This window comes from Streptomyces sp. YPW6, assembly GCF_018866325.1.
Taxonomy (GTDB): Bacteria; Actinomycetota; Actinomycetes; order Streptomycetales; family Streptomycetaceae; genus Streptomyces.
Genome location: NZ_CP076457.1, coordinates 2504568 through 2733078, shown reverse-complemented (window position 1 = coordinate 2733078; position 228511 = coordinate 2504568). Strand labels below are relative to the sequence as shown.

Genomic DNA, 228511 nt, shown 5'->3' with positions numbered 1-228511 from the left:
GACGTGCACCCGGGGGTCCGCGAGGTGGCCGCCTGGGTCGCCCCGAACCCCGGGGGCGTCGGCCCGATGACCCGCGCGCAGCTGCTGGTCAACGTGGTCGAGGCGGCCGAGCGGACCGCCGCCGAGGCCGCCGACGCCGCCGCCGCGGGCTGACGGCCGGATCCGGAGGGAACCCCATGGGTGCTGGCAGGAGTCCGGCCGACCCCGCCCCGGCGGACCGGACGACGGACGAGCCGGAGGGTCCGGACCGGGCTGACGGAACGGGCGGGCCGGGTGAGCCCGCCGCGCGGGCCGAGAGCCCTTCCGGCGCCGCCGCTTCCGGCGCGGGTGCCTCCGCCGAGGGCGGCGCGGACACCGGGGCCGCTTCAGGCGCTGCGGGCGGAACCGGCCCGGGAGGCAGGACCGAGGACGGCGCGGCCGCTCCGGGCGCGGGCGGCGCGGACAGCGAGGCCGAGTCCGGAGCCGGGGCCGGGGCGACCGACGCGGCTCCGGCGACCGACGCGGTCACGGCGTCCGACGGTCCCGGGACCACCGACGAGCCCGGGACCACCGATGGGCCGGGGTCGGCCGGTGGGCCCGCGACGGCCGATGGGCCGACGACGGCCGACGCGCCCGCGTCGACCGGTGGTCCTGCGACAGCCGACGGGCCGGGGGCGACCGGAGGCCCTGCGGCGACAGACGGCCCCGCGACGACCGACGGGCCTGGGGCGACCGGCGCGCCCGCGTCGACCGACGGGTCGGTGACGGCCGACGCGCCCGCGACGACCACGCGGCCCCGCAGGTCCCGGCGGTTCCCGCGCTTCACCCGGGACACCGCCCGGCCCGAGGGCGGCGGCCGGGCGGCGCCCGGTGACTCGCCCGCCCCGGCCCGGCAGTGGCCGCTGCTCACCGTGCTCTGCGCGGCGGGCCTCGGCCTGCTCGTCGTGGTCCTGGACCCGTTCGACCAGGCGTTCCGCGTCGGCACCATCCTGATCGGCGGCGCGCTGATCACCGGTGCCGTGCTGCGCTGGGTGGTGCCCTCGGTCGGAATGCTGGCGGTACGGTCCCGCTTCACCGACCTCGTCACGTACGGGGTGATGGGCACCCTGATCGTGCTGCTCGCCCTGGTCGCCCAGCCCAGGCCGTGGCTCGACATCCCGATCCTGGAGGACGCGGTCCGCTTCACGATCCGCTGAAGCCCGGCGTGTCCGGCGGGCTCCGGCCCGCGGCCCGTCCGGACCGGGCCCGCCGTGTCCGTGGCCACCGGGCCCGTGGTGTCCGTCCCCACCCCCGAGGGGGGACGGACACCACGGCGGAACGGGGCCTGCCGGGGAAGCCCCGGGAGGCGGCCGGACGGGCGGCCCTGCCCCGTCCTGACTCCAGCGTCATGGACATGAAAGACGGGAACAAGTGTTCACTGTGGCCTGTGGCACGGAAGTGACCATTCCGGCACGGTGTGATCGCCGCGCAACGATGGCAGACTGTCACGGCACACCGAGCGGCACGGAGCGGGCGGAACAGCGGCCGGGCAAGGAACGGCGCGGTGTCCGAGGCGCGTGAAGACGCGCACCCGGCCCCGAATGCTCCCGTGCGCCCCCTCGTCAGGAACTGACACCCTGGATTCGCGCATCCCCGTGGGTAGTCCGGTTGACGGTCCGGAACGGGCCGTCGGCGGACCGACCGGGGGGATGTGCGGGCCGGAGGACCGGTCGCAGCGGGGTACAGCAAGCACGTCCGGGGGACACGAGGGGGGAAGGGAAACGCCATGCCTCGTTGGAAGGCACTGCCCGAAGAGCTCGACCCGCAGATCAGGGAGTTCGCCAGCCAGCTGCGCCGGCTCGTCGACCGCAGCGGGCTGAACATCAACGCCGTGGCCGACCGCACGGGTTACAGCAAGACGTCCTGGGAGCGGTATCTCAACGGGCGGCTGCTCGCCCCGCGCGGGGCCGTCGTGGCGCTCGCCGAGGTGACGGGCACCCCGCAGCACCACCTCACGACCATGTGGGAGCTGGCGGAGCGGGCCTGGAGCCGGGCCGAGATGCGCCACGACATGACGATGGAGGCCATCCGCATCACGCAGGCCCGTGCCGCGCTCGGCGAGCTCGGCACGACAGCCCCCGGCGCTCCGGCGGGCGGCCGGCCCTCCGGGGGCGGCCGGTACGAGGCGTCCGGTTCCGGCGCGCGGGTCCCCGCCGCAGCGGGTCCGGCCGGTCAGGGCGCCCCGCCCCGTGACGCCCGCGGCGGGGGACCCTACGGCGGAGGGGCCCACGAACCCGCCGACGACGACACACGCCGGCTCATCGTCCCCACCCAGCGCGGCACCGCACCGCGCCCCTCCCCCCACCAGGACCGGCCGTACGACGGTGTTCCGCAGCAGGGCGGGCCGCGACCGGAGCCGGACCCGGCGGAGAACGCCGGCGCCGGCCGGAAGGCGGGCGGCACCGGGCCGGGCAACGCTCCCGGAGGCCGCCGCACGGGCCTCATGCTCGCCGTCGGCGCCGTCGGCGCGCTGATCGTCGTGGTCAGCGCCTTGCTGCTCGCACCGGGCGGCGACGACGCGGCCGAGGCCACCCCGCCCCCGTCGGCGACCCCCACCACGAAGGCTCCCGAGCTGCCCGTGGGTGTCGAGTGCAGCGGTGCGGACTGCTCCGGGCAGGACCCCGAGGCGATGGGCTGCGGCGGCGAGTTCGCCCGTACGGTGGCCAGCGCGGTCGTCGGCGGCAGCAAGGTCGAGGTCCGCTACAGCGAGGTCTGCTCCGCCGCCTGGGCCCGCCTCACCGAGGCGGCGATCGGGGACACCGTGCGCATCACCGCGGGCGCCGGCCCCCAGAACGGCGAGGTCATGGGGGACACCGACGCGTACACCCCGATGGTGGCGGTGAAGAAGGCCTCCGACGCGAAGGCCTGCGCCACACTCACCTCCGGCACCGAGGGCTGCACCGGGCCCGGCGCGTGACGGGCGAGACGGTCACACACCGCACGCGCGTGCGGTGTGTGACCGTCTGTGCGCGGTGCCACAGGGGGGCGGGCGGTCCGGCCCGGCCGGGTCCGATAGCCTGACCGCTGGATATCTCTTCACGTCAAGATTCGTCGGGGCGCGGGGGACGTCCAGCAAGAGGGTCCGGCACCAGGGGCCGGGACCCCCACCGCCAGCTGTCTAACGGAGACCGCCATGACCCGCACTCCCGTGAATGTCACCGTGACCGGCGCAGCCGGCCAGATCGGCTACGCGCTGCTCTTCCGCATCGCCTCCGGCCACCTGCTCGGCCCGGACGTGCCGGTCAACCTTCGCCTCCTGGAGATCCCCCAGGGCCTCAAGGCCGCTGAGGGCACCGCCATGGAGCTCGACGACTGCGCCTTCCCGCTGCTGCGCGGCATCGAGATCACCGACGACCCGAACGTCGGCTTCGCCGGCGCGAACGTCGCCCTGCTCGTCGGCGCCCGCCCGCGCACCAAGGGCATGGAGCGCGGCGACCTGCTCGCCGCCAACGGCGGCATCTTCAAGCCGCAGGGCAAGGCCATCAACGACCACGCCGCGGACGACATCAAGGTCCTCGTCGTCGGCAACCCGGCCAACACCAACGCGCTCATCGCGCAGGCCGCCGCCCCGGACGTACCGGCCGAGCGTTTCACCGCGATGACCCGCCTGGACCACAACCGCGCGATCTCGCAGCTGGCCGCCAAGACCGGCGCCGCCGTCTCCGACATCAAGAAGCTGACGATCTGGGGCAACCACTCGGCCACCCAGTACCCGGACATCTTCCACGCGGAGATCGCCGGCAAGAACGCCGCCGAGGTCGTCAACGACGAGGTGTGGCTGGCCGACACCTTCATCCCGACCGTCGCCAAGCGCGGCGCCGCGATCATCGAGGCCCGTGGCGCGTCCTCCGCCGCCTCGGCCGCGAACGCCGCCATCGACCACGTGCACACCTGGGTCAACGGCACCGCCGAGGGCGACTGGACCTCGATGGGCATCCCGTCGGACGGCTCCTACGGCGTCCCCGAGGGCATCATCTCCTCCTTCCCGGTCACCACGAAGGACGGGAAGTACGAGATCGTCCAGGGTCTGGACATCAACGAGTTCTCCCGCACGCGCATCGACGCGTCGGTCAAGGAGCTCACCGAGGAGCGCGACGCGGTCCGCGAGCTCGGCCTCATCTGAGCGAGCCCGCACCCGCGGTACACCGAGCGCCCCCGGCAGCACCCGCTGCCGGGGGCGCTCGCGCGTTCCTGCCCACCTCCGCGCCGGGCGGGACCTGGCCGAGAATCCCCTCGCCTGTGGGCTCTCTCCTCACATATGTTGGCCCCTTTCGATCTTCGGCCCACCCCTCTCCGTTCGGCTGGGTACCGTGATCAGCGCCGAGTACCGGGGGATGAGGAGCCGTGACCGACAACGCCGTGCCGCGGCCGTCGCAGGGCCAGGACGATCTGCTCGGGAAGCCGCCCGTGCACCCCGCCGCGAGCGAGGCGAGCCGACTGCTGTGCGCCGGGGTCCATCTGCACGACGGCTACCGGGACGCGGTGATCGAGCAGCTGTACGTCCAGGAGCAGCGCCTCATCGCCCCGTCGGCGGGCTTCGACGCCGCCCGGGTCCTCGCCCACGCCCTGCGCGCCCGCCGTACCCAGCTGGGGTGGGCCGCGGGCATCCTGGCGGCCTGGCTGCTCGGCGCCGTCCTCTCCGGGGGCATCGTCGCCGCGATGTTCTTCCCCGGGGTGCTGCTGGCCCTCGCACCCTGGGTCCGCGGCCCGGCGGGCGAACCCCCGGTGTACCGGCGGGTGCTCGCCTTCCTGATGCGCTGGTACGGGCGTATCTCGCTGGTCCTCATCGGGTTCCTGGTGCTCGGCAGCGCGGTTCTCGGCCTGTTCGAGGACGATTCCGAACCGTACGGCTCCTTCGGCGCCTCCACCTCGTACGACCCCTATGGCCCCGGGTTCTCCGGTTCCGGCGGGTTCGGCGACAGCCTGCCGGACGCCTCCGACGTGGGTGTCTCGCTGCTCACGGGCAGCGTCTCCGACGGGTCCGGCGCGGGGTCCGCCTGGGTGGCGCTCTTCTTCCTCGCCGTCATCGCGGGCCTGGTCGGGCTCCAGCGGGGGCAGTTCGCCAAGCTGATGGCCCGGGAGCTGTCCCGGAAGAGCTTCCCCGACCTCGCGGCCGACCCGGCCGAACGCGGTCCGGGCGAGCGCTTCCGGCGGCTCCAGCGGCGCATCCGGCTGGAGCAGCACGCCCCGCTCGTCCTGTATGCGGAGGAGAACCCGTTCTGCGGCGCGGGAACGCCCTACCGACCCTGGAACCTCGCCGTGGAGCTCCGGCCCCGTGAGGGCGCCCCGGCCGAGCCGCTCGACAACGCCCGGATCCTGCGCCGGATCGTGCCCCTGCTGGAGGCGCTGCGGGTGCCCTCCCCGCACGGCTCCCCCGAAGGCGCGGCCGCCGTCCGGGACCGGCTGCGCGAGCTGGTGGTCGACGAGTGCGTCTTCCTGCCGGCGGCGGGCCTGCCCCGGCGGGTGGACGCCCCTTATGGACCCGGCGCGTTCGAGCAGCACCGGGGCCGCGCCGTCGAGGAGGGCGGCGAGGGCCGACGGCACTTCCTGCGCATCCGGGTCGGCGGCTGGAGCGAGCAGGTCGTCGTCACCGTCTTCGTCCGGGTGCACACCCAGGGCGGGATGCTGATGCTGGAGGTCGCCCCGCACGTCCTGAAGCCGGTGCACACGTTGTTCCGTGAGGCCGACCGGGCCGCCCACCGGCACCGCAACAACAACGCGTTCGGCAAGGCGGTCTGGGCGCTGACCCGTACCCCCGCCTCGGCGGTGCACGCGCTCGTCGTCCTGGGCCGGGGTGCGGCGAGCGCCTGGAAGCTGCTCACGGCCGGGAACGCCGGTGCGCTGGCCGAAGGCCCCGCGTTCTCCGTCCGGGAGCTGGGCGCCGACGACGCGGCGTCGCTCTTCCAGGACATGGATGTCGACCGGTATCTCCAGAGCATCGAGGACCGGGTGAACGGCGGCGTCCGGCTCGCCCTGCGCGAAGCCGGCTACGAGACCGACGAGTTCGAGCAGAAGACCGTCCACATCGGTGCGGGCGGTGTGTTCATCGAGTCCGCGAAGGACAGTGCGATCGGCATCGGCGACCACAACGACATCCGGCGCTCCGGTCCGGCCGCCCCGGCCGGTCCCGGTACGAGGAAGAGCCCCGGCTCGGGGCGGAGTCCGGGCGCAGCCCCGGACCGGAAGCCGAGAAGAGGAGAGACATGACCCCCGGACCCAGCCCGGCACCCCTCCCGGGGCCGGCCCCCGACGAGCGCCCCGGGCCTGCCGTGCACATCGGCTCGGTGACCGGTAGTGCCTTCGCCGTCGGCGACCACAACACCGTCACCCAGCACCAGCACGCCGGGCCCGCCGACGCGACCCAGGCCGAACTGCTGCGGGCCGTGCGGGAACTGCGCGCCGACCTCGCCCGGTTCGTGACCACCGACACCACTCAGGCCCTCGACGCGGAGCTGGTCTCGGTGTCGGACGAGATCGAGACGGCGGGCGCCGCGGAGCCGGGCCGTCTGGCCCGCCTCCAGAGGGCGCTCGACGCCGCCGGCGCTCTCACCGGAACTCTGGCGTCCGGCGTGGCCGTGGCCGAGGCGCTGTCCGCGCTGCTGGGAGGCTGACCGATGGCCGGGGGAGGGGTGCGCTGGAACGACGAGTCCCAGAGTTGGGAGACGGACGAGCCGCGCGCCGACGGACCGCCGCCGCCCGTGGCCGCCCCGGTGGTGCCGCCCGTGCCCCCGGTGCCGCCGACGGCCCCGGTGCCCCCGGGGGCCCACCCGAACGCGCAGAACACGGCCCCCGGCCCGTACGCGCAGACCACCACCCCCGGCCCGTCCGCGCGGAGCGGCGCCGATGCCCCGGAGCCGTACGACAGCCCCACCGGTGTCCACGGGCCCCCGCCCGCCGCCAGGACGTCGCGGCAGCGGCTCGTGCCGGTGGCCGCCGGGCTCGCGGTGGCCGTCCTCGCCGCTGGTGCGGCGGCGCTGTGGTCCACCCTGGCGGACGGGGACGACGGTGGCCGGGACGGCGCACGGGGACAGTCGGCGAGTGCTCCGGCCGACGGGGCCGCGGACCCGGCAGCTCCGGAGCCGGGAGCCGAGGGCACCGACCCCACCGGCGGATCCCCGTCCGATGCGGCCGCCACCCCGGACGGCTCACCGCCGCCGGGGTACGTCGCCCTGGACGACGCGGAGGGCTTCCGGATCGCGGTCCCCGAGAAGTGGGAGGAACGCTCGGCGGAGACCGGCGGGGTGTTCTACCGGACCACCGGCGGTGCCGAGCTGATCCAGGTGTTCCGGGTGGCCGAGCCCGGGGCCACCGCCCTGGGCTCGGTCCGCCGGGCCTCCGACGAGCGCAGCGGAGCTCCCGGTTTCGAGGAGGTCGGCATCGGCCCCGTCGACAACCCGGAGGGTGGCGAGGCGGCCGAGCTGGTGTACGCGTACGACCACGAGGAGTCCGGCGACCGCCGCCGGGTCGTGGAGCGGGTCTTCACCGCGTCGGACGACCGCCTCTACGCGGTGCTGGTCGCCGCTCCCGAGAGCGACTGGCCGCGCCACGAGGAGATCCTCGACGTCGCCGTGTCGCACTTCGACCCGTACGGCCGCCCGTTCTGACGGCCGCCCGGCCGCCTCGCCGTCAGCTCTTGAAGTCGCCCGGCGTGTAGTGGCCGGGGGCCAGCCGGCCCGTCACGCCGAAGCGGTTCCAGGCGTTGATCACGGTGATCGCCGCGATCAGCTGGGCCAGCTCGGTCTCCTCGAAGTGCTCGGAGGCCGCCGCGTACACCTCGTCCGGGACGAAGCCGTCGGTGAGCACGGTCACCGCCTCGGTCAGCGCGAGCGCCGACAGCTCCTTCTCCGTGTAGAAGTGCCGCGACTCCCGCCAGGCGCTCAGCTGGATGATCCGCTCGGCGGACTCGCCCGCCGCGAGCGCGTCCTTGCTGTGCATGTCCAGGCAGAACGCGCACTGGTTGAGCTGTGAGGCGCGGATCTTCACCAGCTCGACCAGGACGGGGTCCAGGCCCTGGCGGGCGGCGATGTCGAGCCGGACCATCGCCTTGTAGACGTCGGGGAGCAACTGCGAGACGGAGATCCGCTGCGGCTCCTCGGGGGCGAGGTCGGCGGGGGCGTGGTGGTGTGCGTGCGTGGTGGTCATGACGATGACGCTACGGCCCTGATGGCCCGCCGGTATGGTCCATTGCCATGACGGATTCCTGGGCCACTTTCGGCGCGGACCTGCACCTGGAGCCGGTCGGCCAGGGGCTGCGCAGCGGGCTGATGGCGGCGCTGCGGGAGGCGGTGCGCACCGGCCGCCTCGCCCCCGGCACCCGGCTGCCGTCCTCCCGGGCGCTCGCCGCCGACCTGGGCGTCGCCCGCAACACGGTCGCCGACGCCTACGCCGAACTGGTCGCCGAGGGCTGGCTCACCGCTCGCCAGGGCTCCGGCACCCGGGTCGCCCAGCGGGCCGTGCCGCGCCGCACGGACCCGGCGGCGGCCCCCGCCCGGCCGGTCCGGCCCGGGGCCGGGTACGACCTGAAGCCCGGCACGCCCGACCTGTCCGCCTTCCCGCGCACCGCCTGGCTGAAGGCCGCCCGCAAGGCGCTCACCGCCGCGCCCGACGAGGTCTTCGGCTACGGCGACCCGCAGGGCCGCGCCGAACTGCGCACCGTGCTGGCGGAGTACCTGGCGCGGGCCCGCGGGGTGTACGCCGACCCGGAGTGCATCGTGATCTGCGCCGGCTTCGCCCACGGCCTGGCGCTGCTGGGCCGGGTGCTGCGCCGCCGGCGGGTCCGGGAGGTCGCCGTCGAGTCGTACGGCCTCGACTTCCACACCGGCCTCCTCACCGACGCCGGGCTGCGCATTCCGTGCCTGCCGCTGGACGAGCGCGGCTCCCGGACCGGCGACCTGGCCGCGCTGCGCGGAGCCGGGGCCGTTCTGCTGACCCCGGCGCACCAGTTCCCCACCGGCGTACCGCTGCACCCGGACCGGCGGGCCGCCGCCGTCGACTGGGCCCGGTCCACCGGCGGACTGATCCTGGAGGATGACTACGACGGGGAGTTCCGGTACGACCGGCAGCCGGTGGGCGCGCTCCAGGGCCTCGACCCGGAACGGGTGGTGTATCTCGGCACCGCCAGCAAGTCGCTGGCCCCGGGACTGCGCCTGGGCTGGATGGTGCTGCCCCGGCACCTGACCGCCGAGGTGGTGGCGGCCACGAGCGTGGCCGACCGGGTCTGCGGCTCGCCCGACCAGCTGACCCTCGCGGAGTTCATCGGCTCGGGGGCGTACGACCGGCACGTGCGCTCCATGCGGCTGCGCTACCGCCGCCGGCGTGACCAGCTCGTCGCGGCGCTCGCGGACCGCGCGCCGGGCATCGAGGTCAGCGGGATCGCGGCCGGACTGCACGCGGTCCTCGAACTCCCCGCGGGCGCCGAGCGTTCGGTGATCCAGGCGGCGGCCTTCCAGGGCCTGGCGCTGGAGGGCCTGTCCCGCTACCGCCACCCGGACGCCCCGGCCACCCGCGACGCCCTGGTCATCGGCTACGGCTCACCCTCCGAGAGCGCCTGGGCGGGCGCGCTGGACGCCCTGTGCCGGGTGCTGCCGTAGGAACCCGGCGGGGGCCTCCGCCGGGACCTCCGCGGAACCCCCGGCGGAACGCAGGTTTCGAAGCGGCCGCGCGTCGAACTAGTCTGACAAGAGGTCCGGTTGTGCGGTGCGCGCACGAGAAGCCGGATCCGATCGCGCATCACGGGGGAGAAACGAACATGGCCGGACGAAGGCTGAGGTCGAGCACGGTCGTGCTCGGCGGCATGGGGCTGCTCGCCCTGACGATCACGTCCTGCGGCTCGGAGCCGGACAAGCGCTGCGCCGACCGCACCACCCGCGAGCCCCTGCCCAGCTCCGAGTGCCGCGGCGGCAGCGGCGGCTCGGGCGGTTCCGGCGGCGGCCGGGGCGCGTACTACTACGGCGGCAGCACCAGCAGTTACGACGGCAAGGTGCAGGGCGGCAGCTTCGACAAGTCCGCGGTCGACCGCGGCGGCTTCGGCTGCTCTAGGTCCGGCGGGGGCTGAGCGGGATGGAGCGCCGCACGATCGAGCCGCGCCCCGGCTGGCAGGAGACCGTCGAGTCGCAGGGCGTCGTCTACCCGCTCACCCGCTACCCGGACGACTCGCTCCGGCCGTACTGGGACGAGAGCGCCTACTACGTCTTCTCGCTGCCCGAGGTCGAGGCGCTGGAGGAGGTCGTCGAGGAGCTGCACACGATGAGCCTGGCCGCCGCCGCGCACATCGTCGAGCACGACCGGTTCGCCGACCTCGGCATCACCGAACCGCGACTGGCCGGGCTCGTCGCCGAGTCCTGGCGCCGCCGCGCCGAACTGCCCTCCGTGTACGGGCGGTTCGACCTGCGGTACGACGGGAGTGGCCCGGCGAAGCTGCTGGAGTACAACGCCGACACCCCGACCTCGCTGGTGGAGGCGGCGAGCGCGCAGTGGTTCTGGATGGAGGACCGGTTCCCCGGGGCCGACCAGTGGAACTCCCTGCACGAGCGGCTCGTCGACGCCTGGAAGCGGCAGGCGCCCCTGCTCCCGCCGGGCCCGCTGCACTTCGCCCACTCCGACGGCGACGAGATCGGCGAGGACCTGATGACGGTCGCGTACCTGCGCGAGACCGCCGACCAGGCGGGCCTGGAGACGCACGCGCTGTCCGTCGAGGAGATCGGCTGGGACCGGCTGTCGGGCCGGTTCGTCGACGACCGGCTGCGGTTCATCCGCAGCTGCTTCAAGCTCTACCCCTGGGAGTGGCTGGCCACGGACCGCTTCGGCCCGCAGGTGCTGGACACCCTCGACAACGGCGGCGGCTCCGGCACCACCTGCTGGATCGAGCCCGCCTGGAAGATGCTGCTCTCCAACAAGGCGCTGCTGGCGATCCTCTGGGAGCTGTATCCCGGTCACCCGAACCTGCTGCCCGCCTATCTCGACGGCCCCCGCGAGCTGGCCGGACCCGGCGGTGCGGGGTACGCCTCCAAGCCGCTGCTGGGCCGCGAGGGAGCCGGGGTCGACCTGCACGGCCCCGGCTCCCCGCCCGTCCCGCGCGACGAGCCGTGCTGCTACCAGGAGCTGGCCCCGCTGCCCGGGATCGACGGCAACCGGGTGGTGCTCGGCGCGTGGACCGTCGAGGACGAGGCGGCGGGGCTCGGCATCCGGGAGTCGGCGGGGCCGGTCACGGACGAGTACGCCCGCTTCCTGCCCCACGTCATCCTCTGAGACCCGCCGCGTCCGCAGGGTCCGCCGCCGCACCGCCGCACCGCCGCACCGCCGCACCGCCGCACCGCCGCACCGCCGCACCGCTGCACCGCCGTCTGCCGGGCGGCGGTGCGGCGGCGCAGGGCCGACGGCGGGCCCTACCGGGCGCTCAGCACCGTGCGCAGCCGGTCCAGGCCCCAGTCCAGGTCCTCCTTGGAGATCACCAGCGGCGGTGCGATCCGGATCGTCGAGCCGTGGGTGTCCTTCACCAGCACCCCCTGCTCCATCAGCTTCTCCGAGATCTCCCGGCCGGTGCCCAGCGCCGGAGCGATGTCCACCCCCGCCCACAGCCCCCGGCCGCGTACCGCCTCCACCGCGCCGCCTCCCGTCAGCAGGCCCAGCTCCCGGTGCAGATGGTCGCCCAGCTCGGCCGCCCGCTGCTGGTACTCGCCGGTCCGCAGCATCGCCACCACCTCCAGGGCCACCGCGCAGGCCAGCGGGTTGCCGCCGAAGGTCGAGCCGTGCTCGCCGGGCCGGAACACCCCCAGCACGTCCGCCGACGAGACCACCGCGGAGACCGGCACGACCCCGCCGCCCAGCGCCTTGCCCAGCACGTACATGTCCGGCACCACGCCCTCGTGGTCCAGCGCGAACGTCTTCCCGGTCCGGCCCAGTCCCGACTGGATCTCGTCCGCGATGAACAGCACGTTCCGCTCGCTGGTCAGCTCCCGTACGCCGGGGAGATAGCCGGCCGGCGGCACCAGCACGCCCGCCTCGCCCTGGATCGGCTCGATCAGCACCGCCACGGTGTTCTCGGTCATCGCCTCCCGCATCGCGGTGAGGTCCCCGTACGGCACGATCTCGAAGCCCGGGGTGTACGGACCGAAGTCGGCCCGCGCCTCCGGGTCGGTGGAGAAGCTGACGATCGTCGTCGTACGGCCGTGGAAGTTGTCCGAGGCCACGATGATCTTCGCCATGCCGTCCGGTACGCCCTTGACCCGGTAGCCCCACTTGCGGGCGGTCTTCACCGCGGTCTCCACGGCCTCCGCCCCGGTGTTCATCGGCAGCACCGCCTCCATGCCGCAGAGCTCCGCCAGCTCTGCGCAGAAGTCGGCGAACCGGTCGTGGTAGAAGGCCCGGGACGTCAGCGTGACGCGGTCCAGCTGGGCCTTGGCCGCGTCGATGAGACGGCGGTTGCCATGGCCGAAATTGAGCGCCGAGTATCCGGCGAGCATGTCGAGGTAGCGGCGGCCCTCGACATCGGTCATCCAGGCACCGTCGGCCGAGGCCACGACGACCGGCAGCGGGTGGTAGTTGTGCGCGCTGTGCGCCTCGGCGGAGGCGATGGCGGTTTCCGTGGTCGACACGGGATCTCCGTTCGTCGTGCGGCTGGGCGGCGGGTGGTGCCCACTTTGTATCGTCGGCCGGGACCCGCGCCGGGAAACCTTCATCCGGCGGCGTGCCCGCCGTCGCACGCCGGGCGCGCCGGAATGCGGGGTTCGTCCCAGCCGTGCGCTCCCGTGCTCCGGGACCGTGCGATGACGCGCCCTGCCCGCCCCGCACCGGCTGCCGGAGATGACCCGGGCACCTGAGACAATGGGCCCATGGCCTCTGATCGCCCTTCGCTCCCCACCGACCAGCCGCAGACGGGCCGCACCGGTGCGGCCGCCCGCCCGCGCGTGCTCTCCGGGATCCAGCCCACCGCAGGCTCGTTCCACCTCGGCAACTACCTGGGCGCGGTGCGCCAGTGGGTGGCGCTGCAGGAGAGCCACGACGCCTTCTACATGGTCGTGGACCTGCACGCGATCACGGTCCCGCAGGACCCCGCCGAGCTGCGGGCCAACACCCGGCTCGCGGTGGCGCAGCTGCTGGCGGCCGGCCTGGACCCGGAGCGCTGCACGCTGTTCGTCCAGAGCCACGTGCCCGAGCACGCCCAGCTCGGCTGGGTGATGAACTGCCTCACCGGCTTCGGCGAGGCCTCCCGGATGACGCAGTTCAAGGACAAGTCCGCCAAGCAGGGCGCCGACCGGGCCACCGTCGGCCTCTTCACCTACCCGGTGCTCCAGGTCGCCGACATCCTGCTCTACCAGGCCAACCAGGTCCCGGTGGGCGAGGACCAGCGCCAGCACATCGAGCTGACCCGCGACCTCGCCGAGCGTTTCAACGGCCGGTACGGCCCGACGTTCACCGTCCCCGCGCCGTACATCCTCAAGGAGACGGCGAAGATCTTCGACCTCCAGGACCCGGCGGTGAAGATGAGCAAGTCGGCCTCCACGCCGAAGGGCCTCATCAACCTCCTCGACGACCCGAAGGTCACCGCCAAGAAGGTGAAGAGCGCGGTCACCGACACCGACACGGTGATCCGGTACGACGCCGAGAAGAAGCCCGGCGTCAGCAACCTGCTCTCGATCCTCTCCACCCTCTCGGGCAGCCCGGTGGAGGAGCTGGAGCGCGGTTACGAGGGCAAGGGCTACGGCGCGCTGAAGACGGACCTGGCCGAGGCCATGGTGGAATTCGTCACTCCGTTCCGGTCCCGCACCCAGGAATATCTGGACGACCCGGAGACGCTGGACTCCATCCTGGCCAAGGGAGCAGAGAAGGCCAGGGCCGTCGCCGCGGAGACGCTGGCGCAGACGTACGACCGGATGGGCTTCCTGCCCGCGAAGCACTGAGTCCAAGGACCCTGGCGAGATCGTGGCCGCAGGGGCCACACTGGCGGCGGAACGCGCGGGCCGGGCACCCGGCCCGCGCGGCATGACCGAAAACCGACCATCGACGACGGAGGAGTACGACGTGGGGACCGTAACGCTCGGCGTTTCGATCGCGGTCCCGGAGCCCTGCGGCAGCTTCCTCCAGGAGCGCCGCGCCAGCTTCGGGGACCCTGCCGCCTACGGCATTCCCACCCACGTCACCCTGCTCCCGCCGACGGAGGCGGACGCGGCGGACCTGCCCGCGATCGAGGCGCATCTCGAAACGATCGCCACAGCCGGCCGGCCGTTCCCGATGCGGCTCTCCGGCACCGGCACGTTCCGCCCGCTGTCGCCCGTCGTCTTCGTGCAGGTCGTCGCGGGCGCCTCGGCCTGCTCCTGGCTCCAGAAGCGGGTCCGGGACGCCTCCGGGCCCCTGGTCCGCGAGCTCCAGTTCCCGTACCACCCGCACGTCACCGTGGCCCACGGCATCTCCGAGGAGGCCATGGACCGGGCCTACGCGGAGCTCGCCGACTACGAGGCCGCCTGGACCTGCGGTTCCTTCGCGCTGTACGAGCAGGGCCCCGACGCCGTCTGGCGCAAGCTCCGCGACTTCCCGTTCGGCGGAGGCGGCGGCGCGCCCGCCGTCCCCGCCCAGAGCGGCTACACCATCGAGGCGTCCTCGCCGGCCCCGTCGCTCCGGCCCTGAGCGCCCCTCCGCGGCCCGGGGAGCTCAGACCGGCAGCCGCCGGAACAGCGGGCGCGGCACGTGCCGCAGCGCCGCCATCACCACCCGCAGCGAACCGGGCACCCACACGGTCTCCGAGCGCCGCCGCAGCCCCGTGACGATCGCCTCCGCGACCTCCTCGGGCCCGGTCGCGAGCGGCTGCTCCGGCAGTCCCGCCGTCGCCCGGGTCCGGACGAACCCGGGCCGGACCACCATCACCTGCACCCCGGTCCCCTGGAGGGCGTCGCCGAGCCCCTGGGCGAACGCGTCGAGCCCCGCCTTGCTGGAGCCGTAGATGAAGTCCGCGCGCCGGGCGCGCTCCCCGGCCACCGAGGACAGCACCACCAGCGAACCGTGCCCCTGCGCCTGGAGTGCGCCCGCGCACACCAGCCCGGCGGAGACCGCCCCCGTGTAGTTGGTCTGGGCGACCCGGACGGCGGCCATCGGTTCCTCCTCGTCCCGCGCCTGATCGCCGAGGACCCCGAACGCCATCAGCACCACGTCGACATCGCCCTCCGCGAAGACCTTGCCGAGGGTGACCTCGTGCGAGTCCGGGTCCAGCGCGTCGAAGTCGACGGTGCGGACGTCGGCCCCGCGCCCGCGCAGTTCGGCGGCGGCCGCGTCCAGGGCGGGGGAGGGCCGCCCGGCCAGCCAGACCCGGCGCGTACGCAGGGCGATCAGCCGGCGCGCGGTGGCCAGGGCGATCTCCGACGTGCCGCCGAGGACGAGCAGGGACTGCGGGGCGCCGAAGGCATCCTTCACGGAAAGCTCCTGGTCAGATGGGGTGGGATTCTTCTTGTGCCGGTCAGAGTCCGAGGCGGCGCGACAGGTCCGAGCGGAACGCACCCGCCGGGTCGAGCCGGGCCCGCAGCTCCCGGAACTCCGTCAGCCGCGGGTACATCGCCGCCGCCGTCCCGGGCCGCATCCGGGCGTCCTCCGCCAAGCACACCCGGCCCCCGGCGGCGGCCACCTCCTCGTCGACGCCGTCCAGGAAGCGGGCAAGACCGGGCAGAGCCGCGGGCAGATCCAGCTCCAGGCACCAGCCGGGCGAGGCGAACGACAACAGGCCGGGGTCCGCCGCCCCGAACCGCTGGAGGACGGCGCGCACGGCGGGGCTCCGCCGCGCGGCGATCCGGCGCACCACCCGATGCAGGGTCTCCTCCTGGCCGTCCCCGACGGTGAACCGGTAGCGCACCAGGCCGCCCCGGCCGTAGAGGGGGCGTACGTCCGGGAGCGCGTCGGAGGCGTGGAAGAAGGCGTGGACCGGGCGCAGCTCGCCGGTCCGCGCACGGGGCGAGCCGCGGTAGCGGGCCTCGTTGCACAGCGCCGCGGCCGCCGGGCCGAGCCGGCCGCCCGGCAGCGGGGGGAGCCCGGGGAAGGCCGGTCTGCCCGGCGCTGCCGCAGGGCGCGCGAACAGCCGAGTGCGCCCGGCGTACCCCAGGCGCATATCGGGAGTCGCGTGCTCCCCCCGGGTGAGGACCCCGCGCCCGGTCGCCCGGCCCCGGGCCGTCAGGTCGACCCAGGCGGAGGCGTACGGCAGCCGGTCGCCGCCCGCGGTGAAACGGGCCAGCAGGTCGTCCAGGTCCCCGGCACGCTCGGTGGAGACCGACATCAGCCCCGTGGTGACACGCCTCAGCCGCAGCGTGGCGCCCAGGACCACCCCGGTCAGCCCGAGGCCCCCGGCGGTCGCGTCGAAGAGGGCGGTGCCCGGCAGGACCGTCCGCACCTCGCCGTCGGCGGTGAGCAGCTCCAGGGCGCTCACGTGCCGGGTGAAGGACCCCGCCCGCCGATGGTCGAGGCCGGGCGCATCGGAGCCGATCGCCCCGCCGACCGTCACCCTGCCCGTCCCCGGCAGCAGCGGCGGCAGCCAGCCCAGCGGCAGCAGGACCCGCAGCAGCCGTTCCAGGCTCACCCCCGCGTCGCAGCGCACCACGCCGGCGGCGGCATCCACCCCGCCGATCCGGGCCAGGCCCGACAGGTCGAGCACCGACCCGCCCGCGTTCTGCGCCGCGTCCCCGGGCGACCTCCCCAGCCCGCGCGCGATGACGCCCCGGGGCCCGCGTCCCCGGACGACGGCGGCCGCCTCCTCGTAACCACGGGGCCGGAAACGCACGGCGGTCGTCGGGGCGGTGCGGCCCCAGCCGGTCAAGGACACGGTGTCGACGGACATGAGGGTGACCGTATCGTCCGGGAAATCACCTTTGCGGCATTGGTGAATTCGCTCACCGGAACGGGTGACGGAGTGAGTGTCAGCGCATGGTGACGCGGATCCGCCGGGCGTGTCCGGGAGAGTCCTGGGCGGGCCGCTGGTGTTCCGGGCTCAGGAGGGTACGCGTGACGTCATGGACTGGCTCAAAAAACTCCCGGTGATCGGGCCCCTGGTCGCCCGGCTGATGGAGACGCACGCCTGGCGTTCCTACGAGCGGCTGGACCGGGTCCACTGGGCCCGGCTCGCGGCGGCGATCACCTTCATCAGCTTTCTCGCCCTCTTCCCGCTGATCGCGGTGGGCGCGGCGATCGCCGCCGCCCTGCTGAGCGACAAGCAGCTCGACACCATCAAGGACGAACTCGCCGACCAGGTGCCCGGCATCTCCGACCAGCTCGGCATCGACGGTCTGGTCGCCAACGCGGGCACGGTCGGGCTGGTGGCCGGTGCGCTGCTGCTGTTCACCGGCGTCGGCTGGGTCGGCTCGCTGCGCGAGTGCCTGCGCGCGGTCTGGGAGCTGGACGACGTACAGGAGGCCAACCCCGTCGTCGCGAAGGTGAAGGACGCCATGCTGCTCGTCGGCCTCGGCGGCGCGGCGCTCGCCACCGTGGCGGTGTCCACCATCGGTTCGACGGCGGTCGGCTGGACCGCCGACCAGATCGGCATCTCCGAGGGCGGGGCCGGCGGCATCCTGCTCCGGGTGGCCGCACTGGCGGTCGCGGTCGTCGCCGACTTCCTGCTGCTCCTCTACCTGCTGACCCTGCTGCCCGGCGTGGAGCCGCCCCGGCGGCGTCTCGTGGTCGCTGCGCTGCTCGGGGCGGTCGGCTTCGAACTGCTCAAGCTGCTGCTCGGCAGCTACATGAGGGACGTGGCGGGCAAGAGCATGTACGGCGCGTTCGGCGTGCCGATCGCCCTGCTCCTGTGGATCAACTTCACCGCCAAGCTCCTGCTGTTCTGCTCCGCCTGGACGGCGACCGGGAGCAAGGAGGAAGAGGTCGAGCCGGGGAAGGAGGCGGCGGACCGGGCCGCGGACGCCGAGGGGGCCGACAGCAAAGAAGCCGCCGGGACCGAGGCGCCCGGCGGCTCCACCCGCGTCTGACCTGTCGGCGCCCCGCCGCGCGGCGGGGCGCCGACAGACCGTCCTAGGACTTGTCGGCGGGCTTTCCCGCGTCCTCGGCGGCCGGGGCGGCACGCTCGGCGGCCGGGACCACGTCGGCCGTCGCGCCGGAGTCCTTCGCCTCCGGCCCGTCTGCCTCCGGCCCGTCTGCCTCCGGTGCGTCCGCCTCCGGCGCGTCCGCCGCCGGTGCGGGGCGGCTGCCCAGCCCCGGCACCGGCCAGCGGCGGTTGACCAGGAACACCCCGGCGGCCACGACCACCAGCAGACCGCCGATGATCGCCAGCGCGACCCCGACCCCGCTGGACCCCTTCGAGGCCGCCGACGCGTGCGCGGCCTTCGCCTGGCCGCCGGTGCCCTGGTCGGCGGCGGGAGCCGCGCCCTTGCCGCCGGTCGAGATGCCGGTGTCCAGGGACTTCGGCGGCACCAGCTGGCCGACCGGGGTCACCTTGCCGCTGGCGGAGAAGCCCCAGTCGAGCAGGTGGGCGGCCTCCTTGTAGACGGCGTGGCTCTCCTCCGCGGACGGGTTCATCACCGTGACCAGGAGGACCTTGCCGTTGCGCTCCGCGACGCCGGTGAAGGTGTTGCCCGCGTGGGTGGTGTAGCCGTTCTTGACACCCGCGATGCCCTGGTACGGATCCACGCCGATGTCCCCGGTGATCAGCCGGTTGGTGTTCTGGATCTCGAAGGACTCGCGCTTCTTCCCCTTCTTCTTCTCGCCGGGGAAGTCGGCCGACGCGGTCGCCGCGTACTCGCGGAAGTCCTTCTTCTGCATCCCGCTGCGGGCGATCAGCGTCAGGTCGTAGGCGCTGGAGACCTGGCGCGGCGCGTCGTACCCGTCCGGCGAGACCACCACGGTGTCCAGGGCCTGGAGCTCCTCCGCGTGCTTCTGCATCGCGGCCACCGTCTGCGGGAGCCCGCCGTACATCTCGGAGAGGACGTGCACCGCGTCGTTGCCCGAGCGCAGGAACACCCCGAGCCACAGATCGTGGACCGTGTAGGTGTGGTCCTCCTTGATCCCGACCAGACTGCTGCCCTCGCCGACCCCCGCCAGCTCGCTCTCCGAGACCGTGTGGGTCTGGGTGGGCTGGAGCGCGGGCAGCACCGTGTCCGCGAAGAGCATCTTCAGGGTGGAGGCGGGCGGCAGCCGCCAGTGCGCGTTGTGCGCCGCCAGGACGTCCCCGCTCTCCGCGTCCGCGACGATCCACGACCGGCCCGACAGCTTCTTCGGCAGCACCGGTGCCCCCGCGCCCAGGTTGACCTGGGTGCCGGCCTTGCCGAGCTGCTCCCCGCCGAGACTGGACATCGTGCTCGGCGGCTTGGGCTGCTTGTCGTCGCTCTTGTCCTTGTCGGCCGCCACGGCCGGACTCAGGACGAAACCGGACAACAGGGCGGCGGACGTGATCGTGAGGGCGATCTTTTTCAGAACAGGCACGGTCGGAAACGTACAGGGCGAAGTGAGGGATGAGGACCCGGACCGGCTGACCCGCCGCAGGGTACGCCAGGACGGCCCCGTTCGGACGCCACCCCGCAGGAGAGGACCGGGAGACGGCGGCGATACTGGACCCATGAAGCTCAGCCGCCGTGTGTCCTGGTTCCTGCTCGCGTTCGGGGTGTGGAGCTGGTTCATCTGGATCACTTTCGTCAAGAACCTGTGGCAGGACGGCAGCGGGCTCGCCTTCGACGACGCGGGCGAACCGACCGGGTACTTCTGGGTGCACCTGCTGCTCGCCATCACGTCCTTTCTTCTGGGGACGGCGGTCGGCGTGATCGGGTTGCGCGGAGTCCGGGCTTCGCGCGACACACGCGCATGACGACGGGAACATGGGGAAGCTCGGATGGCTGCAGTGGTCTTCGCCCTGGTGGGCCTCGTGGTGCTGGCGCTGCTCGGCGCCGTGCACCGGTACGTGTGGCGGCGCTTCGTCGGTGACACGACGGCGCCCGGGAGCCGGCTGCGCCGGGCGGGCACCGTCGCGGCCTTCGTCCTGCCGCTGCTGAGCCTCGGCGCCATGACCTCGGGCCGGCTGGGCGCCCCCTTCCTGCTCCAGCAGGTGCTGGCCTGGCCGGGCTTCCTGTGGCTGGCCTGCCTGCTCTATCTGACGCTGGCGCTGCTCGTGGGCGAGGTCGTCCGCCCGATCCTCCTGCGGGTCCTCGCCCGGCGGGACGCGGTGCGGGGCGTGCCGAGAAGCGGAATGCCTTCCGGAACCCCCGCGGAGACTCCCGGACCCCTCAAGGACGCCTCCGGCCCCCTCGCAAGGGCCGTGGACGAGCCCCGCCCCCGTACCGAAGAACTGGTGGCGTCGGGCTCGGCCGGGGTTCCGGTCCCCTCGGAGGCGCCGGCGCGTACACCATCCGGGGTCCCCGGCCCCAAGGCGGAACAGGAAGCCGAAGCGGAACCGGTGGAGGAACCGGCCGGCCGGACCTCCGCGCCCGCCCTCCAGCCGTCCCGCCGGCTCTTCGTCTCCCGGGTGGTCGGCGGCGCGGCGGCCGCGGCCGGGCTCGCGACCGTCGGATACGGCACGTACGGCGTGCTGCGCGGGCCGAGCGTGCGGCGGGTCACCGTCCCACTGGCCAGACTGCCCCGCGCCGCCCACGGCTTCCGGATCGCCGTGGTCAGCGACATCCACATCGGCCCGATCCTCGGCCGCGCCCACACCCGCCGGATCGTCGACACGATCAACGCGACCTCGCCCGACCTGGTCGCCGTCGTCGGCGACCTCGTCGACGGCTCCGTGGCCGACCTCGGCCCCGCCGCCGAGCCGTTGGCCGCCCTGCGGGCCCGGCACGGCAGCTACTTCGTCACCGGCAACCACGAGTACTTCTCCGGCGCCGAGCAGTGGGTCGACCACGTCCGCGAACTCGGTCTGGTCCCGCTGGAGAACGCCCGGGTCGAGATCGAGGGCTTCGACCTCGCCGGCGTCAACGACATCGCGGGCGAGACCGAGGGGCAGGGTCCCGACTTCGGCCGCGCGCTGGGCGACCGGGACCGCGCCCGCGCCGCCGTCCTGATGGCGCACCAGCCGGTCGTCATCCACGACGCGGTCGAGCACGGTGTCGACCTCCAGCTCTCCGGCCACACCCACGGCGGTCAGCTCTGGCCCGGGAACCACCTCGCCGCGCTGGCCAACCCCACCGTCGCCGGTCTCGAACGCTACGGCGACACCCAGCTCTTCGTCTCGCGCGGCGCGGGCGCCTGGGGGCCGCCCGTCCGGGTGGGCGCTCCGTCCGACATCACCGTCGTGGAGCTGGCCTCCCGTCAGGCGTAGCCGCGTTGCGGGTGCGACGGTCCGGAACCCCTCGGTGCGGCATCATGAAATCCACACCGGAGCGTCACCGTCAGCTACGGAAACCCGCAGGTGGGAAGCGCGAAACAGCCTTTTCGGACAGGGCCTCCGGTGCGTGTCCAATAAAAGGCTGTGAGAGCCCCATTTACTCTTCCAGATGTGAAAATCGTGTGATTGGCTGAGCGCGAACATGCGGCGACGTGCGCGTCACAAACGCGACCGCCGTGGTGGGGCTGGTATAGGGAGAGCACGGCAATGCGGTCGGTCCGGGTACGGATTCTCGCGATTCTCGCGGTTTTGGTCATAGCGGGCGTCGGTGCCTGGCAACTGCTCCCGTCCGGGGAGGCGAAGAACGACGCGATCACGGTCGGGACGTCGGACGTCGTCACCTCGCTCGACCCGGCCGGCGCCTACGACGCGGGCTCCTGGGCGATCTACAGCAACATCTACCAGTCGCTGATGACGTTCAAGCCCAACGCCGTCACGCCGGAACCGGACGCCGCCGAGAGCTGCGGGTTCGTCGGGCAGAAGCTCCAGACGTACCAGTGCAAGCTCCGTGACGACCTGACCTTCTCCAACGGCCGCAAGATCACCGCCGAGGACGTCAAGTACTCCTTCGACCGGATCTTCCGGATCAAGTCGGACGTCGGTCCCGCGGGCCTCTTCCCCACGCTGGAATCGGTGACGACCGAGGGCCGCACGATCACGTTCAACCTGTCGGGCAGGGACGCGACCTTCCCGCAGAAGATCGCCACCGGCGCCGCGGCGATCGTCGACTCCACCCAGTACCCCGGCGACAAGCTCCGTGCGGGCAACCAGGTCGACGGCTCCGGCCCGTACGTCCTCAAGTCGTACGAGTCCGGGAACCGTGCCGAGCTCGTGCCGAACCTGAAGTACCGGGGCGCGCTCAAGAAGACCGGCGAAGCGGTCAACATCCGCTACTTCAAGACCTCCGAGGAACTCCAGACGTCCTGGGACAACGGCGAGGTGGACATCGCCCACCGCCAGCTGCCGTCCGAGACGCTCGCCGACCTCAACGTCAACGACCCGGACGTGCGGGTGACCGAGGCCGCCAGCGCCGAGATCCGCAACATCATCTTCAACTCCCGCGAGGACTCGCCGTTCGGGGAGAAGAAGGTCCGCCAGGCCATCGCCGCGCTCCTCGACCGGGGCCCGCTGGTCCGGAAGGTCTACCAGGGCACGGTCGACCCGCTGTACTCGCTCATCCCCACCGGGTACATCGGCCACAGCACCCCGTTCTTCGACGCCTACCCCTCCTCCGACCCGGAGCGCGCCGAGCAACTGCTGGAGCAGGCCGGGGTGGAGATCCCCGTCGCCATCGACTTCGCCTACCGCGAGGGCGACCAGTACACCAAGGAGACCGCCGAGCTGCGCCGTCAGCTGGAGAAGGACGGGCTGTTCAAGGTCTCGGTGCGGGCCGTGGAGTGGACGAAGTACCAGAAGGAGTACGCGGCCGGTAAGTACGACATGTACACCGTCGGCTGGTTCCCCGACTTCCCGGACCCGGACACCTTCAGCCAGCCGCTCGTCGGCACCGGCAACGTCCTGCACAGCGGCTACTCCAGCAAGAAGATGGACCAGCTGATCGCGGCCACGCAGCAGTTCAGCGACCGCAGCCGCACCTCCGGCGACTTCAAGGAGATGCAGGCGCTCGTCGGCGAGGACGTCCCGCTGCTGCCGCTGTGGCAGAAGAAGGACTACGTCGTCGCCAAGTCCGAGGTCGCGGGCTCCCAGTACCTCTCCGACGGCACCGGCACCTGGCGACTGTGGGAGCTTGCCTGGATCTGACCGTCCGGCGCCTCCCGGGAGGCGCCGCTTCAGTCCGACGGCCGGGGCCCAGCCCCGGCCGTCGCCGTACCCGGGCCGGCGCCCGGCAGGAACTCCACCAGCAGCCCGTGGATCTGCCGCACCAGCGGGCGCAGCACCCGGAACCGGGAGAGCGCGATGGCCCGGGCGGCGATCGGCGCGGTGCGCTCGACGAGCCGGCGGCTGCGCTCGGCGTCCTCGCTGCGGTCGTACACCCAGAAGAGCACCAGGCCCATCTGCATCAGCCACATCAACTGCGGGAGCAGCGGCGCCAGTTCCGGGTCGCTCTTGACGTCCGCCCCGGCGATACAGCGCTCGTGGATGGAGATCGCCGCGTCACGGGCGGCCGACGAGTCCTCGGAGAACGGGGAGAGCGGGCTGTCCGGATCGGCCGCGTTCTTGAAGAACTGGGCGGCGAAGCGGTGGTAGGGCTCGGCCACGTCCAGCCAGCCCAGCAGCACGCCCCTGATCCGTACGGTCAGATCCCGGTCGCCCTCCAGCACCGGCCGGATGGCCGTCGCGTGTTCCGCGGCGATCCGGTCGTAGAAGCCCTGGACCAGGTGCTCCTTCGAGGAGAAGTAGTAGTAGGCGTTCCCGACCGAGACGCCCGCCTCCTGGGCGATGGCCCGCATGGTCGTCCGGTCGTAGCCCCGCTCCGCGAAGAGCCGGAGCGCCGTTTCGAGAATCAGCGTGCGGGTCTGCTCGCTCTTCGCGGCCCTGGCCGGCCTCTTCTCCTGCACGTTCTTCTCTTCCTTCACCACGGGCCCCAGGATATCGGGGGCCCACCGGCCGCCGGAGGGGACGGCGCACTCACGCGCCCCGGGGCGCGCTGCCCCGGCCGCCGGGCGTGACCGCGGACCTCCTCGTGAACATGATCGAGAAGGGGGGCTCGGGGGAGGGGTCAGAGGGCCTCGCGCCCGTCCGGGTCCACCAGCGCGTCCGCGATCTCCGCCCGCAACGCGTCGCCGTGCAAGGGCGTCAGCTCCGCGAGCGCCCTGTTCCACTCCGCGGCCGCGCCCTGAGCCGCCTCCCGCAGCCCCCGCTCCAGCGGGCCCCGGGCGAAGAACAGCACCACCGCGCCCACCGGCCGCAGCAACCACCGCCCGCGCACCCCCAGCGCGACGGTGATCCGCCAGGAACCGTCGTCGGCCGGGTGCGGGGTGAGGGTGAGACGGGCCTTGGCCAGCCGGTGCACGGCCCGTACTGTCACCGGGGGCCGGGCGGCCGGGGGAGCGGCGGGAAGCCGGTCCGCGGCCGCCCACCAGGCCGCCAGATCGGCCTGGCCGCGCCCCGAGAAGCGGTACAGCGAGCCGCCCCCGGCCCTGTGCCCCGCCAGGGAGAGCTCCACCGCGCGGGGTCTGCGGGGCCGGCTCAGCCGCAGGCTCGTCCGCAGGGACATGCCGTCCTCCACGACGAGGCTCTCCGCCTCCACGGAGTGCGACGGGCGCCAGGAGCGCAGGACGAAGGCCTGGGCCGCCGGGGAGTCACCCGCCCCGGAGACCGGCGCCGCCGGGCCGTCGGCCGGACCGGACGCGAGCGCGGCGCCGCCGGCCGCCTCCACGGCCGGACCTGCTTCCCCGGCGGCCCCCTCGGGCACGACCGGACCGGTTTTCCGGGCGGCCCCCTCGGGCGCCGCCGGGACCTCCCCGTACCGCGCCCCCGGCCGCAGATGACGCCCCTTCAGCAGCCGCAGCCCCGCCACCGCCCGCCCGTCCGCCAGCACGACCGACCCGGCCGGGCCCTCCCGGGAGGTGTCGAGGAGGTCCACCAGCGCGCCGGCGGCCTCCTCGAACCAGCCCCGGTCCAGGGCGGCGACGGTGACCGTGTGCGTGAAACGTGCCATGCCCCCGGCCCGTGGCTCAGATGCTCATGGAGCGGGCCTGGTTGAGCTGCCCCATGATCGCCGGGAAGGTGTGCGGGCCCATCGCCGGGATCATCGTGGAGTGGTGCCGGCCGCCGCTGGTCACCGTCACCTGCACGAAGCCGGTGGTCCGCTTCTCCTTCATCAGCAGGAACAGCAGACCGACCAGGCAGAACAGCGCGAAGACGATCGCCAGCACGATCGCGTGCGGCGGGATCTTCTCCTCCGTACGCGACATGTCCGTGGCCGTCCAGACCGCGCCCTTGAGCGGCATCGACCCGGACGGCGTGACGATCGCGTCGTTCATCACGGTGATGTCGCCGATCGACAGCACCGGCACCCCGCCCTGGCCCGGCGCGCCCTGCGGCACAGGGAGGTACTGGCCGGGCATCGTCGGCTGCGCGTGCTGGGGGTAGCCGTAACCGGGCCCCGGCTGGGCCGCCGACTCCGGAAGCGGCTGCGGATAGCCGTACGCCGGAGCGCCCCCCGGGTTCGGGTAGCCGTACGCCTGGCCGTCCGCGACGGTGGGCTGGTGGCCCGGCTGCTGGGGCGGCCCCCACTTGTACGCGTCGTCCGCGTACGGATTCGGCTCGCTCACGACGATCCCCGTTCCTTCTCGGTCTTCAGCTCCGCTGAACCGTACCGCCCGCACGGGCCCGGTGCAGCAACAGGCCCCGCCCCCGGCAGCGGTGAGGCTGCGGGGGCGGGGCCCGTCGACGTAACCGGAGTTACGGGAAGGTCAGAAGCGACGCGTGATGAGCGCGCGCTTCACCTCCTGGATCGCCTTGGTGACCTCGATACCACGCGGGCAGGCGTCCGTGCAGTTGAACGTGGTGCGGCAACGCCACACGCCGTCACGGTCGTTGAGGATCTCCAGGCGCTGCTCGCCGGCCTCGTCACGCGAGTCGAAGATGAAGCGGTGCGCGTTGACGATCGCCGCCGGGCCGAAGTACTGGCCGTCGTTCCAGAACACCGGGCACGAGGACGTGCACGCGGCGCACAGGATGCACTTGGTGGTGTCGTCGAACCGCTCGCGGTCCTCGGCGGACTGCAGACGCTCGCGGGTCGGCTCGTTCCCCTTGGTGACGAGGAAGGGCATGACGTCGCGGTACGCCTGGAAGAACGGGTCCATGTCGACCACGAGGTCCTTGAGGACCGTGAGGCCCTTGATGGCCTCGACCGTGATCGGCTTCTCCGGGTTGATGTCCTTGATCAGCGTCTTGCAGGCGAGCCTGTTCTTGCCGTTGATCCGCATCGCGTCGGAGCCGCAGATGCCGTGGGCGCAGGAACGGCGGAACGTCAGGGTGCCGTCCAGATCCCACTTGATCTTGTGAAGGGCGTCGAGGACACGCTCCTTCGGGTCGATCTCGATCTGGAAGTCCTGCCACTGGACCTCGTCCGACACCTCGGGGTTGAAGCGGCGGATGCGGAACGTGGCGGTGATGAACGGCGAGTCGGCGAAGCCGGCCTCGGCGTTGTCGGTCTTGTCCAGGGTCGGGGTAGCCATCAGTACTTACGCTCCATCGGCTGGTAGCGGGTCGTCACGACCGGCTTGTAGTCGAGCCGGATCGACTCGGCGCCGTCGGCGGCCACCTCGCGGTACGCCATGGTGTGGCGCATGAAGTTGACGTCGTCGCGGTTCGGGTAGTCCTCACGGTAGTGACCGCCGCGGGACTCCTTGCGGGCGAGCGCGGAGACCGCCATGACCTCGGCCAGGTCGAGCAGGTTGCCCAGCTCGATGGCCTCCAGCAGGTCGGTGTTGAACCGCTTGCCCTTGTCCTGGATCGACACGTTGAGGTACCGCTCGCGCAGCTCGGCGATCTTGTCGACCGCCGTCTTGATCGTCTGCTCGGTGCGGAACACCATCACGTTGGCGTCCATGCACTCCTGGAGCTCCAGGCGCAGCGCGGCGACGCGCTCGGTGCCGGTGGAGGTGCGCAGCCGCTCCACCTGGTCGGCGACGAGCTGGGCCGGGTTCTCGGGCAGCTCGACGAAGTCGGCCTTCGCCGCGTACTCGGCGGCCGCGATGCCGGAGCGCTTGCCGAAGACGTTGATGTCGAGCAGCGAGTTGGTGCCCAGGCGGTTGGCGCCGTGCACGGAGACGCAGGCGACCTCGCCGGCGGCGTACAGGCCCGGGACGACGGTGGTGTTGTCGGCCAGCACCTCGCCCTCGACGTTGGTCGGGATGCCGCCCATGGCGTAGTGCGCGGTCGGCTGGATCGGGATCGGGTCCGTGTAGGGCTCGATGCCGAGGTACGTGCGCGCGAACTCGGTGATGTCCGGGAGCTTGGCGTCCAGCTGCTCCGGCGGCAGGTGGGTGAGGTCCAGGTACACGTGGTCACCGGCCGGACCGCAGCCGCGGCCCTCACGGATCTCCGTGTAGATGGAGCGCGAGACGACGTCACGGGACGCGAGGTCCTTCATGACCGGCGCGTACTTCTCCATGAAGCGCTCGCCGTCCTTGTTGCGGAGGATGCCGCCCTCACCGCGGGCGCCCTCCGTCAGCAGGATGCCCATGCGCCAGATGCCCGTCGGGTGGAACTGGAAGAACTCCATGTCCTCCAGCGGCAGACCGCGCCGGTAGCAGGCGGCCTGGCCGTCACCGGTCAGGGTGTGGGCGTTCGACGTCACCTTGAAGAACTTGCCGGTGCCGCCGGAGGCGTAGATGACCGACTTCGCCTGGAAGACGTGGATCTCGCCGGTCGCCAGCTCGTACGCGACGACGCCGGCGGACTTCTTGACCCCGTCGACCTCGGTGATCAGCTGGTCCAGGACGTAGAACTCGTTGAAGAACTCCACGCCCTCCTTGACGCAGTTCTGGTACAGCGTCTGGAGGATCATGTGACCGGTGCGGTCCGCGGCGTAGCAGGACCGGCGGACCGGGGCCTCACCGTGGCTGCGGGTGTGACCGCCGAAGCGGCGCTGGTCGATGCGGCCCTCGGGCGTCCGGTTGAACGGCAGGCCCATCTTCTCCAGGTCGAGGACGGCGTCGATGGCCTCCTTCGCCAGGATCTCGGCGGCGTCCTGGTCGACCAGGTAGTCACCGCCCTTGACCGTGTCGAAGGTGTGCCACTCCCAGTTGTCCTCCTCCACGTTGGCGAGCGCGGCGGCCATGCCGCCCTGCGCGGCGCCCGTGTGGGAGCGGGTGGGGTAGAGCTTCGTGAGCACGGCGGTACGGCTGCGCTTGGTCGACTCGATGGCCGCGCGCATGCCGGCGCCGCCGGCGCCGACGATGACGGTGTCGTACTTGTGGATCTGCATGGTTTTCCTCTGGTCCCTCTGTCCCGGCGCCTAGCGGATGTTCGGGTCGAAGGTGAAGATCACCAGCGTGCCCAGCAGGACGGTGAACACCGTGGCGGTGTACAGGAGCATCTTCAGCCAGAAGCGGGTGTTGTCCCGTTCGGCGTAGTCGTTGATGACCGTACGGAGGCCGTTGGCGCCGTGCAGCATGGCGAGCCACAGCATCAGCAGGTCCCAGACCTGCCAGAACGGCGAGGCCCAGCGGCCCGCCACGAAGGCGAAGCCGATCTTGGAGACGCCGCCGTCGAGCACCAGCTGGATCAGCAGGTGGCCGATGACGAGGACGGTCAGGACGATGCCCGACAGGCGCATGAAGAGCCAGGCGTACATCTCGAAGTTGCCGCGCGAGGCCTTGGGGGTCTTGCCCGTGCGCTTGCGCGGGGGCTCGATCACCGGGGCCGGGTTGTCGACGTCGTAGAGGCTCACGCCCTCGACGTCACCGATCGCGGCTGCGGAAGAAGTCTCGCTGGACATGGGCCTCAGCTCCCGAAGACGTCGCGTACGGCGTGACCGAGGACGGGGTACAGGGCCCCGACCATCAGCACGATCCAGATGCCCAGCACGGTCCAGAGCATCTGCTTCTGGAGGCGCGGGCCCTTGGCCCAGAAGTCCACGGCGATGATCCGGAGACCGTTCAGCGCGTGGAAGAGAATCGCGGCCACCAGGCCGTATTCGAGGAGCGCGACGATCGGCGTCTTGTACGTGGCCACGACGTCGTCGTAGGCCTCGGGGGAGACGCGGACGAGAGCGGTGTCCAGGACATGTACGAACAGGAAGAAGAAAATGAGGACACCGGTGACTCGATGAGCCACCCACGACCACATGCCTTCCCGGCCGCGGTACAGCGTTCCAGCCGGCACGGAAGAACCCTCCGGGAGCGGGGATTGGGGTCGGCCGGCTTGACTGTCGGTCTGACCCGGCCGGGTACGGTCCACCGGCCCCGGCCATCGTAGCGACGCTTTGTCGGTTCGTTCGCGCGGGGGCCTCTGGTGTGATCAAAGTGGCAATCAAACAGGCACGTACGGGCTAGAGGGGGGCGTGTCGGTCAGGCCCCCCGGGCCCGCTCCCGGCCGCTGCCCGAAGCGACTCGCGCCCCGCCCGCCGCCCCCTGCCCGGGACCCGCGGTCACCAGCTCGACGATCCGGCTCCGGGCGAGTCGGCGCAGCTCCTCGGCGGTCACCGCCCGCTCCTCGTCCACGTCGTGCTCCATCCGGACCCGGATCGCGGCGAGCACCTGGTCCACGCGCTGGGCGGGCGCGTAGGCGTCCAGGCAGATCACGAAGGTGTGGCCGAAGCGGCTCTCGTACGCCGCGTGCGCGGCCCGCAGCGCCAGATGGGCGGCGCGGGGCGCGTCGTGGTGCAGGCAGGGGGCGGGCTCCGCGGCCAGGGCCTCCGCGATGTCGCCGGGCGCGAGGTCGTAGCCCGCCTCGTCGGAAGCGGCCAGTAGAGCGCCGAGATCGGGGTAGGGGCGGTGGGCGGCCATCCGGTGGGCCCAGCGCAGACTGCCGCAGCACTCCAGGAAGGCCGCCTCGGCGGCGGCGAAGGGGAGGCTGTTGAAATGAGCCAGGGCGACGGCATGGTCGGCCTGCGCCCCGTCGGCGGGCGCCGCCTGGGCACCGCGGGGAACCGCGGCACCGTCGGGAACCGGGGCGTCGGCCGGGGCCGGGTGGCGCGGCTGCACGGGCACGCCCGACGGGCCGGCCGGGGGCGCGGGTCGCTTCGGCAGGCCGGCGGGGGGCTCGCTGGACCTGGACAGCGTGGACTCCTCGTATCAATGACAGCTGTGACCGGGCGGGGCCCTGGAATCCCGCGAAGGGTCCGCAGGGGTACGCGAAGGTCTTCCGTCCCTGAAAGACAGGCGGGAGCGCAAGGAGGTTGCGCGAGGTGAGGGTGAAGAGGGAGTGAAGAAGGAGACGAATGTTCCGTAACGCTAACGAGACCGGTCGGCGGGCGTCCGGCGGGCCGGAGAAGAATCACCCGAACGGGAGAGTTTCGGAACGCGTGATGGACGCCTGACCTGCGTCGGCCGGGATTCCGTCCGGTCGCCCGCCGTCCTCGATGGGCGAGGTCGTGGGAGAAATGTCAGCCTTGCACCCTCTTCACTCGTTTCGCTCGCCCTTGACCCCTCAACGGAGGAATCCGCCCGATGTCGCCCACGCGTGGTGCCCTTGTCACCGGCGCGGCTGTCACGGCCGCAGCCGCCGTCGTCCTCACCGTCGTCGTCTGGCCGGACGGGTCCGGCAGCGGGCCGTCCGGTGACGCGGCGTCGCCCTCCGGGACCTCCGCCGAGGCCGCCCCGTCGCCCTCCCGCAGCTACCCGATGTCCAGCACCCCGAGCACGATCCCCGCGGTGCGCGAGCACACCCCGGCCCGGGGGCCCGGCTGGCAGCCGGGCGAGGACAGCACCGTCGTCATCGCCGAGGGCAGCCAGGTCCTCGCCGACGAGGCGCGGCTGCTCGCCGAGGAGCTGAAGATCCGCTACCGGGGCGCCGAGCCGCCCCGGACGGGAGACGTCGAGCTGGCGCTCGGGGCCAAGGACGCGGGCCCCGCCGAGTCGTACACGCTCACCGTGCGCGATCGGAAGGTGAAGATCACCGGCCCCGGCGAGTCGGGTGTCTTCTACGGCACCCGGACGCTCAAGCAGTCCCTCACGGCGGACGGCACGGTCCCCGAGGGCGTCGTCAACGACCGGCCGGACCGGCCGCAGCGCGGACTCAACCTCGACATCGCGCGCAAGCACTACAGCGCGGAGTGGATAGAGGACCGCATACGCGAGATGGGTGACCTCAAGCTCAACCAGCTCGGCCTGCACTTCTCCGACGACCAGGCCTTCCGGATCGAGTCGAAGTCCCACCCCGAGGTGGTCTCCGACGAGGCCCTCACCCAGGACGAGGTCCGCCGGATCGTCGGCCTCGCCAACAGCCGGCACATCGAGGTCGTCCCCGAGATCGACTCGCCCGGACACCTCGGCGCGGTGCTGGCCGCCCACCCCGACCTCCAGCTGCGCAACACGGCGGGCGTCGCGTCGAGGGGGTCCATCGACATCTCCGAGCCGGCCGCGGCGGAGCTCATCGACGAACTCCTCAAGGAGTACACCGAGCTGTTCCCGGGGCGCTTCTGGCACCTCGGCGCGGACGAGTACCAGGCGCTGACCGTCCGGGACCCCGCCGCCTCCTACCCCCAGCTCCAGCGGGCCGCCGAGCAGCGGCACGGCGCCGACGCCACCATCGAGGACCTGGCCACCAGCTGGCTGAACGACCGCGCGGACGTCGTCGTCCCCGAGGGGCGGACCGCGAAGGCCTGGAACGACGGGCTCTTCCGGGGCACGAAGGTCAAGGCCGACGAGAACATCGAGATCGAGTACTGGACCGGCAAGGAGATCGGCGCGCGCCCGCCGCAGGAGTACCTCGCCGAGGGCTACAAGATGCTGAACCTCAACGACGAGTTCCTCTACTACGTGCTCGGCGAACCCAACGAGTTCGTCTACCCGACCGGTGAGCGGATCTACGAGCAGTGGACCCCGCTGGTCCTGCGCGGCACCGAACCCGTGGCCGAGCGCTACTCGCGGCAGATCCTCGGCGGCCGGTTCGCCGTCTGGGGCGACCTGCCGAACGCGCAGACCACCGAGCAGGTCGCCAACGGCATCAGGATGCCGCTCGTGGCCACCTCGCAGAAGCTGTGGGACCCGCGCGAGCCCGAGCTGAGCTGGGCGCAGTTCCGGGACCTGGCGGAGCGGACCGGCAGCGCGGGGTGAGCGGTCGGCCCCGAAGGGACCGCCCCCCCAAAGGGTCACCCCCAAAGGACCGCCCCCGCTCGGGCCTGGCCCCCCACGGATGTACGCGGGTGACGACAGACCTGGTCCACCTGCGAAGATGCGAGGCGGACAGCCCGGCAGCCGCCGGGCTGCGCGCCGTCGGCCGCGTGCTCCTGGGGAGGGACGTGCGGCCCTGTTTCCACCATCGTGTCCCGGGGGGATTTCGCCATGCTCTGCACCCGTTGCCGTATCAGAACGGCCGTCACCGACGACGGCCTGTGCACCTTCTGCTCGGGCACCCGGCCGCCGCTGCCCGCAGGCCTCATGGCTCCGGTCCCCGGCCCCGGGGGCTGGGGCGTGGGCACCTGGCCGCGCTCGCCCGTCGGTCTCGCCCGGGCGGTGACGGCGCTGCTCGGCGTGGTGATCGCCGCCGACCTGTTCGCCATCGGCACCGGACTGCACATGCGCGGCCTCTGGCAGGGGCTGGTGAAGGACGGCTCCATGGACATCTACGGCCGGGACGGCGACACGGCCGAGACGCTGTACGGCGTCGCCGCCCTCTCCCAGGGGGTGGCGCTGCTGGCCACCGCCGTCGTCTTCATCGTCTGGTTCCACCGGACCCGCCGGAACGCCGAGGTCTTCGACCCCTCCGTGCAGCGCATGGGCCCCGGCTGGGCCGTGGGCGGCTGGTTCGTCCCCATCGCCAACTTCTGGTTCCCCTACCGCGTGGCGAGCGGCGTCTGGGAGGCCAGCGCGCAGACCCGCGCGGACGGTGGCTGGCGCGAGGTTCCCCGGACCCCGCTCAACCTCTGGTGGGCCGCGTGGGTCGCGAGCCTCCTCTTCACCCGGGCCACCGGGCGCCTGTGGGAGCGGGCCGAGGACCCGGAGGCGATCGTGCAGGCGGCGGGCCTGGTGGCGGCCTCGGACGCGCTGGACATCGTCGCCGCCGTCCTCGCCGTCCTCTACGTCCGCGCCGTCACCCGGATGCAGGTCGAACGGGCTCTGCGCGGACAGGCGCCCGATGCCCCGGCGCCGTCCCCGGCACCCGGCGGCCACCGGTGACCTCTGCTCCCAAGTGACGATTTTCGGCCATTCGGCGCAGTATCCGGTAGACCGAGGGAGACGTCGATGAGTCTGCTGGAACTGATCGGACGGGCCGACGAGCGCGCGCTGGCCGCCGGGGCGCTGGCCTGTCTGGACCGCTGCCTGCCCCTGCTCGCGGGGACCGGGGCGGAGCCCCTGCGCCCCCTCTGGGCGAGCTGCGAGAACGGACGGGATTGGGCCATCCGGCTCGCGGCGGTGCGGACGGAGCTGGAGCAGGCGTCGGTCCCCGACGGCCCGGCCGCGCTCGTACGGGCCATGCTCGGCGCCGCTCCCTCCGACTTCGCTGCCCAGCCGCTGCGGGAGTGGGCCGACGCCTGCTCGCTGGTCGCGCTCCGGGTCCACGGCCGGTTCGACGCCCCGGACGGGGAGGCGCCGGCGGACGAGGAGGACCTGCTCAAGGCGGCCCGCAGCGGTGAACCCGCGGCCGTCGGTCCGCTGGTCGCGGGGGAGCTGGAACGGCAGGTCCGGATCCTGGAGATCCTCGCGGAGACCACCGGCACGGCGGGCAGCGGCGCCGGCCTCCGCAAGGCGCTGGACCTGTCCACGGAGGGCCGCCGGGTGCTGCGCGCGGTGATGTCACGCCGGGCCCGCGGCCGGGGCTGAGGGCCCGGCCCGAAGCCGGCGGGCCCCACGCCCCGGCCCGTGGGCGGTACCGGGGGCGTGGACGAGCCCGTCCACGCCCCCCACCCGTCACCGGCCGGGCGTTACTTCGCCGCGTCCAGCGCCGCCAGGGCCTGCGCCCACCCGACGTACTTCAGTGCGGCGAGATCGGCGACCGTCTTCACGCCGAACGCCTCCTTGAGCAGGTCGCCCTGACGGTCCGAGACGCCCTTGAGCGCGGAGACCGGCGCCGCCAGCACCTCGGGCACGCTCTTGTCCGCCCACGCCTTGTCCAGCACCTTGTCCAGGTCGATCGAAGCCACGCCCGTTCCTCTTTCCCAGTAGGTCTACAGGTGTGTAGAGCTTAGGAGGGGAGAAGGCGGCGCATCGGCCACCGTCGTGAAATCACCGCTGAAAGTCCGAAAAACATCCCATCGCCGCTCCGTCTGCGCGTGGCCGGACCGGATGCGCGGTGCCTTCCGCCCGGTCGAGGCCCTTCCTCGTGCCGCGTGCCACGGCGACCGGCGGGCGTATGGGGCGCGTCAAGCGGGCGTCAGCCGGCCGTCAAGGGTGGCGCCGCATACGTATGGACCCCGTCAAGGCGGCTTATTCCACGGGTGGATTCGAGGTTGGCTCGGATCGGCCGAACGGCTGATTCACTTCCTCGCATCCTCAGGAGTTCACGATGGCCGATCCGGCCTTCGTCGTCACCACGATCGCGATATTCGCGCTGGTGGCTCTCATCGCCCGGTCGGTGACCCGGCCATGACCGCAGAAAACATCGTCGGCCTCGTCGTAGCCGTATCCCTGCTCGGATATCTCGTCCTGGCTCTCCTGCGTCCGGAGAGGTTCTGAGAGCCGACATGAGCCCCCAGGTCGCTGGAATCCTCCAGCTCAGCGCCCTCATGGCCGCCCTTGCCCTGGCCTGCCGCCCGTTGGGCGACTACCTGGCCAAGGTCTACTCCTCCGACAGGCACTGCACACCGGAGAAGTGGGTCTACCGGATCATCGGCGTGAATCCGGCCGCCGAAATGCGCTGGCCCGCCTATGTGCGTGCCGTGCTCGCCTTTTCGGCGGTGAGTGTTCTCCTCCTGTATTTCCTGCAACGGATACAGGGGTCGCTGCCCGGCTCGCTCGGCTTTTCCTCGATCGACCCGGACCAGGCGTTCAACACCGCCGCTTCCTTCGTCGCCAACACCAACTGGCAGTCCTACTCCGGCGAACAGGCCATGGGCCACGTCGTGCAGACCGGCGGGCTCGCGGTGCAGAACTTCCTGTCCGCCGCGGTCGGCATGGCCGTGGCGGTGGCACTCGTCCGGGGCTTCGCCCGCTCCCGTACCGGTGAACTCGGCAACTTCTGGGCCGACCTCGTACGCGGCACCGTCCGCGTCCTGGTCCCGGTCTCGGTGGCCGGCGCGCTCGTCCTGGTCGCCTGCGGGGCGATCCAGAACTTCTCCGGCATCCACGAGGTCGGGCAGTTCACGGGCGGCACCCAGCAGTGGAACGGCGGCGCGGTCGCCTCCCAGGAGGCCATCAAGGAGCTGGGCACCAACGGTGGCGGCTACTTCAACGCCAACGCCGCCCACCCCTTCGAGAACCCGAACCCCCTCTCCAACCTCTTCGAGATCTTCCTCATCCTGCTGATCCCGTTCGCGCTGACGCGGACCTTCGGCCGGATGGTCGGCTCCCTGAAGCAGGGGTACGCGATCCTCGGCACGATGGCCGTCCTCTGGATCGGCTTCACGGCCCTGATGATGTGGACCGAGTTCGCCCACCGGGGCCCGGCGTTCGAGATCGCGGGCGGTGCCATGGAGGGCAAGGAGACCCGCTTCGGGATCGCCGGATCGTCGATCTTCGCGGTCGCCACGACGCTGACCTCGACCGGCGCGGTCAACTCCTTCCACTCCTCGTACACGGGCTTCGGCGGCGGCATCGCGATGCTCGGCATGCAGCTCGGCGAGATCGCTCCCGGCGGTGTCGGCTCCGGCCTGTACGGCATGCTGATCATGGCGGTCATCGCGGTGTTCATCGCCGGGCTGATGGTCGGCCGCACCCCGGAGTACCTCGGCAAGAAGATCGGCATCCGCCAGATCCAGCTCGCCGCCTGCTACATCCTCGTCACCCCGGTGCTCGTGCTCGGCTTCACCGCCGCCGCGATGGCCCTGCCGGGCCCGGCCGAGTCGATGACGAACTCCGGAGCGCACGGGTTCTCCGAGGTCCTCTACGCCTACACCTCCGGCGCCAACAACAACGGCTCCGCCTTCGCCGGACTGGACGCCGACACCCCGTGGTTCAACACGACCATCGGCATCGCCATGCTGCTCGGCCGGTTCCTGCCCATGGTGTTCGTCCTCGCCCTGGCCGGTTCGCTCGCCGAACAGAAGCCCGTACCCGAGACCGCCGGCACCCTGCGCACCGACAAGCCCCTCTACGCGGGGCTGCTCGCCGGCACCGTCCTGATCATCACCGGACTCACCTACTTCCCGGCCCTGGCCCTGGGCCCGCTCGCCGAAGGGCTCGCCTCATGAGCACCGTCACCCCCACCCCCACGCGCGCTCCGCACGGAGACCTGCCGCCGACCGGCGGCAGGGGCGCCGCCGACCGCGTCGGCAGCGGGCTCTTCGACCCGCACCAGCTCCTCACGTCGTTCCCGGACGCACTGCGCAAGCTCGATCCGCGCGTCATGGTGAAGTCGCCGGTGATGTTCGTCGTGCTGGTCGGCTCGGTGGTCACCACCGTCCTCGCGCTCAGGGACCCGGCCGACTGGTTCGGCTGGGCGATCACCGCCTGGCTCTGGCTGACCACGGTCTTCGCCAACCTCGCCGAGGCGGTCGCGGAGGGCCGGGGCAAGGCGCAGGCCGACACGTTGCGCCGGGCCAGGACCGACACCGTCGCCCGCCGGATCATCGGCCCGAACGAGGAACGGGTCGCGGGGACGGATCTGCACATCGGCGACCTGGTGGTCTGCGAGGCCGGTGACACCGTCCCCGGAGACGGGGACGTGGTCGAGGGCGTCGCCTCGGTCGACGAGTCCGCGATCACCGGCGAATCGGCGCCGGTCATCCGGGAGTCCGGCGGCGACCGCTCGGCCGTCACCGGCGGGACGAAGGTGCTGTCCGACCGCGTCGTCATCAGGATCACCACCCAGCCCGGCGAGACGTTCGTCGACCGGATGATCGGCCTGGTGGAGGGCGCCGCCCGGCAGCGGACACCCAACGAGATCGCCCTGAACATCCTGCTGGCGTCCCTCACGATCGTCTTCCTGCTGGCCGTCGTCACCCTCAAACCGTTCGCGATGTACGCGGGCGCCGACGACCAGACCTCGCTGGTCGTGCTCGCCGCCCTGCTGGTGTGCCTGATCCCCACCACGATCGGGGCACTGCTGTCCGCGATCGGGATCGCCGGGATGGACCGGCTCGTCCAGCGCAACGTCCTGGCCACGTCGGGCCGCGCGGTCGAAGCCGCGGGCGACGTCTCCACCCTGCTGCTCGACAAGACCGGCACCATCACCCTCGGCAACCGCCGGGCGGCCGCGTTCGTCCCGGTCACGGGCGTGACGGAAGCCGACCTCGCGGGCGCCGCCCGGCTCTCCTCGCTCGCCGACGAGACCCCGGAAGGCCGGTCGGTCGTGGCCCTCGCCGAGGAGACCCACGGGCTCCGGGGGCGCGACCAGGACGAGCTGTCGGGAGCGGCGTGGGTGGAGTTCACCGCGCAGACCCGGATGTCGGGCGTCGACCTGGACGGCCGCAAGGTCCGCAAGGGCGCGTCCGGTTCCGTCCTCGCCTGGGTGAAGGAGCGGGGAGGCCAGGTCCCCGAGGACGCGGCGGCGCGCACGGACGGGATCGCGCAGGCCGGGGGCACACCGCTGCTGGTGGCCGTGGAGGACGCAGACGGCGCCCGGGTCCTGGGGGTGATCCACCTCAAGGACGTGGTGAAGGAGGGCATGCGGGAGCGGTTCGGGGAACTGCGCCGGATGGGTATCCGTACGGTCATGATCACGGGCGACAACCCGCTGACCGCGCAGGCGATCGCCCGGGAGGCGGGGGTCGACGACTTCCTGGCCGAGGCGACCCCCGAGGACAAGATGGCCCTCATCAAGCGGGAGCAGGCCGGCGGCAAGCTCGTCGCGATGACCGGCGACGGCACCAACGACGCCCCCGCCCTGGCCCAGGCCGACGTCGGCGTCGCGATGAACACCGGGACCTCGGCCGCCAAGGAGGCCGGGAACATGGTGGACCTCGACTCCGACCCCACCAAGCTCATCGAGATCGTCGAGATCGGCAAACAGCTCCTCATCACCCGGGGAGCCCTGACCACCTTCTCCATCGCCAACGACGTCGCGAAGTACTTCGCGATCATCCCCGCCATGTTCGCCGTGGCGTACCCGTCGCTGGACCGGCTGAACATCATGGGCCTGGCCTCGCCCGAGTCCGCGATCCTGTCCGCCGTCGTCTTCAACGCGCTGATCATCGTCGCGCTCGTACCCCTGGCCCTCAGGGGAGTGCGCTACCGGCCCGCGAGCGCCGACCGGATGCTGCGCCGCAACCTCGGCCTGTACGGACTCGGCGGCATCGTCGCCCCGTTCATCGGCATCAAGCTCATCGACCTGCTCCTCACCCTCATCCCCGGAATCGGCTGATCCGCCATGACCCACCACACCGTCAGCAGCACCGCGCGCGTACTCGGAGCGGGACTGCGAGCCCTGCTCGTCCTCACCCTGGTGTGCGGGGTGATCTACCCGCTCGCCGTGACCGGCGTCGCCCAGCTCCTCTTCGAGGACCGGGCCGACGGCTCCGAGATCAAGGACGCGAGCGGGCAGGTCGTGGGCTCCTCGCTCATCGGCCAGCGCTACGACCTCCCGCCGCGGGCCGGCGAGGCGTCCCCCGCCCCGGACCTGAGGTGGTTCCAGCCCCGGCCCTCCCGCGGCCTCGGCGCCAACAGCGTCAACACCCAGTACGCCCTGCTCGTCTCCGGCGCCACCAACCGCTCCGGCGACAACGAGGAGCTGATCGCCTGGGTGAAGGAGGCCAGGGCGGCCGTGATCCAGGACAACTCCACCGCGACGTACGAGGTGAAGCCCGCCGACGTGCCGCCCGACGCCGTCACCTCCTCCGCCTCCGGCCTGGATCCGCACATCTCACCCGCGTACGCGAGGCTCCAGATCCACCGGGTCGCCGAGAGGAACGGCCTCGACGTGAAGGAGGTCGGCAGCCTCGTCGCCGCCCACACCACCGGCCGGCTCCTCGGCTTCCTGGGCGAGCCCCGGGTGAACGTCCTCGAACTGAACACGGCGCTCAGGGACCTGACCCGGGAGTGAGGGGCCCCGGCGGGGCGCCGGGGGACGATGCGCCCGGCATCGGGCGGCGACGGCCGGGCACCGGGGGCCGACGCCCGCGCGTCGGCCCCCGTCCGTCGGCGCGGCACCGCCCCGCCCGGCCCCTTCCCCCGGCTCCTACGATGCCCGTATGAAGCATCGAATCAAGGTGGACGCATGGGAGCAGCGCACGCGGACCCCGCTGCTGCTCCTCGCCGCGTGCTTCGCCCTGGCCTACGCGGTTCCCGTCCTCGTTCCGGACGCGCCTGCCTGGATCCACGCGGCCTGCCGGGCCGTCGAGTGGTCGGTGTGGGCGGCCTTCGCCGGCGACTACGTGACGCGGCTGGTGCTCACGCCGGGGAAGTGGGCCTTCGTCCGCCGCCACCCCCTGGACCTGCTGGCGGTCGCCCTGCCGCTCATCCAGCCGCTGCGGCTGCTGCGGCTGGTCTCCACGCTCCTGCTGCTGGGCCGACGGGCCCGCAACGCGCCGCAGATCACGCTGACCGTCTACGTCGCCGGCTCCGTCGTGGGCCTCCTGATGTTCGGGTCACTCGCGGTGCTCCAGGTGGAACGGGACGCACCGGACGGCAACATCCGCACGATCGGGGACGCGGTGTGGTGGTCCTTCACCACGATGACGACCGTGGGGTACGGGGACCTCGCACCGACCACCGGGCTCGGCCGGCTGCTCGCCGTGGGGCTGATGCTCTCCGGCATCGCCCTGCTCGGTGTCGTGACCGCGAACATCGCGGCCTGGTTCATCTCCCGCTTCGAGCGGGACAACGCCGAGGAGATGAGGCAGACCGCTCTCCTGGAGTCCCTGACCCGGGAAGTGGCCGCCCTGCGGGCGGAGATGGCGGAGATGGCGGATCAGGCACGGACCTCACGGCCGGCGGCACCGGAGGTCCCCGGGCCGTCCTCGCCCTCCCGGCCGTGAACGTTCTCGCACCGGCACCGGCACGGGCTGTGGACACGTACACGATCAGCGGTCCGGGCGCGTCCGGATCCCTCCGCCGTCCGGAGCGCTTCAGGAGCCTGGGGCTCCCACGGTCCCGGCGGTGATCTGCCGACCCCGTGTGCTGTCGACGACGATGGGGACACCGTCGGGAATCCGGCCCGCGAGATCGTCGAGCAGGCTCTCGATCGGAGGCAGTTCCCCCGGGCCGCGTACATGGATGTACAGCGTCCTGGACCGGGCGTCCACGCTGGTGACCGTCGACCCCGGGCTCTGCTCCAGCCAGCGCTCCGCCGATGTCTTGGCCCGTGCCGTCCAGGTGCTCAGCAGCACCGTCGCCACCGTGTTCGCCGCCAGCGGGAGCAGCACGGCCAGGAAGAGCAGCCCGAGCATGAGGTAGGCGCGGCGCGGCGCCCGCCCGGTGCGCTCTCCGGCCGCCCCGGTGTAGCCGAGCGAGGCGAACACGACCATGCCGGCGAAGACGAGGGCCACGAGGTTGGACAGGAAGAGGACCAGGGCACCGGCGGCGAGCCACCACTGGGTCTCACCCGCGCAGACACCCGTGACCACGAGGGGCGGGACGAGGGAGATGGCGATGGCCACGCCGGGCAGCACGGCGGCGACATCCTTGCGCGCGAGGGCCACGGCTCCGGCGAATCCGGTGGCCACCGCGGAGACCAGGTCGAGGAGGCCCGGTGAGGTGCGGCCGGAGATCTGGTCGTTGGTCAGCAGGTCGTACGACCGGGGCACGGCGACCGAGGCCACGGCGCCGACCAGGATCACCAGCAGGCACCCCAGGACGACGAAGAGCAGGGCGCTCGTGCGGCGGCGCTGCACGGCGCCGAGGGCGATCCCCATGATCGGGGTGGAGAGCGGAGCGATGATCATCGCACCGATGACGGTCGCGGTGGAGTCCGTCAGGATGCCGCCCGCCGCGATGACGGACGACAGCGCGAGCATGGTCCAGAAGGCGGAGCGCTTCGACGCGCTGTCCCCCGACGACAGGTCCAGGTCCTGCTGGAGTTCCTCGAAACCGCGGCGCTGACGGGCCGGCAGGACCCGGTCGCGGAGTTGGCCGACCATGGCCGCCAGTATTCCGCGTCGGACCGGAGAACCGGGTCAGGACACGGCCCGGGACCGGCCTGCCCTGCCCGCCGGGGAGGGACGGGCCGTTACTCCCCGGCAGCGGCCGGGGCCGATGCCGGGGCCCGGACCCGGTCACCGATGCCGCGTCCCGCTACCGAGCAACGGTGCGGAGGCCCGCTTCCGCGCCCCGGGGTGCGGAGGCCCGGTGCCGCGCCCCGGTGCCGAGCCGCCGAGTCCCGGTACCGGGCGCCGGTACCGGGCCCTGGTGCGGAGTCCCGGTGCCGACGGCCGGGGCCGCCCGCCCCCGCCGTCCGCCGCTTCCCGTCGGCGGGGGATGCGGCCACCGAGCGGGCCCGTCGCCGGGCCCGTACGGCTCCGGTCACTCCGCCCGGTGGGTCCCCGGCGGCATGTCCTCCTCCGGCTGGGGGTGCTGCCGCAGCCGGAGGATGGCGGCGACGAGCCCACCCCAGACGATGAGCATGGAGATGATCATCATGATGATGGCGCTGGTGGACATCAGCGGTCCTTCCGGTCTGCGGGCGACTCCATGTCCAGGTCGATGTCCTCGCCACCGGCCGGCCACGGCATGAGCGAGAGGATGACGCCGACCAGCAGGGCCCCGATGGCGACGCTCCAGCCCGCGGAGAGCAGGAACCCGGTGGAGTAACCCTCGTAGTTCTCATCGAACTCGGTCCGCAGGCTGTCGACCATCATCCAGCCCAGGACCACCGGCGTGATCACGCCGAGGCAGATGCGCCACCAGTGGCCGAGCCGTACCGCCGAGGTGGCGTCGGCGTTCTGCTGGAGGCCGGGAAGCTGCCGCAGCACCCAGACGATCACGATCAGGCCGACCAGGGCCGCCAGCGCGATGCCGTACTGGTTGATGAAGTGATCGGCCGTGTCCAGCAGATAGATGCCGGACTCGGTGGGGAAGAGCAGGACGGACACCAGCGCGACCAGACCGCCGACGCCCAGGACCGCGGTCTTGCGGCGCATCCCGGTCCGGTCCTGCACCGCGGAGACGACGACCTGCACGATGGAGATCAACGAGGAGAGTCCCGCGATTACCAGGGAGCTGAAGAACAGGATGCCGAAGAGGCCGCCGAACGGCATCTCCGAGATCACCGCGGGGAAGGCGACGAACGCGAGACCGATGCCCGCGCCGGCCACCTCGTCGACGCCGACGCCCGAGGCGGTCGCCAGATAGCCGAGGGTGGCGAAGACCCCGATGCCGGCGAGGATCTCGAACGAGCTGTTGGCGAAGCCGGCCACCATCGCGGAGCCCGTCAGGTCGGCCCGGCGGCCCAGGTAGGAGGCGTACGTGACCATGATGCCGAAGCCGATGGACAGCGAGAAGAAGATCTGTCCGTAGGCGGCGACCCAGACACTGCCGTTTCCGAGCTCCGACCAGTCCGGGGTGAAGAGGGCGTCGAGACCGGCGGCCGCTCCGTCCAGCGTGAGTGCCCGGATCACCAGCGCGGCGAACAGGACGAAGAGCAGCGGAATGAAGATCTTGTTGGCGCGCTCGATGCCTCGCCGGATCCCGAACGCCAGGACGACCAGCACGACGACCCACACGGCGATCAGGGGCCAGAACACCCCCGGCACGAAGCCGTCCAGGAACCCCGGGGTGTCCGGAGCGCGCAGGAAGTCCCCGAAGAGGAACGCCTCCGGATCGTCACCCCACTGCTGGCCGACGGAGAATCCCACGTAGCGCACGGCCCAGGCGATGATGACGGCGTAGTACGTGCCGATCACGAAGGAGATGACGACCTGCCACCATCCGATGGCCTCCGCGGGCCGGGCCATCCGGCGCAGCGCGGCCGGGGGCGAGAGCCGGTACTTCCGCCCGATGGCGTACTCCATGATCAGGAGCGGGATGCCCGCCGTCAGGAGCGCGATGAGATACGGCAGCAGGAAGGCGCCGCCACCGTTGTCGTAGGCGATCGCGGGGAACCGCCAGATGTTTCCGAGCCCGACGGCCGAACCGATCGCGGCGAGCAGGAAGCCGGCCCGGGTGGCCCACTGCTCGCGTGGCTGCTCTGTCATATGCGGTCCTCAAGTCTCCTCGTGGCGCTGTGCGTCAAACGTGACGGCACGTTAGCGCGGAGGCCGCCCCCGAGCGGCTCGACAGGGCCAGGCGAATGGGCCACATGGGCCGTCGGCGCCCGTCGTCCGGGCCGGACGGCCCATCGTCCGGGCCGTGGCGGGTGTGCGGACGGGGCGTGCGGCGCGCCGGGCGGGGTGTGGCGGGGGTGCGGGCGGGCCGTGCTGCCTACCGGACGAGGGCCGTGCACCGCGCCGGGCGGGCTGTGGCAGGGGGCGGACGTTCCGTGCTGCCCACCGGGCGGGCCGTGCTGCGCGCCGGACGGGCTGTGGCGGGGATGCGGACGGGCCGTGCTGCGCATCGGGCGGGGTGCGGACGGGCCGTGCTCCGTCCACCGGCGGGCCGTGGCGGGGTGCGGCTGGGACCACGCCGTGTCTCAGGAGCGCGCTGTGTGCCGCGGAGCCGCCGCCGTGCTGCCCGCCGGTGGACGGAGCACGTGGCGCACCGCGGGCCGCGCCGTTACCGGGAGGCCGCGGACAGGATCACGTCCACGAGCCTTTCCGCAGCGTCCGGGCGGCCGTGTGCCCTGGCCGCCGCGGCCATCGCGGACCGGCGCTCCGGATCGTCGAGGAGGGGGCCGACCGCCTCGCGCAGGTGCTCGCCGGTGACCTCGCCGAGGAGGGCGACCGCTGCTCCCGACTCCTCCAGGTGGCGGGCGTTGTGGGCCTGCTCGTTCCCGGCCGCCGAGGCGAGCGGGAGGAACACGGCGGGCTTGCCCAGGGCGGTCAGCTCGGCCAGGGTGCCCGCGCCGCTGCGGGAGACCACCAGATCGGCCAGGGCCAGGACGTCCGGCAGCTCGGGTCCGACGAAGGCCGTGAGGTGGTAGCGGGCGGCCAGGGAGGCCGGAAGCGCCGCCGCGCGCGCGGACAGCGCCTCCTGATGGGCCGGGCCGCACTGGTGCACCACGTTGGCGCGCTCCAGCAGCCACGGCAGTTCGCCGCCGACCACGTCGTTGATCTGCTGCGACCCCTGTGCCCCTCCGGTGACGTACACCGTCGGAAGACGCCGGTCGAACGCGTGCAGACCCAGTGCCGTCACGGCCTTGTCCGGGTGGCCGGCCAGGACCTCGGGACGCACGGGGTTGCCGGTGACCACCGCCGCGGGCCGGACGCTCTCCGGCAGGAGCGGCAGGGTCGACTCCGAGGACACGGCGATCCGCGCGGCGGAGCCGGCGAGCTTGCGGTTGGCGAGACCGAGCCGGACGGTCTGCTCGTGCAGGACCAGGGGGACCCGGCACATCCTGGCGGCGAGCCCGGCCGGCACGGCGACGTAACCGCCCGTGGCGAGCACGACGTCCGGCCGGAAGGCGGAGACCGCGCTCCGCGCCTGGGCGACCCCGAGCGGGACGCGCGCCATGTCCCGGACGTTGGCCGGCGACACCATCTTCAGCGGGTTCGCGTGCCGCCGGATCTTGCCGGTGGCGACGGTGGTGAACGGGATGCCCTCCGCGGCGGTGACCCGGGCCTCCAGGCCCTCCGCCGTGCCGATCCACAGGACGTCGAGCGTGCGGCCGGAAGCCGCCAGGCGTGCCTGCAGGGTGCGGATCGCGGTGAGGGCGGGGTACGTGTGACCGCCGGTGCCACCGCCCGTCACGATCAGGCGGAAGGCGGAGGCGGAGGCGGGGCGAGAGGCGTCAGTCACCCGGAGCAGTCTAGGGAGGGCCGGCCGACCGGGCGAAATCCGTACGCCGCCCGTCGCGCCGGTGGTTGCCCCGGGGGGTCCGCGCGGCCGCGTGCCCTGGTCGGGGCGCGGGGCGGAGAGGAGCGACGACCGGGGCCGCCACCCCCCACAGGAGAGGCCCCGGCCGTCTTCCACGGGGTCGCAGCACGACCCCGTACTCATCTCAGCGCCACGACTGCGTTTTCTGTCACACCGGAAGCGCGGCCGTCGAATTGTTGCGAGTTGTACAAGTCATGGACGTGGCCCCCACCGAGCACGTAGCGTGCTGGTTCGCGCAGGGTTGCGCAGCAGTTGACCAGCTGCGATTGAGGACGGCAGGGCGGGTTGAGGGAGTGCTGGGGGACGACGCGGAGCTGACTGCCGCGGTGCTCGCTGCACAGGACGGGGACGAGGACGCCTTCCGTGCTGTGTACCGCGCTGTGCACCCGCGGTTGCTGGGCTACATACGGACGCTGGTCGGGGAGGCGGACGCCGAGGACGTGGCGTCCGAGGCGTGGCTGCAGATCGCCCGCGACCTCGACCGGTTCAGCGGTGACGCCGACCGCTTCCGGGGCTGGGCCGCCCGGATCGCGCGCAACCGTTCGCTGGACCACCTGCGCATGCGCAGCCGCCGTCCCGCGATCGGCGGCGACGAGACCGAGCTGACCACGCGCGCCGCCGAGTCCGACACCGCGGGCGACGCCATCGAGGCCCTGGACACCGACCGCACCATGTCCCTCATCGCCCAGCTGCCGCAGGACCAGGCCGAGGCCGTCGTGCTGCGCGTGGTCGTCGGGCTCGACGCGAAGAGCGCCGCGCAGACCCTGGGCAAGCGGCCCGGCGCCGTCCGTACCGCCGCCCACCGCGGCCTGAAGCGGCTCGCCGAACTCCTCGCCGCCGACGGGCAGCTCCAGGCGCCCCGGTCCGGCGGCGACGGGGTGTTCGGCCCGGACGGCGCCGCGGACCCGGTCCCGGCACAGGACGGCGGGATCGACGCGGGCGGCGCCGCCGGGCTCGGGGCGGTGCCGTCCCAGCGGCCCGGCCGAGGCGGTCCGGCGGGACCCGCCGTGATCACTCCCGGTGTGACGCATTCGCGACCGTGGACGCAGAAGGACATGTGATGGCCGACGAGCACTACGAGTGGCTTGACAAGGACACCGCGGAGAGAATCCTCCGCGGCGAACCGGTCGTCCCCGTCGGCGACGAGGCCCCTGCCGACGCCTTCCGTCTCGCCGAAGCGCTCGGCGAGGCGCGCGCCGGACTGCGGGTCCCGGCAGGCGAACTCCCCGGCGAGGACGCTGTCCTCGCCGCGTTCCGGCAGGCCCGCCACGGCAGCGGCGTGGACCGGCTCGCCGGCCGCGCCGCCGGTGCCGCCGTACCCGGCCGCCCCGGTCGGCTGCACGCCGTCCACCTCGGTTCCGCCCCCGACGCCCCGGCCCGCCGCCCGCGCTGGAGCCGGCCCGTCCGCTTCGGCCTGGTCGCCTCGCTCGCGGGGTGCGCGCTCGGCGGGGTGGCGGTCGCGGCCGGTACGGGCGTGTTCACCGGCACCTTCGGCGGGCAGGGCTCGCCCGCGCCGGCCACCTCCGTGTCGGCCGCCGCGACCCCGGGACCGCTGATGTCCAGCGGCTCCGTCGACGACCCGTCGGCCCCGGCCGACCCGCCCTCGCCCGCCGCCCCGGAGTCCTCCTCCTCGCCCACGGCCCGCGAGACCGGGGGGCCCGAGAAGCCCGAGGGCGCGCGGACCGGCGACACCGGACGGGAGTCCGGCGCCGGCCGCCCGGACAGCCCGGACCGGCCGGAGGCGACCACCGGCGGCGGCGCCGGGCAGGACGACCGGCCCGGCGGCTCCGACGGCCGCACGGGGGCGGGTGCCTGGTACGAGAAGTCCGTCAAGGCCTGCAAGGCCTTCCGCGAGGGCACGCTGGACGACCGCAGCCGCCGTCAGCTGGTCGAGTTCGCCCACGGCGAGAAGAACCTGGAGCGCTTCTGCGACCGCCTCGGCGGGGACGGCGGAAGCGGCGGCGGCAGCGGTGGCAACGGCGGTTCCGGCGGCGGGGACGGCGACGACGATGACGACGGCGGCCCCCGCGGGCCGGGAGACGGCGGCTCGCTGCCCCCCGTCTCCTTCCAGCCGCTCCCGCGTGCCGCCACAGCCCCGGAGGACCGGGTCGGCACCAGGGCGGAGGCAGAGGCTCCGATCCTCCCGAAGAGGAGCGGTGCGGCCACCGTCACAACTCGTTGACCTGCACTTTCAGGTCCCGGCTGATGGCCCGCGCGTGCGGGTGTGACGTTTTCGGGAGGCCGGGCGCTGTACAGAGTGAGCCGACTGGTCATCGGCCGCGCGACGAGCCGGGGTTCCCCCCGTACCTTCGGCTCAGCGCATCGGCGCGGGCGGGACACGTTCCCCCGGTCCCGCCCGCGCCCTCTCCTCTTCGCCCCGTCACCAGTAGACGACGACCTTGTCTCCGGTCCTCACCTGGTCGAACAGCGCCGCCACCTTCTTCTTGTCGCGCACGTTGACGCAGCCGTGCGAGGCGCCGCCGTAGCCGTTGGCCGCGAAGTCCGCGGAGTAGTGCACCGCCTGGCCGCCGCTGAAGAACAGGGCGTACGGCATCGGGGTGTCGTACAGCGTCGACACATGGTCCCGGGACTTCCAGAACACCTCGAACACGCCCTCGCGGGTGGGCGTGTACTCCGAGCCGAAGCGCACGTCCATCGCCGAGACGACCGTGCCGTCGATCATCCACGCCAGGGTCCGGCTGTTCTTGCTGATGCACAGGACCCGGCCCTTCAGACACCGCTCGTCCGGCGCGGCCACCGGCCGCTCGGTCGGCGGGCGCAGTTCGGCGGCCGTCGGCACCCGGGTCATCCCGAGCAGCCGTCGCCAGGTCACCTCGTCGGTGGAGCCGGTGACCGGCAGACTCCGCTTGGTCTGGAAGGACCGTACGGACTCGGCGGTGACGGAGCCGTAGTAGCCGGTGGGGTTGCGCCCGAAGTGGCCGATCTGGCGCAGCCGGGCCTGGAGTTCGCGGACCCGGTCGCTCTCGGACCCGGTCCGCATCAGGATGCGCGGCGGCGGTGCGGTGCTCGGTTCCGGGGCCGGACGGACGGTCGTACGGGCCGGTGTCGGTGTCGGTGCCGGGGGAGTGGTGGGTGCCGACGGGCTGGGCGTTGGTGCGGTGGGCGGCTTCGCGTCCTCGGTCGCGGGGGAGGCGGTCGGCGCGGCGGCCCGGGTGGCCCGCACCGGGGGTGGTGCGTCCTGCGCGCCGGTGGCGGTACCCGGTTCGCACCCCGTCGCGAGGGCGGCCAGCGCGACGAGGGACGCGGCGGCGACGCGACGGCCCGGCAGGGCGGGGGTGCTGCGGCGGTCCGGTACGGCTGGGGTGCTGCGACGGCCCGGTAGGGCGGGGGTGCTGCGATGGTCCGGTAGGGCGGGGGTGCTGCGGCGGTCCGGTACGGCTGGGGCGCTGCGACCGTCCGGCAGTGCGGGGGTGCCGCTGCGCCCCTGAAACGGTCCGGCTCCGTGCGTGCCCCCGGCCCCCGCACCGGGCGTGCTGCTCCCGCCCCGGCCGTCCCACCCGCTGTCCGCGTCCACCATGCTCGGGACCCCCTCGCTCACCCGCCGCCGGACCGGCGCCTCCTGTACGGATTCCCGTCCGGCGCCGTCAGCGAATCCTCCGCCGGACGGCGGCCGCACGTCCAGCCCCCGAGGAGGCGCGCAGCCGATCATGGCCGAGTCCGGGGCGCCGGGACCGGCCGTCCTCCGCGCGGTGTCCGGCGGCCCGTTCCGCCGGGTGAAACCCCCTGGACGGCGACCCGCACGGGCGTGCGACACTCCGTCCATGCTGGGTGTCACCGATCTTCCGACCTATCTCGCCGGCCTGGCGCTGATCGTCCTTCTGCCGGGCCCGAACTCGCTCTACGTGCTCTCCGTCGCCGCCCGGCGCGGCGTACGCACCGGGTACAAAGCCGCCGCGGGCGTCTGGACCGGGGACACCGTCCTGATGACGCTCGCCGCGCTGGGCGCCGCGTCGCTGCTGACGACCACGCCCCTGCTCTTCGCGATCGTCAAGTACGCGGGCGCGGCCTATCTGACCTGGATGGCCATCGGGATGCTGCGGGCCGCCGCGGCCCTGTGGCGCGAGCGGCACCGGCGTACCGCCGAACTCGTGGCGACGGACGGGGCGGACGCGGCGGACGGGGCTTCCGGGGCGGCGGACGGCTCCGTGGAGCGGCCCTACCGCCGGGCGCTCGTGGTCAGCCTGATCAACCCGAAGGCGATCCTCTTCCTCATCTCCTTCTTCGTCCAGTTCGTCGACCCCGGCTACGCCTACCCGGCGCTGTCGTTCCTGGTGCTGGGCACCCTGCTCCAGCTCGCCAGCTTCGCCTACCTCTCGGTGCTGATCTTCGGAGGCACTCGGCTGGCCGCCGTCTTCCGCCGGCGCAAGCGGCTGTCGGCGGGGGCCACTTCGGCGGCCGGAGCCCTGTTCCTCGGGTTCGCCGCCAAGCTCTCGCTCAGCAGCGTGTAGCTCCGGGGAGAGGGCCGGCCGGGCTCGGCGGGCCCGGGCCCGCCCCCCCGACGTGGTGGATCTTCCGCTGCGACACCTTGAGCGCGGCGACGGACTCCGCGTCGTCGATGCCCTCGTGGATCTCCGCCCCCGCCCGGGGCGACCCGCGCAGGTGTCCTCCCGCGCAGGCGACCTCCCGAGCAGCGCCCGCCCCTCGGGCGTCGGCCGCGGTCTCCAGGGCGAGGGGCTACGCGTATACCCGCGCCCGTATCCCCGTCCTCGTAGCCCGGTAGCCCCCTCACCCCGTATCCCCGTATCCCCGTATCCGCGTATCCGCGTACCCGGCCATCCGGCGGACGCGCAGAGTTCACCCGTTGTCGTGGCGGCTGTCACCCGATCCTTCCGCGGTCTCACTACGTTGTCGGGACCATGATCGAAGGTGAGGGCGCGCGCGTGCCGAAACTGTCCGTTGTCGTACCGCTCCACAATGTCGCGGCCTACGCCCCGACCACGTTGGGGAGCCTGGCCCGCAACGCGGACCCGGACATCGAGTTCCTGCTGGTCGATGACGCGTCCACCGACGGTACGCAGGACATCGTCGACCACTGGGCCGAGCGGCTGCCGCGCGCCCGGGTGATCAGACACGGTACGAACGCCGGTATCGCGGCCGCCCGCAACAGCGGCATCGACGCCGCCGAGGGCGACTACCTCACCTTCCTCGACGGCGACGACTGGTACGCCCCCGGCCATCTGGTCCGGCTGCTGCGCGCCGCCCAGGACCTCGACTGCGACTTCGCCCGCACCGACCACGTCCAGTCCACCGGCACCACCCGCGTCGTGCGGCGCGCCCCCGCCCCGCTCCGGGACACCCTGCTCGACCCCCGCGACGGCATCGGCGTGCCCGAGCGCGAGACCATGGTCGACTACCCGTTCGTCTGGGCCGGGATCTACCACCGGCGGCTCTTCGCGGACGGCGCCCAGCGCTTCGCCACCGAACTGCGCACCGCCGAGGACCGGCTGTGGGTCTGGCAGCTCCATCTGCGCGCCCGCTCCTACGCGGCGCTCGGGCTGTACGGCATCTTCTACCGGCGCGGGGTCACCACCTCCCTGACCCAGATCAAGGACGCCCGCCAGCTCGACTTCTTCGCCTCCTACGACACGCTGCTCGACCAGCTGCGCGCCGACCGCGACGCGGACACCCTGCTGCCGAAGGCCGTCCGCACCTACTGCGCGATGATCGCCTTCCACAACGAGAAGGCCGACGACTACGAGCCCGCCACCGCCCGGAGACTGCGCGCCGAGTCCACCGCCGCGCTGGGCCGGATGCCGCAGGACGTGCTCGACCGCACCCTCACGATGATCGACGACAAGCGCGGCACGCTGCTCAGCCGTCTGCGCACCAAGCAGAAGGCCGCCTGACCGATGACCGTGCCCGACTCCGTACCCGCCGTGCCCGACTCCGTACCCGCCGTGCCCGACTCCGTACCCGCCATGCCCGATTCCGTACCGGTCGAGCCCGCAGCCGTACCCGACGCGCCTGACCCGGCGTCCGCGTCCGGCCCGGCGCCCGAGCCCGTACCCGCGTCCGCATCCCCCTCCGCATCCCCCTCCGCGCGTGCGCCCCGGCGGACCCAGATCTTCCAGGTCTCCACCCTGTACGGCGCGGCCACCCTCGCCGCCGCGCTCGACGCCGGGCAGTTCGGCCGGGCCCTCGACTGCCACCGCATCCTGCTGGTCTCCAACAACGCGGCCGTCCCCGAGACCGCCCTGCGCCTGGAGGAGATGCGCGGTTTCGGGTCCCTCGCCGCACGCTTCGACGCCGTCGTCGACTGGAACGAGGCCATCAGCCCGCACCACCCCAGCGGCTGGGGTCCCCGCTCCGAGGAGACCGTCCTGTGGCAGCGGGCCTTCCGCCTCGCCTGGGACATCGCCCCCGACGCCCCCGTCGACCTCGCCGTCGAGTCCATCCAGGTCAACCCGGCCCGCGCGCTCGCCGCGATCTTCTCCGAGAGCGCCGTCCACGTGTACGCCGACGGCCTGATGAGCTACGGCCCCACGCGCAACCGGATGCCCCAGTCCATCGCCTGCCGCATCCGGCGCGTCCTCCACCTCGACCTCGTCACCGGACTGCGCCCGCTTCTCCTCGCCGAGGCGGGCGTCGAACCCGAACTCGTCCCCGACGACGCCTTCCGCGCCGTCCTCTCCGAGATCGCCACCGCCGCCGAGGGCGACAAGGGGCTTGCCGCCGCCGAGGCCGCCGCCCCCACCGCGATGCTCCTGGGCCAGTACCTCGCCGCCCTCACCATCCTCACCCCGGAGGAGGAAGAGGAGCTGCACATCCGGATGCTGCGCGGGGCCGCCCGCGCCGGGCACACCTCCATCCTCTTCAAGCCGCACCCCACCGCCCCGGCCCGCTACTCCCGCGCCCTGGACGAGGCCGCCGCCGAACTCGGCGTACGGCTCACCACGCTGGACAGCCCGCTGCTCGCGGAGACGCTGTACGAGCGGTGCGCGCCGACCCTGGTCGTCGGCTGCTTCTCCACCGCGATGTTCACCGCCGCCGCGTACTACGGCATCCCCGTCGCCCGCGTCGGCACCCGGCTGGTCCTCGACCGGATCACCCCGTACGAGAACAGCAACCGCATCCCGCTGACGATCACCGACCACCTCGTGCCCGATCTGGACCGCCTGCACGCGCCGGGCGGTACGGACGCTCCGGGTGGTGCGGATGCGTCCCTCGCGCCGGGAGTTCCGGAGGGTGCGGGCGCCCCGGGCGCTCGGAGGGCCGGGGACGCCGGGGGCGGCGTCCCCCCCTTGCCGCGCACCGCGCCGGACACCCTCGCCCCGCTGGTGCGGACCGTCGGCTACTGCATGCAGGCCAAGCTCAACCCCGGGCTGCGCCCCGAGGCCGAGGCCTGGCTGCGGGAGCACCTCGACTCCACCACCCAGCACTACTTCAAACGCCGCCGCCTCCAGAACCTCACCCTCCCCGGCGGCGGCCCCCGGGGCGCGGCGGTCCGGCTGCGCCGCACCGTGCGGCGCACCCGCAGCACCCTGGGCCTCTGACCCGGGACCGGGACCGGGCCCCGAACCCCGGTGCCGGCGTCCGACTCACAGAACGGCGGAACGAGCATGGGCCAGACCCTCACCGGGCTGCTCACGTCAGTACGGGCCAGGGCGGGACGGCCGGGAACGCCGGCCCGGGCCCGCCCCGGCGGCGGACCGGACCCGGAACTCCTGGCCGCCCTGCGGCTCTGCGGCGACCACCTCGCCGCCCTCGCCGCCGCCGGCCCCCTCACCGACGCCCGCCGCACCCGGCTCATTGCGTCGATCGGAGCCCTGACCACCGCGTGCTCCACCCCGGGCGCCGACGCGTTCGACGCGCTGCTGCGGACCGGGCAGCAGGCCCTGGACAGCGGCGGCGACGCCGGAGCCCGCCTCGCCCTGGCCCTCGCCGACGAGGCGACCGCCCTGCGCGCGCGTTCCAAGGGCGCCTGGCGGCTGCGTGGCGCCGCACTGGACGCGCTCGGCCGGAGCGAGGAGGCGATCACCGCCTACGTACGCCACTTGGGGCTCCAGCAGAACACCGCCGCCTCCCGTGATGTCGAGCGCCGGGTCGCCACCCTCCGCGCCGCGGGGGACCTCATCGACGAGGCGCTGGCTCCGACGCCGGCCGGGGATGCGGACCGGGACGCGGCGGAGGCCGGGGCGGGTTCCGGAGCCGGTGCCGTCCGTCTCTCCCGTCGGCTGCCCGCCGCCGAGGCCCGCGCCGCCTTCACCGAACTCGTCCGGCTCCGCACCGCGGAACGCGGCGCCGCCGACCCCGACGTACGCCGGCTCGCCGCGCTGTACGCCGAGTACCGCCGACTATCGGACCGCGACCCGATGGCCGACCCGCTGCTCGGCGGGGCCGAACCCATCGGCGTCCCCGGGCTGCGCCGGCTCCTCGCGGGCCGCACGGTGTGCCTGGTCGCCGACACACCGCACACCGCCGAGCAGGAGCAGCGGCCCGGCAGTCCCCTTGCCGCGCTGATCGAGGGCTACGACCTCGTCGTGCGCTGCGACGCCGTACGCCACGCCGCCCCCACCGCCCGGACCGACCTGCACGCCGTCACCCTGCGCGGCGACTCGCCGTGGAAGGGGCCCCGGTGGGACCGCCGGGCCACCGCCCGCCTGGTCTTCGGCGACCCGCTCCCGCACTGGCGGCTGGCCCTGCGCGGCCGACTCGCCCCCGGTGCCCAGGACCGCATCGGGGACGCGACGCTGCGCCGCCCGCTGAACGATCCGGCACTGCTCGGCGCAGCGGCGGACCCGGACCGGCCCGCGAGCACCGCGTACACCGTGCTGCGGCTCCTCGACTTCCTGGGCACCCCCGCCCGGGTGGACCTCATCGGGTTCGAAGGACCGGCGGCCCTGCCCCCGCACGAGCGGGAGTGGATCGGGGCGCGGACCGGGGGAACGGACGACACCGCAGTGAGGATCACTCTCCGATGACGACGAACGACTCCACTCCTGCGGCCGGTTCCGCTTCCCCTTCTGCGGATGCTTCCGCCTCCGCCTCCGTCCCCGCGGCCGACTCCGCTTCCATCCCCGCGGCTGCCTCCGACTCTGCATCCGTCCCCGCGGCCGACTCCGCTTCCACTCCCGCGGCTGCCTCCGCCTCTGTATCCGCGGCCGGTTCCGCCTCCGCCGCCGCATCCGCGTCCCGGCCCTGCGCTGACCGCGCCCCCGCCCCCGCCGCCGCATCCGTAGCCTCCGCTCCTGCTTCCGCCGCCGCTTCCGTCTCCGCCGACGACCGCCGCGCCGTCACCGGGAAGCGCCGGATCGCCTTCGCCGTGTACGTCGCCGACGTGGGCCGGTTGCCCGGACTCCAGGCCCTCCTGCGCAGCCTCGCGCTGACCAACCCGGCTCTCTGCGAGGACGTCGTCGTCCTGCATCCCGGCCTCCCGGACACCGCCTTCGACGCCGCGCACCGGCTGCACCCCCGGCTGATCCCGCGCACGGCCTCCGGACGCCACGACGCTTTCCGCCTCGACGGCTACGACACCGTCATCGCCCTCACCCCCGCCCAGGTCGTCCTCGGCGGGATCGACACCCTGCTGCGACTCCGCACGGGCGTGGCCGCCGTGCCGGGCCCCGGCCCGGACGGCGTCCCGGACCCGCGCAACGGCATCCCCGACGACGGCATCCTGGTGATCCAGCGCCAGGACCTCGACCACCGTGAACCGCCCGCCGCCGCGCGGGACATCCCGGAGAGTCTCCTCGTACCCCTGGACTCCCGGTACGACTTCCGGGCGCTGCGGCTCCGGGACGACCTGGCGGTCCCCGAAGACGTCGTCGTCCTCAACTTCGCCGACACGCCCACGTCGTGCACCGGCCCCGCCCAAGCGGCCCGCGCGCGCCACGACCTGGACGACGAGGCGTTCCGGGCCGCCTATCTCGCCCTGCCCGGTGCCAAACACCCCGACCTGCTGCTGCACTTCGCGCTCCCCTTCCCGGAAGGGTCCCGGCCACCGATCGACCTGGTCCGGCAACTCGCGGAGATCCATCGGGGCCGCGGCCACCACGATCTGGCCGTCGCCCTGCTGGGCAAGGCCGTCGCGGGCCGCCCCGACCTGCCGCGCTGCCACGAGACGCTCGGGGTCTGCCTGATGGCCCTGTCGCGGTACGAGGAGGCCGAGACGCACCTCCTTCTGGCGACCGCCTCCCTGGACTTCGCCCCCCGCGCCTTCGGTCAACTCGCCCGGCTGGCTTGGCTGCTGGGTCGCACCGAGGACGCCCGGGGGTATGCGCTCGCCGGCCTGGAGTCCGATCCGACGGACGCCAACTGCCGCGCCTGGTACGCCCGTACCTCCGCGATGGTCGCGGCGGGCGGCACCGCGCCGGACGCGTCGCCCGGTGAACAGCTCGCCCATGTCGCCCTGTTCGCCGAAGGCGACGAGAACGCGGGCGACAAGGTGCTGCCCGAGGCGGTCCGCAGCTGCTTCACCGCCGACACCGGACCCGACCGCTGGCACCAGCAGCACGCGCACCTGCTCGTCGACGAGGCCGGTCTCGAACGCCTCAACGCCCGGCGGGCCGTGATCGTCGGCGGTGGAGGGCTCTTCCTCCCCGACACCGCGCCCAACGGCAACAGTGGCTGGCAGTGGAACATCCCCGACGACGTGCTCGCCCGGATCACCGCCCCGCTGGCGGTCTTCGCCGTCGGCTACAACGTCTTCGACGGCCAGCGCTACCGGCGCGAGCGGTTCGCGGCCTCCCTACGGGCCCTGGTCGAGCGGTCCGCGTTCTTCGGGCTGCGCAATCACGGCTCCGTCGCCCGGGTCAGGGAACTGCTGCCCGCCGCCCTCCGCGAGAAGGTGCGCTACCAGCCCTGCCCCACCACGGTCGCCCGCCACCTCGATCCCCGCCTCGCCGGACCGGCCGTACGCGAGGACACCGTCCTCGTCAACTGCGCCTACGACCGGGCCGGGCTCCGCTTCGGCCACGACTACGGTCATTTCCTCGCGGAGATGGCGGCGGCGATCCGGGCCGTGTCGGCCGCCGCGGAGGTCCGCTACGCCGCGCATATGCCCGCCGACGAACGCTTCGTCGACGATCTGCGGCGCGAACACGGGCTCACCCTCCCCGTGGAGCCGCTGTACCTGCTGTCCAACGACGCCATCCGGGACCTCTACCGGAGCACCCGGCTGGTGATCGGGATGCGCGGGCACGCCGGGATGATCCCCTTCGGCTGCGGCACCCCCGTCATCAGCCTGGTCTCGCACCCCAAGCTGGCCTACTTCCTGGCCGACATCGACCGCCCCGACTGGGGTGTCTCCGTGCACGAACGGGCCCTCGGCGCCCGGCTCGCGGAGCGGGCCCTCGCGGTGCTCGCCGACCATCCGGCGGCGGTGGCCGACGTCCACGACCGGCAGCGGGCGCTGTGGTCCGCGACCCGGGACAACCTCACGCTGCTGCGTGAACTCACCGGCCTGCCCGACCCGTTCGGAGGTCCTGGCCGGGTCCCCGACCCCGTCGTCCCCGCGCCCCGGCCCGCCTCCGACCGCGACCGCCCGTCCCGGCACCCGGGCCGGGCCCGATGACCGAGGCCCCGCGCGAACCCCTCCCGTCCCCTCCCACCCACGCCCCGAGGACCATGTCGACCACGCCCCCCGCCCCCGCCGCCCCGGCGCAGACGATCGCGGAGACGATCCGTCCGGCCCGTGAACACCGCTACGACATCGATCTGATCCGGCTGGTCTGCTCGGTCGGCGTGATCGTCTCGCACGCGGGCGCCGCCTTCATGGACGCCGTCGGCCGCAAGGCGTCGGGCGGCGCGCCCACCTACTGGGTCGGTCTGACCGCGGACTCCCTCGGCAGGTTCGCCGTACCGACGTTCTTCGCCATAGCCGGATGGGCCGTTCTGGTCGGGGCTCCGCCCAAGGACGCCGCCCGGCTGCGGCAGCGGATGGTCCGGCTGCTGGTGCCGCTCGCGGTGTGGACGGCGGTCTACCTGGTGTGGGGGCGGTGGCGGGGCACCAACGACGGGCCGATCGGAGACCTGGCCCTGGACTCCCTGTTCGCCTCCGTGCGGCCCGCCTACCACCTCTGGTACCTCTACGCCTACGTCCCCCTGATCATCCTGCTGGCCCTGGTGCCGATGGTGCGGGCGGGCAAGCGGCCCTGGGGCATCGCGGCCGTGCTGCTGGTCGTCGCGGCCGCCCCGACCCTGGCGGGCGACCTGTCCCGGGTGACCGCGTGGGACGTGCCGCGCTTCGGCTGGAGCTTCGGCGCCTACCAGGTGGTCTACGCGGTGCTGGGCGCCCTGCTGCTGGCGGCGCCGGCCGGGGCGTTCGGCCGGCGCCGGCCGCTCTGGCTGCTGATCGCCGTGATGAGCCTGGTCGCCGTGATCGCCTATCAGCACGAGGTCCACTACGTCATCCCGAACGCCAGCGTGGCGATCGCGGTGCTCACCGGCAGTTTCGTGCTCCTGCTGCACCGGGTGCGGATTCCGGACCGGTTCCGCCCCGCGGTGACCCGCTTCGTCGACGCCACGTACGGGGTCTACATGGTCCACATCCTGTTCGAGGACGTGGTGACCGATCACCTCCTCCCGGCCGACGTGGGGTGGCCGGGAGCCGTTGCGCTCTTCCTGGCCGTGTCGGCGGCGATCACGGTGCTGTCGTTCGCGACGGTTCTGCTGTGGCGGCGGATCGGGCTGGAGCGGCTTCTGGGCTGAGGCCGCTCCAGCCGCCCGCGTCAGCGGGACGCGGGCGGCCGCAGGGCCCGCGCCCGCCGGACCACCCGGCGCAGCGCCGGGCTGGAGCGCAGGAACGCCAGCCGGGCCGGGACCACGCCGGGCAGCGCGAGCGAGGCCAGCCGGCGGCGCTTGAAGTAGCGCCAGGTGCGGCTGTCCAGCTGCGCGGCGAGGTAGCGCTCGGCGGCCGGGCGCAGATCGGAGCGCACCCTGGGCCGCATCGCGAAGGCGACGGCGGCCAGCAGGCCGTCCAACTCCGCCGCGGACGGGGCCGGTCGGCGCGCGGCACCGGGCTCCGCTGCGGCCGGCCCCGGCAGCACCGCGTCGGCCAGCGTCGCCGCCGTCCGCTCGGGGTTCTCGTACGGGGCCAGGCGCTCCAGCAGCAGCCCCGTGCCGACCGCGGCCACCGGCAGCCCGTGGAAGCGGGCCGCCCCGAACAGCGCCGCCGAGGTGCAGCCGGTCACCAGAGCCGGCCGCAGCCGGTGCACGAGCACCTCGGCCGGTACCGGCGACGCCCCGTCCAGCACGGTCAGTTCCACGCCGAGCCGGTCCGCCTCCGCGAGGAGCGCCGCCGGGTTCTCCCACGGCACGTACGGGTCCGGCGCGAACACCAGCCGGGTGTGCCCGAGCGCCGCCGCGCCGCGCACCATCTCCAGCCGCAGCCCCGCCTCGTCGGCCGCCGTGATCAGCCCGGCGGCCGCCAGACCCTGGCCGAGCAGCAGCGCGGGCCCCTCGGCCGCGGGCCCGGCCGCAATCTCGTCCGCAATCTCGTCCGCGAGTTCGGCGACGACCTTGGTCACGGCCTCGGCCGGCACGGTGCGCGGCTCCACCCCGAACTCGCCGAGCAGCAGCGGGCGCACCCCGGCGACCAGGTCCGGATGGAGCAGCCGCCGCACCCGCGTCCCGGTCAGCGGCGGGAGCTTCTCCCCGGTCGGCCCGTAGGCGCCGGGTCCCTCGGCGTACACGTCGACCGGCGCGCCGGCGAACACCTGGGTGAGGGCGCGGGCGGGGCCGGCGTGCGGGGAGTCGACGACGAGCTCCAGCTCCTCCTCGCCGAGCCCCCAGGACCGCCGGAAGTGGCGCTCCCACAGCGGGGCGTCGTCCGCCCGCGGACTCCAGCCCTCCGGATGGAACGGGGCGATCGCGTCGTTCCACGAGACGACCTCGTCGAACCGGGCGCGCAGCCGCTCGAACCCGGCGGTCTCCGCGACATCGGCGACGGCCTCCGGGGCCGGTCCGGTCCGCGACAGCAGCAGGACCCGGCGGTCGGGCTCGGTGAAGCAGCCCGCGTCGATCGCCGCGGCGAGCAGCACCACCGCCCCGGGCGAGGCGGCGTGGAAGATCCGGATGGTCATGCGGCAGAGGCCCCCTTCGTCGCGGCCGGACGGCGGCGCAGCCTACGCACCCGGCTCGCCCGTGTCACGTCCATGGCGTCCAGCGCCTCGTCCAGCAGCCGTTGCGGCAGGCGGCCCAGGGCGGCCGCGCCGCGCACCTTCAGTTCACGGGCGACGGCCGGTTCGAATTTGTCCAGGTCGCCCAGATGGTGGGCGATGATCGCGCCATACGTGCGCACGGCCTTCGGCAGCAGGGCGTCCGCGTCGCGGTCGGCGGCGGTCTCGGCGATCACCTGGTCGAATGCGCGCAGGAAATCGAGCTGGCGCGCATCGCCGATCCGGGTCAAGGACGTCGCCACCCCGCGCCGGTAGAAATGGCTGAGCAGACCCAGGGTGGCGAAGGATTCCGCCTCCCGGTGCAGCCGCCAGATCCACGGCCGGTCCTCCGCCGTGCGCAGCCCGTCGGTGAAGTGCAGCAGTCCCCGGTCCAGCAGCCGCCGGTGGTAGAGGCCCGCCCAGGCGAACGCGTAGTCCACCGACGTCGTGCGGTGGGCGGGCAGGATCGCGGCCCGCGGGTCGCTCACCACACCGTGCGGCCCGTGCGGAACCCGGCGCACGGTGCGGGTCCTGCCGTTCGTCTGCACGTGGTCGGTGCGCACGAAGTCGCAGCCCAGCGCCTCCGTCCGGGCCACCAGCCGCTCGTAGTGCCCGGCGGCCAGCCAGTCGTCGCCGTCCAGGAAGGCGATGTACTCGCCACGGGCGGCGTTCAGACCGGTGTTGCGCGCGGTCGCCAGACCGCCGTTCACCTCGTGCCGCAGCAGGACGGCCCCCGGGATCTCCTCCGCGGCCCGGTGCAGCAGCGGGAGCGTCCCGTCGGTCGAACAGTCGTCGACCAGGAGGAACTCGAAGTCCTCGCGGGCGTTGGCCCGCAGACTTCTCAAGGTGTCGGGCGCGTAGGTCTGCACGTTGAAGAACGGCACGATGACGGAGAGCTTAACCACGCGCATCACGTTAGGTGCGGCTCCGGCCCATTCCTTTTCCGTCATGCGCCCGGCAGGTGAACAACGGCCGACATCAAGGTGAATCGCCTTTTCCAGCAAGCCAATTGAGGCCGTATCGGGGGGCGGACCCCCAAGCGTCGGCTCGCTGTTAACCATCTGTTGCCATCGCGTTGGGCCGCTCATCGAAATGCCTTCCTAACTTCTTCGACGTGCCCCCACGTACCAGCCATGAGGCCGAACCGGCCGAGACTCCCGCCGCCCGACCGGCGCTGCGGGTCGCCGTCCTCGCCGACTCCGACACCCGGTGGAAATGGGGCGCGCTCACCGCGCGCCGCCTGACCGCCGAGGCCACCGGAGACGGACAGGACACGCGCCCCGTCGAGGTCAGCGGGCTGCTGCTGCGCGGCCGGGCCACCCCGACACCCCGACAGCTCGCGGAGGTCGGCGAGGTCGGGATCGACGCCGAGCGGGTCCGCGAGGTCACCGCCGTCGAGTTCCTGCACGCCGTCCGGGACGAGGGCTTCGACCTCGTCGTCCTCTCCCTCGTCGGCGGCGGTGTCCAGGCCATGCTGCACGGCATCGCCGCGCTCGGCCTGCCGCGCCGGCCCGTCGTCGTCACCGGATACGTCGGCGTCGTCTACGAGAAGCTCGCCGACGGCCTCCTGCTGCGCCACGGGGCGGACGTCGTCCTCGCCAACTCGGCCCACGACGCGGAGCGTTTCCGCGCGGTGTACGAGGGCGTGGGCGCCGACGCCTCGGCCGTCACCGAGGCCGCCCTGCCCTTCCTCGGCGGAGCCCCGTACCAGCCCGAAGAGGGCCGCGACACCGTCGTGTTCGCCGCCCAGCCCTCCGTACCGGCCTCGCGCGCCGACCGCACCTACCTGCTCCGCCGGCTCGTCGAGCACGCCCGGCTGCACCCGCGCCGCGAGGTGCTGCTGAAGCTGCGCTCCAAGCCCGGCGAGCACACCACCCACATCGAGGAACTGCCCTACCAGAAGCTCGCGCAGCGGCTCCCCGGCGGCCTCCCGCCCAACTTCCGCCTGGTGTACGGGCACATGGGCGAGGTCCTGGACCGCACCGACCTCCTCGTCACCGTCTCCTCGACGGCCGCGCTGGAGTCCCTGCACCGCCGCATCCCCACCGCGGTCCTCACCGATCTCGGCGTCCGCGAGACGCTCGGCAACCACCACTTCGTCGGCTCCGGGCTCCTCACCTCCTGGGACCGGCTCGACGGCGGGACCCGGCCCCGGCCGGACGCGGAGTGGGTGGCTGGGCAGGGCGTCGCCGCCGACGGCTCGTACGGCACCGCCTACGACACCGCCCGCGCCAAGGTCACCGCCCTCCTCGACACCGGCCGGCTCCCGCCGCTCGCGCCCTACTACACGCCCGCCACCGCGCCCGGCTACCTCCCCGGCATCCTCGGCCGCCACCACCTGGCCCCCGACGGCACGCCCCTGCCCGGCGCGGCCGCCCCGCAGGAGCCCGGCCGGGTCCGGGGCGCGGTGCGGGAGACCGTACGCAACGCGGCCCGGGGCGCCTACCGCCACGGGGTCCAGCGCGTCGCCCCGGTGATCCGCCGGATGGGGGAGCTGTGAGCACGCCTTCAGGAACCGCCACCACACCAGGAGCAGCGATGCAGCCGCCCCCGACCCCGACCGTCCTCGCCGTGATCCCCGCCCGCGGCGGATCCAAGGGCGTCCCCGCCAAGAACCTCGCCGAGGTCGGCGGCATCCCCCTGGTCGCCCGCGCCGTCCGCGCCGCGCTCGGCGCCCCCGAGGTCACCGACGTCGTCGTCACCACCGACGACGGGGCGATCGCCGAGGCCGCCCGCACCGCCGCCGCCGACCTGCGCGCCGCGCACCGGCTGCACTGCGTGGAGCGGCCCGCCGCCATCGCGGGCGACACCGCCACCAGCGAGGCGGCCGTGCTGCACGCCCTGGACGTCTACGAGGCCGAGCGGGCCCGCACCGTCGACGTGGTCCTCCTCGTCCAGTGCACCAGCCCGTTCGTCTCCCGCGAGGACATCGACGGCGTGGCGCGGGCGGTCGCCCACGAGGGCGCGGACACGGCCGTCACGGTCGCCCCGTTCCACGGTTTCGTCTGGCGCGACGGGCACGCCGTCGAGGAGAGCACGTACGGCGTCAACCACGACAAGTCCGTGCGCCCCCGCCGCCAGGACCGCCCCCAGGACTACCTGGAGACCGGCGCCGCCTACGCCATGGACGCGGCGGGCTTCCGCACCCACCGCCACCGCTTCTTCGGCCACACCGCCCTGGTCCCCACCGACCCGGCGCGGGTGCTGGAGATCGACGACCCGCACGACCTGGCCCGCGCCCGTGCGCTGGCCCCGCTCCTGGACCCCTCCCCGCTGCCCTCCCGGGCCGACGTGGACGCGGTCGTCCTGGACTTCGACGGCACCCAGACCGACGACCGGGTCATGGTCGACTCCGAGGGCCGCGAGACCGTCGCCGTCCACCGGGGCGACGGGCTCGGCATCGCCGCGCTGCGCAAGGCGGGCGTCCCCCTCCTGATCCTCTCCACCGAACAGAACCCGGTCGTCGCCGCCCGCGCCCGCAAGCTCCAGGTCCCCGTCCTGCACGGCATCGACCGCAAGGACGAGGCGCTGAAGCGCTGGTGCGACGAGCACTCCATCGCCCCCGACCGGGTCCTCTACGTCGGCAACGACGTCAACGACCTCGGCTGCTTCGCCCTCGCGGGCTGGCCCGTCGCGGTCGGCAGCGCCCACGACTCGGTACGCGCCGCCGCGCGCGCCGTCACGACCACCCCCGGCGGCTACGGCGCCATCCGCGAGATCGCGGCCTGGCTGCTGGGCCCCACCCTCACCGCTGACACCTCAGCCCCCACTGTCCCCACCGAGTAAGGAAGCACCACCATGACCAGCACCTCCCGCCTGCGCACCTTCGGCACCCGTACCGCCGGCCCCGGCAACCCCGTCTACATCACGGGCGAGATCGGCATCAACCACAACGGCGACCTCGACAACGCCATCGCGCTGATCGACGCGGCCGCCGAAGCCGGCTGCGACGCCGTCAAGTTCCAGAAGCGCACCCCGGAGATCTGCACCCCGCGCGACCAGTGGGACATCGAGCGCGACACCCCCTGGGGCCGGATGACGTACATCGACTACCGCCACCGCGTCGAGTTCGGCGAGGACGAGTACACCGCCATCGCCGAGCACTGCGCCAAGCGCGGCATCGACTGGTTCGCCTCCCCGTGGGACACCGAGGCCGTCGCCTTCCTGGAGAAGTTCGACGTCCCCGCCCACAAGGTGGCCTCCGCCTCGCTCACCGACGACGAGCTGCTCCGCGCCCTGCGCGCCACCGGCCGCACGGTCATCCTCTCCACCGGCATGTCCACCCCGAAGCAGATCCGCCACGCGGTCGAGGTGCTCGGCTCGGACAACATCCTGCTCTGCCACGCCACGTCGACGTACCCGGCGAAGGCCGAGGAGCTGAACCTCCGGGTCATCAACACCCTCCAGCAGGAGTACCCGAACGTCCCGATCGGCTACTCCGGCCACGAGACCGGCCTCCAGACCACGCTGGCCGCCGTCGCGCTCGGCGCCACGTTCGTCGAGCGCCACATCACCCTGGACCGCGCCATATGGGGCTCCGACCAGGCCGCCTCCGTCGAGCCGCAGGGCCTGACCCGCCTGGTCCGCGACATCCGCACCATCGAGCAGTCGCTCGGCGACGGCGTCAAGAAGGTGTACGAGTCCGAGCTCGGCCCGATGAAGAAGCTCCGCCGCGTCGCGGGCGTCGTAGCCGAGACCGAGAACGCGCCGGCCTCCGAGCCGGTCGCGGTCTGAGCGCCGACCGGTGAACCTCGCCTTCGTCGAGAGCCCGGTCCAGCTCCTGAACGTCCTGGAGTGGGTTCACACCCAGGGGGGAGACGACCCGACCGCCACCACGGTCGTCGTCCTCCCCCCGGTCGACCCGATGTCGCGCGGTCAGCTGCGCCGGATGGCGGAGCTGGCCCGCGACGAGGGCATCACGGTCCGCTGGCAGGAGGCGCGCGGCGAGTCCGGCGCCCCCCTGAAGGCCCTGCGCGCCCTGGCCGGCCTGGTCCGGCGTGCGGACCACATCGTGATCGGGGACCCGTTCTCCCGCTACGTCCAGCTCCTGCTGACCCTGGTCCGCGCCGACCGCCTCACGGTGGTCGACGACGGCACGGCCACCATGGAGTTCGTGGCCCAGCTGGCCCGGGGCGAGCGCCTGGCCCGCTGGCACCGCCGGGGCCGTACGGGACCGCGCGAGCTGGTCCTGGCCCCGGTCACCGCCACCGCCCGCCGCCGCTTCACGCCGACGGCGCGCCACACGGTCGAGGTGTTCACCGCGATGCCGGTCGAGGCTCCGCCCGGCATCACGGTCATCCCGAACACCTTCGCCTGGACCCGGGCCCGCTTCGGCCCGCCCACCATCGGCAGGGGCGCCGACCTGGTCGGCACGTCCCTGGTCGAGACGGGCGTCGTCGACTCCGTTCCGTACCAGGAGGCGGTGGCCTCCCTGGCCCGCACCCACGGCGCCACCCGCTACTTCGCCCACCGCCGCGAGTCCGCCGACAAGCTCCACGCCCTGGAAGCCGCCACCGGCCTGGAGATCGTCCGCCCGGACCTCCCCCTGGAACTGATCGCCCGCCGCGGCCCCATCGGCCGCACGATCGTCAGCTTCCCCTCCACGGTCGTCCACACCCTCCCGCTGGCCCTCGCCGGCACGGGCGTGAACGTCGCGGTCTGCGACATCGCCCCGGAATGGCTCCGCGCCACGGCCTCGCCCCGCGCCCAGGGCTTCCTGAGCGGGGTCACGGAGACGGCGCGGGGGGCGCAGCGGCTGCCGTCGGTGGCGACCTGAGCCCCGGATCCGGCGAGCGCGCCCGGCGCCACGGCCCTCGCACCGGCGCGCCTGCGTCTCGGCCTCGGCCTCGCACAGGCGCGCGCTCCGGCGCGAAAGGGGATCCGGTATACCCGCAACCACCCTCCGTCACACGTCCTCACCCGAACTTTGTTCGCCTGCACGGCTGAAATTTCCTAGATCCCTGGCCAGTTGAGGGGTCAAGGGGCCTACGCTTCCTCAGGTGAACCAGTTGAAGTCCCGCGCCTCCCGCCCCCACGACCTGCCCGACGCCGAGCAGCCGGGGGGAGGCGGTCTGCCGGGGCGGCTCCCGGACGGGCTCCGTGCCGAGCTGATCGCCTTCCGCCGGGACCTGCACATGCACCCCGAGCTCGGCAACCAGGAGTTCCGGACCACCGCCGCGATCAAGGACCGGCTGGAGCGGGCCGGGCTGAAGCCCAAGGTGCTGGCCGTCGGGACCGGGCTCATGTGCGACGTGGGGGAGTGGGACGGCGTCACGCCCATGCTGGCGTTGCGGGCGGACATCGACGCGCTGCCGATCCCGGACACCAAGGCCGGCGTGCCCTACCGGTCCACCGTGCCCGACCGCGCGCACGCCTGCGGACACGACGTGCACACCACCACCGTCCTCGGCGCGGGCCTCGTGCTCGCCGATCTCGACCGGCAGGGGCGGCTGCCCAACGCCGTGCGGCTGGTCTTCCAGCCCGCCGAGGAGGTCCTCCCCGGTGGCGCGGTCGACGCGATCGAGTCCGGGGTGCTGGAGGGCGTCGGCCGGATCATCGGCGTCCACTGCGACCCGAAGGTGGACGTCGGGCGGATCGGGCTGCGGATCGGGGCCATCACCTCGGCCTGCGACCGGCTGGAGATCACGCTCGACGGGCCCGGCGGCCACACCGCCCGCCCCCACCTGACCACCGACCTGGTCACCGCCGCCGCCCGGATCGCCGTCGACGTGCCCGCGCTGCTCGCCCGCCGCGTCGACGCCCGCGCCGGGCTCGCCCTGACCTGGGGCCGCCTGGAGACCGGGCACGCCCCCAACGTCATCCCGCAGCACGCCGAGCTGTCCGGCACCGTCCGCTGCCTCAATCTGGACGCCTGGCGCGAGGCCCCGGACCTGGTGCACGCCGCGATCGACGAGGTGGCCGGAATGCACCGGGCCAAGAGCGTCATCAACTACGTGCGGGGCGTGCCGCCCGTGGTGAACGACGCCGAGTCCATCGGCCTGCTGGACGCCGCGATGACCGAGCGCCGCGGATCGTATGCGATCGAGGACACCGAGCAGAGCCTGGGCGGCGAGGACTTCTCCTGGTATCTGGAGCGGGTGCCCGGCGCGATGGCCCGCCTCGGCGTCCGTACCCCGGGCGACACGCGGGGGCTCGACCTGCACCGGGGCGACTTCGACGTGGACGAAGAGGCCATCACCGTGGGGGTCGAGCTGTTCACGGCCGCCGCCCTGCTCGACGGCGGCCGTTCGTGAAGCGTTGACCCGGTCTTCGTAGGCCGTTCGTGGACTCCGGTGCCGCCGTGCGGGTGGCCTCTGTTCGCGACGATCCGATAACGGCTTCCGTACGTGCTCTTATCTGACATCTACGCGCGTTACGATCGCGGCGAAACCAGCGCCGGAAGAGGCGCTTCGGTCAGGTTTGAAGGAGCCTCCCCTTGCGCCGGATCACCAGGATCACCACCGTGGGCGTCGCGTCCGCGGCACTCGCTCTCAGCGTCACCGCGTGTGGCGGAAACTCGTCGGACGCCGGTTCCGGCTCCGACGGCGACAAGGCCGCCATCGCGTACGACATCGGCGGCCGCGGCGACCAGTCGTTCAACGACGCCGCCTACGCCGGCCTCGCCAAGGCGGAGAAGGACCTCGACATCCAGGGCAGCGAGGCCGAGCCCTCCGACGGCGAGGGAGACGCGGACAAGGTCCAGCGCCTCACCGAGCTGGCCCGCTCCGGCAACAACCCGGTGATCGGCGTCGGCTTCGCCTACGCGCCCGCCATCAAGAAGGTCGCGCCGAAGTTCCCGAAGACCACCTTCGGCATCATCGACGACGCCTCCGTGACCGGCGAGAACATCGCCAACATCGTCTTCAACGAGGAGCAGGGCTCCTACCTCGCCGGCGTCGCCGCCGCCAAGGTCACCGAGTCGAAGACGGTCGGCTTCATCGGCGGTGTCGAGACCCCGCTGATCAAGAAGTTCGAGGCGGGCTTCGTCCAGGGTGTCAAGGACACCGACGCCTCGGTCAACGTGCTTCCCCAGTACCTGACGCAGCCGCCGGACTTCGGTGGCTTCTCCAAGCCCGACCTCGGCAAGGCCGCGGCCCAGGGCCAGCTCGACAAGAAGGCCGACGTGATCTACTCGGCCGCCGGTCTGGCCGGCTCCGGTGCCATCGAGGCCGTCTCCAAGGCGGGCAAGTGGAACATCGGCGTCGACTCCGACCAGTACCAGCAGAAGGGCCTCGCGCCCTACAAGGAGTCCATCCTGACGTCGGTCACCAAGGACGTCGAGGACGCCGTGTTCAACCTGATCAAGTCGGTCCAGGACGGCGATCCGCAGTCCGGTGAGATCCGCTACGGCCTGGACAAGGACGGCGTCGGCCTGTCGATGTCCAACCCGGCCTTCACCGACATGAAGGACGTCATCGCCGCCGTGGACCAGGCCAAGCAGGAGATCATCGACGGCAAGATCACCGTCAAGACCGCTCCGTAAGGCCCCGAGCTGGCGGTCCTCCGGGACCGTCGGGCCCCCAGCGGCCCCGGGCCGTCGGACCGGCGGGTTTCCGAGGCCCTGTCCGTACGCCGCGTGGTTTTCGCCGCCGGCGCAGGGCAGGGCCGCGGGCCGGCCCGTCGCCGGCGGCACGGGGCTTCGCCGAAGCCCGCGGCACCCGCGGCCCGCAGCCGCGACCGCATTCCGCAGACGTGCGGTCCGCAGTCCGCGGTCCGCAGCCTGTGGTCCCGGGCCCGCAGCCCGTCCATCGCCGTACCACCGAAGAAGTTCCGCCTCTCGCAGTGCTCTCCCACCCGGCCCGGACCCGCGTCCGGGGCGTGACGTGCATCCCGTGTTTCACGATTCGGCAGCGCTACGCGTGTAGACAGCCCTCCGGCGCGATAACTTCACCCCGCCCCTCAGGGCCCCCGAGCCCCCCGAGCCCCTCCGCCCCCGCTCCTGTCCGGCCAAGGAGAGTGCGTCATCAACGCGTCCAGCAGTCCCCCTGCCGTAGAACTGCACGGCATCACCAAGCGCTTCCCCGGCGTCGTCGCCAACCACGACATCGACATCACCATCGGCAAGGGCACGGTCCACGCGCTCGTCGGTGAGAACGGCGCCGGCAAGTCCACCCTGATGAAGATCCTCTACGGCATGCAGAAGCCGGACGAGGGCACCATCGCGATCGACGGCGAGCTGGTCTCGCTCTCCAACCCGGGCGACGCCATCGAGCGCGGCATCGGCATGGTGCACCAGCACTTCATGCTCGCCGACAACTTCACCGTCCTGGAGAACGTCGTCCTCGGCGGCGAGCACCTGCACGGCATCGGCTCCGCCGCCCGGGAGAAGATCATGGAGATCTCCGACGCGTACGGCCTGGGCATCCGGCCCGACGCGCTCGTGGAGGACCTCGGGGTCGCCGACCGGCAGCGCGTGGAGATCCTCAAGGTGCTCTACCGGGGCGCCCGCATCCTCATCCTGGACGAGCCGACCGCGGTCCTCGTACCGCAGGAGGTCGACGCGCTCTTCGCCAACCTGCGCGAGCTCAAGGCCGAGGGGCTGACCGTCATCTTCATCTCGCACAAGCTGGGCGAGGTGCTGTCGGTCGCCGACGAGATCACCGTGATCCGCCGCGGTACGACCGTGGGCACCGCGGACCCGGGCTCCACCACGACCAAGCAGCTCGCCGAGCTGATGGTCGGCAGCGAGCTGCCCTCGCCGGAGACCCGCGAGTCCACCGTCACCGACGTGCCCGCGCTGCGGGTCCAGGATCTGAAGCTCACCGTCACCGACCCCGACGGCACCGTCCGCGACGTGCTCGCTGGCATCGACTTCACCATCCACCAGGGCGAGGTCCTGGGGATCGCGGGCGTCGAGGGCAACGGCCAGACCGAGCTCATCGAGGCCCTCATGGGCATGCGCCACCCCGACGCCGGAGTGATCACGCTCGGCGCGGACGACATCTCGCACGTCCCGACCCGCAAGCGGCGCGAGGCCGGCATCGGCTACATCCCCGAGGACCGCCACCGCCACGGCGTCCTGCTGAACGCCCCGCTGTGGGAGAACCGCATCCTCGGCCACGTCTCCGAGAAGCCCAACAGCCGCGGCTGGCTGCTGGACAACAAGGCGGCCCGTGCCGACACCGAGCGCATCGTGCGCGAGTACGACGTCCGCACCCCCGGCATCGACGTCACCGCGGCGTCCCTGTCCGGCGGCAATCAGCAGAAGCTGATCGTCGGCCGCGAGATGAGCCACGCGCCGACGTTCCTGATCGCCGCCCACCCCACCCGCGGGGTGGACGTCGGCGCGCAGGCGCAGATCTGGGACCAGATCCGCGAGGCCCGCCGCGAGGGGCTCGCCGTGCTGCTGATCTCGGCCGACCTGGACGAGCTGATCGGGCTCTCCGACACCCTGCGCGTCATGTACCGCGGCCGGCTGGTCGCGGACGCCGACCCGGCCACCATCACCCCGGAGGAACTGGGCTCGGCCATGACCGGCGCCGCCACCGGTCACCTCGAACACCCGGAGGACGAGGCCCGATGAAGAAATTCGACAAGGACCGGCTGATCCTGGGCTTCGCCGGCCCGGTGCTCGCCCTGGTCGTCGCCCTCGCGCTGACGACCGTGGTGCTGCTCGCCTCCGGGCAGAACCCCTTCGAGCCGTACCGGATCATGTTCGACTCGGCCTCCTACGCCGACGTCCAGGTACTGATCATCAACCAGGCCGGCACGTACTACCTCGCCGCACTCGCGGTGGCCGTCGGCTTCCGGATGAACCTCTTCAACATCGGCGTCGACGGGCAGTACCGCCTCGCCGCGATGATGGCCGCGCTGGTCGGCGCGAGCGTCAACCTGCCGGGGCCGCTGCACATCGCGCTGATCGTGATCGTCGCCATGCTCGTGGGCGCGTTCTGGTCCGGCATCGCGGGCTTCCTCAAGACCACCCGCGGGGTGAGCGAGGTCGTCTCGACGATCATGCTCAACTCGATCGCCACCGCGCTCGTCGCCTGGATGATCCTGCCGAAGAACTTCGGCGAGCAGCCTCCCGGCTCCAACAACCTGACCACCGGCGAGATCCCGGAGTCCGGCTGGTTCCCGGGGCTGCCGATGGGCGACATGGCCGGGGAGATCTACGGCTTCACCTTCGTCGCCGCCGGCTGCGGAGTCCTGTACTGGTTCGTCCTGAACCACACCCGGTTCGGCTTCGACCTGCGCGCCACCGGCGCCAGCGAGACCGCGGCCCAGGCCTCCGGTGTGGACGCCAAGAAGATGATCCTCACCTCGATGCTCATCTCCGGCGCCGTCGCGGGCCTGGCCGGGATGCCGACCCTGCTCGGCGACACCCACACCTACAGCCTCGACTTCCCCACGGGCATCGGCTTCACCGGCATCACCATCGCGCTGCTGGGCCGGAACAACCCGCTCGGCATCGCCCTCAGCGCCCTGCTGATCGCGTTCCTGGACAAGTCCTCGGCCTCGCTCGACCAGTACGGGTACGAGAAGGAGATCGCCACGATCATGCAGGGCCTGATCGTGATCTCGGTCGTCGTCTCCTACGAGCTGGTCCGCCGTTACGGCATCCGCCGCCAGCAGCAGAAGGTCGGCGAGGAGCTCGCCGCCGGACACGCCCTCACGACCGAGAAGGAGGCGGCCCTGTGAGCACCAGCAAAACCATTGCCGCACGCCCCGCCCCCCAGAAGGGCAACGGCCGCCGCAAGCTCTCCCTGCCCGTCGTCCTGCTGATCATCGCGGGCGCCCTCGCCCTGGTCTCGCTGGTCCGTGTCATCAGCGGCGCCAACGACATCACCTCCGTCGGCCAGGTCCGCGGCGCCCTGGCGCTCGCCGTTCCCATCGGCCTCGCCGGACTCGGCGGCCTGTGGGCCGAGCGCGCGGGCGTCATCAACATCGGCCTCGAAGGCATGATGATCCTCGGCACCTGGTTCGGCGCGTGGGCCGGATTCCAGTGGGGTCCCTGGGTGGGCGTCCTCTTCGGCGTCCTCGGCGGCTGCCTCGGCGGCCTGCTGCACGCCGTCATCACCGTCACCTTCGGCGTGAACCACATCGTCTCCGGCGTGGCCATCAACATCCTCGCCGTCGGCGTCACCCGCTACCTCTCCAACTTCGCCTTCGACGGCGTCCAGGGCGGCTCCTCGAAGCAGTCGCCGCGCATCGACCCGATCGACAGGATCACCGTCCCGGGGCTCTCGGACTGGATGCAGGACCTGCAACAACAGCACTGGTTCCTGATCTCCGACCTGGCGGGCATCATCGGCGGGCTCGTCACCGGCCTGTCCCTGCTGACCGTCGTCGCCCTGCTGCTGGTCCCCGCCACCTGGTGGATCCTGTGGCGCACCCCGTTCGGGCTGCGGCTGCGCTCCTGCGGTGAGTCCCCGGTGGCAGCCGAGACCCTCGGCGTCAACGTGTACAAGTACAAGTACATCGCCGTCACGATCTCCGGCGGTCTGGCGGGCCTCGGCGGCGCGTTCCTCGCGATCGTCGCCACCGGCATCTACCAGGAGGGCCAGACCGGCGGCCGCGGCTACATCGGTCTCGCCGCGATGATCTTCGGCAACTGGATGCCGGGCGGCATGGCGCTGGGTGCGGGCCTCTTCGGCTTCACCGACAGCCTCAAGCTGCGCGGCGGCGCCGAGAACGTCCACGCGATGCTGCTCCTGCTGGCGATCCTGCTGGTCATCGCGGTGATCTGGCAGCTGTACAAGAAGAAGTACGTCTCCGCGGCGATCGCGGCGGTCTTCTCCGCGCTGCTGTTCACCTGGTACTTCCTGACCGACCAGGTGCCGAGCCAGTTCGTCGACGCCGCGCCGTACGTCACCACGCTGCTGGTCCTCTCGCTGTCCGCGCAACGCCTGCGGATGCCGAAGGCCAACGGCATGCCGTACCGCAAGGGCGAGGGCAAGTGACACCCCCGCCCGCCCCGGCCTTCGAGGAGGCCGACTGGGACGCCCTGCGGGAGGCCGCCCGGGACGCCATGTCCCGGGCGTACGCCCCCTACTCGGGCTTCCCGGTCGGTGTCGCCGCCCGGGTGGACGACGGCCGCACCATCACCGGCTGCAACGTGGAGAACGCCAGCTACGGCCTCTCACTCTGCGCCGAGTGCGGTCTGGTCTCCACGCTCCAGGCCACCGGCGGCGGCCGGCTGACCCACTTCACCTGTGTGGACGGCACCGGGGCGATCCTGGTGCCGTGCGGCCGGTGCCGACAGCTCCTGTACGAGTTCGGCGGCCCCGGACTCCTCCTGGAGACGCCCGACGGGCGGCGCACGCTGGACGAGATGCTGCCGCAGTCGTTCGGCCCGCAGCACCTCGGCTGAAGCCCGCAGCACCCTCGGCAGCACCTCGGCCGAGGCCCGTTTCTCCCGGCGGTGGCCCTTCCTTCCCGGAAGGGCCACCGCTCTTTCCCCTCTCTATGCGCGTAGAGTCATCGTGGACACGCGCGCACGCACCCGGCCGGAAGGATTCCCATGGACGCCATCTCCGTCATCCGCACCAAGCGGGACCGAGGCGAGCTGACCCCCGAGCAGATCGACTGGGTCATCGACGCCTACACCCGCGGCGAGGTCGCCGACGAGCAGATGTCCGCCCTCGCCATGGCGATCCTGCTCAACGGCATGAACCGCACCGAGATCGCCCGCTGGACCGCCGCGATGATCGCCTCGGGCGAGCGGATGAACTTCGACGCCCTCTCCCGTCCCACCACCGACAAGCACTCCACCGGCGGCGTCGGCGACAAGATCACCCTGCCGCTCGCCCCGCTGGTCGCCGCCTGCGGCGCGGCCGTGCCGCAGCTCAGCGGCCGGGGCCTCGGCCACACCGGCGGCACCCTGGACAAGCTGGAGTCCATCCCCGGCTGGCGGGCCCACCTCTCCAACCAGGAGATGCTGGACGTCCTCGACACCACCGGCGCGGTCATCTGCGCCGCCGGTGACGGGCTGGCCCCCGCCGACAAGAAGCTGTACGCGCTGCGCGACGTCACCGGCACCGTCGAGGCCATCCCGCTGATCGCCAGCTCGATCATGTCCAAGAAGATCGCCGAGGGCACCGGCGCGCTCGTCCTGGACGTCAAGGTCGGCTCCGGCGCCTTCATGAAGACCATCGAGGACGCCCGCGAACTGGCCTCCACGATGGTCGCGCTCGGCACCGACAGCGGCGTGCGCACGGTCGCCCTGCTCACCGACATGTCGACCCCCCTCGGCCTCACCGCGGGCAACGCCCTGGAGGTCCGCGAGTCCGTCGAGGTCCTGGCCGGCGGCGGCCCGAAGGACGTCGTCGACCTGACCCTCGCCCTCGCCCGCGAGATGCTGGACGCGGCGGGCCTGAAGGACGCCGACCCCGAGAAGGCGCTGGCCGACGGCTCCGCGATGGACGTCTGGCGCCGCATGATCTCCGCCCAGGGCGGCGACCCGGACGCCACGCTCCCCACCGCCCGCGAACAGCACGTGGTCACCGCCTCCGCCTCCGGCATCCTCACCCGCCTGGACGCCTACGACGTCGGCGTCGCCGCCTGGCGCCTCGGCGCGGGCCGCGCGCGCAAGGAGGACCCGGTGCAGGCGGGCGCGGGCGTCGAACTCCACGCCAAGCCCGGCGACACCGTCACCGAGGGCCAGCCTCTGATGACGCTGCACACGGACACCCCGGAGAAGTTCGACTACGCGCTGAAGGCACTGCCCGGGGCGTACGACATCGCCCCGGCCGGCACGTCGTTCTCGCCGCTGCCGGTGGTGCGGGAACGTATCGCCTGACCTGCGGTTTCCTCGTACGGGTGAACGGGATCGGTGGACTGCCGCCGGTCCCGTTCGGCATGCTGGACCCGGTGACGTACCGATAGAGGAGACCGCCCCCGGAGGGCGGTACGTACCGGGTCCTGGAGACGGTCGAGTACGGGCGTGAGCTCACCCTCCCCGAGCCGTTCGGGCTGGTCCTGGACACCGGCGTCCTCCCCGTCAGCTGACACACCGGCGGCCCGCCGCACGGATGCGCTCCGTGCGGCGGGCCGCCGTCGTGCGAAGGGTGAACTACCGGCGAGCGCCCGTCACTTGCCCAGGTACGCGCGGTAGATCCGCACCGACGAGGTGTTGCCCTTCTTGTCGGTGACCTTGGCGGCGAAGGAGATCGCCTTGTTCTTCGCCGGGTTCTTGACGGTGATCCTCCCCTTCTTCACCGTGACCTTCTTCCAGGTCGTGCCGTCGTTGTAACTGACGTACGTCTTCAGCGACTTCAGGTTCCTGCCCGCAGCAGCGCCGTGCACCTTCACCGGCACCGAGACGGTCCTGCCCGCCTTGGCCCGGCCGTCGGCGCCGAGGGCCGGGGTGAACCGGACCGTGGAGACCGGGAGCATCGTGAACGCGGTCTTCTTCGATCGGAACGTCCAGGACGCGTCCACCCGGGTGGAGAGCGGGCTGATCCTCGCGCTGTGCCGGATGGTGGCCGACAGCTTGTAGGCCGCGGATCCGGACGGGACCCTGAAGGGCTCACCGCCGCTCAGCGGGTCGCTGTTCCGGCCGATCTTCTTGCCGTTGCGGTACAGGACGGTCGTGGCCGAGGAGTGCGTCATGGAGCCCGCGTTGCCCGCCCCGTCCGCCAGCAGCGGGAGCATGCCGACGATCTGGTTGCCCTCACGGACCACGCCGAAGTCCTTGCTCACCAGCGGGCCGAACACCCCGGTGTTCACAGACCTCTTGTACGTCCGGCCTCCCTTGTACGCGGCCTCGTCACCGACCTGGTAACCCGCCTCGTACGTCGGGAAGCCCTCCGTGTCGGGCGGTCCCACCTGGCTGAACTCGAAGCTCCAGCGCACCTTGTCGGCGGTGGAGAGATACAGCGTGCGGGTGCCGGGCAGCTTCTGCTCGATCGAGGCGGCCACGCCGCCGCCCGACGAGGGCAGGAAGCCCCAGGCGGCGAGTGCGCCCTTCTTCTTCGACCCGGCCGCGCCCATGGTGACCTTCACCTTGGCCAGCCCGCCGGCGGTGAACTTCCGGTCGTAGCCGGTCGCGAGCTTCTTGACCGGGCCGCCGACCGTGATGTCGTACTCGGTCGAGGCGCCCTTGGTCCACATGCCCGACCAGCGCTGGGCGAGCGATCCGTCCGTGATCTGCGGACCCACGTGGAGCGTGCGGAAGTTGGCCGGCGAGTCCATCATCCAGCCGAAGGACACTCCGTCGTTCTTCGATTCCACCGAGTAGTCCGGCGAGAACAGCTGCGACGTCGCCTTCGCGTCCGGCAGCGTGATCCTCACCGGCTTCGCCTTGCGGGCGTCGAACGTCAGCGAGGTGTTCCTGGTGACCGCGAGCTTCGGCTGGGCGATCCAGTCGGCGCCCTTGGTGAAGTCCGTCGGGTGGTTGTAGACGGTGGAGTTGACCACGTACGTGCCCCTGGGCACCCGGATCCTCGCCGTGCCGTTCACCACCTGCGGGCTGAGGAACGAGCCGCCGGCCCGGTCGTCGAAGCCGTAGAGCGTGCTCTCCGCGGTCGCCGCCGGACGGCCCTTCCGGTCCAGGTGCCTGACCGTCAGGTCGTAGCTCTCGACCTCCCGCTCGACGGCGGCCGCCGTGCGCACGGTCTGCCCGCCGCCCGTCGCCACCACGTAGGCGGAGTAGGTCCCGTCCGCCGTGCCGCCGATCCGGGTGTCGGCGGTCAGCGTCGCCTCCGCGGTGCCGCCCGCGGGGACGGTCACCCGGTCCGCGCCGAGGGTGAAGAAGCCCGCCGGGGCCGGCCTGCCCGCCGGGCCGGTGCCGGTCACCTTCAGATCCAGGGTGACATCGGCCGTGCCGAGGTTGCGGTACGTCACCTTCTTGCCGACCGGGACGTCATCCGTGTGCGGCCACCGCTGTACGCCGAAGCTCACCGAGACCGGCTCCGCCACGACGCTCTGGGCGATCGCCCGGTCCACCTGGATCCGGCCGGAGCCCTGCTGGAACGGGGTGTACGCCCCGGGCTTCGTGGACGCGGTCAGCGCGCCCTTCAGCTCGGCGGACTTCCAGTCGGGGCGCTGCTGCTTGAGCAGCGCGGCCGCGCCCGCGACGTGCGGGGTGGCCATCGACGTACCCGAGATGGTCGCGTAACCGGCGGGATTCTCGCCCACCTCCCGGGCGATCAGCGAACCCGGCGGGACGGCCGCCGTGGTGTCGACGCCGGGGGCCGTCACATCCGGCTTGATCGCACCGTCGCCGATCCGCGGGCCGCGGCTGGAGAAGTCCGCCAGCTTGTCCTCGTCGTCGACCGCGCCCACGGTCAGCGCGGCGTCCGCGCTGCCCGGCGAGCCGACCGTGCCCGCGCCGTCGCCCTCGTTGCCCGCGGCGATGGCGAAGAGGACGCCCTTCTCGGCCGACAGCTTGTCGACCGCCGCCTCCAGGGGGTCCACCTCGGGGCTGTCGGGGCCGCCCAGGCTCAGGTTGACGATGTCGGCGCCCTGGGCGACCGCCCACTCCATACCGGCCAGGATGCCGGAGTCCTCGCCGTAGCCCTCGTCGTCCAGCACCTTGCCCGAGAGCAGCCTCGCGTCCGGGGCCACGCCCTTGAGTCTGCCGCCCGACTTCGCGCCGGTGCCCGCCGCGATCGAGGCGACGTGCGTCCCGTGGCCGACCCGGTCCTTCGTGTCCTTCGCGGTGCTGAAGTTCTTCTCCGCGAGGATCTTGCCCTTGAGGTCGGGGTGGGTGGAGTCCGTCCCGGTGTCCAGGACCGCGATCGTGACGCCCTTGCCGGTGAAGCCGGCCTTCCAGGCCGCCGGGGCGCCGATCTGCGGGACGCTCCGGTCGAGGCTCGCCTTCCGGACGCCGTCCAGCCAGACCCGGTCGATCCCGGCGGCGGTGGTCACCCGGTCGCCCCCGGCACGACGCTCGGTGAGCGCCTTCCAGATCTCCGGCGCGTCGCTCGTCGGCGTCGTTACCGACTCGGCGTTCAGCGACCTCAGGCTCCGGCCGACCTCGGTGCCGCCCGCGTCACGGACCTGCGCCTTCGCGGTGGCGGCCTGCTTGCCCCGGTAGCCGACGATCAGCTTCAGACCGTCCCGCTGGGCCCGGAGGTTCTCCGGACGGCTCAGTTCGGTGACGTCGAACAGCCGCCGGTCGAGCTTGCCGGAGACGATCAGCCGGTGGGCGTCGGCCGGAAGGACGAGCGTGTGCCCCCGGTCGCTCATCCGCTGGACCGGGATGTGCTCCCGGCCCTTCGCGGGCCGGAAGGCGACCGGCCTGCCCTCGGCGTCCACGGTGACCCGGTCGCCGGTGACGAGGGTCAGCCGGCGTGTCTCCCGGTCCTGGGCCTGCGCCCGGGTGCCGGCCGCCCCCCTCGGGTCCGGCTGGGCGACGGCGGGGCTGATCATGCCGGCCGCCAGCGCCACCGCGGCCGCCGTGGCGACCGCGGGTATGCACGCGTTTCTCACGTGTCTGCGCAACTCTCCCCCTGGAGAACTCGATGGTTCCTCAACCCGTCGGCCCGCAGATACGCAGAAAGGACGGCTGCGGCCGTCGGCTCACCCGACTAGAGGGGAGGCCGGGGGGATCGGTTCACAGGAGAGTCACAAGAAGTCACGAGTTGACGCGAAACGGCTCCTTCACGGCGCGAAGGCGTCCAACCCGCCTCCGCAGGGCCGATGAATTTCGCCCGCCGGTCCGGTCTGCCTGGTGTGGATGCCGAGAATCCGATCACCCTGACCGTGACCGGCCGGGTCAGCCGTGCCGTCGTCCCCGACCTCTGCGCCGAGTTGGAGCGCGCCCTCGCCGCTCCCCGCGGCGCCGCTCCGGTCCCGGGCGCGGCGGTGGACTGCGATGTGGGCGGGGTGGTCCGGCCGGATCTGACCGCCGTCGAGGCGGTGGCCCGGCTGGGGCTCGTCGCCCGCAGGGCCGGAGTCACCCTGCGGCTGCTCCGGGTGCCCCCCGAACTCCGGGCGCTGCTGGACCTGGTGGGGCTGGCCGATGTGGTGGCCCTGGAGGAGGGACCCGGCGAACGCGTGCCGTGACGTGCTCCGGCCTCCGTACGCGGGGCGGGTGGCTGCGCTCGCACCCACCCGCCCCGCCCGTCCACGACGGCGGTCCGGCGTCCTACACGTCCGCCGGGAGCCGGTCGGGCAGACCGAACAGCGGGAACCAGCGCGGGACGTCCAGGAAGCAGTGCATCCCGGTGATCGCCCCGTCCCGGACGTCGATGACCTGCACCGCCCACGGCACGAACCCGGACCCGTCCTCGGCGGGCTTGTAGTGCGCGAAGCCGGGGGACCCGTTGGCGGAGACGGGCACCAGCCTGGAGCCCGCGCACGCCGCCCCGATGGAGGTCATGAAGCCCGTGATGTCCCCGGTGCCCTGGAGCCACAGGTCGAACGGCGGCATCGTCATGACCGCGTCCTCGTGGAGCAGCGCGGTCAGGGCGGCCATGTCATAGCCCTCGAACGCCTTCACATAGCGCTCCAGGAGCTTCTGCTGCTCCTCGTCGAGCGGGTCCGCCGCATCGCCCGCCCGGCCCTCCGTCTCGGTCAGCGTGGCGCGGGCCCGCTGGAGGGCGCTGTTGACCGAGGCCACGGAGGTCTCCAGCAGCTCGGCGACCTCGGCGGCCTTCCAGGCCAGCACCTCGCGCAGGATCAGCACGGCCCGCTGCTTCGGCGGCAGGTGCTGGAGGGCGGCGACGAACGCCAGGCGCACCGACTCGCGCGCCACGGCCGCCTCCGCCGGGTCCTGCACCGACGGCAGGATCCTGCCGTCGGGCATCGGCTCCAGCCAGACGTTCTCCGGGCGGGGGCTCAGCGCGGCCTGGGCGAGCGGGGTCGGGCCGGTCAGATCGACCGGCCGGGCCCGCTTGTTGCCCGCGTTCAGCATGTCCAGGCAGACGTTGGTGGCGATCCGGTACAGCCAGGAGCGGAGCGAGGAACGGCCTTCGAACTTGTCGAAGTTGCGCCAGGCCCGGACCAGGGTGTCCTGCACCGCGTCCTCGGCCTCGAATGCGGATCCGAGCATCCGGTAGCAGTACCCCGTCAGCTCGACCCGGTGCCCTTCCAGGCGGCTGTCGATTCCGGCTCCGTCGGCCGCGCCACCGCCCTCGGCGCCCGCCGCCGCTCCCGTGGCCGTCGTCGTGGTCAGATCGCTCATCGCTCCACCCCTGTCGCGCGCTCTCGCGCTGTGGCATCCGTCACCCGGTACGTCGGAAGCTACCGCAGGCCACTGACAGTCGGGGGTGGAAAACGAACAGGGGGCGTCCGGCGGACGCCCCCACCGGTACCGGAAGCCGCGGCTTCGGCCGCCGGCCGTCCGGCACACCTCGGGATGCGCTCAGCGCCTCGTTCAGGTCCCGGGCTTGCGCCCGTACACGTACACGTCGTCGCCGTTCCTCAGCAGTTTCCAGTATGCCTTCGCGTCGGCGGCCCGCATGTTGACGCAGCCGCCGGAGCCCGGCGGGTTGTACATGGACTTGGTGACCGAGTGGAACGCCTGGCCGCCGTCGAAGAACTGGGAGTACGGCATCCAGACCTGGTAGATGGTCGACCAGTGCTTGACGGCGCGCCAGTAGACCTTCTTGGCCCCGGTCCGCGTCTCCGCGCCGTCCCGGCCGGTCCGCACCGGCACAGGACCGTACGTCAGCTTCCTGCCGTCCTGGATCCAGCTCAACTGCCGGGTCAGGTCGACGCAGGCAATGCGCCCCTTGTCCGTGGGGCACTTCCCCGCCTTGTTCGGGTTCTTCCCGGCCGCCCTCTGGGCGAGCATCGTGTTCATCGTGCGCCAGGTCAGCGGGCCGGCGTAGCCGATCGAGGGGGTGATCCCGTGGGCCTTCTGGAACGTCCGGGTCGCCTTGCAGTCGGCCGTCGACTGCCTGCCGTCCACGGGCCGCCCGAGGAACTTCTCGACCTGTTTCTGGTGGGGCCCCACCGACGTCGTGCAGGACGCCGCCCGGGCGGCGGTGCCGCTGCCCAGGACCAGGGCCGGAGCGGCCATCAGCCCGGCGACGGACAGCGCCACCCCGCGCCGCAGCCGTCCGCCGGATGTCCTCGTCATGTCTCCCATGCGGCAACTCCCCTTCGCCCACAGTGGTTTTGTGGTGACGCCTGGTAGACGTACGAAGAGGGGCGGTGGTTGCACGGGGGAGGTCTCGGATGCGTCCCCGTCCGGTACGTCCGGGACGGCGGCCTTCGGTTCCACGGACGGCCGGACCGGGGCGGACGCGCGCGTGCGGCGGGCGCCCGGACCCTACGTGCAGCCGGCAACCGCCCCCGGGGAGTCCGTTCGGTCAGCGGGTGACCGGCCCCCGGGGAGTCCGTTCGGTCAGCGGGTGACCGGCCCCCGGGGAGTCCGTTCGGTCAGCGGGTGACCGGCCCCCGGGGAGTCGGTTGGTTCGGCGGGTGACCGCACCCCCGGCACCGTCCGCTCAGCGGGCCGCCGGAACCAGCGCCCGCCGCTCCGCCCGCGCCACCCGGGTCCCGTAGAGGGTGATCGAGACGACGCCGAGGACCGCCAGCAGGCCCAGGGCCACCGTCGCCGCCCAGCCCCCGGCGTGGAAGGCGACCGCGCCCAGCGTGCCGCCCGCGCTGGAGCCCAGGTAGTACGCCGACTGGTAGAGCGCCGACGCCTGCGCCCGGCCCTCCGTCGCGGTCCGGCTCACCGAGGACGAGGCGACCGCGTGCCCGGCGAAGAAGCCGGCCGTGATCAGCACCAGGCCGAGCAGCACGGCGGCCAGCCGGTCCGTCAGGGAGAGCAGCAGCCCGGCGGCGGTGGTGGAGACCGCCAGGTAGAGCGCGCCCCGGCGGCCGAGGCGGGCCACCAGGCGGCCGGCGGCCGCGGAGGAGACCGTACCCACCAGGTAGACGAGGAAGATCGAGCCGATGACGCCCTGCGGCAGGCTGAACGGCTCCTCGACCAGCCGGTAGCCGATCACCGTGTAGACCGCGCCGAACACCGTCATGAACAGGGCGCCGATCGCGTACAGCCGGACCAGCAGCGGGTTGCCCAGGTGGGTGGCGACCGTCTTCGCCAGCGCCTTCGGGTTCAGCGAGCCGGGGCGGAAGCTCTTCGCCCTCGGGATGAGGAAGTGGAAGACGGCGGCGCACGCCAGGGCGAGCAGTCCGACCGCCGCGAGCGCGGCGCGCCAGCCCCAGGCCTGGGCCACCCAGCCGGTGAGGATACGGCCGCTCATCCCGCCGATGCTGTTGCCCGCCACGAACAGTCCGATCGCGGCGATCAGCGCCTTGGGCCGCACCTCTTCCGCGAGGTACGCCATCGCGGAGGCCGGAAGCCCGGCCAGCGCCGCACCCTGCACGGCGCGCAGCGCGATCAGCGCGCCCATCGACGGGGCGAACGGCACCAGCAGCCCGACCAGCACCGCGATCGCCAGCGACACCGTCATCATCTGCCGCCGCCCGAACCGCTCCGAGAGCGCGCTCAGCGGCAGGACGAACAGGGCCAGCGCCCCGGTCGCCGCCGAGACCGTCCAGCTCGCCTGCCCGGCGGTGGCGTCGAACGACGCGGAGACGGCGGGCAGCAGGGCCTGGGTGGAGTAGAGGAGGGCGAACGCCGCGACACCGGCGGCGAAGAGGGCGAAGCTCATCCGGCGGTAGCCGGGGCGGCCGGGCTCCAGGCGCTCCGGGGCGGAGGCCGGCGCGGCGGTGGTGGTGACGGGGGACGACGGGGCAGAGGCACCCACCACGATGGTGGATGCCCCGGTATCAGCGGGAGGCATACGTCGAAAGTAGACCCGCGGGTTTCATGCGTCCAATGCACGAAAACGCAATAATCAATCCCATGGTGCATGAACGCAGCTCAGGGCCTCGGCTGTCACCGAGCAGTTACGAAGAAGACATCCGGGCCGTGCTCGCGCCCCGCCTCGCGTACTTCGAGGCGGTCGCCCGGCACGAGCATGTGACCCGCGCCGCACACGAACTGGGCGTCCCGCAGTCCACGCTCTCGCGGGCCATGGTCCGGCTCGAAGCGGACCTGGGCGTCGCCCTGTTCGCCCGCAGGGGCCGTACGGTCTCGCTCACCCCGGCGGGACGCACCTTCCTCGGTTCGGCCGAACGCGCCCTGGCGGAGGTGGAGAAGGCCGCCGACTCGGTCCGGGCGGACGCCGACCCGACGGCGGGCCGGGTCTCCTTCGGCTTCCTGCACACCATGGGCTCCGAGACCGTGCCCGCCCTGATCCGCGCCTTCCGGGCCGACCACCCGAGGGTCCGCTTCCAGCTCGTGCAGAACTACGGCGAGGCGATGATCGAGCGGCTCCGCGCGGGCGGCCTCGACCTCTGCCTGACCTCGCCCGTGCCCGACGCCCCCGACCTGGTCACCCGCCGCCTCGACGAACAGCGGCTGCGCCTGGTGGTCCCGGACGACCACCGCCTCGCCGCCCGCCGCCGGATCCGCCTCGCGGAGGCCGCCGACGAGACGTTCGTGACGCTGGAGCCGGGGTACGGGCTGCGCCGGATCACCGACGACCTCTGCGCCGAGGCGGGCTTCACCCCGCGCGTCGCCTTCGAGGGCGAGGAGGCGGAGACCCTGCGCGGGCTGGTCGCGGCCGGGCTCGGGGTGGCGCTGCTGCCGCCGCCCGCCGTCGCCCGCCCCGGGGTCGTCGAGCTGACGGTGACGGCGCCGCGCGCGGCCCGTGAGATCGGCGTCGCCTGGCTGGACGGGCACCCCGACACCCCGCCGGTCGCCGCCTTCAAGCGCTTCCTGCTCTCGCGGCGGGGGAACCTGCTGCCGGACTGAGGGGGGCGGCCCCGGCAGGGCGCGGGGGCCTCGTAGGGGCCGGCGGGTGCACCGCTCCTGCGGGCCCCACTGCTCCTGCGGGCTCGACTGCTCCTGCGGGTCTCGCTGTTCCTGCGGGCCCCACCGCTCCTGCGGGCTCCACCGCTCCTGCGGGCTCCACCGCTCCCGCCGGCCCCACTGCTCCTGCGGGCTCCACGGCTCCAGCAGGCCCCCCGGGCCCTGCTGGTCTCGCGGGTCTTGACCCTCCCGGTCCTCCCGGTCCTCCCGGTCCTCCCCCTGGTCGCCCGGCCCGGCGTCCGCCTCAGTGCCGCAACGACCGCCCGAACCCCGCGGCCAGCGGCATCCGCAGCCCCAGCGGCGGCGGCGCGGCGAGCGCGTCCGCGACCGGGCGGGCGTAGGACCGGGCGAAGAGCGAGCCCCGGACGAAGTCGGCGGACAGGGCGACCACTTCGGAGCGGTGCTGGCGCAACGCGTGCCCGTCGGAGTGGACTTCGAAGCGGCAGGTGTCCCGGTTGGCCTTCTTCACCCGCTCCGCCAGCCGGTAGGACAGCTCCGGGTCGCTTCGCTCGTCGTTGGTGCCGTGCACGATCAGCACCCGCCGCCCCGCCAACTGCTTCACCGGCTCCGGTGCGGCCGCCGTCCGGTCCGGCAGCCAGGGGGCCAGCGCCAGGACGGAGGTGACCGCACCGTGGCCGGCGGCCCGCAGCGCCGCCCGCCCGCCCATCCCGTGGCCGGCCAGGCAGACCGGAACGTCGCCGTAGAGCCGCTGGACCTCGTCGGCCGCCCACGCCGCGTCCTCGGCGGGATGCGCGTCGTCCGCGTTCCAGCCCCGGCAGCGGTAGCGCAGCACGTGCACGGCGAGCCCGTCGGCCTCCCCGGCGCGGGCCAGGGCGCGGGCGAACGGCAGCTGTGCCGCGTACGACAGGGGGGAGGGACGGCGGCGCGAGTCGGCCTCGCCGTCCGGGAGCAGCAGCACCACGCCGCTGACCTCGTCGATTGCTCCGGCCGTCCGAACCACCCGTCCCAGCCTGGCTGCGGGCAGGGGGAGTGCGCGCTGTCCCATGACAGAACAGTCTCAGAAGAGCAGGTGTACTCCACCCGACTTTCCGGTCACTGTTACGCATCGACAACCGGCGCTCTACGCGCGTAGGCGCTAGAGTGCCAAGATGACGAGCCAGACCCCGAATGTCCCTGATTCCGACCAGATCCGGCGCGCCCCCAAGGTGCTGCTCCACGACCACCTCGACGGCGGCCTGCGGCCGGGCACCATCGTCGAGCTGGCCCGCGCGCAGGGTTACGACTCCCTCCCCGAGACCGAGCCCGACAAGCTCGGCATCTGGTTCCGCGAGGCGGCCGACTCCGGCTCGCTGCCCCGGTATCTGGAGACCTTCGCCCACACCTGCGCCGTCATGCAGACCCGTGACGCGCTGTTCCGGGTGGCCGCCGAGTGCGCCGAGGACCTCGCCGAGGACGGCGTCGTCTACGCCGAGATCCGCTACGCCCCCGAGCAGCACCTGGAAGGCGGCCTGACCCTCGAAGAGGTCGTCGAGGCCGTCAACGCGGGCTTCCGCGAGGGTGAGCGCATCGCCCGCGCCAACGGGCACCGCATCCGCGTCGGCGCCCTCCTCACCGCCATGCGGCACGCCGCCCGCGCCCTGGAGATCGCCGAGCTGGCCAACAGCTACCGCGACCAGGGAGTCGTCGGCTTCGACATCGCGGGCGCCGAGGCCGGTTTCCCGCCCACCCGCCACCTCGACGCGTTCGAGTACCTCAAGCGCGAGAACAACCACTTCACCATCCACGCGGGCGAGGCCTTCGGCCTCCCGTCGATCTGGCAGGCCCTCCAGTGGTGCGGCGCCGACCGGCTCGGCCACGGGGTGCGGATCATCGACGACATCGAGGTCGACGAGGACGGCTCGGTCACCCTCGGCCGCCTCGCCTCCTACGTACGGGACAAGCGCATCCCGCTGGAGATGTGCCCGACCTCCAACCTCCAGACCGGCGCCGCCGACTCGTACGCCGGGCACCCGATCGGACTGCTGCGCAAGCTGCACTTCCGCATCACGGTGAACACGGACAACCGGCTGATGAGCGGGACCAGCATGAGCCAGGAATTCGAGCGGCTGACCGACGCGTTCGGATACACGCTCGACGACATGCAGTGGTTCACAGTCAATGCGATGAAATCAGCTTTCATTCCTTTCGACGAACGTCTCGCGATGATCAATGACGTCATCAAGCCCGGATACGCCGAGCTGAAGTCGGAGTGGCTTTTCCGGCAGACCGCTGTGACCAGCAGTTCTTCGATGGCCGGTAGCTGAGGGGTGCATCAGGTGAAAGGGCCGGGAAGCAGTTTTCCGGCCCTTTCCCGCGTGTCGGGATGTTTGCGGACCGGGCGGCGGGATGGCTAGTTTGCAGAGCCGCTCACATCCCCTTCCCCAAGGATGAATTCTCCATGAAGAAGTCTGCCAAGACTCTCGGTGTCGCCGCTCTCGGTGCCGCTTTCGCCGCTGCCGCCGCCGGCAGCGCCTCCGCCGCCCCCGCGCTGCCGCTGGACGCCGCGGCCGGGGCGCTCCCCGTCTCGACGATGGCCGTCGACGCCGTCGCGCAGTCGGTCCAGAACGCGCCGGTCCAGGACACCGTCGGCAGGGTCCTCGGCGGCCAGGCCACCGACGCGGCCGCCCCGGTCACCGGCCTGCTCGGCGGACTGCCCACCCAGGGCCTCACCGCCAACGGGATCCCGCTCGGCGGCTGATCCGCACCCCGCGCGCCGGGGATCCGGCGCGCACCCGCACAGACCGGTGGGGCGCACACCCTCGTCCAGGGTGTGCGCCCCACCGTGCGTTCCCGCCCGTCTTCCCGCTCCCCGTGGTCCGGTGCGTCACCAGGCCGTCGCGGAGGAGGCGGACTTCTCCGAGGGCAACAGCGCCCACAGCGCCAGGTAGAGCAGGAACTGCGGGCCGGGCAGCAGGCAGGAGACGACGAAGATGACGCGCATGGTGCCGGCCGACATACCGAAGCGCCGGGCGAGGCCCGCGCACACTCCGCCGATCATGCGGCCTTCGCGGGGGCGGACAAGTGGGGCGGCCATGGTGGGCTCCTTCGCGAACCGTAGCGGCAGGAGCAGCGTTCTCTGCTCCCCGATGTCTCCATGGTGCCCCCGCGAAGAGGGACAAAGCATCGCTCTACGGGGCGAGACCGACCCCGGTAATCGTCGGGGTCGACCCCTGAGGGGCCTCCTCCCCGAGCCGGGTCTCCTGCCGGCGGTGGAGCAGGTCCCGCACGCCGGGCAGGCCCCGGCGGCGCAGCCGCGCCCGGCAGACCGGGACGACCAGCAGGTGGGCCAGGACCACCCCGGTGGTGTTCAGCAGCAGCGAGTCGACGTCGACGACCTGCCCCGGTACCCCGGTCTGGCCGAGCTCGATGGCCAGCGAGATCAGTGCCCCGGCGGCGACCGTACGGAGCAGCGAGACCCAGGGGGAGACGAAGATCCGGCCCCCGGCCATGGGCAGCAGCACCCCGAGCGGGGCGAGCAGCAGCAGCGCGCCGCCGATCCGGCGGGCCGCCTCGGCGGGTCCCAGCGCGAGGTCCGCCCTGATCCCGGCGAACGGCTCGAAGTTCGCGGCCGTGATCCAGGGCACGTCCAGCGGGCGCAGCGTCAGCCACGCGACGAACAGGAGGTGTGCGATCAGGAGAGTGACGCCCGCCGCGCGGAAGTGGATGACGGCCTCGCCGTCCGAACTGTGACGCACGCCCACCAAGACGCCACGACCGGCGGGATCGGTTCCGTACCGTCCGGGGCGGCTGAGTCACAACGGCAGCCCCGCGCGGCCCCGCCCCTCGCCGGGCTTCTCCGCCCCTTCTCCTGCGGCTTCCCCGCGGCCTCCGTCTCCTGCGGCTTCCCCGCGCCTCCCCGCGCCCTCCACGCGCCCGGCGGGTCCCGCGTCAATCCAGCCGGAGTGCGTCCGGCGTGGCCAGGTCCCCCGGCCGGGACTTCGTCTGCGAGGTGCACAGATAGCCGCGCGGCGGGTAGTCGCCGGGCCCGCCCAGCACCACCGAACCGTCCCGGACCAGCCCGTCGCTCTCCGCGTACGTGCACACCAGCTGGGCCAGCGCCTCCGCCGACAGGTCCTCCGGCTGACTGCTCAGGCGCAGGGTGCCCGCCGGGTCGCCGTCCCGGGGCGGATCCACCCGCAGCCCCGCCGGAACCGCGGTGGTGAACCCGGCCCGCCGCTCGCCCGTGGACGGTGCCCGCTGGATCTCCCTCAGCAGGGCGCGGGCCACCTCCACCGGGTCGGCGCCGACCGTGTCCGCCGGCACCGGACGGTCCACGGTGACCAGCTGCGAGGCGCACACCAGGTACACCTCGGCGCTCACCCGGTCCGGCGACCGGGTGGACGCGTCGGAGGCGGCGAGCCGGCACGGCACCCGGGAGGGCGCGGCCCCGGCGTCCACCGGCACCGACGTCGTCCGGATCCCGCACCCGGAGACCAGCGCCGCTACCGCCAGCAGCCCCGCCAGCCGGACGGCCGACCGTCCCCGCGGCCGCAGCGGGCTCCGCCTCCCGTACGTGACATCGCCGCGCTTCACGTCGCCCCGTCCTCGCCCGTCGCCTCCGCGCCCGGTTCGCCGTCCCGGACGATCCTCTCCGCGTCCCGCGGCAGCCGCAGGGTGAACACGGCACCGCCGTCAGGGGAGTTCGCCGCCGAGATGTCACCGCCGTGGATGTGCGCGTTCTCCATGGCGATGGAGAGACCGAGCCCGCTGCCCTCCGACCGCGGACGGGAGGCGCTCGCCTTGTAGAACCGGTCGAAGACATGCGGCAGCACATCCTCGGGGATGCCCGGACCGTGGTCCCGTACGTCGATGACGAGCTCGTCGCCCTCGGTCCGCACCCGTACGCCCACCGGCGAACCGCCGTGCTTGAGGGCGTTGCCGATGAGGTTGGCCAGGATGACGTCCAGCCGGCGCGGATCGAGGCGGGCCATCGTCCCGCGCTCCGCGTCCAGGTGCACCGCGTCCAGCCAGGCCCGCGCGTCGATGCACGCGGTCACTTGGTCGGCCACATCGACGTCGTCCAGCACGAGCCGGGCCGTACCCGCGTCGAAGCGGGTCACCTCCATCAGGTTCTCCACCAGGTCGTTCAGCCGCCGGGTCTCGCTGACCACCAGATGCACGGCGGGCGCGATCATCGGGTCCAGGTTGTCCGCCTCTTCCTCCAGCACCTCGGTGACCGCGGTGATCGCGGTCAGCGGGGTGCGCAGCTCGTGCGACATGTCGGCGACGAACCGGCGGCTGGCCTCCTCCCGCGCGCTCATGTCCGCGACCTTCTTCTCCAGCGAGCTCGCCGTCCTGTTGAACGTACGGGACAGATCGGCCAGTTCGTCCGTGCCGGAGACCACGAGCCGGGTGTCGAGCTTCCCCTCGCCGAGCTTGCGGGCCGCGTCGCCGAGCCGCTGCACCGGGCGCAGCACCGTCGTCGCGGCCGCCTGCGCGAGCAGCGCCGAGCCGACCAGCGCGAGGGCGGTCGCGATCCCCAGCGACCAGGCGAGCGAGTTGAGGTCCTGCCGCTCCTGGTCGAGCGACTTGAGCATGTAGCCGGTCGGCCCGCCGCCGATGATCCGCGTACCGGCGACGAGATACGGCGTGCCCGCGATGCTCGTGCGCTGCCAGAACAGGTGGTACTCGTGCTCGTTGCTCGACGTCAGCGGCTGCTTGCGGGCCACCTGCTTCTGCAGCGAGTCCGGTACGTGGGCCCGGGTGAAGGTGTCCAGGTCGGAGTAGCCCACGATCGGCTTGCCGCGCTCCCGTTCGTCCTCCAGGAGCACGCTGTAGCCCGGACTGCTCGACGCCATCTCCCCGGCGGCCCGCTGGAGATCGTCCTTGGTGGGGCGTGTCGGCAGCGCCGCCGCCGTCTCCTGCATCTGCCGCCGGAAGTCGTCGAGGGCCCGGTCCTGGGTACGGGTCAGCACGGCCTCGCGGTTGAGCCAGTACGCGATCCCCGACGCGGACACCGCGGCGACCAGCGCGACCAGCGCGAACACCACGACGAGCCGCATCCGCAGACTGGTCCAGCGCAGCCCCGCACGCAGGGACCGCTTGACGGTCTCGGTCACTGAGGCGTGTCCAGCCGGTAGCCCACGCCCCGCACCGTACGGATCAGGGTCGGCGAGGACGGCACGTCCTCCACCTTCGCGCGCAGCCGCTGCACACACGCGTCCACGAGCCGGGAGTCGCCCAGATAGTCGTGCTCCCACACCAGCCGCAGCAGCTGCTGCCGGGACAGGGCCTGTCCGGGCCGGCGGCTCAGCTCCAGCAGGAGCCGCAGCTCGGTCGGCGTGAGCTGCAGATCCTCCCCGTCCTTGGTGACGGTCATGGCGGAGCGGTCGATCACCACGTTGCCGAAGGTCGCCGAGTCGGTCGACTCGCGCTCGCCGCGGCGCAGCACCGCCCGGATCCGGGCGTCCAGCACCCGGCCCTGGACGGGCTTCACCACGTAGTCGTCCGCGCCGGACTCCAGTCCCACCACGACGTCGATGTCGTCGCTGCGCGCGGTCAGCAGAATGATCGGCAGCTGGTCGGTGCGGCGGATCCGCCGGCACACCTCGAAACCGTCGATCCCGGGCAGCATCACATCCAGCACGACCAGGTCGGGCCGCTGCTCGCGCAGCAGCTCCAGGCCGTCCTCTCCCGTCGCCGCGGTGGCCACACGGTGGCCCTGGCGTGACAGCGAGAGTTCGAGGGCCGTGCGGATGGCGTCGTCGTCCTCGATCAGCAACAGGAAAGGCACGAGCGTCATTCTGGCCCATGGTGGCGCTTCAGTTCGACCTGTGGTCCCGTCCGATGGTCCGGGCACGGCCGCGACCGCCCCTGTGACAGGCCTGTGACAGTCGGGGGACAGCGCCATGAAACTGCCCCGGCAAGCTCTAGGTCAGCAAGGAACGAACGGACTCCACCGATAGGGGGCGCGAGATGGACGCACTGCACAGCACCGGCTCAAGCGCAGTTGTCACGCGCCTCCACGACATCGGCCGGAGCAGCGAGAAGTCCGGCGCGACGAACCTGCGGGGGTGTGTCCGCAGTGCCGGGCGTCAGCACCTGCCGTCGCAGTCGACCGCGGAGCAGCCGCGTAAGACGTTCATGACGGTGGTCGACGCACCCACGGGGGATGTGGGGCGCAACGGGGGAAGCGCGTACGGGAAGGCCACGGGGGATCGCACCGACCGGACGGAGAACGCGGACGCCGAAACGGCGTTCACGGCCTACGTCCAGGAGCGACGGGCCTCCCTGTACGCGACCGCCTACCACCTGACCGGCGACCGCTTCGAGGCCGAGGACCTGCTCCAGAGCGCCCTGTTCTCGACGTACCGGGCCTGGGACCGGATCAGCGACAAGGCGGCGGTCGGCGGCTATCTGCGCCGCACCATGACCAACCTGCACATCAGCGCCTGGCGCAGGCGCAAGCTCAACGAATACCCGACCGAGGAGCTGCCGGAGACGGTGGGCGACACGGACGCGATGCGCGGCACGGAGCTGCGGGCGGTGCTGTGGCAGGCGCTCGCCCGACTGCCCGAACTCCAGCGCACGATGCTGGTCCTGCGGTACTACGAGGGCCGCACCGACCCGGAGATCGCGTCCATCCTCGACATCAGTGTCGGCACGGTGAAGTCGAGCATCTGGCGCTCCCTGCGCCGGCTGCGCGAGGACGAGGTCCTCAGCTTCGGACGTGACGAGCAGGAGTCCTTCGGCGAGCTGGTGGCCTGAGGCAGGGCCCTCCGCTTCGGGGGAGGCGGGGGCCACGGGGGAGTACGGGGGAGCAGGAAAACGGGGACCGAGGGGACCCGGGGGAAAACGGGGGAGTACGGGGAACGGCTCGGCGCTTCGGGGGAGGCGCGGGGTAACGGGGGAAAGCCAGTGGGGTCGTACGGGCCGGGGGGTCCTGTACGGCCCCACTGGCGTGTGGCGAGGCCGGGAAGCCCACTTGTTAGGGTGAACGGGCCACGTCAAACGTGGGTAATGCCGAGGATTCCCGGGGGACGGATGAGCAGCCAACCAGGTGACCCGACGGCGACGGCCGGAGCCGCACCGGCATCGATGCGGCTCAACGAGGCCCCGGCCGACACCTCCCCGCCTCCTGTCTACGGACCGTTCGCGCCGGGACAGGCACCCGGGCTGGTCTCCAGTCCGGCGCAGAAGCGCGCCGCGGCCAACGCCATCGAGCAGCACCTCGAACCGGACACCAAGAAGTCGGGCAACTGGGCGAGCGAGGAGAACGCGGCCGCGGTCACGGCGCTCGGCGCCAAGGACGGCGAGGGCTGGATCACCTCGCGTGCGATGAAGGACGCGCACACCGCGTGGGGCAAGCAGGTCCGGAACCTGATGAACCGCCTCGGCAGGGAGAAGAGTTCCCTGCGCGATGCCAACACCATCCTCCGGGGCGCCGAACTCCAGACCCAGCAGCTGCTGGGGCCCCCGCTCCCGCCCTCGCCCTTCAACGGCTACTGACCCGCTGCCGGCCGGGGAAGCCGGATCGTCACGTTTCACCGGGCACTGAGAACAACGGGGGAAAGGCCATGCCCAGCTACCACGAGATCATGACCACGGACCTGTCCTGCCTGACCAAGGCCGCGGACAAGTGGACGGACATGGCAGGAGAGTTCAACAAGCGCGAGAAGCAGTACGAGAAGGACGTCCACGGCATCACGCTGGGGCCGACCTGGGTCGGACTGAGCGCGAGCGCCGCCAACGCGTCGTTCGGTATCACGCTCAACGAGTACAAGGCGGCCCAGGCCGAAGCGAAGGCGGTCGCTTCTCTGCTCCGGGACGCGCACACGCAGTTCACCGAGCTCAAGGGCAAGCTGCAGACCGCGAGGAGCGGTGCCGTGAAGGCCGGCATGAAGGTGTCGGAGGCCGGCAGGGTCACCTTCGACACGGAGGCCTTGAGCGAGGGCGCCCGGTCCGCGTACCACCACGACCCGGACTACCAGAAGTCGGTGCGGGAAGCGGTGACGTCCTGGCAGCAGGAGATCGACCGGCTGGTCGCCGCGACGTCGGACGCGGACGCCGGTGTGGAGATCGCCCTGAAAGGGGTCGTGCAGGACTCGGACGTCACCGACGGTACGACGAACGGATTCAACGGAAAGCCCCTCGGCGACATCGAGGAGTACGAGGCGCGGAACACCGAGGAGACCGCGGAGCGTCTGATCGACGGCAAGGAGGTCTCCGCCGCGGACCTTGCCGAGTTCGAGCGTTCGGTGCGGGACAACGCCGGTGACAAGGTGTTCAGCCAGTCCCTGCTGACGAGGCTGGGACCCGAGGACACCATCAGGCTGAGCGATGTCCTCGCGGACCGGCAGCAGGAGGGCGGAGCCTCGGGGGCCCAGTCCACGAGGCTCCTGGGCGGCCTGGCGAACACGGTGGCGACCGCCACCCAGGTGCCGGGTTCGATGGCGGACGCCGGGCCCGGCTCGGCGAAGTACCAGGCATGGATCAACAGCGGCGACGGCGCGTTCTACAAGAAGTTCACGGACGGCCTCAAGGAGTCCGGAGCCAAGAACTTCGACTCGAAGACCAACCCGCTCTACGGCTACCGTCCGTTCGTCGAGATGATGACGCACGCCGACGTGCCGTTCGACGACCAGTTCCTCAACAAGCTGGGCGACGACATGATCGCCGCGGAGAAGGACAACAGCGCCATCTTCCAGCAGTGGGGCGGCAACCACCGCGAGGGCCGGGCCGACGCGCTCGACAGCCTGCTCGGTGTGATGAGCAAGAACCCCGACGCCTCGACCGCGTTCTTCAACCCGGAGGTGGACAACGGGCAGGCGCACCTCGACTACCTGATCGGCAACGGGGACGGGGCTCGGGAGTGGCCTCAGCAGCACGTCGTGGCAGGACCCAGAGTGATCACCACCGATGATCCGTTCAGCCGCCATGGCCTGGGCCTCGCGCTGGAGGCAGGGACGACGGGGAACGAGCCGGGGGCGGCGCTGGGCAAGCCCGGCCCGCACAGCGAGGGTCAGGCCCGGGTCATGCAGGCGGTCATCGCGACGCTGGACCAGGGGGCGAAGGGCGACAGCGTCCCCGAAGCCCTCAAGGTGCCGCTCGGCCGTGCGCTGAACGACTACACGGCGGACACGCACGCCATTCTGGGCGGGTACGGGCCGATCGACCAGAGCCGCATCGCCGAATCGGACGAGGGAGCCTCCATTTCGAACGGAAAGCACAGTGTGATCAGAGTGATGCGCGGTGTGTCCGACGGTGTGATCGATAACGACGCAGAGGGCAATCCCCTACGAGTATTCGACGCCATGTACGAGGCGCAACGACTGTATGCGGTGGAGCACCTGGACACTGGTCGGCAAGTGCCCCAGAGCAGCTTGGTGGAGAACGTCACCAGTTGGGACGTCAGGTCGCGGGAGGTGGGTGGGGCCTTCGGCGCTCTGAACGCTATCGGTACAGACATGGTGCTGGACGTTCGCGACGCCGAGATCGGAAAGATCAACGACCAGGCGCGCTACGGCTATCACGGCCTCGGGGCGGTGGCCAACATGATCCCCCAGGTCGGTGACCTGGCTCAACGTGCCGTGGACGTCGCTGCGTACGAGTGGTCCACCGCTGTCATCGACGAGGCGGACAGGGCGGCGAAGGGCGAAGTCAGCACAGAGACCGAGAAGGACATGCTGAGCACGAGGGGGCTCATCCAGGACTGGGCGGACACCCGAGGCGCCAAGGAAACTGATGCCGCGAAGAACGCCGTGCAGGAGGCGGGGCAGAGCTTCTTCACCAGCCGTGAGGAAGCGTATTCGGCTTTGCGAACCAGGAAGTGAGCAAGTGAGCACAGCAGAGGGTGGTACGGGGCGGGCGTGGAAGCCCTGGGGCGTCGTGATGGCGGTTCTCCTGGTGGTCGCAGGGCTGTTGCACGTCTGGCGCAACACCAATGTGCTGACGGAGGACCGGGTCTGTGGAGGGTTGGTCTCGGCAGAGCAGGCGAACGGGGTCCTTCCAGGGGCCGGCCGTATCGACGCAGAGGGCGACGGGCTCGGCAAGGAACTCACCGACACGGTCTGCCGGATCGAGAAATCGTCTGTTGTGCTCGGGTCGGGAGAGGGAGCATTGACTCTCAGGGTCCGGGCGCAGCAAGGCATGGAGATCCTGGGGGTGTACGGAGTGTCTGAACTTCCGGAGACGTCATTCTTCTCCGGTGCGGTGACCGGTGGAGTTGATGACGAACTGGGGTGGGCTCTGCTGCCGGAGGAGTGCTGGGCGCCTCAGCCGGTGTTCGTCGGGATCAGCTCCACCGAACGGATCTCCGACCGCGAGGCATTCGCCGCCCTGACCACCGACACGGCCCGAGCCATTGCGGCCGGGGAGGGGTGTGGCGATCTTCCGGAGAAGCCCGAGAGGCTCCTGCCACCGCGCTCGGATGCGCCCCGCCCGGCCTCCGAGGGGCGGGTGTGCGGTTTGGGCGGCCTGTCCGTCAGCGGCCAGGTGCCCGAGGGCGTGAAGGTGCTCGAAGCAGGGCAGAAGGCTCCTGCTGACCTCTGGTCCTGCAAGCTGACCCTGGATGACGACTCGCGTGACTCTGTCCGCGCGGCTGGCTTCATGGCGTACTCGGCGTCCCGGGATCCGCTGCTCATCGCCGCGGTGAAGAAGACGCCGGGAACGAGCGAGGGCAAGGCTCCGGACGGCAGAAGGGCAGATCTCGTCGGTGAGAGCCAGATGATTCTTCCCTGTGCGGAAGGCGACGCTCTCTATCTCGCGGTCGAGGCCAAAGGGCAGTACTGGGAGGCGCGTGAACTTTCGGACCTTCCGCCATCGGCCGAGTACGTCGAGCCTTTCGTGCAGGCTGCCGCCAAGACCTTCGGCTGCACAGCCCCCGCCGAGGCTCAGTGAACACAGCAGAAGCAGCAGACCGTACACGTCCGGCGTGGAAGGTCTGGGCGGCCGTGGCCGCCGTGGTCGTGGTGGTCGCGGGGCTGCTGCACGTCTGGCGCAACACCAACGTGCTGACGGCGGACCGGCTCTGCGGGGACCTGATCTCGACGGAGCAGGCGGACGCGGTGCTTCCGGGGGCCGGGCGTCTGGACGCCGAAGGGGACGGGCTGGACGACGACGACCTGACGGATACGCGCTGCAGGATCGAGAAGTCGTCCGTCGTCCTCGGTTCCGGCGAGAGCGGGCTCAGTGTCCGGCTCTGGGGGGTGCGGGGCCATGACCCGCTGGCGTTCGAAAGCGAGCCCTACCCCCCGGGCGCCTCGTACTTCACCGGCGAGGTGACCGGCGGGGTCAACGCGTACAAAGCGTGGGTCATGCTGCCCGAGAAGTGCTGGACCGACCGGCCGGTGGTCGCCGAGTTCAGCGTCGACGAACCGGCTGCCGACCGTACCGCCTTCGCCGCCCTGGCCACCGACACCGCACGGACCATCGCAGCCCGGACCAAGTGCGGTGACCTCCCGGAGAAGCCCGGAACGCTCGTGTCCCCTCGCTCCGATGCCGCGCGCCCGGTCTCCGAGGGACAGGTGTGCGGCCTGGACGGCCTGACCGTGGCCGGTCAGGTGCCGGCCGGGACGAAGGTACTCGAAGAGGGGCAGAAGGCCCCCGCAGACCTGTGGTTCTGCAAGCTGACCCTGGACGACGAGACGAATGGCTTCGTCCGTAATGACGGCTTCATGAAGTACGCCGCCACTCGGGACCCGCTGCTCATTGCCGCCATGAGGAAGTTCCCGGGCACGGCCGGAAGTACGGCGCCGGACGGCCGGTCAGTCGAAGAAGTCGACAAGGGTGCCGGATTCATCCTGCCCTGCGCGGACGGCGACCCTCTCTATCTGGCGGTGGAGTCGGGGCAGCAGTATCTGAAAGCGGGCAAGCGCCACCCGGACCTGCCGCGGCGGGATGCCTACGTCGGGCCCTTCATGAAGGCCGCCGCCAAGACCTTCGGCTGCACAGCCCCCGCCGAGGCTCAGTGAACACAGCAGAAGAGGCAGACCGTACGCGTCCGGCATGGAAGGTCTGGGCAGTCGTGGCCGCCGTGGTCGTGGTGGTCGCGGTGCTCCTGCACGCCTGGCGCAACACCAACGTATGGACGGCGGACCGGCTCTGTGGGGGGCTCGTATCGGCAGAGCAGGTGGACGCGGTGCTTCCGGGGGCCGGGCGTCTGGACGCCGAGGGGGACGGTCTCGACAAGGACCTGACGGATACGGTGTGCCGGGTCGGCAAGTCGTCCGTGTTGCTCGGCTCGGGGGAGAGTGAGCTGACGGTACGGGTGTGGGCGGAGCAGGGCGACGACCTCCTGGGAGTCGAGCACCTGCTGGACCTGCCGAAATCGTCGTTCTTCTCTGGAGCGGTCACTGGCGGAGTCGACCGGCGCCAGGCATGGGCCCTGCTGCCCGAGAAGTGCTGGACGGAGAAGCAGCCCGTCATCGTCAGGGTCAGCACCACCGGGCCGATCACCGACCGCGCCGCGTTCGCCGCGTTCACCACGGACACCGCCCGCTCCGTCGCGGCCGCCGCGCACTGCGGTGACCTGCCGGGGAAGCCCGGGCCGCTCGTGCCGCCCGTCTCCGACGAGGCCCGCCCGGTCTCCGAGGGCCGGGTCTGCGGCCTGGACGGCCTCTCCGCACGCGGTCGGATTCCGGAGGGTGCGAAGGTGCTCGCGGCGGGGCAGAAGGCGCCTGCCGGTCTGTGGTCCTGCAAATTGTTCCTGGACGACGACTCGTCAGGCATCGTCCGCGCGGAAGGCTTCATGACGTACGTGGCCTCCCGGGACCCGCTGTTCACCGACGCGGTACGGAAGGCACCGGGAACGAGCGAGGGCAAGGCTCCGGACGGCCGTGCGGCTGAGGTCGTGAATACGCAGAAGATGATCCTGCCCTGTGCCCAGGGTGATCCCCTCTACCTGGCGATGAAACCGGGCCTGCAGTACCTCGAAGCCCGCGAGCCTGCCGGCCTCCCGGCATCGGACGCGTACATGGCCCCCTTCGTGAAGGCGGCCGCCCAGACCTTCGGCTGCGCCGCCCCCGCCCCCGCCACCGGCTGAGCGCGAGCGTGGGGGCGTCCGTCCTACTCCGGGACCGGCGCCCCCACGCTCGCCCGGCGGCACCGCCCCGCCGCCGCGGCGGCGAACCGCCCCAGCGCCTCCTCCTTGCCGCACGGATACGCCCCCAGGGCCGTCTGGCGGGCCACGATGCGCCGCTCGGCCCGCATCAGGCGCCAGCCGCGCCGCAGCAGGAACGGGACCGACTTGCGGCCCTCGCGCAGGTCCCGCACCAGGCGGCGGCGGAACGTCGTCGACGGGCGGCCGCGCAGGCAGAGCGCGTCGGCCAGCAGCCCCAGTTCCTGGCAGCGCTCCACGATGTCCGCCGCGAAGATGCCCTCCGCCACGAACAGCGGGGAGCGCCCGATGTGGAAGGTCTCGTGGCCCGTACGGGAGCTGGTGGCGATGTCGTACACCGGAACGTCCGTACGGCCCCGCCGGCACAGTTCGGCGATGGCGGCCACCGCCACGTCCGCGTCCCAGGACGCGGCGGAGTCCCAGTCGATGTCCGCGGAGCCGGGGACCCGGGGCAGCGTCGGGTCGTCGTGCTCCTTGTAGAAGTCGTCCAGGCGCAGCACCGGAAGGCCGGTGCGGGCGGCCAGGACGGACTTGCCGGAGCCGGAGGGGCCCGCGAGCAGGACGACGCGGGTCGGGATCGGTTGGGAACTCACAGAACAGAAGTGTGAGGCATTGACCCGCGCAGGGGACCCCTCGGGTCTCCTGTTGGTATCCGGCATCACACCTCAACTACTCTGCGCGTACGGACGATTACCCGACCAGGCTCGATCAGGTGGAAAACATGGCACTTCATGCACGTAAGCCCGAACGTCGCGTCCTGCTGCGCGCCGGTCTGACCTTCACCGCGCTGGGAGCCGCGCTGGGGGCCGGTGCGGGCTCCGCACAGGCTGTCCAGCTGCCGGCCGCGGCCGAGGCCCCGGAGCAGGGCGTCTCCGCCCTCCAGGCGCTCGGCGAGACGGCCGCGCCCGCCGTGACGAGCGCGCTCGGGACCTCGCTGGCCAGCAGCGTCGCCCCGATCACCGACCTTCAGCTGGACCCGCTGGCGGGGACCGGGGTGGACCCGCTGGACAACGCCGTGGGCACCCAGATCGCCGACTTCAAGCCGGTCACCACCGCCATCGTCACCGACCCGATCACCAGTGGCGGCGCGCTGAGCGACCTGCCCGTGGTGGGGTCGGTGACCAAGCTCGTCACCGGCTGACGCACGCGGACGCGGACACGGCGGACGGGGCCGCCCCGGGGTGGTGGGGCGGCCCCGTCCGGGTGCCTGGGGAGCGGTCCGTCCTCAGTACGAGGAGCCCGCGGCTCCCAGGGCGCCCGTCGGGTGCCAGACCGTCTTGGTCTCCAGGAACGCCGTCAGGCGGTCCGTGCCGGGGGAGGCCGACCAGTCCTCGGCGTCCGCCGCGCCGTCCGTGTCCACAGGCTGTGGACGGCGTACGCGCTTCAGGTTGTCCGCCGCCGCGATCTCCAGCTCCTTGGCCAGCCCGGCGTCCGCGCCGGTCAGGTCGATCGCGTTGACGTCCTGGTGGGCGGCGAGCGGTGCGGCGATCTCCGCGGTGACGCCCGTCAGGATGTTGACCACACCGCCGGGCACGTCCGAGGTGGCCAGGACCTCGCCCAGCGACAGCGCGGGCAGCGGGGCGTCGGCGGAGGCGACGACCACGGCCGTGTTGCCGGTCGCGATCACCGGGGCGATCACCGAGACCAGCCCGAGGAGCGACGACGTGCGCGGTGCGAGGACCGCGACGACGCCGGTCGGCTCCGGGGTGGAGAGGTTGAAGAAGGGACCCGCGACCGGGTTGGCCCCGCCCGCGATCTGGCCGATCTTGTCGGTCCAGCCCGCGTACCAGACCCAGCGGTCGATCGCCGCGTCCACCGCGGCCGCCGCCTTGGACTTCGACAGCCCCTCGGAGGCGGCGACTTCGCGGACGAACTGGTCCTTGCGGCCCTCCAGCATCTCCGCGACGCGGTAGAGGACCTGGCCCCGGTTGTACGCGGTCGCGCCCGACCAGCCGCCGAACGCCTTGCGCGCCGCCACGACGGCGTCGCGCGCGTCCTTGCGCGATGACTGCGGCGCGTTGGCGAGCCACTGGCCCTTGGAGTCGGTCACCTCGTACACCCGGCCGCTCTCGGAGCGGGGGAACTTGCCCCCGACGTACAGCTTGTAGGTCTTGAAGACGCCAAGTCGGTTCTGATCAGACATCGAGGTACGCCTCCAGGCCGTGGCGGCCGCCCTCGCGGCCGAAGCCCGACTCCTTGTAGCCGCCGAACGGCGACGTCGGGTCGAACTTGTTGAACGTGTTGGCCCAGACGACGCCGGCGCGGAGCTTGTTCGCGACCGCGAGGATGCGGGAGCCCTTCTCCGTCCAGATGCCCGCCGAGAGGCCGTACTGACTGTTGTTGGCCTTGGCGACCGCCTCGTCCGGGGTGCGGAACGAGAGCACGGAGAGCACCGGGCCGAAGATCTCGTTCCGGGCCACCGTGTGCGCCTGGGTGACGTTCGTGAAGAGCGTCGGGGCGAACCAGTAACCGGAGGAGGGCAGTTCGCAGGGGGCGCTCCAGCGCTCCGCGCCCTCCGCCTCGCCCGTCTCCACCAGGGAGGTGATCCGGGCGAGCTGCTCGGCGGAGTTGATCGCGCCGATGTCGGTGTTCTTGTCCAGGGGGTCGCCCAGCCGCAGGGTGGAGAGCCGGCGCTTCAGGGCGTCCAGCACCTCGTCCTGGACCGACTCCTGGACCAGCAGCCGGGAGCCCGCGCAGCAGACCTGGCCCTGGTTGAAGAAGATCCCGGTGACGATGCCCTCGACGGCCTGGTCGACCGGGGCGTCGTCGAACACGATGTTCGCGCCCTTGCCGCCCAGCTCCAGGGTGACCTTCTTGTCCGTACCCGCGACCGACCGGGCGATGGCCTTGCCGACGGCGGTCGAACCGGTGAAGGCGACCTTGTTCACGCCCTCGTGCGTGACGAGCGCCTCGCCCGCGTCCCCGTAGCCGGTGAGGATGTTGACGACGCCCTTGGGCAGCCCGGCCTGACGGCAGATGTCCGCGAAGAACAGGGCGCTCAGCGGGGTCGTCTCGGCGGGCTTCAGCACCACCGTGTTGCCCGTGGCCAGTGCCGGGGCGATCTTCCACGCCAGCATCAGCAGCGGGAAGTTCCACGGGATGACCTGACCCGCCACACCCAGCGGGCGCGGGTTCGGCCCGTACCCCGCGTGGTCCAGCTTGTCGGCCCAGCCCGCGTAGTAGAAGAAGTGCGCGGCGACCAGCGGGAGGTCCGCGTCGCGGGTCTCCTTGATCGGCTTGCCGTTGTCGAGGGTCTCCAGGACGGCCAGCTCGCGGCTGCGCTCCTGGATGATCCGGGCGATCCGGAACAGGTACTTCGCGCGCTCGGAGCCGGGCAGCGCCGACCACTTCTCGAACGCCTTCCGCGCCGCCTTCACGGCCCGGTCCACGTCCGCCGCGCCCGCCTGTGCGACCTCGGAGAGGACCTCCTCGGTGCTCGGCGAGACGGTCTTGAAGACCTTGCCGTCGGCGGCCTCGGTGAACTCGCCGTCGATGAACAGCCCGTAGGACGGGGCGATGTCGACGACGGAACGCGACTCCGGCGCCGGTGCGTACTCGAATGCGGATGCCATGGCTATCAGTCCACCGTCACGTAATCGGGGCCGGAGTAACGGCCGGTGCTGAGCTTCTGGCGCTGCATCAGCAGGTCGTTGAGCAGGCTGGACGCGCCGAACCGGAACCAGTGCGGGTCCAGCCAGTCCTCGCCCGCGGTCTCGTTCACCAGGACCAGGAACTTCACCGCGTCCTTGGTGGTGCGGATGCCGCCGGCCGGCTTCACCCCGATCTGCACGCCGGTGGCCGCCCGGAAGTCCCGGACCGCCTCCAGCATGAGGAGGGTGTTCGCGGGGGTGGCGTTGGTGGCCACCTTGCCGGTCGAGGTCTTGATGAAGTCCGCGCCCGCCAGCATCCCGATCCAGGAGGCCCGGCGGATGTTGTCGTACGTGGACAGCTCGCCGGTCTCGAAGATCACCTTGAGGCGGGCGGTCCCGCACTCGGCCTTCACGGCCACGATCTCCTCGTAGACCTTCAGGAACCGGCCGGAGAGGAAGGCCCCCCGGTCGATCACCATGTCGATCTCGTCGGCCCCGGCCGCCACGGCGTCGCGGACGTCCGCGAGCTTGACGTCCAGCGCGGCGCGGCCCGCCGGGAAGGCGGTCGCCACGGACGCCACCTTCACGCCGGTGCCCGCGAGGGCGGCGGCGGCGGTGGGCACCATGTCGGGGTAGACGCAGACGGCCGCGGTGCGCGGGGTCGTGCGGTCGGTGGGGTCGGGGTTGACGGCCTTGGCGGCGAGAGCCCGGACCTTGCCCGGGGTGTCCGCGCCTTCCAGCGTCGTCAGGTCGATCATCGAGATGGCGAGATCGATGGCGTACGCCTTGGCCGTCGTCTTGATCGAACGGGTTCCGAGGGAGGCGGCGCGCGCTTCGAGGCCGACGGCGTCGACGCCGGGCAGCCCGAACAGGAAGCGGCGCAGCGCACTGTCGGACGCCGTCGCGTCGGAAAATGCGGGAGCAGTGGTGGGCATGGTCACCAGAGGAGCATATCTACGCGCGTAGCGACCTGTACAGGGGGACGGGCGATCCGTGCGTTCCGTCCGCCGCGCCCGGCCGGGTCGATCCGGCCGGTCCGCCTCCCGTGCGCCTTCGGGGCACGGGCACGGGCGGGCGCTCCGCCGGGCCGGACGCCCATCGGGCAGAATCGGCCCCATGACGAGCCCCACACCTCCCGCAGAGCCACCCCACGCCGACCGGACCTACCGTTCCGTGGCCGCGCTGGTCTGCGGGGCGCTGCTGCTCCTGCTGATCGCCTGGATGGCCGGGGACGCCATGATCCGGGGCGAGGGGCGGGCGCCGTGGCTCGCGGCGGCCGCACTGCTCCTGGTGGTGCCGCTGGTCGTGGCGTTCACCCTGCGGCCCGCCGTCTTCGCGAACGACGAGCGCATCCGGGTCCGCAACCCGTTCCGTACGATCCAGCTCCCCTGGACCGAGGTCGCCGACGTCCGCGCCTCGTACTCCTCCGAGCTGCTCGCCCAGGACGGTACGAAGTACCAGCTGTGGGCCATCCCCGTCTCCCTGCGCGCCCGCAAGCGCGCGGCGCGCAGCGCGGCCCGCGCGGCGCACGACGACCCCTACGGCCGGACGTCGGTCAGCGCCGACGTCCGCGACTCCGCCGGGCGCACCGCCTCGGCCGACCAGACCGTCCGCGATCTGCGGGACATCGCCGAGCGGGCCGGTGACACGACGCCCGAGGGCGCGGACCGGGGCTCGGTGCGCTGGGCGTACGAGGTGATCGCCCCGGCCGTCGCGGGGGCGGTCCTGCTGGTGGTCCTGGTGGCCGTGGGCTGAGGCCGGCGCCACCCACGCCGAAAGGGCCGGCACCCCGGGTGGGGTACCGGCCCTTTCGGCGTTCGGTGTGCGCGGCGGGCCCGCGATGCGGCGGGCCCGTCAGATCCCCGCGGCCGCCGCCAGGTCCCGCTTGATCCCGGCGAGCAGCTCGGCCCCCCGGGCCCGCGCGGCGGGCAGCCCGGCCGCGTCCGCCACCGGGACGACGACCTCCAGGTAGCACTTCAGCTTCGGCTCGGTGCCGCTCGGGCGGACGATCACCCGGGCCCCCTCCAGGTGGTAGCGCAGCCCGTCGGTCGGCGGCAGCCGGTCCGTGCCCCGCGACAGGTCCTCGGCCGAGGTGACCGCGAGACCGGCCAGGGCGGTCGGGGGCTGCTCACGGAGCCGGGCCATGGCGTCCGCGATGACCGACAGGTCCTCCACCCGCACCGAGAGCTGGTCGGTGGCGTGCAGGCCGTGGGCGAGCGCCAGGTCGTCCAACAGGTCCAGCAGCGTACGGCCCCGCTCCTTCAGGACGGAGGCGAGCTCGGCGACGAGCAGGGCGGCGGTGATGCCGTCCTTGTCGCGGACGCCCTCGGGGTCGACGCAGTACCCGAGCGCCTCCTCGTAGCCGTACCGCAGGCCGTCCACCCGGGCGATCCACTTGAAGCCCGTCAGCGTCTCCTCGTACCCGAGGCCCGCCTTCTCGGCGATCCGCCCGAGCAGCGACGACGACACGATCGACTCGGCGAACACCCCGCTCGCGCCCCGCTCCACCAGGTGCGCGGCGAGCAGCGCGCCCACCTCGTCGCCGCGGAGCATCCGCCAGCCGCCCTCGACGGAGGGGTCGGGCACGGCGACGGCGCAGCGGTCCGCGTCCGGGTCGTTGGCGATGACCAGGTCCGGGGCCGCCCGGCGCGCGGTGGCGAACGCGAGATCCATCGCGCCGGGCTCTTCCGGGTTGGGGAAGGCGACGGTGGGGAACGCGGGGTCGGGCTCCGCCTGCTCGGCCACCAGCACCGGCTCCGGGAACCCGGCCCGCGCGAACGCGGCGGTCAGGACGGACGTGCCGACGCCGTGCATCGCCGTGTGGACCGTGCGCGCGGTGCGGGGGCTGCCGGCGGCCAGGACCGCGTCCGTCCGCGCGAGGTAGGCCTCCAGGACCTCCTCGCCGAGGGTCTCCCAGCCGTCCTCGGGGCGTACGACGCCCGCCAGCGGGCCGACCGCGGCGATGGCGGCCGCGATCTCGCCGTCGGCGGGCGGCACGATCTGCGAGCCGTCGCCGAGGTAGACCTTGTAGCCGTTGTCGCGCGGTGGGTTGTGGCTGGCGGTGACCTCGACGCCCGCGACGGCGCCCAGGTGCCTTATGGCGTACGCCAGGACGGGGGTGGGGAGCGGGCGGGGCAGCACGGCGGCGCGGAGCCCGGCGCCGGTCATCACGGCGGCGGTGTCGCGTGCGAAGTCCGCCGACTTGTAGCGGGCGTCGTAGCCGATGACGACGAGCCCGCCCTCCCGCCCCTGTGCCTTCAGGTAGGCAGCGAGGCCCGCCGCCGCCCGGATGACCACGGACCGGTTCATCCGCAGGGGGCCGGCGCCGAGCTCGCCGCGCAGTCCGGCGGTGCCGAACTGGAGCGTGCCCGCGAAACGGGCCGCCAGCTCCTGGGTGTCGCCCGCCTCGATCAGCGCGGCCAGCTCCTCGCGCGTCTCGGGGTCGGGGTCCTCGGCCAGCCAGGTCCTGGCCTGCGCGATGAGGTCGTGCTGCACGGGGGTCGCCTTTCGGGGGTGTGCGGGTGGTGGGGCGGTGCGGGCGGGTGGACGCCGGGGCTGCGCCCCGGACTCCGCTCCGCCCGGAGGGGCCGGACGTCCGGCCCGGTTCCCGGGCGCGGGATGGGCTGGACGGGTCGCCGGAGGGCGGGAAGGCGGCCCGGGAAGCCGGGCTAGATGCGCTCCAGCACCCTCGCCAGCAGCGCGCCCATCCGGGTCGCCGAGTCGCGGCCCGCCTGGAGGACCTCCTCGTGGTTGAGGGGCTCTCCGGACAGGCCCGCCGCCAGGTTGGTGACCAGGGAGAGGCCGAGCACCTCGGCGCCCGCCTCGCGGGCCGCGATGGCCTCCAGGACCGTGGACATGCCCACCAGGTCACCGCCCATGACGCGGACCATGTTGATCTCGGCCGGGGTCTCGTAGTGCGGGCCGGGGAACTGGACGTACACGCCCTCTTCGAGGCTGTCGTCGATCTCCTTGCACAGGGCGCGCAGCCGCGGGGAGTACAGGTCGGTCAGGTCGACGAAGTTGGCGCCGATGATCGGGGAGGCGGCCGTCAGGTTGATGTGGTCGCTGATCAGGACCGGCTGCCCCGGGCGCATGCCCTCGCGCAGACCGCCGCAGCCGTTCGTCAGGACGACGGTCTTGCAGCCCGCGGCCACCGCCGTACGGACCCCGTGGGCGACGGCGGCGACGCCCCGGCCCTCGTAGAAGTGCGTGCGGCCGAGGAAGACCAGCGCACGCTTCTCGCCGACCTTGTACGAGCGGACCGTGCCGCCGTGGCCCTCGACGGCGGGCGCCGGGAAGCCGGGCAGCTCGGTCACGGGAAACTCGGCCTCCGGGACGCCGAGTGCCTCGCCCGCGGGCGCCCAGCCGGAGCCCATGACCAGGGCGACGTCATGGGTCTCGGCGCCGGTCAGCTCGCGCAGGCGGGCGGCGGCCCCGGCGGCGGCTGCCTGCGGGTCGCCCTGGATGTTGTCCGGAATAACAGATGCGTTCACGCCGACGAGCGTAACCGCTGAATCCCTACGCGCGTAGATGCACGGGCGCAAAGACGCGCACGAGGTGGTTGTGCTTTTGTACGAAGAGGAGCCGGGCGGGACCGCGTCGGCCCAGGTCAGCAGGGGCGCTTGCGCAGTTCCATCACGTAGTCGTGCGGTGCGCCCGCGGACTCGGCCGCGTCCGCGATCTCGCCGAGATAGCGCGCCGACGGCAGCCCGCCCTCGTACCCGTTGAGCACGTAGATCCAGGCCGGCTCCTCGCCGTCCAGGGTGTGCACGCGGATACGCATGCGGCGGTAGATGTCGAGGCCGACACCCTCCCAGCGGTCCATGGAGTCCTCGTCCATCGGAGCCAGGTCGTACAGCGCGACGAACACCTGGGAGCGCGGCGCCTCCACGACGGTGGCCAGCGCCCCCTCCCAGCCCATCTGCTCCCCGCCGAAGGTCAGCCGCCAGCCGTTGAGCCAGCCGGTGCTGCGCATCGGGGAATGCGGGGCGCGGCGGGTCATCAGCCGCGCGTCGAGGTTGCCGGCGTACGCGGCGTAGAGCGACATGGGTCCGAGGGTACGGGAGGCGGGGGCGGGAGCGGTGGTTCCTGTGACGAAGGCCCCGGTCGGGGGAGTGGCCGGGGCCCGTTCCGGGGGTCCGTTCCCGTATGGAGGGCCCCGGGGCGAAGCACCTTGGCGCGTGCGGGACAATGGAGTACGTACTGCATTCCCCCGGGGCGATCCCCCGGACCCCCGGCCGGGACGGCAGGCGGCCGCGGGTTACCCAACGCGAGGCGGACTTTTCGTGACCCGGATCGTGATCATCGGCGGCGGCCCCGGCGGCTACGAGGCGGCCCTGGTGGGCGCCCAGCTCGGCGCGGAGGTGACCGTCGTCGACTGCGACGGTCTCGGCGGAGCTTCGGTCCTCACCGACTGCGTGCCCTCGAAGACCCTGATCGCGACGGCGGAGGTGATGACCACCTTCGACTCCTCGTACGAGGAACTGGGCATCATCGTCGCCGACGACACCCCGCACATCGAGCAGGCCGCCCGGGTCGTCGGCGTGGACCTCGGCAAGGTCAACCGCCGGGTCAAGCGCCTCGCCCTCGCCCAGTCCCACGACATCACCGCCTCCGTCACCCGGGCCGGCGCCCGCGTGATGCGCGGCCGGGGCCGGCTCGACGGGCTCCAGGCCGCGGACGGCTCCCGGCAGGTCGTCGTCACCGCCGCGGACGGCACCGAGGAGCGGCTGACCGCCGACGCCGTCCTGATAGCGACCGGCGGTCACCCCCGGGAGATCCCGGACGCGCAGCCCGACGGCGAGCGCATCCTGAACTGGACCCAGGTCTACGACCTCGACGAGCTGCCCGAGGAGCTCATCGTCGTCGGTTCCGGTGTCACCGGCGCCGAGTTCGCCGGGGCCTACCAGGCGCTCGGCTCGCGCGTCACCCTCGTCTCCTCCCGTGACCGGGTGCTGCCGGGTGAGGACCCGGACGCCGCCGCGGTCCTGGAGGACGTCTTCCGCCGCCGCGGGATGAACGTCATGGCCCGCTCCCGCGCCCAGTCCGCCAAGCGGGTCGGCGACCGGGTGGAGGTGACCCTCGCCGACGGCCGGGTCATCACCGGTTCGCACTGCCTGATGGCGGTCGGCGCGATTCCGAACACCGCGGGCATGGGGCTGGAGGAGGCCGGCGTACGGCTCAAGGAGTCCGGCCACGTCCTCACCGACCGGGTCTCGCGCACCAGCGCCCCCGGCGTCTACGCGGCCGGCGACGTCACCGGGATCTTCGCGCTGGCCTCGGTCGCCGCGATGCAGGGCCGGATCGCGATGTACCACTTCCTCGGCGACGCGGTCGCCCCGCTGAACCTCAAGGCCGTCTCCGCCAACGTCTTCACCGACCCGGAGATCGCCACCGTCGGCTACAGCCAGGCCGACGTCGACGCGGGCAGGATCGAGGCCCGGGTCGTCAAGCTGCCGCTGCTGCGCAACCCGCGCGCCAAGATGCAGGGCATCCGCGACGGCTTCGTCAAGATCTTCTGCCGCCCCGGTACGGGCATCGTGGTCGGCGGCTGCGTGGTCGCGCCGCGTGCCAGCGAGCTGATCCACCCGATCTCGATCGCGGTCGACAACAACCTGACGGTGGAACAGATCGCCAACGCCTTCACCGTGTACCCGTCCCTGTCCGGATCGATCGCCGAAGTGGCCCGGCAGCTGCACACCCGCAAGCTCACCGGCGAGGGCTGAGGGCCCGGAAAGCCGGGCAACTCACGTCAGAAACCGCCGGATCGGGCGGCGCTGCGACCGCTTCGCGATCACCCCCGAACAACGAAGGGGCCTCCTATACCACTTGGAGGCCCCTTTGAGGTGCAACTTCTGTTATTCGGCGCAAACTGCTGAAAACGCACCGGCGGCCAGGTTACTGTCAGTTTCGTGTTCGCTGCAGAACGTCGTCAATTGATCCTCGAAATGGTGCGCGCCAACGGGGCGGTATCGCTCCGTGAGCTCGCCCGCGTCGTCCAGACCTCCGAAGTGACCGTACGGCGGGACGTGCGGGCACTGGAGGCAGAAGGACTCCTCGACCGCCGGCACGGCGGTGCGGTCTTGCCGGGCGGTTTTACGCGGGAGTCCGGCTTTCCGCAGAAATCCCATCTCGCCACCGCGGAGAAGACCGCCATCGCCGACCTGGCGGCAGGGCTCGTCGGAGAGGGCGAGGCCATCGTGGTCGGCGCCGGGACGACCACGCAGGAGCTGGCCCGCCGGCTCGCGCGGGTCCCCGGCCTGACCGTCGTCACCAACTCCCTCTTGGTGGCCCAGGCGTTGGCCCATGCAAACCGGGTGGAGGTCGTCATGACCGGCGGCACCCTGCGCGGGAGCAACTACGCGCTGGTGGGCAGCGGGGCCGAGCAGTCCCTCCAGGGGCTGCGGGTCTCCCGGGCCTTCCTCTCCGGGAGCGGCCTCACGGCGGAGCGCGGCCTGTCCACCTCCAACATGCTCTCGGCCAGCGTCGACCGGGCTCTCGTGCACGCCGCCGCGGAGGTGGTCGTCCTGGCGGATCACAGCAAGCTCGGCTCGGACACCATGTTCCAGACGGTGCCCACCGAACTGATCACCCGCCTGGTGACCGACGAGCCCCCGCTCCACGACGAGCGGGCCGCCGCCGAGCTCCAGTCCCTGGCCGACCAGGGGGTGGAGGTCACGGTGGCCGGTCCGGATGCCGACGCGCCGGGCGGGGACGGTCCTCCTCCGGGGAGCCGGCCCCGGAGGGACATGCCTCTGCCCGGCCAGCGCCGCACGCAGAGCGGCGGCCTCGCCCCGCAGTTGCGCAGCGCCTCCGCCCTGACGGATGTCGCGGGCGAGCAGCGGGCCCGGGTGGCGGACCTGCGGCGGCGGTAGGGCGCTCGCTCGTCGGGTTGCTCGGGCGTCGGGCGTTCGTCCTCAGGCCTCCCGGGCGTCGGGCGTTCGTCCTTCGGTCTCCCGGGCGCCAGGGGTGCTCGCTGTTCGGCTCCCCGGGCATCGGGCGTTCGCCCTCCGGTCTCCCGGGCGTGGCGAGGAGTGGGGGCCGGGTGCGGCCCCCACGCGCCGCTACTTCAGCCCGCGCAGCGTCAGCCGCAGCAGCCGGTCCGCCAACTCCGGATCGTCCGGCGACTGTTCGGCGGCCAGGGCGATCGCGTTCGTGAGCTGGAGCAGGTCGTCGATGGAGACGTCGTCCCGTACGGACCCGCTCTCCTGGGCCCGTCGCAGCAGCCCGGCGCCCGCTTCCCGGAGCGGCAGATGGCACTGCGCCAGGGCCGAGCTCTCGTCGCGCGAGGCGGACATCAGGGAGTGCGCCAGGCCGCGGTACTCACCCGCATGAGTGACGATCGCGCCCAGCCAGTCCACCAGCGCCCGGCACGGGGCCTGGGCCGCCGCCAGTTCCCGGGAGCGGTCCAGGAGTGAGCACAGGGCGTCCTGGAAGACCGCGTTCATCAGGGCGTCCCGGTTCGGGAAGTGCCGGTAGAGGGTGCCGATGCCCACGCCCGCCCGCCGGGCGATGTCCTCCAGCGAGGCGTCCGTCCCGTGCTCGGCGAAGGACCTGCGCGCCTCGCCCACCAGCCGGTCGTGGTTCCGGCGCGCGTCCGCACGCATCGGCCGGGTCGGCGGCTGCGCCGTGCTCGCGTCCATCGGGATCGCCCCTGCCATGGCTTTCGCCCCTCCCTCTGCCCTCGGGCCCCTCTGACCTCACGGCCCCCTGGGACCCTTCGTCGGTTCCAGGATGCCACTGCGACGAAGGGGCCCGGACCGCGTCGCGACGACGCGGTCCGGGCCCCTCGGGAGCGTTCCGGGCGGTCAGTCCTTGATCTCGCAGATCAGGGCGCCGGACGAGACGGAGGCGCCGATCTCGGCGGCGAGGCCCTTGATGGTGCCGGAGCGGTGCGCGTTGAGCGGCTGCTCCATCTTCATGGCCTCCAGGACGACGACGAGGTCGCCCTCCTTGACCTCCTGGCCCTCCTCCACCGCGATCTTGACGATGGTGCCCTGCATGGGCGAGGCGAGCGAGTCGCCGGAGGCGGCGGAGCCGGCCTTCTTGGCCGCGCGGCGCTTCGGCTTGGCACCGGCCGCCAGGCCCGTACGCGCCAGGCTCATGCCCAGCGAGGACGGCAGCGAGACCTCCAGGCGCTTGCCCCCGACCTCGACGACGACGGTCTCCCGCCCGGCCTCGTCCTCGGCGTCCGCGTCCGCGGGGGCGGCGAAGGGCTTGATGTCGTTGACGAACTCGGTCTCGATCCACCGGGTGTGCACGGTGAACGGGTCCGCGGTGAAGGCGGGGTCGGCGACGACGGCCCGGTGGAACGGGATCGCGGTGGCCATGCCCTCGACCTGGAACTCCGCCAGCGCGCGGGCGGCCCGCTGGAGCGCCTGCTCGCGGGTGGCGCCGGTGATGACCAGCTTGGCGAGCAGGGAGTCCCAGGCCGGGCCGATGACCGAGCCGGACTCCACGCCCGCGTCCAGCCGGACGCCGGGGCCGGTCGGCGGGGCGAACAGCGTCACCGTGCCGGGGGCGGGGAGGAAGCCGCGGCCCGGGTCCTCGCCGTTGATCCGGAACTCGAAGGAGTGACCGCGCACCGCCGGGTCGCCGTAGCCGAGTTCCTCGCCGTCGGCGATGCGGAACATCTCGCGTACGAGGTCGATGCCGGTGACCTCTTCGGTGACCGGGTGCTCGACCTGCAGGCGGGTGTTGACCTCCAGGAAGGAGATCGTGCCGTCGAGGCCGACCAGGAACTCGACCGTGCCGGCGCCGACGTAGCCGGCCTCCTTCAGGATCGCCTTGGAGGCCGCGTACAGCTCGTCGTTCTGCGCCTGGGTCAGGAAGGGGGCCGGGGCCTCCTCCACCAGCTTCTGGTGGCGGCGCTGGAGGGAGCAGTCACGGGTGGAGACGACGACCACGTTGCCGTGCTGGTCGGCCAGGCACTGGGTCTCCACGTGGCGCGGCTTGTCGAGGTAGCGCTCGACGAAGCACTCGCCCCGGCCGAACGCCGCGACCGCCTCGCGGACCGCGGAGTCGTACAGCTCCGGGATCTCCTCCAGGGTGCGGGCCACCTTCAGGCCGCGCCCGCCACCGCCGAAGGCGGCCTTGATCGCGATCGGGAGGCCGTTCTGCTCGGCGAACGCGACGACCTCGTCGGAACCGGAGACCGGGTCCGGGGTGCCCGCGACGAGCGGGGCGCCCGCGCGCTGGGCGATGTGCCGGGCGGCGACCTTGTCGCCGAGGTCGCGGATGGCGGCCGGGGGCGGGCCGATCCAGGTCAGCCCGGCGTCCAGGACGGCCTGGGCGAACTCCGCGTTCTCCGACAGGAATCCGTACCCCGGGTGGATCGCGTCCGCCCCGGAGTCCGCGGCGGCCTGCAGCACCTTGGCCATGTCCAGATAGCTGGCGGCCGGGGTGTCACCGCCCAGGGCGAACGCCTCGTCAGCGGCCCGGACGTGCAGCGCGTCCCGGTCCGGCTCGGCGTAGACCGCGACACTCGCGATCCCCGCGTCCCGGCATGCCCGAGCAACGCGGACAGCGATTTCGCCACGGTTGGCGATGAGCACCTTGCGCACGATGACTCCCTCCTCGAAACAAGCTGAGTTTAGGGACTACCGACACGGCCGTACGACCTGTCCCCAATGGTGAGCTTGCCCACACGGAGTGTGATCCGAGGCTTGCCCCAGTAGTGAAATCCCTTGTGGCACCACGGTACGCCGGGATCGTCAACCGCACAGTAACCAGCCGGTGTGGTCCAGGTCTCTGTCTTGGCAGTCAAGTCCGTACGGCGTTTCTTTGTGGACTCCCTACGAACGGTCGGTGGATTCTTTGCCCGTCGCCCGGGTCCGTCCACCCTCTTGTCCGGAGGAATACCCGCGAGTAGCGTCCGCGCTACGCACGTACCAGAGGTAACAGGGGTGGGACGCTGATGCGCAGACCGGTGGCGATCGTGACCGCGCTCGTGCTGTTCGGGGAGGCGGTGGGCATCGTGCTCATCAACGCCGTCCTGGCCACGGTCGCCGAGAACCAGAACATGTCGCTCGCCGGCATGGACCCGGACGCCATGTCCACCGGGACCTGGGTGATGGGCGGTGTCTCCGGTCTGCTGCTGGTGCTGTGCGGGCTGACAGCTCTGATCGCGGGGATACGCGACCGCGCCCCCGGACGCGTCGGGCGGATCGCCCTGATCGGCTGCGCGGTCGTGCACGGCGTCCTGGGCGCGGTGACCGTCGGCCTGGTCGGCTGGGCCGCCTTCGCGTTCATGATGGTGGTGCTGGCCCTGCTGGTGCTCACCCTGCTGGCGTACGGGCCCGAGACCCGCACCGACGACGCGGCGGACGGCGACACGGCGGCCCCGGCGGCGGTCTGACCCGCTGTGAGGACCGGCCCGAGCCGCCGGGAGGGCAGGCCCGGGTCCGCCGGGCGAGGAGGCCGCCCGGGGCCGGAGGCTCCCCCTCAGGTCCACAGCTCCGTGACCGATACGCCCAGCTCGCCCAGCAGCCGGCGCAGCAGCGGCAGCGAGAGGCCGATGACGTTGCCGTGGTCGCCCTCGATCGAGTCGACGAACGGGGCCGACCTGCCGTCCAGGGTGAACGCCCCCGCCACGTGCAGCGGTTCGCCCGAGGCGACGTAGGCGGCGACCTCGGCGTCACTCGGCTCGCCGAACCGTACGACCGTGGACGCCGTCGCCGACGCCGTGCGGCCCGAGGCGGTGTCGATCACGCTGTGCCCGGTCTGCAGGACGCCCGCCCGGCCGCGCATCGACTTCCAGCGGGCGGTGGCCTCCTCGGCGTCGGCGGGCTTGCCGAGCGCCTCGCCGTCCAGCTCCAGCACCGAGTCGCAGCCGATGACCAGGGCGCCCGCCGCCTCGGGGCGCTCCGCGACCGCCGCCGCCTTCGCCCGTGCGAGGACGAGCGCCAGCTCGGCGGGGGTCGGGGCGCTCAGCGCGTCCTCGTCCACCCCGCTGACGATCACCTCGGGGGCGAAACCGGCCTGGCGCAGCAGACCGAGACGGGCGGGGGAGGCGGAGGCGAGCACGAGACGGCGCTGATCAGTCATGCCCGCCATCGTAGAAGGGCCCCGGCCTCCGGGGCAGCGGGCGCCCGGGAGGTGGAGGGCGCCGGGGCGGGGGCGCGCGGCGGCGGACGCACCGGTGCCGACCGGTGCCGGGGCCGGGATGCCCGGCAGCGGAGGTCCGGGAGGCGGAGGATGCCGGGGCCGGGATGCCGGGCGGCGGATTTCAGCGGATGCCGAGCACGAACATCGCCAGCAGCATCGCCAGCGCCAGCAGCACGCCCGCTCTGCGCATCATCGCCTGGGCGTCGCGCAGTTCCTTCGGCGGCTTGTTCTCGGGATCGGACCACAGCATGGTTCCGATCCTGCTGCGCCGGGCGCCGCCGCGCCTGAGTACGGGTACTCAAGAGGCGATGGCGCCCGGTTCCGGATCAGGCGGGCCAGTACGTCCGGGCCCAGGCCCGGGGGCCCGGCCGCAGCAGGCCGGTGCGGGCGATACGGCCCGGGTCGGACCACTGCTCGGGGGGCAGCGGGGCCCCGGACTGCACGGCGGACGCGGCGGCCGCGCGCGCCTGGACCACCGCCACGGCGGCGGCCAGCTCCTCCGGGGTGGGGTTGCCCCGTACGACCTTGATCATGGGCAGACCTCTCTGTGCGACAGGACGGGCGGACGGGCCGACGGCTACAGCGGGATGTTGCCGTGCTTCTTCGGAGGCAGGGATTCCCGCTTCGTACGGAGCTGACGCAGGCCCTTGACGATGTGGGCCCGGGTGTCGGACGGCATGATCACCGCGTCGACGTAACCGCGCTCGGCCGCCACGTAGGGGTTGAGCAGCGTGTCCTCGTAGTCCGCCATCAGCTCGGCGCGGGTCGCGTCCGGGTCCTCGGCGGCGGCGATGGTCCGGCGGTGCAGGATGTTCACCGCGCCCTGCGCGCCCATGACGGCGACCTGCGCAGTGGGCCAGGCGAGGTTGAGGTCGGCCCCCAGGTGCTTGGAGCCCATCACGTCGTACGCGCCGCCGAAGGCCTTGCGGGTGATGACGGTGATCAGCGGGACCGTCGCCTCCGCGTAGGCGTAGATCAGCTTCGCGCCGCGCCGGATGATGCCGCCGTACTCCTGGTCCACGCCCGGCAGGAAGCCCGGCACGTCCACGAAGGTGATCACGGGGACGTTGAACGCGTCGCAGGTCCGGACGAAGCGGGCCGCCTTCTCGCTCGCGTCGATGTCCAGGCAGCCGGCGAACTGCATCGGCTGGTTGGCGACGATCCCGACCGGGTGGCCCTCGACCCGGCCGAAGCCGGTGATGATGTTCGGCGCGAACAGGGCCTGGGTCTCCAGGAACTCGGCGTCGTCCAGGACGTGCTCGATCGCGGTGTGCATGTCGTACGGCTGGTTCGCCGAGTCCGGGATCAGCGTGTCCAGCTCGCGGTCCTCGTCCGTGACCGTCAGGTCCGCCTCCTCCGGGAAGGCCGGGGCCTCGGAGAGGTTGTTCGAAGGCAGGTAGGACAGCAGGGACTTGACGTACTCGATGGCGTCCTTCTCGTCGCCCGCCATGTGGTGCGCCACCCCGGAGGTGGTGTTGTGCGTACGGGCTCCGCCCAGCTCCTCGAAGCCGACGTCCTCACCGGTGACCGTCTTGATGACGTCGGGTCCGGTGATGAACATGTGCGAGGTCTGGTCGACCATCACCGTGAAGTCGGTGATCGCGGGGGAGTAGACCGCGCCGCCCGCGCACGGGCCGACGATCAGCGAGATCTGCGGGACCACGCCGGAGGCGTGCACGTTGCGGCGGAAGATCTCGGCGAAGAGACCGAGCGCCACGACGCCTTCCTGGATGCGCGCGCCGCCGCCGTCGTTGATGCCGATGACCGGGCAGCCGGTCTTCAGCGCGAAGTCCATGACCTTCACGATCTTCTCGCCGTAGACCTCGCCGAGCGAGCCGCCGAAGATCGTGAAGTCCTGCGAGTACACGCACACCGGGCGGCCGTCGACCGTGCCGTAGCCCGTGACGACCCCGTCCCCGTACGGGCGGTTCTTCTCGATGCCGAAGTTGGTGGAGCGGTGCCGGGCGAACTCGTCGAGTTCCACGAAGGAGCCCTCGTCCAGGAGCAGCTCGACCCGCTCACGGGCCGTCAGCTTGCCCTTGGCGTGCTGCTTCTCGACCGCGCGGGCCGACCCGGCGTGCGTCGCCTCGTCGATGCGGCGCGTCAGGTCCGCGAGCTTGCCGGCGGTGGTGTGGATGTCGCTTTGCGGCTCGGACATCGGGGGAGGCTCCCTGCCTGGTCACGGGGACGACGACCGGATGGTGGTCACGGGGGACGGGCGGTCGTCCGTCCGGCTCTGCGGCTACGGACTCGTAACGCGGATGTATGGATGGTGCTCTGGTGCTCTGGCTGTTGCGCGGTGCTCGGTACGGGATCTGCTCGTGCTGCCGGGTCTCGTCGCTCTGCGGTTACTGCCTCGTAGGGTATCGGCGCGTCTCCGGAAAGGCAGTGCGTCCTTTGCCACACCTAGGCTGGGTTGCATGACACCACCGGATGCGCCACACAACCGCTGGTCGGACCTCGACCGGCCGCCTCTCAACGTGACCGCGCTGCGCCGCGGGCTGCTGCGGCCGGACACGTTGTGGACGTCGCTGGAGGTCGTGGAGTCCACCGGGTCCACCAACACCGACCTCGCCGAGCGGGCCCGTGCCGGGGCGGCGGCCGAGGGCGCGGTGCTGATCGCCGAGGAGCAGACCGCGGGGCGCGGCCGGCTGGAGCGGACCTGGACCGCACCGCCCCGCTCCGGGCTCTTCTTCTCGGTCTACCTGGAGCCCGGCGACATCCCGCCCGAGCGGTGGGGGTGGGTGCCGCTGCTGGCCGGGGTGGCCGCCGCGACCGGTCTCGCCAAGGCCGCCGGTGTCGACATGTCACTGAAGTGGCCCAACGACCTGCTCGTCCAGGTCCCCCGGACCCCCGACCCGGTCGGCCCGGGGGACGGCTCCTCGGGCGAGGAACGCAAGACCGGCGGCATCCTCGGCGAGTTCGCCGGGGGCGGCATCGTGGTGGGCCTCGGCATCAACGTCTCCCTGCGCGCCGACGAGCTGCCCGCCCCCACCGCGGGCTCGCTCGCCCTCGCCGGGGCGGTCTCCACCGACCGCGAGACGCTGCTGCGGGCCGTCCTGCGCTCGTTGGAGCACTGGTACGGCGCATGGAAGGCGGCCGGTGGCGACGCGGCCGCGAGCGGCCTCCAGGCCGCCTACGCGGCGGGCTGCGCGACGCTCGAGCGGACGGTGCGGGCCGAGCTGCCGGGCGGGAGCTCCCTGGTCGGGGACGCGGTCGCGATCGACGGGGACGGCCGGCTGGTCCTCGCCACCGAGGACGGGCTCCGGCAACCGGTGTCGGCCGGGGACATCGTCCACCTGCGCGGCGCGGCGGGCGGCCTGACCTGAGGGGTTTCCGGCCGGCCGGGCCGCCCCGGCGGCCGTACGGGCCGAGAGTGCTCGCGCCGGAGATGTCACGCGCGACGCACCGGGGACGGGCGACCAAGGACGTGAGCCAGAGCACACCTGCCGTATTGTTGAGGCGATCCAGCGACAGATCGCTGTCGGGGCGATCAGCGACAGATCGGCAGGCAGTGCGCAGGGAACGGGCAGGAGGCGGCTGGTGACCGTCGGCGACACGTCGTCCGGCGCGGGTGAGGAGCCCGGGGCGGACTCCTCGGTCCACGCCACACCCCACCACGAGGTCGACCACACGGTGGAACCGACCGACGACCCCCTCGCCATCCGCCTCGAAGCGCTCATCCTGGGGGCCGACCGGCGCTACACGCCGTTCCAGGCGGCCCGCACCGCCGGGGTCTCGATGGACCTGGCCTCCCGGTTCTGGCGGGCCATGGGCTTCGCCGACATCGGCCAGGCCAAGGCCCTCACCGAGGCCGACGTCCTCGCCCTGCGGCGGCTCGCCGGTCTCGTCGAGGCGGGGCTGCTCAGCGAGCCGATGGCGATCCAGGTCGCCCGCTCCACCGGACAGACCACCGCCCGGCTGGCCGAATGGCAGATCGACTCCTTCCTGGAGGGGCTGACCGAGCCGCCCGAGCCCGGCATGACCCGCACCGAGGTCACCTATCCGCTGGTCGAGCTGCTCCTCCCGGAGCTCCAGGAGTTCCTCGTCTACGTCTGGCGCCGCCAGCTGGCGGCCGCCACCGGGCGGGTCGTGCAGGCGGCCGACGACGAGGAGATGGTCGACCGGCGGCTCGCGGTCGGCTTCGCGGACCTGGTCGGCTTCACCCGGCTGACCCGGCGCCTGGAGGAGGAGGAGCTCGGCGAGCTGGTCGAGTCCTTCGAGACGACCGCCGCGGACCTGGTCGCCGCGCACGGCGGCCGGCTCATCAAGACCCTCGGCGACGAGGTCCTCTTCGCCGCCGACGACGCGGGCACGGCCGCCGAGATAGCACTCCGGCTGATCGAGGCGATGTCCCAGGACGAGACGATGCCCGCCCTGCGCGTCGGCATCGCGTTCGGCACCGTCACCACCCGGATGGGCGACGTCTTCGGCACCACCGTGAACCTCGCCAGCCGGCTCACCTCGATAGCTCCGAAGGACGCCGTCCTGGTCGACGGGGCCTTCGCCAAGGAGCTGGTCCGCCACGGCGACGCCCCCGAGTCCGAGGCACAGGCCGCCGAGGCGGTCGCGGCCGCCGCCGAACGGGCCCGGCTCGCGGAGAAGGAGGGCCGCGAGCCCGACGACGAGCCGCCGCTGCCGACGTACCGCTTCGGCCTCCAGCCGATGTGGCAGCGCCCGGTGCGCGGGCTCGGCGTGGTGGAGCCCTGGCTGCTGGCCCGGCGGGGCAGGCCGGGGTCCTGAGTCCGATGGGGCGCAGGAGGCTCCTGAGCCCGGTGGGGCGCAGGAGGTTCCTGGGGCCGGTGGGGCGTGAGGGGATCCTGAGGCCGGTGGCGCAGACCCGACTTCCGGGCCGGCTGGGGCAGGGCCGGTTTCCGGCTCGTTCGCGCCCGCGCCTCCGCTCGTGCCGCCGGTCCGGCGATCTCCCCTGTCCAGGATTCCCGCCGGTGTCTAGGATTCCTGCCGGATAACGCTCGTTAACGGCAGCGGGCGTCGTCGCAGGGCTGTCGTCGACCGACAGCGCCGTCAACCGACAGGGGTGCAGCCATGACCGTCACGTCCGAGCAGCGGTACGGGGAGTTCGTCGTCGTACGGCGGCACGAGGGGCAGGAGCACGTCGCCGAGCTGGTCCTCGACCGCCCCAAGGCCATGAACGCCGTCTCCACCGACATGGCCCGTTCGATCGCCGCCGCCTGCGACGCGCTCGGCGCCGACCGGGACGTCCGGGCCACCGTCCTGACCTCCAGTCACGAGCGGGCCTTCTGCGTGGGCGCGGACCTCAAGGAGCGCAACTCCTTCTCCGACGCCGACCTCGTCCGTCAGCGGCCCACCGCCCGCGCCGCCTACACCGGGGTCCTGGAGCTGCCGATGCCGGTGATCGCCGCCGTGCACGGCTTCGCCCTCGGCGGCGGCTTCGAACTCGCCCTCGCCTGCGATGTGATCGTCGCCGACACCACCGCGCTCGTCGGGCTGCCCGAGGTGTCCGTGGGCGTCATCCCGGGCGGTGGCGGTACGCAGTTGCTGCCGCGCCGGGTGGGTGCGGCCCGCGCCGCCGAGCTGGTGTTCAGCGCCCGCCGCGTCGAGGCCGCCGAGGCTCGCGAACTGGGCCTGGTGGACGAGCTGGTCGAGGCGGGCCGGGACCGTGAGGAGGCCCTCGCGCTGGGCGGCCGGATCGCCGCCAACTCGCCGGTCGGGCTGCGTGCGGCCAAGAAGGCGCTCCGGCTGGGGCAGGGTCTCGATCTGCGGGCGGGCCTGGAGGTCGAGGACGCGGCCTGGCGCTCGGTGGCCTTCTCCGGCGACCGGGCGGAGGGCGTGGCCGCGTTCAACGAGAAGCGGCGCCCGGACTGGCCCGGCGAGTGACGACGCGCGTGCGTGACGCAGGGTGATCCCCTTGCGGGACATGACGGGAATTCGTTAAGCACCAAATAGATCAAAAGCGGACAAATCTACATAGGCTGTAGAAATGGGTGGTGACGACGAACGGCTGCGGGCCGTGGTTTCGCTGGCGCAGGCCATGGCCGCGGCCTACACGCCGCGCGAATCGTGGCGGGCGGCGGCGCTGGGCGCCTGCGAGGCGTTGGGCGGCAGCTTCGCCGCGCTCTCCGTCTGGGAGCGGGACCGGGGCAGGCTGCGGGTGCTGGTGAACGCGGGGCAACGGGCCGACGGGGAGGAGGAGTTCCCCGAGGAGGAGGCCTACCCGGTCCACGAGTTCCCGGAGATCACCGAGTTCCTGCACGAGCGCTGGGCCGGCGGCGGCGAGCCCGACGCCTGGGTGGAGACCGCCGACGGGCTGCCCGGCGCCGGCGGCCCGGCACGCGGCGCGCGCCCGTACTGCCATCAGCGGGTCGCCGCGCTGCGGCGGCGCGGCCGGGGCTGCTGCGTGGTCGCGCCGATCGTGCTGCACGGCCGGGCGTGGGGCGAGCTGTATGTGGCGCGGCCGGCCGGGGAGCCCGTCTTCGGCCGGGCCGACGCCGACTTCGCGACCGTGCTCGCCGCCGTCGTGGCCTCCGGGCTCGCCCAGACCGAACGCCTGGAGGAGGTCCGCAAACTGGCCTTCACCGATCCGCTGACCGGCCTCGCCAACCGCCGCGCGGTCGACATCCAGCTCGACGAGGCCGTCGAGCGGCACCGCGTCGACGACACGGTCGTCAGCCTCGTCGTCTGCGACCTGAACGGCCTCAAGGCGGTGAACGACACCCACGGCCACGCCGTCGGCGATCGTCTGCTGGAACGTTTCGGCTCCGTGCTGTCGCTGTGCGGGGCGATGCTGCCGGAGGCGCTCGCGGCCCGGCTCGGCGGTGATGAGTTCTGCCTGCTCGCGGCGGGCCCCCCGGCCGACGCGGTGGTCGCGGTCGCCACCGAGCTCTGCGACCGGGCGGCGGCGATCGAGCTGGGCGACGGGGTCGCCTGCGGGGTCGCGTCGACGGGCGACCCGATCGGGCCGGTGCACTCGGCGCGGCGGCTGTTCCGGCTCGCGGACGCCGCCCAGTACCGGGCCAAGGCCGCCCGTTCCCGAGGGCCGGTGGTGGCCGGGCGGGACGGTGACGTCATCCGGCTCGCGGACTCCCCGCCGAAGTCCCCGCACGACCGGCGCAGGCTCCGCGGCAACCGGCCGTGAGCCCGGCCGGCGCCGCATGACGCCTCGGCCGGCGTCCGTAAGGGGCCCGGTGCGGCAGCGCTAGTGACATGAAGGGTTTCAGTCCGTACGCTGCTGAATATGGATATGCACACAGTCGTGGTGGGGACGTCCGGAACCACCGCCGAGGACGTCGTCGCCGTGGCCCGCCACGGCGCCCGGGTCGAGCTCTCCGCCACCGCCGTGGACGCGCTCGCCGCCGCCCGCCTCATCGTGGACGCGCTCGCGGCCAAGCCCGAGCCGGTCTACGGCGTCTCCACCGGCTTCGGCGCCCTCGCCAGTCGCCACATCGGCCACGAGCTGCGGGCGCAGCTCCAGCGCAACATCGTCCGCTCGCACGCGGCGGGCATGGGTCCGCGCGTCGAACGCGAGGTCGTCCGCGCGCTGATGTTCCTCCGGCTCAAGACGGTCGCCTCCGGCCACACCGGCGTACGCCCCGAGGTCGCGCAGACGATGGCGGACCTGCTGAACGCCGGCATCACGCCCGTCGTCCACGAATACGGCTCGCTCGGCTGCTCCGGCGACCTCGCGCCCCTCTCGCACTGCGCGCTCACCCTGATGGGCGAGGGCGAGGCGGAGGGCCCCGACGGCACGGTCCGCCCGGCCGGCGAGCTGCTCGCCGCACACGGCATCGCCCCGGTGGAGCTGGCCGAGAAGGAGGGGCTGGCCCTCCTCAACGGCACCGACGGCATGCTCGGCATGCTGGTCATGGCCCTCGCGGACCTGAAGAATCTCTACACCTCCGCCGACATCACCGCCGCCCTCTCCCTGGAGGCACTGCTCGGCACGGACAAGGTCCTCGCCCCCGAGCTGCACGCCATCCGCCCGCACCCCGGTCAGGGCGTCAGCGCGGACAACATGCTGCGGGTGCTGGCGGGTTCAGGGCTGACGGGGCGGCACGCCGACGTCACGGGCGACGCCCCCCGGGTCCAGGACGCGTACTCGGTGCGCTGCGCCCCTCAGGTCAACGGAGCGGGCCGCGACACCCTCGACCACGCCGACGTCGTCGCGGGCCGCGAACTGGCCTCCTCCGTCGACAACCCGGTGGTCCTCCCCGACGGACGGGTCGAGTCCAACGGCAACTTCCACGGCGCACCCGTCGCGTACGTCCTGGACTTCCTCGCGATCGTCGCCGCCGACCTCGGCTCCATCTGCGAACGCCGTACCGACCGGCTGCTCGACAAGAACCGCTCCCACGGCCTGCCGCCGTTCCTCGCGGACGACGCCGGGGTCGACTCGGGGCTGATGATCGCCCAGTACACTCAGGCCGCCCTGGTCAGCGAGATGAAGCGGCTCGCGGTCCCCGCGTCCGCCGACTCCATCCCGTCCTCCGCGATGCAGGAGGACCACGTCTCCATGGGCTGGTCCGCCGCGCGCAAGCTCCGTACCGCCGTGGACAACCTGGCCCGGATCGTCGCCGTCGAGCTGTACGCGGCGACCCGCGCCGTCGAACTGCGCGCCGCCCAGGGACTCGTTCCCGCCCCCGCCTCGCAGGCCGCCGTGGCCGCGCTGCGCGCCGCCGGAGCGGAGGGCCCGGGGCCGGACCGCTTCCTCGCGCCGGACCTGGCCGCCGCCGACGCGTTCGTACGGGAAGGGCGCCTGGTCGCGGCGGTGGAGCAGGTGACCGGGCCGCTGGCCTGAGCCGGTTCCGTACGCGTACGGCGAAGGGGCCCCGCGCCGGGGGGAGCGGGGCCCCTTCGCCAGGTCCGTACCGGGTGAGCGGCGCGGGGCGGGTGCCGGTGGTGCGGCACCGGGGGGCGGGCGCCGGATCAGAACGCCGGGCGCGTCCCGGCGCCGGCGCCGCTGGGGCCCGCACCCGCCGCGGAGCGGCGCACCGAGTACGTCACGAAGCCCGCGCCGATGCCCAGCAGGGCGGTGCCGCCGATGAGGTACGGAGTGGTGTCCAGGCCTGGACCGGTGTCGGCGAGGCGGGCTCCGGAGGCGTCGTCGGCCTGGCCGGCGGTGCGGTCGGACGCGGCCGCCGGAACGCCCCGCTGCTCGGCGTTCTCCACGGTCGCGTTGGCCGACGGGACGAACCAGAGAGCGGCCAGCAGCGTGCCTGCGGCGGTGGCGGTCAGCAGTGTGCGACGAGCGACGGACACAGATTCGATCCCCTTGCGACAACCGTGAGTTAGCCCCGTGGGCCGATGCTAAGCAAAGCAGCGGGTCGGTGGAAAGTCGTGGCCCCGCCGGGCTTTACGCTCCGGCCATGAGCACAGATGAGACATCCAGGTTTGTTCGCCTTCGCGTGGAGATGGTGCTGGAGGTCACCGACCTCGACGCCCTGACCGGAACCGCCCTCGAATCGATCGCCGCCGAGTACGGGGAGCCCGTCGCCGGCGTCGGCGGGAGCGAGACCGCCGAGGAGCGGATGCATGCCGAGGCCACGGTCCGGGCAGACGGAGCAGAGGCGCTCGCCTCGCTGGTCGACCCCTTCGACCTGGTCAGCGAGGTGCCCGGGGTCGAGCTCGCCCAGGCTTCCTGGAGCAGCGAGTCCATCGAGTACGACCCCGAAGCGGAGGACTGGGACGACGTGGACGGCGGCGAGGAGGGCCTCTTCCTGCCGCAGGACGGGGACGACGAGGAGGGGTACGGCGACACGGTCGCGCACAATGGGAGGAACGACGGCGAGGACGGTGACCCCGCGCAGCGGGTGTGACGTGTGAGAACACCGGCCCCGGCCCCGCTCATCCGCGGACCGGGGCCGCGCCGTGCGGCGGAGGAAACCGGGGCCCGGCCACGGGAACCACGGCCGCCGGCACGGCGTCGATGAGTGGTGTTCCCCACATCCGTCGTGGATGTGGAACGGAGCGACCATTCCGGGTGTTCTTGGAACATTGACGGGTAATGCCGCCTGGCGGTCCCGTCCGGGGATGTTGGGGAAATCGGCGACGATGGAGAAGCGTGTGATGACGGACAGCAAGCGGCGCAGGGGCCTGGTGGCCGTGTCCGCACTGCTCGGCGGCGTTCTGGTGCTTTCGGCCTGTACCGACGACGGCGACAAGGGCGGAAAGACGAACGCCGGTAGTTCGGAGTCGTCGCAGCAGCAGGTGGACGAGGCCGCGGCGGCGGAGACGTCCGAGGCCCAGATAGCGATCAAGCCCGAGAACGGCGCGACCAACGCCAGCATCAACAACGCGGCGCAGATCACCGTGGCCAAGGGCAAGCTGACCAAGGTCGTCATGACGGCGGCGGACGGCACCCCGGTCGAGGGCACGCTGGCCGCCGACGGCTCCAGCTGGAAGCCCGCGGGCCAGCTGGAGCGTTCCACCAGGTACAAGATCGACGCCACGGCGGCCGACTCGAAGGGCCGCGAGGCCCACGAGAACAGCTCCTTCACCACCGTCTCGCCCGACAACAGCTTCATCGGGAACTTCACCCCCGAGGACGGCTCCACGGTCGGCGTCGGGATGCCCGTCTCGATCAACTTCAACAAGGAGATCACGGACAAGAAGGCCGTCCAGGACGGCATCACCGTGAGCTCCAGCAGCGGCCAGGAGGTCGTCGGCCACTGGTTCAACGGCCAGCGCCTGGACTTCCGCCCGCAGGACTACTGGCAGGGCGGCTCCACCGTCACCCTGAAGCTGGCGCTCGACGGCGTCGAGGGCGCGGACGGCGTCTTCGGTGTCCAGCAGAAGACCGTCACCTTCAAGATCGGCCGCAACCAGGTCTCCACCGTCGACGCGAAGACCAAGCAGATGACGGTCACCCGCGACGGCAAGACGATCAAGACGATCCCGATCTCCGCGGGCTCTCCCGACAACCCCACGTACAACGGTCAGATGGTGATCTCCGAGAAGCACAAGGAGACCCGGATGAACGGCGCCACCGTCGGCTTCACCGATGACGACGGCAAGGGCGAGTACGACATCAAGGACGTGCCGCACGCCATGCGCCTGTCCACGTCGGGCACCTTCATCCACGGCAACTACTGGGGCAAGGGCATCTTCGGCAACGCCAACACCAGCCACGGCTGCGTGGGCCTCGCCGACGTGAAGGGCGCGAACGACCCCAACGCCCCCGGCGCCTGGTTCTACGACAACTCGCTCGTCGGCGACGTGGTCATCGTGAAGAACTCCCCGGACAAGACGATCACCCCGGACAACGGTCTCAACGGCTGGAACATGAGCTGGGCGGAGTGGACGGCCGGTTCCCAGGCCTGATCCGCCCCGGTACGCCGGTCCCCTTCTCCGCACCACCCCCGTCCCCGCCCGAAGGCGGCGGCCCCGCAGTCCCGGGGCCGCCGCCTTCGGCGCGTCCGGGCCCGTCCACGCCGGGGCATGACCTCCGGGGTAATCGACCCGCACCGCCCCGCCCGGCAGCATCGTGGGTGTCACGAGGAGCACCCCGAACCCTGACGGAGGACCGGATCATGACCGCGTACGCCATCGCCCACCTGCGCCCCGCCGACGGCCCCGTCGAGGACGAGGTGCTGAGCTACATCGAGCGGATCCAGGCCACCATGGAGCCCTACGGAGGGCACTTCCTCGTGCACGGCGGCGAGGTGGACGTGGTGGAGGGCGCCTGGCCGGGCGCGGTGGTCGTCGTCGCCTTTCCCGGGGCGGCGGAGGCCCGCGCCTGGTACGCGTCCCCCGCCTACCAGGAGATCCTGCCGCTGCGCACCCGGCACCTCGACGGCGACGTGGTGATCGTTCCCGGCGTCGGCGCGGAGTACGACGCGTCGGCCACGGCGGCCGCGATGCGGGCGGCGCGGGACCGGACGGCCGGATAGGGCTGCCACTGCCGCCGCGAAGGCGCGGTCGCCCCGCACACGTCAGTCACCGCGTAGGACCGGCCCGTGCGCCCCTCCCCGTACCGCCGCCCGGTAGGACCGCAGGTCGCGGCGCCGCACCTGGCGCACCCCCGCGAGATCCGCGTACGGCTCGACGGGGCGGCCCACGGGGCGCTCGGGGCCCCAGACCGCCGCCGGGTCGCGCAGGAACCGGCGCCAGGGCTGGAGCGGCAGCCAGAGGAGCCCGTACAGCCAGCGCAGCACCAGCCTGCGGAAGCCCGGCCGGCCCGCGTCGGGCAGCCGGATCACCCGGACCCCCATGATCAGCTTTCCGGCGCTCGCCCGGACGGCCATGGTCAGCAGCACCTGGTTGACGAACGACAGCCCGATCAGCTGGACGACCGGCAGGGCGATCGCGCGCCCCGTCCCGCCGGATTCCAGGCAGGAGCGCACCAGCAGCCCGACGGTGAGCAGGCACAGATAGGCGTCGAGCCCGACCGCCAGATACCGGCGCATGTCCCCCGTGCCCCGGGGCAGGCGCGGCTGCCCGGCGGGCCCCGGGCCGGGGTGGGCGGACGGGCGGGCGTACGCCGGAGCGGCCGCCCGCACGGGTGGCGGGGGGCGGGGCCGGACGCGACCGGGGCGAGCCCTTACCGGCCCGGTGCGCCCCGCGCGACGCCCGTGACGCGTCGGGAGGCAGCCCAGTCCGACGCCCCCGTGGCTTGGTCATGGGGGCATCATGACTGATCGTCAGGGGAGGTGTCCTCGTTCCTGACGGGTAACAAAGCGCGGCGGTCCGTTCTTTCACCGGACCCGCACGTCCGGCGCGTGGACGCCTCGCCACGCGTGCGGAGCGGGGCGGCGACGGGGCCGGGACAGGGCCGGGGCCGGGGCCGTGACGGGGGCTCGGCCGGGACAGTGCTGCGGCGGGGCCGAGTTGGGACGGGACAGGGCTGGGACGGGACAGGGCTGGGGCTGGGCTGGGCTGGGCTCCGGCCGGGGGGATGGTCCGCCCGGGGGCCAGGTGCTGACCGAAACGCCTGATCATGGCCAGTATGTGGATGCTCCTCGAAGATCATCGAGTGGCGTTGGACAATCGGACGGTGGCGTCCCCAGGGACGGGGACGCCGACGCGCACGAGCCGATCACGGAAGGTCTTGATCAGATGCCGGTCATCCCCGACTCGCCCGACTCCGCCCGTACGCAGGACGCCGCGGCCCGCGTCATCGAGCCGCTCTACGCCGAGATCCTGCGCCGCAACCAGGGCGAGCAGGAGTTCCACCAGGCGGTCCGCGAGGTCCTGGAGACGCTCGGGCCGGTGCTGACGCAGCGCCCCGAGTTCGTCGACGCCCGCATCATCGAGCGCATATGCGAGCCGGAGCGCCAGTTGATCTTCCGGGTGCCGTGGTCGGACGACTCCGGCGACATCCACGTCAACCGCGGTTTCCGGGTGGAGTTCTCCAGTTCGCTCGGCCCCTACAAGGGCGGGCTGCGCTTCCACCCCTCGGTCAATCTCGGCATCGTGAAGTTCCTCGGCTTCGAGCAGATCTTCAAGAACGCCCTCACCGGCATGCCCATCGGCGGCGGCAAGGGCGGCGCGGACTTCGACCCCAAGGGCAGGTCCGACGCCGAGATCATGCGCTTCTGCCAGTCGTTCATGACCGAACTCCACCGTCACCTGGGGGAGTACACGGACGTGCCCGCCGGTGACATCGGCGTCGGCGGCCGGGAGATCGGCTATCTCTTCGGCCAGTACAAGCGGATCACCAACCGTTACGAGTCCGGCGTCCTCACCGGCAAGGGCCTCGGCTGGGGCGGCGCGCAGGCCCGTACGGAGGCCACCGGCTACGGCACGGTCCTGTTCACCGCCGAGATGCTGCGCAGCCGGGGCGAGTCGCTGGAGGGCCAGACCGTCGCGGTCTCCGGCTCGGGCAACGTGGCCATCTACGCCATCGAGAAGGCCCAGCAGCTCGGCGCGACCGTCATCACCTGCTCGGACTCCGGCGGTTTCGTCGTCGACGAGAAGGGCATCGACCTCGCCCTCCTCAAGGAGATCAAGGAGACCGGCCGGGGCCGGGTCGCGGAGTACGCCGAACGGCGCGGTGCCCACGCCCGGTTCGGGTCCGGTACGGGCGTGTGGTCGGTTCCCGTGGACGTGGCCCTGCCCTGTGCCACGCAGAACGAACTCCACGAGGCGGACGCGCTGGACCTCGTACGCAACGGCGTCAAGGCGGTCGCGGAGGGCGCCAACATGCCCACCACGCCGGAGGCGGTCCGGGTGCTCCAGGAGGCGGGCGTCGCCTTCGCCCCGGGCAAGGCGGCCAACGCGGGCGGGGTCGCGACGAGCGCGCTGGAGATGCAGCAGAACGCGTCGAGGGACTCGTGGAGCTTCGCCCACACCGAGGAGCGCCTCGCCGAGATCATGCGGCACATCCACGACTCCTGCCATACGACGGCGGAGCGGTACGGGAGCCCCGGCAACTACGTGGCCGGCGCGAACATCGCGGGCTTCGAGCTGGTCGCGGACGCGATGCTGGCGCAGGGGCTGATCTGACGGACACCGCTGTGATGCGGGCCGGGGGACGCGCCGGGGAGGTGCGGGCGCGGGGATGCGGGCCGAGGGCGCAGACCGGGGAGGTGCGGGCTTCGGGGATGCGGGCCGGGGAGCAGACCGGGAAGGTGCGGGCCCCGGGGATGCGGGCCGGGGCACAGACCGGGTACGTACGGGCCGCGGTGATGCAGGCCCGGGAGGCGCCGACGCCTCCCGGGCGCCCGCGTCACCGAACCGCCCCGTCCCAATCGGCCCGTCGCAGAATCGGCCCGTCACCGAACCGCCCCGTCACCGACCGCCATTTCCTCGAACACGGCCGTCCGGCACGGAACTTCGCCGACAGCAGATCCGCCCGGAGCGCAACGCCGACCCCGTGCCGCGAGTGCGCCGCGCTCCTAGGCTGGGGCGGTGACCATCCGAGCGACGAACCAGGCCGACGTGATCCCCCTGCGCCCGCTCCCGGCGGCGGCCGACCCGGCACCCCCGGCCCTGCCCCCGGAGCCGCTCTGGCGCGACCTCGTCGGTGAGGTGCTGCGCCGTGAGCGCCGGGCGCAGGGAAGGACGCTGAAGGACGTGTCCGAAGCGTCCCGGATCTCCATGGCGTACCTCTCCGAGGTGGAGCGCGGCCGCAAGGAGGCCTCCTCGGAGGTGCTGGCCGCCGCGGCACGGGCACTCGGCCTGAGCCTCGCCGACGTCCTGGCGCTGGCGGGGGAGCGGCTGGTCAGCCTCACGGCGGCCCGGACCCGGAGCCGGCCCCGGTCGCTGGGGACGGTGGGCGGGGGCCGGCCGGCCGGGACGGCCGGTCCGGCGGGCCCGATGGGCGGAGTGCTGCTGGCGGCGTGAGTGCCAGGTCTCCGTGAAGGTGGCGAGCGTCCCGCTGATCATGGCGAATCGGCTGGGCCGGTGGGCGTTACGGCTGGGCGTGCGGGTCGTTGAGCTTGTCATTTATCCAGTTCGCCGGGGTTTCGTCCCCACCTTGTGGTGGGCGGGTCGGCTGTGCGCCTCGCCGGTGGCGAGGACTCTGCCCACGTCGTGCCGGGTGGCGGGCCGGCGGTTCTTCGAGCCGGGCGGCCTTCCCGGGCCGGGCCGGGACGGTTTCGGTGCACCGGCCGGAGAGCCGGTCTTCGCGTGCAGGTTCCTGAACCCTCTGCGGACGCGGGCGGGTGTCAGTTTGTTCGGCTCGACCGGCTTCTCCCAGGGCCTGCGGAGGTCGGTGGCCAGCGGGCGCGCGAGCCGGAGCTGGGTGTAGGCGGCGATCATCAGCCAGGTCCACCGGTCGGCCGCTTCCGAGCTGCGGAGCCGGGGCTTGGTCCAGCCGAGTGTCTGCTTGAACAGGCGGAATGTGTGCTCGATGTCGAAGCGGCGGAGGAAGGACTGCCAGCAGCGGTCGACGTCCGCCTCGGTGGCACCGGTGCGCGACCACCACAGCCAGACCGGCTTGTTGACCCCGCCGCTGGGCAGCTTCTCCACGACCAGCCGGACGACGGTGCCCTCGATGAGGGGCAGCGGGCCGTCGTGGTCGAGCCACGCGGCCCGGCGGGTCAGCCGCGGGTGCAGTCGGTGCCACGCCTGCGCGGTCGCCTTCCCGTAGAGCCGGGTGTCCGTGACCGTCAGGGCCTGCTCGGCGCCCCAGGTTGCGGGGTCGCCGAAGACGAACTCTCCGCCGTGCTTGGGCGGCCGGCCGCCTTTGGGGTTGGCCAGGTGGAACTCTTCGCGGGAGGGCGTCGGACGCCGCATCACGCGATCGGACCGGAGCCGGCCGAGGATCTCGACGGGCAGGTCGTCCAGCAGGTGGGCGATGCGCGGAGCGTCGTATCCCGCGTCCAGCACGACCAGGACCTCCGGATCACCCGGCTTCCACTGACCGGCGGCGACCAGCCGCTCGACGACTTCGCGGATCTGCACGGTGGTCACCGCGGCGACGTCGGCGCCGGGCTGAAGGCGGACCGCGTCCAGCACCGCAGTCCAGGACGTGCGGCCACTCTCCAGCGCGGCCACGACCGAGTACGGCCAGCCGGGCACCATCTGATGCTTGCCCTCACCCCGCCCGAAGGTGTGGCAAAAGGCCCGGTCAGCACACGTGTTGGCGTCCGGCCGCAGCCACGGCGAGACATCTACCGCCAGCACGAGCCGACCGTCCGCCGCCCTCGGCAACAGCACCCCGGCCAGGGCACGACGCAGCCGGGCGACATCGATCCGCCCCTGGTTGAGCCCCCCGTACAGAGCTCCATGACCACGGCGGTGTTCCGGCGCAAGCGCGAGATCGACCAACGTCCGTACCGGCCCGTCCGTGCACAGCAGCGCGTCGCACAACTCGAACAACGCGTCGCCCCGCGCGGTCAGACACGAGTACAGCTCCGACCGGAAGTGTGACACTTCCGCGAACGCATCCCGCAGGACGCCCTGATGCACCAAACTCACGACCACGGCCTTCGTGCTGATCCACTCTGTGACGGAGCACAGGATCAGACGAAGGCCGCCTACGTGTCCGCTGAACTGCGAAAACGCCGATCAAGTTCGAGCCGCGTTCGACGCCGGACCATAAATGACAAGTTGAGAGCCTGTTTCTGAACCCTCGGACGTGAGGGCTCGGTACCAAACGGGGTCCGACCGCATTCCGGTCGGACCCCATTTAGTGCTTCGTCACCAGCCGTCTTTTCGTTACCGGCCGTGCGATGGCGCAGGACGTCCCTGATCGCTCAAATAGCTCGGTGGGTTGCGGGGTATGGGGTGATTACCCCCCCGATCCATCAAGAGTGATGGTGTGCTGGCGGTCCGTCATGGGAAGATCCAGGCGCGTCGGCAACGAGCCGGCCAGTAAGGAGCACCCATGTCCGAGACCACGCCCAATTCAGATGGCCCCACCGAGGATCGGTCGGAAGTCGCGTCGTTCGATCACTCGAAGCTGAAGCATGTGGAGACTGAGGAGAAAAACCCTCTCCCCACGGCCGCGATGCTTGGTGAAGAGCTGATGCCGGATCGGTCAGAAGTCGCGTCGTTCGATCCCTCGAAGCTGAAGCATGTGGAGACTGAGGAGAAGAGCCCTCTCCCCACGCCCGCGACGCTTGGTGAAGAGCTGATGCCGGATCGGTCAGAAGTCGCGTCGTTCGATCCCTCGAAGCTGAAGCATGTGGGGACCGAGGAGAAAAACCCTCTCCCCACGGCCGCGATGCTTGGTGAAGAGCTGAGGCCGGATCGGTCAGGAGTCGCGTCGTTCGATGACTCGAAGCTGAAGCATGTGGGGACCGAGGAGTACAGCCCTCTCCCCACGGCCGCGACGCTTGGTGAAGAGCTGAGCCCGGCTCCGCTGCCCACTGACGCTACTGCCGTGCACGGCACCGACGGCTAACGAGCTCGTGCACGGTAGGCGGTGAGACGTCGAGGCTGTCGGCCGGCCCCGGTGTTCACCTCTGCCGTGTCGACGTCAGGTCCGCGGTCTGCTGATGGGACAGCAGGCCGGCGACGGCTTGGACGGTGTCGCTCATGGGCTCGCGGCGGCCGAGGTGGCGGGCCAGGGCACGCCAGTTCTTCAGATGGGCGATGCCGTGCTCGACCCGGATCCGTCTTGAGGAGTGTGCCTTGCGCTGGCGTTCGTACATCTCCTCGTACCAGTCCGGGGGGTTCTTCTTGAACTTGCGGTGCGGTGGTGTCACCACCCGGCCGCCGACCTGCGCGCCGAGCCCCTGGTAGCCGGCATCGGCGAGAATCTCTCGACCGCGGGCCCGTCGGCCAAGAGCTTGACCAGCCCTAGTCGGCGGGCGTGAGTGATGTCCGCGCAGCTTGCGGGTCGTGCTGGGCTGCACCACAGCACGCGGCCTTCGGCCTCCGTGACCACCATGGACTTGACGGCGTTCTGCTTGTTCTTGCCGGAGATGAACTTGTCGCGGTCCTTCCGTCCGGCGGCCGGCCGACGGACGCGGATCTCGGTGCCGTCGATGATGCCGGTCGTTCCGCTCGCGCCGAGGTGGTCGACGACGTCAGCCAGAGTTCTCAGCCGCACGTCGGGGCTGGCCGTGCAGCCTCGCTCGGCGAGCAGGGGCCGCACCTCGCCGACGGCACGGGTGATGGTGGAGCGGTCCACGCCGAACCAGCGGGCCAGCACGTCGTGGGTGACCCCGTGACGAAGATGGACGAGCGTGCCAGTAGCCGATCGACAAACACCAGCCGGTGCTTTGCGCCAGCGCCCACGGCCTGCTTCCGTGGCCGCGAGGCGAGCCGGGCCTGGTGACGCTCTTGCCACAACGGGCCGATCTCCTCGACGAGTTCAGCAATCACTCCCACGGCCAGGCCCGTGATCCGCCGATTACTGATGATCGCCGCACGCGTTGAGTTCCCCACCACAAGACCATGATCGAGGATCAGGAGCTCGACGTCTCACCGCCTACCGTGCACGAGTACGTCAGGGCGCCCACGCCAAGCAAGCCTCCGGGCACCATCGCGCCAGGCGCAGTAATGAGGGCGTACAGGGAGAGGGTGAATACAACGGTCTGCACCCACACGATCCCCGCCGCTGCGATTACAGAAGAGGAACCAGATCGGGCAACGTTTTCTGGCTGGAGTGCGAGGGTGCTAGAAGATGTTCGAAAAGTTCGGCGGAGAGTCCAGAATGTTTAGCGGAAGGTTCAGAAGTGATCGAATCAGGTCCGGCGTCACCAGCTCAAGCATCGTTTGAACCACGGTGTCCATCATTTCGGCCTCCTGGTTACAGCCAGCCCCTGCGGTCGATGAGATGTGATCGAAGAGTGTGAACCGGCTACATGGCGGAGAAGTAGCCAGAAGTCTGCCCGGAGAAACGGTATTCACCCAGATCGGGTATCCCGCCCGCAGGCACAGCACGGCTGTCCCGCAAAGGGGTGGCTCTGTTCACGACTTCGGGTTCTGGCTCTGAGACTGTTACGGCTAGGACTTGTCCGGACGATCAAGATGCCGCCTCCTCAAGGTGCGAGGCAGGAGGCGACCGGGTGCTTCCAGTGACGAAGCGTGGCCGGATATGTAACCCAGTGAAGCCGGTCAAGCACTCAGTGTCGTGATACTTGGTGTCATGACCAGTTACCCCGAAGGCAACTTCACCATCGTCAACAACGAGACTGGCCGGGCCCTGCGCGTGCGGCTGGGAAAGACCAAGGACGTCAGTCAGCACCATGCGGGCACGGTCTACCTCCAGTACGTGACCGAGAAGCCCTTCTTGCAGCTGGGCGAGGCCGACAACAGCCCCGCCACCGTCTGGTGGCACAACACGAGCCACGAGGACTCCCGGCAGATCACCAGTTACGCGGTCGGCGAGTACCAGAACATCGGCGACTACTGCGTGTGGATGGACGCCTCCACGAACGGCCAAGACGTCTTCGACGCCAGGGCGGCGTTCGAGAACCGGCTCAACGATTTGCCTGCCGATGTGCACGGCCGCCTCGCCCCACTGATTCCCGCCGAGTGGGCGGCCCTGCGGGCGCGCCAGCGTGCCGATCGCGCCGAGAGCGCGTGGTTCCAGAAGCAGGAGGCGTTCCGCGCCTTGGGGGACGCCGAGCAGGAGGCGTGGGCAGAGCAGGACAGCCCGCCCAGCCCTGAGGACCTCGCCGCGCTGCGCAGCTACCGGTACGCGGTCGCGGAGGGGGCCGCGCCCTATCTGGGGGTGATGAATGACGTCGTGAAGGCATTCGGGACCTCGGACCCGGCGGAGCTTGCTGTCCTGTTCGCGACCGAGCCGGAACGCCTCGATACCAGTCGGCGGGACGCGCTGTCGCTGCTGTCCCCGGAGGAACGGGAGGGTGCGCTCGGCATCGACTGGGCGACCCTGAATCGTCTGGACGCCGACTCCCGTGCCTCGAAGGTGGAGGCTCGCACCAGGGAACTGCTGCCCGCGGTCAAGGAGCGCCGCGCCGCTGCGGCCCTGGCCGCCCATCCGATGGAGGACTTGCGTAAGTGGCACTACTACTGCGCCTTCCGCAAGGCGTACGGGGACGAGGTCGTCATCCGCTTCGCCGACAACAAGGACGCCACTAGGGACAAGCGCATTGTCGCCGGGCTGGACGCCTACGTGGCGGCGGCGGCCAAGGAGGGCATCGTCCCGCCGGTCATCGCCTCCAACGCGACCACACGGATGCACGGCTGTGGAGTCGGCCGGGGCGAGGGCAGCACCTGCGGGTGGGCCTACGACGGCACCTACATCTACGGCGCCGACAGCAAGACCGTGCCCTCCGAGCGCACGTACTGGACCGACGAGGACGGCTACCTCGTGGGCAAGCCCAAGGGCGGCCCGGGCCAGACATGGTCGATCAAGCCGTGGACGCCCACCAAGCCCCCCGAGGGGATCAGCCGCACCGACATCGCCCTCACCGGCCTCTTCGGACCGATCGGCCGCGCCCTCGGCCTCTGACCGGCGCGGCGGCGACGTCCGGCCGGCACAGCACGCACGGTGCTGACCGGAGCTTGCGGTCAGTGCTCGGCAGCGCCCGGGCCTGTGCCGAGCCGACGCCGGCTCGGCACCCGCAGGCCGGCAGCCTCGGCCCTGTATGACAACTGCTCGCGCCCATGGAGTGATCAACACCGGGGAAAGCCTGTCCCGGAGCCCGGGCTCGCCGCCAACTTCCGGCGGACGTGGGCGTCCCATCATGGAAAGGACTCACCTTGACCAACCCAGCCGCCCGACGCCGAGCCCCTTGGTACGACGGCTCCGGCAAGCAACCCGGCACCTATGTCCATCCGCATGACCCCAGCCGGTTCATCACCCTTGATGCAGGCCTGGAGGCCTGGGAGTAGGACTGCCCGCCGGACGAGAACAGCCCCACCGGTCGGATGATCTACGGCCCAGCCCTTGACCGCACCGTGCCCTGCAACGAGGCCGAGCACGCCGGGCTTTTCACAGACGAGAGCCGGGACCACTAGGACCTGCCCGACTGACCATGAGACCGTCGCCTTGCTCGTTGGTCGGACATGGGGCGGGGAGATCTCACGGATGCCGAGTGGGAGAGGCTGCGGCCGTTCCTGCCGGTCACTAACAGGCGTTGTGGCCGGTGGCGGGACCATCGGCAGGTGATCGACGGGATTCTGCGCCGGGTGCGGACCGGTGCGCAGTGGCGGGATCTGCCCGAGCGGTTCGGCCCCTGGAAGACGGTCAACGAGCGCCACCGGCTGTGGTCGGCCGACGGGGCCCGGGAGCGTCTGCTCCAGCACGTCCAAGCGGAAGCGGACGCGGTCGGCGACATCGACTGGGACATCTCCGTCGACTCCACCATTGTCCGGGCCCACCAGCACGCGGCCGGCGCCCGCACCGACCCGCCATCGGCCCTCACCTCAAAGGGGGCTGGGCAAACACCAGGACGAGACCCCGTGGCAGAGCCACATCGCCCGCCTGGTGGAAGTAGTGGCGGAGGCGAGGGACTGGGCCGCTCATAGCCATAGCAGTCTCAACGACCCGCACGCCCAGCCGTAACGCCCACCGGCCCAGTCGATTCGCCATGATCGGCGGGACGCTCGCCACCTTCACCGAGACCTGACAGTGAGCCACGGGTGGCCGCGTGCTGCCCGTCCGGGAGCCGGGCCGGGCCGCGTGCTGCCTGATCCGGGAGCCGGGCCGGGCCGCGTCGTGCCCGCGGCCCGGCCCGGCGCCGAACTCCTGCTCAGCCCTCGGCCGGGGCCACGCCGACCGGGCAGGAGACGCCCGTGCCGCCGATGCCGCAGTAGCCGCCCGGGTTCTTGTCCAGGTACTGCTGGTGGTACGCCTCCGCCGGCCAGAACGGTCGGTCCTCGGCCGGGAGGATCTCCGTGGTGATCTCCTGGTGGCCCGAGGCCGTCAGGACCTTCTGGTACGCCGCACGGGAGGCCTCGGCCGCCGCCGCCTGGGCGGGGGAGTGGGTGTAGATCGCGGAGCGGTACTGGGTGCCCACGTCGTTGCCCTGGCGGAAGCCCTGGGTCGGGTTGTGCGACTCCCAGAACAGCTTCAGCAGCTTCTCGTACGACACGACGGCCGGGTCGAAGACGACGCGCACCGCCTCCGTGTGGCCGGTCAGGCCCGAGCAGGCCTCCTCGTACGTGGGGTTCTCCGTGTAGCCGCCCTGGTAGCCGACCAGCGTCGTCCACACGCCTTCCGTCTGCCAGAACTTTCGCTCCGCGCCCCAGAAGCAGCCCAGAGCGAAGTCCGCCACCTCCAGGCCCTCCGGGTACGGGCCCACCAGCGGGTTGCCGAGGACCGTGTGGCGGGAGGGGACGCTGAACTCGGGGACGGGGCGGCCGCGCAGGGCCTGCTCCGGGGTGGGGAGCACGGGGGTGCGGTGGTTCAGGAACATGCGGAGCTCCTCCGGGGGGTCGGGGTTCGGTACGTACAACAAGCGAACGGCCGGCGGGATTCCGGGAAGCCTGCCACCCGCCTCGTGGGCCGCCGTCGTCCGGGCGCTCACCCGGCGGTCCCGGTGACGGCCGCCAGGGACCGGGCGAAGCCCCGCGTCCGGGCCGTCTCGTGGTTGCGGTGCCACACCAGCGCGAGGGCGGACTCCGGGAGGCCGGCCACCGGCACGAAGGCCACCGCGTGGCTGCCGTAGTAGTCGGCCGTCGGGTCGCAGAGCAGCATCCCGCCCCGGCCCGCCCGCACCAGGGCGAGCCCCTCCTGCAGGCTGCCCACCGCCGGTCCCGCCGGAACCGCCCGGCCCCCGGGCGTCACGACCGGGGCCTGGGCCAGCCGCCAGTACTCCGGGGCCGGCGGTGAGACACCGATGAGCGGGCAGCCCGCCAGGTCCTCGACGCCGATGCCGGGGCGACGCGCGTACGGGTGCCGGTCGGAGACGGCCAGGACCAGCGGCCGGGCCGAGAACACCGGGCCGACCACCAGCGCGTCGTCCCGGACCGGCATCAGCACCACCGCCACGTCCACCTCGCCCCGGTGCACCGCGCCGAACGGATCGGAGAGCGGCAGCTCCACGATCTCGGCGGCGCAGTCGGGGTGCCCGTCGCGGAAAGCCGTGACCGCCCGCATGAACGGGTCGTTCGCCGTCCCCTGGAAGCCGATGCGGAGCACCCCGCCGACGCCCCGGGCCGCCTCCCGGACCTCGCCGATCGTCTCCACGATCGCGTCGAAGGCCGGCCGCAGCCCCGTGTGCAGCCGCTCGCCGAGCGGGGTGAGCCGGACCCGGCGGCTCGTGCGGTCGACCAGCCGTCCGCCGATCCTGCTCTCCAGCGCCCGCAGCAGCTGACTGATCCGGCTCTGCGAGAGATGGAGGCGCTCCCCGGCCCGGCCGAAGTGGAGCTCGTCGGCCAGCGCGAGGAAGGCCTCCAGCTCCCGGATCTCCGGGTTGCTCATGTGTCCCCGCCTCCCCTGGTCCGGATCGATGAGCCCAGCTCATAGAAGGATGAGAAGTCGGCCGTTGTTCCCGCTTCCCGGCCCCGATTGGCTGGAGGCATGACGCACGTTCAGGAACCCTCCGACTGCCGGGCCGCCCGCCCGGCACCCCCGCACAACGGCTGGCCCGGTGTGGCGGCCCTCGCACTCGGCACGTTCACGGTGGTCACCTCCGAGATGCTGCCCGTCGGGCTGCTCACGCCGATGGGCCGCTCGCTCGGCGTCCCCGAGGGCGTGGCCGGACTGACGCTCACCATCACGGGTCTGGTCGCCGCGCTCTCGGCCCCCGTCCTGGTCCCGCTGCTCGGCCGCGCCGACCGGCGTACCGCCCTGTGCGTACTGGTCGCCGTGCTGGTCGTCGGCAACCTCGGCGCGGCTTGGGCGCCCGACTTCACGACCATGGTCCTCGCCCGGGTCCTGGTCGGCGTCGGCATGGGCGGTGTCTGGGCCGTCGCGGCCGGGCTCGCGGTCCGGCTGGTCCCGGCGCAGTCCGCGGGCACGGCCACGTCCCTCGTCTTCAGCGGCATCGCGGTGGCGTCCGTCCTCGGCGTCCCGGCCGGGACCTACCTCGGGGACCTCGCGGGCTGGCGGGCCGCGTTCCTGGCCGCCGCCGGGCTCGGGGCCGTGGTGCTGGCCGCCGCGGCGGTCCTGCTGCCCCGGCTGCCCGCGGAGCCCGCCGTCCCGTTGGCCGGGGCGCTGCGGCTGACCCGCGAGCCCCGGCTGCGCACCGGGCTCCTCGTCGTCGGCTTCCTGGTCACCGGGCACTTCGCCGCGTACACCTACGTCAGGCCGGTCCTGGAGGACGTCTCCGGCGTCGGCGCGGGCACGATCGGCGTCCTGCTCCTGGTGTACGGGATCGCCGGCGTGGCCGGGAACTTCCTCGCCGGGGCCGGGGCGGCCCGCTCCCCGCGCGCCACGCTGCTGGTGATCGGCACGGTCCTGGCGCTCACCGTGGCCGCTCTGCCGTGGCTGGGCGGTTCCCCCGCTCTCGCGGCCGCCCTGATGGTGCTCTGGGGCCTGGGCTACGGCGGTGTCTCCGTGAGCACGCAGACCTGGGTGCTGCTCGCCGCCCCCGCCGCCCGCGAGGCCGCCTCCTCGCTGTTCGTCGCGGTGTTCAACGCGGCCATCGCGCTCGGAGCGCTGGCCGGCGGGCTGGTGGCGGACGGCGTCGGCGTCACGGCGGTGACGGTGACGGGTGCGGCGCTGGTGGCGGGGGCGCTGGTGACCACGGCGGCGGGCCGGGCCCCCGTCCCCGCCGCACCCGGGAAGAGCTGACCTCGCCGTCACGGCCCGGGGGCCGCGCACCCGCCGGGCCGTCACCCCGTACGGCGCTCCGTACGGCTTCCTTGCGGCTTCCTTGCGGCTTCCTTGCGGCTTCTGTACGGGGTCAGAGGCGTGTTCCCCGTTCGGAGGAGCCGGGAACACCTCCTGCGGCGTTCCCGGCCAAGGGGACAGCCGGGATCAGTGCGGCAGCGTCGCCGGGCTGCCGCCGTTCGCCTCGTACCCCGCGACCGCCAGCGCCCGGTAGACCGTGTACTGCGCGGCCGGGTCCTCCTCCGCCGTCCACGGCAGCGCGCCGACGTGGCCGTCGATGCGGATCAGCTGGTGCATCGCCTCCGACCAGCGCTCCATGTGCACCAGGAACAGCACGAGGAGATGGCGGACGTGGGCGAGCATCGGGTCGTCCTGGCGTGCCGCGTGCACGGCGAACATCGCGCCCTCGACCGCCTTCACCACCACCTGGCTGCGGTAGAAGCCCTGCACCAGGTTGACCTCGGGCAGGTGTTCGTACACCGCGAACAGCGGCAGCGCGGCCAGCAGCGAACCCTGCGGGGCGCGGGCGGCGGCGGCCGTGGCGAAGGCCTCGGCGTCCTGGCGCGAACCGTGCCACCGCTCGGAGTGGAAGTGCAGCGCCGCGATGTGCGCGCCCATGTGCGCCGGGGCCCGGTCGATGATCTTCGCCCACAGCTGGTCGAACTGTTCGGGGGTGTAGCCCAGGCCCCGGGCCACCGCCAGCTCCACGATGTACGGGACGGGGTCGCCCGGCGCGAGCAGGGCCGCCTCGCCGCAGACCGTACGGGCCTCCTCCAGGATGATCCGGAAGTCGTCGCTCCCCGAGGCCGACGACCGCCACGCCTGCTGCACCAGGAACTCCGCGTGCACCGCCGCGCCGCCCGCGTCCTTCGGGGACTCCGCACGCCAGGCCCGCAGCCACGAGCCGCCCCTGCCCGGCTGCTGCGCCAGCTCCAGCGAGGCCGCGCCCGCGAAGGCCTGCACCCGCTGCCAGCGCACCTCGCCCTCCTTCGGCGTCCCGGCCAGCAGCTGCGAGGCCGCCCGCCAGTCCTGGGTGCCCTGGACCACGTCGAGCACGTCCAGGAGGTCCTGGTCGGGGCCCGGCATCCGGACGTCCAGCTCCTCCTGGCGGGCGAAGCCGTACGTGTCCGGGTCGGCGGCGTCCGGGGAGCCGGGGGCGACCTGGCGGATACCGCCCCGGCGGCGCATCACCCAGGGGCCGACGACCGCCGCGAGCATGCACATCGCGAGCAGGAACAACAGAATCTCCATGGACCCATTGTCCCCGGAGCGACAAGTGGCCGGTATGCGCCCTTGCGACGAACTACGCTCGGGCCTCATGAGCGACCAGCACAGCTTCGAAACCCTCGCCATCCACGCGGGGAACACCGCCGACCCCCTCACCGGCGCGGTGGTTCCGCCGATCTACCAGGTCTCGACGTACAAGCAGGACGGTGTGGGCGGACTGCGCGGCGGATACGAGTACAGCCGCAGCGCCAACCCGACCCGCACCGCGCTGGAGGAGAACCTCGCGGCCCTCGAAGGCGGCCGCCGCGGCCTCGCCTTCGCCTCCGGCCTCGCCGCCGAGGACTGCCTCCTCCGTACGCTGCTGACCCCCGGCGACCACGTGGTCATCCCGAACGACGCCTACGGCGGCACCTTCCGGCTGTTCGCGAAGGTCGCCTCGCGGTGGGGCGTGGAGTTCTCGGTGGCCGACACCTCGGACGTGGCCGCCGTACGGGCCGCGATCACCCCGCGCACCAAGGCGGTCTGGGTGGAGACCCCGTCCAACCCGCTGCTCGGCATCACCGACATCGCCGCCGTCGCCCAGGTCGCTCACGAGGCCGGGGCCCGCCTCGTCGTCGACAACACCTTCGCCTCGCCCTACCTCCAGCAGCCCCTCGCGCTCGGCGCGGACGCCGTCGTGCACTCCACCACCAAGTACATGGGCGGCCACTCCGACGTCGTCGGCGGCGCGCTCGTCGTGAGCGACCCGGAGCTGGCCGAGGAACTGGCGTACCACCAGAACGCCATGGGCGCGGTCGCCGGTCCCTTCGACGCCTGGCTCGTGCTGCGCGGCATCAAGACGCTCGCGGTCCGCATGGACCGGCACACCGAGAACGCCACCAAGGTCGCCGACCTGCTGACCCGGCACCCCAAGGTCTCCCAGGTGCTCTACCCGGGCCTGCCCGAGCACCCCGGCCACGAGGTCGCCGCCAAGCAGATGAAGGCCTTCGGCGGCATGGTCTCCTTCCGCGTCGCGGGCGGCGAGGAGGCGGCGGTCGAGGTCTGCAACCGGGCGAAGCTGTTCACGCTCGGTGAGTCCCTCGGCGGTGTGGAGTCCCTCCTGGAGCACCCGGGCCGAATGACGCACGCCTCCGCCGCCGGCTCCCCGCTGGAGGTCCCGGCCGACCTGGTCCGGCTCTCCGTCGGCATCGAGAACGGCGACGACCTGATCGCCGACCTCACGCAGGCGCTGGGCTGATCTGGCGGTGACGACAGCGCTGGTCCGGGTGCGGGACCAGCGCTGATCCGGTGGTGACGACTGCGCGGGTGCGGGTGCGGGGCCGGTGCGGGGCCGGTGCTGGTCGTGCGGCGGACGCCCCGCTGATCCGGCGCGGGACCGGCGCTGGTCCGGCGGTGACAACCGCGTTGACCCGGCGGTGACGACCGCCGCTCCGGCCGGTGACGACAGCAGACACGAGGGGCGCCCGCCACGACAGCAGACACGGGGGCGCCCGCCACGACGGCGGGCGCCCCTCGTGTTCCGGTGCTCAGGCGCTCACCTTCTCGTCCGCGTCCTCCAGCATGCCCCTGATCTGCTCGCGCAGTTCGGGAGTGTCCTCGTGTCCGTGGACCGACGCCGCGTGTTCGCTCGCGGCCCGGACGACCTCGTCCTCCTCACCCGTGAGGGTGAGGGTGCAGTTCATCTCGCTCGGATACCTGCGGCAGTCCGCGGTCTTCCTCGTCATCACGGCCTCCTCGGCTCGTACGACAACCGCTGCCTCCAGCGTAGGCCTCCCGCACCGGAGGGCCAAGGGCTCACCAGCCCTCCAACGGCGGAGTGACCTGGGCGGGCTCGGTCGCCCACGGCTGCTCGACGCCGACCCAGACCAGGAACGCGACCAGCACCAGGACCAGCAGCCAGCCCGCCGCCCGGTGCGCCGCCCGCCGCAGCCGCAGGCGGCGTCCGCCGTGCCGTACCGCCTGGGCGGCCAGGCCGGGCGGCAGGACCGGATGCGGGCCGTCCAGCATCCGCCGGACCTGCTCCTCGCGCGGGTCCGGACCCCGGCCGCCCGCGCTCACGGCGTCACCCGGCCACGGGGGCGGGGGCCTGTCCGGTCCCGCCGCCGCGACCCGCCCCGGCCGACCCGCGACCCGCCCCGCCCGTCCGCAGCGCCGCCACCGCCCGCGCGCACACCGCGCGGACCCGGTCGGCCGGCAGCCCGAGCAGCGCCGCCGTCTGCTCCTCGCCGACCTCCTCGTACATCCGCAGGACCAGCACCAGCCGCTCGATCGGGGTGAGCCGGTCCAGCGGACCGCCGCGCGGACGCTGGTGGCGCCGGGCCTCCCGGGCGAAGCGGAGGGCCAGCTCCCGGCGGGCCCGGTCGTAGGGGTCGCCGCCGTGCAGCCGGTCCCAGTCGGCGTACGTCCGGGCGAGTGCCGCGCGCAGCAGCGCCTCGGCCCGGACATACGAGCCCGGCGGCTGCGACGGTTCGCCGGTGAGCAGCGTCGCCGTGTGCAGCAGGCGTCCGCCCGCGCCCGCCACGAAGGCCTCGAACTCCAGGGCGCGGAGCCGGTCCCGGTGGGTCGCCCGCTCTGCCATGCCCCACATACGAGCCCCGCCGCCCGGCTGCGGTCAAGAGTGCCGGCACGGTGGGATCTCCGGGCCGTTCCTATGCCCGGGGCGGGTCCTCGTGCAGATGCAGCGCGAGGAGTGCGATGTCGTCCTCCTTGTCCTCGCCGAACGTGTTCAGGAGGTGGTCGCAAAGCTGTTCGAGTTCCTGCGGGCCGGTGGCCGCCGCGTCGAGGAACGCGGCCAGACTGTGGTCGAGGTCCTGGTTGCGGACCTCGACCAGCCCGTCGGTGATCAGCAGCAGCCGGGAGCCCGGTGCGGTGGTACGGACGTGGGCGGGAGGATGGGCAAGCTGCAGGCCCAGCAGTGGACCGTGCTCGGGCAGGTAGACCGCGCTGCCGTCGGGACCGAGGAGCAGCGGCGGTATGTGACCGGCGTTGGCAATGTGGATCCGGCTGCCGTCCGGCTCCACCAGAACCAGGCAGAGCGTCACGGTGAGACCCGGCCGGGTATGGGAGAGGAGCGCGTCGAGTCGCTCCAGGACGTGGTGGGGCGGGTGGCCCTCCAGGGCGTAGGCGCGCAGTGCGTGCCGGATCTCGCCCATGACCGTCGCCGCGACGAGCGAGTGTCCGGCCACGTCGCCGATGGCCAGCAGCAGCCCGGCCGGGGTCTGGAGAGCCTCGTAGAAGTCGCCGCCGATCTCGGCGTGGTCGGAGGCCGGGCGGTAGCGCACGGCGAGGCTCGTGCCGGGAGTGTCCGGCAGCCGGTCCGGCAGGAACGTTCGCTGGAGGGCCAGCGCCAACGCGTGCTCCTCGTTGAAGGTGCGCAGGGCCTCCAGGGCCAGGGCGCTGGCGTTCACCAGCTGCTGCAGCAGCTCGCGCTCGTCGGTGGTGCGGGCCGAGTCCGCCGGGACGGCGACGCACACGGCAGGCCGGTTGCGCTTGGTGCGGGCCACCACCAGAAGCACGTCCCCCTCGATCGGATCGAGAGGCAGCAGGGCTTTCCACCGGCCCCCGGGAAGCGTCGCGACCTCGATGCCGGTGCCGCCGCCCAGGGCCGGGGAGGCCAGCCGGTCGAGCAGCTCCGCCCGCGCGGGCAGCACGACCGGTGCGGCGCCCGGGGCGGTCGCATGGCTGTGCACGGTCACGCCCTGTGGGCTGAGGAAGACCGAGGTCGCCGGGCCGGACATGAGGGAGGCCGCACCACGCGTCGCGGCCGTGCTGAAGGCGGGGAAGCCGACGGCCCGGTACACGTCCAGCGTGGCCCGGTTCAGCGCCGCCAGCCGTAGGGTCAGCTGCTCCGCGCGTCGCCGGGCCCGGGCGTAGCGGAGCGCGGCCGTCACGGTGGCCAGGAACTCGTTCGGATCGATCGGCTGGTCGAGATAGGCGTCCGCGCCCCGGCTGAGGCCCTCGGTGTGGTCCTCCGTGTTGACGGCGACGGCCGACACGTGGACGACCGGCAGATAGGCGGTGCGCGGATCGGCCTTGATCCGCTCGCACACCTCGAAGCCGCTCATGTCCGGGAGCTGTACGTCGATGACGGCCACCTCGGGCAGCGTGTCGCCCGCCGTTGCCAGCAGGTGCAGGCCCGCCGTCCCGTCGGCCGCGCCGAGCACCGTGTGCCCGGCGCGGGTGAGCCAGCTGGTGAGGATGTAGCGGTTGGTCTCGTCGTCGTCTATCACCAGGACGGTGCCCGGTGCGGCGTCGTGCCGCGCGGTCTCGGTCACGGGATGCTCTCCGGGGAGGGGGCGGGCGTCGGAGGCGCGGGCGTGAAGGGCAGTTCGACCTCCACCCGGGTGCCCGCTCCGGGGGTGCTCGACAGGCGGAGTGTTCCCCCGAGGAGCTCGGTGAGGGTCCGGGCGTACGGGAGGCCGAGTCCGGTACCCCGGTGGAGCCGCTGGTGGGGGCCGCGTACCTGGTAGAACTCCTCGAACACGCGGGACAGCTCGGCCTCCGGGATGCCGACCCCGGTGTCCGTGACCGTGAAGAACATCCGCGGCGGTTCCACCCGGACGTCCAGCCTCACCTCGCCCTTCTCGGTGAACTTCAGGGCGTTGGACAGCAGGTTGCGCAGGATGCGCGTGAGCAGGGCCTCATCGGTCACCACCACGGGCAGCGCCGAGGACCGCGGCATCAGCAGCGTCACGTCGGACGGGCCCGTGTTCCGTATCACCGCGCCCAACTGCGCCAGCAGCGCCCGCAGGTCGGCCGGAGCCGCGTTGACCTCCAACTGGCCCGCCTCCGCCTTGGCCACGTCCAGCAGGTCGCCCACGAGCGCGAGCAGGGACTGCCCCGAGGAGTCGATCAGGGAGAGCTGCCGGCGCTGCTCGTCGGTGAGCGGGGAGGAGCCCGGGGCCAGCAGCAGCCGGGTCAGCGCCACCACCGCGTTCACCGGGGTGCGGAGCTCATGGCTGATGTTGCGCCAGAACCTCGTCTTGGCCTCGCTGGTCTCGCGCAGCCGGGCGGACTTCTCCTCGAGTTCGGCGTGGAGGGCCACGACACCGCTGTTCGTCTCCTCCAGTTCCTGCGACAGCTCGGTGTAGAGGGCGAGTACCCCCCGGTTGGTCTCCTCCAGCTCCTGGTTGAGCCGCCGCATCTCCTCACGTTGGGCCCGGGTCTCCTCCAGAGCGGCGATCAGGTCGCGGGTCTGCGCCCGCAGGTCGTCGGTGAGGGTCGGGGACGCGTGGCGCCCCAGAGCCGCGACGACGGTGCTCCGGGCTTCCGGACCGTCCGTCCAGCTCGCCGGAAGGGGGTGCTCCGCGACGATCCGCTGCCGGGGGGCTCCGGCCTCGTGGCGGACCCGGTGCAGCAGCCGGGAGGCCGGTTCGAGGTCGGGGCCCGCCTTCGTGCCGCCCGTCCAGGCGAAGACGACGGCGAGCACCCGCTCCGCACCCACCGGGATCGCGAAGGTCACGGTCAGTTCCTCGCAGCCGAGGCGGTCGCGGCCGAGTTCGCTCAGCGCGGTGGCGAAGCGCACCTGGTCCTGACGGTCCATGCCGAGCGCCTCCGCCGCGCTCTGCCCGGTGCGCCGCAGGGCGAAGACGTCCTGCGGCGTGCCGAGGCCGTACGACGCGAGGACGCCCGGGTCCGGTGTGCCGCCCGTCACCAGGCCCCCTTGACGACCACGATCCCCGCGTCGTCGTGGCGGACACCGGCTTCGCGCAGCAGTTGCCCCGCCAGCACGGCCGGGGTGTGCCCGAGCAGTCCGGGCAGCTCGTCGGCCTTCCAGCGGTCGGTCAGCCCGTCGGAGTGCATGACCAGGGCCCCGCCCGGCGGCAGTGGCAGCTCGAAGGTCCGCAGGCTGCGCATCTGCTGCCCGACGATGCCCGGGGCCGAGAGCAGGCCCTTGCGTGATCCGGGGCCCAGCAGCACCCCGTTCACGTTGCCGATGCCGCAGTAGAGCACCCGTCCCCGGGCCGGTTCGATCCTGGCCACGGCGACCGCGCCGCCTCGCGTGCCCCGCAGCGCCGCGTGGATGCGGCGCAGCAGGCCCTCGGGGTGCCGGTCCGTGCTCCGCCGGAACTCCGCCACCGCCGCGTCGGCGGCGCGTGCCGCGAGCGGCCCGTGGCCCAGCCCGTCACAGAGCATGACCAGCACCGCGGGCTCCGGCGCGGGCCCGGAGCGGCCGGAAGCGGAACGCGGACCGGTGGCGTCGCCCGTCCCCCCGCCTTCGTCGATTCTCACGGCCCAGGCGTCACCGCAACTGGTCTCCCCGCTGATGGGCCGCGTCAGTCCCGAGGACACGGACGCCACCCCGCCGGTGGGCCCGCTCCCGGCCGCGCGGTCCCAGAACTGCGCGGCCATGACGGTGCCCCGCCCCGGCAGGGAGTGGATGTCGAACGCGTCGGCGAGCCGGACCACCGCTCCCAGTCCGATCCCGAGGGTGCCGCCGGAGGACGTTCCGTCCGCCAGGGCCGCCTCGACGTCGGCCATGCCGGGCCCGCTGTCCACGGTGAGGAACCCGATGCCCGCCCGGTCCGCGGTGCGCAGGACCCGCAGCAGCAGTGCGCCGTCACGCGCGTGCCGCTGGAGGTTGGTCGCGGCCTCGGTGACCGCCAGGGCGACCTCGGAAGCCCGGTAGGCGTCGAGCCCGATACGCCGCGCGAGGGTGGCGGCTGCGCCCCGGGCCGCCGAGGGCATCTCGGCGGCGTCGCGGAACCACTCGACGTCCTCGCAGTCGAGCACGGCCGGGCCGCTCATCGCGCCCACTTGACGATGGTGACGGTGGTGCCGCGGTCCACCTCGGTGTCCAGGAAGAACTCGTCGACCAGCCGTCGGGCCCCGCTCAGGCCGAGGCCCAGACCGCCACCGGAGGTCCAGCCGTCCGTCAGGGCCAGTTCGGTGTCGGGGATGCCGGGGCCGGAGTCCTCGAAGACCGCCGCGACGCCGCGTCGGCCGTGCCGCTCCACCAGCCCGGCCCGCATCGCCCCGCCGCCCCCGTAGACCAGGGTGTTGCGGGCGAGCTCGCTGGCGGCCGTGATGAACTTCGTCTGGTCGACCAGGGACAGCTTGCACTGCTGCGCGAACGCGCGGACGTGCTGGCGGGAGCGTACGACGTCGTCGTTCCCGGTGATCGGCTGTGTCTGCGGCGGGGCTTCGGCAGCCCACGGGACGGTCATGGCCGTTCCGCGCCGGTCGCAGACCGGCGCAGCAGCGCGAGTCCCTTCTCCAGGTCGAGTGCCGTACGCACGCCGCCCAGGGAGAGGCCCAGCTCGACCAGGGTGATGGCCACGGCCGGACGCATGCCCACGACCACGGTCTCGGCGTCCAGCAGCCGGGATATGGAGGCGATCGTGGCCAGCATGCGGCCGACGAAGGAGTCGACGATCTCGACCGCCGTGATGTCGATGACGACCCCGCGGGCCGCGCGGGCGACGATCTGCTCGGCCAGGTCCTCCTGGAGGTCCAGAACCGTCTGGTCCTCCAGGTCCACCTGGATGGAGACCAGCAGGATGTCACCGATCCGCAGGACCGGAACGCGTTCGCTCATCGCCGTGCGCCCGGGTGCGTGACGAGGTCGACGCCGGACTCGCTCAGCGCGTGCTGGAGCGCGTCGGCGAGAGTCGCCTTGGTGACGATGTCGCCGAACTCGATGCCGAGGGCCACGATGGTCTGCGCGATCTGCGGGCGGATCCCCGAGACCGTGCACTCCGCGCCCATCAGCCGGGCCGCCACCACCGTCTTGAGCAGGTGCTGGGCGACCTGCGTGTCGACCGCGGGGACTCCGGTGATGTCGATGATGGCCTGCTCGGAGCCGGTGTCGACCAGGGCCTGGAGGAGCTTCTCCATCACCACCTGGGTGCGCGCGGAGTCCAGCGTGCCCACGAGAGGCACGGCGATCACCCCGTCCCACAGCTTGACCACGGGGGTCGACAGCTCCATGAGCTGGGCCGCCTGCGAGCTGATGATCTCCTCGCGGGTGCGGGTGTAGGCCTCGACGGTGTAGAGGGCCAGATCGTCCAGGGCGCGCCCCAGCCGCAGGTACGCGGAGGTCTCCTCGGCGGAGTCGTTGCGCAGCGCGGGCTCCAGGGCCTGCTTGAGCGCCAGTACGCTGATCGCCGTCTCGCTGGGAGTGAAGCCCTGCCGGGCCCGGTTGCGCGACAGTTCGGTCAGCAGCGCCCGCACCTCGGAGAAGCCCTCCCCGCGGGTCTCCTCGCCACCCGCCCGCAGGCTCTCCACGAGGGCCTCGTAGAGCTCCCGGAGCTCGCGGTCGACCTCGGCCTTGCTGATGCGGCCCTGGAGCGAGCCGGCCACCCCGTCGATCCACTCGGAAGTGATCTTCTCGCGGTCGGTGGAGAGCAGCTCCACCGGACCTCTCGAACTGCTCTGCTGCGCCACGCCCCGCCCCTTTACCTCTAAAAAGTATCCTTCGGGAAACTCTCCAGGAAGAGTACGGCAAGCCCCCCGCCGCGCGGCGGGGGGCTGGGGCCTTCACGGGTACGACGGGATCGCCGACGGGCGGGGCGGAGAGGGCGGGCGGGACCGGGAGGAGGATCAGTCCGGCTGCGGCGGCTGGTGGGCGGCCTGCCGGGCCGCCAGCGACCCGTTGAAACGGGTCAGCAGGGCGCAGAACGTGTCCCGCTCCTCCTGGGTCCAGCCGTCCGTCACCTGCGACATCAGCTCACGCCGCGACGCCCGGACCTCCTCCAGGCGGGCCTGACCGCGCGGGGAGAGCTGGAGCACCACCGCACGGCCGTCCTCCGGGTGCGAGGTGCGCTTGACCAGACCGGTGTCGACGAGCGGGGCGACCTGCCGGGTCACCGTCGACGAGTCGATCCCCATCCCGGCCGCCAGCGCCTTGACGCCCATCGGCCCTTCCCGGTCAAGACGGTTCAGCAGCAGGTAGGCCGCCCGGTCCATCGAGTTGCGGACCTGGCCGACACCGCCGAGGCGGGTCTGCTCGGCACGGCGGGCGAAGACGGCCACCTGATGCTGGAGCGCGTCCAGCAGGGGGTCGGGGCCCGGGTGTTGGGGGGCGGCGCCCCCGGAAGGAGACGCAGCAGTCGTCATGTCCTGAGGGGGCATGGCCGGGGGCTCTCTTCGTGCGGTGTCGGATGGGTGGGGGACAGAGTACGCGGCCCCGGGGCAACGTGTACCAGTGCCGCACAAACCTGCGGACACCACCGCAGGCCGCCATGGACAAGTCTGCCGCGCCCGGTCCGAGCTGCAAGACTTGCGGCCATGAACTTCCGCGCGACCCACCGCCACCCGGCCCTGATCCTCGACGACGTCCGGGGCGCGCAGAAGATGCTGGACGGGGTGGCCCGGGTGACCGCCCTGGAGGGAAGCCGCCATCTGACCGAGCTGGTCGGCGCCCCGGTCCACCTCAAGTGCGAGAACCTCCAGCGCACCGGCTCCTTCAAACTGCGCGGCGCCTACGTCCGGATCTCCGGCCTCACCCCGGTGGAGCGGGCGGCCGGGGTGGTCGCCGCCAGCGCCGGGAACCACGCCCAGGGCGTCGCGCTCGCCTCGTCCCTCCTCGGCGTACGCTCCACGGTCTTCATGCCCGTCGGGGCGCCCCTGCCCAAGGTCGCCGCGACCCGGGAGTACGGGGCCGAGGTGCGGCTGCACGGCCAGGTCGTCGACGAGACCCTCGCCGCTGCCCAGCGGTACGCGGAGGACACCGGCGCGGTCTTCATCCATCCCTTCGACCACCCCGACATCATCGCGGGCCAGGGCACCCTAGGCCTGGAGATCCTGGAGCAGTGCCCGGAGGTCCGCACGATCGTCCTCGGCATCGGGGGCGGCGGGCTCGCGGCGGGCGTCGCCGTCGCGGTGAAGGCGCTGCGCCCCGACGTCCGGATCGTCGGCGTCCAGGCCGAGGGCGCCGCCTGCTACCCGCCTTCCCTCGCCGCCGGGTACCCCGTCTCCCTGGACGCTCCGGCCACGATGGCCGACGGCATCAAGGTGGGCCGCCCCGGCGACGTACCGTTCGCCCTGGTCGAGGAGCTGGTCGACGAGGTCCGCACGGTCACCGAGGACGAGCTGTCCAGCGCCCTGCTGCTCTGCCTGGAGCGGGCCAAGCTGGTCGTCGAGCCCGCCGGGGCGAGCCCGGTGGCCGCGCTCCTCAGCGACCCGAAGGCGTTCCGCGGGCCGGTGGTGGCCGTGCTGTCCGGCGGTAACGTCGACCCGCTCCTGATGCAGCGCATCCTGCGGCACGGGATGTCGGCGGCGGGCCGCTACCTCAGCCTGCGGCTGCGGCTCACCGACCGCCCGGGGGCGCTCGCCGCCCTGCTGGCCACGCTGACCGTGGCCGACGCCAACGTCCTCGACATCAGCCATGTGCGCACCGATCCGCGCCTCGGGCTGACCGAGGCGGAGGTCGACCTGTACCTGGAGACGAAGGGCCCGCAGCACTGCGCGGACGTCGAGCAGACGCTGCGCGCGGAGGGCTACCGGGTCATGGGCTGACCGTCCGCTTCGCGCCGCTTGGCCGGATTTTGCTGTTCAGCGCGCGGCGAGGCCCCGGGAATCCTAGGATCGCCGGACAAGCGCGAACAGGCGCCGAGCCAGCCGCGTACGAGTGCGGTCGTCCACGAGTGACGGGGGAGTCTCTCCATGCCAGGTGCGATCCACGCCGAGGGTCTGGTGAAGACCTTCGGTGACGTCCAAGCCCTCGGCGGTGTCGATCTCGACGTCCCCGAGGGCACCGTCCTCGGACTGCTCGGGCCCAACGGCGCGGGCAAGACCACCGCCGTACGGGTGCTGACCACACTGCTGCGCCCGGACAGCGGCACGGCGACCGTGGCCGGGATCGACGTACTGAAGAAGCCCAACGAGGTACGCCGGTCGATCGGGCTCTCGGGGCAGTTCGCCGCCGTCGACGAGTACCTGACCGGCCGGGAGAACCTCCGGATGGTCGGGCAGCTCTACCAGCTCAGCGCCCGGGACGCGAAGGCCCGCGCGGCCGTGCTGCTCGACCGGTTCAACCTCGGCGACGCCGCCGACCGCACCGCCAAGACGTACTCCGGCGGTATGCGCCGGCGCCTCGACCTCGCGGCGGCACTCGTCGTCTCGCCGCCCGTGATGTTCATGGACGAGCCGACGACCGGCCTCGACCCGCGCAACCGGCAGCAGCTCTGGGACGTGATCGAGGACCTGGTGGCGGGCGGCACGACGCTGCTGCTGACCACCCAGTACCTGGAGGAGGCCGACCGCCTCGCGAACGACATCTGCGTCATCGACCACGGCAAGGTCATCGCCCGCGGCACCTCCGACGAGCTCAAGGCCCGCACCGGCGGCGAGCGCGTCGAGGTCGTCGTGCACCGCCCCGACGAGATCGAGCGCGCCCGGTCCGTCCTGAGCTCCCTCGGGAAGGGCGAGGTCAGCGTCGTACGGCTCTCGCGCAAGCTGACCGTGCCGGTCAGCGGCGGCGCCAAACTGCTGGCCGAGATCATCCGGGACCTGGACGCCCGGGGGGTGGAGATCGACGACATCGCCCTGCGCCGGCCCACCCTCGACGACGTCTTCCTCTCCCTCACCGGCCACGCCGCCGAGGCGCCCGAGAACGGGGAAGAGGGGTCCCCCGGCGACTCCCGGAGCGGCGGCTCCCCGAGCGCTTCCCGGGAGGGCCCCCCGAGCGACGCCCCGGAGGACTCCCCGAGCGACGACGCCCGGAACGGCTCCCCGAGTGACGCCCGGAACGGCTCACGGAGCAAGGAGGACAGCCAGTGAGCGCGATCGCCAAGGACGCCCCCACGCTGGTGCCCCGTCCCTCCGGGGGCGTCACCCAGTCCGTGAAGGACTCCCTCGTCGTCGCCCGACGGAACCTGATCCGGATGACCCGGATCCCCGAGATGGTGATCTTCGGGCTGATCCAGCCGATCATGTTCGTGGTGCTGTTCACCTACGTCTTCGGCGGCTCGATCAGCATCGGCGGATCCACGGACCCGCAGCTGTACAAGGAGTTCCTGATGGCGGGCATCTTCGCCCAGACCGTCACCTTCGCCACCGCGGGCGCCGGCGCGGGCATCGCCGACGACATGCACAAGGGGCTCATCGACCGCTTCCGGTCGCTGCCGATGGCCCGGGGCGCGGTCCTCACCGGACGGACGCTCGCCGACCTCGTCCAGACCACCCTCACCCTCGTCGTCCTCGCGGGGGTCGCCCTGCTGGTGGGCTGGCGCACCCACGAGAACATCGGCAAGGTGATCTGCGGCTTCCTGCTGCTGCTCCTGCTCGGCTACGCCTTCTCCTGGATCGGCGCGCTGATCGGCCTGTCCGTGCGCACCCCGGAGGCGGCCACCTCCGGCGGGCTGATCTGGCTGTTCCCGCTGACGTTCATCTCGAACGCCTTCGTGCCGGTCACCGGCATGCCGACGTTCCTCCAGCACGTCGCCGAATGGAATCCCTTCAGCGCCACGGTCGCGGGGGCCCGCGAGCTGTTCGGGAACACGATGCCGGGCGTGCCGAAGTCCGTGACCGGGGCCTGGCCGATGGAGCACCCGATCATCGCCTCGATCATCTGGTCGGTGCTGATCGTCGTGGTCTTCCGCACCCTCGCGGTCCGCAAGTACCGCTCGGCCGCTGCCTGAGGCCGCGGGTCGTGAGGCCGCGGGTCGTGAGGTCGCAGTCCCTGAGGCCCGCGGCTCCTGAGGTCCGTGGCTCCTGAGGCCGCAGCCGTGAGCGGGCCCGGAACGTCGCGGAGAGCCCCGGCCCGGAACGACGGCGGGAGCCCCGGCCCGGAGCGACGACGCGGGGCCCCGGCCTTCTCCGGCCGGGGCCCCGCGTCGTCGTCTGCTGTGGCTGGCCGGATCAGCCGGTGTAGGGCTTCGCCGCCATGATCTTCACCGTCGCGGTCTTGCCGTTCGGCAGCTCGTAGTCCGCGTTGTCGCCCGTCCGCTTGCCGTTGACACCGAGGCCGAGCGGAGACTGCGGGGAGTACGTCTCGATCTCCGTGCTGGCGTACTCACGGGAGGCGAGCAGGAAGGTCAGCGTGTCGTCCTCGTCGCCGTCGAAGGCGATCGTGACGACCATGCCGGGCTCGACCACGCCGTCGTCGGCCGGCGCCTCGCCGACCTTCGCGTGCTCCAGGAGCTGCGTCAGCTGGCGCACCCGCAGCTCCATCTTGCCCTGCTCCTCCTTGGCCGCGTGGTACCCGCCGTTCTCCCGGAGGTCACCCTCCTCACGGGCCGCCGCGATCTTGACGGCGATCTCCGTGCGCGCGGGACCAGACAGGTACTCCAGCTCGGCCTTGAGCTGGTTGTACGCCTCCTGCGTGAGCCAGGTGACGTTTTCGCTGGTCTGGGTCACAGGTGCTCCTCGTCGGTACTGGGAAGTGCTGGAAATACAAAGCATCGCCCTACCCAGAAGCATGTGCCTCTGCGGGTGGGCGAAACCACGAGCCTAACAATTCCCCAGGAAAAGGGGGAGAAGGTAAACCGTCACACGCCAGGAACGGCCGCCGCGTCCTCGGTTGCCGCAGGTCAGGGCCGGTGTGCCCGGATCAGCCGCGCGGGCCGTCGTCGGCGGTGCAGCCCATCGGCTCGATCGCGGTCGCCCGGGACCGGGTCACGACCGTCACGACCTCGTCGATCCGGTCCTCGGCCTGGTCGAACCGGACCTCCTTGCGGCCCACCTCGGAGCCGTCCTCGCTGAGCGCCCGCACGACGCAGTAGCCGTGCCCCTCGCGGTCCTTGCGGACCTCCAGGTGGACGTCGGCCCGGCTGTCGGAGACGATCTTGAACTTGATCATCTCGCCGCTGATGCCCTGGTTGCCCACGTAGTCGTAGCCGATCCACCCGATCACGCCGAGCAGCGCGACGCCCAGGACCGATCCGACGATCTTCAGCTTGCGGTCCGCACGCTGGTCCTCGGTCCGGCCGTACCGCCCCTCGGGCGCAGCCTCGCGAACCGTCGTCATGATCGTTCCCTCCGGGCCCGGCATCGAGGAATTTTCCGGCCCCTCGTTCAGTCACTATAGAAGCCGCACCCCCGTCACCCGATCGCGCCCCACACCGACCGGACGGACCAGAGCGACCGATGATCGACCAGAGCGACCAATGACTGAGGATCGAGCTTTGACTGAGCAGCTGCGACTGATGGCCGTTCACGCCCACCCCGACGACGAGTCGAGCAAGGGCGCGGCCACCATGGCCAAGTACGTGTCCGAGGGGGTGGACGTGCTGGTCGTGACCTGCACGGGGGGCGAGCGCGGCTCCATCCTCAATCCGAAGCTCCAGGGCGACGCGTACATCGAGAAGAACATCCACGAGGTCCGCAAGAAGGAGATGGACGAGGCCCGGGAGATCCTGGGCGTCCGGCAGGAGTGGCTCGGCTTCGTCGACTCGGGGCTGCCCGAGGGCGACCCGCTGCCGCCGCTGCCCGAGGGCTGCTTCGCCCTGGAGGACCCCGAGCTCGCCGCGGGGCGCCTGGTGGCGAAGATCCGCGCGTTCCGGCCGCAGGTCATCACGACGTACGACGAGAACGGCGGCTACCCGCACCCCGACCACATCATGACGCACACGATCTCGATGATCGCGTTCGACGGTGCGGCCGACGCGGAGCGCTTCCCCGAGGACGAGTTCGGCCCGGTCTGGACACCCCGCAAGCTCTACTACAACCAGGGCTTCAACCGGCCGCGCACCGTCGCCCTGCACGAGGCGCTCCTCGCCCGGGGCCTGGAGTCGCCGTACGGTGACTGGCTGAAGCGCTGGGAGGAGTTCGAGCGCGTCGAGCGCACCCTGACCACGCACGTCCCCTGCGACGAGTTCTTCGAGATCCGCGACAAGGCGCTGATCGCGCACGCCACGCAGATCGACCCCGAGGGCGGCTGGTTCCGGGTCCCGATGGACATCCAGCGGGAGGTCTGGCCGACCGAGGAGTACGAGCTGGCGAAGTCTCTGGTCGATACCTCCCTCCCCGAGAGCGACCTCTTCGCGGGCATCCGCGACAATGCCTGATATGTACGCGACCCAGGCACTGACGCACCTCGTCCCGCTCGCCGCCGAAGAGCTCGACAAGAACAAGGTCACCCCCGGCGTCCTCGGCTTCCTCGTCTTCGCCGCGCTCGCCGTCGGCGTGTGGGCCCTGATGAAGTCGATGAACCGGCACATGGGCCGGGTGAACTTCGAGGAGGCCCCCGACCCGGACGCGGCGGCGGCCGAGTCCGCCGAGCCCGCCGCGGACAAGGGCAAGGCGGCCTCGCCCGGCAAGTAGCGCGCCGGCTCCGGGGGTACGGGAGCTGACTCCGGCGGTACGGGAGCCGATCTCGCGCGTACGGGGGCAGGGGAGCCTGCACGGTGAGGGGGAGGCCCGGACGGTGACGGGGGCCCGCGCACGGTGACGGGGAGCCCGTACGGCGTCGGGGAGGCCCGCGCACGGTGACGGGGGAGGCCCGTACGGCGTCGGGAAGGGCGTCCGGCCGGGTGGCCGGACGCCTCGTTCCCGTTGCCGCGTCCCGTCCCGTACGGTCACGGCGTCCTGGCCGGGCCCGGCCAGGACGTGGGCGGTCGCCGGTGCGGGCCGCTCCCGTCGGGTGCGGCCGGTCGCCGGTCCGCGCCGCCTCCCCTCACGACCTGCTGGGCTCCACCGCCACGCCCATGATCTGGCCGGCCCCGCGGGTCGGGGTCAGACCCAGCCGCCACGCCTGCCAGCCGTCCTCCAGGTCGACGCCCCGCTCCAGCGCCACCGCGAACGCCGCCGCCGACTGCTCCAGCTTCGTGTCCCGGGCCGGATGCCGGGCCGCGACCAGTTCGGCCAGCTCCTGCTGCGCGACCACCGTGCCCACCTCGCTGCCCCCGGGCGAGGCGTACGGCAGCAGCGTGCAGCGCAGGAACCGGGCCCAGTCGCCGCCCCGCGCGTCCCCGTACGACGCGAACAGCTCCGCCGCCTCACCGCACAGCTCCAGCGCCTGCGCGGCCCGCCCGTTGCCCGCGTCGATCAGCGCCAGCTCCACGCACGCCCACGCCTCGCCGTACGGCACCTTGATCCGCCGGAAATCCGCCCGCGCGTCCATCAGCAGCTGCCGGGCGAACCCCGAGTTGCGGAGGTTGCCCGTCTGCGCGGCCCGCTGGTCCCGGGTCACCCGGCCCGAATGGTGCCGGGCGCACGCCAGCCCGTACACGTCCCGCATCCGGGAGAACATCGTGCGGGCCCGCTCCAGCTCCCGTACCGCCTGATCGGTGTCCCCGTTCTCCTCCAGCGCCTGACCCAGGTAGTACAGGGTCCACGCCTCACCCCGCGCGTCCTCGTTGTCCCGGTGCAGGGCCAGGGCGTCCCGCAGCTGCTCCAGCGCGGCGGCCGCGTCCCCGGCCAGCAGCCGGACCCGGGCGAGCTGAGTGATCGCCCATGCCTCACCGCGCCCGTCGCGGGTGCGCCCGTACAGCTCCAGGGCGGTGCTCAGGGCCTCCTCGGCGGCCGCCCCCTCGCCCGTGCGCAGCCGGACCTGGCCCAGCTGGAACTGCGTCCACGCCTCGCCGTGCAGCGACTCGCCCTCCCGGTGCAGCCGCAGCGCGTCGGCCAGCAGTGCCAGCGCCCTCGGCAGATCGCCCCGGTCGCGTTCGACGGCCGCCAGCGCGTGCAGCGTCCAGGCCCGGTCCTCGGCCTGCGCCGCGGACGACTGGAGCGACAGGGCCTCCTCCAGCCGGGCCGCCGCATCGGTCAGATGGCCCTGGTGATGCAGGGTGATGCCGAGCGAGCAGAGAGCCAGCGCCTCGCCCGCGTCGTTCTGCGCCTCGTGGTAGAGGCCGACGACGGACGACAGGGTGGTGCGGGCCTTGTCCAGCTCGCCGAGCTGACGGGCCGCGATGCCCGTACGCCATTGCACCGAGCGCTCCAGCAGCCCCTGGTCCACGGCCCGGGTCAGCTCGCTGATCTCGCCCAGCCGGTACAGGTCCCCGCGCAGCAGGCAGTAGTCGCACAGGGCGCCCAGCAGATGCACCACGGTGGCCTGGTCGACGCCCTCCGCGTGCCGCAGCGCGGACGTGATGAAGCTCGACTCGTCGTCCAGCCAGCGCAGCGCCGCGTCCAGCGAACCGAAACCGTGCGAGCCGAACTGCCCGGCGCGGGTCGACATCTTCCCGTCGACCATCCGGATCACCGCGTCGGCCAGCTCCGCGTAGTTCGTCAGCAGCCGTTCCTGGGCGGCCGCCCGCTCGGCCGGCTCCTCCTCGTCCAGCAGCCGGGCCAGCGCGAAGGCGCGCACCAAGTCGTGCAGCCGGTAGCGCGATCCCCGTACGCGGGTCAGCAGCCCGGCCCGCGCCAGCTCGGCCAGCAGCCGGTCCGCCTCCTGTTCGTCCGCGGCGAGCAGCGAGGCGGCCGCCGCCGCACCGAGGCTCGCCCGGCCCGCCAGCGCGAGCCGTCGCAGCAGTCGGCGGGCATGGTCGCCCTGGTCGGTGTAGCGCAGCCACAGGGCCCGCCCGACCGGGTCCACCGGCCCGGGGGCACCGGGGGTGCCGGGGGCACCGGGGGGCGACCCCGCCGATCCCCCCGGTCCTCCTGGTCCTGCTCGTCCCGCCGGGCTCACGGGGCCGGCCGGCCCGGCCGCTCCCAGGTCCGCCGCCAGTGTGTGCCGACTGCGCGCCCCCAGCGAGGAACCGGCCACCCGCAGCGCCAGCGGCAGCCCACCGCACAGCTCCACGATCGCGTCCGTGGACGGGTAGTCGTACGGGCCGGCCTCCTCTTCCCCGGCCACCTCCCGCAGCAGCTCCTCCGCGCCCGCCGCGTCCAGCGGGCCGACCGGCAGCTGGTGCACCCAGGCCGCCAGGTCCCCGGGCAGCTCCAGCGGCTCCCGGGCGGTGACGATCACCAGGCTGTCCGAGCGTTCCGGCACCAGGGTGCGCACCTGACCGGCGTCCGTCGCGTCGTCGAGCACGATGGTGACCGGCGTCCCCGTGAGGTGCTGGTGGTACAGCTCGGAGAGCCGCCGCACCTGCTGCTCCGCCGACGAGCCCTCCCGGAAGAGCAGTTGCTCGCGCGGCGCGCCCAGCCGGTTCAGCAGATGCAGGAGCGCGTCGCGGGTCGGCAGCGGGTTCTCCCCGGCGACCTCGCCGCGCAGGTCGACCACGCACGCGCCCCGGAACTGGTCCTTGAGGGTGTGGGCCGCCCGCACCGCGAGCGCGGTCCGTCCCGACCCCGGGGCGCCGTGCAGTACGACCACGGTCGGCCGGGTCTGCGTGGAGGCCCGGGCCGCGTGCACCCACCGGGTGATCTGCGCCAGCTCGGCCCGCCGCCCGCCGAACGGCCCGTCGGCCTGCGGGAGAAGGCCGAACGACTGCTCCAGCACCACCCGGGTGCGGGCCGCCGCGCTGCGGTCGCCGCCGCGCAACTGCCGTACCACCGGGGCGTTCTGCTTCTTCGGGGTGCGCTTGGCGGGCGTCAGCATCCGCTGCTGGTCCAGATACGGGCGGATGCCCCGCACCTCCAGGGCGGTCAGCCACTGGAGCCGCAACTGCTCCGCCCCGCCCGGCTGTCCGGCCGCCGCGGCCCGGCGGTGGGCGGCGGGCCAGTGCGAGGCGGTCGCCTTCGCCACGGTCGTCGCCGTGCCGGCCACCGCGACGACCGCGCCCGCACCGAACGCCAGACCGGTGTTCGCGCCCAGCGCAAGGTCCGCGCCGAACGCGGCGGCCGCCGCAACTCCCGTCACCAGCAGAGGCGTTCCGAGTGCCGATCTGTTCAAGCGTTCCGCCAGCGGCCGGTCACCGGACGCCGCCGAGTCCAGCGCCTGCGTGTAGGCGGCGTACTCCTCGTCCGCGCTGGCGGCCATGGTGTCGAGCGCGGCCCGCGCCCGCGACATCAGCGCACCCGCGTCGGTCCGCCCTCCGCTGCGCCGCGCCTCTTCCTCCACGGCCCGCACCAACAGCCTCTCGGCTTCCGCCCGATGGCTGTCCCGCATAGGTGTCCCCCTCCGAGTGCCGCGCTCCGGACCTCGGGTGCCGGAGCGTCAGATACCAAGCGTCGGGATCAAGTGTCCTGCGTGGCGCGCTCCGGCGCGAGGGGCGCAGGGCGGGGGCCGGTCCACGAGGCGTCGCTTTCCCCGGCCCACCGCCATGGGTCACCACGCGGGCGGCCGTCGCCCCGCCGGTCGCCGGTGGTCGAAGGTCACCGCCTTCGCGCCTTCTTCGCCGTCTGCCGGGGATGCGGTCGGCCGGTGTGCGGGGACCGCCTCTCCTCCAGCACGTGGGCGGCCTCGTCGGCCGGTGGACCGCGATGCCGCGAGGCGTTCGAGCGGCCGGGAAGCGGGATGTGTGCCCGTCCTGCTGTCCGTCGAGGCCCCGGCCTGCTGCCAGTGGCAGTGACGGAACACCACCACGCGGCCCGGACCCGAGGGTTCTAGGGGTCGTCTTCAAAGGTCAGATCCAGAGCATGATGGAGGCGATGGTGACGGCCGCCTGGTAGGACTCGCGGGTTTTGTCATAGCGGGTGGCCAGTCCGCGCCACTGCTTGAGGCGGTTGAAGCAGCGCTCGACGACGTTGCGGCGGCGGTATATGCACCGGTCGAAACCGGGCGGCCGTCCGCCGCGTGTGCTGCGGTTCAGCCGGCCCAGGATCTGGTCGGCGCGTTCGGGGATCGTGTGGGGGATGCCGCGTCGTCGCAGGTAGGCGCGGATCTTTCGAGAGCTGTAGCCCTTGTCGGCGACCACGTGGTCGGGCCGGGAGCGTGGACGCCCGGACCCGACTCTGGGCACGCTGATCGAGTCCATCACCTTCTCGAGGCGGGTGCAGTCGTTGGCGTTGCCGCCCGACAGGACGAAGCCGAGAGGACGGCCGCGCCCGTCGCAGGCCAGGTGGACCTTCGTGCTCAGTCCACCACGGGATCGGCCGAGGGCGTGATCACCCGCTTCGTCCCTGTCGACCGCCCCCTTTTGCCGCCGGCGGCATGCTGGTGGGCCCGAACTATGGTGGAGTCGACCGACACCAGCCAGTCGATGTCCCCGGCCGCGTCCTTCTCCGCCTGGACGGCCCGCAGCATGCGCGAGAACGTCCCGTCCAGCGCCCACCTGCGAAAACGTGTGTACAAGGTCTGCCAGGAACCATAACGTTCCGGCACATCACGCCAGGCTGATCCGGTCCGCAGCTTCCACACGATGCCGTTCAGTACCAGCCGGTCGTCCGAACGAGGCCGCCCCGCAGTCCCCGAACTCGGCAGCAACCGCGACAGCACAGCCCACTCGGCATCCGAAAGCTCATGACGACGCACCATGACAAGCATGATCCCTCATCACCTGATCACCTTTGAAGACGATCTCTAGCGGCCGCTCGCCGTCTCACGGGCCAGGACGGCCGGTTTTCCGGAGAGCGAGCGGGCCACGAGCCGCCCCACTCCGGGCAGTCCGGACAGTCGCATGGCCGCCCGCCTGACGCGCAGCCGTGACGGCGACGCCGGGAGGAACCACTCGGCCGCCGCCCTGCCCGCCTCCTGCTTGTCCACAGTCACCGGGCGCCAGCGCTGCTCGTACGCGGCCAGTCCGGCCGCCACGGACGACGCCCGGTCGAGTTCTTCGGCCAGCACGTACGCTCCCGCGACGCCGAGCGAGGCTCCCTGGCCCGCGAGCAGCGACACGGCGTAGGCGGCGTCCCCGACCAGCACCGTGCGCCCCCTGCTCCAGCGGTCCATCACGATCTGCGCCACCTGGTCGTAGTACACCTCGCTGGACGGAGGACACGCGCGCAGGGCGCGCGGGACGACCCAGCCGAGCCCCTGGTAGGCATGGCGGACGGCTTCCCGGGTGTCGCGTGGAATGTCTCCGGTCTCGGACCGGTGCACACCGAAGGCGGCGACCCGCCCGTCGCGCAGGCCGTAGAGACCCATCTGGCGATCGACCGTGTCGGTCAGGCAGAGCCGGCCCCGCACCTGCTCGAAGACGTCCGGGTCGTCGAAGACGTAGGCGGCCGTGTGGAACCCCCGGTACTTCAGGAAGGACGCCTCGCCGCCGAAGGCCAGTCGGCGCACGGTGGAGTGAACGCCGTCGGCGCCGACCAGCAGGTCGGCCCGTTCGATGCTGCCGTCGACCAGGGTCACGCGCACCTCCTCGGACGTCTCCTCGATGCTCGCGGGGCCGGTGCCGAAGCGCAGGTCCACCCCCGGCGGGAGCGTCTCGCGCAGCGCCAGTTCGAGGTCGGGCCGCATGATGCTCATCAGACGCCCGCCGAGCGCGCGCGAGAACTGGGTGTAGTCCAGGCCTGCGCGGCGACGCCCGTGCTCGTCGACGAAGCTCGCCTCATCGATGCGGTAGGCCAGTTCCGTCAGCCGCGGAAGGAGCCCCATGGCCTCCATCGCGTCGTACCCCGGGCCGAAGAAGTCGACCATGTACCCCTGGGTCCGGGGGCCGGGGGCCTTCTCCAGCACCACGACGTTCCAGCCCTGCGCGTCCAGTCGGCGTGCCAGGGCGAGCCCTGCGATCCCCGCCCCGCAGATCACTGCTCTCATGCCGTATCTCCTGTTCCCTCGGCGGCCAGTCCTCCGCCGTAGACGGCCATGACTTCCGGTGCCCAGCGTTCGAGGCCCGCGGCGGACAGCGGGTCGGTTCCCAGGACCTCGGTCAGCCGTGGTCGCAGGAGGAGCAGCGCGAGGTCGTTGACGAGCAGGAACGCGGCCCGCACCTGCGGATCGCTTCCGCGCGCCGCCTGACCGGCCCGCTCCATCTCCTCCAGGGTTCGCAGGCTGAGCTCGAAGAGCTGGTGGAAGAGGGTGCGGCCGGCTTCGGTGTCCGACATCAGCAGTCGCCCCAGGTAGGCGGGGACCGGCGAGTCCTCGGGCAGATGGCGCAGTACGGCGGCTCCGAGGGAACGCGCCTGTCCACCGGTCTGCTCGGGGCCCTCCGGGCCGTTCGCCGAGACCTCGCCGAGCACCGCCTCGAAGACGGCCAGCACATGCCGGTCGACGTCCTGCCGCAGGCCGTCCTTCGAGCCGAAATGGTGCAGCACGAGCCCCGGTGACACGCCGGCGGCTTGCGCGATCTGCCGTACGGACACCGCGTCGGGCCCGGACTCCGCGAAGAGCCGGAGGGCCTCGTCGCGCATGACGGCCCGTTTCGTCCGGTCGTCGCCGTCCCTCATGATTGAACGCATGTTCAGGATGCTAAACGATCGTTTAGCCCGCAGGCAAGGGCCGACGGGACGGGGTGGTCTCCCGGGTACGAAGCGTGGGCGCCGCGGGTGGCGCAGAGCGCCGTCATCGCGGCGCCGTCGGCAGTCACGAGGGGGAGGGGCTCAGGCGTCAGGTCGTACGCTTCCGGGGAATCCGCGCCTGGCGACGATGGGCCCGGCATGTGGTGTCCGCCTGCGTCGACCCGGATCAGCGCCATCGCACCCGCCACAGGATCACCAGGGCCCGCCGCCGGGGCGCGCCCGGCGGCCCGGCCGGTGGAGTGCGGCTGTCACGCCGTCGGGGGCCTCACGTATCCGTCCGTGTCAGCGCAGTTCGGCCAAGTGGGGTGGGCCCGTCAGTGCTTCACCGCTCGCGCCGGGCGCTGCGAGCTGGGGCGTATGAACCGGTTTACCGGTGTGACCTCGCGAACCCGGTGGCTGGGGCGTGCTCACACTTCTTTGATGATCACGCGCTTCCCGCAGAGCTTCGACCAGTCGTCATGGTCGGAGGTCAGAACGATCGCGGGGGTCGGGACACGGAGCGCGAGCGCGGCGACGAGGGCGTCGATTGCGTACTTGTGCCCATGCAGCCCGCCCGCGTCCCGGAGCAGCGCCACCGCGATGAGGGAATCCTCCTGACTGACCGGTTCGACCCGCAGCCGGGAGAGCAGCCATTTCAAGCGGGGAAGGTCGGTCTTCCCCTGCGTCAGTGCTGTGGGCGAAGGTCGATAGGTCCTCGCTCACAGCACTGTCCGTAGCGACGACGGTGGTCGGCGAGCCGGCCTGCTGCGGGTCAGGGGCGTCTGCGAAGCCCTCGAAGCGCGAACTGCTGCCGACGAGCCACGCCGTCAGGGTGACGGGCATTAAGCGGGGGCGGCTCACCGCGCGGCTCGTCCCCGGCGAGACAGTGTGGGTCGGCATCTGGTTGAAGCTCTGTACCTCCCCCCGGACCGTCTACGACGCCTCTGGGCTGAGGAGAGCCGCCCAAAGGCCCCCGGTCGCGGACTTGTCCTGGTCAACAGGGCTTCGGAGACGCCGAGGGTACGGGCGATTCGTCGTTGCTTACAGGGCCCCGAGGTCGGCCGTGACGGAGAACGGGGCGGTGGCTTTCACGGTGCCGGTGAACATCTCGCCGTTCCGGTAGGCATTGGTGGCGGGGTCGAGGACGTAGGTGTACACGATCGGGACACCGGTGGCGGCCTGCTCGATGCGCCAGTAGAAGGGGATGCCGGCCTTGGCGTACTGGTCCACCTTCACGATCCGGTCGGTTGTTTCCGACCCGGGCGATACGACCTCGACGACCAGGAGCACGTGCTCGGGGCGGGTGGGTGTGAGGTCGATGGTCTCCGCCCGGTAGACGGTGACGTCCGGGCGGCGGTTGGTGAGGGGAACGTCCTGCAGGCGGACGTCGAAGTCCGTGTCGGCGTTCCAGTCCGGGCCTGCGGCGGCGTCCAGGGCGTTGGCCAGGATGCGGGCCAGCCGGTGGTGGCGCTTGGAGGCGCTCGGGCTCACGACGGCCATCCCGTCCACGATCTCGATGCCGGCGCACTGCTCCTCGGACCAGGAGTCGTACTCCTCTGCGCTGATCTGTGCGTGCATCCACGCGGGCGTCATCATCTCGGCGGTCATGGTGTGCTTCCTTCGCGGCGTATCCACAGTTTCGTCGCTGCTGGGCTCAGCCCTACTGCCCGGTGCTGTCCGACGGCCCGGCAATCGGAAGCGTCCCCGGCGCAGAGGGCGCCGACCCGTCCCACCTGCCCCTTCCCACCCCGCCCCGTGGCGCAGCCGCGTCGTGGGAACCGGTGCGCGAGGATGGGGTGCATGGCCAACCGACTTGCGCAGACCACCTCCCCGTACCTCCTCCAGCACGCCGACAACCCCGTCGACTGGTGGCCCTGGTCGTCCGAGGCGTTCGAGGAGGCCAGAAAACGGGATGTGCCCGTACTGCTCAGCGTCGGGTACGCCAGCTGCCACTGGTGCCACGTCATGGCCCACGAGTCGTTCGAGGACGAGACCGTGGCCGCCTACCTCAACGCGCACTTCGTGCCCGTGAAGGTCGACCGGGAGGAGCGGCCCGACGTCGACGCCGTGTACATGGAGGCCGTGCAGGCGGCCACCGGGCACGGTGGGTGGCCGATGACCGTCTTCCTCACGCCGGACGCCGAACCCTTCTACTTCGGGACCTACTTCCCGCCCGAGCCCCGGCACGGCTCGCCCTCCTTCCAGCAGGTCCTGGAAGGGGTCACGACCGCCTGGGCCGACCGGCGGGACGAGGTCGCCGAGGTCGCCGGACGGATCGTCGCCGATCTGGCGGGGCGGTCGCTGGTCCACGGCGGTGACGGGGTTCCGGGGGAGTCCGAGGTGGCGCAGGCCCTGCTCGGGCTGACCCGGGAGTACGACGAGCAGCACGGCGGGTTCGGGGGCGCGCCCAAGTTCCCGCCGGCCATGGTGGTGGAGTTCCTGCTGCGGCACCACGCCCGTACCGGGGCCGAGGGGGCCCTCCAGATGGCCGCCGACACCTGTGCGGCGATGGCCCGTGGCGGGATCTACGACCAGCTCGGCGGCGGGTTCGCGCGGTACTCCGTGGACCGGGAGTGGATCGTCCCGCACTTCGAGAAGATGCTCTACGACAACGCCCTGCTCTGCCGGGTGTACGCCCACCTCTGGCGGGCCACCGGGTCGGACGAGGCCCGTCGCATCGCCCTGGAGACCGCCGACTTCATGGTGCGGGAGCTGCGGACGGCGGAGGGCGGGTTCGCCTCCGCCCTGGACGCCGACAGCGAGGACGCGGAGGGCAAGCACGTCGAGGGGGCGTTCTACGTGTGGACGCCCGAGCAGTTGCGCGAGGTGCTGGGGGAGGATGACGCCGCCTTCGCCGCAGACTATTTCGGGGTGACCGAGGAAGGGACCTTCGAGGAGGGCGCCTCCGTGCTGCGGCTGTCGGGGGACGCCGGACCCGTGGACGCCGACCGCGTCGCCGGCGTACGGGCCCGGCTGCTGGCCGCCCGTGACGAGCGGCCGCACCCGGGGCGGGACGACAAGGTCGTCGCCGCCTGGAACGGTCTTGCCATCGCCGCCCTCGCCGAGACGGGCGCCTGCTTCGACCGGCCCGACCTCGTGGAGCGGGCCACCGAGGCCGCCGATCTGCTGGTCCGGGTGCACCTGGGCGAGGTGGCCCGGCTGACCCGCACCTCCAAGGACGGGCGGGCCGGGGACAACGCCGGTGTGCTGGAGGACTACGGCGATGTCGCCGAGGGGTTCCTCACGCTGGCGGCGGTGACGGGGGAGGGCGCCTGGCTGGAGTTCGCCGGGTTCCTGCTGGACATCGTGCTGGAGCAGTTCACGGGGGAGGGCGGTCAGTTGTACGACACCGCCCACGACGCCGAGCAGCTCATCCGGCGGCCCCAGGACCCGACCGACAGTGCCACCCCGTCCGGGTGGACGGCCGCCGCCGGGGCGCTGCTCTCGTACGCCGCGTACACCGGGTCCGAGGCCCACCGCACCGCCGCGGAGGGCGCGCTCGGCGTGGTGAAGGCCCTGGGGCCCCGCGTCCCCCGGTTCGTCGGCTGGGGGCTCGCGGTGGCCGAGGCGCTGCTCGACGGGCCCCGGGAGGTCGCCGTCGCGGGACCGGTCGGCGGTGAGCTGCACCGTACGGCACTGCTGGGGCGGGCCCCGGGTGCGGTGGTCGCGGCCGGTGAGGGGCCGGGGGCCGGGGCCGAGTTCCCGCTGCTGGTGGACCGGCCGCTGGTGGGCGGCGAGCCGACCGCGTACGTCTGCCGCCACTTCGTCTGCGACGCGCCGACGACGGACGCGGGGGAGCTGGCGGCCAAGCTGGGCGGCTGACGCCTGCGGACAGGGGTGAGGGGCCGGTCGTCGCGTGCGACCGGCCCCTCACCCGTGACCCGCGCGTGTTCAGCCGTGCTGGTACGCCACCAGCGAGATGCCCACGTAGTGCGCGATGAACGCCGCCAGCGTCAGCGAGTGGAAGACCTCGTGGAAACCGAACCAGCGCGGCGACGGGTTCGGCTTTTTGATGCCGTAGATGACGCCGCCCGCGCTGTAGAGCACCCCGCCGACGATGACGAGGACCAGGACCGCGATGCCGCCCGTCCGCATGAAGTCGGGCAGGAAGAAGACCGCCGCCCAGCCCATCGCGATGTAGCACGGGGTGTAGAGCCAGCGCGGGGCGCCGACCCAGAACACCCGGAAGGCGATGCCCGCCGCCGCGGCCGCCCAGACCGCCCACAGCAGGGGCCGGGCCGTCGACTCGGGGAGCAGGAGCAGCGTCAGGGGGGTGTAGGTGCCCGCGATGATCAGGAAGATGTTCGCGTGGTCCAGGCGGCGCAGCACTGCCTCACCGCGCGGCCCCCAGCTGCCGCGATGGTAGACCGCGCTGATGCCGAACAGCAGGCAGGCGCTGAGGACGTAGACCGAGCAGGCGATCCGGCCCGTCGTGCTGTCGGTCAGCGCGATCAGGGTTATCCCGGCGATCAGGACCGCCGGGAACATTCCGGCGTGCAGCCAGCCGCGCATCCGCGGTTTGACGGGGGTGGTGGCGAGGGCGACGGGGCCTGGAGTCGCGGCGGCAGCGGCGGCGTCAGTCATGACCCGCATGCTACCTACGCCCCCGTAAGTAGCGGATACGGGGCGCATACGAGTGGCGATGCTCACGTGTGAGGCCCCCTGGACATATGGGCGGATCGGTCGGATGATCAAATGAGTGCAGTCGGCACCGGATGAGCGCCAGGGGATTTCGAAGGGTACGAAGCATCCGGGTCGCAGCCCCCACGGGGCCTACAGACAACTGACACCCTCACCGTAGGAGCGATCGTGGCGCGCGACATCGCGGCTCCCCTCACCGTCCCCACCCACCACCAGGAGCTGATCTCCTGGGTCGACGAGATCGCAGCCATCACCCAGCCGGACCGGGTGGTCTGGTGCGACGGCTCCGAGGCCGAGTACGAGCGCCTGTGCGGGGAGCTCGTCGCCAAGGGCACGTTCACCAAGCTGGACGAGACCAAGCGGCCCAACTCGTACTACGCCGCCTCCGACCCCACCGACGTCGCCCGCGTCGAGGACCGTACGTTCATCTGTTCCCGGGAGGAGAAGGACGCGGGGCCGACGAACCACTGGAAGGACCCCGCCGAGATGCGGGAGATCTTCACGGGGGAGAGCGGCCTCTTCCGCGGCTCCATGCGCGGGCGCACGATGTACGTCGTCCCCTTCTGCATGGGCCCCGTCGGCTCGCCGCTCTCCGCGATCGGCGTCGAGATCACCGACTCCGCGTACGTCGCCGTCGCCATGCGCACCATGACCCGCATGGGCCGGGCCGTCCTGGACGAGCTCGGCGCCGACGGCTTCTTCGTGAAGGCCGTCCACACCCTCGGCGCGCCGCTGGAGGAGGGCCAGGAGGACGTCCCGTGGCCCTGCAACTCCACCAAGTACATCTCGCACTTCCCCGAGGACCGCGAGATCTGGTCGTACGGCTCCGGCTACGGCGGCAACGCCCTGCTCGGCAAGAAGTGCTACGCCCTGCGCATCGCCTCCGTCATGGCCCGGGACGAGGGCTGGCTCGCCGAGCACATGCTCATCCTGAAGCTCACCCCGCCGCGCGGTGAGTCGACGTACGTGGCTGCCGCCTTCCCCTCCGCCTGCGGCAAGACCAACCTCGCCATGCTGGAGCCGACCATCCCCGGCTGGACCGTGGAGACCATCGGGGACGACATCGCCTGGATGCGGTTCGGGGAGGACGGCCGCCTCTACGCGATCAACCCCGAGGCCGGCTTCTTCGGCGTCGCGCCCGGCACCGGCGAGCACACCAACGCCAACGCCATGAAGACCATGTGGGGCAACTCCGTCTTCACGAACGTCGCGCTCACCGACGACGGCGACGTGTGGTGGGAGGGCATGACCGAGGAGGCGCCCGCGCACCTCACGGACTGGAAGGGCAACGACTGGACCCCCGAGTCCGCCACGCCCGCCGCCCACCCCAACGCCCGCTTCACCGTCCCCGCCGGACAGTGCCCGATCATCGCGCCCGAGTGGGAGGACCCCAAGGGCGTGCCGATCTCCGCGATCCTCTTCGGCGGCCGCCGCGCCTCCGCCGTCCCGCTGGTCACCGAGTCCTTCGACTGGCAGCACGGCGTCTTCCTCGGCGCCAACGTCGCCTCCGAGAAGACCGCCGCTGCCGAGGGCAAGGTCGGCGAGCTGCGCCGCGACCCGTTCGCCATGCTGCCGTTCTGCGGCTACAACATGGGCGACTACATGAACCACTGGGTCAAGGTCGGCGCCGACAAGGACCAGGCCAAGCTGCCGAAGATCTACTACGTGAACTGGTTCCGCAAGGACGACGCGGGCAGGTTCGTCTGGCCCGGCTTCGGCGAGAACAGCCGCGTCCTGAAGTGGATCGTGGAGCGTCTGGAGGGCACGGCCGAGGGCGTCGAGAGCCCGATCGGCATCCTGCCGGCCAAGGGCGCGCTGGACACCGAGGGCCTGGACCTCTCCGAGGCCGACCTCGACTTCCTGCTCACCGTCGACAAGAAGGTCTGGCGCGAGGAGGCCGCTCTGGTCCCCGAACACCTCAACACCTTCGGTGACCACACGCCCAAGGAGCTGTGGGACGAGTACCACGCGCTCGTCGAGCGCCTGGGCTGATCCCGGCGCTCATCACGGACCCCGCGGCCGGGTCCATCGGACATCCGCCCTGACCTGTGGGGCCGAACGATCCGCCGCGGTACGGGGCCTGTCGTCGCGCCCGTCGTCGCCGACGGCCCCGGAGGGCCTGTCCCCGACCAAGGACACCCCTCCCGGCCCCCGGAACCCCCTCACGGTTCCGGGGGCCGCCCTGTTTCCGGGCGCCGCGGCCCGGTTCTTCGAGACGCCGTGAGGTCCGTGGCACCCGGTCCGCACGCCTCCGAGGCGCGCGGACCGGGGCCGTCAGTGGGCGCCGACCAGCTGTCCGGACGCGGCCGGGCCGGCGAGGGCCGCGGTGTGGGCGTCCATCCGCTCGGCGGCGAGGATGGCGGCGGTCGTGTCCGCGCGGGATGCGGCCACCAGCAGGGCGCGGCCCGCGAGGGCGTGCGCGCGGCGGTGGAGAACGGTGGGGGCGGCATCGGTCAGGCCCGCGTGCCGGGCGGGCGGGGCGCCACGCAGCCGGGCCACCTGCTCGGCGATACGGTCGCCCGCCGCGCCCAGGCCCAGCTCGTCGGTGACCGCGAGGAGGGCGGCCAGGTGCCCGGCGAGCTGGATGTCCAGCTCCTCCTCACGGCTGCGGTGCGGAAAGTCCGCGTCGTCGGCCGGGGTGTGGACCGAGGGGCTGCGGATCGGCTCGTACATGGATGGCCTCCCGAGGGTGCGTGGAACCATCCTACATTGGAACGAGTCTAAAGTTGTCTGCGATCCGGAAGTGTGATCGGTGCACGGCTGTCCGTGACCATCCGCTGCCGAGCTGCCGAGCTGCCGAGCTGCCGAGCTGCCGAGCTGCCGGCCTGCCCGCCTGTCGGCCCGGCTGTGGCTGTCTGCGACCGTCCGCCGGCCGGCCGGCCCGGCTACGGCTGTCCGTAACCGTCCAGGAAGCTGCCGATCCGCGTCACGGCGTCGGTCAGGTCCTCGACCGTCGGCAGGGTGACGATCCGGAAGTGGTCGGGCTCGGGCCAGTTGAACCCGGTGCCCTGGACGACCATGATCCGCTCGGCCCGCAGCAGGTCCAGCACCATCTGCCGGTCGTCCTTGACCTTGTAGACCTTGGGGTCGAGCCGGGGGAAGAGGTACAGCGCCCCCTTCGGCTTCACGCAGGTCACCCCGGGGATCGAGGTCAGCAGGTCGTACGCCGTGTTCCGCTGCTCCAGGATCCGGCCGCCCGGCAGCACCAGGTCCTCGATCGACTGCCGTCCGCCGAGCGCGGTGGCGACCGCGTGCTGTGAGGGCATGTTGGCGCAGAGCCGCATGTTGGCGAGGATCGTCAGCCCCTCGATGTACGAGGTGGCGTGCGCCTTCGGGCCGCAGACGGCCATCCAGCCGGAACGGTATCCGGCCACCCGGTAGTTCTTGGAGAGCCCGTTGAAGGTCAGCACCATGAGGTCCGGGGCCAGGGCCGCCGTCGGGGTGTGGGTCGCGCCGTCGTACAGGATCCGGTCGTAGATCTCGTCGGAGCAGACGACCAGGTTGTGGCGCCGGGCGATCTCGGTGAGCCCGCGCAGCATCTCGTCGTCGTACACCGCGCCGGTCGGGTTGTTCGGGTTGATGATCACCAGGGCCTTGGTCCGGTCGGTGATCTTCCGCTCGATGTCCGCGAGGTCAGGCATCCAGTCGGCCTGCTCGTCGCACCGGTAGTGCACGGCCGTCCCGCCCGCCAGCGAGACCGAGGCGGTCCACAGCGGATAGTCGGGAGCCGGTACGAGCACCTCGTCGCCGTCGTCCAGCAGCGCCTGCATCGACATCTGGATCAGCTCGGAGACGCCGTTGCCCAGGTAGATGTCCTCGACGTCGAGCTCGATGCCCTTGGTCTGGTAGTGCTGCATCACCGCACGCCGCGCGGACAGCAGGCCCTTCGCGTCGCCGTAGCCGTGCGCGCCCGCGACGTTGCGCAGGATGTCCTCGAGGATCTCCGGCGGGCACTCGAACCCGAACGCGGCCGGGTTGCCCGTGTTCAGCTTGAGGATGCGCTGACCGGCCGCTTCCAGCCGCATCGCCTCCTCCAGCACGGGGCCCCGGATCTCGTAACAGACGTTGGCGAGCTTCGTCGACTGGATGACCTGCATGTCCGCGAGCTTACGGCGGCGTTTCACGGGCTGCGCGGGGATTGCTCCCGGCGTACTCCCTCCGGGGCACACCCCGGGTCCGCCCCGTCTTCCATCGCCATGCCCGCCGCCGCCCCGGACCGTGGGATCTCCCGGTCGGGGCGGCGTGGCGGCTTGGAAAGGAGGCGTGGGCGGGCGGGGCGGGTGAGATGCGCCACGCGGGGTCCGCCCGGCCGCCGGGGACGGTCGGACGGGGTCCGCCCCGAAGCCGTCACTCCGGCAGCCGGGTGCCCTCCGGGAGCCGGATGCCGAAGTCGTCCGACAGGACCCGCAGCGCCTCGTCGCCGTCCTTCAGTACCCGCTCCTCGACCGTGCCGTCGTCGGCCGTCTCCATCAGGTCCAGCCCGGCCAGCAGCAGGTGCGCGTGGGGGAGGGTGCGCTGCGCGTACACCGCCTGCCGGAACGGCGAGCGCGGGTGCGTCGCGATGTGCCAGTTGATCACCTCGTAGTCCGGCGCCTCGAACGGCTCCAGGGTGAACGCGTACTGCGACTCCCACGCGCCGCCCTTCTCCGCCTGGAGCTCCCACATCGGCAGCGGTCCGTCGTGCGCGACGTGGACGAGGCGGTGGTGGCGCGGGCCGTCGAACAGCTCGGCGCCCTCCACCAGGGCGATCGGCTCCACCAGGGCGCCGGTCGCCCCGAAGCCGACGTCCGCCAGATACGGATGCGGCTCGCCCTCCACGTCCACCTTCATGAGCATGTGCGTACGCGGCCGGACGTCGCCCGGCGCCGCGCCCAGCAGCACGCGGGCCGCCAGCAGCGTGACGGGGAAGCCGAGTTGCCGCAGGGCGGTGGAGAACAGGGTGTTGTGCTCGTAGCAGTAGCCGCCGCGCCCGCCGCGCACGAGTTTCGCCTCCAGGTCGTCGAGCGCCAGAGACGGGGCGGAGCCGAGGACGGCGTCCAGGTTCTCGAACGGGATGCCGATCAGGTGCGCCCGGTGCAGGGACCGCAGCACCTCCAGGGTGGGGCGGGGCTCGCCGGTCCAGCCGATGCGGGCGAAGTACGCGTCCAGGTCGAGTGTCATACGCCGACCGTACGCAGCCGGGGTGCGGGCGCGCCTCCGCCTGCGGACCGACGTGCGCGCCCGGAGGGCTCGGTCGTTGGACCGAGGGCGCCGGCCCCGGGGGCGAGGGCGGAGGCTGTCGGGTGGGGCCGCCTGCCGGGGCTGCTGGCGGAGGCCGGCCGGGAGCGTCGGGCGGGGCCCGCCTGCCGGAGCCGCCGACAGCCCTCGGGCTGAGCTGCCGACGGCCCCCGGACCGAGCTGCCGAAGGCCCCGGCCTGAGCTGCCGAAGGCCCCCGGTCCGAGCCCCGGACCGGGCTCGGTCCCGAGGTGGGCGGAGCCGTGGACCCCGCCGCTCAGATCTTGCTCAACTCCGGTGAGAGCCGGGTCGGCCCGGGTAGCGGTGGATCATGAGCCTGTTCCGGAAGCCCCAGCCTCTCGCCGTTCTCGTCGTCCGCGACGCCCCCGATGTCGTCACCGGCCTTCGGCGCGCGCTGGAGGCCGCCCCCGACGCCGAGCGCCCGGGACTGGAGCGTGCCCTCGCGCTGGCCGAGGAGTCCGCCCGGCGGCCGGACGGCGAGCTGCGCGGGCGGTGGGTGCGCCAGCGGCTCGACGCCGCCGGGCACGAGGGCCCGGCGGACTCCGTGGAGGCCATCAAGATCCTGCGTCGGGCCGAGCCCGGACTGACGCTTCTCCAGGCGGTGACGTACGCCAAGGAGGCCGCCGCGGCAGAAGCCTGAGCCGGACGGGCGCGCGGCGGAAGGGCCTGCCGGGGCGGTCGCGTACGGGAGTGGGGCCGCGCCCGCATCCGCCGGGGCGCGGAGGAGGCCGCTGCGGAGGGGACCGGCGCGGAGGAGTCCGGCGCGGAGGACTCAAGCGCGGAGGGAGTCGCCCTGGAGCGGGCCGACGTGGAGGGGGCTGGTGAAGAGGTGTCCGGGGTGCGGGAGTTCGGCATGGAGTGAGCCCGGCGCGGAGCCCGCTGCCGATCTCCCCGCCGAGCCTGCAGATCCCGTCGAGCCTGCCGAGCCTGCCGAGCCTGCCGATCCCGCAGATCCCGCAGATCCCGCAGATCCCGCAGATCCCGCAGATCTCGTCGAGCCCGCAGCGCCCGCCGAGCCCACAGCACCCGTCGAGCCCGCCGGTTCTGCCCGTGCGGGGCTGGGCCGACGGCGGCCGTAAGCCGGAGGGGCCGGAATCAGCCCCTTGTGACGGCCTGACATCTGCGCAAGCATGCGCATGTCAAAAGCCGGAAGATCTCCGGCCCTTGGCATCACTGGAGGTACCCCCCACATGAACAAGCCTCTCGTCGGTGCGTTTCTTGCTGCCCTGCTCCTGGGAGCCGGTGCCGCGCCCGTCGTCGCAGCCGAGCCCGCCCAGCGGGCCCAGGCCCGGGAAGCCGCTCCCGTGGCCGGCCCCGCAGTGAAGGCCGTGACCTTCGCCGGGACCGTCGCGCTCAGCAACTGCTCGGGCTCCGTGGTCCGTTCACCCGACTCCGCGCCCACCGACCCCGCCCTCGTGCTCTCCAACGGGCACTGCCTGGAGTCCGGCTTCCCCGGTCCCGGCGAGGTCGTCGTCGACCAGCCGTCCTCCCGTTCGTTCACCCTGCTCGACGCCTCGGGCGACGGCGTCGGCACGCTGAGGGCGAGCAAGGTCGCGTACGGCACCATGACCGACACCGATCTCTCGCTCTACGAAACCACCAGCACCTACCAGCAGATCGAGGACCGCTACGGCATCCGGGCGCTGGAGCTGGAGACGGCCCACCCGAAGGAGGGCGCCGCCATCACGGTCGCCTCGGGCTACTGGAAGCGCACCTACAGCTGCGACATCGACGGCTTCGTCCACCGGCTCAAGGAAGGCCGGTGGACCTGGAAGGACTCCCTCCGCTACACCCCGGAGTGCCGGACCATCGGCGGTACGTCCGGCTCGCCGGTGATCGACGACGCCACCGGCAAGGTGGTCGCCGTCAACAACACCGGCAACGAGAGCGGCCGACGGTGCACGGACAACAACCCGTGCGAGGTCGACGAGAACGGCGAGGTCACCGTCCGCGAGGGCATCAACTACGCCCAGCAGACGTACACCATGGTCCCCTGTATCGGGGCCGGCAGCACGATCGACCTCGACCGTGAGGGCTGCGCGCTGCCCAAGCCGTAGCCGCCTCGCCCGCCGGGAGCGCGGGCCGGGTCTGGCCGGGTCGGCTCGGGCCGGGCCAGGCCCGAGCCTCGGTCGGGGCCTGCCCGTGTGGCCCGGTCGAGGTGTCGCCGGGCCGCGCGACCCGGCCACGGTGCGGTCCGGCCCGTGTGGTCCGGCCGGGGTGTCGTCGGGCCCGCGCGACCCGGCCACGGTGCGGTCCTGCCCGTGTGGCCCGCGCCGTGTGGCCCGCGCCGTCCGGCCCGCGTGGTCCGGTCCGCGCGGCCCGGCCGGTCAGGGCGTGCCGGCGCGCGCCGCCTCGATCCCGTCCAGCAGCACCCCGAGCCCCACCCGGAACGTCTCGCGGGCCTCCCGCTCCGGATACGGCACCGCCTCGGCGCTCCCCGGGACGTCCTGCGGGTACGGCTCCGCCGGGCCCTCCGCCTCCAGGGCGCTCACCGCCGGAAAGCGCTCCGCGAAGTCCGGGACCAGCTCCAGCAGGGCGGCCGAACGTGCCGCCCACCACTCCTCGTCGGGGCTCCCGGTCGCCGCCGCGGCCAGCCTCGCGTCGGCCACCGCCTGCGCCGAGCCGCGTACGAGCGGGAACAGGGTCCCGACGAGCCGCCGCACCACCCCCGCCGCCAGCCCGGTCGCCCGCAGCAGGGTCACCAGCGTGTCCAGGCCCGCGTACTCGTGCGGACCCAGCACCGGCCGTGCCTGCGAGACCTGGAGCACCCAGGGGTGGCGGACGTAGAACTCCAGCATCTCCCCGGCCCACGCGGTGAGCGCCGCCCGCCAGCCGCCCGGTTCCGACTCCGGGTACGCGGTGGGAAGTTCGGCGTGGACGGCGTCGTACATCAGGTCCAGCAGCTCGCTCTTGCCGGGTACGTAGGTGTAGAGCGCCATCGCCGTGCGCCCCAGCCGGTCGCCGACCGCGCGCATCGACAGGGCCCCCATCCCCTCCTCGTCCGCGAGCTCCACGGCCGCCGCCACGATCGCGTCCACGCTCAGCCGCGGCTTGGGCCCCGGGCCGACGCGTGTCGGCGGCGGGGTCTCCGCGCGCCACAGGAGGGAGAGGGAACGGCGCGGATCACCCTGCCCGGCGAAGACCACCACGTGCGACTCCTTATGGCGTAAAGTAACGTGCGGCGGGTAATGCATTACGCCGTAAGGTATCAGTCGGGGGCCGCCGGCGACGCCGGTCGTCGTCGGCGGTGTTCACCAGCGGAAAGGGGTCGGGTCGCGATGGGTCGGGCGCTGTCGGTCACGTACGTGCGGGTCGTGGATGTCGAGCGGGTCACCCCCGGGACGGCGAGGATCGGCTTCACCGCCGACGAGCTGCCGGGGCTCCTGGAGGACCGTCCGGACCAGCAGATGAAGCTCTGCCTGCCGCGCGACGGGCAGCCGGAGCCCCGGCTGCCGGAGTGCGGCTCGGACGATCCGTACGGCATGCGCTGGTACGAGGCGTACCTCGCGATCCCGGAGGCGGAGCGGCCCTGGATGCGCAGCTTCACCGTCCGCTCGTACGACCGCCGGCGCAACGTGATGACCGTGGACTTCGTGCTCCACGGCGCAGGCGGGCCCGCCTCCCGCTGGGGTGCGGCGGCCCGGGTCGGTGACGTCCTCGGCATGGTCGGCCCGTCCTCCCTCTACGCCCGCCCGCTGCCCGAAGCCCGGCGGATGCTCCTCGCCGGGGACGAGACCGCGCTCCCGGCCGTCGCCACGGTGCTGGAGGCGCTGCCGGCCGGGACCGGTGCCGTGGTGTACGCCGAGGTCGCGGACGCGGCGGAGGAGCGGGAGCTGCCGCCCGCGGCCGGGGGAGCCGAGGTTCGGTGGGTGCACCGCGACCGGGGCGGCTCGCTCGTGGACGCCGTACGGGGTGCCGGAGCGGACCTCGACGGGGTGGACGCGGCCTGGGTGGCGGGCGAGGCGTCCGCCGTCCGCGCGCTCCGCCGCCACCTGGTCGAGGACCGTGAACTGCCGAAGTCCGCCGTGGAGTTCAGCGGATACTGGCGGCGCGCGCTCACCCAGGACGACGCCCCCACCGAGGAGGACCTGGCCTGGGCGGCCGAGCGTGCGGCGGACGACTCGTAGCGTCAGACCGCCGGCGCCCCCGCTCCTGAGCCCCGGACGGCCCGCCCCGCCAGGACCGGCGTCCGCCTGCCGTCCTCGATGACGAACCGGCCGTCGATCAGGACGTGCGGGATGCCCACCGGCAGGGTGCGCGGCTCCGCGAACGTGGAGCCCGCCGCCACCGTCTCCGGGTCGAACAGCACCAGGTCCGCGCGGTAGCCCTCGCGCACCAGGCCCCGGTCCGCCAGCCGCAGCCGGGCTGCCGGGCGCGAGGTCAGACGGGCCACGCACTCCTCCAGCGAGAGGATGCCCAACTCCCGCACGTACCGGCCCAGGTACTGCGGGAACGTGCCGTACGCCCGGGGGTGCGGCTTGTCGCCCTGGAGGATGCCGTCGCTGCCGCCGGTGTGCACCGGATGGCGCATGATCTGCCGGACGTTCTCCTCGTGGCCCACGTGCTGGAGGATCGTCGTCCCGAGCCGGTCCTCGGTGAGCAGCCGTCGCGCGGTCGCCCAGGGCTCCTCGCCCCGCAGCCGCGCCGACTCCTCGACCGTCCGGCCCACGTACTCGGCCAGGTGCGGCGCGCTCACGCCGGAGATCTCGATGGTGTCCCACTCGATCGGCACCCCGTGGCAGCCGTCCGAGCCCAGCACCTCCAGATGGTGCCTGATCCGCTCCGCGCTCGCCCGGTCCGCGAGCCGGGTCAGGACCGACTCCGGACCGCCCTCGCTCGCCCAGCTCGGCAGCATCGCCACGAGCGTGGTGCAGCCGGGCGTGTACGGGTAGGTGTCGAGCGAGATGTCGGACCCGGTGGCGAGCGCGTCGTCGAGGAGGGCGAGGAGGTCGGGCGCCCTGCCCTTGTTCACGCCGAAGTTCATGGTGGCGTGGGCGAGATGGAGGGCGCAGCCGGCGTTCCGCGTCAGCCGGACCATCTCCTCGTACGCCTCCAGCGCGCCCGCCCCGTAACTGCGGTGGTGCGGACAGTAGTAGCCGCCGTGCCGGGCCACCACCCGGCAGAGCTCGGTGAGTTCGGCGTCGTCCGCGTACATCCCGGGGGTGTAGGTCAGACCGGACGACATGCCCACCGCGCCCTCGCGCATGCCCTGGTCCACCAGCTCCCGCATACGGGCCAGTTCGGCGTCGGTGGCGGGCCGGTCGTCCCAGCCGGCCGCGTACATCCGGACCGTGCCCTGCGGGATCAGATAGGCGGCGTTGACCGCGATGCCCTGGCCGCCGAAGTTGCGGTCCAGCCGGTCCAGATAGCCGCCGACCGTGCGCCAGTCGAAGTCGATGTCGCTCCCGTCGCCGTTCCAGCCGGTGATGGAGCGGCGGACCTCGGCGAGCGTGCGGTCGTCGGCGGGGGCGTACGACATCCCGTCCTGGCCCAGCACTTCGAGGGTGACGCCCTGTGCCGCCTTCGCGCTGTGGTCCGGGTCGCGCAGCAGCGCCAGATCGCTGTGGGCGTGCATGTCGATGAAGCCGGGGGCGAGCGCGAGGCCGTCCGCGTCCACGGTCCGGGCGGCGGTGGGGCGGGGGCCGGGGGAGCCCTCGGGGCGGATCTCGGCTATGCGGCCGCCGTCGACGGCCACGTCGGCGCGGAAGGAGGGCTCGCCGGTGCCGTCGACGACGAGCGCGTCACGCAGGACCAGGTCCATGGGTGGCCTTTCGGGGCGGGGGAGGGAGGACTGCTCAGAAGAACGTGCGGATGTAGTCCGTGACCGTGCCGTCCGCCTCGACCAGCGGGATCAACTGCCACTTGTCGAAGCTGGTGCAGGGGTGGGAGAGGCCCAGCCCGACCCAGTCGCCCACCTCCAGCTCCGCCCCGTCCTCCGTCCGCACCCAGGCGTGCTGGTCGGACAGGCCGGTGACCGTGACCCCGGTGGCGGGCCGCAGGGAGCCGTCCCGGCCGGAGCGGACCACCTGTGCGTCGGGCAGATCGAGGTCGTACGCCGCGTCCCGCTTCCCCGCGTTGAGGAACGCCTGCTCACCGGTCGGGCGGGAGACGACCTGCGCCCACAGCCGGAAGGCGGGCTCCAGTGCCCCCTCCTCGGGGACGCGGTTGAAGGGGGTCAGGTGCCTGTAGTGCCCGTCGTCGTGCGAGACGTACGCCCCGGAGCGCAGCAACTTCAGCACGGGAAGACTCAGTTCGGGGATCCCGGCGAAGACGTCCGCGACCGCGTCGAACCAGGCGCTGCCGCCCGCGCTGATCACGATCTCCCCGGCCCCGGCGAACCGCTTCTCGCCGTCGAAGGCGGCCGCGAGCGCGACGAGCCGCCGCAGCCACGCCCGTACGCGCTCCGGATCGGCGTCCGGCACCTCGCCCTCGTACCCGGCCACGCCCACCAGGCGCAGCGACCCGGCCGCCGCCACCGCGTCGGCCACGGCCGCGCAGTCGGCCTCCGTGCGGGCCCCGGTGCGCGCGCCCTCGCCCGCGCCCAGCTCCACGACCACGTCGACCGGGCGGGTGGCGCCCGCGGCGCCGAGGGCCGCGTCCATCAGCTCGACGCCGCGCACGGAGTCGACGTAGCAGACGAAGCGGAACGACGGGTCGGCCGTCATCTCCCCGGCCAGCCAGCCGAGGGCGACCGGGTCGACCAGCTCGTTGGCGAGGAAGATCCGGCCGATCCCGTACGCCCGGTAGACCCGCGCCTGGTGCGGCACGGCGGCCGTGATGCCCCACGCGCCGCGCTCCAGCTGGTCCACGAAGAGCTGCGGGGACATGGACGTCTTGCCGTGCGGGGCGAACGCGAGGCCGTGGCGCTCCGCGTACGTCTCCAGGAGGTCGAGGTTGTGGGCCACCGACTCGGCGGAGAGCGCGAGCACGGGGGTGGTGAACCCGCCGGTGAAGAGGTTGCGGCGCTCGGCTGCCAGCGCCCCGACGGTCAGGCCCTCCGCGTCCGGGGGCAGTGCCTTGAAGCGGTGGTCGACGCGCTCGTCGGCGAGGCCCGCCGCGAGGGAGGCGGCGCGGCCGGCCGCCGGGGACGCGGCCCGGTCGGTCTGCGTGGACGCGGTGCGGTCGGTGGGGCTTTCGGCTGCCAAGGGAAGCTCCTCGAAGTTCGTTGCAACATATGCAACACCCATTGCGTATATCGCTCAACGCTGTCTAACATCCGAGCCGATGCCCGGTCAATGGTGACCACCGGCCCGCACACCGATCAGCGAGGAGCCCTCAGTGTCCGGACCCGCAGCAGGGGCGGCCGTCGCCGGCACGGCCACCGATGTCGTCTGTCTCGGTGAGTCCATGGTGACGTTCCTGCCGTCGCAGCCCGGCCGCCTCGCCGACGTGCCCTCCTTCGGGCGCGGGATCGGCGGGGCCGAGTCCAACGTGGCCTGCGCGCTCGCCGCCGCCGGGCACCGGGCGGCGTGGGTCGGCCGGGTCGGCGCGGACGGGTTCGGCGACCACCTCGTGGAGGCGATCGCGTCGTACGGGGTCGACACGTCGGCGGTCCGCCGCGATCCGGCCCGCCCGACCGGCATCTACTTCCGGACGGCCACCGACCGGGGGGCCGGTACGCACGAGGTCGCGTACTACCGGGCGGGGTCGGCGGCGTCCGCGATGTCGCCGGCCAACATGCCGTACGGCGAACTGTTCGCGGGGCGCGTCCTGCACCTGTCCGGGATCACGGCGGCGCTGTCGGAGGACTGCCTGGCGCTGCTGCGGGAGCTGACGGCTCCGCGGGCCGGGCGCCCGCTGGTCTCCTTCGACGTGAACCACCGGCCGCATCTGTGGCGGGGCGGGAACGCGGACGCCACCGTGCTGTTGGACCTGGCCCGCCGCTGCGACCTGGTGTTCGTCGGGGAGGACGAGGCGGAGGAGGCGTGGGGGATCGTCGGCGCCGAGGCGATCCGGGCGGCGGTTCCGGAGCCCGCCGCGCTCGTGGTGAAGCGGGGGAGCGCGGGCGCGACGGTGTTCGCCTCGGAGCTCCGCCCCGGACCCGGCGTCCCCGCCGCCGCCCGCGGGTCCGGGGACGCCGTCGCAGCCCGCGCGTCGCGTGTGGAAGGGGACGGGGACGCCGTCGCAGCCCGCGCGTCGCGTGTGGAAGGGTCCGGGGACGCCGCCGTGGCCCGCGCGTCGCGTGCGGAAGAGGCCAAGGACGCGTCCGGCCCCGCCTTCCCCGCGGCAGGAGGGGCGGAAGGCGGCGACACCGTCACCCACGTCCCCGCCCTCCGGGTCGAGGTCGTCGCCGCCGTCGGAGCGGGCGACGCCTTCGCCGCCGGGTTCCTCTCCGCGACCCTGCGGGGACTGCCCGTCCGCGACCGCGCCCGGCACGGACACCTCATGGCCGCCGCCGTTCTCACCGTCCCCGGCGACCTCACGGAACCGCCCGCCCGCGACCACGCCGACCGCCTCGCCGCCCTCGACGACGGCGCCTGGGGGAGACTTCGTCTCGGCCCCGGCTGGACCGCAGCCGGCCGGCCCTCCGAGGAGGTACGCACACCATGAGCCAGACCGTCGACCGGGCACTGAGCATCCTGCCGCTGCTCGCCCAGGGACCCGCCGACCTCGGCCAGGTCGCCGAGCGGCTCGGCGTCCACAAGTCCACGGCGCTGCGCCTGCTGCGTACGCTCCACGAGCACGGCCTCGTCTACCGCCAGGAGGACCAGCGCTACCGCCTCGGCGCCCGGCTCTTCGCGCTGGCGCAGGAGGCCGTCGAGAACCTCGACGTACGCGAGATCGCCCACCCCCACCTGGTCGCCCTGAACGACCGGTGCGGGCACACCGTCCACCTCGCCGTGTACGAGGAGCAGGAAGTCCTCTACATCGACAAGGTCGAGAGCCGCTACCCGGTCCGGATGTACTCCCGGATCGGGAAGCCCGTCGCGATCACCGTCGCGGCCGTCGCCAAGCTGCTGCTCGCCGACCTCACCGAGCCCGAGCGGCGCGCGATCGCCGACAAGCTCGACTACCCCATGTACACGTCCCGTTCGACGCCCGACGCGGCCGCCTTCCTCAAGGAACTGGCCGTCGTGCGCGAACAGGGCTGGGCCACCGACCTCGGTGGCCACGAGGAGTCCATCAACTGCATCGGCGCCCCCATCCGCGGCGCGGACGGACGGGTCGTCGCGGCCATGTCGGTGTCCGCACCCAATGTGGTCGTCACGGCCGAGGAACTCCTCACCCTGCTCCCGCTGGTCCGGCGCACCGCCGAGACCATCAGCCGGGAGTACTCCGGCTCCGGCACCAACCGACCCAGGAAAGTCTGAATCCCATGACCGAGAAGACCGCCCTCACCCCCTCCACCCACACCACGCCGCCCGCGAAGTTCTCGCACGGCGTGAAGAAGGGGAACATCCTCCAGGTCGCCGGCCAGGTCGGTTTCCTCCCGGCCGTCGAGGGCCGGGCCCCGACGCCCGCCGGCCCCACCCTGCGCGAGCAGACCCTCCAGACCTTCGCCAACGTCAAGGCGATCCTGGAGGAGGGCGGGGCGAGCTGGGACGACGTGATGATGATGCGCGTCTACCTCACCGACGTGGACCACTTCGCTCAGATGAACGAGATCTACAACGCCTACTTCGCCGAGCAGAACCTGAAGGAGGCGCCCTCGGCGCGGACGACCGTCTACGTGGGCCTGCCCAAGGGCCTGCTCATCGAGATCGACGCGCTCGCGGTGCTGGGCTGACCCTCCCCGCACCCGCCAGGACCGTCCGGCCCTCTCCCCGCTGATCCTTTGCCTCACACGCAGAACCTCTCCCGCAGTACGCCGTACGGCACGGCGCCCCGCTTCCCGGGGGCGCCGTGCCGCGCTCCCCCCTGCCCTCCAGCACCATCGGAGTCCCCATGCTGCTCGCCGCCACGCCCCCGCCGGCCGAGACCCCACCGCACACCGGTGGACTGCTCCTCCTGATCGACGGCACCGCCGGTCTGCTGACCGTCGCCGCCCTCGGGATCGCCCTCCTGCTCTTCCTGATCATCAAGGTCAGGCTCCAGCCGTTCGTCGCCCTGCTCGCGGTCTCCATAGCCGTCGGCCTCGGCGCCGGTCTCTCGGTCACCGAACTCTTCGGCACCGTGCAGAAATCCGCCGCCGTCTCGGTCGTCGAATCCGGCATGGGCGGCATCCTCGGCCATGTCGCGATCATCATCGGACTCGGCACCATGCTCGGCGCGATCCTCGAAGTGTCCGGTGGGGCCGAGGTGTTGAGCGCCCGCCTGCTGAACGCCTTCGGGGAGAAGCGCGCCCCTCTCGCCATGGGCATGACTGGCCTCGTCTTCGGCGTCCCGGTCTTCTTCGACGTCGGCATCTTCGTCCTCGCGCCGATCGTCTACGCCGCCGCCAAGCGCTCCGGGAAATCGATCCTGCTCTACGCCATGCCGCTGCTGGCGGGCCTGTCGATGACCCACGCGTTCCTGCCGCCGCACCCCGGTCCGGTGGCCGCCGCCGGACTCTTCAACGTGTCCCTGGGCTGGGTCATCCTGATGGGCATCGTCGTCGGCATCCCGTCCGTCATCGCCGCCTGGGGCTACTCCGCCTGGATCGGCAAGCGGGTCTTCGTCGACGTCCCGCAGGACATGGTGGAGGCCGCCGAGGAGGCCAAGGCCGCCGTCGCCGCCGAGCAGCGCGCCGCCGGCGTCACCCCGCACGAGAAGCCGGTCCCGCTGCTCACGGTGCTCGCGATCATCGGCACCCCGCTGGTCCTGATCCTCGCCGCGACGTTCTCCTCGATCGCCCTGGACCCCTCCACACCGCGCTCGGTGATCGAGTTCTTCGGCAACCCGTTCGTCGCCCTGACGATCGCCCTGTTCCTCGCGTACTACCTGCTGGGCATCCGGCGCGGCTGGTCCCGGAAGTCCCTGGAGTCCGTCTCCACGTCCTCGCTCAAGCCCGTCGGCAACATCCTCCTGGTGGTCGGCGCGGGCGGCGTCTTCGGCGCGGTCCTCAAGGGCAGCGGCATCGCGGACGCGCTCGCCGACACCTTCAACGACGTCGGCCTGCCCGTCATCCTGCTCGCCTGGCTGATCTCGGTCGTCCTGCGCGTCGCCCAGGGCTCGGCGACCGTCGCGATCGTCACCACGGCCGGAATCGTGGTGCCGCTGGTCGAGGGCCAGGACCTCTCCCAGGCCCACCTCGCGCTGATCATCATGGCGATCTCGGCGGGCTCGATCTTCGCCTCGCACGTCAACGACGGCGGCTTCTGGATGGTGTCGAAGTACTTCGGCATCAGCGAGCGCGACACCCTGAAGTCCTGGACGGTCCTGGAGACGGTTCTCTCGGTCGCGGGCTTCGTGGTCGCCGCCCTGCTCAGCCTGGTCGTCTGACGACTGCCGGCACGGGGGCGGGGCGCCGTGCGCCCCGCCCTCAACCGCCCTTCCGCGCCACGTAGTAGACGTTCAGGATGTCGCCCTCCACCTCGCGCACCTCGACGTCCCCGAAGCCCGCCTCCGCCAGCATGCGCAGTGCGGTCTGCCTGCCCCACACGGTCCCGAGGCCCGCCCCGCCCTCGCCGAGCGAGACCGTCATGCAGTAGAAGACCGAGAAGGTGTAGAGCGTGGGACCCAGCGGGTGGTCGAGGTTCTCCTCCAGCCTGCTGGAGGCCGCGATGTCCCCCATCAGGAAGACCCCGTCGTCCCGCAGCGCACCGGCGACGGCCGCCAGGGTCTCCGCCGGGCGGGCCAGGTCGTGGATCACGTCGAAGGCGGTCACCAGGTCGTACGAGCCGGTCACCGCGGCCGCGTCCGCCAGCTCGAAGCGCGCGTTGGGCAGGCCCAGCCGCGCCGCCTCCTCCCGTGCCGCCGCGATCCCGCCCTCCGACATGTCCACCCCGGTGAAGCGGCTGGCCGGGAACGCCCGCGCCAGCAGGTTCACCACATGCCCCTGTCCCGTACCGACGTCGAGCGCGTCCAGGCCGGATCCCGAACCCAGCCGCTCCGGCAGACCGGGCACCAGCGGAATGATCGCGTCGACCAGCGCCGCGTCGTACACCCGGGCCGTCTCCTCGGCCTGGAGCTCCTGGAACTTCGGGTACGAGGAATAGGGCACCCCGCCCCCGTCCCGGAACGCCGTGACCACCTCGTCCTCGACCTGCCCGATCAGGGCGAGGTCCTGGAGGAAGGAGGCCATATTGTCCGGCCCGGAGGCGCGGCACAGGGAGGCTGCGTGCTCGGGCGGCAGCCGGTACGTACCGTCCTCCGGCTCGTAGCCGACGATCCCGCCGACCGTCACCCCGCCCAGCCACTCGCGCACATAGCGCTCGTTCAGTCCGGCGGCCTCGGCGATCTGCTCACTCGTCGACGGTGGCAGCTGCGCCATCACGTCGAACAGCCCCGTCCGGTGCCCGAGACTGCACAGATACCCCAGACAGGCATCGTTGAGGATCTGCGCCATCCGCCCGGCGAACTCCTCCTGCCGGACGGGATCCACGGTCGTCTGCGTCATGTCGCCTCCCGGGAAAGGCCGCAGCGCATCGCCGGAGCTGCCCGCTCGCCCCCTCCGTCCGCCGCTCACTGCCGGCCGGTGGGCCCCCTTGAATTTTACTGCGGCGCACGCCCTCTTGTGCTGTCCCGCCGATTGCGCTTCCTTGATCGGCATGGCGGACACGAGGGCAACCACGCAGACAGGGGAGCCGGCCTCCCGACCGCGCACGTCCAGTTGGAAGTACATCGGCCCCGGCATCGTCGTCGCGGCGACCGGGGTCGGGGCCGGGGACCTGGTCGCGACGCTGATCGCGGGCAGCACGTTCGGCTACACCCTGATGTGGGCGGCGGTGATCGGCTGCGTCGTCAAGATCTCGCTCGCCGAGGCCGCCGGCCGCTGGCACCTGGCGACCGGCCGCACGCTCTTCGACGGCTGGCGCAGCCTGGGCCCGTGGACCACGGTCTACTTCGCGATCTACGTCGTGGTCTGGGGCTTCCTCTACGGGGCGACGGCCATGTCCTCCAGCGCCCTGCCCGTCGTGGCGCTCTTCCCCGACGGCCCGGGGCTGAAGTTCTGGGCGATCGTGACCGGGCTGACCGGGCTGGTGTTCGTCTGGTTCAACCGGTACGCCGTCTTCGAGAGGGTCATGACGGTCCTGATCGGCGTCATGTTCGTGGTGGTCGTGTACGTGGCGATCCGGGTCGCCCCGGACGCCGGGGCCGCGTTCGCCGGGCTGCTGCCCGTACTGCCGGACGGCTCGCTCCTCTACACCCTCGGGCTGATCGGAGGCGTCGGCGGCACGATCACCATGGCCGCCTACGGGTACTGGGTCAACGCCAAGGGCTGGAGCAACACCTCCTGGATGAAGGTCATGCGGCTCGACAACCGGGTCGCCTACATCACCACCGGGATCTTCGTCGTGGCGATGCTCGTCGTCGGCGCGGAACTGCTGCACGCGTCCCGGACCGCCCTCGCCTCCGGCGACCGCGGGCTGATCGACCTGGGCACGGTGCTGGAGGACCGCTTCGGCGCGGGCACCGCCAAGCTCTTCCTGGTCGGCTTCTTCGCCGCGTCGTTCTCGTCGCTGATCGGGGTCTGGCACGGGGTGAGCCTGATGTTCGCGGACTTCGTGGAGCGGTTCCGCGCCCCGGCGGCCCCCGGGGAGGAGCACGCCGGTCCGGCCGTCGCCGACCGGCAGCAGCGCTCGCTGCCCTTCCGCGCCTACCTCCTCTGGCTGACCTTCCCGCCGATGGCCCTGCTCTGGCTGGACCGGCCCTTCGGCCTGGTCATCGCCTACGGCGTCCTCGGCGCCTTCTTCATGCCGTTCCTGGCCCTGACCCTGATCTGGCTGCTCAACTCCTCCCGTACGCCCAGGGAATGGCGCAACGGATGGGTCAGCAACGGCATGCTCGCCCTCTCCGGGCTGCTGTTCGTCGTCCTGTGCGTCCAGCAGGTGCGCGACCTGCCCTGGTGACGGGCTGGCGCCGACGGAACGCCGCAGCGCCGCCGGGGGAGCGGCGGCGCTGCGGGTTCGGGGTGATACGCCGGTGGTGCGTGGTGCGTGGTGCGTGGTGCGGGCTACGGCAGGCTGCGGACGTGCGGCCCGACCGCCTTCGACCAGGCGAACCCGGCCGTCGCGTCCCAGTTCGTCGACCAGGTCATCGCGCCGCGCAGCGACGGGTAGGTCTTCGACGGCTTGAACGAGCCGCAGTTGGTGCCCTTGGCCAGGCAGTCCAGTGCCGCGTTCACGACCGACGGGCTGACGTAGCCGCTGCCCGCGCCCCGGGTGGACGCCGGGACGCCGATGCCGACCTGCGACGGGTCGAGGCCGCCCTCCAGCTGGATGCAGGCGAGCGCGGTGAGGAAGTCCACCGAACCCTGCGAGTAGACCTTGCCGTCACATCCGAGCATCGAACCGCTGTTGTAGTACTGCATGTTGACGACGGTCAGGATGTCCTTGATGTTGAGCGCCGTCTTGAAGTACTCGCCCGACGTCGACTGCATGTCGATCGTCTGCGGGGCCATCGTGATGACCAGTCCGCTGCCCGCCTTCGCCGACAGCTGGCGCAGCGCCTTCGTCATGTAGGTGGCGTTGAGGCCGTTCTCCAGGTCGATGTCGACCCCGTTGAACCCGTAGTCCTGCATCAGCGCGTACACCGAGTCGGCGAACGCGGTGGCCGAGGCGTCGTTGTTGACCCGGACCGTGCCCAGCTCGCCGCCGATCGAGATGATGACGTTCTTGCCCTGGGCCTGCTTGGTCCTGATGTCGGCCCGGAACTGGGCGTCCGTGTACCCGTTCAGCCCGGCCGTGTCCAGGTTGAAGGTGACCTGGCCCGGCGTCGGCGTGGCGTCCGCGAAGGAGACCGCGATGATGTCGTAGTCGGCCGGGACGTCGGTGAGCTTCTGCACGGCGGCGCCGTTGTTGAAGTTCTGCCAGTAGCCGGTGACCGCGTGCTTGGGCACAGCGGGGCCGGGGCCGGGGCCCGTGCCCTCCTTGGCCGTACGGGCGGTGATGGCCGCCGACTTGACCGACTCGCCGGCCGCGTTGGTGGCGCTCACCGAGAACTGGTAGGCGGTGTCCGCGGTCAGGCCGGTGACGGTCGCCGAGGTCCCGGTGGAGGTGGTCGCCTGCACACCGTTCCGGTACACCTTGTAGCCCGTGGCGCCGGACACCGCGTTCCAGGACAGCGCCACGGAGGACGTGGTTGTGGCGCCCGCGGTCAGGCCCGCCGGGGCCCCGGGGATGACCGGCCCGGGGTCCTCGCCGCCTCCGCCGTCGGGGCCCCTCACCTCGATGTCGTCGGCGAAGTAGGCGGCCTGTCCGTACCAGCCGTGGGTGTAGACCGTCACCGACGTGGTGTTGGCACCGGTCGTGAAGCTGGTGGACAGCTTGGTCCAGGAGGAGGAGCCCGGCGTCCAGGTGGAGACGTCGGTGGTCCCCGTACCGTTCACACCGAGGTAGGCGTAACCGCCCTGCACCCAGGAGCTGAGCGCGTACGTCGAGTTGGGCTTCACCTTGACCGACTGCGTGCACTTGGCGTTGTCCTGGCCGGCCGGGGTGGCCTTCAGCGCGGACGCACCGCTGCGCACGGGGGAGGAGACGGCGGCGCCGCTGTTCCCGGAACAGGTCCAGTTGGCGAGACCCGACTCGAAGCCCGGGTTCTTGGCGTTGTTGACGTCGGCGGCCTGGGCGGTGCTCACGAGCCCGGTGACGGTCAGGGCGGCGGCCGTGGCGACCGCCAGGGTGCCACCGAGCAGGGGACGGGAGCTGCGGCGTCGTCGGCGATTGCGTCCTGCGGAGCGTTCCACTGGTGCCTCCGGGGGGAGTTGGGGGGGCCGGGGATGGGCGGTGCAGTGCAGCGGGGTGCAGTGCGCATAAACTGGTCCAGACCAATCGAGTTGTCAAGACCTCTGGCAGTGAAAGGCGGTCCGCCGACGCGCGTGCGCGGTGGTGCGGCCACCCCCGTACGGGGGTGGCGGGCGGTGGATTCCCGGCCCGGGAACGTTGTCGCGGCCGTGCGCAGCCCCCCGCACGAGTGATCCTGCGGAAGATCTTCGGACGGTCACGGAAACACCCTTACGGAAAAGAGGGTGCCCCCCGTGCAATCCGAGGTGACGTGCGCGAATGGATACGTGATCGAAAAGCGGACGCCAGATCCGGTAACGCTCCGCAGTGGACGTCACGTTGGGAGAAATCGATTTCATCCCGTTTAGCACCCGGCCGCCGTTGGAACGGTGTTCGCAGGGTGCCGTACTGGTCACCGGTAACTGTTCTCTGCCTGGTGAGACGTGGCTAAAGTGCTGGGGCAGGAGCACGGAGCAGGAGCGATTGCGGTCGGCGTCCCCACGCCGGCCGGAGCCGAAACGGGGAGAGCGTGCCGACCGCGATAGCAGTGACGAGCGCAGACCTGGTGCTGCCGCCCACCGACCAGCAGACACCGACCGCCGCTCTGCTCCAGGCCCCCGAGGCCCAGGTGCTGGAGCTGGCGATCGGCGACATGCACCTGCTGCTGGAACAGCACGGGTATGTGATCGCCCTCTACCCCTCGGGTATCAGGCCCGAGCACGAACGCCGCCTGCACTCCATCCGCTCGGTGCTGGAGAGTGACCGGATCGCCCTGGTCAAGGTGGATCTCCCGCCCCTCGGCGTCGCGGTCCTGGTGCGCCAGCTGCGGCAGTTGTCCATCTGCGACTTCAGCCCCGGGGTGGTCGCCTCCGCCGCCCGGCTGCTGTCGCACTACATCTACGCGGGCGCCCTCCTCAACTCCGTCGCCCGGCTCGACCGGGTCCCTGTCAGCCTCAAGAGCCACGCCAAGTCCTGGGTTCCCGGCTCGCAGTTCGCCGTTCTCGCCGGCCCCGAGCCGCAGCTGGTGAAAGTGGGACCGGCCGCCGAGCCCCTGACGGGCCCGGATTTCGGTACGCATCTTCTGGTGGCCCACGGGAATCTGCAGTCGGACTGGGTACAGGAGACCCTCGCGCCCGCCTGGAAGGTCCAGGCCATTCACGACACCTCGGTCCCGGCCGACTCGCCCCGCTGGTGGGGCACGGGAAAGCTGGTGGAGTTCGCCGCCCACCTTCCGGACCTCTCCGTGCTGTATCAGCTGGTTTCCTCCGTCCGCCGGGAAAAGTGCCACTGGTGCTCCATGGAACTCATCGGCGACCGCTGCGCATTCTGTTCGGCACCGCTTCCGGCGCCGGAGAACCGCGCGCTGCCCGCCGGTGTCCCCCATCATGGGGCCGACGCATCACCGGGCCCCTGACGCGACCGCACCCCGACCACCGCCCCCGCCGACCGCGCCGTCCCCGCGCCCGGCCTGCGAACCACCGCCTCCCCGGCGGCCACCGCGGACGCAGCCGCGGATGTAAGCGCGTAACCGCTCCACAGCAGACCCCGCTCCACAGCACGACCCCGCTCCACGGTGTGACTCCGTCCCACAGCACGACTCCGCTCCACAGCACCGCTCACTCCGTCCGCTGTCCGCTCCACGCATACGATTCGAACGAGGTTGCCCGGACCATGAACTCCCGCCAGCGCCGCGGCGTGATACTCCTGCTCCTGTCGGTCCTGTGCGCCTTCGCCGCCTTCGCCGGCGTGCTCTCGGTGATCAGCGATGTCAACTCGAAGGTCGGGCCCGAGGTGACGGCGTATCGGCTGAAGACCGACGTGGCTCCGTACACCGCCCTGAAGAGCGGCCAGTTCGAGAAGATCAAGATGCCTGAACGCTGGCTCTCGGAGAACGCCGTGACCGACCTGAGGGAGGTCGAGTCGAAGATCGCGGTGACCGAACTGCGCCGAGGGTCCCTGCTCCAGTCGGACATGATGGTCCGCAAGCCCGAACTCCGCGCGGGTGAGCAGGAGATCGCCATCATGATCGACGCATCCACGGGCGTCGCGGGCAAGATCACACCGGGCGCCACGGTCAACATCTACGCCACCTTCGCCGGTGAGCAGCAGGGCGACCCGGCCCAGTCCAAGGTCATCGTCTCCAACGCCAAGGTGCTGGACGTCGGTGAGCTCACCGCCCTCGACCCGAGCGCCAACGACCGGGGCACCCGGGCCACCGAGGCCGTGCCGATCACCTTCGCCCTGAACACGCTGGACACCCAGCGCGTCGCCTACGCCGAGTCGTTCGCGGAGCACGTCCGCCTCGCGCTCGTCGCGCCCGGCAGCGACGGCACCATCCGTCCGGGGGACCGCACCTACACGCTCGACAAGGACAAGTGAGGACGGGATGACCACGAGAATCCTCCCGGCCGTCGGTGACATCGACGCGGCCCGGTCCGTCACCACCCTGCTCAGCCAGCTGCCCGACGCCGAACCGGCGACCCCCGTGGGCGACTCCACCCAGCTCATCGACACCCTGGCCCGCCTCGCCGGCGAGGCGCTGGACGAACTCCCCGAGGTGGTGCTGGTCCACGAGCGGATCGGCCCGGTCCCGGCCCTGGAGCTGATCCGGGAGGTGTCGCTGCGGTTCCCGTCCGTCGGCGTCGTCCTGATCACGGCCGACGCCAGCCCGAGCCTCTTCGCCAACGCGATGGACTCCGGCGCCCGCGGCCTGGTCACCCTCCCGCTGAGCTACGAGGAACTCGCCAACCGCGTCCAGGCGGCGGCTCAGTGGTCCTCCGGGGTGCGCCGCCATCTCACCCCCGGGAACGACGTCCTCACCGGTCCCGGCGGCACCGTCGTCACGGTCACCGGAGCCAAGGGCGGCGTCGGCGCGACCGTCACCGCCATCCAACTCGCCCTGGCGTCCCAGGCGTCCGGCCACACGGTGGCCCTGGTGGACATGGACCTCCAGACCGGGGACATCGCCTCGTTCCTCGACGTCCAGTTCCGTCGCTCGCTGGTCGACCTCGCCCTGATCACCGACATATCACCCCGGGTCCTGTCCGACGCGGTGTTCTCCCACTCCACCGGCCTCGCCCTGCTCCTCGCGCCCGGCGAGGGCGAACGCGGCGAGGAGGTCAGCGACCGCTCGGCCCGCCAGATCGTCAGCGCGCTGCGCACCCGCTACGAGATCGTCGTCATCGACTGCGGCGGCCAGATGAACGGGGCCAACGCGGCCGCCGTCGAGATGGCGGACGTGGCCCTGCTGGTCACCACCCCCGACGTGGTCGCCGTGCGCGGCGCGAAACGCGTCGTACGGATGTGGGAACGGCTCCAGATCCGCAAGGCGGAGGAGACGGTCACCCTCGTCAATCGCTTCACCCGCAACACCGAGATCCAGCCGCCGCTGATCCAGAAGATCACCGGCACCCGGGTCGCCTCGGCGGCGGTCCCCGCGAACTTCAAGGAGCTCCAGGCGTCCATCGACTCCGGACGCCTGCACGAACTGGACGCCAAGAGCACGGTCAAGCAGGCGCTCTGGGGCCTGGCGGGCGAGCTGGGCCTCGTCAAGGAGAGCGCGCCGGGCAAGAAGGGCGCGACGGGCAGGAAGAGCGGCACCGCCCTGGTGAGACGGAACGGCGGCGCCTTCACGAACGACCGGGGCTCGATCGGACGCCCGCGCCGCCGGCGCGACGGCTTCGGCGGCGGCCCCGCAGACTCCGAGGGGACACGTTGAGCGATGACGACCACGCGAACAGCCCGCAGCGGCATACGGGGGCGGATCACCGCCCTACATGACCGGGGGGACCGGGACCGCGGCCAGACGGCCGTGGAGTTCCTAGGCATGACCCCCTTCATCATCCTGATCATGCTGGTGCTCTGGGAGTGCGCCCTGATCGGCTACACGTTCAGCCTCGCGGGCAACGCCGCGGACGTGGGGGCGCGCAAGGGCAGCGGGGCGGAGTTCGGGGCGTCGGCCGCGTGCCGGGAGGGCGCGCTGAGGGACCTGCCCGGCGCCTGGTCGGGGAGCGCCGACGTCACCTGCCGCGAGGGCGGCAGCCTGTACGAGGCCACGGTGGAGCTGAAGGTCCCGGTGCTGGTGCCGGGCCTGTTCGACCTCGACACCGAGATCAAGGGCACGGCCGGATCGCCGATGGAGACGCAGTCATGGTGAGGACCCGTGTCATGGTGAGGAGCCGTGCCGGCGTGAGGACCCGTGTCGGCGTGAGGACCCGTGCGGACAGCGAGCGCACCCCCTCCGCACGCTCGAGGGCCGACCGGGGACAGGTCGCCATGGAGTACCTCGGCTTCCTCCCCCTGCTGCTCCTCGTCGCGATGGCGGCCATCCAGCTCGGCATCGCCGCGTACGCCGCCAACCAGGCGGGCACGGCGGCCCGTGCCGGAGCCCGTACGGAAGCCAGCGTGGACGCCCGGGGCACCGGCGAGGGCAACGCGCGTGAGGCGGTGAGCGACTGGGTGGAGGACGGCGGATTCACCTACCGCAGGACCGGCGGCCGGGACATCACGGTCACGGTCGAGGTGACGGTGCCCTCCATCGTGCCGGGACTGGACGACTGGACGGCCACGCGGAGCGCGACGATGCCCAACGAGCACGTCGGATCCGGCTTCTGACCCGCCCAGCCCGGTACTCCGCCCCCGACGCCCTGACGACGCACCGCCCGACGATCTGACAAGGCAGCACCCCGACGCCCCGACAACCTGACGCCCTGACGACCTGACGACCCCGACAACGCGACGACCCGACGAGGAGAGTTACGCACATGAGCCTGCGGGCACGCATGACCGCTCCGGAGGAGCAGGGCGGGGCGCGGGAGGACGGCCATCTGGTGGCCACCTACCGGGCCAAGCTGCTGGAGGAGATCGACCTCGCGGAGATGTCCTCGCTTGCCGCCGCCGACCGGCGGGCCCGGCTGGAGCGCGTCCTCGGCCACATCATCAGCCGCGAGGGCCCGGTCCTCTCCACGGTCGAACGCTCGCAGCTCATCCGCCGCGTCGTGGACGAGGCGCTCGGCCTCGGCATCCTGGAACCGCTCCTGGAGGACGCGTCCATCACGGAGATCATGGTCAACGGCCCCGACCAGATCTTCGTCGAACGCAACGGCAGGGTCGAACAGCTGCCGATGCGCTTCGGCTCCCACGAGCAGCTGATGCAGACCATCGAGCGGATCGTGTCGACCGTCAACCGCCGCGTCGACGAGTCCAACCCGATGGTCGACGCCCGCCTCCCCAGCGGCGAGCGTGTCAACGTGATCATTCCACCGCTGTCGCTGACCGGCGCGACGCTCACCATCCGCCGCTTCCCGCGCTCCTTCACGCTCCAGGAGATGATCGGCTTCGGGTCACTGGACGAGCAGATGCTGGTGCTGCTCGCCGGGCTCGTCCAGGCCAAGCTCAACATCATCGTCTCGGGGGCCACCGGCACCGGCAAGACGACCCTCCTCAACGCGCTCTCCGGCCTGATCCCCGACGCCGAGCGCATCGTCACCATCGAGGACTCCGCCGAACTCCAGCTCCAGCAGAGCCATGTGATCCGACTGGAGTCCCGCCCGGCGAACGTCGAGGGCAAGGGACAGATCACCATCCGCGACCTGGTCCGCAACTCGCTGCGTATGCGGCCCGACCGGATCGTCGTCGGTGAGGTCCGGGGCGGCGAGTCGCTCGACATGCTCCAGGCGATGTCCACCGGTCACGACGGGTCGCTGGCCACCGTCCACGCCAACAGCGCCGAGGACGCGCTGATGAGGCTCCAGACTCTCGCCTCGATGTCGGAGGTCGAGATCCCCTTCGAGGCGCTGCACGACCAGATCAACAGCGCCGTCGACGTGATCGTCCAGCTCACCCGGCACGCGGACGGCGCCAGGAAGATCACCGAGATCGCGGTCCTGGACAGCCACGGCCGCGACCCGTACCGCATCGTCACGGTCGCCCGCTTCAACGCCCAGCCGATGGCTCCCGACGGCCGGATCTACGGCGACTTCCAGTACCTCCCGCTGCCCCGGAGGCTCGCCGAGCGCCTCTACCTGGCCAGCCAGCCCATCCCGCAGGCGTTCGGCGTCGCCCAGTCCGCCGAACAGCTCGCCACCCGAGAGGCCAACTAGGTACCGCGCCATGGACAACGTCAACCTCCCCCTGGTCACCATCGGCGTCACGCTGCTGTGCTGTGTGCTCGGCGTGATGGGCCTGTACGCCTACTCCGGCGGCAAGGCCGACCGCGACGCCCTCGTCGAGCGGCTCTCGCACGTCGGCCAGATCCCCGAGCCGGGGCGCGTCCGCCGCTTCAGGGGGCTCGACCGCAGGCTGCGCGGGACCGCGCTCGGCCGGAAGCTGGAGCTGAAGCTCGCCGCGACCGGCCTGGACGTCACACCCGGCGAGTTCCTGGTCTACGCGCTGGTCGCCATGGCGGGGCTCTGGCTGATCGCCTCCTCCCTGCTCGCCGCGTTCTTCGGCCCGGTCGCCGCACTGATCGGCCTCTGGGGCACCAACGCGTTCCTCAACTGGCAGCGGGCCAAGCGCACCGAGCGCTTCATCAACCAGCTCCCCGAGCTCTCCCGCATCCTCGCCAACGCCACCCAGGCGGGCCTGGCGCTGCGCACCTCGCTGTCCATGGCCGCCGAGGAGCTGGAGAACCCGGCGGGCGAGGAACTGGCCCGGGTGGCACGGCGCCTGGCCGTGGGCGAGCCCCTGGAGGACGCCCTGAGCGAGCTGACGGACCGCCTTCCCTCCCGCGAACTCGTAGTCCTGGTCACCACGCTGGTCCTCTCCAACCGGGCGGGCGGCACGGTCGTCAGCTCCCTGCGCAACCTCACCGAGACCCTGGAGGAACGCAAGGAGACCCGCCGCGAGGTCAAGACCCAGCTCTCCCAGGTCACCGTCACCGCCTACGCCGTCCCCATCTTCGGCGTCGGCGCGATGCTGCTGATGAACGCGGTGATGCCCGGTGCTTTGGACCGGATGACGGGGGCCTTCATCGGCCAGGCCGCGGTGGTCGTGGCGATGGTCCTGTACGCGATCGGGTTCGTCGTGATCCGCCGCCTGTCCCGTATCGACGTCTGACGAGCCGAGGGGAAGAACCACCATGGACCTGCTGCTAGCGCTCGTCGTCGGCCTCGCCGTGTACGGGGCCCTCCACGGCATCCGGATGTACCGGGCCGACGCCAGACTCCCCGGCGACCTGGCCGTCGCCCTCGAATCCGGAGCCACCCGCACCGGCGCGGTCGGCTCCGTCATCGACCGCCTCGGCATCCGGTGGGCCCCCGCGGTCCTGCGGATGATGGGCCCCAAGGCCGTCAACAAGAAGCGCCGCCAGATCGACCTGGCGGGCAACCCCGGCGGCCTCACCATCGACCGCTACGCCGCCCGCCGCGCGGTCTACGGCGCGCTCGGGGTCCTGGGCGCGTTCTCCATGCTCCTGCGCGGCCAGCTCTTCCTCGCCCTCCTGATGGTCGCCTTCGGCCTGTTCTGGGTGGAGGCCGGCATCTGGTCGGCGATCCGGGTACGCCGCGATCACATCGAACGCACCCTGCCCGACTTCCTCGACGTCCTCGCCGTCGTGGTCTCCGCCGGACTCGGCTTCCGCCAGGCGCTGGACCGGGTCGCGGAGAAGTACGAGGGCCCGTGGTCCGACGAACTGCGCATCACACTCCGCCAGATGGACATGGGGGTCAGCCGCCGCCAGGCCTTCGAGGAACTGCGCAGACGCAACGACTCCGAACAGGTCGCCATGTTCGTCACGACGCTCCAGCAGGGCGAGGAACTGGGCGCGCCGATCGTCGAGACGCTGATCCAGATCGCCAACGACATGCGCCGCACCGACGCCCAGAACGCCCGCCGCAAGGCGGCCAGGGCGGTCCCGAAGGCGACGTTCGCGGTGACCACGTTCCTCCTGCCCGGCACGCTCCTGCTGCTCACGGTCGGATTCGTGTACGGAGCCGACGTCGACTTCGGGGCACTGACGGGCGGCTGACATGAACGACGGGCGGGATGGGGACGGAGAGTCCCAGGAGGAGAGGGACGGGGGAGGAGAGCCCGAGAAGGAGAGACACGAGGGAGGAGAACCGCCGGAGCAGGAGCAGGAGCAGGAGCAGGAGCACGGGAGCGGCGAGTCCCGGAAGGACGTGCACGGGAACGGGAGCGGGAGCGGTATCCGCTCGTGAGCCCGATCCGCACGGGACACGAGACGGAGGTGACAGGAACATGGCATACCAGCTCGGCAGCGCGCAGCCCGGACTGGCCGCGGAACTGACCCGCGCCCACTCCGGCACCCCGGCCCGCCCGGCGTTCGCCATCCAGGTCAACGCGCTCCAGGCGATGTGCCGCCAGGTCTTCGGCTTCCGCCTGGCGATGATCGCGATAGCGACTCCGTACGCCATCAGCCGCACCGCCCCCGGCCTGCCCACCTGGTTCATCGGCTCGGCGATCCTGGTCACCTTCATGGGCTCGTACCTGCTGTTCCGGGACTGGGAGCGCTTCGGCCCGGTCCTCCTGCGCCATCCCTGGCTGCTGGCCGTCGACGTGTTCTTCGGCGCCCTGCTGCTGATCACGGCGACCCCCGAGTCGACCCTCGCGTACGTCACCGTCTGCACCCCGCTGCTGGCGGGCCTGGTCCACGGCTGGCGCGGAGCCGCCGTCTTCGCGGTGCTCCAGATACTCATCGTCTTCGGTGCGTACGCCGGCGTTCCGCAGCTGGAAGGGGCAGGGGCGACGAGACTCCTCCTCCCCGGCTTCTGCGTGATCGCGGGCGCGGTCGGGGTCACCCTGCGCAACCTGCTCCTGCGTTTCGGGGCGGCCACCCAGGCGCTGACCGAGACCCGGGCGCGACTGGCGGTCAGCGAGGCGGTGGAGGGCGAACGCACGCGGCTGGCACGCGAGATGCACGACTCGGTCGCCAAGACCCTGCACGGCCTGGCGCTGGCCGCCGACGGTCTGGCGGGCTCGGCCGACCGGATGGACCCGCCCACCGTGAAACTCCAGGCGGAGCTGGTCGCCCGGGCCGCCCGCCGGGCCGCCGCCGAGTCCCGGGAACTGCTCACGGACCTGCGCCGCGAACAGGGCCTGGAGGACGGCGTCGACCTGATCGCGGAACTGGCGGCCCAGGCGGAGGAGTTCACCGCCCGCCATCCGGTCACGGCCACGTTCCGCCGCCTCTCCGAGGAGACCCCGGTCCCCCCGGTCCCGCAGGCGGTGGCCCGGCAACTCCTCACCGTCGCCTCGGAGGCCATGGAGAACGCGCACCGCCACGCTTCCCCGACGTACCTGATCGTCCTCGCGGGCGTGAAGGGCGACGTGCTCCGCGTGACCGTCTACGACGACGGCCGCGGCCTGCCCGCCGGAACGACGCTGGAAGCGCTGCGCCGGGCGGGCCACTTCGGCCTGGTCGGCATGGTGGAGCGGGCCGCGTCGATCGGGGCCCGGATCAGGATCGGGAGGGGGAAGGCGGAGAGGGGGACGGAGGTACGGGTGGAACTCCCGCTCGCGGCGCTGGCGGGCGAGCCCGCGGCAAACCCGCCGATGGCTCACCGTCCCGCACCCGGGGGTGCTTCCGCTCCCGGCCCTGCTTCCGCGCCGGGGCAGTCAGGGGCACCGGCGGCAGCGCCGGGACCGGCTCCAGCACCGGCAAGGTCGTCAGTACCAGCACCTGCACGGGCGGCAGCACCAACGTCAGCACCAGAACGAGAAACAGCACCAGCACCAGCACCAGTAACGGACTCATCAGCAGCGGCGTCGGCACCGGCGCCGGTATTCGAGGCGGACACGCCACTGATCCGTAACCCGCGATCCTGAGAGGAGGCCGCAGCATGCCGGACGATGTCTCCCCGGCGCCGAACCGCCACGGGGCGGCTCACCACCACGCCCCGCGGCACCCGTCGCCGCCGATCCCGCTCACCCCGTCCTCCGACGCTCGCCCCCCTGCGCTCCCGTCCCCGTCCCCCTTCTCCCCGGGGCCCGTCGCCCCGGCCGCCGAACCCCTCCGGGTGGTGGTCGCGGACGACAACCCGGTGGTCCGGGCCGGCCTGGGCGTGCTGCTGTCCGGCCGGGCGGACATCCAGGTGGTCGCGGAGGCGACGGACGGCCGGGAAGCGTACGAGAAGACGCTCGAACACCGCCCCGACGTGGTCCTGCTGGACGTCCGCATGCCCGGCGTGGACGGCATCTCGGCCCTGCCGCACCTGGTCGGCATCGCACCCGTGCTGATGCTGACGTACAGCCGGGAGAGCGCGATCGTCCACGAGGCGCTGCGGCTGGGCGCGGGCGGCTATCTGGTGCACGGCGAGTTCACGGCGAACCAGCTGGTCCAGGCGGTACGCGACACGAAGGACGGCCGCGCCAACTTCACCGTCACCGCCGCGGACGCCCTGCTGGCCCATATGCGCCACGGCACCCCGCCCCGGCGGGGCCCGCTCCCCGAGGGCCTGGGCTCGGCACTGGCGACGGCGCCGGCCCCACCGCCCCCGCACACCGCCGAACCTTCGGAAAGCCTTTCGCAACTGCAACCAGTTGTGGGACAGTCTTCTGTATCCGGGGGGCCGTCAACCACCCCCAACAGGCAGCAGTACGGGCTGAGTTCGAGGGAGGTGGAGATCATGGACCTGATTGCGTCCGGAATGAGTAATCAGCAGATCGCCGCCACCTGCTTCATCAGCGAGAAGACGGTCAAGAACCACATCAACCGCATCTTCACCAAGCTCCACAGCGCCACCCGCAGCGAGGCCATCGCCCACTGGCTCGGCACCGCGCCCCGGAACCCCGGGCGGCAGCCGTGACCGAGAGAATCCGCAACGCGGAAACAGAGACCGCCCTTTGGGCCCGGGAATGGGCCCACGGACCCTCTGCGGGCGTGCGGGTTCCCCTCTATGTTTCTCGTGTCGCCAGCGGCACCGGCCAGGAGGAAGCCGGTAACGGGGGCGCCACCGCAGAAACGTGCGAGTCGGCCGGCAACCGGTCGGCCGAACCCGGAGGGGAACACCATGTCGGACATCACCCTGAAGACCGCCGTCCGCGTCAACGGCTGGGCCAACACCGCCGTCAGCGCTCTCCAGAAGCGCTACGCGGCGAAGGACCGGGGACAGACGGCGTTCGAGTACCTGGGGATCATTCTGGTGGTCGTGGCGATCATCGGGGCGATCGTGGCCACGGGTATCGGTGGCGCGATTTCGGAGCGCATCAGCGGCCTCGTGGATTCCATCACGGCTCAGTGATGACGGGTCGCTCCCGCAACGACGGAGGGCAGGCTTTCCCCATCTACATCATGATGGTGGCGGGCCTGCTCTTCCTTGCGTTGGCCTTCTTCGCTGTCGGTAAGGCCTCTGCTCTGCGCAACGGTTCTCAAGGCGCGGCGGACGCAGCCGCGCTCGCCGCCGCCCAGAAGGCGCGCGACAACTTCGGGACGGGCTTCTACGCCTCGCTGCCTCTCAACGTCCTGGATGCCTTCCTCGAAAAGCCGTTCTTTGCGCCCTGTTACGAGGCGAGTCGTCTGGCGGCGGCCAACGACGCCATGGAGAAATCCTGTTATCCGACCTCTGGACATCTGCGCGACCGGATCACGGTCGAGGTCGAGGGCCTGAAGCCGGTTGACTCTTCGGTGCTGCCTGGATCGGAGAACAAGAAGGCCAAGGCCGAGGCCACCGCGCTCATCGAGTTCCGCTGCCCCAACCCTGAAGCTGTGGACGTCAACAGCGACGGAATCATGGACCTCTTCATCTTCACGTGCCGGAACGGCAAGGTCCTCGAGATCGCACCGGGCAGTCCCCCGCCGTGGGAGACGGTGAGCAGGACCCTCTTCGACGTGCGGTTGGTCGACCAGTGACAGCGAACGATGAGTAGAGGAAACGGATCATGAGCATTCGGCACACCACGACGGGCAGAAGGGCGCTGGCGGCTGCAGCCTTGGCGGCTGTCATCAGCCTGGCGGTCACCGGCTGCGGTGACGACGGCGGCAGCGATGAGGCCAAGCAGGGCGGTGACAACCCGGCGAAGACGTCCGAGCCCGCTGCTCCGCCCACGGAGGAGAAGGGCGAACAGCAGCCGGGCACCGCCGCCGGCGAGAACGTGGACCCGAATGCCAAGCTTGCGGAAGTCCGTGGCGACGGACTCGTGATGACCATTCACCAGGCCAAGCGTGACTCCGGCGGATTCATCACGCTCCAGGCGTCGATCAAGAACGAGGGCACGCAGTCCAAGAACACGACCGCCTGGGCAGGCACCGAGACGGCTCTGCTGGCGAAGAACCCCAACTCGGTCGCCGGCGCGACTCTTGTCGACAAGGTTGGCAAGAAGCGTTACTACATCCTGCGAGACACCGAGAACCGCTGTCTGTGTACGACCGGTATTCCACCTCTGCTGGCTGGGAAGACCACATCCGTGTTCATGCAGTTCCCGGCACCACCGGAGACGACGACGGAGGTCGACTTCACGTTGCCGACGTTCGCGACAACCTCGGTGAAGATCTCCGGGTGACGGCAGAGATGACACACACACGCACACGAATGAAGCCAGTAGGGCTGTCGGCCGTCTCGCTCCTGGTCGTCGCGAGCTTCACACTGTTCGGGGCGACGCCAGCCCTGGCCGACGACGGTCCCAGCGTCCCCCCGGGAACCGAAGCGCAGTCGGTCCCACCGGTCCAGGTGGACCCCGATGACCCGGACTTGAAGATGCCCGACGGTGGCACCCTCGGCCCGTCCAAGGTCCTCGACATCGTCCAGGTCGTCGAGGACCTCGGTGGCGAGGAGCGCCGCGAGGACAGCAACGCCGACATCAAGCTCGCGCTCCAGGCGGAAGTCCTCTTCGGCAAGGACAGCGCGAAGCTCGGCTCGGAGGCCAATGCCCGTATCGCCGCGATCGCCGAGGAGATCAAGAAGCAGAACGCGTCCAAGGTCCGTGTCTTCGGCTTCACCGACAACCTCGGTTCCTCGGCCCACGGAGACGTCCTGTCCAAGCAGCGGGCCGACGCCGTGCACGGAGTCCTGTCGAAGCAGCTCGGCCCCACGATCACGTACGAGATCCGGGGCTACGGCGAGCAGTACCCGATCGCCAGCAACAGCAACGAAGAAGGCCGGAAGAAGAACCGCCGCGTGGAGGTCTCCTTCCCGCGCGGCGAAGGGTCCTGACCCGCTCCCTCCCGGGCAGCGCCCCTCCCGCACATCGAAGCCCGCGCCCGCCGTCGGTCTCCACCAGGACGGCGGGCGCGGGCGCGCCGTCCGTGGCCGCACCGCCAGGGCAGGAATCCGGCCACATCCTCGCCGGGCCGTCACCCGAACGGCGGACCGTCGTTGGTGTTGTGGGCCGGAATACGGACTGCCCGGCGTAGCAGACTGTGACACGCCGCGCGCCGCTGACACAGGCACAGACGAACGCGTGCCGCGGCGGGCAGATGAACAGTCGTCGAGGAAGGTGTGATGGGTGTGGAGGCCCACGCGACGAACGAACGCGTGACGGGACGCAGGTGGACGGTGCGGCTGGACCCGGTCGGGCGTGGCCGTGCGGACGTGCGTGTCTCGTGCAGCCGTCCGGCCTGTGCCGCGCAGGTGCTGCCCTCCGCCGCCGCCGGTCGTGCGGCGGCGGTCGCTCACCTCAAGGCCCACCTGCGTGCCGGCCCGGCCCCTCGCCCCTCGGCGCACTGCGCCTGTCGGGCCGAGGAGTGCCATACGCACATCCGCCCCGCCGGGCCGCGGGAGCGCCCCGTGCCCTGGCGGTGCGGGGGAGCGGTCGTCCTGGCCGTCATCACGGACCGGGAAGGACGCTGGTGGCAGGTCATGGAGTGCTGCTCGCGCTGCGCCGCCGCCCACCCCACCGCGAAGGTCGTCGCCACAGCGCCCGCCGCCGAGGCACCGGCGAGGAGCGACAAGTTCCGGACCGACGCCGCAGCTCCCACAGGTTCCGTAGTTCCCACAGGCCCCGTAGCTCCCACAGGTCCCGCAGCCCTCGCGCCGACCTTCTCCGCGGTCGGCCCGCACTTCTCGCACAGCGCCACTCCCACCGCCACCGGCGCCGCCCTCCCGCAGCAGGCGTCGGCGGCCCGGTCCGCTCCCCGCTCCGCGAGGCCGGCGCGCAGACGGCCCCCGCGAGGGAGGATCGCTCAGCGCCTCGTCCCCCACGACCTGCGGCCCGTCGCGCTGCGGGACGAGCTCACCGAGCTCGGCGAGCTCTTCCGCGCCTACCAGGCCCGCAGCGAACCCGATCTCGCGATGCTCGCCGACCTCCACGCCCGTAAGGCGGAGGCCTTCCACGCCTGGGCCGAAGTCACCGCCGACACCGGGCTGCGGCTCGATGCCCAGCGGGCCGAACAGGCCGCCGCCACCGCCCGCCTCCAGCACCTGCACCGCATCGGCCAGGCCCCGGACGGCGAAGGGCCCGCCGTGGCGCGGCTGCTGACCGCCCCCGCACAGTGGAACCACGCCCGAGCCGTCCTGGCACACGTGGCCGAGAACGCACCCCTCCCGGGCGCGGAGGCACGCCTGCTGGTGGTGATGGTGACGCTGCGCACCGCGCAGTCCGGGGTCGGCAACCTGGTCGGTCAGGACATCAAGGGGCTGCCCCTGTCCGATCCCGAGCACCTGGTGGGGCAACTGGTGGAGTCCGGCTGGCTGGGCATCTCCGGGACCGTCGAGGAGTTGATCGCCTCCCGCCCGGAGAGCCCCACTCAGATCAGCGTGCCGTCCCTCACGCCCGACGAGGACGACCCGGGGCCGTTCACCTTCGGCAGGAAGCTGCGCCCCAAGCTGAGCGGATGGGCCCAGCGGGTCGTCGGGGAGAAGAAGCTCCGCAAGGGCAAGACCGAGGCCGGCGTACGGCTCCTGGCCCTGGCCCTGGCCACTGGCTCCGACGGCGAGGGACGGCTGGGACCGGGAGGACAGGGCATCGGCCTGGACGCCCTGTCCTCCTGGTGCAGCGTCGCCCCCGGTGACCTGCCGCAGCTCGTGGACCGGCTGACCGCTGCGGACTGGCTGGCCGAGGCCGACGTCACCGACACCCTTCTCACCGGCCGGCTGTCCGAGCGCGTCCTCCCGCTGGGGTGCCCGCTGACCTGAGAAGCGGAACCAGCCCCGGGGCCTTGCCCCGCCCCGGCTTCAGCACACCCCCGAGCCGGTCGCCAAGTCCGCCAGGTCCGCGACGGTCACCCGGTCCGCCCGGTCCGCCAGGCCCGTCGGGTCCGTCGGGTCCGCACCGTCCGCCAGGCCCTCGGCGTAGAGGCCGAAGCGGCCCGAAGACGCGGACGTGGGCGGGGCGCCGACCGGGCGGGCCACAAGCCGCCCGGGCGCACCACAAGCCCACCGGGTGGTCCACAAGCCGCCCGGGCGAGCCAATAGCTGCCCAGGCGAGTCACAAGCCGCCCGGGCGAGCCACGAGCCCACCGGCGGGCCCCCAAGGCGGCCCGCAGAGGAACCACCCCCCCCCAACCGCTGCCCTCCCTGCCCTACTTGACCGTGATCGACCCCACGAACGCGTCCAGGTCCCCGGCGTCCACCGCGCCCTTCACCGCGTTCAGGCGCACCACGAACGGGACGCCCTTCGAGTCCACCCCCGCCACCAGGACTCCGGTCATCGGCGTCCCCCGGTTCGGGGTGTCCTCCTGGCCGTCCGCCGTGAAGTCGTAGTCGATCCGGCGTGCTTCGCGGGCCTCTCCGGCGTCGTCCGGGCCCGCGAGACGCACGTCGTCCGTCGCCCTGCGGGTGGAGTTGAGGCCGATGCCCGCGCCCGCGGCCGCCGCAGCCCCCGCCGCGTCGTGCACGCCCGTGGCGAAGTCCAGCTGGACCGAGACCATGCCGGTCCGGATGCCGTCCTCCTCCTTGAGCGCGACGGCCGCGTTGGCCCGTGCCCGCTCGCCCGCAGGCTGCTCCGCGTACCCCTCGCTCCTCGGGTAGCCGACACTCAGGCTGCCGGTCTCCAACGTGCCCCAGCCCTCGGGCACGGACGCCTGGTCGGCGTCGCCGCCGCACCCGGTCAGCAGCACGGCCGCCGCCGCGACGGTCGTGGCCACAGCCGTCGTCCGGCACAGGACCTTCCGCACGTTCCGCGTCCTGGCATTCCTCGTCGTACTCATCGACTCCGTCACCGCCCGTTCAGTTCGCGCAGTAGCTGTACGGAAGATACGTGCGCGCGTCACCTCGCGGGGCCCCGAGGAACCGTGCGTTCGTCAGCGTCTCCCTCTTCTCCTCCATGGAGAGGGAGAACCCGAGGCTCATGCCGAGCGAGATCTCGAAGCCGAAATCCTGCGCGTCGCTCTCACCCGTGTACCGCAGGGTGCTGGACAGCCCGTCCTCGAACATCAGCCGCTGGAACGGGTCGTTGCCGTCCGGGCGCGTCTCCATGCCGTGGTCGCCGAAGAGGTAGGCGAAGGGGGCCGTGTTGTTGCCGGAGCCGTCCAGCCACTGCTCCGCGATGCCCCGTCCGGCCTCGGTCGCCGCGTCCGTGTCCTTGCCGAAGACGATCGAGTTCGTCACCACGTCGATGCCCGTCTCGCCCGAGGAGTCCGCAGCGCTCCCCCTGCCGCCCCGCTTGTCCTGGCCGTTCTCGCCGTTGTCGCCGCCGACCTCGACCTTCCCGGACGTCGAGCCGCTCTCCACTGTCTGCGTCATGTCGATCCGGACGATCTTCCCGGTCTTCTGGTCGCGGGTTACGGTGATGGCGCCGGTACGGATCTGCTTGCCGCCCACGGTCCCTTTGAGCGGGCCCGTGTTCCCGCCGGCCTTGCCCTCCAGTTCGAGCTTGGCGGTGTACGTGTACGACTCGTTGCCGTTCACGTCGTCCTTGGTGATGGTCACCTCGGGCGAGAACGTCGCCCTGCCGCCGAGCTTCGCGCCCAGTTCGCCCGCGTCGCCGCCCTTGACGGAGAGGCCGCCGTCCGCGTAGGCGTGGAGACCGACGGTCGAGTAGGAGATCTTCTTGTCGCCGATCCTCCTCTCGATGTCCTCCTTCTTCTCCGCCCACTTCATCGCGGAGTACCAGCCTCCGCCGTAGCCGCCGCTGTGCTTGGTGGAGGTCTCCCACATCTTCATCTCCTCGATGTCGTCCCGCATCTGCTGAGCCTCCTCCTCGCTCCCGAAGATCCAGGTGTCACCGTTGGTGATCTTGATGCCTCCGCCGATGTCGACGTCCGCCTTGCCCAGACTCCCGAGCTTGACGCCCGGGGTGCTCGCCGTCGCCCCGGCGGACGCGGCGTCGGTGAACGTCATCGAGACGACCTGGTCCTTCCCGTCCACCGTGCCGTCGCCGTTCACATCGGTGTTCGCCCGGGAGACCCGCTGCCGGAAGCCGTACTCCTCTCCCCACTCGAACCAGCCGATCCTGACCTTGCCGCCCGCCTTGTCCGCGATGCTGGAGATCTGGCACATCCCGGGTTCGTAGTCCGCGTCCGCCCTCGGCCCCGCCTCGGGGTCCCCACCGCCGGACGAGCAGGAGCCGCCGCCACCGGCGAGCGAGCTGATCGCACACCGCAGCCGCTCCCCGATCTGCCCGCCGACCCCGGCCATCGCCATCGCGCCGATCAGCATCGTGACGAGGACGACGACTCCCAGGTACTCCATCGCCGTCGCCCCGCCGTCCCGCCAGTTGTACGCGTAGCGGGGCGGCTCCGGGGGCCGGGTGGCGCGCTCCTCCAGCAGCCGGTCGACGGCCACCCCCGACGCCGCGCCCGCCGCCAGCGACACGGCGGGCATGAGCACCCCCTCGATGCCGACGACGTCGCCCGCGACGGCGAATCCGTACAGCAGCCCGGCCAGCGGTACGACGAGGGCCGCGAGCAGATACACCGTGCGGGAGGACTCGCGGTGCTCCTCGGGGAGGGCGCGGGTCGCCGCCAGCACCGTCAGCAGCGTCACGACGAGGGCGGGCAGGTGGAGCAGGGCCAGCCGCCAGCCGAACGTCTCCAGCCGCTCCTCGGTGGCCAGCAGACCGACCAGGACGCGGCTCATGACGAATCCGAGGGCGAGGTAGACCAGGCCGCTGATCACCCAGCTCCGGGTCAACGCGAAGAAGGCGCTGCCCTGTTGGGGCGGGTAGGGGGCACCGGAGCCGGCGGTGCCGTGGCGTCCCCCTGGTATGTGCCCCGCGCTCCGGTCTCCCCGGGCCGGGCCTCGGCCTCCGCCCCCGTCACCGCTCACGGTGCACCCTCTCCTCGAACCGCGCGTGTTGCCGACGGCCGAGAGCGTACGGCCGAAAGGCCGCCGCCGCCCGGGCCCCCGGCCCCAAAGCCGGGCCCAAGTCCGTAGTGCGAACGGTGCGTTGTGCGGGTGCGGCGGCCGTTCCGCTTGGGGCCGGCCGTGGGCCCGTGGGCCCACGCAGCCCCGGCCGTCGCTCAGTACGCTCAAGGACGGCGGGGTCGCCGACCACGACGCCGCGCGCGGAGCGAGAGCGATCGCGACGACGAGAGCGATGGGGGTGGGCGTCGATGGGTGCCGGATTCTTCTACTCGTACCACCTCGGCTGGACCCGGCAGGACGCCCGTACCCTGCTGGGCGACCTGGAGGCCGAGGGGCTGCGTCCGACCCACCCGGTGACCGGACGCATCACGCTGGTCAGTCTTGACTCGCCCTCCCCGGGGGCCCGTTCACCCGTCACCCGCGAGCAGCTGCTGTCCCTCGCCGGTCTCCAGCGGCTGCACGAGGTCGGGTTCCGGTTGTGGACGGACCGGGGCCACGATCTCCTGGTGCGCATCCGTCGGGCCCGGGCTGGTGCCGTCGCCGTCGAGTTCTCCGTGGGGGAGCTGCCCGAGCCCGGACGGGAGCACGCGGTGGGCGCCATCCGGCGGACGGTGGGCCGGGCGTCGGTGCTGTGCATCGGCTTCGTCGTCGACCGGGTGGGCGCGACGGCCGCCACCGACTGGGACGGCGTCGTCATCGAGGGTGCCGCGCCCCTCGACAGCTGGCCGGACACCGTTGCCGTACGGGACGAGACGGCGGCCCGGCATCCGCAGTTGGCGGTGATGGAGGCGGTGGAGATGTCGCCGTGGAAGGTGTTCGGGAACGAAGTGCTGGGCGGCGTCTGAGATCCGGCCGGCCCCGACCGCGCGGGAGCCGACACCGCGTGCGCCCTTGCCGACCGCTTGGCCGTACTTCTGCCGACTGCCTGCCCGGGTGTCTGCCGCCTGCTTGTCCGGGCTGTTGCCGTACGCCCGCCGGGATATCCGCCGGATGCCTGCACGGGTGTCTCCCGGCGGCTGTGCGTGTGCTCCTGCCGGACACCTCCTCGGGTAGCCGCCGGACGGCTCCTCGCGCCTCTGCCGGACGATGGTCCGTGCCTCTGCCGGATGCCTGCCGGCCGCCCGTCCGTGCCTCTGCCGGCACGCCTGCCGGGGGCTCTGCCGACCGCTCGTCCGGCCCCCGCCCGCCCGTTGCTCGTGGCACGGGGCACTCGTCACCGACGTCATAATCGGCCGTATGTCCGATCACCAGCTCCGCACCCGGACGCCCGCCGCCCCGGCCCCCCGCACGACCGGCGGGTCCCGGACGGCGGCCGCGTTCCGGGCCGCCGCGCCCGCGCTCGCGGTCTATGCCGCCGTGCGGGCCCTGGGGCTCCTGGCCTTCTGGGCGGCCGCATCCGCCGCCGGGAAGGACCCCCTGGGGCCGCTCAGCGGACGCTGGGACTCCGTCTGGTACCAGCGCATCGCCGAGAACGGCTACCGCTACACCGTCACCCTCCCGGACGGCTCCGTCCACTCCGATCTGGCGTTCTTCCCCCTGCTCCCGGCCCTGGAACGCGCCGTCTCCGCCGTGACCCCGCTCACCCTCGGCGGCGCCGGGCTCCTGGTGGCCTGGACCGCCGGGCTGGTCGCCGCCTGGGGCATCTTCGCCGTCGGCGCCGAGCTGCGCGGACGGCGTACGGGGGTGGTGCTGGCCGCGCTGTGGGGGGTGTACCCGACGGCGTTCGTCCAGTCGATGGCGTACACCGAGACGCTGTTCACCGCGCTCGCCGCCTGGTCGCTCCACGCCGTACTCAAGGGCCGCTGGATCGCCGCCGGCGCGCTGTGCGTCCTCGCGGGGCTCACCCGGCCCTCGGCCGCCGCCCTCATCGCGGCCCTGGCGATCACCGCCGCCGTCACCCTCGTACGGGAGTACCGCGACGAGCGCCGCGCCGGCCCGGTGCTCCGCCGCAACGCCCGGATGATCGCGGGTGTGGCGCTCGCGCCGCTCGGCTGGCTGGCGTACGTGGTCTTCGTGGCCGTACGCCAGGGCAGCCCGGTCGCCTACTTCGACGTCCAGGCGCAGTGGGGCAACAACATCGACGGCGGGCGCGCGCTCGCCGCCTTCATCGCCGGGCTCCCGTGGCCCGCCGCGCTCGGCCTGTGCGCGGCGCTCGGGCTGCTGGGGTGGCTCGTCGTCCTCTGCGTACGGCAGCGGCAACCGCTCCCGGTGCTCCTCTACACGGTCGCGATCGTCGTCATCTCGCTGATCGGTGCCGGGTACTTCGGCTCCCGGCCGCGGCTGATGATGCCCGCCTTCCCGCTGCTGCTCCCGCCCGCCATCGCCCTGCTGCGGCTGCGCCCCCCGGGCCGCGCGGCCGCCGTGCTCGCCGCCCTCGCCTGTGCGTCCGCGGCCTACGGAGCCTGGACCCTGCTGGGCGCGGGCCCGCCGTAACTCCGTGCGTGTCCGGTGGCGGGTCTGCCGTGATCCCGTACTCGTCCAGGCGTGGGCTGCCGTGAGCCTGTGCTGTCCCGGTGCGTGTCCGCCTTGAACCCGTGCTGTCCGGGCGTGGGCCCGTAGTGATCGTGTACCTGTCCGGGCGTGGGCCCGTAGTGATCGTGTACCTGTCCGGGCGTGGGCCCGTAGTGATCGCGTACCTGTCCGGGCGTCGGCCCGTAGTGACCGTGCACCTGGCCGGGCGTGGGCCCGTCGTGATCGCGTACCTGTCCCGGCATCGGCCCGCCGTGACTTTGCGCCTCACCTGCCGCGGTCCCTCGTGGCCCCACGCCCCGCTGACCCCGGTCCGCCGGAACCCCGCCCCCTCTAGCGGGATTCCGGTGCACCGGCCGGGGACGCCTTCAGCTCCAGCCGTACGCCCGGCCGCACTCCCCACCGCTCCATCGCCCCGGCCTCCGCCTCCACCACGTGCCGGGCTCGCAGCCGGGGCAGCCCGAGGCGGCCGGGCTTCATCGTCGTGACCGCCAGGACCGTGAACTTCCGGTCCAGGTACGCCACATCGATGGGGAACCGCATCCGGAAGGTGTGCACGCTCCCGCACGGGGTGATCATCAGCGCCCCCTCGATCCCGTCCCGCCCGAGCAGTCCCCTGGTCCGGGCCCGGTACGAAGCGGCTATCCGCAGCGGTACCCCTCGGGCTTCCGCCCCTGACCCGGGTCCCGCTCCGGTCCCGGATTCCGTTGCGACCGTGAGCGTCCCGTCGCCATCCCGCCATGTCCTCATGGGCACCGACCGTAGACCCCGGCGGACGAGTCCGGCCGCCGAACGGCCACACCCGGGGTCCCGGACTGCCGCTCTGGGCCCTCGGGCCCAAGACCCCCGGTTCCGCTGCCCGTTAGGGTCGCCCTGTGGACGCCGTGCTGCTCACGCTCGCCGCGGTCTGGGGTGCCGCCTCCGGACTGCTCATCCCGCGTGCCGCCTACCGGTTCGCCGTCGAGCCGGAGGAGCCCTGGCGTACGGCGTGCCCCGCCGGCCACCCGCTCACCGGGCCGGCCCGCGGCTGGCTCGGCCCGGCGCGGTGCACACCCTGCGCCACCCCGGCCGCCCCGGGCTCGGCACCACCCCGCCCAGGGCCTTCGGGTCCGCAAGCCTCCGCCCCGGAGCCACCCGGTCCAGAGCCTTCAGGCCAGCCCGCTTCCGTCCCGGAGTCACCTGGCCCAGGGCCTTCGGGTCAGCCGACTTCCGTCCCCAAGTCACCCGGTCCAGGGCCTTCGGCTCCGCCCGCTTCCGTCCCGGAGTCACGCGGCTCGGAGCCCTCGGCCCCGCCCGCCTCCGCCCCGGACCCACTGGCCCCCGCAGGCTCCGCCCCCGTACGCCCCACCCCCGTACGCCCCACCCCCGCAGGCCCGGCCGCCTACGCCCCCGGAGTCCTCGCCCCCCTCGTCACCGCCCTCGCCTGTGTCGCGCTCGCCGCCGCCACCGGCGCCCGCCCCGAGCTCGTCGTATGGCTGGCGCTGACCCCCGTCGCCGTGCTCCTCGCCGTGGTCGACCGGCGGGTCCACCGGCTGCCCGACCCGCTGACCCTGCCGCTCGCCGCCGCGGCGGTCCTGCTGCTCGGCGGGGCCGCGCTGCTCCCCGGGCACGCCGGGTCCTGGACCTCCGGGCTGCTGGGCGGCCTGACCCTCGGCGGTTTCTACTTCCTGCTCTTCCTGATCAACCCGAACGGCATGGGCTTCGGCGATGTGAAGCTCGCCCTCGCCCTCGGCGTCGTCCTCGGCTGGTACGGCTGGTCCGTGCTGTTCCTGGGCGGCTTCGCCGGATTCCTGTTCGGGGCGGCGTACGGACTGGCCCTTCTGCTCCTGCGCCGGGCGGGGCGCAGGACCGGCATCCCGTTCGGCCCGTTCATGATCGCCGGGGCGCTGACCGGGGTGCTGCTGGGGGCCCTGGCCGCGTGAGGGAAGGGGCACGCCGGTCCCGCGGAGGGCCGGGGCGGGCGGAATCCGTTCGCGTGCTCCGGCACCGCCTGACACGATTCCCTCATGTCCGATCTTTCCGCCTCCGCCCCGACTCCTGACCCCGCTGACCGCCCCTCCGGCGCCACCCCCGACCGCCCCGCCGGACCCGACTTCGACTCCGCGGCCTCCCGCGACCGGTTCGAGGCCCTCGTGGCCGAGGCCGACGCGGCGTCCGTGGACGGGTGGGACTTCTCCTGGCTCGACGGCCGCGCCACCGAGGAACGCCCCTCCTGGGGATACGCGCGGGCCATGGCCGACCGGCTCGGCCGGGCCCACGCCGCGCTCGACCTCCAGACCGGGGGCGGCGAGGTGCTGGCCTCCGCGCCGAAGCTGCCGCCGGTCACCGTGGCCACGGAGGCCTGGCCGCCCAACGTCGCCCGCGCCACCGCCCTGCTGCATCCGCTCGGGGCGGTCGTCGTCGCCGACGAGGACGAGCCGCCGCTGCCCTTCGCGGACGCCGCCTTCGACCTCGTGGTCAGCCGCCACCCGGTCACCACGTGGTGGGAGGAGATCGCGCGCGTGCTCGCCCCCGGCGGTACGTACTTCTCCCAGCAGGTCGGACCGGCCAGCGTCTTCGAACTCGTGGAGTTCTTCCTCGGCCCGCAGCCGCCCGAGGTCCGCCGCGCCCGCCACCCGGAGGACGCGCGGGCCGCCGCGACGGCGGCCGGTCTGGAGGTGGTGGACCTGCGCTCCGAGACCCTGCGCACCGAGTTCCGCGACATCGGCGCGGTGGTCTACTTCCTGCGCAAGGTGATCTGGATGGTGCCCGGCTTCACCGTCGAGCAGTACCGTCCCCGACTCGCCGCGCTGCACCGGAAGATCGAGACGGAGGGGCCGTTCCTCGCCCGCACCGCCCGCTTCCTGATCGAAGCCCGCAAGCCCCGGTGACATCGGGCCGAATCCCGCCCCACAGGTCAACACGCTTACTCCGTACGTCAGTTCAGCCGTGCCCCGGAGGCAACGGGATCGTGCGGGCCGCCGTCCTACCTGACGAGGGCACGCACAGTGAAGGAGTGGGAGCGGGCATGACCGTGGAGAGGGAAGACTGCGCGGCGCCCGCCGGGCGCGCGCGGCCCGGCAACGCCGACTGGCTCACGGGGGCGCGGATCACCGCCGTCCTCGGCGTCTACTACCGGCCCGAGGGCCGGGCGGGCGAACCCGAAGCCGTCGAGTTCGTCCTCGCGGAGCACCCGTCCGTCCTGCTGACCTGCGCCTCCGACCGGACGCTGCGCGTCACCCCGGGCACCTGGCCGCGGTTACCGGACTGGTGCGTACCGGCGAGCCAGTGGCGCCACGCGCCCCCCGCGCTCCTGCCGCCGGTGCCGTACGCGGGAGCGTGGACGGTCGTCGGCACCCAGGAGGTCAGGGACGACGACGGCGAGGTGCTCCAGGCCGTCATCCGGTGCGAGGAAGGGGACTTCGTGGTGGTCGCCGGAGACACGGTGGCGATCCGCTTCGCCCCCCGCCCCTGAGCCGGACGCCCGGCGCCTCCGCCCGCCGCGCGTCCCGTACGCCCCGTCCCGCGCCTGCTCGTCGTACGTGCACGCCCCGTACGTCCCCGCCCCGGGCCTCGCCTCACCTCCGGACGCGTACGCCCCGCGCGCCGCGCGTGCGGTCGCGCGTCCCCGTCGCAGGGGATCGTGTCGTCGTGCTCCGACGCGGGACACCCCCAGGGCACCCCTGAGGTCAGATCCAGTTCGCCCCGAGCCCCGAGCCCCGAGCCCCGAGCCCCGAGCCCCGAGCCCCGAGCCCCCGAGACCCCGCGCCCCCGAGACCCCGCGCCCCCGAGACCCGGCCGCGTCAAGGCGGCGGCGCCGGACGACCCCTCGATACGGAGGCCGATAACGGGCTCGGGGGAGGGCGCCGAAGTGGGGCGAAGCCTGCTCGGGCCGGAGTCCGGCGGATTCGGAGGGTGATGGGGGAGTGGCGTGGCGCGCGTCGGCACTTACGAAGGGTTATGGTGGAAACCCCCCCCTCGGGCCGGTCCGTATCCCCCCCACGGACCGGCCCGTTTTTTGTGGGCCGGTCCGTGGCGAGGGCCGTGCGGCCCTGAAGCGGTCACCGGGCCGCTTCCGGGCTTCCTTCTGTACGGGCCCGTCGGACCGGCGTCAGCTGCGACCGGCCCAGATGTTGGTGCCCGCCGTGTCCACGGCGAAGGTGTCGATCTCCTTCAGCTCCCCGGCGGTGAGCGCCGGACCCGTGAGGGCCGCCACGTTCTCCTCCAGCTGCCGTACGCTCGACGCGCCGATCAGTGCCGAGGTCATCCGGCGGTCGCGCAGCACCCAGGCGATGGCGAGCTGTGCGAGCGACTGGCCGCGGCCCCGGGCGATGTCGTCCAGGCCGCGCAGTCGGCGCAGGACCTCCTCCGACAGCAGCCCCGGGTCGAGCGACTTGCCCTGGGTGGCGCGCGAGCCCTCCGGGATGCCCTTCAGGTACTTGTTCGTGAGCAGCCCCTGCGCGAGCGGCACGAAGGAGATGCAGCCCATGCCGGCCGCCTCCAGGGTGTCCAGCAGCCCGTCGTCCTCGATCCAGCGGTTGATCATGGAATAGGACGGCTGGTGGATCAGGGCCGGAACGCCCATCTCCTGGAGCAGCCGGGCCGCCTCGGCGGTCTGCTCCGCGTTGTACGAGGAGACGCCCACGTAGAGCGCCTTGCCCTGCTGGACGGCGGACGCCAGGGCGCCCATCGTCTCCTCCAGCGGGGTGTCCGGGTCGAAGCGGTGCGAGTAGAAGATGTCGACGTGGTCCACGCCCATCCGCTTCAGGGAGGCGTCGAGCGAGGACAGCAGGTACTTCCGGGAGCCCCACTCGCCGTACGGGCCGGGATGCATCAGATAACCGGCTTTGGTCGAAATGACCAGTTCGTCACGGTACGGCGCGAAATCTTGGGCGAAGAGCTTGCCGAAGTTCAGCTCGGCCGAGCCGGGCGGCGGGCCGTAGTTGTTGGCCAGGTCGAAGTGGGTCACCCCGAGGTCGAAGGCGCGCCGCAGGATCGCCCGCTGGGAGTCCAGCGCCCGGTCGTCGCCGAAGTTGTGCCACAGGCCCAGCGAGAGGGCGGGCAGCTTGAGGCCGCTGCGCCCGGTCCGGCGGTACTCCATGGAGTCGTAGCGTGCGGGGGCGGCACGGTAGTGCAGGTCGGGGGAGAGGTCATCAGTCACGTTTCTCTGCTTATCACGGAGTTGTGACAGACCGGGTTGGGCCCTGGTGACCCGCTCGCAGTAATGTGGCGGCTTCGGGGAATGCCGATGTGCGGCGCGGCGCAGGCCCGCGTGGCCCGTGCCGGTGGTAGAGGCGCGGACCGACCGGGGATCGTGCGAGCGGCGCAGGCCGTGCGGCGCGCCCCCGCGGTGGACGTCCCCTGTACCCCCGGCGACGGGGAGGACGGGCCCCGGCCCGTACGGAACCGAGAGGGTGAACGCAGTGAACTTCCGCGACCTGGTGTACAGGCTCTACGCGCGCCGTGTGGAAGGCCGCCTGGACCACGACCAGGTGCCGAAGCACATCGGGGTCATCCTCGACGGCAACCGGCGGTGGGCCAAGGCGTCCGGCGGATCGGCCGTGCAGGGCCACCAGGCCGGTGCGGACAAGATCTCCGAGCTGCTCGGCTGGTGCGACGAGACCGACGTCGAGGTCGTCACCCTCTGGATGCTCTCCACGGACAACTTCGACCGGCCCGAGCACGAGCTGAAGCCGCTGCTCGGCATCATCGAGAACACCGTGCGCAACCTCGCCGCCGACGGCCGCTGGCGCGTCCACCACGTCGGCACGCTCGACCTGCTCCCGCCGGAGACGCAGACGGTGCTGAAGGAGGCCGAGGAGGCGACGTCCGGCACCGAGGGGATAATCGTCAACGTCGCGGTCGGCTACGGCGGCCGCCAGGAGATCGCGGACGCGGTGCGCTCCCTGCTCCTGGAGCACGCGGAGAAGGGCACCAGCTTCGAGGAGCTGGCCGAGGTCGTCACCACCGACCTGATCTCCGAGCACCTCTACACCCGGGGCCAGCCCGATCCCGACCTGGTGATCCGGACGAGCGGCGAGCAGCGGCTCTCGGGCTTCATGCTCTGGCAGAGCGCCCATTCGGAGTACTACTTCTGCGAGGTCTTCTGGCCGGCCTTCCGCAAGGTCGACTTCCTCCGGGCGCTGCGCGACTACGCCGCCCGCCACCGGCGTTACGGGGCCTGAGCCGCCGGGGCGCACGAGGACCGCCCCGCCCCCGGGGGCGTGCTCCCCGGGGCGTCATCACGCGTCCACCCGGACTTCTCCACACCGTGTCATATGCAGCGGCATGGCTTCGGTGCGATGAGGGAATACCCCTGACAGGTCGACATCCGGTCATCAACCAGGCGGATGTCGTCACCAAGTGAGCGGCACCCAGCCCGCTCGCCCGGGAGGCCCTTTGCACACGAAGGACCGTACGCAGCGTGCGGCCGACGCGGTGGCCGTGGTCCGGCCCGCGCACGAGGGCCCGATCCCGGTCCGTCCTCTCCCTTCGGGAAGCTCCGCGACCGTCCGTCGCACTCCCCGACCTCGTCCGAGGGGGTACGTCCTTCCGTGGTGAACAGCAGCAAGCGCCGCATGCGCGACCGGCGCACATACGTTCTCGACACCAGCGTCCTGCTGGCCGACCCCGGTGCCATGGCCCGCTTCGACGAGCACGAAGTCGTGCTGCCGATCGTGGTGGTCACGGAACTGGAGGCCAAACGGCACCATCCCGAGCTCGGCTACTTCGCCCGCCAGGCCCTGCGCCTGCTGGACGACTTCCGGGTCCGGTACGGCCGGCTGGACGCCCCGATCCCGCTCGGGGACCTGGGCGGGTCGCTCCGTGTCGAGCTCAACCACTCCGATCCCGGCATACTGCCCGCCGGCTACCGGTTGGGGGACAACGACTCGCGGATCCTCGCGGTCGCACGCAACCTCCAGGCCGAGGGGTACGACGTCACGGTCGTCTCCAAGGACCTGCCGCTGCGCATCAAGGCGTCCTCCGTCGGTCTCCTCGCCGAGGAGTACCGTGCCGAGCTGGCCATCACGGACTCCGGCTGGACCGGGATGAGCGAACTGTCCCTCGCCGGGGAACAGATCGACCTGCTGTTCAGTGAGGAGACGCTGTACGTCCCCGAGGCCGCCGAGCTGCCCGTCCACACGGGCCTGGTCCTCCAGTCCGAGCGCGGCAAGGCGCTGGGACGGGTCACGGCCGAGGGCAACGTCCGCCTCGTGCGGGGCGACCGGGAGGCCTTCGGCATCCACGGGCGCAGCGCCGAGCAGCGGATCGCGCTCGACCTCCTCCTCGACAGCGACGTCGGCATCGTGTCCCTCGGCGGACGCGCGGGCACCGGCAAGTCCGCGCTGGCCCTCTGCGCGGGCCTGGAGGCGGTGCTGGAGCGGCAGCAGCACAAGAAGGTGATGGTCTTCCGTCCGCTGTACGCGGTGGGCGGGCAGGAGCTCGGCTATCTCCCCGGCAGCGAGGCCGAGAAGATGAGCCCCTGGGCGCAGGCGGTCTTCGACACGCTCTCGGCCGTCGCCGGGCGCGAGGTCATCGAGGAGGTGCTCGGGCGCGGGATGCTGGAGGTCCTGCCGCTCACCCACATCCGCGGCCGCTCGCTGCACGACGCGTTCGTGATCGTCGACGAGGCGCAGTCGCTCGAACGGAACGTCCTGCTGACCGTGCTGTCCCGCATCGGGGCGAACTCGCGTGTCGTGCTCACCCACGACGTCGCCCAGCGGGACAACCTCCGGGTCGGCCGGTACGACGGAGTCGTCGCCGTCGTCGAGAAGCTGAAGGGGCATCCGCTGTTCGCGCACGTCACGCTCACGCGGTCGGAGCGTTCGCAGATCGCCGCGCTGGTGACCGAAATGCTGGAGGAAGGCCACATCTGACCTGCATGTCCCTTTGATGCCGCCCGGCAAGCCAAGCAGCTTAGCCGGGCGGCATTGTGCTGCGCCGTCATTTCCGCAAAACCGGTGGGCCAAACGGGGTGTGACCTTTCCCACGCAACACAGAATTGCCTCCATGCGTCCCCGTCCGGCAGAGTCTTGCTTCCGTCAGGCCCCGCATACGGCACTTGGGCACCTCCAGAGGCGCCACGCACCACACAACTCAACACAAGACGCCCGTATGCCGCCCGCGAGCACCACGCGGCAGCCTCCTCGCCGAGGTTGTCCACCGGGCCCGTGCCTCCCGTGACCCACGCAGTAGGGAGGCCAGTGCCAGGGGCACGAACGCGCCCGCGAGGTCACCTAAGCGGGCGACGCTGGAAGGACACCGTGTGAGCCGGATCTCGGTCCGGGGGTTCGCCGTGGCATCCGCCACCGCGGTCACCACCGTAGGCGCCGTCGTAGGCGTTGCCGCGGGCGGCACACCCGCCGCCGACGACAACAACTTCGAGGCGGCCGCAGCCGACACCACGCTGCTCGCAGACATCCCCGCAGGCCAGCAGGCCCAGGTCCAGACCGCTTCGCTGACGCAGCAGGCCGACGCCCAGGCGTCCGCCGCCGACGCCGCCGCGAAGAAGTCGGCCGAGGAATCCGCCCGTATCCAGGCCGCCAAGGACGCCAAGTCCAAGAAGCAGGCGGCCGAGGACCGGATCGAGGCCGAGCGCAAGGCGGAGGCGGAGAAGAAGGAAAAGGAAGAGGCTGCCGAGCGCGCCAGCCGTTCTTCCGTCCGCGACGCCTCCTCGTTCGCGGCCCAGGGCTCGTACTCCGTGGCCCAGGTCCAGGCGATGGCCCGGCAGATGGTCCCCGCCGACCAGTTCCAGTGCTTCAGCAACATCGTGAACCACGAGTCGACCTGGAACTACCGTGCGACCAACCCCTCCTCCGGGGCGTACGGTCTGGTGCAGGCGCTCCCGGGCTCCAAGATGGCGTCCGCCGGTGCCGACTGGCAGACCAACCCGGCCACCCAGATCAAGTGGGGCCTCAGCTACATGGACAGCCGTTACGGCAGCCCGTGCGGCGCCTGGTCCTTCTGGCAGGCCAACAACTGGTATTAGGGAGAGCGGGCGGAAGTTCCCCGGCCGCCCTCTCAACCCCGCGAGGCCCCCCACCGTCCAGACGGTGGGGGGCCTCGCGCGTGTACCGTCGCATCCCGGCGAGCACCGAGGGCGCTGGGCGGCGAAGATGGGGGAAGGAAAGCAGGCATGTCGAAACTACCGGGCTGGCTGGGTCGCTTCGGGTCCGAACTGACGGAGCTGGGCGCGCGACTGGACGAGCGGCGGGCACGCGCCGCCGCCGACGAACCCTTCGGGCTGCACGGGGCCCCCGCCGTCCCGGACGGCGACGAACCCGAGCAGGTGCCGGCTCCTCCCAGCTACGCCCCCTCGGTCGCCGCCAAGCCGGATCCGGTGGCGGCGATCCCGTGGGGCATGCGGGTCGCCGCGGAGGCCGGCTGGCGCCTCCTCGTCCTCGCGGGGACGCTCTGGGTCCTCATGCGGGTGATCAGCGCGGTCCAGCTCGTGGTGCTGGCCTTCGCCGCCGCCCTGCTGGTCACCGCGATGCTCCAGCCGACCGTGGTCCGGCTCAAGCGGTTCGGGCTGCCGCACGGGCTCGCCACCGCCGTGACCGCCGTCCTCGGGTTCGTCGTCATCGGCCTGGTCGGCTGGTTCGTGGTGTGGCAGGTGATGGAGAACCTCGACACGCTCTCGGACCGGGTCCGGGACGGCATCGACGAGCTGAAGCGCTGGGCGCTCGACAGCCCTTTCCATGTCACCGAGTCGCAGATCAACGACATCGCCAAGAACCTCAACGACACCATCGGCACCAACACCGAGGAGATCACCTCCGCCGGGCTCCAGGGCGTGACCGTGATGGTGGAGTTCCTCACCGGGCTGCTGCTGGCGATGTTCTCCACGCTGTTCCTGCTCTACGACGGCCGGCGCATCTGGGAGTGGTCGCTCAAGCTGGTGCCCGCCGCGGCCCGCCCCGGGGTCGCCGGCGCCGGACCGCGTGCCTGGCGCACCCTCACCGCGTATGTGCGCGGCACGGTGCTCGTCGCCCTGATCGACGCGATCTTCATCGGCTTCGGCCTCTACGTCCTCAACGTGCCGCTCGCGGTGCCGCTGGCCGTCTTCATCTTCCTGTTCGCCTTCATTCCGCTCGTCGGCGCCGTGGTCTCCGGGGCGCTCGCGGTGGTCGTCGCGCTGGTCACCGAGGGCGTGTGGACCGCGCTGTGGGCGCTGGTGGTGGTGCTGGCGGTGCAGCAGATCGAGGGCCACATCCTGCAGCCCTTCATCCTCGGCCGCGCCGTCCGGGTGCACCCGCTCGCGGTCGTCCTCGCGGTGGCCACCGGCGGGCTCGTCGCGGGCATCGGCGGCGCGGTGGTCGCCGTACCGCTGGTCGCCGTGATCAACACCGTGGTCGGCTATCTGCGCTCGTACGGGGAGCCCGGCGAACGGGGCGGACAGCACGGGGCCACCGCCCTGTCGATGAGCCCGGCCCACGCCCTTCCCGCCCCCGCGCCGCCCGAACCGGGCCCGCAGGACGCGCCCGGTGAACGCCCGCGGGAGAACCCGCCCCCGCAGGAGTAGCCGGGCGGACGGGAGAACACGGAAGAGCCCCGGGGACGGTCGGTCGTCCCCGGGGCTCTTCGCGTACCCGGGTGGGTCAGGGGTGGTGCGGTGTCACTGCTCGGCGATGACGGCCTCGGCGTCGAGGGTCACGCCGACCGCCTGGATCACCGAAGCGATCTTGACGGCTTCCTGGACGGTCTCGCGGTCCACGCCGGCCTTGCGGAGCACCTGCTCGTGGGAGTCCAGGCACTGGCCGCAGCCGTTGACGGCGGAGACGGCGAGCGACCACAGCTCGAAGTCGACCTTCTCCACGCCCGGGTTGCCGATGACGTTCATCCGCAGGCCCGCGCGGAGCGTGCCGTACTCCGGGTCCGACAGCAGGTGCCGGGTCCGGTAGAAGACGTTGTTCATCGCCATGACGGCGGCGGCCGACTTCGCCGCGGTGTACGCCTCCGGCGAGAGGTTGGCCTTCGCCTCGGGCTCCAGCTCGCGCAGCACCTTCGGCGAGCGCGAGGCGATGGCGCAGGCCAGCACGGTGCCCCACAGCTGCTGCTGCGGGAGGTCGCTGTTGCCGATGACCGAACCGAGGTTCAGCTTCAGGTCCTTGGCGAAGTCCGGTATGGCGGACTTCAGTGCGTCGAGAGCCATGTCGGTATCAGCTCACTCGCCCGAGAGGAGCGCGACCGGGTCGAGGGTGTTCTCGCCCTTGGTCCAGTTGCACGGGCACAGCTCGTCGGTCTGCAGGGCGTCGAGGACCCGCAGGACCTCCTTGGGGTTACGGCCCACGGAACCGGCGGTCACCATCGTGAACTGGATCTCGTTGTTCTGGTCGACGATGAAGACGGCGCGCTGGGCGAAGCCGTCCTCGCCCTCGATGCCGAGGTCGCGCATGAGCTCGTGCTTCGAGTCGGCCAGCATCGGGAAGGGCAGGTCGGTCAGGTCCGGGTGGTCCTTGCGCCAGGCGTGGTGCACGAACTCGGAGTCACCGGAGAAGCCGAGGATCTGGGCGTCGCGGTCGGCGAACTCCTCGTTCAGCTTGCCGAAGGCGGCGATCTCCGTCGGGCACACGAAGGTGAAGTCCTTCGGCCACGCGAAGACGATCTTCCACTTGCCCTCGTAGGTCTTGTGGTTGATCTGCTCGAACTCCTTGCCGCTCTCCAGCGAGACGCAAGCGGTCAGGTCGAACTCGGGGAACTTGTCACCGACAGTGAGCACGCGCTCTCCTTGCAACGTCTGGAATTCCCTTTTTGAGGGTCTTCCTGAGGGTTGGACGGCTCCCACCTTGGCACAGAGTGCATTGATCACAGAAATAGCTACACTCGGTCCGGATGATCGGAGGTGCCTATCAGTGACCCAGGCGAATCAGGGCGTACGTCCCAAGCAGTCCGGTAAGTCGCCCGCCAAGCAGCCCAGCCTGTCCCAGCTGCGGGCCTTCACGGCCGTGGCGGAACATCTGCACTTCCGGGACGCGGCGGCAGCAATCGGGATGAGTCAGCCGGCCCTCTCCGGGGCGGTGTCCACCCTGGAGGAGGCACTGGGTGTCCGGCTCATCGAGCGTACGACGCGCAAGGTGCTGCTCTCGCCCGCGGGGGAGCGGCTCGCGGCGCGGGCCGGAGTGGTGCTGGAGGCCGTCGCCGCGCTGATGGAGGAGGCGGAGGCGGTCCGGGCCCCGTTCACCGGCGTCCTCCGGCTCGGTGTGATCCCGACCGTCGCCCCGTACCTCCTGCCCACCGTGCTCCGCCTCGTCCACGAGCGCTACCCGGACCTCGACCTCCAGGTCCACGAGGAGCAGACCTCCTCGCTGCTCGACGGGCTCGGCGCCGGGCGTCTGGACCTGCTGCTGCTCGCGGTGCCGCTCGGGGTGCCGGGCGTCGCCGAGATCCCGCTCTTCGACGAGGACTTCGTGCTGGTCATGGAGCAGGACCACGGTCTCGGCGGCCGGGCGGACATCCCCCGGGACGCCCTGCGCGAACTGCCGCTGCTGCTCCTGGACGAGGGGCACTGCCTGCGGGACCAGGCCCTGGACATCTGCCGCGAGGCCGGCCGCACCCGGGGCGCGCCGGTCACCACGACCGCCGCCGGGCTCTCCACCCTCGTGCAGCTGGTCGCCGGAGGGCTCGGGGTGACGCTGCTGCCGCGCACCGCGGTGACCGTGGAGACCGGCCGCAACGACGCGCTGTCCACCGGGTACTTCGCCCACCCGGCGCCCACCCGGCGGGTCGCGCTGGCGATGCGGACCGGGTCGGCGCGCGGCGGCGAGTTCGAGGAGTTCGCGGCCGCCCTGCGCGAGGCGATGCGGCCGCTGCCGGTGCGTGTGGTGGACCACCCCGACCAGGAGTGAGCCGTACGCGGCCGGGACACGGAACGGCCGGGACGTGAAACGGCCGGGGCTTCCGTTCCCGGAGGCCCCGGCCGTACGCCCATCACGCGCGGATCACTCGGTCCGCAGCCCCTCCGGGCGCATCAGGCGCCACAGCGGCGGCAGCGAGGCCAGCGTCACCAGCGCGATCAACGCGCCCCCGGCGCCCACCATCGGCCAGAACAGCCACCAGTCGGCCACCGACTTGCCGATCATCCAGGCGAGGGTCCCGCCGAGCCCCAGCCCGCCCGCGACGGCGACCGCCAGCCCGAGGGCCACCGGCACGGCGGTCTGCCACAGCACCGACCAGCCGAGCGTCGGGCGCCGGGTGCCGAAGGCGACCAGCACCGACAGCAGCCGCCTGCGCTCGCGCAACTGCTCCAGCTGGGAGACCAGCATCGAGGCCGCGATCAGCAGCAGCACCGCGGTCGCCCCGACCTGGAGTCCGGTCTGCACACTGTCGTACTGACGGTCGCGCGCCACCGAGTTCAGCTCGACGAAGCGCACCCCGGGATCGATCCTGACCGCCGTGTTGCGCACGTGCTCGGCGACGTCCGGCACGCTCTCGTCGACCCGGACCTGCGCGACGATCGTGGCGCCGGGCAGCTTGCCCGCGTCCAGCGCGCCGGTGGTCGCCATGATCCCGAAATGGGTCTCGCCCATCGGGTCCTTGCGGCCCGGCACGGTCTCGGTGCCGGCGGGCAGCGTCCACCGGAACGGCTCCGCGCCCATGCCCTCCCCGATCAGCACGGTCTTGCCCTTGCGCGCGGTCCGGTCCACCCAGCCCGCCTGGTCCCGGTTGTCCGGAGGGTGGACGACGAAGGCGTCGCCGTCCTCGCAGCGGTCGATGCGGGCCAGTTCGCGCAGGGTCGCGCAGGTGCCGACGGTCAGCGAGGTGGTCGGCTGCATCGCGTCGTCCGCGTACGTCCCGGGCTTGGTCGCGTACGCCTCCACCGAGCCGATCACCGCCTCCACGCCCGGGGTGGCGCGGAACTGTTCGATCGCCGAGGTGGCGGCCTCGCCGGTGACGTCCTCGGAGTACGCGGCGAACTGGGCCCGCGAGGGGTCCTGGCCGGTCACCCGGTGGAAGTCGGCGTTCATCGCGGCGAACAGCATCTGGAGCGCGATCGCGCCGGCCACCGCGACCGTCACCCCGCTGACCGCGCGGGACGCGGCTCCGCTGCTCAGCTGGAGCCTGCGGGTGGCGAGCTGCCAGGGCACCGGGCCGCCGCGCAGCCGGTTCACACAGGCCTCGACCACCCAGGGCAGCAGCAGCGCGAGCCCCACCAGCACCAGGACCGCGCCCGAGGCGATGGCGAAGGGGTTGACCGGCTCGTACCCGTTGGTGCGGCCCGTCGCGGCGAGCACCGCGAGACCGGCCGCGGGCATCAGCAGCCGCCACCCGAGCCGGCGCCCGCGCTCACGCCCCCGGCGTACGACGCCGAGCGGCTCGATCACCACGGACCGCATCGCGATCAGGGTGACGAGGACGGCGGTCAGCGGCACGGCCACCACGATGAGCAGGGCGAGCCGGGGATCGGGGACCAGGTCGGCGGGGAACGCGCTGACGTCCCAGATCTCCACCGAGCCGACGAACAACCGGCCCACCAGGAAGAACGCCAGACCGATCAGCAGCCCGAGCAGCGCGCCGAACATCGCCTCCCCGGCGGCGATCCGCCGGGTCGTCCGGATGTCCGCACCGACCAGGCGCAGCGCGGCCAGCCGGCGGTCGCGGCGGTCGCCGCCGAAGCGCACGGCGGTGGCGATGAAGATCGCCACGGGCACCAGCAGCACGACGCAGACCATCACGACGAGCACGATCAGCAGGGGCGGCAGGGGATCGCCCTGGCGGGGGTCCCCGTACCCCTCGATGCGGTGGCCGCCCTTCGCGGGCGTCAGGGTGTCGCTGCCCGCGTAGTAGAGGAGTTCGTTGGGGGAGCGCAGCCCGGCGTCGTCGATCGTGCCGGTGATCGCGTACGGCAGCCGCTCACGCAGCAGTTCGTTGCCGGGGCCGGCCAGCAGTTCCTTCAGCGCGGGGGAGACCACCATGGTGTCCGCGGCCGGGAAGCGGTCGACCCCCGGCGGCAGGACCGGCGCCGGACCGTCCGCGCGCATCAGGTACCCGGCGACGGTCCGGTCCCGGTACTCGGAGGTGGCGTTGATCCGCACCACCGAGCTGTCCGACTTCGCGGCGCGCGCGTCGGGCGCATCGGATATCCGCGTCTCGCCGCGGGCCTGTTCGCGCGCGTTCCGCTCGTCGAGCAGGTGCGGTACGGAGGAGGCGAGCAGCAGCAGGGCGACACCGAGGCCGACGCCGACCGCGGTCAGCAGCGTACGGATCCAGCCCTCACGGCCGCCGGCGGCGGCGAACCGGACGCCGAGGCCCAGGTCGCGGAGGGCCGCCGCGGGCCAGGAGGGCGGTGCGGGGCGCGGGGGCGCCGCCGCCCGCTTCTCGTCGAGCAGGGTCATGCGGAGTGCTCCAGGTCCCTGACCCGGCCGTCGCGCACGGTGACGTCACGGTCGGAGTAGGCGGCGACCCGGGCCTCGTGGGTCACCAGCACCACGGCCACGTTGGCGGAGCGGGCGGCCTCGGTCAGCAGTTCCATCACCCGCTCACCGTTGAGCGAGTCCAGCGCGCCGGTCGGCTCGTCCGCGAAGATCACCTTGGGCGACGCGGCCAGCGCGCGGGCCACGGCGACCCGCTGGCCCTGTCCGCCGGAGACCTCGCCGGGACGCTGGGCCCCGACGTCCTCGACCTCCAGGCGCTCCATCCACTCCAGCGCGGTGCGCTCCGCGGCCCTGCGCTTCATGCCGTTGAGCCGCAGCGGCAGGGCGACGTTCTCCACGCAGGTCAGCTCGGGGACGAGCTGCCCGAACTGGAAGACGAAGCCGAAGTCGCCGCGTCGCAGGGCGCTGCGCTCGGCGTCGGACAGCGCGGACAGCTCGCGGCCCGCGTAGGTGATGGTGCCGGAGTCGGGCGTGATGATCCCGGCCAGACAGTGCAGCAGGGTCGACTTGCCGGAGCCGGAGGGGCCCATCACGGCGACGACCTCGCCGGCGTGCACGGAGAACGACGCGCCGTCCAGGGCGGGCGTCGAACCGTAGGTCTTGCGCAGATCGCGCGCGGCGAGCAGGGAGCCTTCGGGGATCACGGAGCCACCACCTTGGCGAGCTGGTCGAGACGGGCTGCGGTCAGTTCCAGCCAGCGCAGATCGGCTTCGAGGTGGAACAGGGCGTGGTCGCAGATCAGCTGGTCGGCGAGGTCGCCCTTGCGCTTGCGGTCGGTGAGGACGCGCATCATCCGCAGATGCGCCGAGCGCTGGGTGTCCAGCAGGCCGGCCGCGCTGCGGTCGGTCAGCAGCGCGAGGACGACCTTGGTGTAGAGCGTCGACTGGAGGTAGGGCTCCGGCTTCTCGGGCTGGGCCAGCCACTGCGAGACATCGGTGATCCCGGCGTCGGTGATGGCGTACCGCTTGCGCTCGGGGCCTCCCTCGCTCTCGACGCCGTCGACCTCGACGAGCCCGTTCTTCAGGAGCCGGGACATCGTCGAGTAGACCTGGCCGTAGTGCAGCGGGCGGTCCTGGCCGAACTTCTCGTCGAAGGTCCGCTTCAGGTCGTAGCCGTGGCGGGGGCCGGACTCCAGGAGCCCGAGGAGGGTGTGACCGATAGACATGCGGAGCACTGTACACGGTGTGTATACCCGCGATGTATACGCGTCCGAGAAGCGCCCCGGCCCAGGAGTCGGGCCGGGGCGCGGTGCCGGTACGTGGCGGGGGCTGCCGTGCTAGGCGGTGTCCTGGCCGCCTGTCCCGGGCGGGGGCTCCGCCCCCTCCGGGGGCCGTCCGGGCGGCCGTCCCCGCCGGGGGATCGGCCGCGCCTCCCCGGGCAGCCGGCCCGCCTCCGCGAGGGCCCGCCGCAGCAGGAACTCGATCTGCGCGTTGGCGCTGCGCAGTTCGTCGGAGGCCCAGCGGGCGAGCGCGTCGTGCACCGCGGGGTCCAGCCGCAGCAGCATCTGCTTGCGCTGCTGCGGCCGGGACGCCGGCGTCCGCCGGGGAGGCGTCTGGCCGGTCACTGGTAGAGGGTGCCCGTGTTGAGGACCGGCTGGGCGCTGCGGTCGCCGCACAGCACCACCATCAGATTGCTGACCATGGCGGCCTTCCGCTCGGAGTCCAGCTCCACGATGTCCTGCTCGGCGATCCGGAGCAGGGCCGTCTCGACCATGCCCACCGCGCCCTCGACGATCTGCTGGCGGGCGGCGACGACCGCGCCGGCCTGCTGGCGCTGGAGCATGGCGGAGGCGATCTCCGGGGCGTACGCGAGGTGGCTGAAGCGCGACTCGATGATCCGGACGCCCGCGGCCTGGACCCGGGCGGTCAGCTCGACGCCCAGCTTCTCGGTGATCTCCTCGGCGTTGCCGCGCAGCGAGAGGCCGTCCTCGTCGTGGGCGTCGTAGGGGTACTCGATGGCGATGTGCCGGACGGCCGCCTCGGTCTGGGTGGCGACGAACTCCAGGAAGTCGTCGACCTCGAAGAGCGCCTGGGCGGTGTCCTCGACCTTCCAGACGACGATCGCGGCCAGTTCGATCGGGTTGCCGTAGGCGTCGTTGACCTTGAGGACGGCGGTCTCGTGGTTGCGGACGCGGGTGGAGATCTTCTGGCTGGAGGTCAGCGGGTTGATCCAGCGGAGCCCGTCGGCGCGGATGGTGCCGACGTACCGGCCGAAGAGCTGGATCACCCGGGCCTCGCCCGGAGCGACCATCTTCACACCGCTCATGCAGAAGAACGAGGTGATCGCGAGGAGCACCCCGAGGATGAGGAGCGTGACGCCCACGGTGCCCGCGCCGTCCCCGTTCAGCACCGCGCCGCCGATGACGAGGCCGACCCCCGCGAACACCCCGAGCACCGTCAGGAGCAGCCCCAGGCCGCCCGGGATCGCGTGCGCCGCGACCTCCCTGACCTGCGGTGCGGGCATGTCGGGAGCGTCGACGGAGAGGTCCGGCGCCGAGGCGTCCGGGTGGTGGTTCTCGTGCTGACCGGTCATGGGTTCCCCCGTTCTGTGCGGTATCGCACCACGCTAGCAATGTGATTACACATTAACTGTTCTCGCAACCATGTCCAGCCCTGGGGAGTCGGTTCCTGTAGAGGCGGGTGCTGATTCTCACGTCCGCAAAAGGCCGGATCGCTTGTCTTTTGTCCCTGTCGTCGGTGTTAGCTGGCAGGTCTGAGTGGACCGAGGAAACCGAGCGGACCGGCCGAGCAGAGAAGCGGGAGCGACACACCAATGGGTCGAGCGGATGCGCGACGAGCCCAGGCGCAGGAATCGCGCCGGGAGGCGAAGAGCGGCGGCATACGCAGACTCTTCACGTGGAAGAAGCTGCTGGGCGCGTTCTTCGGGATCGTCCTGCTGGGCATGGGCGCCTTCGGCGCGCTCTACCTGTACGTCGACGTCCCCGCCGCCAACGCCATGGCGGAGCGGCAGAGCAACGTCTACCAGTACAGCGACGGCACGGTCCTCGCCCGGACCGGCAAGGGCGTCAACCGCCAGATCGTCGACCTGGACGAGGTGCCGGAGAAGGTTCAGCACGCCTTCGTCGCCGCCGAGAACAAGACCTTCTACAAGGACCAGGGCGTCGACCTGAAGGGCACGACGCGCGGTGTGCTCAACACGCTCAGGGGCAAGGGCAAGCAGGGTGGCTCGACGATCACCCAGCAGTACGTGAAGAACTACTACCTGACGCAGGACGTCACCGTGAGCCGCAAGCTCAAGGAGCTGGTGATCTCGCTCAAGGTCGACCAGCAGAAGTCCAAGGACGAGATCCTCGCCGGGTACATCAACACCGCCTACTACGGGCGCGGCGCCAGCGGTATCCAGGCGGCGGCCCAGGCCTACTACGGCGTCGACGCCAAGGACCTGGACGTCTCCCAGGGCGCCTACCTCGCCTCCCTGCTCCAGGCCCCCAGCCAGTACGACTGGGCGACCGCCACCGACACCGGCAAGAAGCTGGTCAAGGAGCGCTGGGCCTACACCCTGCGCAACATGGTCGAGATGGACTGGCTCACCGGATCCGAGAAGGCGAAGCTGGAGTTCCCCGTCCCGCAGAAGCCGAAGCCGGCCGCGGGCATGGAGGGCCAGACCGGCTATCTCGTCGAGGCGGCCAACAAGGAGCTGGACAAGCAGGGCGTCACCGCCGAGGACCGCGAGGCCGGCGGCTGGACCTTCACCCTCACCGTCGACAAGAAGCGCCAGCAGGAGCTGGAGAAGGCGGTCGACGACCAGCTGGAGTCCAAGCTCGACCGCGAGGGCAGCACGGTCGACGCGGGCGTCCAGGCGGGCGCCACCTCCGTCGACCCGAAGACCGGCAAGGTCGTCGCGCTGTACGGCGGCGAGGACTACATCAAGCACTACATCAGCAACGCCACCCGCCAGGACTACCAGCCCGCCTCCACCTTCAAGCCGCTCGTGCTCGCCTCCGCCCTGGAGAACGAGTCGACGACCCAGGACGGCCGGCTGATCGGGCTCAACACCGTCTACGACGGCACCAGCAAGCGGCCCGTCGTCGGCAGCGACACCCCGTTCAACCCGCAGAACGAGGACGGCCGGGACTACGGTCCGATCTCCGTCCAGCGGGCGATGAACAGCTCGGTCAACTCCGTCTTCGCGCAGATGATCGTCGACGTGAGTCCCGCCGCCGCGAAGCAGACGGCGCTCGGCCTCGGCGTACCGGACAAGAACTTCCCCGAGCGCCCCGCGGTCTCGCTCGGCACCATGAACGCCTCGACCTGGGACATGGCCGGCGCGTACGCCACACTCGACAACCACGGCCAGAAGGTCACCCCGCACATCCTCCAGTCCGCCGAGCACCGCGACCGCACGGTCGACCCGGAGAAGCCCAAGCGGGAGCAGGTCATCAGCCGCGCCTCGGCCGACACCGTGACCAAGGCGCTCACCGGGGTCGTCGACGCCGGATCCGGCGCCGCGGCCAACACCCCCGCCTACGACGCGGCGGGCAAGACCGGCACCTCCGAGGACAACAAGTCCGCCTGGTTCGCCGGCTACACCCCGGAACTGACCACGGTCGTGGCGCTCTTCGGCGAGGGCGACGGCGGCCGCAAGCAGGTCTCCCTCACCGGTACGGCCAACGCCGGCCGTGCGAACGGCGGCGGCTTCCCGGCCCGGATCTGGGCCGACTACACCCTCGGCGCCCTCGGCGGCGGTTCCGGCAAGACGTTCGACCTCCAGGACGTGGAGCGCGGCGAGGCGCCCGCCCCGCCGACCCCCTCGGACACGCCCTCCGAGGCGCCCACCGAGACCGAGGAGCCGACCCCGTCGGACACCCCGTCCCAGACGCCGAGCGAGACGCCCAGCGAGACCCCGACCACGCCCGCACCGCCGACGGAGAGCCCGACCGTCACCCCGCCCACCAAGAGCCCGGAGCTGCCGCCCCAGCCCGGGGAGGACGACACCCAGCCGGGCGAACGTCCCGGCGTCGGTCTGCTCGGCCAGTGAGGCCCTGACCGTCCGGAGGGCATGGCGAAGGGGGCGGGCCCGGCGGCCCGCCCCCTCCGCACAGCCCGCTACTGGCCCCGGGCCGCCATCTCGAACCACACGACCTTGCCGGTCGACAGCCGGGTCGCTCCCCACCGCCGGGCCAGCCGGTTGACCAGGAACAGCCCGCGCCCGCCCTCGTCCGTCTCCCGCGCCCGGCGCTGCCGGGGCAGCTGCGGGGAGTCGTCCCCGACCTCGCAGCGCAGCACGTCGGTCCGCAGCAGCCGCAGCGTCACCGGCCGCTCCGCATAGCGCACCGCGTTGGTGACGACCTCGCTGACCAGCAGCTCCACCTCGTCGGCCAGATCGTCCAGACCCCAGCGGCCCAGCGCCCGCCGGGCCAGCCTCCGGGCCCGCCCCGGAGCCGCGTCCTCCGGCTCCAGATACCAGTACGCCACATCGCTCGGCGCGATCCCGTCGAAGCGGGCCGCCAGCAGCGCGATGTCGTCGTCCCGGTCACCCGGGCCGAGCATGTCCAGTACGTCGTCGCAGAGCGCCTCCAGCGGCGGCGCATGATCGGGGCCGGTGAGCTGCGCCGTCGCCGCGAGGCGCTCCCGCAGCTGCTCGATGCCCGTCCACACGTCCCGCAGCCGCGACTCCACCAGACCGTCCGTGTACAGCAGGAGCGTCGCGCCGGCGGGCGCGTCCAGCTCGACGGCCTCGAAGTCGACACCGCCCACCCCGATCGGGGCGCCCGGCGGCACCCGCAGCACCTCGGCCCGCCCGCCCAGGTGGAGCAGCACGGGCGGCGGATGCCCGGCGTTGGCGATGGTGATCCGGTGCGCGACCGGGTCGTACACCGCGTACAGGCAGGTCGCCATCCGGTCGCTGCCGAGCCGCTGCGCCTGTTCGTCCAGGTGGTGCAGCACCTCCTGCGGCGGCAGATCGAGCTGGGCCAGGGTCTGCGCCGTCGTGCGGAGCTGGCCCATGATCGCCGCCGAGGTCATGGAATGGCCCATCACATCGCCCACGACCAGCGC

General features: G+C 72.3%; 204 protein-coding genes and 3 pseudogenes (2 of these 207 only partly in view). 115 read left to right on the top strand and 92 right to left on the bottom strand.

The features are described 5' to 3' along the window. From KME66_RS11810 to KME66_RS11780, 7 genes and pseudogenes are all read left to right on the top strand, one after another. Positions 1-153 carry the final stretch of a bifunctional methylenetetrahydrofolate dehydrogenase/methenyltetrahydrofolate cyclohydrolase gene (locus KME66_RS11810; RefSeq protein WP_073227610.1) on the top strand. 729 nt of this gene lie to the left of the window's left edge, so 153 of the gene's 882 nt are visible here — the last part of the coding sequence; the start codon falls outside the window, past its left edge; the stop codon is at positions 151-153. Between the two features lie 617 nt (positions 154-770). Continuing rightward, positions 771-1175: pseudogene (locus KME66_RS33905) on the top strand (DUF3017 domain-containing protein); the annotation flags it as partial. A gap of 569 nt (positions 1176-1744) precedes the next feature. After that, positions 1745-2935, top strand: a complete 1191-nt coding sequence (locus KME66_RS11800) for an XRE family transcriptional regulator (RefSeq protein WP_216321730.1) — start codon at positions 1745-1747, stop codon at positions 2933-2935. 216 nt (positions 2936-3151) lie between these two features. After that, a complete protein-coding gene (locus tag KME66_RS11795; protein ID WP_216321727.1) occupies positions 3152-4141 on the top strand; it encodes a malate dehydrogenase in 990 nt (329 codons plus the stop codon). A 221-nt stretch (positions 4142-4362) separates the two neighbouring features. After that, positions 4363-6225, top strand: coding sequence for a hypothetical protein (locus KME66_RS11790; RefSeq protein WP_216321724.1), 1863 nt, complete (start codon positions 4363-4365; stop codon positions 6223-6225). Further along, positions 6222-6629 (top strand): hypothetical protein, encoded by a 408-nt coding sequence (locus KME66_RS11785; protein WP_216321721.1) that lies wholly within the window; start codon positions 6222-6224, stop codon positions 6627-6629. Before KME66_RS11790 ends, KME66_RS11785 begins: the two co-directional genes overlap by 4 nt. A gap of 3 nt (positions 6630-6632) precedes the next feature. After that, positions 6633-7622, top strand: a complete 990-nt coding sequence (locus KME66_RS11780) for a photosystem II reaction center PsbP family protein (protein ID WP_216321717.1) — start codon at positions 6633-6635, stop codon at positions 7620-7622. 22 nt (positions 7623-7644) lie between these two features. Here KME66_RS11780 and KME66_RS11775 read toward each other — a convergent pair whose 3' ends face one another. After that, positions 7645-8160 (bottom strand): carboxymuconolactone decarboxylase family protein, encoded by a 516-nt coding sequence (locus KME66_RS11775; protein WP_216321702.1) that lies wholly within the window; start codon positions 8158-8160, stop codon positions 7645-7647. A gap of 47 nt (positions 8161-8207) precedes the next feature. Between KME66_RS11775 and KME66_RS11770 the strand changes: the two genes are divergently transcribed. From KME66_RS11770 to KME66_RS11760, 3 genes are all read left to right on the top strand, one after another. Continuing rightward, the gene (locus tag KME66_RS11770; RefSeq protein WP_216321699.1) at positions 8208-9608 is read left to right on the top strand and encodes a PLP-dependent aminotransferase family protein; all 1401 of its coding nucleotides are present in this window, start codon (positions 8208-8210) and stop codon (positions 9606-9608) included. 158 nt (positions 9609-9766) lie between these two features. Further along, complete coding sequence (locus KME66_RS11765; RefSeq protein ID WP_216321696.1) at positions 9767-10072, top strand: hypothetical protein; 306 nt, start codon at positions 9767-9769, stop codon at positions 10070-10072. 5 nt (positions 10073-10077) lie between these two features. Then, on the top strand, positions 10078-11265 hold the full coding sequence (locus tag KME66_RS11760; protein WP_216321693.1) for a glutathionylspermidine synthase family protein: 1188 nt from the start codon (positions 10078-10080) through the stop codon (positions 11263-11265). A 137-nt stretch (positions 11266-11402) separates the two neighbouring features. Here KME66_RS11760 and rocD read toward each other — a convergent pair whose 3' ends face one another. Continuing rightward, a complete protein-coding gene (gene rocD, locus KME66_RS11755; protein WP_216321690.1) occupies positions 11403-12611 on the bottom strand; it encodes an ornithine--oxo-acid transaminase in 1209 nt (402 codons plus the stop codon). Positions 12612-12848: 237 nt separating this feature from the next. Between rocD and trpS the strand changes: the two genes are divergently transcribed. Both trpS and KME66_RS11745 read left to right on the top strand, forming a co-directional pair. Then, positions 12849-13916, top strand: coding sequence for a tryptophan--tRNA ligase (gene trpS / locus KME66_RS11750; RefSeq protein WP_358716019.1), 1068 nt, complete (start codon positions 12849-12851; stop codon positions 13914-13916). A gap of 121 nt (positions 13917-14037) precedes the next feature. Further along, positions 14038-14640, top strand: coding sequence for a 2'-5' RNA ligase family protein (locus tag KME66_RS11745; RefSeq protein ID WP_073227583.1), 603 nt, complete (start codon positions 14038-14040; stop codon positions 14638-14640). A 24-nt stretch (positions 14641-14664) separates the two neighbouring features. Here KME66_RS11745 and KME66_RS11740 read toward each other — a convergent pair whose 3' ends face one another. Both KME66_RS11740 and KME66_RS11735 read right to left on the bottom strand, forming a co-directional pair. Beyond that, a complete protein-coding gene (locus KME66_RS11740; protein ID WP_073227580.1) occupies positions 14665-15420 on the bottom strand; it encodes a decaprenylphospho-beta-D-erythro-pentofuranosid-2-ulose 2-reductase in 756 nt (251 codons plus the stop codon). Between the two features lie 43 nt (positions 15421-15463). Next, the gene (locus tag KME66_RS11735) at positions 15464-16828 is read right to left on the bottom strand and encodes an FAD-binding oxidoreductase (RefSeq protein ID WP_216321687.1); all 1365 of its coding nucleotides are present in this window, start codon (positions 16826-16828) and stop codon (positions 15464-15466) included. Positions 16829-17000: 172 nt separating this feature from the next. On the opposite strand from KME66_RS11735, the gene KME66_RS11730 reads away from it, so the two are divergent. Further along, positions 17001-17963, top strand: a complete 963-nt coding sequence (locus KME66_RS11730; RefSeq protein ID WP_216321684.1) for a YihY/virulence factor BrkB family protein — start codon at positions 17001-17003, stop codon at positions 17961-17963. A 43-nt stretch (positions 17964-18006) separates the two neighbouring features. Here KME66_RS11730 and KME66_RS11725 read toward each other — a convergent pair whose 3' ends face one another. Further along, positions 18007-19413 carry a D-alanyl-D-alanine carboxypeptidase family protein gene (locus tag KME66_RS11725; protein WP_253208307.1) on the bottom strand — a complete coding sequence of 469 codons (1407 nt, stop codon included), beginning with the start codon at positions 19411-19413 and terminating at the stop codon, positions 18007-18009. 133 nt (positions 19414-19546) lie between these two features. On the opposite strand from KME66_RS11725, the gene KME66_RS33900 reads away from it, so the two are divergent. The 3 genes from KME66_RS33900 to KME66_RS11715 all read left to right on the top strand — a co-directional run bounded on the left by KME66_RS33900 (position 19547) and on the right by KME66_RS11715 (position 23071). Beyond that, entirely contained in the window at positions 19547-19792 is a 246-nt protein-coding gene (locus tag KME66_RS33900; protein WP_030708951.1) for an SCO4848 family membrane protein, read from the top strand. A 33-nt stretch (positions 19793-19825) separates the two neighbouring features. After that, positions 19826-21244 (top strand): metallophosphoesterase, encoded by a 1419-nt coding sequence (locus KME66_RS11720; protein ID WP_216329263.1) that lies wholly within the window; start codon positions 19826-19828, stop codon positions 21242-21244. A gap of 273 nt (positions 21245-21517) precedes the next feature. Further along, positions 21518-23071: an ABC transporter substrate-binding protein gene (locus tag KME66_RS11715; RefSeq protein WP_216321681.1), complete on the top strand. Its 1554-nt coding sequence runs from the start codon at positions 21518-21520 to the stop codon at positions 23069-23071. A gap of 29 nt (positions 23072-23100) precedes the next feature. Here the strand turns inward: KME66_RS11715 and KME66_RS11710 are convergent, their stop codons facing one another. The 8 genes from KME66_RS11710 to KME66_RS11675 all read right to left on the bottom strand — a co-directional run bounded on the left by KME66_RS11710 (position 23101) and on the right by KME66_RS11675 (position 29937). Next, complete coding sequence (locus tag KME66_RS11710) at positions 23101-23850, bottom strand: TetR/AcrR family transcriptional regulator (RefSeq protein ID WP_216321678.1); 750 nt, start codon at positions 23848-23850, stop codon at positions 23101-23103. 140 nt (positions 23851-23990) lie between these two features. After that, positions 23991-24932, bottom strand: coding sequence for a hypothetical protein (locus KME66_RS11705; protein WP_216321675.1), 942 nt, complete (start codon positions 24930-24932; stop codon positions 23991-23993). 16 nt (positions 24933-24948) lie between these two features. Beyond that, positions 24949-25548, bottom strand: coding sequence for a hypothetical protein (locus KME66_RS11700; protein ID WP_073227556.1), 600 nt, complete (start codon positions 25546-25548; stop codon positions 24949-24951). A 141-nt stretch (positions 25549-25689) separates the two neighbouring features. Beyond that, positions 25690-26457 carry a succinate dehydrogenase iron-sulfur subunit gene (locus KME66_RS11695; RefSeq protein WP_073227553.1) on the bottom strand — a complete coding sequence of 256 codons (768 nt, stop codon included), beginning with the start codon at positions 26455-26457 and terminating at the stop codon, positions 25690-25692. After that, the gene (gene sdhA / locus KME66_RS11690; RefSeq protein ID WP_073227551.1) at positions 26457-28211 is read right to left on the bottom strand and encodes a succinate dehydrogenase flavoprotein subunit; all 1755 of its coding nucleotides are present in this window, start codon (positions 28209-28211) and stop codon (positions 26457-26459) included. The genes KME66_RS11695 and sdhA overlap by 1 nt, the downstream gene beginning before the upstream one ends. Positions 28212-28241: 30 nt before the next feature. Beyond that, positions 28242-28724 carry a succinate dehydrogenase hydrophobic membrane anchor subunit gene (locus KME66_RS11685; protein WP_065490425.1) on the bottom strand — a complete coding sequence of 161 codons (483 nt, stop codon included), beginning with the start codon at positions 28722-28724 and terminating at the stop codon, positions 28242-28244. A gap of 5 nt (positions 28725-28729) precedes the next feature. After that, positions 28730-29110, bottom strand: coding sequence for a succinate dehydrogenase, cytochrome b556 subunit (sdhC, locus tag KME66_RS11680; protein ID WP_006127027.1), 381 nt, complete (start codon positions 29108-29110; stop codon positions 28730-28732). 185 nt (positions 29111-29295) lie between these two features. After that, entirely contained in the window at positions 29296-29937 is a 642-nt protein-coding gene (locus KME66_RS11675; protein WP_253208306.1) for a 2-oxo-4-hydroxy-4-carboxy-5-ureidoimidazoline decarboxylase, read from the bottom strand. Positions 29938-30396: 459 nt separating this feature from the next. Here KME66_RS11675 and KME66_RS11670 point away from each other — a divergent pair, with 459 nt between their 5' ends. The 3 genes from KME66_RS11670 (at position 30397) to KME66_RS11660 (ending at position 33711) form a co-directional block, all read left to right on the top strand. Next, positions 30397-32004 carry a family 20 glycosylhydrolase gene (locus KME66_RS11670; RefSeq protein WP_073227548.1) on the top strand — a complete coding sequence of 536 codons (1608 nt, stop codon included), beginning with the start codon at positions 30397-30399 and terminating at the stop codon, positions 32002-32004. 228 nt (positions 32005-32232) lie between these two features. Further along, positions 32233-33066 (top strand): DUF4328 domain-containing protein, encoded by an 834-nt coding sequence (locus KME66_RS11665; RefSeq protein ID WP_216321673.1) that lies wholly within the window; start codon positions 32233-32235, stop codon positions 33064-33066. 66 nt (positions 33067-33132) lie between these two features. Next, complete coding sequence (locus KME66_RS11660; RefSeq protein ID WP_073227545.1) at positions 33133-33711, top strand: hypothetical protein; 579 nt, start codon at positions 33133-33135, stop codon at positions 33709-33711. Between the two features lie 101 nt (positions 33712-33812). Here KME66_RS11660 and KME66_RS11655 read toward each other — a convergent pair whose 3' ends face one another. Beyond that, positions 33813-34031 (bottom strand): hypothetical protein, encoded by a 219-nt coding sequence (locus KME66_RS11655; RefSeq protein ID WP_073227542.1) that lies wholly within the window; start codon positions 34029-34031, stop codon positions 33813-33815. A 442-nt stretch (positions 34032-34473) separates the two neighbouring features. On the opposite strand from KME66_RS11655, the gene kdpF reads away from it, so the two are divergent. The 5 genes from kdpF to KME66_RS11630 all read left to right on the top strand — a co-directional run bounded on the left by kdpF (position 34474) and on the right by KME66_RS11630 (position 39959). After that, on the top strand, positions 34474-34563 hold the full coding sequence (kdpF, locus tag KME66_RS11650; protein ID WP_073227539.1) for a K(+)-transporting ATPase subunit F: 90 nt from the start codon (positions 34474-34476) through the stop codon (positions 34561-34563). Between the two features lie 8 nt (positions 34564-34571). Beyond that, positions 34572-36236, top strand: coding sequence for a potassium-transporting ATPase subunit KdpA (gene kdpA, locus KME66_RS11645; RefSeq protein WP_216321669.1), 1665 nt, complete (start codon positions 34572-34574; stop codon positions 36234-36236). After that, on the top strand, positions 36233-38347 hold the full coding sequence (gene kdpB / locus KME66_RS11640; RefSeq protein ID WP_216321666.1) for a potassium-transporting ATPase subunit KdpB: 2115 nt from the start codon (positions 36233-36235) through the stop codon (positions 38345-38347). Before kdpA ends, kdpB begins: the two co-directional genes overlap by 4 nt. Before the next feature lie 6 nt (positions 38348-38353). After that, entirely contained in the window at positions 38354-39025 is a 672-nt protein-coding gene (locus KME66_RS11635) for a potassium-transporting ATPase subunit C (RefSeq protein WP_216321662.1), read from the top strand. Positions 39026-39173: 148 nt separating this feature from the next. Continuing rightward, the gene (locus KME66_RS11630) at positions 39174-39959 is read left to right on the top strand and encodes a potassium channel family protein (protein WP_216321660.1); all 786 of its coding nucleotides are present in this window, start codon (positions 39174-39176) and stop codon (positions 39957-39959) included. 90 nt (positions 39960-40049) lie between these two features. Here the strand turns inward: KME66_RS11630 and KME66_RS11625 are convergent, their stop codons facing one another. The 4 genes from KME66_RS11625 to KME66_RS11610 all read right to left on the bottom strand — a co-directional run bounded on the left by KME66_RS11625 (position 40050) and on the right by KME66_RS11610 (position 44811). Further along, positions 40050-41060 (bottom strand): TIGR00341 family protein, encoded by a 1011-nt coding sequence (locus KME66_RS11625; protein WP_073227525.1) that lies wholly within the window; start codon positions 41058-41060, stop codon positions 40050-40052. Positions 41061-41442: 382 nt separating this feature from the next. Continuing rightward, positions 41443-41580 (bottom strand): methionine/alanine import family NSS transporter small subunit, encoded by a 138-nt coding sequence (locus KME66_RS11620; RefSeq protein ID WP_073227521.1) that lies wholly within the window; start codon positions 41578-41580, stop codon positions 41443-41445. After that, positions 41580-43112, bottom strand: a complete 1533-nt coding sequence (locus tag KME66_RS11615; protein ID WP_216321658.1) for a sodium-dependent transporter — start codon at positions 43110-43112, stop codon at positions 41580-41582. The genes KME66_RS11620 and KME66_RS11615 overlap by 1 nt, the downstream gene beginning before the upstream one ends. A gap of 517 nt (positions 43113-43629) precedes the next feature. Then, entirely contained in the window at positions 43630-44811 is a 1182-nt protein-coding gene (locus KME66_RS11610; RefSeq protein ID WP_216321656.1) for a glycosyltransferase, read from the bottom strand. Positions 44812-45182: 371 nt separating this feature from the next. Here KME66_RS11610 and KME66_RS11605 point away from each other — a divergent pair, with 371 nt between their 5' ends. Both KME66_RS11605 and KME66_RS11600 read left to right on the top strand, forming a co-directional pair. Beyond that, positions 45183-45950 (top strand): RNA polymerase sigma factor, encoded by a 768-nt coding sequence (locus tag KME66_RS11605; RefSeq protein ID WP_216321653.1) that lies wholly within the window; start codon positions 45183-45185, stop codon positions 45948-45950. Then, positions 45950-47071, top strand: coding sequence for a hypothetical protein (locus KME66_RS11600; RefSeq protein ID WP_216321650.1), 1122 nt, complete (start codon positions 45950-45952; stop codon positions 47069-47071). Before KME66_RS11605 ends, KME66_RS11600 begins: the two co-directional genes overlap by 1 nt. 198 nt (positions 47072-47269) lie before the next feature. On the opposite strand, the gene KME66_RS11595 is transcribed toward KME66_RS11600, so the two are convergent. Next, positions 47270-48427 (bottom strand): L,D-transpeptidase family protein, encoded by a 1158-nt coding sequence (locus KME66_RS11595; RefSeq protein ID WP_253208305.1) that lies wholly within the window; start codon positions 48425-48427, stop codon positions 47270-47272. A gap of 244 nt (positions 48428-48671) precedes the next feature. Between KME66_RS11595 and leuE the strand changes: the two genes are divergently transcribed. The 6 genes from leuE (at position 48672) to KME66_RS11565 (ending at position 57558) form a co-directional block, all read left to right on the top strand. Further along, positions 48672-49358, top strand: coding sequence for a leucine efflux protein LeuE (leuE, locus tag KME66_RS11590; protein ID WP_216321647.1), 687 nt, complete (start codon positions 48672-48674; stop codon positions 49356-49358). A gap of 432 nt (positions 49359-49790) precedes the next feature. After that, the gene (locus KME66_RS11585) at positions 49791-50756 is read left to right on the top strand and encodes a glycosyltransferase family 2 protein (RefSeq protein ID WP_216321645.1); all 966 of its coding nucleotides are present in this window, start codon (positions 49791-49793) and stop codon (positions 50754-50756) included. A gap of 3 nt (positions 50757-50759) precedes the next feature. Continuing rightward, positions 50760-52403: an alpha-2,8-polysialyltransferase family protein gene (locus tag KME66_RS11580; protein ID WP_253208304.1), complete on the top strand. Its 1644-nt coding sequence runs from the start codon at positions 50760-50762 to the stop codon at positions 52401-52403. A gap of 66 nt (positions 52404-52469) precedes the next feature. Next, positions 52470-53831 (top strand): hypothetical protein, encoded by a 1362-nt coding sequence (locus tag KME66_RS11575; RefSeq protein ID WP_216321643.1) that lies wholly within the window; start codon positions 52470-52472, stop codon positions 53829-53831. Further along, on the top strand, positions 53828-56422 hold the full coding sequence (locus tag KME66_RS11570) for a tetratricopeptide repeat protein (protein WP_253208303.1): 2595 nt from the start codon (positions 53828-53830) through the stop codon (positions 56420-56422). Before KME66_RS11575 ends, KME66_RS11570 begins: the two co-directional genes overlap by 4 nt. Before the next feature lie 53 nt (positions 56423-56475). After that, a complete protein-coding gene (locus tag KME66_RS11565; RefSeq protein WP_216321641.1) occupies positions 56476-57558 on the top strand; it encodes an acyltransferase in 1083 nt (360 codons plus the stop codon). Positions 57559-57578: 20 nt separating this feature from the next. Here the strand turns inward: KME66_RS11565 and KME66_RS11560 are convergent, their stop codons facing one another. Then, positions 57579-58931 (bottom strand): polysialyltransferase family glycosyltransferase, encoded by a 1353-nt coding sequence (locus KME66_RS11560; protein WP_216321639.1) that lies wholly within the window; start codon positions 58929-58931, stop codon positions 57579-57581. Further along, a complete protein-coding gene (locus tag KME66_RS11555) occupies positions 58928-59911 on the bottom strand; it encodes a glycosyltransferase family 2 protein (RefSeq protein ID WP_216321637.1) in 984 nt (327 codons plus the stop codon). The genes KME66_RS11560 and KME66_RS11555 overlap by 4 nt, the downstream gene beginning before the upstream one ends. A gap of 209 nt (positions 59912-60120) precedes the next feature. On the opposite strand from KME66_RS11555, the gene KME66_RS11550 reads away from it, so the two are divergent. From KME66_RS11550 to KME66_RS33895, 12 genes and pseudogenes are all read left to right on the top strand, one after another. Further along, positions 60121-61506, top strand: coding sequence for a DUF6716 putative glycosyltransferase (locus KME66_RS11550; RefSeq protein ID WP_216321635.1), 1386 nt, complete (start codon positions 60121-60123; stop codon positions 61504-61506). Positions 61507-61544: 38 nt separating this feature from the next. Continuing rightward, on the top strand, positions 61545-62792 hold the full coding sequence (locus KME66_RS11545; protein WP_073227489.1) for an acylneuraminate cytidylyltransferase: 1248 nt from the start codon (positions 61545-61547) through the stop codon (positions 62790-62792). A 12-nt stretch (positions 62793-62804) separates the two neighbouring features. Further along, positions 62805-63740 (top strand): N-acetylneuraminate synthase family protein, encoded by a 936-nt coding sequence (locus KME66_RS11540; RefSeq protein ID WP_216321633.1) that lies wholly within the window; start codon positions 62805-62807, stop codon positions 63738-63740. A gap of 10 nt (positions 63741-63750) precedes the next feature. Further along, on the top strand, positions 63751-64782 hold the full coding sequence (locus tag KME66_RS11535; protein WP_073227481.1) for a hypothetical protein: 1032 nt from the start codon (positions 63751-63753) through the stop codon (positions 64780-64782). Between the two features lie 232 nt (positions 64783-65014). Further along, positions 65015-66259 (top strand): amidohydrolase, encoded by a 1245-nt coding sequence (locus tag KME66_RS11530; RefSeq protein WP_216329257.1) that lies wholly within the window; start codon positions 65015-65017, stop codon positions 66257-66259. Positions 66260-66441: 182 nt separating this feature from the next. After that, positions 66442-67488 carry a BMP family ABC transporter substrate-binding protein gene (locus tag KME66_RS11525; protein WP_216321631.1) on the top strand — a complete coding sequence of 349 codons (1047 nt, stop codon included), beginning with the start codon at positions 66442-66444 and terminating at the stop codon, positions 67486-67488. Between the two features lie 456 nt (positions 67489-67944). After that, on the top strand, positions 67945-69528 hold the full coding sequence (locus tag KME66_RS11520; RefSeq protein WP_216329255.1) for an ABC transporter ATP-binding protein: 1584 nt from the start codon (positions 67945-67947) through the stop codon (positions 69526-69528). Then, the gene (locus KME66_RS11515) at positions 69525-70643 is read left to right on the top strand and encodes an ABC transporter permease (RefSeq protein ID WP_073227470.1); all 1119 of its coding nucleotides are present in this window, start codon (positions 69525-69527) and stop codon (positions 70641-70643) included. Before KME66_RS11520 ends, KME66_RS11515 begins: the two co-directional genes overlap by 4 nt. Next, positions 70640-71905, top strand: a complete 1266-nt coding sequence (locus KME66_RS11510) for an ABC transporter permease (protein WP_216321629.1) — start codon at positions 70640-70642, stop codon at positions 71903-71905. The genes KME66_RS11515 and KME66_RS11510 overlap by 4 nt, the downstream gene beginning before the upstream one ends. After that, complete coding sequence (locus KME66_RS11505; protein ID WP_073227464.1) at positions 71902-72315, top strand: cytidine deaminase; 414 nt, start codon at positions 71902-71904, stop codon at positions 72313-72315. Before KME66_RS11510 ends, KME66_RS11505 begins: the two co-directional genes overlap by 4 nt. Before the next feature lie 150 nt (positions 72316-72465). Further along, positions 72466-73743 (top strand): thymidine phosphorylase, encoded by a 1278-nt coding sequence (locus KME66_RS11500; protein WP_216321626.1) that lies wholly within the window; start codon positions 72466-72468, stop codon positions 73741-73743. A gap of 98 nt (positions 73744-73841) precedes the next feature. Next, positions 73842-73952: pseudogene (locus KME66_RS33895) on the top strand (Uma2 family endonuclease); the annotation flags it as partial. Positions 73953-74033: 81 nt separating this feature from the next. On the opposite strand, the gene KME66_RS11495 reads toward KME66_RS33895, so the two are convergent. Then, a complete protein-coding gene (locus KME66_RS11495) occupies positions 74034-77318 on the bottom strand; it encodes a S8 family peptidase (RefSeq protein ID WP_216329253.1) in 3285 nt (1094 codons plus the stop codon). A 270-nt stretch (positions 77319-77588) separates the two neighbouring features. Here KME66_RS11495 and KME66_RS11490 point away from each other — a divergent pair, with 270 nt between their 5' ends. After that, the gene (locus KME66_RS11490) at positions 77589-77954 is read left to right on the top strand and encodes an STAS domain-containing protein (RefSeq protein WP_216321624.1); all 366 of its coding nucleotides are present in this window, start codon (positions 77589-77591) and stop codon (positions 77952-77954) included. Positions 77955-78036: 82 nt separating this feature from the next. Here the strand turns inward: KME66_RS11490 and KME66_RS11485 are convergent, their stop codons facing one another. From KME66_RS11485 to KME66_RS11475, 3 genes are all read right to left on the bottom strand, one after another. After that, the gene (locus KME66_RS11485) at positions 78037-79074 is read right to left on the bottom strand and encodes a sigma-70 family RNA polymerase sigma factor (RefSeq protein WP_216321621.1); all 1038 of its coding nucleotides are present in this window, start codon (positions 79072-79074) and stop codon (positions 78037-78039) included. Between the two features lie 192 nt (positions 79075-79266). Then, positions 79267-79983, bottom strand: a complete 717-nt coding sequence (locus tag KME66_RS11480; protein WP_216321619.1) for a L,D-transpeptidase — start codon at positions 79981-79983, stop codon at positions 79267-79269. Positions 79984-80344: 361 nt separating this feature from the next. Beyond that, on the bottom strand, positions 80345-81652 hold the full coding sequence (locus tag KME66_RS11475) for an MFS transporter (protein WP_216321616.1): 1308 nt from the start codon (positions 81650-81652) through the stop codon (positions 80345-80347). 62 nt (positions 81653-81714) lie between these two features. Between KME66_RS11475 and KME66_RS11470 the strand changes: the two genes are divergently transcribed. Further along, positions 81715-82668 carry a LysR family transcriptional regulator gene (locus KME66_RS11470; protein ID WP_073228929.1) on the top strand — a complete coding sequence of 318 codons (954 nt, stop codon included), beginning with the start codon at positions 81715-81717 and terminating at the stop codon, positions 82666-82668. A 301-nt stretch (positions 82669-82969) separates the two neighbouring features. On the opposite strand, the gene KME66_RS11465 is transcribed toward KME66_RS11470, so the two are convergent. Beyond that, the gene (locus tag KME66_RS11465; protein WP_079185798.1) at positions 82970-83731 is read right to left on the bottom strand and encodes a dienelactone hydrolase family protein; all 762 of its coding nucleotides are present in this window, start codon (positions 83729-83731) and stop codon (positions 82970-82972) included. 103 nt (positions 83732-83834) lie between these two features. Here KME66_RS11465 and KME66_RS11460 point away from each other — a divergent pair, with 103 nt between their 5' ends. After that, positions 83835-84989 (top strand): adenosine deaminase, encoded by a 1155-nt coding sequence (locus KME66_RS11460; protein ID WP_216321612.1) that lies wholly within the window; start codon positions 83835-83837, stop codon positions 84987-84989. Between the two features lie 134 nt (positions 84990-85123). Next, positions 85124-85423, top strand: coding sequence for a hypothetical protein (locus tag KME66_RS11455; RefSeq protein WP_073228922.1), 300 nt, complete (start codon positions 85124-85126; stop codon positions 85421-85423). A 126-nt stretch (positions 85424-85549) separates the two neighbouring features. Here KME66_RS11455 and KME66_RS11450 read toward each other — a convergent pair whose 3' ends face one another. The 5 genes from KME66_RS11450 to afsQ1 all read right to left on the bottom strand — a co-directional run bounded on the left by KME66_RS11450 (position 85550) and on the right by afsQ1 (position 89458). After that, a complete protein-coding gene (locus KME66_RS11450) occupies positions 85550-85759 on the bottom strand; it encodes a PspC domain-containing protein (RefSeq protein WP_073228919.1) in 210 nt (69 codons plus the stop codon). A 94-nt stretch (positions 85760-85853) separates the two neighbouring features. Beyond that, positions 85854-86426, bottom strand: coding sequence for a VanZ family protein (locus KME66_RS11445; RefSeq protein ID WP_073228916.1), 573 nt, complete (start codon positions 86424-86426; stop codon positions 85854-85856). Positions 86427-86613: 187 nt separating this feature from the next. Further along, positions 86614-87258, bottom strand: coding sequence for a hypothetical protein (locus tag KME66_RS11440; RefSeq protein WP_216321608.1), 645 nt, complete (start codon positions 87256-87258; stop codon positions 86614-86616). Beyond that, complete coding sequence (locus KME66_RS11435) at positions 87255-88784, bottom strand: HAMP domain-containing sensor histidine kinase (protein WP_073228910.1); 1530 nt, start codon at positions 88782-88784, stop codon at positions 87255-87257. The genes KME66_RS11440 and KME66_RS11435 overlap by 4 nt, the downstream gene beginning before the upstream one ends. Then, complete coding sequence (gene afsQ1 / locus KME66_RS11430; protein WP_178379154.1) at positions 88781-89458, bottom strand: two-component system response regulator AfsQ1; 678 nt, start codon at positions 89456-89458, stop codon at positions 88781-88783. The genes KME66_RS11435 and afsQ1 overlap by 4 nt, the downstream gene beginning before the upstream one ends. Before the next feature lie 182 nt (positions 89459-89640). On the opposite strand from afsQ1, the gene KME66_RS11425 reads away from it, so the two are divergent. The 6 genes from KME66_RS11425 (at position 89641) to KME66_RS11400 (ending at position 96706) form a co-directional block, all read left to right on the top strand. Next, positions 89641-90432, top strand: a complete 792-nt coding sequence (locus KME66_RS11425; protein ID WP_216321606.1) for a SigE family RNA polymerase sigma factor — start codon at positions 89641-89643, stop codon at positions 90430-90432. 276 nt (positions 90433-90708) lie between these two features. After that, positions 90709-91173 (top strand): hypothetical protein, encoded by a 465-nt coding sequence (locus tag KME66_RS11420; protein WP_253208302.1) that lies wholly within the window; start codon positions 90709-90711, stop codon positions 91171-91173. Between the two features lie 68 nt (positions 91174-91241). Then, positions 91242-93497 carry a hypothetical protein gene (locus KME66_RS11415; RefSeq protein ID WP_216321605.1) on the top strand — a complete coding sequence of 752 codons (2256 nt, stop codon included), beginning with the start codon at positions 91242-91244 and terminating at the stop codon, positions 93495-93497. Between the two features lie 4 nt (positions 93498-93501). Further along, entirely contained in the window at positions 93502-94563 is a 1062-nt protein-coding gene (locus KME66_RS11410; RefSeq protein WP_253208301.1) for a hypothetical protein, read from the top strand. Positions 94564-94616: 53 nt separating this feature from the next. Next, on the top strand, positions 94617-95636 hold the full coding sequence (locus KME66_RS11405; protein WP_216321603.1) for a hypothetical protein: 1020 nt from the start codon (positions 94617-94619) through the stop codon (positions 95634-95636). 53 nt (positions 95637-95689) lie between these two features. Next, positions 95690-96706, top strand: coding sequence for a hypothetical protein (locus KME66_RS11400; RefSeq protein WP_216321601.1), 1017 nt, complete (start codon positions 95690-95692; stop codon positions 96704-96706). Positions 96707-96729: 23 nt separating this feature from the next. Here KME66_RS11400 and KME66_RS11395 read toward each other — a convergent pair whose 3' ends face one another. Continuing rightward, positions 96730-97440 (bottom strand): uridine kinase, encoded by a 711-nt coding sequence (locus tag KME66_RS11395; protein WP_073228884.1) that lies wholly within the window; start codon positions 97438-97440, stop codon positions 96730-96732. A 62-nt stretch (positions 97441-97502) separates the two neighbouring features. On the opposite strand from KME66_RS11395, the gene KME66_RS11390 reads away from it, so the two are divergent. Next, positions 97503-97922 carry a hypothetical protein gene (locus KME66_RS11390; protein WP_073228881.1) on the top strand — a complete coding sequence of 140 codons (420 nt, stop codon included), beginning with the start codon at positions 97503-97505 and terminating at the stop codon, positions 97920-97922. Between the two features lie 84 nt (positions 97923-98006). Here the strand turns inward: KME66_RS11390 and KME66_RS11385 are convergent, their stop codons facing one another. Genes KME66_RS11385 through deoC form a run of 3 tightly spaced genes read right to left on the bottom strand, consistent with a single transcriptional unit; the run spans position 98007 to position 101306 of the window. Next, positions 98007-98924: an aldehyde dehydrogenase family protein gene (locus KME66_RS11385; RefSeq protein ID WP_073228877.1), complete on the bottom strand. Its 918-nt coding sequence runs from the start codon at positions 98922-98924 to the stop codon at positions 98007-98009. Then, complete coding sequence (locus KME66_RS11380) at positions 98917-100353, bottom strand: aldehyde dehydrogenase family protein (protein ID WP_216321599.1); 1437 nt, start codon at positions 100351-100353, stop codon at positions 98917-98919. The genes KME66_RS11385 and KME66_RS11380 overlap by 8 nt, the downstream gene beginning before the upstream one ends. Before the next feature lie 5 nt (positions 100354-100358). Further along, positions 100359-101306 (bottom strand): deoxyribose-phosphate aldolase, encoded by a 948-nt coding sequence (gene deoC, locus KME66_RS11375; RefSeq protein ID WP_073228962.1) that lies wholly within the window; start codon positions 101304-101306, stop codon positions 100359-100361. Positions 101307-101487: 181 nt separating this feature from the next. On the opposite strand from deoC, the gene KME66_RS11370 reads away from it, so the two are divergent. Then, positions 101488-102126 (top strand): PH domain-containing protein, encoded by a 639-nt coding sequence (locus tag KME66_RS11370; protein WP_073228869.1) that lies wholly within the window; start codon positions 101488-101490, stop codon positions 102124-102126. 99 nt (positions 102127-102225) lie between these two features. Here KME66_RS11370 and KME66_RS11365 read toward each other — a convergent pair whose 3' ends face one another. From KME66_RS11365 to KME66_RS11355, 3 genes are all read right to left on the bottom strand, one after another. Then, entirely contained in the window at positions 102226-103866 is a 1641-nt protein-coding gene (locus KME66_RS11365) for a phospho-sugar mutase (RefSeq protein ID WP_216321597.1), read from the bottom strand. A gap of 173 nt (positions 103867-104039) precedes the next feature. Beyond that, entirely contained in the window at positions 104040-104864 is an 825-nt protein-coding gene (locus KME66_RS11360; protein ID WP_073228861.1) for a purine-nucleoside phosphorylase, read from the bottom strand. A gap of 116 nt (positions 104865-104980) precedes the next feature. Next, positions 104981-105418 (bottom strand): gamma-glutamylcyclotransferase, encoded by a 438-nt coding sequence (locus KME66_RS11355; RefSeq protein WP_006127099.1) that lies wholly within the window; start codon positions 105416-105418, stop codon positions 104981-104983. A gap of 238 nt (positions 105419-105656) precedes the next feature. On the opposite strand from KME66_RS11355, the gene KME66_RS11350 reads away from it, so the two are divergent. Further along, positions 105657-107096, top strand: a complete 1440-nt coding sequence (locus tag KME66_RS11350; RefSeq protein ID WP_073228858.1) for an NAD(P)H-quinone dehydrogenase — start codon at positions 105657-105659, stop codon at positions 107094-107096. A gap of 186 nt (positions 107097-107282) precedes the next feature. Continuing rightward, complete coding sequence (locus KME66_RS11345; RefSeq protein WP_073228853.1) at positions 107283-108245, top strand: DeoR/GlpR family DNA-binding transcription regulator; 963 nt, start codon at positions 107283-107285, stop codon at positions 108243-108245. A gap of 189 nt (positions 108246-108434) precedes the next feature. Here KME66_RS11345 and KME66_RS11340 read toward each other — a convergent pair whose 3' ends face one another. Both KME66_RS11340 and KME66_RS11335 read right to left on the bottom strand, forming a co-directional pair. Further along, entirely contained in the window at positions 108435-109031 is a 597-nt protein-coding gene (locus KME66_RS11340) for a TetR/AcrR family transcriptional regulator (protein ID WP_073228850.1), read from the bottom strand. A 147-nt stretch (positions 109032-109178) separates the two neighbouring features. Continuing rightward, positions 109179-110933: a biotin carboxylase N-terminal domain-containing protein gene (locus tag KME66_RS11335; RefSeq protein ID WP_073228847.1), complete on the bottom strand. Its 1755-nt coding sequence runs from the start codon at positions 110931-110933 to the stop codon at positions 109179-109181. A 353-nt stretch (positions 110934-111286) separates the two neighbouring features. Here KME66_RS11335 and KME66_RS11330 point away from each other — a divergent pair, with 353 nt between their 5' ends. Beyond that, positions 111287-111727 (top strand): hypothetical protein, encoded by a 441-nt coding sequence (locus KME66_RS11330; protein ID WP_216321595.1) that lies wholly within the window; start codon positions 111287-111289, stop codon positions 111725-111727. Positions 111728-111813: 86 nt separating this feature from the next. On the opposite strand, the gene KME66_RS11325 is transcribed toward KME66_RS11330, so the two are convergent. From KME66_RS11325 to KME66_RS11315, 4 genes are all read right to left on the bottom strand, one after another. Beyond that, positions 111814-112425 (bottom strand): nucleoside triphosphate pyrophosphatase, encoded by a 612-nt coding sequence (locus tag KME66_RS11325; protein WP_178379153.1) that lies wholly within the window; start codon positions 112423-112425, stop codon positions 111814-111816. A gap of 172 nt (positions 112426-112597) precedes the next feature. After that, positions 112598-112726, bottom strand: coding sequence for a morphogenic membrane protein MmpB (mmpB, locus tag KME66_RS34400; RefSeq protein WP_006127106.1), 129 nt, complete (start codon positions 112724-112726; stop codon positions 112598-112600). A 76-nt stretch (positions 112727-112802) separates the two neighbouring features. After that, a complete protein-coding gene (locus KME66_RS11320; RefSeq protein ID WP_073228840.1) occupies positions 112803-113009 on the bottom strand; it encodes an acyl-CoA carboxylase epsilon subunit in 207 nt (68 codons plus the stop codon). A gap of 44 nt (positions 113010-113053) precedes the next feature. Continuing rightward, positions 113054-114634 carry an acyl-CoA carboxylase subunit beta gene (locus KME66_RS11315; RefSeq protein ID WP_073228837.1) on the bottom strand — a complete coding sequence of 527 codons (1581 nt, stop codon included), beginning with the start codon at positions 114632-114634 and terminating at the stop codon, positions 113054-113056. Positions 114635-114896: 262 nt separating this feature from the next. On the opposite strand from KME66_RS11315, the gene KME66_RS11310 reads away from it, so the two are divergent. From KME66_RS11310 to hutH, 5 genes are all read left to right on the top strand, one after another. Continuing rightward, positions 114897-115805 carry a biotin--[acetyl-CoA-carboxylase] ligase gene (locus tag KME66_RS11310; protein WP_216321593.1) on the top strand — a complete coding sequence of 303 codons (909 nt, stop codon included), beginning with the start codon at positions 114897-114899 and terminating at the stop codon, positions 115803-115805. A 214-nt stretch (positions 115806-116019) separates the two neighbouring features. Then, on the top strand, positions 116020-117219 hold the full coding sequence (locus tag KME66_RS11305; RefSeq protein ID WP_073228829.1) for an adenylate/guanylate cyclase domain-containing protein: 1200 nt from the start codon (positions 116020-116022) through the stop codon (positions 117217-117219). 303 nt (positions 117220-117522) lie between these two features. Then, complete coding sequence (locus KME66_RS11300) at positions 117523-118335, top strand: enoyl-CoA hydratase-related protein (RefSeq protein WP_073228826.1); 813 nt, start codon at positions 117523-117525, stop codon at positions 118333-118335. A gap of 103 nt (positions 118336-118438) precedes the next feature. Then, on the top strand, positions 118439-119593 hold the full coding sequence (locus KME66_RS11295) for a diguanylate cyclase (protein WP_216321590.1): 1155 nt from the start codon (positions 118439-118441) through the stop codon (positions 119591-119593). Positions 119594-119692: 99 nt separating this feature from the next. Further along, the gene (hutH, locus tag KME66_RS11290; RefSeq protein ID WP_073228821.1) at positions 119693-121252 is read left to right on the top strand and encodes a histidine ammonia-lyase; all 1560 of its coding nucleotides are present in this window, start codon (positions 119693-119695) and stop codon (positions 121250-121252) included. A gap of 128 nt (positions 121253-121380) precedes the next feature. Here the strand turns inward: hutH and KME66_RS11285 are convergent, their stop codons facing one another. Then, entirely contained in the window at positions 121381-121713 is a 333-nt protein-coding gene (locus KME66_RS11285) for a hypothetical protein (RefSeq protein ID WP_073228818.1), read from the bottom strand. 152 nt (positions 121714-121865) lie between these two features. Here KME66_RS11285 and KME66_RS11280 point away from each other — a divergent pair, with 152 nt between their 5' ends. The 3 genes from KME66_RS11280 to KME66_RS11270 all read left to right on the top strand — a co-directional run bounded on the left by KME66_RS11280 (position 121866) and on the right by KME66_RS11270 (position 124343). After that, a complete protein-coding gene (locus KME66_RS11280; protein ID WP_216329246.1) occupies positions 121866-122270 on the top strand; it encodes a hypothetical protein in 405 nt (134 codons plus the stop codon). A 235-nt stretch (positions 122271-122505) separates the two neighbouring features. Continuing rightward, a complete protein-coding gene (locus KME66_RS11275) occupies positions 122506-123774 on the top strand; it encodes an Ig-like domain-containing protein (RefSeq protein ID WP_073228814.1) in 1269 nt (422 codons plus the stop codon). Positions 123775-123983: 209 nt separating this feature from the next. Further along, the gene (locus KME66_RS11270) at positions 123984-124343 is read left to right on the top strand and encodes a DUF1330 domain-containing protein (RefSeq protein ID WP_073228811.1); all 360 of its coding nucleotides are present in this window, start codon (positions 123984-123986) and stop codon (positions 124341-124343) included. Between the two features lie 42 nt (positions 124344-124385). Here KME66_RS11270 and KME66_RS11265 read toward each other — a convergent pair whose 3' ends face one another. Next, positions 124386-124859 carry an RDD family protein gene (locus tag KME66_RS11265; protein ID WP_216321585.1) on the bottom strand — a complete coding sequence of 158 codons (474 nt, stop codon included), beginning with the start codon at positions 124857-124859 and terminating at the stop codon, positions 124386-124388. A 649-nt stretch (positions 124860-125508) separates the two neighbouring features. On the opposite strand from KME66_RS11265, the gene gdhA reads away from it, so the two are divergent. Both gdhA and KME66_RS11255 read left to right on the top strand, forming a co-directional pair. Then, entirely contained in the window at positions 125509-126897 is a 1389-nt protein-coding gene (gdhA, locus tag KME66_RS11260) for an NADP-specific glutamate dehydrogenase (RefSeq protein WP_216321583.1), read from the top strand. Positions 126898-127302: 405 nt separating this feature from the next. Next, positions 127303-127737 carry a RodZ family helix-turn-helix domain-containing protein gene (locus KME66_RS11255; RefSeq protein ID WP_216321581.1) on the top strand — a complete coding sequence of 145 codons (435 nt, stop codon included), beginning with the start codon at positions 127303-127305 and terminating at the stop codon, positions 127735-127737. Between the two features lie 102 nt (positions 127738-127839). On the opposite strand, the gene KME66_RS11250 is transcribed toward KME66_RS11255, so the two are convergent. Beyond that, complete coding sequence (locus KME66_RS11250) at positions 127840-129315, bottom strand: NF041680 family putative transposase (RefSeq protein WP_253208300.1); 1476 nt, start codon at positions 129313-129315, stop codon at positions 127840-127842. Between the two features lie 409 nt (positions 129316-129724). Here KME66_RS11250 and KME66_RS11245 point away from each other — a divergent pair, with 409 nt between their 5' ends. Beyond that, entirely contained in the window at positions 129725-130243 is a 519-nt protein-coding gene (locus tag KME66_RS11245) for a thymosin beta-4 family protein (protein WP_216321579.1), read from the top strand. A 55-nt stretch (positions 130244-130298) separates the two neighbouring features. Here KME66_RS11245 and KME66_RS33890 read toward each other — a convergent pair whose 3' ends face one another. Both KME66_RS33890 and KME66_RS33885 read right to left on the bottom strand, forming a co-directional pair. Beyond that, positions 130299-130601, bottom strand: a complete 303-nt coding sequence (locus KME66_RS33890) for a transposase family protein (protein WP_253208579.1) — start codon at positions 130599-130601, stop codon at positions 130299-130301. Next, a complete protein-coding gene (locus KME66_RS33885) occupies positions 130544-130996 on the bottom strand; it encodes a transposase (protein WP_253208299.1) in 453 nt (150 codons plus the stop codon). Before KME66_RS33885 ends, KME66_RS33890 begins: the two co-directional genes overlap by 58 nt. A gap of 939 nt (positions 130997-131935) precedes the next feature. Between KME66_RS33885 and KME66_RS11235 the strand changes: the two genes are divergently transcribed. Together KME66_RS11235 and KME66_RS11230 are read left to right on the top strand one after the other, a co-directional pair. Further along, positions 131936-133267: a hypothetical protein gene (locus KME66_RS11235; protein WP_216321564.1), complete on the top strand. Its 1332-nt coding sequence runs from the start codon at positions 131936-131938 to the stop codon at positions 133265-133267. 557 nt (positions 133268-133824) lie between these two features. After that, positions 133825-134286 carry an IS5 family transposase gene (locus KME66_RS11230; protein ID WP_216321560.1) on the top strand — a complete coding sequence of 154 codons (462 nt, stop codon included), beginning with the start codon at positions 133825-133827 and terminating at the stop codon, positions 134284-134286. Between the two features lie 224 nt (positions 134287-134510). Here KME66_RS11230 and msrA read toward each other — a convergent pair whose 3' ends face one another. Both msrA and KME66_RS11220 read right to left on the bottom strand, forming a co-directional pair. After that, positions 134511-135176, bottom strand: a complete 666-nt coding sequence (msrA, locus tag KME66_RS11225; protein WP_216321556.1) for a peptide-methionine (S)-S-oxide reductase MsrA — start codon at positions 135174-135176, stop codon at positions 134511-134513. A 107-nt stretch (positions 135177-135283) separates the two neighbouring features. Beyond that, a complete protein-coding gene (locus KME66_RS11220; RefSeq protein WP_073228798.1) occupies positions 135284-136183 on the bottom strand; it encodes a LysR family transcriptional regulator in 900 nt (299 codons plus the stop codon). Positions 136184-136282: 99 nt separating this feature from the next. Between KME66_RS11220 and KME66_RS11215 the strand changes: the two genes are divergently transcribed. Then, positions 136283-137497 carry an MFS transporter gene (locus tag KME66_RS11215; protein ID WP_216321553.1) on the top strand — a complete coding sequence of 405 codons (1215 nt, stop codon included), beginning with the start codon at positions 136283-136285 and terminating at the stop codon, positions 137495-137497. Between the two features lie 186 nt (positions 137498-137683). On the opposite strand, the gene KME66_RS11210 is transcribed toward KME66_RS11215, so the two are convergent. After that, positions 137684-138787 carry a hypothetical protein gene (locus KME66_RS11210; protein WP_073228793.1) on the bottom strand — a complete coding sequence of 368 codons (1104 nt, stop codon included), beginning with the start codon at positions 138785-138787 and terminating at the stop codon, positions 137684-137686. A gap of 67 nt (positions 138788-138854) precedes the next feature. Between KME66_RS11210 and KME66_RS11205 the strand changes: the two genes are divergently transcribed. Further along, on the top strand, positions 138855-140000 hold the full coding sequence (locus tag KME66_RS11205) for a cystathionine gamma-synthase (RefSeq protein WP_073228791.1): 1146 nt from the start codon (positions 138855-138857) through the stop codon (positions 139998-140000). 289 nt (positions 140001-140289) lie between these two features. On the opposite strand, the gene KME66_RS11200 is transcribed toward KME66_RS11205, so the two are convergent. From KME66_RS11200 to KME66_RS11155, 10 genes are all read right to left on the bottom strand, one after another. Next, complete coding sequence (locus tag KME66_RS11200; protein WP_073228788.1) at positions 140290-140487, bottom strand: DUF1059 domain-containing protein; 198 nt, start codon at positions 140485-140487, stop codon at positions 140290-140292. Positions 140488-140557: 70 nt separating this feature from the next. After that, on the bottom strand, positions 140558-140821 hold the full coding sequence (locus KME66_RS11195; RefSeq protein WP_216321550.1) for a hypothetical protein: 264 nt from the start codon (positions 140819-140821) through the stop codon (positions 140558-140560). Positions 140822-140825: 4 nt separating this feature from the next. Next, positions 140826-141341, bottom strand: a complete 516-nt coding sequence (locus KME66_RS11190) for a sigma factor-like helix-turn-helix DNA-binding protein (RefSeq protein WP_216321547.1) — start codon at positions 141339-141341, stop codon at positions 140826-140828. A 70-nt stretch (positions 141342-141411) separates the two neighbouring features. Further along, the gene (locus KME66_RS11185) at positions 141412-143037 is read right to left on the bottom strand and encodes a fused response regulator/phosphatase (protein ID WP_216321543.1); all 1626 of its coding nucleotides are present in this window, start codon (positions 143035-143037) and stop codon (positions 141412-141414) included. After that, entirely contained in the window at positions 143034-144416 is a 1383-nt protein-coding gene (locus tag KME66_RS11180) for an ATP-binding protein (protein WP_216321540.1), read from the bottom strand. Before KME66_RS11180 ends, KME66_RS11185 begins: the two co-directional genes overlap by 4 nt. Then, the gene (locus tag KME66_RS11175) at positions 144413-145510 is read right to left on the bottom strand and encodes an ATP-binding SpoIIE family protein phosphatase (RefSeq protein ID WP_216321538.1); all 1098 of its coding nucleotides are present in this window, start codon (positions 145508-145510) and stop codon (positions 144413-144415) included. Before KME66_RS11175 ends, KME66_RS11180 begins: the two co-directional genes overlap by 4 nt. Further along, positions 145507-145929 (bottom strand): ATP-binding protein, encoded by a 423-nt coding sequence (locus KME66_RS11170; RefSeq protein ID WP_216321535.1) that lies wholly within the window; start codon positions 145927-145929, stop codon positions 145507-145509. The genes KME66_RS11175 and KME66_RS11170 overlap by 4 nt, the downstream gene beginning before the upstream one ends. Beyond that, the gene (locus KME66_RS11165) at positions 145926-146300 is read right to left on the bottom strand and encodes an STAS domain-containing protein (protein WP_216321532.1); all 375 of its coding nucleotides are present in this window, start codon (positions 146298-146300) and stop codon (positions 145926-145928) included. Before KME66_RS11165 ends, KME66_RS11170 begins: the two co-directional genes overlap by 4 nt. Beyond that, the gene (locus KME66_RS11160) at positions 146297-147148 is read right to left on the bottom strand and encodes an STAS domain-containing protein (protein ID WP_216321528.1); all 852 of its coding nucleotides are present in this window, start codon (positions 147146-147148) and stop codon (positions 146297-146299) included. Before KME66_RS11160 ends, KME66_RS11165 begins: the two co-directional genes overlap by 4 nt. Before the next feature lie 156 nt (positions 147149-147304). Further along, the gene (locus KME66_RS11155; protein WP_073228783.1) at positions 147305-147835 is read right to left on the bottom strand and encodes a MarR family winged helix-turn-helix transcriptional regulator; all 531 of its coding nucleotides are present in this window, start codon (positions 147833-147835) and stop codon (positions 147305-147307) included. Between the two features lie 156 nt (positions 147836-147991). Between KME66_RS11155 and ilvA the strand changes: the two genes are divergently transcribed. The 3 genes from ilvA to KME66_RS11140 all read left to right on the top strand — a co-directional run bounded on the left by ilvA (position 147992) and on the right by KME66_RS11140 (position 151344). Beyond that, a complete protein-coding gene (gene ilvA / locus KME66_RS11150; RefSeq protein WP_073228781.1) occupies positions 147992-149221 on the top strand; it encodes a threonine ammonia-lyase in 1230 nt (409 codons plus the stop codon). A 147-nt stretch (positions 149222-149368) separates the two neighbouring features. Beyond that, positions 149369-150484, top strand: coding sequence for an ATP-binding cassette domain-containing protein (locus KME66_RS11145; protein WP_253208298.1), 1116 nt, complete (start codon positions 149369-149371; stop codon positions 150482-150484). Then, complete coding sequence (locus tag KME66_RS11140; protein ID WP_073228777.1) at positions 150481-151344, top strand: ABC transporter permease; 864 nt, start codon at positions 150481-150483, stop codon at positions 151342-151344. Before KME66_RS11145 ends, KME66_RS11140 begins: the two co-directional genes overlap by 4 nt. A gap of 220 nt (positions 151345-151564) precedes the next feature. Here the strand turns inward: KME66_RS11140 and greA are convergent, their stop codons facing one another. Together greA and KME66_RS11130 are read right to left on the bottom strand one after the other, a co-directional pair. Continuing rightward, positions 151565-152062 carry a transcription elongation factor GreA gene (gene greA / locus KME66_RS11135; protein WP_073228774.1) on the bottom strand — a complete coding sequence of 166 codons (498 nt, stop codon included), beginning with the start codon at positions 152060-152062 and terminating at the stop codon, positions 151565-151567. Between the two features lie 193 nt (positions 152063-152255). Further along, a complete protein-coding gene (locus KME66_RS11130; RefSeq protein ID WP_073228947.1) occupies positions 152256-152672 on the bottom strand; it encodes a DUF4307 domain-containing protein in 417 nt (138 codons plus the stop codon). A gap of 157 nt (positions 152673-152829) precedes the next feature. Here KME66_RS11130 and mca point away from each other — a divergent pair, with 157 nt between their 5' ends. Together mca and KME66_RS11120 are read left to right on the top strand one after the other, a co-directional pair. Then, positions 152830-153711 (top strand): mycothiol conjugate amidase Mca, encoded by an 882-nt coding sequence (gene mca, locus KME66_RS11125; RefSeq protein WP_073228771.1) that lies wholly within the window; start codon positions 152830-152832, stop codon positions 153709-153711. Position 153712: 1 nt separating this feature from the next. Further along, positions 153713-153967, top strand: coding sequence for a hypothetical protein (locus KME66_RS11120; protein ID WP_216321526.1), 255 nt, complete (start codon positions 153713-153715; stop codon positions 153965-153967). 352 nt (positions 153968-154319) lie between these two features. On the opposite strand, the gene KME66_RS11115 is transcribed toward KME66_RS11120, so the two are convergent. From KME66_RS11115 to KME66_RS11090, 6 genes and pseudogenes are all read right to left on the bottom strand, one after another. After that, positions 154320-157643, bottom strand: a complete 3324-nt coding sequence (locus tag KME66_RS11115) for a tetratricopeptide repeat protein (protein WP_216321524.1) — start codon at positions 157641-157643, stop codon at positions 154320-154322. A 457-nt stretch (positions 157644-158100) separates the two neighbouring features. Next, a protein-coding gene (locus KME66_RS11110) for an IS5 family transposase (RefSeq protein ID WP_253208297.1) occupies positions 158101-158951 on the bottom strand; the annotation gives its coding sequence in 2 pieces (ribosomal slippage) (positions 158101-158585 and positions 158585-158951; 852 coding nt in all). A 45-nt stretch (positions 158952-158996) separates the two neighbouring features. Then, complete coding sequence (locus KME66_RS11105) at positions 158997-160178, bottom strand: FAD-dependent oxidoreductase (RefSeq protein WP_216321522.1); 1182 nt, start codon at positions 160176-160178, stop codon at positions 158997-158999. After that, positions 160175-160819 (bottom strand): TetR/AcrR family transcriptional regulator, encoded by a 645-nt coding sequence (locus KME66_RS11100; protein ID WP_216321520.1) that lies wholly within the window; start codon positions 160817-160819, stop codon positions 160175-160177. Before KME66_RS11100 ends, KME66_RS11105 begins: the two co-directional genes overlap by 4 nt. A gap of 467 nt (positions 160820-161286) precedes the next feature. Further along, positions 161287-161538 (bottom strand): annotated as a pseudogene (locus KME66_RS11095) (DNA-binding protein); the annotation flags it as partial. A gap of 361 nt (positions 161539-161899) precedes the next feature. Next, the gene (locus KME66_RS11090; RefSeq protein ID WP_216321518.1) at positions 161900-162466 is read right to left on the bottom strand and encodes a Uma2 family endonuclease; all 567 of its coding nucleotides are present in this window, start codon (positions 162464-162466) and stop codon (positions 161900-161902) included. Positions 162467-162658: 192 nt separating this feature from the next. Between KME66_RS11090 and KME66_RS11085 the strand changes: the two genes are divergently transcribed. Further along, positions 162659-164680 (top strand): thioredoxin domain-containing protein, encoded by a 2022-nt coding sequence (locus KME66_RS11085; protein ID WP_216321516.1) that lies wholly within the window; start codon positions 162659-162661, stop codon positions 164678-164680. A gap of 69 nt (positions 164681-164749) precedes the next feature. Here KME66_RS11085 and KME66_RS11080 read toward each other — a convergent pair whose 3' ends face one another. After that, positions 164750-165442 (bottom strand): hemolysin III family protein, encoded by a 693-nt coding sequence (locus tag KME66_RS11080; protein WP_216321514.1) that lies wholly within the window; start codon positions 165440-165442, stop codon positions 164750-164752. A 225-nt stretch (positions 165443-165667) separates the two neighbouring features. Between KME66_RS11080 and KME66_RS11075 the strand changes: the two genes are divergently transcribed. Next, on the top strand, positions 165668-167491 hold the full coding sequence (locus KME66_RS11075; RefSeq protein WP_073215455.1) for a phosphoenolpyruvate carboxykinase (GTP): 1824 nt from the start codon (positions 165668-165670) through the stop codon (positions 167489-167491). Between the two features lie 282 nt (positions 167492-167773). Here the strand turns inward: KME66_RS11075 and KME66_RS11070 are convergent, their stop codons facing one another. From KME66_RS11070 to KME66_RS11060, 3 genes are all read right to left on the bottom strand, one after another. Further along, entirely contained in the window at positions 167774-168172 is a 399-nt protein-coding gene (locus KME66_RS11070; RefSeq protein ID WP_216321511.1) for a hypothetical protein, read from the bottom strand. A gap of 212 nt (positions 168173-168384) precedes the next feature. Further along, positions 168385-169596, bottom strand: a complete 1212-nt coding sequence (locus KME66_RS11065; RefSeq protein ID WP_216321508.1) for a pyridoxal phosphate-dependent aminotransferase — start codon at positions 169594-169596, stop codon at positions 168385-168387. Positions 169597-169846: 250 nt separating this feature from the next. Further along, complete coding sequence (locus tag KME66_RS11060) at positions 169847-170659, bottom strand: arylamine N-acetyltransferase (protein WP_216321505.1); 813 nt, start codon at positions 170657-170659, stop codon at positions 169847-169849. A gap of 386 nt (positions 170660-171045) precedes the next feature. Between KME66_RS11060 and KME66_RS11055 the strand changes: the two genes are divergently transcribed. Beyond that, positions 171046-171375: a hypothetical protein gene (locus tag KME66_RS11055; RefSeq protein WP_216321502.1), complete on the top strand. Its 330-nt coding sequence runs from the start codon at positions 171046-171048 to the stop codon at positions 171373-171375. A gap of 550 nt (positions 171376-171925) precedes the next feature. Further along, the gene (locus KME66_RS11050; RefSeq protein WP_216321500.1) at positions 171926-172792 is read left to right on the top strand and encodes a serine protease; all 867 of its coding nucleotides are present in this window, start codon (positions 171926-171928) and stop codon (positions 172790-172792) included. Positions 172793-173062: 270 nt separating this feature from the next. On the opposite strand, the gene KME66_RS11045 is transcribed toward KME66_RS11050, so the two are convergent. After that, positions 173063-173884: a TetR/AcrR family transcriptional regulator gene (locus KME66_RS11045; RefSeq protein ID WP_216321498.1), complete on the bottom strand. Its 822-nt coding sequence runs from the start codon at positions 173882-173884 to the stop codon at positions 173063-173065. Positions 173885-174013: 129 nt separating this feature from the next. Between KME66_RS11045 and KME66_RS11040 the strand changes: the two genes are divergently transcribed. Then, positions 174014-174862 (top strand): siderophore-interacting protein, encoded by an 849-nt coding sequence (locus KME66_RS11040; RefSeq protein ID WP_073215440.1) that lies wholly within the window; start codon positions 174014-174016, stop codon positions 174860-174862. Between the two features lie 2 nt (positions 174863-174864). Here KME66_RS11040 and KME66_RS11035 read toward each other — a convergent pair whose 3' ends face one another. Then, positions 174865-176496, bottom strand: coding sequence for an amidohydrolase family protein (locus KME66_RS11035; RefSeq protein WP_216321495.1), 1632 nt, complete (start codon positions 176494-176496; stop codon positions 174865-174867). 34 nt (positions 176497-176530) lie between these two features. Next, positions 176531-177880 (bottom strand): alanine racemase, encoded by a 1350-nt coding sequence (locus tag KME66_RS11030; RefSeq protein ID WP_216321491.1) that lies wholly within the window; start codon positions 177878-177880, stop codon positions 176531-176533. 133 nt (positions 177881-178013) lie between these two features. Between KME66_RS11030 and KME66_RS11025 the strand changes: the two genes are divergently transcribed. The 4 genes from KME66_RS11025 (at position 178014) to KME66_RS11010 (ending at position 182096) form a co-directional block, all read left to right on the top strand. After that, entirely contained in the window at positions 178014-179285 is a 1272-nt protein-coding gene (locus KME66_RS11025) for a PfkB family carbohydrate kinase (protein ID WP_216321487.1), read from the top strand. Further along, positions 179282-180046: an IclR family transcriptional regulator gene (locus KME66_RS11020; RefSeq protein ID WP_216321484.1), complete on the top strand. Its 765-nt coding sequence runs from the start codon at positions 179282-179284 to the stop codon at positions 180044-180046. Before KME66_RS11025 ends, KME66_RS11020 begins: the two co-directional genes overlap by 4 nt. A 5-nt stretch (positions 180047-180051) precedes the next feature. Further along, on the top strand, positions 180052-180462 hold the full coding sequence (locus tag KME66_RS11015; protein ID WP_216321480.1) for a RidA family protein: 411 nt from the start codon (positions 180052-180054) through the stop codon (positions 180460-180462). Positions 180463-180620: 158 nt separating this feature from the next. Next, positions 180621-182096 carry a GntP family permease gene (locus KME66_RS11010; protein WP_216329242.1) on the top strand — a complete coding sequence of 492 codons (1476 nt, stop codon included), beginning with the start codon at positions 180621-180623 and terminating at the stop codon, positions 182094-182096. A 40-nt stretch (positions 182097-182136) separates the two neighbouring features. Here KME66_RS11010 and KME66_RS11005 read toward each other — a convergent pair whose 3' ends face one another. After that, positions 182137-183213: a class I SAM-dependent methyltransferase gene (locus KME66_RS11005; RefSeq protein WP_216321477.1), complete on the bottom strand. Its 1077-nt coding sequence runs from the start codon at positions 183211-183213 to the stop codon at positions 182137-182139. 151 nt (positions 183214-183364) lie between these two features. Here KME66_RS11005 and KME66_RS11000 point away from each other — a divergent pair, with 151 nt between their 5' ends. Beyond that, positions 183365-184666: an Nramp family divalent metal transporter gene (locus KME66_RS11000; RefSeq protein ID WP_216321474.1), complete on the top strand. Its 1302-nt coding sequence runs from the start codon at positions 183365-183367 to the stop codon at positions 184664-184666. A 104-nt stretch (positions 184667-184770) separates the two neighbouring features. On the opposite strand, the gene KME66_RS10995 is transcribed toward KME66_RS11000, so the two are convergent. After that, positions 184771-186501, bottom strand: coding sequence for a chitinase (locus KME66_RS10995; RefSeq protein ID WP_073215416.1), 1731 nt, complete (start codon positions 186499-186501; stop codon positions 184771-184773). Positions 186502-187085: 584 nt separating this feature from the next. Here KME66_RS10995 and KME66_RS10990 point away from each other — a divergent pair. From KME66_RS10990 to KME66_RS10920, 15 genes are all read left to right on the top strand, one after another. Continuing rightward, positions 187086-187952: a hypothetical protein gene (locus KME66_RS10990; protein ID WP_216321471.1), complete on the top strand. Its 867-nt coding sequence runs from the start codon at positions 187086-187088 to the stop codon at positions 187950-187952. A 257-nt stretch (positions 187953-188209) separates the two neighbouring features. Next, positions 188210-188917 carry a Flp pilus assembly protein CpaB gene (cpaB, locus tag KME66_RS10985; RefSeq protein WP_073215410.1) on the top strand — a complete coding sequence of 236 codons (708 nt, stop codon included), beginning with the start codon at positions 188210-188212 and terminating at the stop codon, positions 188915-188917. A 7-nt stretch (positions 188918-188924) separates the two neighbouring features. After that, the gene (locus KME66_RS10980; RefSeq protein WP_073215407.1) at positions 188925-190256 is read left to right on the top strand and encodes an AAA family ATPase; all 1332 of its coding nucleotides are present in this window, start codon (positions 188925-188927) and stop codon (positions 190254-190256) included. A gap of 3 nt (positions 190257-190259) precedes the next feature. Further along, positions 190260-190694: a TadE family protein gene (locus KME66_RS10975; RefSeq protein ID WP_216321468.1), complete on the top strand. Its 435-nt coding sequence runs from the start codon at positions 190260-190262 to the stop codon at positions 190692-190694. 119 nt (positions 190695-190813) lie between these two features. Further along, entirely contained in the window at positions 190814-191152 is a 339-nt protein-coding gene (locus KME66_RS10970) for a TadE/TadG family type IV pilus assembly protein (RefSeq protein ID WP_253208578.1), read from the top strand. A 149-nt stretch (positions 191153-191301) separates the two neighbouring features. Then, positions 191302-192639: a CpaF family protein gene (locus KME66_RS10965; RefSeq protein WP_073215397.1), complete on the top strand. Its 1338-nt coding sequence runs from the start codon at positions 191302-191304 to the stop codon at positions 192637-192639. Positions 192640-192649: 10 nt separating this feature from the next. Then, entirely contained in the window at positions 192650-193594 is a 945-nt protein-coding gene (locus KME66_RS10960) for a type II secretion system F family protein (protein WP_073215394.1), read from the top strand. A gap of 22 nt (positions 193595-193616) precedes the next feature. Beyond that, complete coding sequence (locus KME66_RS10955; protein ID WP_073215392.1) at positions 193617-194504, top strand: DUF5936 domain-containing protein; 888 nt, start codon at positions 193617-193619, stop codon at positions 194502-194504. Between the two features lie 230 nt (positions 194505-194734). After that, on the top strand, positions 194735-196321 hold the full coding sequence (locus tag KME66_RS10950; RefSeq protein ID WP_253208296.1) for a sensor histidine kinase: 1587 nt from the start codon (positions 194735-194737) through the stop codon (positions 196319-196321). Positions 196322-196335: 14 nt separating this feature from the next. Next, on the top strand, positions 196336-197301 hold the full coding sequence (locus tag KME66_RS10945; RefSeq protein WP_216321465.1) for a response regulator transcription factor: 966 nt from the start codon (positions 196336-196338) through the stop codon (positions 197299-197301). 204 nt (positions 197302-197505) lie between these two features. Beyond that, positions 197506-197736 carry a hypothetical protein gene (locus KME66_RS10940; protein ID WP_216321462.1) on the top strand — a complete coding sequence of 77 codons (231 nt, stop codon included), beginning with the start codon at positions 197506-197508 and terminating at the stop codon, positions 197734-197736. Further along, on the top strand, positions 197736-198344 hold the full coding sequence (locus tag KME66_RS10935) for a pilus assembly protein TadG-related protein (protein ID WP_216321460.1): 609 nt from the start codon (positions 197736-197738) through the stop codon (positions 198342-198344). Before KME66_RS10940 ends, KME66_RS10935 begins: the two co-directional genes overlap by 1 nt. Positions 198345-198373: 29 nt before the next feature. Further along, positions 198374-198994: a hypothetical protein gene (locus tag KME66_RS10930; protein WP_216321459.1), complete on the top strand. Its 621-nt coding sequence runs from the start codon at positions 198374-198376 to the stop codon at positions 198992-198994. A gap of 29 nt (positions 198995-199023) precedes the next feature. Beyond that, complete coding sequence (locus KME66_RS10925; protein WP_253208295.1) at positions 199024-199644, top strand: OmpA family protein; 621 nt, start codon at positions 199024-199026, stop codon at positions 199642-199644. A 288-nt stretch (positions 199645-199932) separates the two neighbouring features. Continuing rightward, complete coding sequence (locus KME66_RS10920; protein WP_216321454.1) at positions 199933-201564, top strand: hypothetical protein; 1632 nt, start codon at positions 199933-199935, stop codon at positions 201562-201564. Positions 201565-201603: 39 nt separating this feature from the next. On the opposite strand, the gene KME66_RS10915 is transcribed toward KME66_RS10920, so the two are convergent. From KME66_RS10915 to KME66_RS10905, 3 genes are all read right to left on the bottom strand, one after another. Continuing rightward, complete coding sequence (locus tag KME66_RS10915; protein ID WP_216321452.1) at positions 201604-201780, bottom strand: hypothetical protein; 177 nt, start codon at positions 201778-201780, stop codon at positions 201604-201606. Positions 201781-201950: 170 nt separating this feature from the next. Then, entirely contained in the window at positions 201951-202544 is a 594-nt protein-coding gene (locus KME66_RS10910) for a hypothetical protein (protein ID WP_073215373.1), read from the bottom strand. A 52-nt stretch (positions 202545-202596) separates the two neighbouring features. Further along, the gene (locus KME66_RS10905; protein ID WP_216321450.1) at positions 202597-204636 is read right to left on the bottom strand and encodes a hypothetical protein; all 2040 of its coding nucleotides are present in this window, start codon (positions 204634-204636) and stop codon (positions 202597-202599) included. A 287-nt stretch (positions 204637-204923) separates the two neighbouring features. Here KME66_RS10905 and KME66_RS10900 point away from each other — a divergent pair, with 287 nt between their 5' ends. Further along, a complete protein-coding gene (locus KME66_RS10900) occupies positions 204924-205520 on the top strand; it encodes a hypothetical protein (RefSeq protein WP_073215368.1) in 597 nt (198 codons plus the stop codon). Between the two features lie 391 nt (positions 205521-205911). After that, positions 205912-207108, top strand: coding sequence for a hypothetical protein (locus tag KME66_RS10895; protein WP_216321448.1), 1197 nt, complete (start codon positions 205912-205914; stop codon positions 207106-207108). Positions 207109-207477: 369 nt separating this feature from the next. Here KME66_RS10895 and KME66_RS10890 read toward each other — a convergent pair whose 3' ends face one another. Then, positions 207478-207894: a DUF192 domain-containing protein gene (locus KME66_RS10890; protein ID WP_216321446.1), complete on the bottom strand. Its 417-nt coding sequence runs from the start codon at positions 207892-207894 to the stop codon at positions 207478-207480. A gap of 125 nt (positions 207895-208019) precedes the next feature. Here KME66_RS10890 and KME66_RS10885 point away from each other — a divergent pair, with 125 nt between their 5' ends. The 3 genes from KME66_RS10885 (at position 208020) to KME66_RS10875 (ending at position 210598) form a co-directional block, all read left to right on the top strand. After that, on the top strand, positions 208020-209066 hold the full coding sequence (locus KME66_RS10885) for an A24 family peptidase (protein ID WP_216321444.1): 1047 nt from the start codon (positions 208020-208022) through the stop codon (positions 209064-209066). 84 nt (positions 209067-209150) lie between these two features. Next, positions 209151-210014, top strand: coding sequence for a class I SAM-dependent methyltransferase (locus KME66_RS10880; protein WP_216321442.1), 864 nt, complete (start codon positions 209151-209153; stop codon positions 210012-210014). Positions 210015-210151: 137 nt separating this feature from the next. Then, positions 210152-210598, top strand: coding sequence for a hypothetical protein (locus KME66_RS10875; RefSeq protein WP_216321440.1), 447 nt, complete (start codon positions 210152-210154; stop codon positions 210596-210598). Positions 210599-211234: 636 nt separating this feature from the next. On the opposite strand, the gene mgrA is transcribed toward KME66_RS10875, so the two are convergent. Then, entirely contained in the window at positions 211235-212284 is a 1050-nt protein-coding gene (gene mgrA, locus KME66_RS10870; RefSeq protein ID WP_216321438.1) for an L-glyceraldehyde 3-phosphate reductase, read from the bottom strand. 262 nt (positions 212285-212546) lie between these two features. On the opposite strand from mgrA, the gene KME66_RS10865 reads away from it, so the two are divergent. The 4 genes from KME66_RS10865 to KME66_RS10850 all read left to right on the top strand — a co-directional run bounded on the left by KME66_RS10865 (position 212547) and on the right by KME66_RS10850 (position 217645). Continuing rightward, positions 212547-213308, top strand: coding sequence for an isoprenyl transferase (locus KME66_RS10865; RefSeq protein ID WP_073215639.1), 762 nt, complete (start codon positions 212547-212549; stop codon positions 213306-213308). Between the two features lie 369 nt (positions 213309-213677). Next, positions 213678-215000: a PhoH family protein gene (locus KME66_RS10860; RefSeq protein WP_073215352.1), complete on the top strand. Its 1323-nt coding sequence runs from the start codon at positions 213678-213680 to the stop codon at positions 214998-215000. A gap of 389 nt (positions 215001-215389) precedes the next feature. After that, the gene (locus tag KME66_RS10855) at positions 215390-216112 is read left to right on the top strand and encodes a transglycosylase SLT domain-containing protein (protein ID WP_073215349.1); all 723 of its coding nucleotides are present in this window, start codon (positions 215390-215392) and stop codon (positions 216110-216112) included. A gap of 147 nt (positions 216113-216259) precedes the next feature. Then, positions 216260-217645, top strand: a complete 1386-nt coding sequence (locus KME66_RS10850) for an AI-2E family transporter (RefSeq protein WP_216321435.1) — start codon at positions 216260-216262, stop codon at positions 217643-217645. Positions 217646-217738: 93 nt separating this feature from the next. Here the strand turns inward: KME66_RS10850 and KME66_RS10845 are convergent, their stop codons facing one another. Next, positions 217739-218275 (bottom strand): alkyl hydroperoxide reductase, encoded by a 537-nt coding sequence (locus KME66_RS10845; RefSeq protein ID WP_073215342.1) that lies wholly within the window; start codon positions 218273-218275, stop codon positions 217739-217741. A 12-nt stretch (positions 218276-218287) separates the two neighbouring features. Next, the gene (locus KME66_RS10840) at positions 218288-218842 is read right to left on the bottom strand and encodes a peroxiredoxin (RefSeq protein WP_003966619.1); all 555 of its coding nucleotides are present in this window, start codon (positions 218840-218842) and stop codon (positions 218288-218290) included. Between the two features lie 133 nt (positions 218843-218975). Here KME66_RS10840 and KME66_RS10835 point away from each other — a divergent pair, with 133 nt between their 5' ends. Further along, positions 218976-219968 carry a hydrogen peroxide-inducible genes activator gene (locus KME66_RS10835; protein ID WP_073215340.1) on the top strand — a complete coding sequence of 331 codons (993 nt, stop codon included), beginning with the start codon at positions 218976-218978 and terminating at the stop codon, positions 219966-219968. A 93-nt stretch (positions 219969-220061) separates the two neighbouring features. On the opposite strand, the gene KME66_RS10830 is transcribed toward KME66_RS10835, so the two are convergent. From KME66_RS10830 to KME66_RS10810, 5 genes are all read right to left on the bottom strand, one after another. Next, the gene (locus KME66_RS10830; RefSeq protein ID WP_216321432.1) at positions 220062-222455 is read right to left on the bottom strand and encodes an FtsX-like permease family protein; all 2394 of its coding nucleotides are present in this window, start codon (positions 222453-222455) and stop codon (positions 220062-220064) included. Beyond that, positions 222452-223138, bottom strand: coding sequence for an ABC transporter ATP-binding protein (locus KME66_RS10825; protein WP_216321429.1), 687 nt, complete (start codon positions 223136-223138; stop codon positions 222452-222454). Before KME66_RS10825 ends, KME66_RS10830 begins: the two co-directional genes overlap by 4 nt. Further along, entirely contained in the window at positions 223135-223659 is a 525-nt protein-coding gene (locus KME66_RS10820; RefSeq protein WP_073215636.1) for a PadR family transcriptional regulator, read from the bottom strand. Before KME66_RS10820 ends, KME66_RS10825 begins: the two co-directional genes overlap by 4 nt. Positions 223660-223770: 111 nt before the next feature. Beyond that, positions 223771-224058, bottom strand: coding sequence for a hypothetical protein (locus KME66_RS10815; protein WP_216321426.1), 288 nt, complete (start codon positions 224056-224058; stop codon positions 223771-223773). Further along, on the bottom strand, positions 224055-225026 hold the full coding sequence (locus KME66_RS10810; protein WP_073215330.1) for an SPFH domain-containing protein: 972 nt from the start codon (positions 225024-225026) through the stop codon (positions 224055-224057). Before KME66_RS10810 ends, KME66_RS10815 begins: the two co-directional genes overlap by 4 nt. Before the next feature lie 240 nt (positions 225027-225266). Here KME66_RS10810 and KME66_RS10805 point away from each other — a divergent pair, with 240 nt between their 5' ends. Beyond that, positions 225267-227492 carry a transglycosylase domain-containing protein gene (locus KME66_RS10805; RefSeq protein WP_216321423.1) on the top strand — a complete coding sequence of 742 codons (2226 nt, stop codon included), beginning with the start codon at positions 225267-225269 and terminating at the stop codon, positions 227490-227492. Between the two features lie 68 nt (positions 227493-227560). On the opposite strand, the gene KME66_RS10800 is transcribed toward KME66_RS10805, so the two are convergent. Further along, positions 227561-228511, bottom strand: partial view of an ATP-binding SpoIIE family protein phosphatase gene (locus KME66_RS10800; RefSeq protein WP_073215325.1) — the 3' end only. The gene runs 957 nt beyond the window's last position; 951 of the gene's 1908 nt are visible here — the last part of the coding sequence; its start codon lies off the right edge, out of view; it ends in the stop codon at positions 227561-227563.

What these genes read in the sequence shown, in the direction of transcription:
- KME66_RS11800 (WP_216321730.1), top strand. Translation starts at nt 1,745, where the DNA reads ATGCCTCGTTGGAAGGCACTGCCCGAAGAGCTCGACCCGCAGATCAGG.
- KME66_RS11795 (WP_216321727.1), top strand. Translation starts at nt 3,152, where the DNA reads ATGACCCGCACTCCCGTGAATGTCACCGTGACCGGCGCAGCCGGCCAG.
- KME66_RS11785 (WP_216321721.1), top strand. Translation starts at nt 6,222, where the DNA reads ATGACCCCCGGACCCAGCCCGGCACCCCTCCCGGGGCCGGCCCCCGAC.
- KME66_RS11780 (WP_216321717.1), top strand. Translation starts at nt 6,633, where the DNA reads ATGGCCGGGGGAGGGGTGCGCTGGAACGACGAGTCCCAGAGTTGGGAG.
- KME66_RS11775 (WP_216321702.1), bottom strand. Translation starts at nt 8,160, where the DNA reads ATGACCACCACGCACGCACACCACCACGCCCCCGCCGACCTCGCCCCC.
- KME66_RS11770 (WP_216321699.1), top strand. Translation starts at nt 8,208, where the DNA reads ATGACGGATTCCTGGGCCACTTTCGGCGCGGACCTGCACCTGGAGCCG.
- KME66_RS11765 (WP_216321696.1), top strand. Translation starts at nt 9,767, where the DNA reads ATGGCCGGACGAAGGCTGAGGTCGAGCACGGTCGTGCTCGGCGGCATG.
- KME66_RS11760 (WP_216321693.1), top strand. Translation starts at nt 10,078, where the DNA reads ATGGAGCGCCGCACGATCGAGCCGCGCCCCGGCTGGCAGGAGACCGTC.
- trpS (WP_358716019.1), top strand. Translation starts at nt 12,849, where the DNA reads ATGGCCTCTGATCGCCCTTCGCTCCCCACCGACCAGCCGCAGACGGGC.
- KME66_RS11735 (WP_216321687.1), bottom strand. Translation starts at nt 16,828, where the DNA reads ATGTCCGTCGACACCGTGTCCTTGACCGGCTGGGGCCGCACCGCCCCG.
- KME66_RS11730 (WP_216321684.1), top strand. Translation starts at nt 17,001, where the DNA reads ATGGACTGGCTCAAAAAACTCCCGGTGATCGGGCCCCTGGTCGCCCGG.
- KME66_RS33900 (WP_030708951.1), top strand. Translation starts at nt 19,547, where the DNA reads ATGAAGCTCAGCCGCCGTGTGTCCTGGTTCCTGCTCGCGTTCGGGGTG.
- KME66_RS11715 (WP_216321681.1), top strand. Translation starts at nt 21,518, where the DNA reads ATGCGGTCGGTCCGGGTACGGATTCTCGCGATTCTCGCGGTTTTGGTC.
- KME66_RS11705 (WP_216321675.1), bottom strand. Translation starts at nt 24,932, where the DNA reads ATGGCACGTTTCACGCACACGGTCACCGTCGCCGCCCTGGACCGGGGC.
- KME66_RS11695 (WP_073227553.1), bottom strand. Translation starts at nt 26,457, where the DNA reads ATGGCTACCCCGACCCTGGACAAGACCGACAACGCCGAGGCCGGCTTC.
- sdhA (WP_073227551.1), bottom strand. Translation starts at nt 28,211, where the DNA reads ATGCAGATCCACAAGTACGACACCGTCATCGTCGGCGCCGGCGGCGCC.
- KME66_RS11685 (WP_065490425.1), bottom strand. Translation starts at nt 28,724, where the DNA reads ATGTCCAGCGAGACTTCTTCCGCAGCCGCGATCGGTGACGTCGAGGGC.
- KME66_RS11670 (WP_073227548.1), top strand. Translation starts at nt 30,397, where the DNA reads ATGTCGCCCACGCGTGGTGCCCTTGTCACCGGCGCGGCTGTCACGGCC.
- KME66_RS11665 (WP_216321673.1), top strand. Translation starts at nt 32,233, where the DNA reads ATGCTCTGCACCCGTTGCCGTATCAGAACGGCCGTCACCGACGACGGC.
- KME66_RS11660 (WP_073227545.1), top strand. Translation starts at nt 33,133, where the DNA reads ATGAGTCTGCTGGAACTGATCGGACGGGCCGACGAGCGCGCGCTGGCC.
- kdpF (WP_073227539.1), top strand. Translation starts at nt 34,474, where the DNA reads ATGACCGCAGAAAACATCGTCGGCCTCGTCGTAGCCGTATCCCTGCTC.
- kdpA (WP_216321669.1), top strand. Translation starts at nt 34,572, where the DNA reads ATGAGCCCCCAGGTCGCTGGAATCCTCCAGCTCAGCGCCCTCATGGCC.
- kdpB (WP_216321666.1), top strand. Translation starts at nt 36,233, where the DNA reads ATGAGCACCGTCACCCCCACCCCCACGCGCGCTCCGCACGGAGACCTG.
- KME66_RS11635 (WP_216321662.1), top strand. Translation starts at nt 38,354, where the DNA reads ATGACCCACCACACCGTCAGCAGCACCGCGCGCGTACTCGGAGCGGGA.
- KME66_RS11630 (WP_216321660.1), top strand. Translation starts at nt 39,174, where the DNA reads ATGAAGCATCGAATCAAGGTGGACGCATGGGAGCAGCGCACGCGGACC.
- KME66_RS11625 (WP_073227525.1), bottom strand. Translation starts at nt 41,060, where the DNA reads ATGGTCGGCCAACTCCGCGACCGGGTCCTGCCGGCCCGTCAGCGCCGC.
- KME66_RS11620 (WP_073227521.1), bottom strand. Translation starts at nt 41,580, where the DNA reads ATGTCCACCAGCGCCATCATCATGATGATCATCTCCATGCTCATCGTC.
- KME66_RS11615 (WP_216321658.1), bottom strand. Translation starts at nt 43,112, where the DNA reads ATGACAGAGCAGCCACGCGAGCAGTGGGCCACCCGGGCCGGCTTCCTG.
- KME66_RS11600 (WP_216321650.1), top strand. Translation starts at nt 45,950, where the DNA reads ATGGCCGACGAGCACTACGAGTGGCTTGACAAGGACACCGCGGAGAGA.
- KME66_RS11595 (WP_253208305.1), bottom strand. Translation starts at nt 48,427, where the DNA reads ATGGTGGACGCGGACAGCGGGTGGGACGGCCGGGGCGGGAGCAGCACG.
- leuE (WP_216321647.1), top strand. Translation starts at nt 48,672, where the DNA reads ATGCTGGGTGTCACCGATCTTCCGACCTATCTCGCCGGCCTGGCGCTG.
- KME66_RS11580 (WP_253208304.1), top strand. Translation starts at nt 50,760, where the DNA reads ATGACCGTGCCCGACTCCGTACCCGCCGTGCCCGACTCCGTACCCGCC.
- KME66_RS11575 (WP_216321643.1), top strand. Translation starts at nt 52,470, where the DNA reads ATGGGCCAGACCCTCACCGGGCTGCTCACGTCAGTACGGGCCAGGGCG.
- KME66_RS11570 (WP_253208303.1), top strand. Translation starts at nt 53,828, where the DNA reads ATGACGACGAACGACTCCACTCCTGCGGCCGGTTCCGCTTCCCCTTCT.
- KME66_RS11565 (WP_216321641.1), top strand. Translation starts at nt 56,476, where the DNA reads ATGTCGACCACGCCCCCCGCCCCCGCCGCCCCGGCGCAGACGATCGCG.
- KME66_RS11560 (WP_216321639.1), bottom strand. Translation starts at nt 58,931, where the DNA reads ATGACCATCCGGATCTTCCACGCCGCCTCGCCCGGGGCGGTGGTGCTG.
- KME66_RS11545 (WP_073227489.1), top strand. Translation starts at nt 61,545, where the DNA reads ATGCAGCCGCCCCCGACCCCGACCGTCCTCGCCGTGATCCCCGCCCGC.
- KME66_RS11540 (WP_216321633.1), top strand. Translation starts at nt 62,805, where the DNA reads ATGACCAGCACCTCCCGCCTGCGCACCTTCGGCACCCGTACCGCCGGC.
- KME66_RS11515 (WP_073227470.1), top strand. Translation starts at nt 69,525, where the DNA reads ATGAAGAAATTCGACAAGGACCGGCTGATCCTGGGCTTCGCCGGCCCG.
- KME66_RS11500 (WP_216321626.1), top strand. Translation starts at nt 72,466, where the DNA reads ATGGACGCCATCTCCGTCATCCGCACCAAGCGGGACCGAGGCGAGCTG.
- KME66_RS11495 (WP_216329253.1), bottom strand. Translation starts at nt 77,318, where the DNA reads ATGATCAGCCCCGCCGTCGCCCAGCCGGACCCGAGGGGGGCGGCCGGC.
- KME66_RS11490 (WP_216321624.1), top strand. Translation starts at nt 77,589, where the DNA reads ATGAATTTCGCCCGCCGGTCCGGTCTGCCTGGTGTGGATGCCGAGAAT.
- KME66_RS11485 (WP_216321621.1), bottom strand. Translation starts at nt 79,074, where the DNA reads ATGAGCGATCTGACCACGACGACGGCCACGGGAGCGGCGGCGGGCGCC.
- KME66_RS11480 (WP_216321619.1), bottom strand. Translation starts at nt 79,983, where the DNA reads ATGGGAGACATGACGAGGACATCCGGCGGACGGCTGCGGCGCGGGGTG.
- KME66_RS11475 (WP_216321616.1), bottom strand. Translation starts at nt 81,652, where the DNA reads ATGCCTCCCGCTGATACCGGGGCATCCACCATCGTGGTGGGTGCCTCT.
- KME66_RS11470 (WP_073228929.1), top strand. Translation starts at nt 81,715, where the DNA reads ATGGTGCATGAACGCAGCTCAGGGCCTCGGCTGTCACCGAGCAGTTAC.
- KME66_RS11465 (WP_079185798.1), bottom strand. Translation starts at nt 83,731, where the DNA reads ATGGGACAGCGCGCACTCCCCCTGCCCGCAGCCAGGCTGGGACGGGTG.
- KME66_RS11460 (WP_216321612.1), top strand. Translation starts at nt 83,835, where the DNA reads ATGACGAGCCAGACCCCGAATGTCCCTGATTCCGACCAGATCCGGCGC.
- KME66_RS11455 (WP_073228922.1), top strand. Translation starts at nt 85,124, where the DNA reads ATGAAGAAGTCTGCCAAGACTCTCGGTGTCGCCGCTCTCGGTGCCGCT.
- KME66_RS11450 (WP_073228919.1), bottom strand. Translation starts at nt 85,759, where the DNA reads ATGGCCGCCCCACTTGTCCGCCCCCGCGAAGGCCGCATGATCGGCGGA.
- KME66_RS11425 (WP_216321606.1), top strand. Translation starts at nt 89,641, where the DNA reads ATGGACGCACTGCACAGCACCGGCTCAAGCGCAGTTGTCACGCGCCTC.
- KME66_RS11420 (WP_253208302.1), top strand. Translation starts at nt 90,709, where the DNA reads ATGAGCAGCCAACCAGGTGACCCGACGGCGACGGCCGGAGCCGCACCG.
- KME66_RS11415 (WP_216321605.1), top strand. Translation starts at nt 91,242, where the DNA reads ATGCCCAGCTACCACGAGATCATGACCACGGACCTGTCCTGCCTGACC.
- KME66_RS11395 (WP_073228884.1), bottom strand. Translation starts at nt 97,440, where the DNA reads ATGCCGGATACCAACAGGAGACCCGAGGGGTCCCCTGCGCGGGTCAAT.
- KME66_RS11390 (WP_073228881.1), top strand. Translation starts at nt 97,503, where the DNA reads ATGGCACTTCATGCACGTAAGCCCGAACGTCGCGTCCTGCTGCGCGCC.
- KME66_RS11385 (WP_073228877.1), bottom strand. Translation starts at nt 98,924, where the DNA reads ATGTCTGATCAGAACCGACTTGGCGTCTTCAAGACCTACAAGCTGTAC.
- KME66_RS11380 (WP_216321599.1), bottom strand. Translation starts at nt 100,353, where the DNA reads ATGGCATCCGCATTCGAGTACGCACCGGCGCCGGAGTCGCGTTCCGTC.
- deoC (WP_073228962.1), bottom strand. Translation starts at nt 101,306, where the DNA reads ATGCCCACCACTGCTCCCGCATTTTCCGACGCGACGGCGTCCGACAGT.
- KME66_RS11370 (WP_073228869.1), top strand. Translation starts at nt 101,488, where the DNA reads ATGACGAGCCCCACACCTCCCGCAGAGCCACCCCACGCCGACCGGACC.
- KME66_RS11355 (WP_006127099.1), bottom strand. Translation starts at nt 105,418, where the DNA reads ATGTCGCTCTACGCCGCGTACGCCGGCAACCTCGACGCGCGGCTGATG.
- KME66_RS11340 (WP_073228850.1), bottom strand. Translation starts at nt 109,031, where the DNA reads ATGGCAGGGGCGATCCCGATGGACGCGAGCACGGCGCAGCCGCCGACC.
- KME66_RS11330 (WP_216321595.1), top strand. Translation starts at nt 111,287, where the DNA reads ATGCGCAGACCGGTGGCGATCGTGACCGCGCTCGTGCTGTTCGGGGAG.
- KME66_RS11325 (WP_178379153.1), bottom strand. Translation starts at nt 112,425, where the DNA reads ATGGCGGGCATGACTGATCAGCGCCGTCTCGTGCTCGCCTCCGCCTCC.
- mmpB (WP_006127106.1), bottom strand. Translation starts at nt 112,726, where the DNA reads ATGCTGTGGTCCGATCCCGAGAACAAGCCGCCGAAGGAACTGCGCGAC.
- KME66_RS11320 (WP_073228840.1), bottom strand. Translation starts at nt 113,009, where the DNA reads ATGATCAAGGTCGTACGGGGCAACCCCACCCCGGAGGAGCTGGCCGCC.
- KME66_RS11315 (WP_073228837.1), bottom strand. Translation starts at nt 114,634, where the DNA reads ATGTCCGAGCCGCAAAGCGACATCCACACCACCGCCGGCAAGCTCGCG.
- KME66_RS11310 (WP_216321593.1), top strand. Translation starts at nt 114,897, where the DNA reads ATGACACCACCGGATGCGCCACACAACCGCTGGTCGGACCTCGACCGG.
- KME66_RS11300 (WP_073228826.1), top strand. Translation starts at nt 117,523, where the DNA reads ATGACCGTCACGTCCGAGCAGCGGTACGGGGAGTTCGTCGTCGTACGG.
- KME66_RS11295 (WP_216321590.1), top strand. Translation starts at nt 118,439, where the DNA reads ATGGGTGGTGACGACGAACGGCTGCGGGCCGTGGTTTCGCTGGCGCAG.
- hutH (WP_073228821.1), top strand. Translation starts at nt 119,693, where the DNA reads ATGGATATGCACACAGTCGTGGTGGGGACGTCCGGAACCACCGCCGAG.
- KME66_RS11280 (WP_216329246.1), top strand. Translation starts at nt 121,866, where the DNA reads ATGGTGCTGGAGGTCACCGACCTCGACGCCCTGACCGGAACCGCCCTC.
- KME66_RS11275 (WP_073228814.1), top strand. Translation starts at nt 122,506, where the DNA reads ATGGAGAAGCGTGTGATGACGGACAGCAAGCGGCGCAGGGGCCTGGTG.
- KME66_RS11270 (WP_073228811.1), top strand. Translation starts at nt 123,984, where the DNA reads ATGACCGCGTACGCCATCGCCCACCTGCGCCCCGCCGACGGCCCCGTC.
- KME66_RS11265 (WP_216321585.1), bottom strand. Translation starts at nt 124,859, where the DNA reads ATGCGCCGGTATCTGGCGGTCGGGCTCGACGCCTATCTGTGCCTGCTC.
- gdhA (WP_216321583.1), top strand. Translation starts at nt 125,509, where the DNA reads ATGCCGGTCATCCCCGACTCGCCCGACTCCGCCCGTACGCAGGACGCC.
- KME66_RS11245 (WP_216321579.1), top strand. Translation starts at nt 129,725, where the DNA reads ATGTCCGAGACCACGCCCAATTCAGATGGCCCCACCGAGGATCGGTCG.
- KME66_RS11235 (WP_216321564.1), top strand. Translation starts at nt 131,936, where the DNA reads ATGACCAGTTACCCCGAAGGCAACTTCACCATCGTCAACAACGAGACT.
- KME66_RS11230 (WP_216321560.1), top strand. Translation starts at nt 133,825, where the DNA reads ATGGGGCGGGGAGATCTCACGGATGCCGAGTGGGAGAGGCTGCGGCCG.
- msrA (WP_216321556.1), bottom strand. Translation starts at nt 135,176, where the DNA reads ATGTTCCTGAACCACCGCACCCCCGTGCTCCCCACCCCGGAGCAGGCC.
- KME66_RS11220 (WP_073228798.1), bottom strand. Translation starts at nt 136,183, where the DNA reads ATGAGCAACCCGGAGATCCGGGAGCTGGAGGCCTTCCTCGCGCTGGCC.
- KME66_RS11215 (WP_216321553.1), top strand. Translation starts at nt 136,283, where the DNA reads ATGACGCACGTTCAGGAACCCTCCGACTGCCGGGCCGCCCGCCCGGCA.
- KME66_RS11210 (WP_073228793.1), bottom strand. Translation starts at nt 138,787, where the DNA reads ATGGAGATTCTGTTGTTCCTGCTCGCGATGTGCATGCTCGCGGCGGTC.
- KME66_RS11205 (WP_073228791.1), top strand. Translation starts at nt 138,855, where the DNA reads ATGAGCGACCAGCACAGCTTCGAAACCCTCGCCATCCACGCGGGGAAC.
- KME66_RS11200 (WP_073228788.1), bottom strand. Translation starts at nt 140,487, where the DNA reads ATGACGAGGAAGACCGCGGACTGCCGCAGGTATCCGAGCGAGATGAAC.
- KME66_RS11190 (WP_216321547.1), bottom strand. Translation starts at nt 141,341, where the DNA reads ATGGCAGAGCGGGCGACCCACCGGGACCGGCTCCGCGCCCTGGAGTTC.
- KME66_RS11175 (WP_216321538.1), bottom strand. Translation starts at nt 145,510, where the DNA reads ATGAGCGGCCCGGCCGTGCTCGACTGCGAGGACGTCGAGTGGTTCCGC.
- KME66_RS11170 (WP_216321535.1), bottom strand. Translation starts at nt 145,929, where the DNA reads ATGACCGTCCCGTGGGCTGCCGAAGCCCCGCCGCAGACACAGCCGATC.
- KME66_RS11165 (WP_216321532.1), bottom strand. Translation starts at nt 146,300, where the DNA reads ATGAGCGAACGCGTTCCGGTCCTGCGGATCGGTGACATCCTGCTGGTC.
- KME66_RS11155 (WP_073228783.1), bottom strand. Translation starts at nt 147,835, where the DNA reads ATGCCCCCTCAGGACATGACGACTGCTGCGTCTCCTTCCGGGGGCGCC.
- ilvA (WP_073228781.1), top strand. Translation starts at nt 147,992, where the DNA reads ATGAACTTCCGCGCGACCCACCGCCACCCGGCCCTGATCCTCGACGAC.
- KME66_RS11145 (WP_253208298.1), top strand. Translation starts at nt 149,369, where the DNA reads ATGCCAGGTGCGATCCACGCCGAGGGTCTGGTGAAGACCTTCGGTGAC.
- KME66_RS11130 (WP_073228947.1), bottom strand. Translation starts at nt 152,672, where the DNA reads ATGACGACGGTTCGCGAGGCTGCGCCCGAGGGGCGGTACGGCCGGACC.
- KME66_RS11120 (WP_216321526.1), top strand. Translation starts at nt 153,713, where the DNA reads ATGTACGCGACCCAGGCACTGACGCACCTCGTCCCGCTCGCCGCCGAA.
- KME66_RS11115 (WP_216321524.1), bottom strand. Translation starts at nt 157,643, where the DNA reads ATGCGGGACAGCCATCGGGCGGAAGCCGAGAGGCTGTTGGTGCGGGCC.
- KME66_RS11105 (WP_216321522.1), bottom strand. Translation starts at nt 160,178, where the DNA reads ATGAGAGCAGTGATCTGCGGGGCGGGGATCGCAGGGCTCGCCCTGGCA.
- KME66_RS11100 (WP_216321520.1), bottom strand. Translation starts at nt 160,819, where the DNA reads ATGCGTTCAATCATGAGGGACGGCGACGACCGGACGAAACGGGCCGTC.
- KME66_RS11090 (WP_216321518.1), bottom strand. Translation starts at nt 162,466, where the DNA reads ATGACCGCCGAGATGATGACGCCCGCGTGGATGCACGCACAGATCAGC.
- KME66_RS11085 (WP_216321516.1), top strand. Translation starts at nt 162,659, where the DNA reads ATGGCCAACCGACTTGCGCAGACCACCTCCCCGTACCTCCTCCAGCAC.
- KME66_RS11080 (WP_216321514.1), bottom strand. Translation starts at nt 165,442, where the DNA reads ATGACTGACGCCGCCGCTGCCGCCGCGACTCCAGGCCCCGTCGCCCTC.
- KME66_RS11070 (WP_216321511.1), bottom strand. Translation starts at nt 168,172, where the DNA reads ATGTACGAGCCGATCCGCAGCCCCTCGGTCCACACCCCGGCCGACGAC.
- KME66_RS11065 (WP_216321508.1), bottom strand. Translation starts at nt 169,596, where the DNA reads ATGCAGGTCATCCAGTCGACGAAGCTCGCCAACGTCTGTTACGAGATC.
- KME66_RS11060 (WP_216321505.1), bottom strand. Translation starts at nt 170,659, where the DNA reads ATGACACTCGACCTGGACGCGTACTTCGCCCGCATCGGCTGGACCGGC.
- KME66_RS11055 (WP_216321502.1), top strand. Translation starts at nt 171,046, where the DNA reads ATGAGCCTGTTCCGGAAGCCCCAGCCTCTCGCCGTTCTCGTCGTCCGC.
- KME66_RS11050 (WP_216321500.1), top strand. Translation starts at nt 171,926, where the DNA reads ATGAACAAGCCTCTCGTCGGTGCGTTTCTTGCTGCCCTGCTCCTGGGA.
- KME66_RS11040 (WP_073215440.1), top strand. Translation starts at nt 174,014, where the DNA reads ATGGGTCGGGCGCTGTCGGTCACGTACGTGCGGGTCGTGGATGTCGAG.
- KME66_RS11035 (WP_216321495.1), bottom strand. Translation starts at nt 176,496, where the DNA reads ATGGACCTGGTCCTGCGTGACGCGCTCGTCGTCGACGGCACCGGCGAG.
- KME66_RS11020 (WP_216321484.1), top strand. Translation starts at nt 179,282, where the DNA reads ATGAGCCAGACCGTCGACCGGGCACTGAGCATCCTGCCGCTGCTCGCC.
- KME66_RS11015 (WP_216321480.1), top strand. Translation starts at nt 180,052, where the DNA reads ATGACCGAGAAGACCGCCCTCACCCCCTCCACCCACACCACGCCGCCC.
- KME66_RS11010 (WP_216329242.1), top strand. Translation starts at nt 180,621, where the DNA reads ATGCTGCTCGCCGCCACGCCCCCGCCGGCCGAGACCCCACCGCACACC.
- KME66_RS11005 (WP_216321477.1), bottom strand. Translation starts at nt 183,213, where the DNA reads ATGACGCAGACGACCGTGGATCCCGTCCGGCAGGAGGAGTTCGCCGGG.
- KME66_RS11000 (WP_216321474.1), top strand. Translation starts at nt 183,365, where the DNA reads ATGGCGGACACGAGGGCAACCACGCAGACAGGGGAGCCGGCCTCCCGA.
- cpaB (WP_073215410.1), top strand. Translation starts at nt 188,210, where the DNA reads ATGAACTCCCGCCAGCGCCGCGGCGTGATACTCCTGCTCCTGTCGGTC.
- KME66_RS10980 (WP_073215407.1), top strand. Translation starts at nt 188,925, where the DNA reads ATGACCACGAGAATCCTCCCGGCCGTCGGTGACATCGACGCGGCCCGG.
- KME66_RS10975 (WP_216321468.1), top strand. Translation starts at nt 190,260, where the DNA reads ATGACGACCACGCGAACAGCCCGCAGCGGCATACGGGGGCGGATCACC.
- KME66_RS10970 (WP_253208578.1), top strand. Translation starts at nt 190,814, where the DNA reads ATGGAGTACCTCGGCTTCCTCCCCCTGCTGCTCCTCGTCGCGATGGCG.
- KME66_RS10965 (WP_073215397.1), top strand. Translation starts at nt 191,302, where the DNA reads ATGAGCCTGCGGGCACGCATGACCGCTCCGGAGGAGCAGGGCGGGGCG.
- KME66_RS10960 (WP_073215394.1), top strand. Translation starts at nt 192,650, where the DNA reads ATGGACAACGTCAACCTCCCCCTGGTCACCATCGGCGTCACGCTGCTG.
- KME66_RS10955 (WP_073215392.1), top strand. Translation starts at nt 193,617, where the DNA reads ATGGACCTGCTGCTAGCGCTCGTCGTCGGCCTCGCCGTGTACGGGGCC.
- KME66_RS10950 (WP_253208296.1), top strand. Translation starts at nt 194,735, where the DNA reads ATGGCATACCAGCTCGGCAGCGCGCAGCCCGGACTGGCCGCGGAACTG.
- KME66_RS10945 (WP_216321465.1), top strand. Translation starts at nt 196,336, where the DNA reads ATGCCGGACGATGTCTCCCCGGCGCCGAACCGCCACGGGGCGGCTCAC.
- KME66_RS10940 (WP_216321462.1), top strand. Translation starts at nt 197,506, where the DNA reads ATGTCGGACATCACCCTGAAGACCGCCGTCCGCGTCAACGGCTGGGCC.
- KME66_RS10935 (WP_216321460.1), top strand. Translation starts at nt 197,736, where the DNA reads ATGACGGGTCGCTCCCGCAACGACGGAGGGCAGGCTTTCCCCATCTAC.
- KME66_RS10930 (WP_216321459.1), top strand. Translation starts at nt 198,374, where the DNA reads ATGAGCATTCGGCACACCACGACGGGCAGAAGGGCGCTGGCGGCTGCA.
- KME66_RS10925 (WP_253208295.1), top strand. Translation starts at nt 199,024, where the DNA reads ATGAAGCCAGTAGGGCTGTCGGCCGTCTCGCTCCTGGTCGTCGCGAGC.
- KME66_RS10920 (WP_216321454.1), top strand. Translation starts at nt 199,933, where the DNA reads ATGGGTGTGGAGGCCCACGCGACGAACGAACGCGTGACGGGACGCAGG.
- KME66_RS10900 (WP_073215368.1), top strand. Translation starts at nt 204,924, where the DNA reads ATGGGTGCCGGATTCTTCTACTCGTACCACCTCGGCTGGACCCGGCAG.
- KME66_RS10895 (WP_216321448.1), top strand. Translation starts at nt 205,912, where the DNA reads ATGTCCGATCACCAGCTCCGCACCCGGACGCCCGCCGCCCCGGCCCCC.
- KME66_RS10890 (WP_216321446.1), bottom strand. Translation starts at nt 207,894, where the DNA reads ATGAGGACATGGCGGGATGGCGACGGGACGCTCACGGTCGCAACGGAA.
- KME66_RS10880 (WP_216321442.1), top strand. Translation starts at nt 209,151, where the DNA reads ATGTCCGATCTTTCCGCCTCCGCCCCGACTCCTGACCCCGCTGACCGC.
- KME66_RS10875 (WP_216321440.1), top strand. Translation starts at nt 210,152, where the DNA reads ATGACCGTGGAGAGGGAAGACTGCGCGGCGCCCGCCGGGCGCGCGCGG.
- KME66_RS10850 (WP_216321435.1), top strand. Translation starts at nt 216,260, where the DNA reads ATGTCGAAACTACCGGGCTGGCTGGGTCGCTTCGGGTCCGAACTGACG.
- KME66_RS10845 (WP_073215342.1), bottom strand. Translation starts at nt 218,275, where the DNA reads ATGGCTCTCGACGCACTGAAGTCCGCCATACCGGACTTCGCCAAGGAC.
- KME66_RS10830 (WP_216321432.1), bottom strand. Translation starts at nt 222,455, where the DNA reads ATGACCCTGCTCGACGAGAAGCGGGCGGCGGCGCCCCCGCGCCCCGCA.
- KME66_RS10820 (WP_073215636.1), bottom strand. Translation starts at nt 223,659, where the DNA reads ATGTCTATCGGTCACACCCTCCTCGGGCTCCTGGAGTCCGGCCCCCGC.
- KME66_RS10810 (WP_073215330.1), bottom strand. Translation starts at nt 225,026, where the DNA reads ATGACCGGTCAGCACGAGAACCACCACCCGGACGCCTCGGCGCCGGAC.
- KME66_RS10805 (WP_216321423.1), top strand. Translation starts at nt 225,267, where the DNA reads ATGGGTCGAGCGGATGCGCGACGAGCCCAGGCGCAGGAATCGCGCCGG.